At 71.7% G+C, this 227,101-nt stretch carries 208 protein-coding genes and 7 tRNA genes (1 of these 215 cut by a window edge); 108 read left to right on the forward strand and 107 right to left on the reverse strand.

What is annotated here, in order from left to right; all coding sequences use genetic code 11:
- Positions 1-361 precede the first annotated feature (361 nt).
- Together ABEA43_RS23485 and ABEA43_RS23490 are read left to right on the forward strand one after the other, a co-directional pair.
- Positions 362-1,318, forward strand: a complete 957-nt coding sequence (locus tag ABEA43_RS23485; protein ID WP_345564888.1) for an ArsR/SmtB family transcription factor — start codon at positions 362-364, stop codon at positions 1,316-1,318.
- Positions 1,319-1,516: 198 nt separating this feature from the next.
- Entirely contained in the window at positions 1,517-3,628 is a 2,112-nt protein-coding gene (locus ABEA43_RS23490; protein WP_345564889.1) for an alpha/beta hydrolase-fold protein, read from the forward strand.
- A gap of 10 nt (positions 3,629-3,638) precedes the next feature.
- Here the strand turns inward: ABEA43_RS23490 and ABEA43_RS23495 are convergent, their stop codons facing one another.
- Both ABEA43_RS23495 and glgA read right to left on the reverse strand, forming a co-directional pair.
- Positions 3,639-5,117, reverse strand: a complete 1,479-nt coding sequence (locus ABEA43_RS23495; protein WP_345564890.1) for an Nramp family divalent metal transporter — start codon at positions 5,115-5,117, stop codon at positions 3,639-3,641.
- A gap of 83 nt (positions 5,118-5,200) precedes the next feature.
- Complete coding sequence (gene glgA, locus ABEA43_RS23500; protein WP_345564892.1) at positions 5,201-6,373, reverse strand: glycogen synthase; 1,173 nt, start codon at positions 6,371-6,373, stop codon at positions 5,201-5,203.
- Positions 6,374-6,581: 208 nt separating this feature from the next.
- On the opposite strand from glgA, the gene glgC reads away from it, so the two are divergent.
- A complete protein-coding gene (gene glgC / locus ABEA43_RS23505; RefSeq protein ID WP_345564894.1) occupies positions 6,582-7,817 on the forward strand; it encodes a glucose-1-phosphate adenylyltransferase in 1,236 nt (411 codons plus the stop codon).
- Positions 7,818-8,670: 853 nt separating this feature from the next.
- Here glgC and ABEA43_RS23510 read toward each other — a convergent pair.
- The gene (locus ABEA43_RS23510) at positions 8,671-9,270 is read right to left on the reverse strand and encodes a hypothetical protein (RefSeq protein WP_345564896.1); all 600 of its coding nucleotides are present in this window, start codon (positions 9,268-9,270) and stop codon (positions 8,671-8,673) included.
- A gap of 510 nt (positions 9,271-9,780) precedes the next feature.
- Here ABEA43_RS23510 and ABEA43_RS23515 point away from each other — a divergent pair.
- Entirely contained in the window at positions 9,781-10,407 is a 627-nt protein-coding gene (locus ABEA43_RS23515) for a nuclear transport factor 2 family protein (RefSeq protein WP_345564897.1), read from the forward strand.
- A 401-nt stretch (positions 10,408-10,808) separates the two neighbouring features.
- Here the strand turns inward: ABEA43_RS23515 and ABEA43_RS23520 are convergent, their stop codons facing one another.
- The 3 genes from ABEA43_RS23520 to ABEA43_RS23530 form a co-directional block, all read right to left on the reverse strand.
- Complete coding sequence (locus tag ABEA43_RS23520; RefSeq protein ID WP_345564898.1) at positions 10,809-12,239, reverse strand: hypothetical protein; 1,431 nt, start codon at positions 12,237-12,239, stop codon at positions 10,809-10,811.
- Positions 12,240-12,309: 70 nt separating this feature from the next.
- Positions 12,310-12,678, reverse strand: a complete 369-nt coding sequence (locus ABEA43_RS23525) for a PH domain-containing protein (RefSeq protein WP_345564900.1) — start codon at positions 12,676-12,678, stop codon at positions 12,310-12,312.
- 71 nt (positions 12,679-12,749) lie between these two features.
- Positions 12,750-13,154: a nitroreductase family deazaflavin-dependent oxidoreductase gene (locus tag ABEA43_RS23530; protein ID WP_345564902.1), complete on the reverse strand. Its 405-nt coding sequence runs from the start codon at positions 13,152-13,154 to the stop codon at positions 12,750-12,752.
- A gap of 146 nt (positions 13,155-13,300) precedes the next feature.
- Between ABEA43_RS23530 and ABEA43_RS23535 the strand changes: the two genes are divergently transcribed.
- The 7 genes from ABEA43_RS23535 to ABEA43_RS23565 are packed head-to-tail and all read left to right on the forward strand — an operon-like array spanning position 13,301 to position 27,129.
- Positions 13,301-14,299, forward strand: coding sequence for a LacI family DNA-binding transcriptional regulator (locus tag ABEA43_RS23535; RefSeq protein ID WP_345564904.1), 999 nt, complete (start codon positions 13,301-13,303; stop codon positions 14,297-14,299).
- Positions 14,296-15,561 (forward strand): sugar ABC transporter substrate-binding protein, encoded by a 1,266-nt coding sequence (locus ABEA43_RS23540; RefSeq protein ID WP_345564906.1) that lies wholly within the window; start codon positions 14,296-14,298, stop codon positions 15,559-15,561. Before ABEA43_RS23535 ends, ABEA43_RS23540 begins: the two co-directional genes overlap by 4 nt.
- 12 nt (positions 15,562-15,573) lie before the next feature.
- Positions 15,574-16,503, forward strand: coding sequence for a carbohydrate ABC transporter permease (locus tag ABEA43_RS23545; protein ID WP_345564907.1), 930 nt, complete (start codon positions 15,574-15,576; stop codon positions 16,501-16,503).
- Positions 16,500-17,321 (forward strand): carbohydrate ABC transporter permease, encoded by an 822-nt coding sequence (locus ABEA43_RS23550; protein WP_345564909.1) that lies wholly within the window; start codon positions 16,500-16,502, stop codon positions 17,319-17,321. Before ABEA43_RS23545 ends, ABEA43_RS23550 begins: the two co-directional genes overlap by 4 nt.
- A gap of 12 nt (positions 17,322-17,333) precedes the next feature.
- Positions 17,334-18,854, forward strand: a complete 1,521-nt coding sequence (locus ABEA43_RS23555; RefSeq protein WP_345564911.1) for a glucoamylase family protein — start codon at positions 17,334-17,336, stop codon at positions 18,852-18,854.
- 16 nt (positions 18,855-18,870) lie between these two features.
- Positions 18,871-20,658, forward strand: coding sequence for a GH39 family glycosyl hydrolase (locus tag ABEA43_RS23560; RefSeq protein WP_345564913.1), 1,788 nt, complete (start codon positions 18,871-18,873; stop codon positions 20,656-20,658).
- A gap of 45 nt (positions 20,659-20,703) precedes the next feature.
- Positions 20,704-27,129 (forward strand): CHAT domain-containing protein, encoded by a 6,426-nt coding sequence (locus tag ABEA43_RS23565; RefSeq protein WP_345564914.1) that lies wholly within the window; start codon positions 20,704-20,706, stop codon positions 27,127-27,129.
- Positions 27,130-27,146: 17 nt separating this feature from the next.
- Here the strand turns inward: ABEA43_RS23565 and ABEA43_RS23570 are convergent, their stop codons facing one another.
- Together ABEA43_RS23570 and ABEA43_RS23575 are read right to left on the reverse strand one after the other, a co-directional pair.
- On the reverse strand, positions 27,147-27,401 hold the full coding sequence (locus tag ABEA43_RS23570) for a hypothetical protein (RefSeq protein WP_345564916.1): 255 nt from the start codon (positions 27,399-27,401) through the stop codon (positions 27,147-27,149).
- Between the two features lie 218 nt (positions 27,402-27,619).
- Positions 27,620-28,075 carry a hypothetical protein gene (locus ABEA43_RS23575; protein ID WP_345564918.1) on the reverse strand — a complete coding sequence of 152 codons (456 nt, stop codon included), beginning with the start codon at positions 28,073-28,075 and terminating at the stop codon, positions 27,620-27,622.
- Between the two features lie 135 nt (positions 28,076-28,210).
- Between ABEA43_RS23575 and ABEA43_RS23580 the strand changes: the two genes are divergently transcribed.
- Entirely contained in the window at positions 28,211-28,726 is a 516-nt protein-coding gene (locus tag ABEA43_RS23580; protein ID WP_345564920.1) for a DEAD/DEAH box helicase family protein, read from the forward strand.
- A 7-nt stretch (positions 28,727-28,733) separates the two neighbouring features.
- Here the strand turns inward: ABEA43_RS23580 and ABEA43_RS23585 are convergent, their stop codons facing one another.
- Together ABEA43_RS23585 and ABEA43_RS23590 are read right to left on the reverse strand one after the other, a co-directional pair.
- Positions 28,734-29,282 (reverse strand): GNAT family N-acetyltransferase, encoded by a 549-nt coding sequence (locus ABEA43_RS23585; protein ID WP_345564922.1) that lies wholly within the window; start codon positions 29,280-29,282, stop codon positions 28,734-28,736.
- A gap of 43 nt (positions 29,283-29,325) precedes the next feature.
- A complete protein-coding gene (locus tag ABEA43_RS23590) occupies positions 29,326-30,033 on the reverse strand; it encodes a sirohydrochlorin chelatase (RefSeq protein WP_345564924.1) in 708 nt (235 codons plus the stop codon).
- A 256-nt stretch (positions 30,034-30,289) separates the two neighbouring features.
- Between ABEA43_RS23590 and ABEA43_RS23595 the strand changes: the two genes are divergently transcribed.
- A complete protein-coding gene (locus ABEA43_RS23595) occupies positions 30,290-31,576 on the forward strand; it encodes an MFS transporter (RefSeq protein WP_345564925.1) in 1,287 nt (428 codons plus the stop codon).
- On the opposite strand, the gene ABEA43_RS23600 is transcribed toward ABEA43_RS23595, so the two are convergent.
- Together ABEA43_RS23600 and ABEA43_RS23605 are read right to left on the reverse strand one after the other, a co-directional pair.
- A complete protein-coding gene (locus ABEA43_RS23600; protein ID WP_345564927.1) occupies positions 31,573-32,505 on the reverse strand; it encodes an SPFH domain-containing protein in 933 nt (310 codons plus the stop codon). The genes ABEA43_RS23595 and ABEA43_RS23600 overlap by 4 nt on opposite strands.
- A 67-nt stretch (positions 32,506-32,572) precedes the next feature.
- Positions 32,573-33,913 carry an MFS transporter gene (locus tag ABEA43_RS23605; protein WP_345564929.1) on the reverse strand — a complete coding sequence of 447 codons (1,341 nt, stop codon included), beginning with the start codon at positions 33,911-33,913 and terminating at the stop codon, positions 32,573-32,575.
- Positions 33,914-33,995: 82 nt separating this feature from the next.
- Here ABEA43_RS23605 and ABEA43_RS23610 point away from each other — a divergent pair, with 82 nt between their 5' ends.
- The 7 genes from ABEA43_RS23610 to ABEA43_RS23640 all read left to right on the forward strand — a co-directional run bounded on the left by ABEA43_RS23610 (position 33,996) and on the right by ABEA43_RS23640 (position 38,833).
- Positions 33,996-34,685 carry a GntR family transcriptional regulator gene (locus ABEA43_RS23610; protein WP_425570357.1) on the forward strand — a complete coding sequence of 230 codons (690 nt, stop codon included), beginning with the start codon at positions 33,996-33,998 and terminating at the stop codon, positions 34,683-34,685.
- Positions 34,686-34,694: 9 nt separating this feature from the next.
- Entirely contained in the window at positions 34,695-35,060 is a 366-nt protein-coding gene (locus ABEA43_RS23615; protein ID WP_345564932.1) for a DUF2203 domain-containing protein, read from the forward strand.
- Positions 35,061-35,148: 88 nt separating this feature from the next.
- Positions 35,149-35,901 carry an SDR family NAD(P)-dependent oxidoreductase gene (locus ABEA43_RS23620; protein WP_345564934.1) on the forward strand — a complete coding sequence of 251 codons (753 nt, stop codon included), beginning with the start codon at positions 35,149-35,151 and terminating at the stop codon, positions 35,899-35,901.
- A 64-nt stretch (positions 35,902-35,965) separates the two neighbouring features.
- Entirely contained in the window at positions 35,966-36,313 is a 348-nt protein-coding gene (locus tag ABEA43_RS23625; protein WP_345564936.1) for an ArsR/SmtB family transcription factor, read from the forward strand.
- Positions 36,300-36,782, forward strand: coding sequence for an SRPBCC family protein (locus ABEA43_RS23630; RefSeq protein WP_345564937.1), 483 nt, complete (start codon positions 36,300-36,302; stop codon positions 36,780-36,782). Before ABEA43_RS23625 ends, ABEA43_RS23630 begins: the two co-directional genes overlap by 14 nt.
- 75 nt (positions 36,783-36,857) lie before the next feature.
- On the forward strand, positions 36,858-37,850 hold the full coding sequence (locus ABEA43_RS23635; protein WP_345564938.1) for a hypothetical protein: 993 nt from the start codon (positions 36,858-36,860) through the stop codon (positions 37,848-37,850).
- Between the two features lie 5 nt (positions 37,851-37,855).
- Positions 37,856-38,833 carry a type 1 periplasmic-binding domain-containing protein gene (locus ABEA43_RS23640; RefSeq protein WP_345564939.1) on the forward strand — a complete coding sequence of 326 codons (978 nt, stop codon included), beginning with the start codon at positions 37,856-37,858 and terminating at the stop codon, positions 38,831-38,833.
- A 117-nt stretch (positions 38,834-38,950) separates the two neighbouring features.
- Here the strand turns inward: ABEA43_RS23640 and ABEA43_RS23645 are convergent, their stop codons facing one another.
- Positions 38,951-39,718 (reverse strand): VOC family protein, encoded by a 768-nt coding sequence (locus ABEA43_RS23645; RefSeq protein WP_345564940.1) that lies wholly within the window; start codon positions 39,716-39,718, stop codon positions 38,951-38,953.
- Positions 39,719-39,890: 172 nt separating this feature from the next.
- Here ABEA43_RS23645 and ABEA43_RS23650 point away from each other — a divergent pair, with 172 nt between their 5' ends.
- Positions 39,891-40,520, forward strand: coding sequence for an alpha-ketoglutarate-dependent dioxygenase AlkB (locus tag ABEA43_RS23650; RefSeq protein ID WP_345564942.1), 630 nt, complete (start codon positions 39,891-39,893; stop codon positions 40,518-40,520).
- Between the two features lie 91 nt (positions 40,521-40,611).
- Here the strand turns inward: ABEA43_RS23650 and ABEA43_RS23655 are convergent, their stop codons facing one another.
- The 6 genes from ABEA43_RS23655 to ABEA43_RS23680 all read right to left on the reverse strand — a co-directional run bounded on the left by ABEA43_RS23655 (position 40,612) and on the right by ABEA43_RS23680 (position 46,312).
- Positions 40,612-41,685, reverse strand: coding sequence for a WD40/YVTN/BNR-like repeat-containing protein (locus ABEA43_RS23655; protein ID WP_345564944.1), 1,074 nt, complete (start codon positions 41,683-41,685; stop codon positions 40,612-40,614).
- Between the two features lie 10 nt (positions 41,686-41,695).
- Positions 41,696-42,559 (reverse strand): alpha/beta fold hydrolase, encoded by an 864-nt coding sequence (locus ABEA43_RS23660; protein ID WP_425570358.1) that lies wholly within the window; start codon positions 42,557-42,559, stop codon positions 41,696-41,698.
- 73 nt (positions 42,560-42,632) lie between these two features.
- Positions 42,633-43,226 (reverse strand): GbsR/MarR family transcriptional regulator, encoded by a 594-nt coding sequence (locus ABEA43_RS23665; RefSeq protein WP_345564945.1) that lies wholly within the window; start codon positions 43,224-43,226, stop codon positions 42,633-42,635.
- A 50-nt stretch (positions 43,227-43,276) separates the two neighbouring features.
- Positions 43,277-44,158: a D-alanyl-D-alanine carboxypeptidase family protein gene (locus tag ABEA43_RS23670; RefSeq protein ID WP_345564947.1), complete on the reverse strand. Its 882-nt coding sequence runs from the start codon at positions 44,156-44,158 to the stop codon at positions 43,277-43,279.
- A 133-nt stretch (positions 44,159-44,291) separates the two neighbouring features.
- Positions 44,292-45,470, reverse strand: coding sequence for a glycosyltransferase family 4 protein (locus ABEA43_RS23675; RefSeq protein WP_345564948.1), 1,179 nt, complete (start codon positions 45,468-45,470; stop codon positions 44,292-44,294).
- Entirely contained in the window at positions 45,467-46,312 is an 846-nt protein-coding gene (locus ABEA43_RS23680; protein ID WP_345564950.1) for a sulfotransferase family protein, read from the reverse strand. The genes ABEA43_RS23675 and ABEA43_RS23680 overlap by 4 nt, the downstream gene beginning before the upstream one ends.
- Before the next feature lie 87 nt (positions 46,313-46,399).
- Here ABEA43_RS23680 and ABEA43_RS23685 point away from each other — a divergent pair, with 87 nt between their 5' ends.
- A complete protein-coding gene (locus ABEA43_RS23685) occupies positions 46,400-47,506 on the forward strand; it encodes a HEAT repeat domain-containing protein (protein ID WP_345564952.1) in 1,107 nt (368 codons plus the stop codon).
- Positions 47,507-47,559: 53 nt separating this feature from the next.
- Here the strand turns inward: ABEA43_RS23685 and ABEA43_RS23690 are convergent, their stop codons facing one another.
- Genes ABEA43_RS23690 through ABEA43_RS23700 form a run of 3 tightly spaced genes read right to left on the reverse strand, consistent with a single transcriptional unit; the run spans position 47,560 to position 50,641 of the window.
- Positions 47,560-48,393, reverse strand: coding sequence for a carbohydrate ABC transporter permease (locus ABEA43_RS23690; RefSeq protein WP_345564954.1), 834 nt, complete (start codon positions 48,391-48,393; stop codon positions 47,560-47,562).
- Complete coding sequence (locus ABEA43_RS23695; RefSeq protein ID WP_345564955.1) at positions 48,390-49,313, reverse strand: carbohydrate ABC transporter permease; 924 nt, start codon at positions 49,311-49,313, stop codon at positions 48,390-48,392. The genes ABEA43_RS23690 and ABEA43_RS23695 overlap by 4 nt, the downstream gene beginning before the upstream one ends.
- The gene (locus ABEA43_RS23700; protein ID WP_345564956.1) at positions 49,310-50,641 is read right to left on the reverse strand and encodes an extracellular solute-binding protein; all 1,332 of its coding nucleotides are present in this window, start codon (positions 50,639-50,641) and stop codon (positions 49,310-49,312) included. The genes ABEA43_RS23695 and ABEA43_RS23700 overlap by 4 nt, the downstream gene beginning before the upstream one ends.
- 318 nt (positions 50,642-50,959) lie before the next feature.
- Between ABEA43_RS23700 and arfA the strand changes: the two genes are divergently transcribed.
- Positions 50,960-52,450 carry an arabinosylfuranosidase ArfA gene (arfA, locus tag ABEA43_RS23705; RefSeq protein ID WP_345564957.1) on the forward strand — a complete coding sequence of 497 codons (1,491 nt, stop codon included), beginning with the start codon at positions 50,960-50,962 and terminating at the stop codon, positions 52,448-52,450.
- Positions 52,451-52,510: 60 nt separating this feature from the next.
- On the opposite strand, the gene ABEA43_RS23710 is transcribed toward arfA, so the two are convergent.
- The 6 genes from ABEA43_RS23710 to ABEA43_RS23735 all read right to left on the reverse strand — a co-directional run bounded on the left by ABEA43_RS23710 (position 52,511) and on the right by ABEA43_RS23735 (position 55,297).
- Entirely contained in the window at positions 52,511-53,524 is a 1,014-nt protein-coding gene (locus tag ABEA43_RS23710) for a LacI family DNA-binding transcriptional regulator (RefSeq protein WP_425570348.1), read from the reverse strand.
- A gap of 160 nt (positions 53,525-53,684) precedes the next feature.
- Entirely contained in the window at positions 53,685-54,179 is a 495-nt protein-coding gene (locus tag ABEA43_RS23715) for a hypothetical protein (protein ID WP_345564959.1), read from the reverse strand.
- Positions 54,180-54,343: 164 nt separating this feature from the next.
- A tRNA-Val gene (locus tag ABEA43_RS23720) sits at positions 54,344-54,415 on the reverse strand.
- 1 nt (position 54,416) lies between these two features.
- Positions 54,417-54,490, reverse strand: a tRNA-Cys gene (locus tag ABEA43_RS23725).
- A gap of 16 nt (positions 54,491-54,506) precedes the next feature.
- Positions 54,507-54,578, reverse strand: a tRNA-Gly gene (locus tag ABEA43_RS23730).
- A gap of 83 nt (positions 54,579-54,661) precedes the next feature.
- A complete protein-coding gene (locus ABEA43_RS23735) occupies positions 54,662-55,297 on the reverse strand; it encodes an ACT domain-containing protein (RefSeq protein WP_345564960.1) in 636 nt (211 codons plus the stop codon).
- An 82-nt stretch (positions 55,298-55,379) separates the two neighbouring features.
- Between ABEA43_RS23735 and dusB the strand changes: the two genes are divergently transcribed.
- Positions 55,380-56,489 (forward strand): tRNA dihydrouridine synthase DusB, encoded by a 1,110-nt coding sequence (gene dusB, locus ABEA43_RS23740; protein ID WP_345564962.1) that lies wholly within the window; start codon positions 55,380-55,382, stop codon positions 56,487-56,489.
- Between the two features lie 110 nt (positions 56,490-56,599).
- On the opposite strand, the gene ABEA43_RS23745 is transcribed toward dusB, so the two are convergent.
- Positions 56,600-57,379 carry a phytanoyl-CoA dioxygenase family protein gene (locus tag ABEA43_RS23745; protein ID WP_345564964.1) on the reverse strand — a complete coding sequence of 260 codons (780 nt, stop codon included), beginning with the start codon at positions 57,377-57,379 and terminating at the stop codon, positions 56,600-56,602.
- A gap of 41 nt (positions 57,380-57,420) precedes the next feature.
- Between ABEA43_RS23745 and ABEA43_RS23750 the strand changes: the two genes are divergently transcribed.
- Positions 57,421-58,404, forward strand: coding sequence for an AraC family transcriptional regulator (locus ABEA43_RS23750; protein ID WP_345564966.1), 984 nt, complete (start codon positions 57,421-57,423; stop codon positions 58,402-58,404).
- Between the two features lie 57 nt (positions 58,405-58,461).
- Here ABEA43_RS23750 and ABEA43_RS23755 read toward each other — a convergent pair whose 3' ends face one another.
- Positions 58,462-59,616 carry an ROK family transcriptional regulator gene (locus tag ABEA43_RS23755; RefSeq protein WP_345564968.1) on the reverse strand — a complete coding sequence of 385 codons (1,155 nt, stop codon included), beginning with the start codon at positions 59,614-59,616 and terminating at the stop codon, positions 58,462-58,464.
- A 183-nt stretch (positions 59,617-59,799) separates the two neighbouring features.
- Between ABEA43_RS23755 and ABEA43_RS23760 the strand changes: the two genes are divergently transcribed.
- From ABEA43_RS23760 to ABEA43_RS23790, 7 genes are read left to right on the forward strand one after another with little or no spacing between them, the layout of a single operon-like run.
- The gene (locus ABEA43_RS23760) at positions 59,800-61,125 is read left to right on the forward strand and encodes a glycoside hydrolase family 36 protein (protein ID WP_345564970.1); all 1,326 of its coding nucleotides are present in this window, start codon (positions 59,800-59,802) and stop codon (positions 61,123-61,125) included.
- Positions 61,122-62,048, forward strand: a complete 927-nt coding sequence (locus tag ABEA43_RS23765; protein ID WP_345564971.1) for a carbohydrate ABC transporter permease — start codon at positions 61,122-61,124, stop codon at positions 62,046-62,048. Before ABEA43_RS23760 ends, ABEA43_RS23765 begins: the two co-directional genes overlap by 4 nt.
- 8 nt (positions 62,049-62,056) lie before the next feature.
- Positions 62,057-62,878: a carbohydrate ABC transporter permease gene (locus ABEA43_RS23770; RefSeq protein ID WP_345564973.1), complete on the forward strand. Its 822-nt coding sequence runs from the start codon at positions 62,057-62,059 to the stop codon at positions 62,876-62,878.
- A gap of 14 nt (positions 62,879-62,892) precedes the next feature.
- On the forward strand, positions 62,893-64,191 hold the full coding sequence (locus ABEA43_RS23775; protein WP_345564974.1) for an ABC transporter substrate-binding protein: 1,299 nt from the start codon (positions 62,893-62,895) through the stop codon (positions 64,189-64,191).
- 8 nt (positions 64,192-64,199) lie between these two features.
- The gene (locus tag ABEA43_RS23780) at positions 64,200-65,756 is read left to right on the forward strand and encodes an alkaline phosphatase D family protein (RefSeq protein WP_345564975.1); all 1,557 of its coding nucleotides are present in this window, start codon (positions 64,200-64,202) and stop codon (positions 65,754-65,756) included.
- Positions 65,757-65,766: 10 nt separating this feature from the next.
- Positions 65,767-67,716, forward strand: a complete 1,950-nt coding sequence (locus tag ABEA43_RS23785; RefSeq protein ID WP_345564977.1) for an NPCBM/NEW2 domain-containing protein — start codon at positions 65,767-65,769, stop codon at positions 67,714-67,716.
- A gap of 14 nt (positions 67,717-67,730) precedes the next feature.
- On the forward strand, positions 67,731-69,335 hold the full coding sequence (locus tag ABEA43_RS23790) for a beta-N-acetylhexosaminidase (RefSeq protein WP_345564979.1): 1,605 nt from the start codon (positions 67,731-67,733) through the stop codon (positions 69,333-69,335).
- On the opposite strand, the gene ABEA43_RS23795 is transcribed toward ABEA43_RS23790, so the two are convergent.
- Complete coding sequence (locus ABEA43_RS23795) at positions 69,332-69,826, reverse strand: DUF2087 domain-containing protein (protein WP_425570349.1); 495 nt, start codon at positions 69,824-69,826, stop codon at positions 69,332-69,334. The genes ABEA43_RS23790 and ABEA43_RS23795 overlap by 4 nt on opposite strands.
- 17 nt (positions 69,827-69,843) lie before the next feature.
- Between ABEA43_RS23795 and ABEA43_RS23800 the strand changes: the two genes are divergently transcribed.
- Positions 69,844-70,407, forward strand: coding sequence for a hypothetical protein (locus ABEA43_RS23800; protein WP_345564983.1), 564 nt, complete (start codon positions 69,844-69,846; stop codon positions 70,405-70,407).
- A gap of 137 nt (positions 70,408-70,544) precedes the next feature.
- Here ABEA43_RS23800 and ABEA43_RS23805 read toward each other — a convergent pair whose 3' ends face one another.
- Entirely contained in the window at positions 70,545-73,052 is a 2,508-nt protein-coding gene (locus ABEA43_RS23805) for a DEAD/DEAH box helicase (RefSeq protein ID WP_345565390.1), read from the reverse strand.
- 168 nt (positions 73,053-73,220) lie between these two features.
- Positions 73,221-74,504 carry an acyltransferase family protein gene (locus ABEA43_RS23810; RefSeq protein WP_345564985.1) on the reverse strand — a complete coding sequence of 428 codons (1,284 nt, stop codon included), beginning with the start codon at positions 74,502-74,504 and terminating at the stop codon, positions 73,221-73,223.
- A 184-nt stretch (positions 74,505-74,688) separates the two neighbouring features.
- Here ABEA43_RS23810 and ABEA43_RS23815 point away from each other — a divergent pair, with 184 nt between their 5' ends.
- Both ABEA43_RS23815 and ABEA43_RS23820 read left to right on the forward strand, forming a co-directional pair.
- Positions 74,689-75,936 carry a sensor histidine kinase gene (locus tag ABEA43_RS23815; protein WP_345564987.1) on the forward strand — a complete coding sequence of 416 codons (1,248 nt, stop codon included), beginning with the start codon at positions 74,689-74,691 and terminating at the stop codon, positions 75,934-75,936.
- Positions 75,927-76,574, forward strand: coding sequence for a response regulator transcription factor (locus ABEA43_RS23820; protein ID WP_345564989.1), 648 nt, complete (start codon positions 75,927-75,929; stop codon positions 76,572-76,574). Before ABEA43_RS23815 ends, ABEA43_RS23820 begins: the two co-directional genes overlap by 10 nt.
- Before the next feature lie 153 nt (positions 76,575-76,727).
- On the opposite strand, the gene mihF is transcribed toward ABEA43_RS23820, so the two are convergent.
- The 3 genes from mihF to ABEA43_RS23835 form a co-directional block, all read right to left on the reverse strand.
- Positions 76,728-77,033 carry an integration host factor, actinobacterial type gene (gene mihF, locus ABEA43_RS23825; RefSeq protein WP_138697789.1) on the reverse strand — a complete coding sequence of 102 codons (306 nt, stop codon included), beginning with the start codon at positions 77,031-77,033 and terminating at the stop codon, positions 76,728-76,730.
- A 103-nt stretch (positions 77,034-77,136) separates the two neighbouring features.
- A complete protein-coding gene (locus tag ABEA43_RS23830; protein ID WP_345564993.1) occupies positions 77,137-77,541 on the reverse strand; it encodes a GlcG/HbpS family heme-binding protein in 405 nt (134 codons plus the stop codon).
- 108 nt (positions 77,542-77,649) lie between these two features.
- A complete protein-coding gene (locus tag ABEA43_RS23835) occupies positions 77,650-78,876 on the reverse strand; it encodes an ROK family transcriptional regulator (RefSeq protein ID WP_345564995.1) in 1,227 nt (408 codons plus the stop codon).
- A 23-nt stretch (positions 78,877-78,899) separates the two neighbouring features.
- Here ABEA43_RS23835 and ABEA43_RS23840 point away from each other — a divergent pair, with 23 nt between their 5' ends.
- The 14 genes from ABEA43_RS23840 (at position 78,900) to ABEA43_RS23905 (ending at position 93,883) form a co-directional block, all read left to right on the forward strand.
- Positions 78,900-80,129, forward strand: coding sequence for an MFS transporter (locus ABEA43_RS23840; RefSeq protein ID WP_345564996.1), 1,230 nt, complete (start codon positions 78,900-78,902; stop codon positions 80,127-80,129).
- 74 nt (positions 80,130-80,203) lie between these two features.
- Positions 80,204-80,716, forward strand: coding sequence for an RNA polymerase sigma factor (locus tag ABEA43_RS23845; protein ID WP_345564997.1), 513 nt, complete (start codon positions 80,204-80,206; stop codon positions 80,714-80,716).
- Entirely contained in the window at positions 80,713-81,606 is an 894-nt protein-coding gene (locus tag ABEA43_RS23850) for a hypothetical protein (protein ID WP_345564998.1), read from the forward strand. The genes ABEA43_RS23845 and ABEA43_RS23850 overlap by 4 nt, the downstream gene beginning before the upstream one ends.
- A gap of 176 nt (positions 81,607-81,782) precedes the next feature.
- Complete coding sequence (locus tag ABEA43_RS23855) at positions 81,783-82,886, forward strand: LacI family DNA-binding transcriptional regulator (RefSeq protein ID WP_345565000.1); 1,104 nt, start codon at positions 81,783-81,785, stop codon at positions 82,884-82,886.
- Entirely contained in the window at positions 82,883-83,800 is a 918-nt protein-coding gene (locus ABEA43_RS23860) for a carbohydrate ABC transporter permease (protein WP_345565001.1), read from the forward strand. The genes ABEA43_RS23855 and ABEA43_RS23860 overlap by 4 nt, the downstream gene beginning before the upstream one ends.
- Entirely contained in the window at positions 83,797-84,615 is an 819-nt protein-coding gene (locus ABEA43_RS23865) for a carbohydrate ABC transporter permease (protein ID WP_345565003.1), read from the forward strand. Before ABEA43_RS23860 ends, ABEA43_RS23865 begins: the two co-directional genes overlap by 4 nt.
- A gap of 9 nt (positions 84,616-84,624) precedes the next feature.
- Positions 84,625-85,932, forward strand: a complete 1,308-nt coding sequence (locus ABEA43_RS23870) for an ABC transporter substrate-binding protein (protein WP_345565005.1) — start codon at positions 84,625-84,627, stop codon at positions 85,930-85,932.
- Positions 85,929-87,017 carry an ADP-ribosylglycohydrolase family protein gene (locus tag ABEA43_RS23875; RefSeq protein ID WP_345565007.1) on the forward strand — a complete coding sequence of 363 codons (1,089 nt, stop codon included), beginning with the start codon at positions 85,929-85,931 and terminating at the stop codon, positions 87,015-87,017. Before ABEA43_RS23870 ends, ABEA43_RS23875 begins: the two co-directional genes overlap by 4 nt.
- A gap of 6 nt (positions 87,018-87,023) precedes the next feature.
- On the forward strand, positions 87,024-88,046 hold the full coding sequence (locus ABEA43_RS23880) for an ADP-ribosylglycohydrolase family protein (RefSeq protein ID WP_345565009.1): 1,023 nt from the start codon (positions 87,024-87,026) through the stop codon (positions 88,044-88,046).
- A complete protein-coding gene (locus tag ABEA43_RS23885; protein WP_345565011.1) occupies positions 88,043-89,182 on the forward strand; it encodes an ADP-ribosylglycohydrolase family protein in 1,140 nt (379 codons plus the stop codon). The genes ABEA43_RS23880 and ABEA43_RS23885 overlap by 4 nt, the downstream gene beginning before the upstream one ends.
- The gene (locus tag ABEA43_RS23890; RefSeq protein ID WP_345565012.1) at positions 89,179-90,657 is read left to right on the forward strand and encodes an ADP-ribosylglycohydrolase family protein; all 1,479 of its coding nucleotides are present in this window, start codon (positions 89,179-89,181) and stop codon (positions 90,655-90,657) included. The genes ABEA43_RS23885 and ABEA43_RS23890 overlap by 4 nt, the downstream gene beginning before the upstream one ends.
- Positions 90,654-91,541, forward strand: coding sequence for a ribokinase (gene rbsK, locus ABEA43_RS23895; protein WP_345565013.1), 888 nt, complete (start codon positions 90,654-90,656; stop codon positions 91,539-91,541). Before ABEA43_RS23890 ends, rbsK begins: the two co-directional genes overlap by 4 nt.
- Positions 91,542-91,624: 83 nt before the next feature.
- On the forward strand, positions 91,625-93,574 hold the full coding sequence (locus tag ABEA43_RS23900) for a formylglycine-generating enzyme family protein (protein WP_345565015.1): 1,950 nt from the start codon (positions 91,625-91,627) through the stop codon (positions 93,572-93,574).
- Between the two features lie 87 nt (positions 93,575-93,661).
- Entirely contained in the window at positions 93,662-93,883 is a 222-nt protein-coding gene (locus tag ABEA43_RS23905; protein WP_345565017.1) for a hypothetical protein, read from the forward strand.
- Between the two features lie 122 nt (positions 93,884-94,005).
- Here ABEA43_RS23905 and ABEA43_RS23910 read toward each other — a convergent pair whose 3' ends face one another.
- The gene (locus tag ABEA43_RS23910; protein ID WP_345565018.1) at positions 94,006-94,713 is read right to left on the reverse strand and encodes a FadR/GntR family transcriptional regulator; all 708 of its coding nucleotides are present in this window, start codon (positions 94,711-94,713) and stop codon (positions 94,006-94,008) included.
- A 171-nt stretch (positions 94,714-94,884) separates the two neighbouring features.
- Here ABEA43_RS23910 and leuA point away from each other — a divergent pair, with 171 nt between their 5' ends.
- Entirely contained in the window at positions 94,885-96,597 is a 1,713-nt protein-coding gene (leuA, locus tag ABEA43_RS23915; RefSeq protein ID WP_345565020.1) for a 2-isopropylmalate synthase, read from the forward strand.
- Between the two features lie 7 nt (positions 96,598-96,604).
- Here leuA and pyrF read toward each other — a convergent pair whose 3' ends face one another.
- A complete protein-coding gene (pyrF, locus tag ABEA43_RS23920) occupies positions 96,605-97,429 on the reverse strand; it encodes an orotidine-5'-phosphate decarboxylase (RefSeq protein WP_345565021.1) in 825 nt (274 codons plus the stop codon).
- Between the two features lie 147 nt (positions 97,430-97,576).
- On the opposite strand from pyrF, the gene ABEA43_RS23925 reads away from it, so the two are divergent.
- Positions 97,577-98,053 carry a DUF2283 domain-containing protein gene (locus ABEA43_RS23925; RefSeq protein ID WP_345565023.1) on the forward strand — a complete coding sequence of 159 codons (477 nt, stop codon included), beginning with the start codon at positions 97,577-97,579 and terminating at the stop codon, positions 98,051-98,053.
- On the opposite strand, the gene ABEA43_RS23930 is transcribed toward ABEA43_RS23925, so the two are convergent.
- On the reverse strand, positions 98,050-98,409 hold the full coding sequence (locus ABEA43_RS23930) for a hypothetical protein (RefSeq protein ID WP_345565025.1): 360 nt from the start codon (positions 98,407-98,409) through the stop codon (positions 98,050-98,052). The two genes, ABEA43_RS23925 and ABEA43_RS23930, sit on opposite strands and share 4 nt — an antisense overlap.
- Positions 98,410-98,493: 84 nt before the next feature.
- Between ABEA43_RS23930 and ABEA43_RS23935 the strand changes: the two genes are divergently transcribed.
- Complete coding sequence (locus ABEA43_RS23935) at positions 98,494-99,306, forward strand: Cof-type HAD-IIB family hydrolase (protein ID WP_345565026.1); 813 nt, start codon at positions 98,494-98,496, stop codon at positions 99,304-99,306.
- Positions 99,307-99,342: 36 nt separating this feature from the next.
- Here the strand turns inward: ABEA43_RS23935 and ABEA43_RS23940 are convergent, their stop codons facing one another.
- The 5 genes from ABEA43_RS23940 to ABEA43_RS23960 form a co-directional block, all read right to left on the reverse strand.
- Complete coding sequence (locus tag ABEA43_RS23940; protein ID WP_345565027.1) at positions 99,343-99,585, reverse strand: hypothetical protein; 243 nt, start codon at positions 99,583-99,585, stop codon at positions 99,343-99,345.
- Positions 99,586-99,637: 52 nt separating this feature from the next.
- Entirely contained in the window at positions 99,638-100,258 is a 621-nt protein-coding gene (locus tag ABEA43_RS23945; protein WP_345565028.1) for a TIGR00645 family protein, read from the reverse strand.
- On the reverse strand, positions 100,258-100,404 hold the full coding sequence (locus tag ABEA43_RS23950) for a hypothetical protein (RefSeq protein WP_345565029.1): 147 nt from the start codon (positions 100,402-100,404) through the stop codon (positions 100,258-100,260). Before ABEA43_RS23950 ends, ABEA43_RS23945 begins: the two co-directional genes overlap by 1 nt.
- Positions 100,405-100,538: 134 nt before the next feature.
- Positions 100,539-100,748: a hypothetical protein gene (locus ABEA43_RS23955; RefSeq protein WP_345565030.1), complete on the reverse strand. Its 210-nt coding sequence runs from the start codon at positions 100,746-100,748 to the stop codon at positions 100,539-100,541.
- 116 nt (positions 100,749-100,864) lie between these two features.
- A complete protein-coding gene (locus ABEA43_RS23960; RefSeq protein WP_345565032.1) occupies positions 100,865-101,221 on the reverse strand; it encodes a winged helix-turn-helix transcriptional regulator in 357 nt (118 codons plus the stop codon).
- An 85-nt stretch (positions 101,222-101,306) separates the two neighbouring features.
- Here ABEA43_RS23960 and ABEA43_RS23965 point away from each other — a divergent pair, with 85 nt between their 5' ends.
- Positions 101,307-101,987 (forward strand): NADPH-dependent F420 reductase, encoded by a 681-nt coding sequence (locus ABEA43_RS23965; protein WP_345565034.1) that lies wholly within the window; start codon positions 101,307-101,309, stop codon positions 101,985-101,987.
- A 140-nt stretch (positions 101,988-102,127) separates the two neighbouring features.
- On the forward strand, positions 102,128-102,499 hold the full coding sequence (locus tag ABEA43_RS23970; protein ID WP_345565036.1) for a hypothetical protein: 372 nt from the start codon (positions 102,128-102,130) through the stop codon (positions 102,497-102,499).
- Between the two features lie 76 nt (positions 102,500-102,575).
- On the opposite strand, the gene ABEA43_RS23975 is transcribed toward ABEA43_RS23970, so the two are convergent.
- Positions 102,576-103,235 carry an endonuclease V gene (locus ABEA43_RS23975; protein ID WP_345565038.1) on the reverse strand — a complete coding sequence of 220 codons (660 nt, stop codon included), beginning with the start codon at positions 103,233-103,235 and terminating at the stop codon, positions 102,576-102,578.
- Positions 103,236-103,328: 93 nt separating this feature from the next.
- On the opposite strand from ABEA43_RS23975, the gene ABEA43_RS23980 reads away from it, so the two are divergent.
- Both ABEA43_RS23980 and ABEA43_RS23985 read left to right on the forward strand, forming a co-directional pair.
- Positions 103,329-104,660 carry an FAD-dependent oxidoreductase gene (locus ABEA43_RS23980; protein ID WP_345565039.1) on the forward strand — a complete coding sequence of 444 codons (1,332 nt, stop codon included), beginning with the start codon at positions 103,329-103,331 and terminating at the stop codon, positions 104,658-104,660.
- Between the two features lie 10 nt (positions 104,661-104,670).
- Positions 104,671-106,284 (forward strand): AMP-binding protein, encoded by a 1,614-nt coding sequence (locus ABEA43_RS23985; RefSeq protein ID WP_345565040.1) that lies wholly within the window; start codon positions 104,671-104,673, stop codon positions 106,282-106,284.
- Here the strand turns inward: ABEA43_RS23985 and ABEA43_RS23990 are convergent.
- A complete protein-coding gene (locus ABEA43_RS23990) occupies positions 106,281-106,676 on the reverse strand; it encodes a VOC family protein (protein ID WP_345565041.1) in 396 nt (131 codons plus the stop codon). The two genes, ABEA43_RS23985 and ABEA43_RS23990, sit on opposite strands and share 4 nt — an antisense overlap.
- Before the next feature lie 153 nt (positions 106,677-106,829).
- Between ABEA43_RS23990 and ABEA43_RS23995 the strand changes: the two genes are divergently transcribed.
- On the forward strand, positions 106,830-107,570 hold the full coding sequence (locus ABEA43_RS23995) for a sulfite exporter TauE/SafE family protein (protein WP_345565042.1): 741 nt from the start codon (positions 106,830-106,832) through the stop codon (positions 107,568-107,570).
- Here the strand turns inward: ABEA43_RS23995 and ABEA43_RS24000 are convergent.
- Genes ABEA43_RS24000 through ABEA43_RS24015 form a run of 4 tightly spaced genes read right to left on the reverse strand, consistent with a single transcriptional unit; the run spans position 107,539 to position 110,418 of the window.
- Positions 107,539-108,351, reverse strand: coding sequence for a type 1 glutamine amidotransferase (locus ABEA43_RS24000; protein WP_345565043.1), 813 nt, complete (start codon positions 108,349-108,351; stop codon positions 107,539-107,541). The two genes, ABEA43_RS23995 and ABEA43_RS24000, sit on opposite strands and share 32 nt — an antisense overlap.
- A gap of 54 nt (positions 108,352-108,405) precedes the next feature.
- Complete coding sequence (locus ABEA43_RS24005; RefSeq protein WP_345565044.1) at positions 108,406-109,233, reverse strand: bifunctional 5,10-methylenetetrahydrofolate dehydrogenase/5,10-methenyltetrahydrofolate cyclohydrolase; 828 nt, start codon at positions 109,231-109,233, stop codon at positions 108,406-108,408.
- A complete protein-coding gene (locus tag ABEA43_RS24010) occupies positions 109,230-109,835 on the reverse strand; it encodes a cyclodeaminase/cyclohydrolase family protein (RefSeq protein ID WP_345565046.1) in 606 nt (201 codons plus the stop codon). Before ABEA43_RS24010 ends, ABEA43_RS24005 begins: the two co-directional genes overlap by 4 nt.
- Positions 109,836-109,863: 28 nt before the next feature.
- Positions 109,864-110,418, reverse strand: coding sequence for a hypothetical protein (locus tag ABEA43_RS24015; protein WP_345565048.1), 555 nt, complete (start codon positions 110,416-110,418; stop codon positions 109,864-109,866).
- A 170-nt stretch (positions 110,419-110,588) separates the two neighbouring features.
- Between ABEA43_RS24015 and ABEA43_RS24020 the strand changes: the two genes are divergently transcribed.
- Positions 110,589-111,500, forward strand: a complete 912-nt coding sequence (locus ABEA43_RS24020; RefSeq protein WP_345565050.1) for a superoxide dismutase — start codon at positions 110,589-110,591, stop codon at positions 111,498-111,500.
- Positions 111,501-111,550: 50 nt separating this feature from the next.
- On the opposite strand, the gene ABEA43_RS24025 is transcribed toward ABEA43_RS24020, so the two are convergent.
- The 4 genes from ABEA43_RS24025 to ABEA43_RS24040 all read right to left on the reverse strand — a co-directional run bounded on the left by ABEA43_RS24025 (position 111,551) and on the right by ABEA43_RS24040 (position 114,981).
- Entirely contained in the window at positions 111,551-112,381 is an 831-nt protein-coding gene (locus tag ABEA43_RS24025) for a chitosanase (RefSeq protein WP_345565052.1), read from the reverse strand.
- 89 nt (positions 112,382-112,470) lie between these two features.
- A complete protein-coding gene (locus tag ABEA43_RS24030; protein WP_345565054.1) occupies positions 112,471-113,094 on the reverse strand; it encodes an FMN reductase in 624 nt (207 codons plus the stop codon).
- A gap of 140 nt (positions 113,095-113,234) precedes the next feature.
- Positions 113,235-114,329, reverse strand: a complete 1,095-nt coding sequence (locus ABEA43_RS24035) for an LLM class flavin-dependent oxidoreductase (protein ID WP_345565055.1) — start codon at positions 114,327-114,329, stop codon at positions 113,235-113,237.
- Between the two features lie 109 nt (positions 114,330-114,438).
- Entirely contained in the window at positions 114,439-114,981 is a 543-nt protein-coding gene (locus ABEA43_RS24040; protein WP_345565057.1) for a CGNR zinc finger domain-containing protein, read from the reverse strand.
- Positions 114,982-115,070: 89 nt separating this feature from the next.
- Between ABEA43_RS24040 and ABEA43_RS24045 the strand changes: the two genes are divergently transcribed.
- On the forward strand, positions 115,071-116,465 hold the full coding sequence (locus ABEA43_RS24045) for an MFS transporter (RefSeq protein WP_345565058.1): 1,395 nt from the start codon (positions 115,071-115,073) through the stop codon (positions 116,463-116,465).
- Here the strand turns inward: ABEA43_RS24045 and ABEA43_RS24050 are convergent.
- From ABEA43_RS24050 to ABEA43_RS24060, 3 genes are read right to left on the reverse strand one after another with little or no spacing between them, the layout of a single operon-like run.
- Positions 116,446-117,102: a Rossmann-fold NAD(P)-binding domain-containing protein gene (locus ABEA43_RS24050; RefSeq protein WP_345565059.1), complete on the reverse strand. Its 657-nt coding sequence runs from the start codon at positions 117,100-117,102 to the stop codon at positions 116,446-116,448. The two genes, ABEA43_RS24045 and ABEA43_RS24050, sit on opposite strands and share 20 nt — an antisense overlap.
- Positions 117,103-117,147: 45 nt before the next feature.
- Positions 117,148-117,603, reverse strand: a complete 456-nt coding sequence (locus tag ABEA43_RS24055; protein ID WP_345565060.1) for a DUF4291 family protein — start codon at positions 117,601-117,603, stop codon at positions 117,148-117,150.
- A 41-nt stretch (positions 117,604-117,644) separates the two neighbouring features.
- Positions 117,645-118,382: an IclR family transcriptional regulator gene (locus ABEA43_RS24060; protein WP_345565062.1), complete on the reverse strand. Its 738-nt coding sequence runs from the start codon at positions 118,380-118,382 to the stop codon at positions 117,645-117,647.
- A gap of 71 nt (positions 118,383-118,453) precedes the next feature.
- Between ABEA43_RS24060 and ABEA43_RS24065 the strand changes: the two genes are divergently transcribed.
- Both ABEA43_RS24065 and ABEA43_RS24070 read left to right on the forward strand, forming a co-directional pair.
- Positions 118,454-118,822 (forward strand): metal-sulfur cluster assembly factor, encoded by a 369-nt coding sequence (locus ABEA43_RS24065; RefSeq protein WP_345565063.1) that lies wholly within the window; start codon positions 118,454-118,456, stop codon positions 118,820-118,822.
- Positions 118,819-119,802: an amidohydrolase family protein gene (locus ABEA43_RS24070; RefSeq protein WP_345565065.1), complete on the forward strand. Its 984-nt coding sequence runs from the start codon at positions 118,819-118,821 to the stop codon at positions 119,800-119,802. Before ABEA43_RS24065 ends, ABEA43_RS24070 begins: the two co-directional genes overlap by 4 nt.
- Here ABEA43_RS24070 and rodA read toward each other — a convergent pair.
- The 14 genes from rodA to ABEA43_RS24140 form a co-directional block, all read right to left on the reverse strand.
- Positions 119,764-120,900, reverse strand: a complete 1,137-nt coding sequence (gene rodA, locus ABEA43_RS24075) for a rod shape-determining protein RodA (protein ID WP_345565067.1) — start codon at positions 120,898-120,900, stop codon at positions 119,764-119,766. The genes ABEA43_RS24070 and rodA overlap by 39 nt on opposite strands.
- Before the next feature lie 64 nt (positions 120,901-120,964).
- Entirely contained in the window at positions 120,965-122,818 is a 1,854-nt protein-coding gene (mrdA, locus tag ABEA43_RS24080) for a penicillin-binding protein 2 (RefSeq protein WP_345565068.1), read from the reverse strand.
- The gene (locus tag ABEA43_RS24085; protein WP_345565070.1) at positions 122,811-123,341 is read right to left on the reverse strand and encodes a rod shape-determining protein MreD; all 531 of its coding nucleotides are present in this window, start codon (positions 123,339-123,341) and stop codon (positions 122,811-122,813) included. The genes mrdA and ABEA43_RS24085 overlap by 8 nt, the downstream gene beginning before the upstream one ends.
- 3 nt (positions 123,342-123,344) lie before the next feature.
- A complete protein-coding gene (gene mreC / locus ABEA43_RS24090) occupies positions 123,345-124,163 on the reverse strand; it encodes a rod shape-determining protein MreC (RefSeq protein WP_345565071.1) in 819 nt (272 codons plus the stop codon).
- Positions 124,160-125,392: a rod shape-determining protein gene (mreB, locus tag ABEA43_RS24095; protein ID WP_345565073.1), complete on the reverse strand. Its 1,233-nt coding sequence runs from the start codon at positions 125,390-125,392 to the stop codon at positions 124,160-124,162. The genes mreC and mreB overlap by 4 nt, the downstream gene beginning before the upstream one ends.
- 113 nt (positions 125,393-125,505) lie before the next feature.
- A complete protein-coding gene (locus ABEA43_RS24100) occupies positions 125,506-127,398 on the reverse strand; it encodes a hypothetical protein (protein ID WP_345565075.1) in 1,893 nt (630 codons plus the stop codon).
- Positions 127,399-127,588: 190 nt separating this feature from the next.
- On the reverse strand, positions 127,589-128,023 hold the full coding sequence (locus ABEA43_RS24105) for a nuclear transport factor 2 family protein (RefSeq protein ID WP_345565076.1): 435 nt from the start codon (positions 128,021-128,023) through the stop codon (positions 127,589-127,591).
- A 15-nt stretch (positions 128,024-128,038) separates the two neighbouring features.
- Positions 128,039-128,551 carry a nitroreductase family protein gene (locus ABEA43_RS24110; RefSeq protein WP_345565077.1) on the reverse strand — a complete coding sequence of 171 codons (513 nt, stop codon included), beginning with the start codon at positions 128,549-128,551 and terminating at the stop codon, positions 128,039-128,041.
- A gap of 10 nt (positions 128,552-128,561) precedes the next feature.
- Complete coding sequence (locus ABEA43_RS24115; RefSeq protein WP_345565079.1) at positions 128,562-131,606, reverse strand: hypothetical protein; 3,045 nt, start codon at positions 131,604-131,606, stop codon at positions 128,562-128,564.
- A gap of 185 nt (positions 131,607-131,791) precedes the next feature.
- Positions 131,792-131,866, reverse strand: a tRNA-Val gene (locus tag ABEA43_RS24120).
- A 6-nt stretch (positions 131,867-131,872) separates the two neighbouring features.
- A tRNA-Cys gene (locus ABEA43_RS24125) sits at positions 131,873-131,943 on the reverse strand.
- A gap of 15 nt (positions 131,944-131,958) precedes the next feature.
- Positions 131,959-132,030: transfer RNA gene (locus ABEA43_RS24130), tRNA-Gly, on the reverse strand.
- A gap of 81 nt (positions 132,031-132,111) precedes the next feature.
- The gene (locus ABEA43_RS24135; RefSeq protein ID WP_345565080.1) at positions 132,112-132,837 is read right to left on the reverse strand and encodes an SDR family oxidoreductase; all 726 of its coding nucleotides are present in this window, start codon (positions 132,835-132,837) and stop codon (positions 132,112-132,114) included.
- Positions 132,838-132,869: 32 nt separating this feature from the next.
- Entirely contained in the window at positions 132,870-134,069 is a 1,200-nt protein-coding gene (locus ABEA43_RS24140) for a hypothetical protein (protein ID WP_345565082.1), read from the reverse strand.
- 112 nt (positions 134,070-134,181) lie between these two features.
- Between ABEA43_RS24140 and ABEA43_RS24145 the strand changes: the two genes are divergently transcribed.
- The 3 genes from ABEA43_RS24145 (at position 134,182) to hutH (ending at position 137,119) form a co-directional block, all read left to right on the forward strand.
- Complete coding sequence (locus tag ABEA43_RS24145) at positions 134,182-134,733, forward strand: hemerythrin domain-containing protein (protein WP_345565083.1); 552 nt, start codon at positions 134,182-134,184, stop codon at positions 134,731-134,733.
- Between the two features lie 105 nt (positions 134,734-134,838).
- Positions 134,839-135,549, forward strand: coding sequence for an ArsR/SmtB family transcription factor (locus ABEA43_RS24150; protein ID WP_345565085.1), 711 nt, complete (start codon positions 134,839-134,841; stop codon positions 135,547-135,549).
- Positions 135,550-135,568: 19 nt separating this feature from the next.
- A complete protein-coding gene (gene hutH, locus ABEA43_RS24155) occupies positions 135,569-137,119 on the forward strand; it encodes a histidine ammonia-lyase (RefSeq protein WP_345565087.1) in 1,551 nt (516 codons plus the stop codon).
- Here the strand turns inward: hutH and ABEA43_RS24160 are convergent.
- Positions 137,116-138,318: a Rid family hydrolase gene (locus ABEA43_RS24160; protein WP_345565089.1), complete on the reverse strand. Its 1,203-nt coding sequence runs from the start codon at positions 138,316-138,318 to the stop codon at positions 137,116-137,118. The two genes, hutH and ABEA43_RS24160, sit on opposite strands and share 4 nt — an antisense overlap.
- Before the next feature lie 57 nt (positions 138,319-138,375).
- On the opposite strand from ABEA43_RS24160, the gene ABEA43_RS24165 reads away from it, so the two are divergent.
- From ABEA43_RS24165 to ABEA43_RS24180, 4 genes are all read left to right on the forward strand, one after another.
- Complete coding sequence (locus tag ABEA43_RS24165; RefSeq protein ID WP_345565091.1) at positions 138,376-139,293, forward strand: LysR family transcriptional regulator; 918 nt, start codon at positions 138,376-138,378, stop codon at positions 139,291-139,293.
- Positions 139,260-140,273, forward strand: a complete 1,014-nt coding sequence (locus tag ABEA43_RS24170) for a chorismate-binding protein (protein ID WP_345565092.1) — start codon at positions 139,260-139,262, stop codon at positions 140,271-140,273. The genes ABEA43_RS24165 and ABEA43_RS24170 overlap by 34 nt, the downstream gene beginning before the upstream one ends.
- Positions 140,274-141,104 (forward strand): aminotransferase class IV, encoded by an 831-nt coding sequence (locus ABEA43_RS24175; protein ID WP_345565094.1) that lies wholly within the window; start codon positions 140,274-140,276, stop codon positions 141,102-141,104.
- A 248-nt stretch (positions 141,105-141,352) separates the two neighbouring features.
- Positions 141,353-141,763, forward strand: a complete 411-nt coding sequence (locus tag ABEA43_RS24180; RefSeq protein ID WP_345565096.1) for a serine/threonine-protein kinase — start codon at positions 141,353-141,355, stop codon at positions 141,761-141,763.
- A 116-nt stretch (positions 141,764-141,879) separates the two neighbouring features.
- On the opposite strand, the gene ABEA43_RS24185 is transcribed toward ABEA43_RS24180, so the two are convergent.
- Positions 141,880-143,217, reverse strand: a complete 1,338-nt coding sequence (locus tag ABEA43_RS24185; protein WP_425570353.1) for an LVIVD repeat-containing protein — start codon at positions 143,215-143,217, stop codon at positions 141,880-141,882.
- Positions 143,218-143,345: 128 nt separating this feature from the next.
- Here ABEA43_RS24185 and ABEA43_RS24190 point away from each other — a divergent pair, with 128 nt between their 5' ends.
- Positions 143,346-143,966 carry a DUF305 domain-containing protein gene (locus ABEA43_RS24190; protein ID WP_345565100.1) on the forward strand — a complete coding sequence of 207 codons (621 nt, stop codon included), beginning with the start codon at positions 143,346-143,348 and terminating at the stop codon, positions 143,964-143,966.
- A 96-nt stretch (positions 143,967-144,062) separates the two neighbouring features.
- Here ABEA43_RS24190 and ABEA43_RS24195 read toward each other — a convergent pair whose 3' ends face one another.
- A complete protein-coding gene (locus tag ABEA43_RS24195; RefSeq protein ID WP_020547189.1) occupies positions 144,063-144,479 on the reverse strand; it encodes an SsgA family sporulation/cell division regulator in 417 nt (138 codons plus the stop codon).
- Between the two features lie 480 nt (positions 144,480-144,959).
- Here ABEA43_RS24195 and ABEA43_RS24200 point away from each other — a divergent pair.
- A tRNA-Val gene (locus ABEA43_RS24200) sits at positions 144,960-145,031 on the forward strand.
- Positions 145,032-145,270: 239 nt separating this feature from the next.
- On the opposite strand, the gene ABEA43_RS24205 is transcribed toward ABEA43_RS24200, so the two are convergent.
- From ABEA43_RS24205 to ABEA43_RS24240, 8 genes are all read right to left on the reverse strand, one after another.
- On the reverse strand, positions 145,271-146,971 hold the full coding sequence (locus ABEA43_RS24205; protein WP_345565102.1) for a phospholipase D family protein: 1,701 nt from the start codon (positions 146,969-146,971) through the stop codon (positions 145,271-145,273).
- A 30-nt stretch (positions 146,972-147,001) separates the two neighbouring features.
- Complete coding sequence (locus ABEA43_RS24210) at positions 147,002-148,375, reverse strand: sensor histidine kinase (protein WP_345565103.1); 1,374 nt, start codon at positions 148,373-148,375, stop codon at positions 147,002-147,004.
- Positions 148,372-149,061: a response regulator transcription factor gene (locus ABEA43_RS24215; protein WP_345565105.1), complete on the reverse strand. Its 690-nt coding sequence runs from the start codon at positions 149,059-149,061 to the stop codon at positions 148,372-148,374. The genes ABEA43_RS24210 and ABEA43_RS24215 overlap by 4 nt, the downstream gene beginning before the upstream one ends.
- A gap of 102 nt (positions 149,062-149,163) precedes the next feature.
- On the reverse strand, positions 149,164-150,489 hold the full coding sequence (locus tag ABEA43_RS24220; RefSeq protein ID WP_345565106.1) for a cation:proton antiporter: 1,326 nt from the start codon (positions 150,487-150,489) through the stop codon (positions 149,164-149,166).
- Positions 150,458-151,822 carry a cytochrome P450 gene (locus ABEA43_RS24225; RefSeq protein WP_345565108.1) on the reverse strand — a complete coding sequence of 455 codons (1,365 nt, stop codon included), beginning with the start codon at positions 151,820-151,822 and terminating at the stop codon, positions 150,458-150,460. The genes ABEA43_RS24220 and ABEA43_RS24225 overlap by 32 nt, the downstream gene beginning before the upstream one ends.
- Complete coding sequence (locus ABEA43_RS24230; protein ID WP_345565109.1) at positions 151,816-152,868, reverse strand: alpha-hydroxy acid oxidase; 1,053 nt, start codon at positions 152,866-152,868, stop codon at positions 151,816-151,818. Before ABEA43_RS24230 ends, ABEA43_RS24225 begins: the two co-directional genes overlap by 7 nt.
- A complete protein-coding gene (locus tag ABEA43_RS24235) occupies positions 152,868-154,433 on the reverse strand; it encodes an NAD(P)-binding domain-containing protein (RefSeq protein ID WP_345565111.1) in 1,566 nt (521 codons plus the stop codon). The genes ABEA43_RS24230 and ABEA43_RS24235 overlap by 1 nt, the downstream gene beginning before the upstream one ends.
- 82 nt (positions 154,434-154,515) lie before the next feature.
- Positions 154,516-156,036 (reverse strand): class I adenylate-forming enzyme family protein, encoded by a 1,521-nt coding sequence (locus ABEA43_RS24240; protein ID WP_345565113.1) that lies wholly within the window; start codon positions 156,034-156,036, stop codon positions 154,516-154,518.
- 139 nt (positions 156,037-156,175) lie between these two features.
- Between ABEA43_RS24240 and ABEA43_RS24245 the strand changes: the two genes are divergently transcribed.
- From ABEA43_RS24245 to ABEA43_RS24265, 5 genes are all read left to right on the forward strand, one after another.
- A complete protein-coding gene (locus tag ABEA43_RS24245) occupies positions 156,176-156,862 on the forward strand; it encodes a sulfotransferase family protein (RefSeq protein WP_345565115.1) in 687 nt (228 codons plus the stop codon).
- Between the two features lie 229 nt (positions 156,863-157,091).
- Positions 157,092-159,710, forward strand: coding sequence for an LAGLIDADG family homing endonuclease (locus tag ABEA43_RS24250; protein WP_345565116.1), 2,619 nt, complete (start codon positions 157,092-157,094; stop codon positions 159,708-159,710).
- A 242-nt stretch (positions 159,711-159,952) separates the two neighbouring features.
- A complete protein-coding gene (locus tag ABEA43_RS24255) occupies positions 159,953-161,278 on the forward strand; it encodes an amidase (RefSeq protein ID WP_345565117.1) in 1,326 nt (441 codons plus the stop codon).
- Positions 161,279-161,309: 31 nt separating this feature from the next.
- Positions 161,310-162,053 (forward strand): SDR family NAD(P)-dependent oxidoreductase, encoded by a 744-nt coding sequence (locus ABEA43_RS24260; RefSeq protein ID WP_345565119.1) that lies wholly within the window; start codon positions 161,310-161,312, stop codon positions 162,051-162,053.
- Positions 162,054-162,173: 120 nt separating this feature from the next.
- Positions 162,174-163,037 carry a hypothetical protein gene (locus ABEA43_RS24265; RefSeq protein ID WP_345565121.1) on the forward strand — a complete coding sequence of 288 codons (864 nt, stop codon included), beginning with the start codon at positions 162,174-162,176 and terminating at the stop codon, positions 163,035-163,037.
- 61 nt (positions 163,038-163,098) lie between these two features.
- Here ABEA43_RS24265 and ABEA43_RS24270 read toward each other — a convergent pair whose 3' ends face one another.
- The 3 genes from ABEA43_RS24270 to ABEA43_RS24280 are packed head-to-tail and all read right to left on the reverse strand — an operon-like array spanning position 163,099 to position 168,324.
- The gene (locus tag ABEA43_RS24270; protein WP_345565122.1) at positions 163,099-166,302 is read right to left on the reverse strand and encodes an ATP-binding protein; all 3,204 of its coding nucleotides are present in this window, start codon (positions 166,300-166,302) and stop codon (positions 163,099-163,101) included.
- The gene (locus ABEA43_RS24275; RefSeq protein WP_345565123.1) at positions 166,299-167,591 is read right to left on the reverse strand and encodes an oxygenase MpaB family protein; all 1,293 of its coding nucleotides are present in this window, start codon (positions 167,589-167,591) and stop codon (positions 166,299-166,301) included. The genes ABEA43_RS24270 and ABEA43_RS24275 overlap by 4 nt, the downstream gene beginning before the upstream one ends.
- 22 nt (positions 167,592-167,613) lie before the next feature.
- Positions 167,614-168,324, reverse strand: a complete 711-nt coding sequence (locus ABEA43_RS24280) for a Crp/Fnr family transcriptional regulator (protein WP_345565125.1) — start codon at positions 168,322-168,324, stop codon at positions 167,614-167,616.
- Between the two features lie 179 nt (positions 168,325-168,503).
- On the opposite strand from ABEA43_RS24280, the gene ABEA43_RS24285 reads away from it, so the two are divergent.
- Complete coding sequence (locus ABEA43_RS24285; protein WP_345565127.1) at positions 168,504-169,076, forward strand: RNA polymerase sigma factor; 573 nt, start codon at positions 168,504-168,506, stop codon at positions 169,074-169,076.
- Positions 169,077-169,092: 16 nt separating this feature from the next.
- Here the strand turns inward: ABEA43_RS24285 and ABEA43_RS24290 are convergent, their stop codons facing one another.
- The 7 genes from ABEA43_RS24290 to ABEA43_RS24320 form a co-directional block, all read right to left on the reverse strand.
- A complete protein-coding gene (locus ABEA43_RS24290; protein ID WP_345565129.1) occupies positions 169,093-170,373 on the reverse strand; it encodes a hypothetical protein in 1,281 nt (426 codons plus the stop codon).
- Positions 170,374-170,447: 74 nt separating this feature from the next.
- A complete protein-coding gene (locus tag ABEA43_RS24295; RefSeq protein WP_345565131.1) occupies positions 170,448-170,828 on the reverse strand; it encodes a hypothetical protein in 381 nt (126 codons plus the stop codon).
- Positions 170,825-171,244: a hypothetical protein gene (locus ABEA43_RS24300; protein WP_345565132.1), complete on the reverse strand. Its 420-nt coding sequence runs from the start codon at positions 171,242-171,244 to the stop codon at positions 170,825-170,827. The genes ABEA43_RS24295 and ABEA43_RS24300 overlap by 4 nt, the downstream gene beginning before the upstream one ends.
- 103 nt (positions 171,245-171,347) lie before the next feature.
- Positions 171,348-173,315 (reverse strand): beta-galactosidase, encoded by a 1,968-nt coding sequence (locus ABEA43_RS24305; protein ID WP_345565134.1) that lies wholly within the window; start codon positions 173,313-173,315, stop codon positions 171,348-171,350.
- 11 nt (positions 173,316-173,326) lie between these two features.
- A complete protein-coding gene (locus ABEA43_RS24310) occupies positions 173,327-174,169 on the reverse strand; it encodes a carbohydrate ABC transporter permease (protein WP_345565136.1) in 843 nt (280 codons plus the stop codon).
- The gene (locus ABEA43_RS24315; protein WP_345565138.1) at positions 174,166-175,134 is read right to left on the reverse strand and encodes a carbohydrate ABC transporter permease; all 969 of its coding nucleotides are present in this window, start codon (positions 175,132-175,134) and stop codon (positions 174,166-174,168) included. Before ABEA43_RS24315 ends, ABEA43_RS24310 begins: the two co-directional genes overlap by 4 nt.
- A gap of 1 nt (position 175,135) precedes the next feature.
- Positions 175,136-176,362 carry an extracellular solute-binding protein gene (locus ABEA43_RS24320; RefSeq protein ID WP_345565139.1) on the reverse strand — a complete coding sequence of 409 codons (1,227 nt, stop codon included), beginning with the start codon at positions 176,360-176,362 and terminating at the stop codon, positions 175,136-175,138.
- Positions 176,363-176,530: 168 nt separating this feature from the next.
- On the opposite strand from ABEA43_RS24320, the gene ABEA43_RS24325 reads away from it, so the two are divergent.
- Positions 176,531-177,727, forward strand: a complete 1,197-nt coding sequence (locus ABEA43_RS24325) for an ROK family transcriptional regulator (protein WP_345565140.1) — start codon at positions 176,531-176,533, stop codon at positions 177,725-177,727.
- 94 nt (positions 177,728-177,821) lie between these two features.
- Positions 177,822-180,359, forward strand: coding sequence for a discoidin domain-containing protein (locus tag ABEA43_RS24330; RefSeq protein ID WP_345565141.1), 2,538 nt, complete (start codon positions 177,822-177,824; stop codon positions 180,357-180,359).
- 22 nt (positions 180,360-180,381) lie between these two features.
- Here the strand turns inward: ABEA43_RS24330 and ABEA43_RS24335 are convergent, their stop codons facing one another.
- Positions 180,382-181,509, reverse strand: a complete 1,128-nt coding sequence (locus ABEA43_RS24335; protein ID WP_345565142.1) for an alpha-hydroxy acid oxidase — start codon at positions 181,507-181,509, stop codon at positions 180,382-180,384.
- A 146-nt stretch (positions 181,510-181,655) separates the two neighbouring features.
- Here ABEA43_RS24335 and ABEA43_RS24340 point away from each other — a divergent pair, with 146 nt between their 5' ends.
- A complete protein-coding gene (locus ABEA43_RS24340) occupies positions 181,656-182,285 on the forward strand; it encodes an HD domain-containing protein (RefSeq protein ID WP_345565143.1) in 630 nt (209 codons plus the stop codon).
- Between the two features lie 3 nt (positions 182,286-182,288).
- Here the strand turns inward: ABEA43_RS24340 and ABEA43_RS24345 are convergent, their stop codons facing one another.
- The 4 genes from ABEA43_RS24345 to ABEA43_RS24360 all read right to left on the reverse strand — a co-directional run bounded on the left by ABEA43_RS24345 (position 182,289) and on the right by ABEA43_RS24360 (position 185,874).
- Positions 182,289-182,570, reverse strand: coding sequence for a DUF4031 domain-containing protein (locus ABEA43_RS24345; protein WP_345565144.1), 282 nt, complete (start codon positions 182,568-182,570; stop codon positions 182,289-182,291).
- Positions 182,567-183,319 (reverse strand): HAD family hydrolase, encoded by a 753-nt coding sequence (locus ABEA43_RS24350; protein WP_345565146.1) that lies wholly within the window; start codon positions 183,317-183,319, stop codon positions 182,567-182,569. The genes ABEA43_RS24345 and ABEA43_RS24350 overlap by 4 nt, the downstream gene beginning before the upstream one ends.
- Before the next feature lie 18 nt (positions 183,320-183,337).
- The gene (locus ABEA43_RS24355; protein ID WP_345565147.1) at positions 183,338-184,510 is read right to left on the reverse strand and encodes a cytochrome P450; all 1,173 of its coding nucleotides are present in this window, start codon (positions 184,508-184,510) and stop codon (positions 183,338-183,340) included.
- A gap of 815 nt (positions 184,511-185,325) precedes the next feature.
- The gene (locus ABEA43_RS24360) at positions 185,326-185,874 is read right to left on the reverse strand and encodes a hypothetical protein (RefSeq protein ID WP_345565149.1); all 549 of its coding nucleotides are present in this window, start codon (positions 185,872-185,874) and stop codon (positions 185,326-185,328) included.
- 210 nt (positions 185,875-186,084) lie between these two features.
- On the opposite strand from ABEA43_RS24360, the gene ABEA43_RS24365 reads away from it, so the two are divergent.
- Both ABEA43_RS24365 and ABEA43_RS24370 read left to right on the forward strand, forming a co-directional pair.
- Entirely contained in the window at positions 186,085-187,323 is a 1,239-nt protein-coding gene (locus tag ABEA43_RS24365) for a hypothetical protein (RefSeq protein WP_345565150.1), read from the forward strand.
- A 10-nt stretch (positions 187,324-187,333) separates the two neighbouring features.
- Positions 187,334-188,023 carry a DUF2786 domain-containing protein gene (locus tag ABEA43_RS24370; protein WP_345565152.1) on the forward strand — a complete coding sequence of 230 codons (690 nt, stop codon included), beginning with the start codon at positions 187,334-187,336 and terminating at the stop codon, positions 188,021-188,023.
- Between the two features lie 250 nt (positions 188,024-188,273).
- Here the strand turns inward: ABEA43_RS24370 and ABEA43_RS24375 are convergent, their stop codons facing one another.
- Positions 188,274-188,468 (reverse strand): hypothetical protein, encoded by a 195-nt coding sequence (locus ABEA43_RS24375; RefSeq protein ID WP_345565153.1) that lies wholly within the window; start codon positions 188,466-188,468, stop codon positions 188,274-188,276.
- On the opposite strand from ABEA43_RS24375, the gene ABEA43_RS24380 reads away from it, so the two are divergent.
- Positions 188,467-189,231 (forward strand): SDR family NAD(P)-dependent oxidoreductase, encoded by a 765-nt coding sequence (locus tag ABEA43_RS24380; protein ID WP_345565155.1) that lies wholly within the window; start codon positions 188,467-188,469, stop codon positions 189,229-189,231. The genes ABEA43_RS24375 and ABEA43_RS24380 overlap by 2 nt on opposite strands.
- Before the next feature lie 46 nt (positions 189,232-189,277).
- On the opposite strand, the gene pgm is transcribed toward ABEA43_RS24380, so the two are convergent.
- The gene (gene pgm, locus ABEA43_RS24385) at positions 189,278-190,909 is read right to left on the reverse strand and encodes a phosphoglucomutase (alpha-D-glucose-1,6-bisphosphate-dependent) (RefSeq protein ID WP_345565156.1); all 1,632 of its coding nucleotides are present in this window, start codon (positions 190,907-190,909) and stop codon (positions 189,278-189,280) included.
- Positions 190,910-191,019: 110 nt separating this feature from the next.
- Here pgm and ABEA43_RS24390 point away from each other — a divergent pair, with 110 nt between their 5' ends.
- From ABEA43_RS24390 to thrS, 3 genes are all read left to right on the forward strand, one after another.
- Positions 191,020-191,919 carry an LLM class F420-dependent oxidoreductase gene (locus tag ABEA43_RS24390; RefSeq protein WP_345565157.1) on the forward strand — a complete coding sequence of 300 codons (900 nt, stop codon included), beginning with the start codon at positions 191,020-191,022 and terminating at the stop codon, positions 191,917-191,919.
- Between the two features lie 30 nt (positions 191,920-191,949).
- Complete coding sequence (locus ABEA43_RS24395) at positions 191,950-192,555, forward strand: glycoside hydrolase family 25 protein (protein ID WP_345565158.1); 606 nt, start codon at positions 191,950-191,952, stop codon at positions 192,553-192,555.
- A 64-nt stretch (positions 192,556-192,619) separates the two neighbouring features.
- Positions 192,620-194,584 carry a threonine--tRNA ligase gene (thrS, locus tag ABEA43_RS24400; protein ID WP_345565160.1) on the forward strand — a complete coding sequence of 655 codons (1,965 nt, stop codon included), beginning with the start codon at positions 192,620-192,622 and terminating at the stop codon, positions 194,582-194,584.
- A 72-nt stretch (positions 194,585-194,656) separates the two neighbouring features.
- Here the strand turns inward: thrS and ABEA43_RS24405 are convergent, their stop codons facing one another.
- Positions 194,657-194,860, reverse strand: a complete 204-nt coding sequence (locus ABEA43_RS24405; protein ID WP_345565162.1) for a TM2 domain-containing protein — start codon at positions 194,858-194,860, stop codon at positions 194,657-194,659.
- 192 nt (positions 194,861-195,052) lie between these two features.
- Entirely contained in the window at positions 195,053-195,799 is a 747-nt protein-coding gene (locus ABEA43_RS24410; protein ID WP_345565164.1) for a PIG-L deacetylase family protein, read from the reverse strand.
- 127 nt (positions 195,800-195,926) lie between these two features.
- Here ABEA43_RS24410 and ABEA43_RS24415 point away from each other — a divergent pair, with 127 nt between their 5' ends.
- Complete coding sequence (locus ABEA43_RS24415; RefSeq protein WP_345565166.1) at positions 195,927-196,973, forward strand: methyltransferase; 1,047 nt, start codon at positions 195,927-195,929, stop codon at positions 196,971-196,973.
- 269 nt (positions 196,974-197,242) lie between these two features.
- On the opposite strand, the gene ABEA43_RS24420 is transcribed toward ABEA43_RS24415, so the two are convergent.
- A complete protein-coding gene (locus ABEA43_RS24420; protein ID WP_345565167.1) occupies positions 197,243-197,776 on the reverse strand; it encodes an Asp23/Gls24 family envelope stress response protein in 534 nt (177 codons plus the stop codon).
- 76 nt (positions 197,777-197,852) lie between these two features.
- Between ABEA43_RS24420 and ABEA43_RS24425 the strand changes: the two genes are divergently transcribed.
- On the forward strand, positions 197,853-198,383 hold the full coding sequence (locus ABEA43_RS24425; protein WP_345565169.1) for an HIT family protein: 531 nt from the start codon (positions 197,853-197,855) through the stop codon (positions 198,381-198,383).
- Here the strand turns inward: ABEA43_RS24425 and ABEA43_RS24430 are convergent.
- Positions 198,339-200,423 carry a hypothetical protein gene (locus ABEA43_RS24430; RefSeq protein ID WP_345565170.1) on the reverse strand — a complete coding sequence of 695 codons (2,085 nt, stop codon included), beginning with the start codon at positions 200,421-200,423 and terminating at the stop codon, positions 198,339-198,341. The two genes, ABEA43_RS24425 and ABEA43_RS24430, sit on opposite strands and share 45 nt — an antisense overlap.
- Before the next feature lie 199 nt (positions 200,424-200,622).
- The gene (locus ABEA43_RS24435; RefSeq protein WP_345565171.1) at positions 200,623-201,522 is read right to left on the reverse strand and encodes a branched-chain amino acid transaminase; all 900 of its coding nucleotides are present in this window, start codon (positions 201,520-201,522) and stop codon (positions 200,623-200,625) included.
- A gap of 82 nt (positions 201,523-201,604) precedes the next feature.
- Here ABEA43_RS24435 and ABEA43_RS24440 point away from each other — a divergent pair, with 82 nt between their 5' ends.
- Positions 201,605-202,939, forward strand: a complete 1,335-nt coding sequence (locus ABEA43_RS24440) for an aminotransferase-like domain-containing protein (protein WP_345565173.1) — start codon at positions 201,605-201,607, stop codon at positions 202,937-202,939.
- 76 nt (positions 202,940-203,015) lie between these two features.
- On the opposite strand, the gene ABEA43_RS24445 is transcribed toward ABEA43_RS24440, so the two are convergent.
- Positions 203,016-203,942, reverse strand: a complete 927-nt coding sequence (locus ABEA43_RS24445; protein ID WP_345565174.1) for a zinc-binding dehydrogenase — start codon at positions 203,940-203,942, stop codon at positions 203,016-203,018.
- Between the two features lie 104 nt (positions 203,943-204,046).
- Between ABEA43_RS24445 and ABEA43_RS24450 the strand changes: the two genes are divergently transcribed.
- The gene (locus ABEA43_RS24450) at positions 204,047-204,724 is read left to right on the forward strand and encodes a TetR/AcrR family transcriptional regulator (RefSeq protein ID WP_345565176.1); all 678 of its coding nucleotides are present in this window, start codon (positions 204,047-204,049) and stop codon (positions 204,722-204,724) included.
- A 97-nt stretch (positions 204,725-204,821) separates the two neighbouring features.
- On the opposite strand, the gene ABEA43_RS24455 is transcribed toward ABEA43_RS24450, so the two are convergent.
- Positions 204,822-206,378, reverse strand: coding sequence for a glycoside hydrolase family 10-like protein (locus ABEA43_RS24455; protein ID WP_345565178.1), 1,557 nt, complete (start codon positions 206,376-206,378; stop codon positions 204,822-204,824).
- Positions 206,379-206,514: 136 nt separating this feature from the next.
- Positions 206,515-208,602 carry an elongation factor G-like protein EF-G2 gene (locus tag ABEA43_RS24460; protein WP_345565179.1) on the reverse strand — a complete coding sequence of 696 codons (2,088 nt, stop codon included), beginning with the start codon at positions 208,600-208,602 and terminating at the stop codon, positions 206,515-206,517.
- Positions 208,603-208,819: 217 nt separating this feature from the next.
- Here ABEA43_RS24460 and pgsA point away from each other — a divergent pair, with 217 nt between their 5' ends.
- The 19 genes from pgsA to secD form a co-directional block, all read left to right on the forward strand.
- Positions 208,820-209,422: a phosphatidylinositol phosphate synthase gene (gene pgsA, locus ABEA43_RS24465; RefSeq protein ID WP_345565181.1), complete on the forward strand. Its 603-nt coding sequence runs from the start codon at positions 208,820-208,822 to the stop codon at positions 209,420-209,422.
- Entirely contained in the window at positions 209,419-210,327 is a 909-nt protein-coding gene (locus ABEA43_RS24470; RefSeq protein ID WP_345565183.1) for a phosphatidylinositol mannoside acyltransferase, read from the forward strand. Before pgsA ends, ABEA43_RS24470 begins: the two co-directional genes overlap by 4 nt.
- Positions 210,324-211,454, forward strand: a complete 1,131-nt coding sequence (locus ABEA43_RS24475; protein WP_345565185.1) for a glycosyltransferase family 4 protein — start codon at positions 210,324-210,326, stop codon at positions 211,452-211,454. The genes ABEA43_RS24470 and ABEA43_RS24475 overlap by 4 nt, the downstream gene beginning before the upstream one ends.
- A gap of 1 nt (position 211,455) precedes the next feature.
- Positions 211,456-211,998, forward strand: coding sequence for a LemA family protein (locus ABEA43_RS24480; RefSeq protein WP_345565187.1), 543 nt, complete (start codon positions 211,456-211,458; stop codon positions 211,996-211,998).
- A 63-nt stretch (positions 211,999-212,061) separates the two neighbouring features.
- A complete protein-coding gene (locus ABEA43_RS24485; RefSeq protein ID WP_345565189.1) occupies positions 212,062-213,075 on the forward strand; it encodes a DUF3048 domain-containing protein in 1,014 nt (337 codons plus the stop codon).
- A gap of 116 nt (positions 213,076-213,191) precedes the next feature.
- The gene (pdxS, locus tag ABEA43_RS24490; RefSeq protein WP_345565391.1) at positions 213,192-214,106 is read left to right on the forward strand and encodes a pyridoxal 5'-phosphate synthase lyase subunit PdxS; all 915 of its coding nucleotides are present in this window, start codon (positions 213,192-213,194) and stop codon (positions 214,104-214,106) included.
- Between the two features lie 236 nt (positions 214,107-214,342).
- Positions 214,343-216,025, forward strand: coding sequence for an alkaline phosphatase D family protein (locus tag ABEA43_RS24495; protein WP_345565190.1), 1,683 nt, complete (start codon positions 214,343-214,345; stop codon positions 216,023-216,025).
- An 84-nt stretch (positions 216,026-216,109) separates the two neighbouring features.
- Positions 216,110-216,532, forward strand: a complete 423-nt coding sequence (locus ABEA43_RS24500) for a MarR family winged helix-turn-helix transcriptional regulator (RefSeq protein WP_345565192.1) — start codon at positions 216,110-216,112, stop codon at positions 216,530-216,532.
- Between the two features lie 13 nt (positions 216,533-216,545).
- Positions 216,546-217,775 carry an MFS transporter gene (locus ABEA43_RS24505; protein WP_345565194.1) on the forward strand — a complete coding sequence of 410 codons (1,230 nt, stop codon included), beginning with the start codon at positions 216,546-216,548 and terminating at the stop codon, positions 217,773-217,775.
- 26 nt (positions 217,776-217,801) lie between these two features.
- Entirely contained in the window at positions 217,802-218,653 is an 852-nt protein-coding gene (locus ABEA43_RS24510) for an endonuclease/exonuclease/phosphatase family protein (RefSeq protein WP_345565196.1), read from the forward strand.
- Between the two features lie 63 nt (positions 218,654-218,716).
- The gene (gene pdxT, locus ABEA43_RS24515; RefSeq protein WP_345565198.1) at positions 218,717-219,295 is read left to right on the forward strand and encodes a pyridoxal 5'-phosphate synthase glutaminase subunit PdxT; all 579 of its coding nucleotides are present in this window, start codon (positions 218,717-218,719) and stop codon (positions 219,293-219,295) included.
- Between the two features lie 3 nt (positions 219,296-219,298).
- Positions 219,299-220,048: a YebC/PmpR family DNA-binding transcriptional regulator gene (locus tag ABEA43_RS24520; protein ID WP_345565199.1), complete on the forward strand. Its 750-nt coding sequence runs from the start codon at positions 219,299-219,301 to the stop codon at positions 220,046-220,048.
- Positions 220,049-220,202: 154 nt separating this feature from the next.
- Positions 220,203-222,125, forward strand: coding sequence for a hypothetical protein (locus ABEA43_RS24525; protein ID WP_345565201.1), 1,923 nt, complete (start codon positions 220,203-220,205; stop codon positions 222,123-222,125).
- 5 nt (positions 222,126-222,130) lie between these two features.
- Complete coding sequence (locus ABEA43_RS24530) at positions 222,131-223,303, forward strand: GNAT family N-acetyltransferase (protein ID WP_345565203.1); 1,173 nt, start codon at positions 222,131-222,133, stop codon at positions 223,301-223,303.
- Between the two features lie 106 nt (positions 223,304-223,409).
- Positions 223,410-223,946: a crossover junction endodeoxyribonuclease RuvC gene (ruvC, locus tag ABEA43_RS24535; RefSeq protein WP_345565392.1), complete on the forward strand. Its 537-nt coding sequence runs from the start codon at positions 223,410-223,412 to the stop codon at positions 223,944-223,946.
- A gap of 169 nt (positions 223,947-224,115) precedes the next feature.
- Positions 224,116-224,736, forward strand: coding sequence for a Holliday junction branch migration protein RuvA (gene ruvA / locus ABEA43_RS24540; RefSeq protein WP_345565206.1), 621 nt, complete (start codon positions 224,116-224,118; stop codon positions 224,734-224,736).
- Between the two features lie 198 nt (positions 224,737-224,934).
- On the forward strand, positions 224,935-225,966 hold the full coding sequence (gene ruvB / locus ABEA43_RS24545; protein ID WP_345565208.1) for a Holliday junction branch migration DNA helicase RuvB: 1,032 nt from the start codon (positions 224,935-224,937) through the stop codon (positions 225,964-225,966).
- Positions 225,967-226,183: 217 nt separating this feature from the next.
- Entirely contained in the window at positions 226,184-226,564 is a 381-nt protein-coding gene (gene yajC / locus ABEA43_RS24550) for a preprotein translocase subunit YajC (protein WP_345565210.1), read from the forward strand.
- A gap of 43 nt (positions 226,565-226,607) precedes the next feature.
- Positions 226,608-227,101 carry the start of a protein translocase subunit SecD gene (gene secD, locus ABEA43_RS24555; protein ID WP_345565212.1) on the forward strand. 1,324 nt of this gene lie beyond the right edge of the window, so the window shows 494 of its 1,818 coding nt (coding positions 1-494); the start codon lies at positions 226,608-226,610; its stop codon lies off the right edge, out of view.

Genomic DNA, 227,101 nt, shown 5'->3' on the forward strand with positions numbered 1-227,101 from the left:
TAGAGCAGCGCCGCGACGGCCAGTCCGCTGCCGCCGACGTCCTCGGCCACGGCCGCCAGCACCGGCCACGCCCCCGCCGTCACCGCCGCGACCGCGCCCGCGACCCCGGCCACCCCCGCCAGCAGCGGTAATCGCGGCGACCTGGCCAGGCCGTGCAGCGCGTCAGCCGTCATCTCCACGTCACCTCGCCGGAACGTCCAACATCATCCACAGGATGACGTGCCGGTACGCGCGGCGGAAGCGTCAACCGTGCAACCGGCCTGAAAGTCCGGCGAAAGGGTCAGGGCTAGGTTGACGGACACGACTTGGACGACCTGAAGGAGCCGACGTAACCAGCACATCCGTGTGGAGTGAACTGCGCATGACCTCCACGCCCCAGCTGTCCATCTCGATCTCTCCGCACCTGACGGCGCTCGCCATGATCAGCGACGCGCTCGCCGGCCGCCGCAGGGGCCTGCCGGAGCTCTGGCGCAAGGCGCTCAGCTCCCGGGTCGGCCCGCTCGGCCACCAGGCCGTCCGCCCGCTCGCCGCACCCGGCTACTCGGTGGTCCCCGACAGCATCGTGCCGCGCACGCCGATCGGCGGCGACGTCTCCGTGCAGGCCCAGATCGACGCCCTGCGCGACCTGCCGCCCGAGCGGCTGGCCGCGGATCTGGAGCAGGCGTTCGGTGACGGGCCGCTGCCCGCGCACTGGCGCTCGGCCGCCGAGCACCCCGGCCGCTGGCTGCAGGGCTACGCCGGTGCCCTGGCCGACGTCTGGAGCACCGCCGAGCCGCTGTGGCGGCGGGCGCGCCCGCTGCTGGACAGGGAGGTCAGGAGGGTGGGCGTCGCCGCCGTGCGCGGGGGTCCCGAGCTGCTGCTGGGGTCGCTGAACAGCCGCATCGTGTACGCCGAGCGCGGCCTGCTCATCTCCGACGTCGAAGCCAGCACGTACGACCTGGGCGACCGGAAGATCGTCCTCGTGCCGATGCTGGCCGGCAAGGACGCCGTGATCGTGAGCCTGGACCACGAGCAGGCCGTGTGGATCGCGTACCCGGTGCCCGGCGCGCAGGCGCTGTGGCGCCACCCCGTCGCTCCGGCGCTCGACGAGTTGTCGGCGCTGATGGGCCCGGTGCGCGCGGACCTGCTGTGCGCGCTGGGCCGGCCCATGACGATGAGCATGCTCGCCGGCGGGATGCGGATCGCGCCGAGCAGCATCACCTATCACTGCGACCGGCTCCGCGCCGCGCAGCTGATCACCAGGGAGCGCCGGGGCCGCGAGGTGTGGATCGCCCGCACCCACCGCGCCGACGAGCTCCTGGAGCTGTACCGCCGATAGACCGCGGGCGCGCCGGCGCGCCCGCGGTCGTCCTCAGCCATCCTCAGCCCGCCTGGCCGAACGGGTAGAGCAGCGGCCCGCCGCGAGCCCGAGACCGGCGGGGCGGGAGAGGCGGCTCGGTTGACACGGGCCCACCGGCACCACGAAACTCTCCCGAAACAACAGCGTGCCTACGGTAAACGTTTACAGGAGCGGTCGATGCCCAAACCCCCATGGATCGCCGCCGGCGTGCTGGCCCTCCTCACCGCGCTCGTGACCGCGGCCGTCCCTGCGGCGCCCGGCGAGACGGACATGCGGGCGGGCGGCACGCTCACCACCGGGTCGGCGCCGTCGGAGGCGCTGGGCGAGAACATCGCCTACAACGTCTACCTCCCGCGCGGCTACGACCGGAGCACCGCCCGCCTTCCCGTGCTCTACCTCCTGCACGGCCGCGGCGACACCATGCAGGCCTGGACGCGGGTCAAGACCACGCTCGACGACATGATCAAGACCAAGCGGATCCCGCAGGTCATCGCCGTCATGCCGGACGCCCCCTGGAACGAGCGCGGCAACTGGTACGTGGACTCCCGCTACACCGGCGCCGACCTGCCCGGCCGGCCGGTGGAGACGGCGCTGACGCGCGACCTGGTCGCGCACGTGGACGCGACGTACCGTACGGCCCCCATCAGGCAGGCCCGCCTGGTCGGCGGCTACTCGATGGGCGGCGCGGGCGCGCTGCGGTTCGCGCTGGCCCACCAGGACCTGTTCAGCGCGGCGGCCGTGCTCAGCCCCGCCGTCTACACGCCGCTGCCGCCCGCCGACTCCTCCACCCGCGACTACGGCGCGTACGGCGCGGGCGCGGACAAGTTCTCCGACGAGGTGTACCGCGAGCTCGCCTACCCCGCGCTGCTCCCCAAGCTCGACCCCGACCTGCCCGTACGGATGTTCGTGGCGGTCGGCGACGACGAGTACGCCAACCCCGGCCCGGCCGACGCGCGCCACGACCTGGACTTCGAGTCCGCCGCCCTCTACAACGCCGTCCGGCGCTCGCCCGCCGTCTCCGCCCAGCTCCGCGTCCTCGACGGCGGCCACGACTGGACGGTCTGGGCGCCGGCCTTCGAGCAGGCGATGGCCGAGCTCGGCCCGGGCCTGAGCGTCACGCCGCCGACCGGTCTGCCCGCCCCGTTGCACGGCACGCCCGCCGCCGACTGGGCGGGCGGCGTCGCGGCCCACCAGGACGGCTCCCTGACCGTCGGGTACGCGGCCGGCGGCCCGGTGAACGGTCAGCCGCACGCGGGCCGCCTCGACGCCGTGCTCACCCGTACCGGCGCCAAGCCCTGGACCACGCAGTTCGGGACCGCGGGCGACGAGCGGCTGTACGGCGTCGCCGCCCTGCCCGACGGCGGCGTGCTCGCGGCCGGCTACACCAAGGGCGACCTGGACGGCGGCCACGCCGGCAACACCACGGACGACGCGTTCGTGGCCAGGCTCGACGCGAGCGGCGCCGTCCGCTGGATCACCCAGTTCGGCGCGAAGGACGCCGCCGACCGCCTCTACGGCCTGACCGCCGCCCCGGACGGAGGCGCGTACGTGGCGGGCTACACCAAGGGCGCCCTGGACGGCCAGAACAGCGGCGACAAGGACGCCCTGCTCGCCCGCCTCACCCCCGAGGGCGAGGTGTCCTGGATCCGCCAGTACGGCGGCGCGGGCGAGGACAAGGCGACCGGCGTGGCCGCGGACGCCACGAACGTCTACCTCACCGGCAGCGCCACCGCCGCACTCCCCGGCACGACCGCGCTCGGCGGCCTCGACGGCTGGATCGCCGCCTACGCCGCGGACGGCACCAGGAAGTGGGCCACCACGGCGGGCGGCACGGGCGACGACCGGCTGAACGCGGTCGCCGTCACCACCGCGGGTCTCGCGGTGGCCACCGGCGCGGCGTCGGGAGACGCGATCACGCTCGCCTACACCGCCCAGGGCAAGCGGCGCTGGCAGCACACCCTGGCCACCACCGCCGCCGACGAGGGCGCCGCCGTGACGCCGCTGCCCGGCGGCGAGGTCGAGGTCGTGGGCTACACCCGGGGACGGATCGGGGTGCAGGCGGGCGGCGCCGACGTGGTGGCGGCCCGGCTGGACGCCAAGGGCGGGCAGCGCGCCGCCGTCCAGCTCGGCACCGCCAGGGACGACGCCGTGGACGCCTTCGCCGAGCCCAACCTGTACGCCGCCGCCACGCCCGCCGGCAAGGTCGCGATCTCCGGCCTCACGTACGGCACGCCGGAAGGCGGCGCCGCCCCCGGGAACGGCGACGTCTTCCTGACCACGATCGACTAGCCACGATCAATCAGAAGGTCACGAGCGGATCGCCGATGAAGTCGGCGATGAAGTTGACGAAGAAGAACCCGAAGAACAGGAAGTTGAGCACGAGGATGACGTAGTGCCAGGGACGCGGGCGGGCCGGGCGCGGCAGCTTGCTGTTGAGGTAGATCAGCAGGAACGGATAGATCAGCGCGCCCAGGTTCGACATGTTCGCCGACCACTCCACCAGGCCCACGGGCAGGCCCTGGAAGATGATGATCGAGATCACCACCAGCAGCAGGAGCATGAACGGGTAGTAGAACCGGCGCGGATCGCCCTGGATCAGAGCGCGCAGGCGCGGGCTCGTGGAGTTGGCCGCGTCGGTCGTCACCCGCACCATCGCCTCGAAGATGCCGAGCTGCGTGGAGAACAGGATCAGCACGCCGACCACGAGCGCGACGTAGAACACGACCTGGCCGTATTCGTCGCCGAGCGCGCTGGCCACGAACGTCGGGACGTTCGCGCGCGTCGGCTTCTCGCCCGACAGCGTGACCGCCTGCGCCATCAGGAGCGTGGGCAGCAGCATGCCGAGGATGGCGCCGACGAAGAACACGCCCCACATGTCGATCATCAGCAGCCGGTACCACCTGCGCCACAGGCCCCGGTTGCGCTCGTCGTCGGGGAAGGTGACGCCGCTGGCCAGGATCTCGCGGCCGTCGCCGCGCAGGCCGGAGATGTAGCCGACACGGTGGCCCATGCCGTAGCCCTTGTCGCGGTAGTGGCCCATCACGTACCAGTTCAGGCCCGAGGCCAGCGCGGTGAACCCGGCCAGCGCGCCGAGCTGCGTCGCGGTGATCCCGGCGGGCGGCGCGGCCGGGGTGAGGAAGCCGCGGATGCCCTCCCACCACTGGCTCCACGGCACTACCAGCAGGTCCACGGCCAGCAGGGCGAGCAGGATGGTGCTGACCATGACCCAGTTCGCCAGCTCCAGGGCGCGGCTGATGCGGCGGGCGGCTGCCGTGATGACGAACACCAGCACCAGCAGGCCGACGGCCCACCAGCGCGGCTCCGCGTCCGTGGCCGCCGGGGGCACGCCGTGGACCAGCGCGTACACGCCCTGTCCCGCCGACGCGGCCCAGCCGCCCGCGATGAACGCGAAGATCACGATGAGGACGGACAGCGGCACCCAGAGCGGCCAGCCCGGCGGCACCCGCCCCCAGCCGACCACCGGGGCCTCGCCGGTGGCCAGGACGTAGCGCGAGCACTCCACGTTGTAGAACGTCTGCAGCACGGCCGACACCACGATGACCCAGCCGACGCCGACGAATCCGTACTGCCCCACGCTCAGGGGGCCGAGCAGCCATTCTCCGCTGCCGATCGAGATGCCGAGCGCGATCAGGCTCGGGCCGATGGCATATTTGACGAGTTCCTTGGGGCCGATCTTGGAGACCTTGAAGACCTCCTCCGGCGTGGGCAGGTCGGTGACTTCGAGATCGGGACGGCTGACTCCGAGCGGGTGCGACATGTCACTGCCTCCTGCCGTTCAGGGTGATCCCGAACGACGGCGGCTACAAGACCCAATTGCCGCCCGCGGCCCGGCCGGAGGCGTCAGGACCGCAGGGACGCGTACAGCTCCAGCGTGCGGTGGGCGATGCGGGACCAGGAGAAATGGCCGACCGCGCGGGCCCGGCCCGCCACGCCCATGGCCCGCGCCCGCGCGGGATCGCGCAGCAGCGCGTTGACCCGCTCGGCCAGGTCCGCCGCGAACAGCTCCGGATCGTGCGGCGTGCCGTCGGCGCCCTGGGAGATCGGCACCAGGAGCCCCGTCTCACCGTCGGCCACGACCTCGGGAATGCCGCCCGTGGCCGTCGCCACCACGGCCGTCTCGCAGGCCATCGCCTCCAGGTTCACGATGCCCATGGGCTCGTAGACCGACGGGCACACGAACACCGTCGCGTGCGTCAGCAGCTGGATCACCTCGGGCTTGGGCAGCATCTCCTGGATCCAGAACACGCCCTTCCTGTCGAGGCCGCGCACCAGCTCCGTCACCTCGGCCGCGATCTCCGGCGTGTCCGGCGCGCCCGCGCACAGCACGAGCTGCGCCTCAGGGTCGAAGGACCGCGCCGCGTGCAGGAGGTGGACCAGCCCTTTCTGGCGGGTGATGCGGCCCACGAAGACGATGTACGGCCTGCGCGGATCGACCCCGTGCTTCTCCAGCACGTCCACCCCGGAGTCGGGGGCGTATTCGGCGGTGTCGATGCCGTTGTGGATGACGGACACCTTCTCCGCCGGGATCTCGGGGTAGGCGGCGAGCACGTCGCGCCGCATCCCCTCCGACACGGCGATCACCGCGTCCGCGGCGGCCAGGGCGGTCCGCTCGGCCCACGACGAGATCGTGTAACCGCCGCCGAGCTGCTCGGCCTTCCACGGCCGCAGCGGCTCCAGGCTGTGCGTGGTGATCACATGGGGGACGCCGTGCAGCATCTTCGCGACATGCCCGGCGAAGTTGGCGTACCAGGTGTGCGAGTGAACGACGTCGGCGCCCGCGCAGGCGGCGGCCATCTCCAGGTCCACGCCGAGCACCTGGAGCGCGGCGTTGGCGCTCTCCAGCCCGCCCGGCACCCGGTAGGCCGCGACCCCCGGCTCGTCGCGATCGGCCCCGAAGCAGCGCACGCGTACGTCGGCCAGTTTCCGCAGCTCCCTGGCCAGATATTCCATGTGCACCCCGGCTCCGCCGTACACCTCTGGCGGATACTCCCGGCTGAGCAGATCAACACGCATGACACGACCTTATGGCGGGTCACGCCCCATGGACCACCATCATGAGCGGGTTTCGCGCAGACGATCAACCTGAGCATAGGGAACACATCGAACAAGCCCAAGCTCGGTAACGCCGGTCGGTGCATAGGCCAACAAAGTGGGACACGAAGGAAGTTCACCGTGCGGGGTTTCGTCGATAGATCGGCCATTTGAGGGTAGCGTCCTGGACATGAGGTCCCGGAGGGTGCTTGCGGTTGTGCTGGCAGGTGGAGAGGGTAAGAGGCTCATGCCGCTCACGGCGGATCGGGCGAAACCGGCGGTGCCGTTCGGCGGAATGTATCGGCTCGTCGATTTCGTGCTGTCCAACCTGGCGAACGGCGGCTTCCTGAAGATCGTCGTACTGACGCAGTACAAGAACCATAGCCTCGACCGGCACGTCTCGCGGACCTGGCGGCTGTCGGCGATGCTGGGCAACTACGTCACGCCGGTGCCGGCGCAGCAGCGGCTCGGGCCGCGGTGGTTCTCGGGCTCGGCGGACGCCCTGTTCCAGAACCTGAACCTGATCTACGACGAGATGCCCGAGCACGTGATCGTGTTCGGCGCCGACCACATCTACCGGATGGATCCGCGGCAGATGGTCGAGCAGCACGAGGACTCGGGCGCGGACGTGACGGTGGCGGCGATCAGGCAGCCGCTGTCGCTCGCCGACCAGTTCGGCGTGATCGAGACCGATCCCGAGGGGCGGCGGATCGTCGCGTTCAGGGAGAAGCCCAAGGACGCCGTCGGGCTGGCCGACTCGCCCGACGAGGTGTACGCCTCGATGGGCAACTACGTGTTCAAGACGCAGGCGATGATCGACGCGCTGCGCGAGGACGCGCTCGACCCCACCAGCAAGCACGACCTGGGCGGCAACATCATCCCCATGCTGGTCAAGTCGGGCGGCGCGGACGTCTACGACTTCGCCAACAACGTCGTCCCCGGCTCCAGCGAACGGGACCGGGGCTACTGGCGCGACGTGGGGACGCTGGACGCCTACTACGAGGCCCACATGGACCTCATCTCGGCGCATCCGGTCTTCAACCTGTACAACGACAAATGGCCGATCTTCACGGGGCACGACCCGCTGCCCCCGGCCAAGTTCGTGCACAACGACGGCGACCGGGTGGGGCGGGCGATCGACTCGCTGGTGTCGCCCGGCGTGATCGTCTCCGGCGGCACGGCGATCAGGTCGATCCTGTCGCCCAAGGTCGTGCTCCACTCGCACTCGCTGGTGGAGGACTCCGTGCTGATGGAGAACGTCAAGGTCGGCCGGGGCGCCATCGTCCGCAAGGCGATCGTCGACAAGAACGTCGTGATCCCGGACGGGGCGCGGATCGGGTTCGACCTCGAGTACGACCGCACCCGCTTCGCGCTGACGAGGGGCGGGGTCGTGGTGATCGGCAAGAACGAGATCGTCGACCGCTGACGCCAACCGGCCGCGCGGCCTTTGCGGGCCGCGCGACGTAACGGGCCGTGCGACGTAACGGGCCGTGCGACGTAACGGGCCGTGCGACGTAACCGGTCGCGCGACGTAACCGGTCGCGCGGCCTCCAGGTCCGTGCTTGCGGCCTCAGGCTTCGGTCCGGCGGGCTGTGTGACCTGAGCTGCCCGCGACCTGACGGCCCGCGTGCTGGTGCTGGCGCCTGCCCGCACCGACGTCGCGCCGAGCCAGCCGCCCGCCCCCCTGGAACCCCTGGTACGGCCACCGGGGGGCAGCACGGGCCGACACCACGCAGGCCACGCGGAAACGGGGCCGCCTGGCGCCCCAGAGACCACCACACGCCGCATTCGGGCCACATGGCGCAGCGCGCCCAGACCGCACCTGGGCCACGCACCGAGCTGGGCGGCCAATGGCGCCCCCATGGTCACGCGCTGCTGAGCCGACCGCTATACGCGGGGGGCTGGCATCCCGGTGAGCGCTGCGCAGAACCTGGCCGTCCGGAACCTTGCCGTCCGAACCTGCGGGTCCGCAACCGGGCAGGGCAGGCGGGGGTGGGAACCCGGCAGGACTGAGGGAGGGAAGCGGGCGGGGTTGGGGGCGAAAGCCGGGCGGCCTGGGGGAGCGGGCCGCCGGGCGTGACCCCGTGGAGAAGCGCCGGGGGGAGGGCGGCCAGGAGAGGGAAGATCAGGATCGCAGGGCGGCCAGGAGAGGGGAGATCAGGATCGCAGGGCGGAAGGTGGACGCGGACGGGATCGTGCGCCGGTGAAAAGCAGGGGTCCCGGGCCACAACGACAGTGTCCCGGGACCTAGCCGGACGAGTGCCCGGACGGACGTGTGACTAACGGCCGAACCAGATGCCAGGCCAGCTGTAGCCGCCCCAGCCGCGCTCGCCCCAGGTGCCGTGCGTCGTGCCGGTGCCCCAGCCCCGGTCGTTCCAGCGAACGCCGTGGTCGGTGCCGAAGCTGCTGTCGTGCCCGCGGCCCCAGCCGTCCCGGTTCCAGGAGCCGCGGTCCCAGCCATCCCGGTTCCAGCCGTCCCGGTTCCAGCCGTCGCCGTTCCAGTTGCCCTGGTTCCAGCCGTCGTTGTTCCAGCCGTCGCCGTTCCAGCTGCCCCGGTTCCAGTCGCTGCCGCGGTCCCAGCCGTTGTTCCAGCCGTTCCCGTTCCAGCCCTGGTCGTCGCTGTGGTCGTTGCTGTGGTCGTCGCTGTTCCAGCCCTGGTCGTGACCCCGGTCGTGCCGGTTCTCGTCCTTGCGGCCTTCACAGGCGTCGGCGTCACGACGTCCGGCGTACACGCCATAGCCGTCGATGCGAAGCGAGTGATGAGAGTCGGCCACGCTCAGGTCGCAAGCGACCGGTGCGGCGCTGGCCGGGCTGGCCGTGCCGATGAGCGCGGCGGCGGTGATAAGTGCACCACCTGCTGCTATGAGGTTACCTTTCATGATCTCCCCCTGTAATCACGAAGTGACAACGGTTCAACACTGTACGTAGTCAATCCCGTAACGCGGTGTAACGCCACGCCCGGAACGTCTCGTCACTTTGGCGGCCCGACTGACCTGATCGCGGGTATGTCGGCACCTGCAGGGAGACGCGGTAGATGCGGTGCTGATGTCCCGCAACGGCGATAACCAAAAGCTATGGCAACAGGTCTTGGACCTGGCGCACGCCGACTGCCCATGATCGTCGCCATGAGCACCCAGCAGCCCGCCTCTCCTTCCCCCGCGCCCGCCCCTTCCTCGCCCGCTCCTTTCCCGCCCGCCCCCGCCCCTTCTCCACCCTCGCCCGCCCCTTTCCCGCCCGCGCCCGCCCCTTCCCTGGCAGCCTCTTCCCTGACCGCGCCGGTCCTTTTGTCGCCCGCATCAGCCCTTCCCCCATCCGAGCCCACCCTTTCCCGCGCCCCGCAGCCTCGATCCGGCACGAAGCAGCCCGCCCGGCCCCGCCACGTCCGGCCGATGGCTTGGCCTACGGCGCGGCCGCCGACGGCTTGGCCCACGGGGCAGCCAGGGGAGACGTGGCTCGCCCACCTGGCGGCTCTCTCCGGGAAGTGGTTCGGCGGGGACCGGCGCGTCCGGCTGGTGGCTTGGCCCACGGCGCGTGTCCGGATCGGGGTGCGGATGGCCGTGGCCGCCACCGGGTTGGCGCTGGCGGTGAGCGCTTGCGGACCGGCTCCCGACACGTCCCCGCCGGGCGCGGCGCCGGACACCTCATCGCCGGTCCCGATGACCTCCGCGACCACCCCCGCCGGCGGCTCGTCCTCGGTGGCAGTGACGGCGGCGGCCCGCGCCTACGTGGACGCGGTGAACGCCCGAGACCTGGACGCGCTCGTGACCGCCTTCGCTCCCGACGCCGAGATCATGGACGTCAGCCGCAGCATCCGGGGGCACGACGCCATCCGCGAATGGGCGGATCGCGAGGTGATCGGCGGCACCCTGCGCGTCGTCTCGACCCCCGAGAGCCGCCCGGACGGCCAGAAGCTGCTGGTCCACTGGGCACCGGAGGGCTCAGACGGCTGGCGGGCCCACTACGACTTCACGGTGGGCAACGGCCGCATCGTCAAGCTAGACCTCCAGTACGCCTGACCAGACCGCCCAGCGCCGACCTGCCCAGCGCCGACCTGCCCGGCGTCGGACCGGGGGATGCTTGGGCCACCTGACCACCGACCCTCCAGGCCGCTGGACTTCCGGACGCCCTGATCGGACCGCTCGGACGCCTGACCGCACCGCCGGGACGCCTGATCGCACCGCTCGGACGTGGGATCCGGACTGCCCGAGCGCGTGACCGGATCGCCCGGAGAGCGACTGGATTGTCCAGACGCTTGACCCGCCTCGCTGCTCACCCGACTTGCCGGTCACTCGCCTCGCCGGTCCCCCACCTCGTCGGCCAACGGGCCCCCGGCCAACGGGCCCCGCTATCCGGCTACGCGGCCTCCGGGTAACGGGTCACTTGGCTACCCCAGCCGTCGGAGCAGGCCAGCGGCGGGTTAGTGGTTGCGCCAGAGGGTGACTTGGGTGAGGTCGGTGGTGTTGGGGGTCGAGCCTGCGGCGTAGACCTCGTCCGACCCCGGGCGGTGGGAGAGGGTCGTGACGGTGCCGGCGATCTCGGTGGACGTCCAGCGGCCGCCCGCATGATGCAGCAGCCGGGAGCCGGTCGAGTCGAGCACCCACACCCCGCCCCGCCCGTCCGGCTCCGCCTGCGTGAACGTCCGCCCGGACGCCCCCCACAGGCACCGCCATCCGCCGCCGTCCCAGTGCAGGGCCACCGGCCGCAGGATCTCCAAGGGCTCGCCTTGCGCGTCGGTCTTACCCGGCGCCAGCCACGACACCCCGCCCACCGCCCACACGTCGTCGGTGCCCAGGACCGCCACGTCGTCGAGATGGGCGCGGGGTGAGGAGACCTTGCGCGGCAGGCCGAGCTCGGGCACGCCCACGGCCTGCCAGGCGGAGCCGTTCCAGCGCGCCGCAGGCTGCGGACGCGCGCTGGAACGGTGTGCGGCAGGCTGCGCCGGGGAGACCGCCGCGCTCACCGTCCACACGTTCGCGCCCTCGCCGCCGACGGCGCTCGCGCCGACCGGCAGCCGGTACGCCTGCCACGCCGAGCCGTCCCACCGCAGAGCCGTACGCCCCGAGACCACCCATGGGCCACGCGCGGCCGTGCCGTACAGGCCGATGCCCGAGCCGTCCCGCCCCGCGAACCGCCCCGGGACCAGCCGACCGTCGCTGAACGTGCCCACCTGCCCCGACTGCCCGAACGCCCACGCCAGCTCGCCCGACACGGCCCCCACCGCCGTGACCGCCGCCCTCGGCAGCGGGAACGACTCCCAGCGGGCCCCGTCCCACCGCCGCAACCCCTCGAACGTCTCCACCACGCCGCCCGTCTCCCGCCGCTGCGTGGAATGGGTCGCCCACACCGCGCCGTCGCCGCCCACTGCCAGGTCGTCCAGCCGCCCGTGCCCCTCGCCGCGCGAGACCACCCGCCACGGGGAAGCGCTCGGAGCGGCCCGCAAGTCGTCCATGGAGAGGGCGGGCTGAGCGCAACGGGCCGGGTCGGCGGGGAGCGCGGCCGGCGCGGTCCCGGGCATCGGCACCGGAGTGATCGACCCGACGGCGTGGTCGGACGGCCCGCCAGTGCCATCAGGTGACGGCCCCCCACTGGCGGAAGACTGGCCGGGAGCGCCGGACGACGTACCGGTGCCGGGTGGCCCGCCGGGGTCGGTGGGGGAGCCGCCGCGTCCGGGCGTCCCCCCGCAGCCGGCGAGCGCCACCAGCACCATCACGACCGCGATCGACCCCCGCGCGGCCCGTCCCGCCAGCACCATCACGACCGCGATCGACCCCCGCGCGGCCCGTCCCGCCAGCACGGTCACTACCGCGATCGACCCCCGCGCGGCTCGGACCACCTGCACAATCTCCACCGCGATCGACCCCCGCACGGCTCGGACCACCAGCCCGCCCCCTCGGCGCGACCCCGCGAAGGGGCGGCGCTCAGGGTTGTGAAATGTAGTGAAGGATGACGTTGTGCACGTGGTGCGCCTTGTTGTCCCCCCTGAAGTCCACCTCATACGTGTGCGTCCCGACATGGATGGCGATGGCCCCCGAGGAGAAGAACCCCCCGGCGATGGACTTGTTGCTCACCACGCTCACCGCGGAGATCTTCCCGTACGGAATGCTCGTGATCGCGATCCGCTTGCCCGCGAAAGACTTGTCCTGCACGATCACACGCCGATCCGTCAGCCCGAGGAAGCCGGTGCCCGCCCCGATCGCGTCATAGACGGCGATGATCCGCTCGCCCTGCAGGAGCCCGCTCTCGATCTGCTTGAGTTGTTCTTTCCGGTCGTAGGGGATGTCAGCCATGCCGGCACAACGAACCGGCCCGGCCCCCGCGTTCCCAGGCGCGTTCCCGAAGAGGGCGAGGGCCGGGAGGGTCACTCGGCGCGTTCCAGGACGACCACCGGGATCTCGCGTCCGGTCTTCTGCTGGTAGTTGTCGTAGTCCGGCCACGTCCTCGTCATGAGCCGCCACAGCTCGGGCTTCTCCGCCTCGACGGCCGTGCGCGCCCGCGCCTTGAACTTGTCGCCTTTGACCTGCACCTCGACGTCCGGGTTGGCCTGCAGGTTCTTGTACCACTCCGGATGGTCGGGGTCCCCGCCCTTGGACGCGACCACGATGTGGTCCGCGCCGTGCGGCTGGTAGATCAGCGGCGTCGTGTACGGCCTGCCGGAGTTGCGGCCTTTGGTGGTGAGGAGGAGGACTGTCGTGTTGTTCCAGTCGTGTCCTTCAGCGCCGTCGGTTTCCTGATAACGCTGGACGTGTTCCTTGCCATAGAGCATGCTCCGGCACTACCCAGCGGCGGCGTGACCTCACCGTTACTCGCCGGGGTCTGTACGAGAAGTTAACGCCCCTGGCACACTGCATTTGTGTAAGCGCTTACATGCGCCGTGATGAAAGCGCTTACACAGGCAGAGGGAGACGCTTGATGGACGTGACCATCTACGAGGTGGCCAAGCGGGCCGGCGTGTCGATCGCGACCGTGTCCAGAGCCTTGCGCGGCACCGGCCCCGTCGCCGCCAAGACGCGCGAGAAGGTGCTCAAAGCCGTCGAAGAGCTCAACTTCACGCCCAGCCGCCTCGGCGTCAGCCTGGCCGAGGGCCGCCACGCCGCCAACGGCATCGTCTTCCCCGACCTCGCGGGCCCCTACTACACCGAGGTCCTGCTCGGGTACGAGGAGGTCGCCTCGGAGCTGGGCCGGTCGGTGGTCATCCTGTCGACCAAGGGCCGCACGAAGGTCAACGACCTGATCAAGGACCTGGCCGGCCGGGTCGACGGCCTGCTGATCTTCGGCCACACCGTGCCGGAGCCGCTGGTCGCCGAGCTCGTCCGGCTGGGCGTCCGGCTGGTGTTCATCTCGCGCGAGCCGCTGCCCGGAGCCGACACGCTGCGCAGCGAGAACACCGCCTCCGCCCGGGCGCTGGCCGGCCACCTGACCGGGCACGGCTACGAGCGTTTCGCCTTCCTCGGCGCGCCGCTGTCCAGCCAGGACGACGTGGACGAGCGCTGGCAGGGCGTGCGCGCCGCGCTCGGCGGCGCGATCGAGGCCGTGCCCACCCGCGCGTACACCGTGGAGTGCGGCTTCGAGGCGGCCAGAGACCTGCTGGGCGGCCGGAACAGGCCGGAGGCGATCGTCTGCTCCGACGACGAGGTGGCGCTCGGCGCGCTGCTGGCCGCCGAGGAGCTCGGCCTGGACGTGCCCGGCGACGTGGCCGTCACCGGCTGGGACGACATCATGGCCGCCCGGCACTCCCGCCCCGCGCTGACCACCGTACGCCAGCCGATGCGCGAGCTCGGCGCCCGCGCCGCCCGCGCGCTGGACGAGCTGATCACCGGCGTCCGCGACACCCCACGGCACCTCATCCTGACCACCGAGCTGATCGTGCGTTCCAGCTGCGGTCACCACCCCCAGGAGGTATCCACGTGAACACGACCACCCGGCGCGCCGCCACGGGCGTGCTGGCGATCGCGATCCTGGCCGCGGGCTGCGGCCGCAGCGCAGAGCAGGCGCCTGAGCAGGCACAGGACGTCACGACAGGAAAGATCACGGGGGAGGTCACCGTCTGGGCGATGGGCGAGGAGGGCAACGCGCTCGGCGCGTTCGTCAAGGACTTCGAGAGCGCCAACCCCGGGGTGAAGGTCAACGTCACGGCCATCGGCTGGGACGTGGCGCACGACAAGCTCACGGCCGCCATCGCGGGCGGCGCCACGCCCGACATCAGCATGATCGGCTCGACCTGGTCGGGCGAGCTGGCCAAGACCGGCGCGCTCGAACCGACGCCGGGCAACCTGGTCGACAAGAGCCTCTTCTTCCCCGGGGCCTGGCAGACGGTCGACGTCAACGGCACCGCGTACGGCGTCCCCTGGTACGTCGAGACCCGGGTCCTCTACTACCGCACCGACCAGGCCGAGAAGGCGGGCGTGCGGCCGCCGCAGACGTGGCAGGAGTTCACCGCGTTCGCCAAGGCGCTCAAGGAGAAGGGCGGCGCGAAGAACGGCTTCAACCAGAGCTACACCCTCGGCGCGTCCTGGCAGGAGGTGCTGCCGCTGATCTGGCAGGCCGGCGGGGAGATCGTCAAGGACGGGAAGTACACGTTCGACACCCCGCAGGCGCTCACCGCGCTCAAGCAGTACGAGTCGCTGTTCAAGCAGAAGCTGGCCCCGAACAACACCCCTGAGGGCGCTTTCCCGCAGAGCTTCATCAAGGGCGAGGTCGGCGGCTTCTTCTCCGGCCCGTGGATGGTCGGCGTGCTGAACAACGACGGCGGCCCCGGCTTCAAGGACAAGTTCGACGTGGCCACCTACCCCAAGGGCCCGGTCTCGCGGACGAGCTTCGTGGGCGGCGCCGACATGGCGGTGTTCAAGAAGGCGAAGAACCGCGACGCGGCCTGGACGTTCATCAAGTGGCTGAGCGAGCCGAAGGTCCAGGCCAAGTGGTACAGCACGGTCAAGGCGCTGCCCGCGGTGCAGGCCGCCTGGCAGGAGCCCGAGCTGAGCTCCGACAAGCAGCTCGCGGTCTTCGGCGAGCAGCTCAAGGACGCCAAGACGCCGCCGCCGTTCCCGACGTGGGAGCAGGTGGCCAAGGTCCTGGAGGCGGAGCTGGAGAAGCTGGCGCGCGGCCGGCAGACGCCGGAGCAGACGGCCCAGGCGATCCAGTCCCAGGCCGCCACGATCGGCACCGGCCTGTAGGCGGGGGCGGACATGGCCGTGCTCACCAGGAAGGCGCCGCCCGCCCCGGCCCCGGTCAGGGTCAGGGGCCCGTTACGGCAGGCCGGCATCGGATGGATGTTCATCCTGCCGTTCGTGGTGCTGTTCGTGGTCTTCTACCTGGGACCGCTGCTCGTCGGCATCGGCATGAGCTTCACCGACATGCGCAGCACCGACGTGACCGACCCGCTCGGCGTCAACCTGGTCGGCGTCGACAACTACCTGCGGCTCATGAACGACGGCGCCATGCGCAGGGCGGCGGTCAACACCGTGGTCTTCGTGCTCACCGCCCTGCCGCTGACCATCGGGCTCGGGCTGGGCGCCGCCGTGCTGCTCAACTCGGGGATCGCCCGGCTGCCGGCCGCGTTCTTCCGGCTCGGCTACTACCTGCCGAACATCACCAGCATCATCGGCATCGCCGTGGCCTGGAAGTTCCTGCTGGAGCCCGAGGCCGGGCTGCTGAACCGGCTGCTCGAACTGGCCGGGATCGCGGGCCCCAACTGGCTGCAGAGCGAGGCCACGGCCCTGCCCTCGATCATCGTCATGACGGCCTGGCGCAGCTTCGGCTTCAACATGGTCGTGCTGCTCGCCGCGCTGCAGACCATTCCGCGAGAGCTGTACGAGGCCGCGGAGGTGGACGGCGCCGGCCGCTGGGCCCGCTTCCGCTCGGTGACCGTGCCCTCGCTCCGTCCCGTGCTGCTGTTCTGCACCGTCTACAGCTCGGTCGGCTTCATGCAGTTCCTGGAGGAGCCGCTGGTCATGACGAAGGGCGGCCCGCTCAACTCCACGCTGTCGGCCTCGCTGGCCATCTTCGGCCAGTTCGGCGTCGGCAACTTCGGCTACGCGGGCGCGGCGGCGACCGTGCTGTTCACGGTGATCGTCGCGCTGGCCGTCCTGCAACTGAGGCTGGGGAGGAACAGATGAGCCGGACCCGCCGCCAGCGCGCGGTCGTCTACCTCGGGCTCGGTGTGGGGCTGCTGCTGGTCGCCGGGCCGTTCCTGTGGACGGCGCTCAGCTCGTTCAAGCCCGAGCAGGAGATCAGGCGCGACCCGCCGACGTTCTGGCCGCAGACGTGGACGCTGGACAACTTCACCGAGCTGTTCGACCGCGTGAACATCGGCGGCGCCTTCGCCAACAGCCTGCTCATCGCGCTGGTGCTGGTCGCCACCAACCTGCTGTTCTGCTCGATGGTCGGCTACGCCTTCGCCAAGCTCACCTTCCGCGGCAAGGACCTCGCCTTCGGCCTGGTGCTGGTGCAGCTCGCGATCCCGGCGATCGTGCTCATGGTGCCGCAGTTCGTGCTGATCGCGAAGCTGGGCATGGTCAACACGTTCGTCGGGATCATCCTGCCGACGGTGGTGACGCCGCTCGGGGTGTTCATGATGCGCCAGTTCATCTCCGACCTGCCCGACGAGCTCATCCACGCGGCCAGGGTGGACGGCGCGGGGGAGTTCCGGATCTTCTTCACGATCATCCTGCCGCTGTGCGGGCCGCCGCTGGCCACGCTGGGGCTGATCACGTTCCTCGGCTCGTGGAACAACTTCCTGTGGCCGGCCGTGGTCGCGCAGAGCGAGAGCATGTACACCCTCCCGGTCGCCCTCAACATCCTCAACGGCCACGAGGCCACCCACTACAACCTGCTGGTCGCCGGGTCGGTCGTGGTGATCGCGCCGATCCTGTTCCTGTTCGTCTTCCTGCAGCGCTTCTTCATCCAGGGCATCGCCACCACCGGTCTCAAGTAAGAGGAGCTCCTCATGCGCAAGACGGTACTGTCCGGATTACTCGTGCTCGCCGTGGCCGTCCCCGCCACCGCGGCCAACGCCGCCGGCTCGGGGGACGCCACGCTGCTCCGCTACGCCAAGGACACGTGGCGGTCGATGGCCGCCATGGTCGAGCCGGCCACCGGCCTGCCCGCCGACAAGGTGACCGGCGACCTCGCGACCAGGGCCAAGGTCACCTCGCCCACGAACGCCGGCACGTACCTCTGGAGCACGCTCGCCGCCCGCGACCTGCGCCTGATCAGCTCGCGCGACGCCGCGAACCGGGTGGCCAAGGTGATCGGGGCGCTGGAGCGGCTGGAACGCAACGGCCCCACCGGCCAGTTCTACAACTGGTACGACCCCGCCACCCTCCAGCTCGTCCGCACCTGGCCGGACACCGGCGAGCCGGTGCGGCCGTTCGCCTCCAGCGTGGACAACGGCTGGCTGGCCACGGCGCTGATGATGGTCCGCAACGCCGTCCCCGCCCAGGCCGCCCGCGCCAACCGGCTGCTCTCCTCGATGAACTTCGCGTCCTACTACGACCCGGCCGCCCGCCCCGACGCGGGCACGGGGCTGCTGCGCGGCGGCTTCTGGCCGGAGCCGCCCGACGGCTGCAACGTGCCCAGCGACTACGCCGGCACCGGCACGACCGTCTACTCGACCTGCCACCATTACGGCGCGCCCGCCGAGACCCGGATCGGCCAGTACGTGGGCATCGCGCTCGGCCAGATCCCGCGCGAGAGCTACTTCGGGCCCTACCGCACGTTCCCTGACAACGGCTGCGACTTCGGCTGGCAGGAGCAGAAGCCGGTCGGGGCGTGGAAGACGTACCTGGGCGTGAACGTCTGGGAGGGCACCTACGGCTACCGCGGCATGCGGTACGTCCCGAACTGGGGCGGCTCGATGTTCGAGGCGCTCATGCCCGACCTGGTCGTCCCCGAGGCCGCGTGGGCGCCCCGAAGCTGGGGCCGCAACCATCCGGTGTTCGTCAAGGCCCAGATCGAGCACGGGCTGAACGAGGCGAAATACGGCTATTGGGGCTTCTCCCCGTCAAACAACCCGCACGGCGGCTACCGCGAGTACGGCGTGGACCCGCTCGGCATGGACGAGCCCGGCTACACCTCCGACGGCGAACGCACCAGCACCGACCCCGGCTACGAGGGCTGCCGCCCCGCCAAGCCGGCGCCTGCGGTCTATGGCGACGGCGTGGTGACCCCGCACGCCAGCTTCCTGGCCCTCCCGTACGCCCGCACCGCGGCCCTCGCGAACCTGGCCAAGCTGCGCGCGAACTTCGACGCCTACGGCCCCGGCGGCTTCTACGACGCGATCGCCGTCCGCTCAGGAGTCGTCTCGAAGTGGTACCTGGCGCTCGACCAGGGCATGGCCATGGCCGCCCTGGGCAACGTGCTCACCGGCGGGAGCCTGCACCGCTACTTCGCCGGCTCCGGCGTGGAGGCCAAGCTCCGCCCGGTGATGAAGATCGAGGAATGGGACGTCGTCCCGCCCACCCAGTGAAACGAGGAATCACCTGATGGACACGGCCGCGCATCGCGACTGGCAGGAGCGCATCGGCCAGGCCTCCGGCGAGCTCAGGGGGGCCTCGCGGCCCAGCCTTGAGGCGCCGTCGGGCCTCCGGGCGGTCCCCGGCGCCGGGCACGTGACGCTGACCTGGGACCCCGTTCCCGGCGCCATCGGCTACCTGGTGCACAGAGACGGTACGCCGGTCGGGCAGCCGGACGTGGACGTGCCCGCCGTGCCGTCCTGCCGGTACGTGGACACGGGCCACGGGGGCGCGGCCTACTCGGTGGCCGCGATCTCGGGCATGGAGCACGCGGGCCCGCTCTCGGCGGAGGTGCGGGCGGCTCCGCTGCCGCCGGGGGAGGGGGCCGCGGTCTCCATCCACGTGGACGCGCGGGAGGTGACCGGCGAGCTGCCGCGGCCGTGGGCGTACATGGTGGGGTCGGAGCACCTGTCGTACCTGCTGAGCACGGACGAGAGCGGCGGCAGGCCGATCGGCGCGGAGCTGACGGAGGCGCTGCGGATCGTCCACGACGAGCTCGGCGTCCAGACGGTCAGGGCGCACGCCATCCTCTGCGACGACCTGGGCGTCTACCGCGAGGTGGACGGGCGGGCGGTCTACGACTTCACCGGCGTGGACGCGGTCTACGACAAAGTGCTGGCCCTGGGCCTGCGGCCGATCGTGGAGCTCGGCTACATGCCGCGCGACCTGGCCGCGGACCCGTCCAAGACGGTCTTCGGCTACGAGGCGATCATCTCGCCGCCGAAGGACTTCGAGGCGTGGAGCGACCTGGTCAGGGCGCTGGTCGAGCACCTGGTGAGCCGGTACGGCGTGCACGAGCTGATCGACCACTGGGCCTTCGAGGTCTGGAACGAGCCGAACCTGGCCGTCTTCTGGTCCGGCACCCCCGAGGAGTACTTCCTGCTCTACGACGTCACCGCCGCCGCCGTGAAGAACGTCCACCCGGACCTGCGCGTCGGCGGCCCCGCCTCGGCCGCGAACGGCTGGGTGGAGGAGCTGCTGGAGCACGTCGCCGAGTCGGGCGCGGCGCTCGACTTCCTCTCCACCCACACCTACGGCAACGCCCCGCTCGACTGGCGGCCCGCGCTGGCCGCGCACGGGCGGGACGTGCCGATCTGGTGGACCGAGTGGGGCCCGACGCCGACCCACTTCCACGGCATCGGCGACGGGCCGTTCGGGGCGGCGTTCCTGCTGCACGGCATGAAGTCGGCGGCGGGCCGGGTGGCCGCGCTCGCGCACTGGGTGGCCTCCGACCACTTCGAGGAGCTGGGCAGGCCGCCGCGGCTGTTCCACGGCGGGTTCGGGCTGCTGACGGTCGGCAACCTGCGCAAACCCCGGTTCCACGCCCTCGCCCTGGCCGCCAGGCTCGGCGACGCGGAGCTGGGGGTCACGCTCGGCGGCGACGCGGGCGGCGTCGAGGCGTGGGCGGCCAGGCACGACGACGGCCGGATCGGCGTGCTGATCTGGAACGGCACCCTCGACCAGACCCAGGCCGGCGGCGCTCCCGAGCTGACGCGCACCGTGACGCTGACCATCGACGGGCTCGGCGGGGAGCACACGCTCACCCACCATCGCATCGACCACGAGCACTCGAACGCCGAGGCGGCGTGGCAGGCGATGGGCGGCGGCGACTGGCCGTCGGGCGAGCAGTGGGACCGGCTCCGCGCCGCCGCCGCACTGGCCGAGGCGGCGCCTCCGGCCAAGGTCGGCGGGGACTCGGTCACGCTCGCGTTCGACCTGCCCATGCCCGGCGTGTCGTTCATCGAACTGACAACCTAAAGGGCGGTCCTGTACGGAGGCGCACGCTGGTGAGAGCCTGTGCCTGTGACCGATCCGGCCGAGGCGCTGGCCGCGCGCATCGAGCGGTTCGAGCAGGCCGCGGATCCCGGGCTGATCTGGGACGCCGCGGCGCTGGTCGAAGCCGAGCAGGCGATGCGAGCATGCGCGGGCGACCAGTCGGACGCCGCGACCTGGCGGCTGATCGGCATCCTGCACCTGGCCCGCTACCGGCTCGATCCGCGGACGACGCGGGACGCCTCCGTGGCCGGCATCTTCTTCGCCGCCGTGGCGGTGCTCGACCCGGGCCGCCTGCCGGAGAAGCTGCGCGGCTCGGGCCGCCTGCCCGACGACGCGGCCGACACGTGGGCGGGGCTGATCGAGGAGGCGTTCCGGCACGTGGACCCGGCCGCGTACCGGCATCTGGGGCTGCTGATCCACGCTCTGGTGCGGCGCGCGATGGCGCGGCCCACGCAGGAGGTGTCCGAGCGGCTGGGGCAGCTCCTGCTGGAGGAGTCCATGCGCGCGGCCGACCCCGTGTGGGCGCCCGGCGCGCTGGAGCTGCTGGGCGCCGGGCTGGTACGCCTCCACGCCCGCACCGGGGAGCGGGAGGTCATCGACGACGCGGTGCACGTGCTGTTGCGGGCGGCGCTGTCCGGGCCCGCCATCGATGGGCCCGCTCTCGATGGGCCCACTCTTGATGGGTCCGCTCTCGATGGGCCCGCTCTCGATGGGCCCGCTCTCGATGGGCACGGTGAGCTGGCGGCGGCGCTCGCCCTCGCGGCGCCCGGCGACCCCGAGCTGGTCAGGGCCTACCTGGCGGCGGCGGAGAGCGCGCCGGGCACCCAGGACAGGTCGCAGGCGCTGCTGGCGCTGGCCGATCTCACCCAGGCGCGGGCGGCGGCGTCGTGCCTGGACGGGGATCTGCTGGCGTTCATCAGGGTGGGGCAGTGCGCCCTGGACTTCTGGCACGAGCAGTGGGCCCATCCCGGGGTGCTCGCGCCGTACGCGGCCGGGCTGATCGAGTGGTTCGTGGTCACCGGCGACGAGCGCTCGCTCGAAGCCGGGACGGAGATGCTGCAGGCGCTGCGCGTCACGCCCGACGAGACGGCGCGCGGGCTCGGCACCGATCCGCTCGTCCGGCTCGTGCTGCTGGGCGACCGGCGCCGGCGGCGCTACGGCGTGAGCGGCGACCTCGCCGACCTGGACGCCGCCGTCGAGGTCATCCGCGAGGCGGCCGGGCTGGCCCCGCGAGGACATCCCGAGCGCGCCACGCTGCTGGCCGACCTGGCGAACGCGCTGCTGCGCAGGGCCGTCGTGACCGGCGGCGATCCCGCAGCGCCGATCGCGGCCGCGCGCGCCGCCCTGGCCGCCTGCGGCGAGCGGGACCCGGCCAGGTCCACGGCCCTGCTGCTGCTCGGCCAGGCGCTCAAGCTGCACCTGTCCAGGGAGAACGCCGATGAGGCCGTCGCCGTGCTGCGTGCGGCCCTGGCGGAGGATGAGCGGCCGGCCGTCCGCGCGGAGGCGTACGGGCTGGTGTCGGAGGTGCTGCGGTGGCGCGCCGCGCACACCGAAGGGGAGCGGCGGGCGGAGGACCTGGACGACGCCGTACGGTCCGCGCGGCAGGGCGTCGAGCTGGCCATGAAGTCCGCGAGCGACCAGGCGCCGGCCCAGCGGACGCTGTCCAGGGCCCTGCTGGCGCGCTTCTCGGACCAGGGCGCCGCCCGCGATCTCGGTGAGGCGCTGACGCTGGCCAGGGACGGTGACGCCGGCCTGCTGTCCGAGGTCGGCGCTGTGCTCGACGATCCGGCCGCGCTGCCGATGGACGAGCAGCTCGCCGAGGCCGCGACCGAGCTGGCGCTGCTGTCGCCGGACGAGGACGTGGCGCTCAAGCTGCTGCGCTTCGCCGGCGGCCGGGCCGGGAGCGCCGAGGAGCGGGGCGAGCGGCTGCTCGGCGTGGCGCTGCGGCTGGGCGAGCTGGGCCGCTTCCGCACCGCGGGCAGCGTGCTGGGGTGGGCGACGGAGGCGTTCGAGGCGGCGGGGCTGCGGTCGCGGGCGGCGTACGCGCTGTCCAGGGAAGGGGACGGCCTCGAGGAGCTCGGGGAGCCGGAACGGGCGCTGGCCGCGTACAGGCGGGCGGCGGACGGCTATCGGGAGCTCGGCGAGCCGGCCGCCGAGGCGCGCCAGCTCGGCGCCATGGGCCGCATCCACCTGCGCGCCGGCGACTCCGGCCGGGCCGTCGAGCACCACCTGCGGGCCGCCGCCCTTTGCGAGCGCGCGGGGCTGGCCGCGGAGGAGGCGGCGCACCAAGGGCACGCGGCCGAGGCGTACCTGGTGGCGGGCGACCCCGACGGCGCCGTGGCGTGCGCGGGCCGGGCCCGCGACCTGCATCTCGGGCTCGGTGAGACCGAGGCGGCCGCGCTCGCCCTCGTCCACGCCGCCAGGGCCGCCGTCGACCAGGGCGACCTCGTCGCGGCCGGCGAGCGCATGGCGGCCTGCGCCATCGAGCTGGAGGCGGCGGGGGCGTGGGAGGAGGCGTGCGGTGCGCTCGACGCGCAGGCCGTCCTGCTGGCCGGCCGCGGCCACCTCGCCCAGGCCGCCGCCTGCGAGACCCGCCTGGTGGAGATCGTCCGGCGCAGGGGGCAGCGGCGCGAGCCCGCCGACGAGTGGTACCGCATCGCGCGCCGCCGCCGCGCCCACGGCGACGCCAGGGGCGCCAGGAACGCCTTCGAGCTGGCCGGACGCGACTACGACGCCATCGGGCACCACGACGGGGCCGGCTCGGTCCGCTACCACCTGGGCGTGCTCTCCTACGGGGAGGGGGCGGCCGGGCGGGCGGCGGAGGAGTTCGGGGCGGCGGGGGAGACGTTCGGGAGGTTGCGGGCGCAGGCCAAGGAGGCGGTGGCGCTGACCATGCGCGCGTCCTGCCTGGCGTTGCTGGACCGGTTCGACGAGGCCGTGGGCGACCTCGACCGCGCGCTTGAGCTGGCCGCCGCGGACGGCGACCTCGACGCCCTGCTCGCCGCCACGCTGGGCCGGGCGCGGCTGGACGTGGAGCTGGGGGAGCTCCAGGAGGCGGGGGAGCGGCTCCGCTCGGCGCTCGGGCTGGCTTCGGGGGATCCGCTCAAGGAGGCCGTCGTACGCGACCGGCTGGCGTGGCTGGCCGGGCGCACCGGGGATCCGGGGGCGCGGGTGGCGGCGCTTGAGCTGGCCGTGGCCGGGTTCCTCGACGGCGGGGAGGCGCGGCTGTCCGCCCTCGCCTCGATCGAGCTCGGCTTCGCGCTGGAGGAACGCGCCCAGTTCCGCCGTGCCAGGGCCGCGCTCGAGGACGGGCTCACCGCCCTCTCGCGGGTCGCGGACGAGGCGTCGGAGGCGCCGTTCGAGCTGATGGTGGCGGCGGGCGGCGGGCGGGACCCGGCGGTGCTGTCCCGGCTGGCCGCCATCCAGATCACGCTCGGGGACCTGACCCGCGGCCGGGCCAGCCTGGCGGAGGCGCTCACCGTCCTGCGGGCCGGGGGTTTCCGTGGCGAGGCGGTGGAACGGCTGGCGGGCTGGCTGCGCATCGAGGAGGCGGAGGCGGCGGGCGATCTCGAACGGGTGCGCGCGCTCGCGGACGAGGCCCTCGCGCGGCTCCTCATCAGGGATGCCTCCGATCGGTCGTACCTCCTGGCCAAGCTGTCGGCCTGCTGCCGCGACCTGGGCGATCTGGCCGCCGCCTACGAGCACGCCGCCGCCGGGTACGAGCTCGGAGACGGGCGGGCGGTCGAGCACCTGCGCAACCTCGGCCTCGCAGCCAGGGGGCTCGGCCGGTCCGACGAGGCCGTCGGGCACCTCGCCAAGGCCGTGGAGCTGGCCCGGGCGACGGACTCGGCGCTGCCCGCCCAGCTCGTCCGCGCCCTCGACGCGCTCGGCCAGGCCCTGGCGGACCAGGTGCGGTGGGGGGAGGCGGGGCGGGCGTACGAGGAAGGGCTGGCGCTGGCCGCGGCGCCCCTCTGGCGCGCGCTCCGCGCCCCGCTCCTCGCCCACCGGGCGGCGCTGCACCTGACGGCCGGTGAGCTGGACGAGGCCTTGGGGCGTTACCAGGAGGCCATCTCGATCGGGGAGGAGCTGCGCTCGCACGGCCTCCCCGGCCTCCCGGAGGGGGAGGAACTGGGCGGGCGGGGCGGGCTCGCGACCGACTACGCCGACCTGAGCCTGGTCCACGCGTTGCGCGGGGAGGTGGGGGAGGCGCGGCTGTACGCGGGGCGGGCGCTGGACCTCGACCGCGCCGACGGGCGCGGGCGGGCGACGGCGCTCGACCTGATCACCCTGGCACGCCTGGAGCACCCCGCCCTGGCACCCACCCTCCCCGGGCCCCCTGAGCCGCCCGCACCCGAGCCGGTTGGTCCGGGGGCGGCCCTGGTACGGGTCGTCCGCCCAGGGCCGTCAGCGCTGGGGGACGTGCGGCCAGAGACGTCTGCGCCGGACATCGTGCGGCCGGGAACGCCTGCGCCGACGGACGTGCGGCCAGGGATGTCTGCGCCGGACATCGTGCGGCCAGGGGCATCTGCGCCGACGGATGTGCGGTCAGCGGCGTCTGTGCCGGACGTCGTGCGTTCGGCGGAGACGGTCCCGGCGGCCGTCCGGCTGGCGGAGGCGCTGGCCGTGGCCAGAGCGACCGGTTTCGGGGCGGGAGAGGCGCTCGCATTGAGCGGCCTCGGCGCGCTCGACGTCACCAACGCCTCGTACGCCCGCGCCCACCGGCGGCTGTCGGCAGCCATCGACCTGCTGGAACAGCTCGGTCACGAGCCGGAGCTGGCCTTCGCCCGCCACCAGCGATCCATCGCCGCAGAGGCGCTCGGGGACCTCCAGGGAGCGCTCGCCGACGTGGAGCGCGCCTGCGAGCTCGGCCACGAGGCCGCCCGCGACGCCACGATCAGACTCGCCGTACGCCTCGGACACGGGATGACGGCCTGGACCCACGCCGAACACGCCAAGGCGTCCGCCCTCACCACCCACCTCAGCACCGCCCCCACCACCCACCTCAGCACCGCCCCCACCACCCACCTCAGCGCTGCCCAAAGCGCCGACCTCCGCCCCGACACCGACAGCCCTGCTCAGGGCCTCACTCTCGGGTTCGGCGGTCGGCGGTGGCCCGCGCCGAGCGGGGTGCCCGGCGAGCTGCTGGCGGCCGGGCAGCGCGGGCTCGACACCGTGCGAGCGCTCATGTCAGCCGTACACCGCACCCGCGACCCGATCCAGGCCGCGACGCTCATCCAGCGCGCCCACACCGCAGAAGCCGGCCTGGACGCGCTCTGGCGCCGCATCGAGCCTCTGGCTCCCGACTACGTCGCCCTGCGCCGCGCCATCCCGCCCAGCAGGACGGAACTAGACGCCCTCGTCACTCCGCACAGCAGGACGGAACTGGATGCGACGCCGCCCGACCCGGCGGATGGCGGGGCGGCGGCCATCGGGTTGCTCGGGTTCCATGTCGGCGAGGAGGCCGTGACCGTGCTGGCCCATCGCACCGGGTGGGTGGAGCCGCGCGCCTTCCCCACGGCCGTCACCCGCGACCTGCTGGCCGACTTCCACCGCACCACCGACGGCCGGCGACCGGGACTGCTGGACATCGAAGCCCGCCGCCACCGTGCCGCCCTGTGGCGCCGCCTGGCCGACCTGCTGCTCACGGACGCCCTCCGAGCCCTCGGCGACGACCTCGGCCTGCTGCACCTTCTCCCCCATGCCGGCCTGCACAGGATCCCGCTGCACGCCCTCGCCCCGGACGGCCGCTCGCTCATCGAGCGCTACCCCGTCGCCTACGCGCCCTCCGCCACCGTCCTCACCCGCCTGCGCCACCGCGACCCGTCAGAAGGAACAGGCTCGCTGGTGCTCGCCTTCACCCCCGAACGCCCCGAACGCCCCGAACAATCCCAACGCCCTGGCGACCAGCCGGCCACGGAGGAGTCTGAGACGGCCGTCACCCTGGAGACCGCGGCGGACGACATAGCCACGATCCTCGGCACCCGGGCCCGCACAGGCCGGGCCGCCACCGCGGCCCTCCTGCCCGGCGCCTGGGACGTGGTGCACCTGTCGTGCCACGGCGTGTTCGACCCGAGCGACCCGTTCAGCTCAGGCATCAGGCTCGCCGACGGCCTCGTCACCGCCAGGCAGCTCATGAGCATGAGCCTGAGCGCCAGGCTCATCGTCCTCGGCGAACACGAACCCGCCCCGCCGGACCCCGCACAGGGAGGGGACGACATCGCCGCACTCGGTCAGGCGCTCCTGCACGCGGGGGCCGGATCGGTCCTGCTCACGCTCTGGCCCGTCGCCGCCGAGATCACCCGTGCGCTCATGCGCGAGCTCCACACCAGGCTCCGCGACGGCACAGGCCCGGCGCAGGCGCTGCGGGAGGCCGTACTCGGGCTGCGTGACCTGTACGGCCCCGCCGAGCCCGAGCTATGGGCCCCGTACGTGCTGATCGGGCTACCGGGCTGAGGGCAGGAAGCGGACGCTCAGGCGCCGCCCAGCCACGTGGAGTCCGGCAGGAGCGTGGCCGCGACCAGGTAACCGAAGAACCCGACGGCCAGGCCCACCGCGTACCCCCCGAAAACCTCGGGTGCGGCCAGCGCCGTCACCGCGCCGCCGCCCACCGCGGCCAGGACCGCGGCGAGGTCCGTCACCCCTGCCGCGCCCTCCCTGCGGCGCAGCATTCCGTACGTGATCCAGCCGATCACGAGCCCGAAGCAGATGGCGCCGAGCACGGCCATCCGGGAACCCCCTCGTTGTCAGGCCGCCGCCACTTCGCACCGGGGCGGCGGAGCGTCGGCGCCAAAGGTTTGCCCGCCGGAAGGATCATCGTTCACCATCGCACGTGCCACACCCGCCTGGCTAGAGGCAGGGCCACCCGGCGACGCGCACGCCAGCGCGCCGGCCGGAGCCGCGGCCGTGAGACGGGCGTGCAGCTCGCGGCCGGGCGGACGCGTGGCTAGAGATACGACCTTGTCGCGCTCACCAGGTCGGCCGCCGCGTCACGGGTGTCGATGGGGAGGGCGAAGTCGGGCGTGCGCTCGCGTACGTCCTGGTCGCGGATCGCGAACACGGCCGGCGCGACCCCCACGTCGCCGTAACGCGCGGTCAAGGCCGCACCGATGGCCTGCCGCATGTCGCCGAGGACGTCTCGCGACGTGTGGCCGGGGCCCGAGGCGGCGAGATAGCCGAGCATCCCGGCGAACCGCAGCTCCGCCTCTCCCGCCGGACGCTGCTCGGGCAGCACGGGCCGGTCCAGCCAGAACACCTTGCCCGCGAGGAACGCGCCGTAGCCGTCGCCGTCGCGGCCGAGCACGCGTGCGGTCTCGGCGAGCAACTCCCCGAACTCGGCCAGCTCCGCCTCTGGCGGCAGGTCCGTGGTGATGAACAGGGGCACGATCAGCGCGTCGAGCATGTGACTATCCCTCCGTGAGGAGCCTCATCGTAGGATGCCCCACCGACAATCCCCACGCCCGCCACTCCGTCGTCCTCCCTCGCGGCCCCCGGGCATCCGGTATGTCACTCCGCACGCGCCGGTAAGATCGCGGGAATGGCGGCCGCTCTCCTGATCACCGGCACCGTCGGCGCGGGCAAGACCTCCGTCGCCGACGCCGCAGGCGACCTGCTGGCCGGCGCGGGGATCCCGCACGCGGTCATCGACCTCGACTGGCTCCGGCGCGCCTGGCCCGCGCCCCCGGGCGATCCCTTCAACGGAGCGCTGACCATGCGCAACCTCAGCGCCGTGGCGGCCAACTTCCTGGCAGGCGGTGCGGAACGGCTCGTGCTGGCCGGCGTCATCGAGGACCGCGACGAGCGGGACCGCCACGAGCAGGCGCTCGGCGTCCCCCTCGCCGTCTGCCGGATCCACGTCGCGCTACCCGAGGTGCGCAGGCGGCTGGCGGGCCGGCACGTGCACGACCCGCAGGACCTCGGCTGGCACCTCGGCAGGGCCGCCGAGCTGGCGGGCATCCTCGACGCCGCCCAGGTCGAGGATTACACCGTGGACGGCACCCACGGCACCCCACCCCAGATCGCCGCCGGGGTCGTCGAAGGGTGGCGGACCTAGCTCAGGGCTAGCGTTCGGTCCATTCGTCATCGATCGCCGAGTGGACGATGGAGTCGCGCCACCCGCCCGGCGTGTGCACGTGATGCCGGATGCGTCCCTCCTCGACCATGCCCGCCGTCAGCATCGCGAGCTGGGCCGGCAGGTTGGCGGGGGAGCGGGCGCCCCACACGCGGTGCAGCCCGAGCTGCTTGAACCCGAACGACAGCAGCAGCCGTGCGAGATCCGTCCCGATGCCGCGCCCCCACTGGTCGGGATGCAGGCCGAAGCCGATCTCCGCGCTGTGCGGGTGGTCGGCCTCGATGTGCAGCCGGGCCACCCCGATCACGTCGCGGCGCTCGGCGTCGATGACGGCCAGTACGTACAGCAGGCGCGGCTCACGGGAGGCCGCCTCCATGGCCTGGTCGACCAGCATCGCGACCTCGTGCAGGCTGCGCGGCGCGAACGGCATGTGCTGCGTCGCCGCCGCGTCGCCGTAGATGGCGTGGAGTGCGGCCACGTCGGCCTCCGTGACGTCCCGGAGGCCGATTCGCTCGCCGTTGCACACCACGCGCCGCATGCGCAGAAGGTAACGCGAGTCCCGTGATCTTTACAAGCCCTTGTCAAGTCGCGAGTTGACTGCCGTAAGCTCGGGCGACAAGTTCTGCGACGGCACTGTGCGCGCCGAGCGGCTGGGCGTGCCCGGCCTTGATCGTCGCGGCCGCGCTCTCGACGATGCCCACCGGCGCCTCGTGGCCGATCAGGCAGGGGGCGACGGCGAGCCGTTCTGCGCCCGCCGCGCGCAGCCGCTGGGCCGCGACCGTGACCCCGGGCTCGCTGTCGAGCGAGGCGGCGACCACCGGCAGGGTGAGCCGGGAGGCCAGGAGCACCGCCGTGGCCTGAACGGCGTGCACCGCCCGCGCACCGCCCACTGTGCCGAGGATGACGGCGTCCACGGGGCTGGAGACGTTCAGCAGCCGTACCCGGTCGGCCCTGGCCAGGCCGCGCTCGGCCAGCCTGATGTGCAGGGCCTCGGCGAGCAGCGGGTGCGGGCCGAGCGCCTCGGTCGCGACGGCGCCCGAGCCGCTGGCCGCGATGGCCTTGCCGATCTCCGCCAGGACGACGGGATCGTCCCAGGTGAGAAGGGGCACCACTACGGCGTCGCGTCCTGAGGGCAGGGTGTCCGCCAGGTCGGTGACGCTGGTCAGGCGCACCTCGATCTGCGGATTGTCGACGCGCACGACGGCCGCGATCTCTTCCACCACGCCGCCGGTGCCGCCCGAGGCGGCCAGCACGAGCATGGGGGCGTCCGGCGGCAAGGACGTGGGCACGGGACGGCGGTGGCGACCGCCGCCCGGCCGGGGGGCACGTTCACGTACAGGCAGGCTCACAGGCGCGCAGTTTATGCCTATTCGGGGATGGTTGTTCTGTGAATCGATGGCGATTCCGTCACAACGGCGAGGCTGTGATCGAGATCACTTCGTGATCCCTCGATATGTTGACTTATCGGTACAAACCGGGAAACTCATGAGCAACTAGAAACGCGTTCTAGAGCGTCAGTCCCAGGACCGTCCCCGGAGGATGGGAATGAAGCCGTTCTATGTCCGCGAGCTGCACGTCTACCCGGTCGGCAGACGGCGCATCCTCCTGCTGGCGATAGCCGTACTCGCGAGCCTGGTGGCGAACTTCGAGACCACGCTCGCCACCATCCTGCCCCTCCTGATGGACGACCTCGGCATGTCGCTCACCGTCTACGGGCAGATCGCCGCGTTGTCGGTGCTGGTGGGCGGGCTCTCGGCGGGGTTCGGCGGCATCCTGTCCGACCGCTGGGGCCGGGTCACGATCCTCGTGCCCACCCTGACCGTCACCGCCGCCTGCAACTTCCTGCTGGCCTCCGTGGACAGCGTGGCCGGGCTGTTCTGGATCCGCTGCCTGATGCTGTTCATCGAGGGCGCGGGGATCACGATCACCGCCTCGCTGGTGCGGGACTTCTCGCCGCGGATGGGACGGGCGCAGGGGTTCGCGTTCTGGACGTGGGGGCCGGTCGGGGCGTCGTTCCTGGCCTCGTTCATCGCGGGGTTCACGCTGCCGCTGTTCGACAACGCGTGGCAGTCGCAGGCGATCATCATGGGCTGCGTGTCGCTGGCGATGTGCGCGGTCATCATCTGGAAGATCGCCGAGCCGTCGGGGGCGCTGCGGGCCGCGGTCCTGCAGTCCGAGCAGGCGGTGGAGGCCGTGGAGGACGCCGGGCACGGGAAGGTGCGCGAGCTGTTCAAGCATCCGCACCTGTGGGCGCACGTCCTCGGGAACACCGGCTGGCAGGTGCTCTACTGGACGTTCGCGATCTTCGGTCAGACGCTCCTGGTCAGCGCGTTCGGCCTCGACCCGGCCGCCGCCAACCGGGTCGTGGCGCTGGGCATCCTGCTCAACGCCCTGGCCGTCGTCCTCGTCGGCCGCCTGTCCGACCGGCTGCAGCTGCGCAAGCCGTTCACGGCCGCCGGCACGGTGCTGACCGCCGCGGCGCTGGCCTACTTCGTCGCCCTGATCGGGCCGGGCGTCTCCACCCTGCACGTGACCGTGGTGTACGCGCTGCTCTTCGTGTTCATGGGCATCGCGTACGTCCCCTGGATGGCGAACTTCTCCGAGAACGCCGAAGACGTCGAATCCCGGCTCCAGGGCTCCGCGCTGGGCCTCTGGGGCATGGTCGTCCGCATCATGATCGTGGGGCTGCTGATCGTCTCGCCGATGGTCGTCGAGGCGGGCGGCTGGGAGAGCTGGCTGCGGGTGGCGTTCGCCGGCCAGATCGTGTTCCTGATCTCGATGGCCGCCCACAAGGGTAAGTGGCGCAGGTCGAAGCTCAAGATCCCGGCTTAGCGGGAGGGCACGACGACCGACTGCGGGTTGCCGGGGGCGTACACGGTGATGCCCTGAGGCAGTGACTTGAGCTTGTCGATCTCGGCGCAGGCGGGGCATTTGTCGTAGCCGTCCTGCCTGGCCTTGTTCGCGTCGGCCTCCGCTCTGGCCTGGGCGACCCTCGCCTGGGCCTCGGAGACCGCCGCGGAGGCGGCCAGCGAGCCGTCCACGGCCTTCTGCACCTCGGCCGGCAGCGTCACCTTGACCAGTGTGAACCGCAGCCCCGTGAGGAAGTCCCCGCCGAGCGTCGCGGGCAGGTCGCGCGCCAGCGAGGCGTTGACCGCGTCCTGGACCTTGGCGATGGTGGCGTTGCTGTCCTGCGGCTTGAGCCCGGGGCCGGCCAGCAGCGAGCAGGAGGGCACCAGCTCGGCGCAGCGCATGGCGCCGATCTGGCCGCGCAGCGAGTTGTCGATCACCGGGCGGACCGCCTGGCCGAAGAAGGCCGACCAGCCGTCGTCGCCGTCCCACGGATAGAGCGAGCTGTCGTCCTGGGCGCGGAAGGTGCGGGTGCCGTACCTGTCGTCGAACTTCTTCAGCGCCTCGTGGTCGCGAGTGAGCGTGAAGTAGAGGGTGCCTTCGATGCCGAGGTTCACGCCGTCGCTGCTCGGCACCGTCACCACGTCCACCCCGAGGGTGGTGGCCCGCTTGGCGTCCGCGGTGATCGTGTAGAAGCGCTGCTGCGCGGGATAGAGGTGGACGGAGGACCACAGGCCGGTCCAGGTCAGGCCGGAGCCCGGGTCGATCACCTGGCGGACCTTGTTGTCGTCGAGCGGGCCGCCGTCGCGGATGACGGCCACCTCGCCGCCGCCCGTGCTCTCCAAGCCCCCCACGAGTCCGATGAGCACGGGGACGGCGATCAGCGCCGCGACGATGGCCAGGGCGATTCTCATCTGATCCCTTCCGCGCGGGCGGCGTTGGCAGCCGCCGCCCGCGGCTTTCGCGGCAGTCCTGCGGAGGTCAGGCGAACGGTCCCACCTGGCCGGTCTGAATGGCTTTTTCCTGCTCTGCCGCAGACTCTGCGGCGGCGAGGTCGAGGTCACGGGTCTCCGGGGCGATGGCCAAGCCGACCGCGGTGATCGCCAGCGCGATGACCACGTAGATCGACACCGCGACCGTGGTCTTGTACATGTCGAAGAGCTGGAGCGCGATGATCGGCGCCAGCGCGCCGCCCACGATGCCGGCCACCTGGTAGCCCATGGAGGCGCCGCTGTAGCGCAGCCGCGTGCTGAACAGCTCGGCGATGAACGCGGCCTGCGGGCCGTACATCGCGGCGTGGGTGATCAGCGCGACGACCGCGGCCAGCGCGATCAGCGGGAACGACTTGGTGTCGAGCAGCGGGAAGAACGCGAACACCCAGATCGCCGCGCCCACCACGCCCGCGAAGTAGACGGGCCGCCGGCCCACCCGGTCCGACAGCGCGCCGAACAGCGGGATCAGGACGAGCTGCAGCGCCGAGCCGATCAGGACCGCGTTCAGCGCGTACGAGCGCGGCAGGCCGAGCTGCCCGGTGAGGTAGACGATGATGTACGCGGTGAACGTGTAGAAGGCCACGTCCACCCCGATCCGCGCGGTGAAGGCGGACAGCAGCGCCCGCGGGTGCGTGCGCAGCACCTCCAGCAGCGGCATCTTCGCCTTGGCGCCCTTCTGCTCGACCTCGGCGAACAGCGGCGACTCGGTGATCCTGAGCCGCACCCACAGGCCCACGAACACCAGCACGCCCGACAGCAGGAACGGCACCCGCCAGCCCCACGACAGGAACGCCTCGTCCGACTGCACGAAGGACAGGATGGTGAGCAGCCCGGTCGCCAGCACGTAGCCCGCGGGCACGCCGACCTGCGGCCAGCTCGCGTTGAAGCCGCGCCGACGCCCGTCGCCGTGCTCGATCGACATGATGACCGCGCCGCCCCACTCGCCGCCGAGCCCCAGCCCCTGGACGAACCTGAGCAGCGCCAGCAGGATCGGCGCGATCACGCCCACGCTCGCGTAGCCGGGCAGCACGCCGATCAGGAACGTCGAGACGCCCATCACCAGCAGCGTCACCACGAGCACGGTCTTGCGGCCTGCCCGGTCGCCGAAGTGGCCGAACACGATGCCGCCCAGCGGCCTGGCGACGAACGCCACGGCGTTGGTGGTCAGCGACGCGAGCACCGCGCTGAACGGGTCGAGGGACGGGAAGAACAGCTTGGGGAAGACCAGGGTCGCGGCGGTGGTGTAGAGGAAGAAGTCGTACCACTCCAGCGACGTGCCGATCAGGCTGGCGAGGATCACCCGCCGGGTTTGTTGCGTGGAGCCTGACATCCGATTGCTCCTTGAGTTGAGGGGATAAGCATCAACGTAAGGATCGTTGAACAATTCGACAAGGGGTTTGCTCCATGATTCCCTGTTAAATGTGGATAACGTCGTCGATGACCTCTCCCGGGACCGGCCCCGCTTGGGGCGCAGCAGTACGGCGGAGCGGGTCGCCGACATCCTGCGCGACCGCATCATCGAGGGCTACTTCAGCCCGGGCCAGCGGCTGTCGGAGGAGTCCATCTCCGACGCGCTCGGCGTCTCGCGCAACACGCTGCGCGAGGCGTTCCGGCTGCTCGGCCACGAGCGGCTGCTCGACCACCAGCTCAACAGGGGCGTGTTCGTCCGCCTGCCCTCGGGGGAGGACGTGGCGGACCTCTATCGCGTGCGGCGCGTGCTCGAAGGCGCGGCGGTGCGGCGCAGCCCGTCCGAGGAGGCCCTGGCCGTGATCGGGCAGGCCGTGCTCGACGCCGAGCGGGCCGCCGCGGAGGACGACTGGCAGAGCGTCGGCACCGCCAACATCCGCTTCCACCAGGCGCTCGTCTCGCTGAACGAGAGCCCGAGGATCGACGAGGCGATGCGCCAGCTGCTGGCGGAGCTGCGGCTGGTGTTCCACGTGATGAAGAACCCGCGGGACTTCCACGAGCCGTTCGTGGACCGCAACCGCACGCTGCTCGGGCTGATCGAGTCGGGCAAGGCCGAAGAGGCGGTCACGTATCTGGACGACTACCTCGACCATGCCGAGCGGCTGCTCATCCACGCGTACGAGCCCAACCGCTAACGTTTGCGCATGGACCGCAACTTCACCGTCGAAGAGGCCCGATCACTGCTCCCCGCCATCATGGAGGACGCCCGCGCGGTGGTCGACGCCCGCGCCGACCTGGCCGAGATCGACTTCGATCGCAAATCCACGGGCAGATCCGAGCTGGGCGGGCTGCCGGAGATCAAGGCGCTGCAGGCCCGGATCGAGGAGATCCTCAGTGGCTGGAGCGAGCGCGGGATCGAGGTCAAGGGCTTCGCGCCGGTGCTGATCGACTTCCCCGCGATGCTCGACGGGGTCTCGGTACGGCTCTGCTGGATCGAGGGTGAGCGGGAGCTCGCCTGGTATCACCGTACGGATCTGGGCTTCGCCGGCCGCCGCCCGCTGCCCTTCTGAAGATACGGAACGCCTTGACAAGGCCGGTTCGGCGCCTATATTCAACCTATAGGTTGATGAACCAATCGGTTGAATAAGGGAGAACGGCATGCTCCTCGAGGACAAGGTCGCAGTGATCTACGGCGCGGGCGGTTCGATCGGCGGCGCGGCGGCACGGGCCTTCGCCAGGGAGGGCGCCAGGGTCTTCCTCGCCGGCCGCACCCTCGCCACCCTGGACAAGGTCGCCGACGACATCCGCGCCGCCGGCGGCACGGCCGAGACGGCGCGGGTCGACGCGCTGGACGAGGAGGCGGTGGACGCCTTCACCGGCGGCGTGGCCGAGCGGGCCGGCGGCATCGACGTCTCCTTCAACGTCATCGGGGTCGGCGACGTGCAGAAACCGCTGGCCGAGATCTCGGCGGCGGAGTTCCTGCAGCCGATCGAGGTCGCGGCGCGCACGCAGTTCCTGACCATCAGGGCCGCCGTCAGGCACATGATCCCGCGCGGATCGGGGGTGATCCTGATGTTCGGCGGCGGCGGGCCCCAGACGCTGCCGGGTCTCGGCGGCTTCAAGGTCGCGCTCGACGCCATGGAGGGGATCCGGCGGCAGTGGGCGTGCGAGGCCGGCCAGTACGGCGTACGCGTCGTCACCATGGTGACCGGCGGCGTGCCGGAGAGCATGCCCGACGCCTTCCCCGGCAAGGGCGAGATCGTCGCAGGGCTGAACGAGGCGACCCAGCTGGGGCGGACGGCCACCCTGGCCGACGTCGGCGACGTCGCCGCGTTCGTGGCCTCCGACCGCGCCAGGACCATGACCTCGGCGACCGTGAACATCTCCTGCGGCGCCATCGTGGACCATTGAGCTGATCCACCACGGCAGGCGGGCGACCCCGCCGGCCGCGTACCCGACAGAAAGACCGGCGCGGATGCCAGACGACCAGCTCAGCCTCACCTTCGCCGCATTGGCCGATCCGACGCGGCGGGCCATACTCGCCCGCCTCGCCGAAGGGGAGGCGACCGTGAACGAGCTGGCCGAGCCGTTCGACATCAGCCTGCAGGCCGTCTCCAAGCACCTCAAGGTGCTGGAACGCGCCGGGCTCATCAGCAGAGGGCGGGAGGCGCAGTGGCGGCCCTGCCGCCTGGAGACGGCCCCGCTGGAGGGCGCGTCGGAGTGGATGGACCGTTACCGCGAGCGCTGGAGCGACCGGTTCGACCGCCTCGACCAGGAGATCAAGCGAATTCAACGCAGGCAGGAGAGGCATGACCATGGGTGAGACCGAGTTCGTCATCGAGCCCGGCCGGCAGGACGTCGTGATGGTGCGGGTCTTCGAGGCTCCTCCCGAGGTGGTGTTCCAGGTGGTCACCGACCCGGAGCTGATCCCGAGATGGTGGGGGCCGCACGTCCTGGACACCCGGGTCGATCGCATGGAGGTCACGCCTGGCGGCCGCTGGCGCTACGTCAACATCGACGCCCAGGGCACGGAGTACGCCTTCGGCGGCGTCTACCACGACGTCGTGCCGCCGGAGCGGATGGTGCGCACCTGGGAGTTCGACGGAATGCCGGGAGAAGTGGCCCTGGAGACGGTCACCCTCGAAGCCGTGCCCGGCGGCACCCGCTATGTGGCCCAGTCCGTGCACCAGTCGGTGGAGGCGCGCGACGCCATCGTCAAGGGCGGCGGGCCCAGGGGCGGCCGTGAGGCCATGGACCGGCTGGCCGAGGTGATCGCCGCCCGCGTGGTCTGAGCAAGCGTGGCTGATCTGTGACCAACCGGACACATCGCGCAGGTGTCTAACCGGTTGATCGAAGGGATCGAAGCCATGAGGCAATCCTCAGCGACCGTCGCGCTCCTCGCGTCCGCGGTCATCGGCGGGCTGGGGCTCACACCCACCGCCGCCCACGCCCAGGCCGGACCACCTGTCGCTCGCGCGGCCTGGATCAAGTCCTGCACCGACAAGGAAGACGACTCCTCTCCCTGCGGCCGCTGGCAGGTGCTCCTGCGGGACGGCGGCAAGGTCACGGTGCGCGGCGCCGCCACCAGGACCAACGGCAGGGGCAAGCGGGTCTCCGACCCGGGCGCCTTCGCGATCAGCGCCGACGGCCGCGTGCTGGCCTACGAGCGGGCCGGGGACCACCGGCTGGTCGTCCGGCGGCTGGCGGGCGGCAAGGTCACGGTCCTGCCCAGGTCGGCGGTGCCCGCGAGCGTCGGGACCGAGGGCGTCGGCCTCACCCTGTCACCGGCGGGCGACAAGGTGCTGATCGACTTCCCCGCCGAGGCGCGCCGGCCCGCCAAGGTGATCACGATCGCCACCGGCAGGACCGTGACGCTGCCCGCCCAGGACTCCATGGTGGGCTTCAGCGGCGACGGCGGCGAGGTCCTGGCCACCCGCTACCTGAGCGACAACACCACCAGGATGACCGCCTACCGCCTCGGCGGCGGCTCGATCAAGCGGACCCTGCCCCAGGTCGTCGCGAACGCCGCCGTCACGGCGCTGGCCGCCGACGGCAGGACCGTGGCCGCGTTCACACCGGGAGACACCGAGAAGGGTGCGCCGCCCCGGCTGCGCGTCCACGACCTCGTCACCGGGGAGCTCTCCGCGGGCGTGGACCTGCCGGTCAAGGCGGGCGTGCTGGTGAGCGCCGCGTGGTGGACGGCCGGCGGGCAGCTCGGGGTCGCCGTCCAGAGCGACGAGGAAGGCGAGCCGGCGGTGGTACGGGTGCTCACCGTCGACCCCGGGTCGGGCGCCGCCACGCGTGCCGACTCCTACACGATCAGCAAGACCAGGTACGCCTTCATCACGGCGGGGGAGTGAACGGCATGAGGATCAGGCTCTTCGCGGTGCTCGCGGCCTGCTCGGTGGCGCTGGGCGGCACCCCCGCCATCGCCTACGCCCAGCCGCGGCAGCACGAACACGGCGACAGCATCCGCTACGCCTCCATCAAGGGGTGCCCGGACAAGGACGGCGCGCCCAGGCCCTGCGGCGGCTGGCGGCTCGTCATGCACAGCGGCGAACGGCGCACGCTGCCCGACGCCCAGGGGATCGCGCTCGACGCCAAGGGCAAGCCGAGCGGCTACGCCCCGGCGGCCATCGCGGTCAGCGGGAACGGGCAGAAGGTCGCGTACTTCACCAAGGCGGGGCGGCTGGCCGTACGCACGCTCGGGGGCGGCGTCGAGCTGCTCGCCAAGGACGCGCTGCCCAGGGTGGGTCAGGACGAGGTGACGCTGATGCTGTCCGACGACGGCGCCCGGCTGGCCGCGGCCATCACCGCGGACAAGCCCGAGGACACCCGGATCTTCGACACGGCCACCGGCGCGCTGCTCGGGACCGTGCCGGGTGATCTGACTCTGGCCGGGTTCAGCGGTGACGGGGGCGAGGTGCTGGCCAGCGTTCAGACCGGGGAGTCCGTCACCGACCTGGCCGTGTACAGCGACAGGGGGGAGCGGCTCGCGCGGGTCGCCCCGCCGCAGCTCGTCGCCTCGAACGGGCCGCAGGCGCTGGCCGCCGACGGCCGTACGGTCGCGAACGTGGTGGCCGGGAAGCGGAGCGAGCTGGTCACGTACGACCTGTCGTCCGACGAGGTCACCGGCCGCAAGAAGATCAAGCTCCCGGCGGGGGACATCCGCATGATCGACTGGACCGGCGACACACAGGTGACCCTGCACCTGATCCGGCAGCCCGGCGGGTCCGCCAAGATGACGATCGTCCAGATCGACACGGAGACGGGCGCGGTGCGGGTGCGGGACGGGTACACCGTGCTGAAGGACACCTTCGTCTTCGCCGCGTGCGGCGGCTGACCGCTTCATGACCGGCCTGGCGGGATAAAGGCGCGACGCTCCGGGAATGACCAGCCGGAGGCGAGGGCCGGCGGGCTTGTGCGGACTGCGTGCCGCACAGACCCGCCGGCTCCCTGCTCAGGCTGAGCTGGTGATGACGGCGAAGCGGGCGCCGAAGGGGTCGGCGAGGAACGCCATCCGCCCGACCCCGTCCGTCGTCATCGCCGGGGTCCGCACCGTGCCCCCGAGCCGCTGCGCCAGGGAGACCGTACCGTCGCAGTCAGGGACCTCGAAGTACGGCAGCCAGTGCGGGCCGCCACCGGGCTGGAGCTGGACGATCCCCGCCATCGAGGACGTCTCGCCGCCCTCGGCGGGGGAGATCACCGGATAGGATGTGTCGCCCATCGGCAGATCTTCGATGTTCCAGCCGAAGACGGCCTGGTAGAAGGGCCGGACGGCGGCCGGGTCGGGGACGTGGAGCTCGACCCAGCCGAGCGAGCCGGCGTCGGTGACCATGCCGAGACCCTTGGTCGCGCCCGGCTGCCACACGGCGAACCTGGCCCCCGCCACGTCGGCGAAGACGCCCATCCGGCCCTGCCCCTCGATGTCGCGGGGCGCGCCGAGAACCGTGCCCCCCGCCTGCTCGATCGTCTTGGCGATGGCGTCGGCGTCGGGTGTGCGGAAGTAGACCAGCCACTCCGGTGTCACGTCGTCCTCGGCGGCCTGCGCGATCCCGGCGACCGTCTTGCCGTCCACCTGGCAGAAGCGGTAGTTCATGTGCTCGGGGCCCAGCGAGAGGGACTGCCAGCCGAACAGCCCGGTGTAGAAGGTGTTGGACGCCTCCACATCGGGACTGTTGACGTCGATCCAGCAGGGGCTGCCCGATAGGTAGTGGGTGGTGAGCATGGGGTGCTCCTTCGTGCGACGAAGTGGTGGGTGGCCTCTTCACCTCACGGTGCGGTCCGAGGGCGACGCCACTCATATCCGGCGACTGCCAGCCTGACACGCCCCGCCCGCGGAACACGGCCGAATGATCGAAGTCGAATAAGTGTTTGAACTATGGCATAGACTCGGCACCATGACAGCCGCGTTCCAAGCGTCTCTGCTCGATCTTGACGATGAGCTCACGATCGGCGCGCTCGGCGCCACCGTCCGCAGGACGCACCTCTCCCACGGCGCCTGGATCGACGTGCGGCCGGGCTGGCTGGCCGGCGCCGACACGCTCTACGAACGGCTGGCCGAGTCGGTTCCGTGGCGGGCCGAGCGGCGGCGCATGTACGACCGGGTGGTGGACGTGCCCCGGCTGCTGAAGTTCTACGACGAGGCGGAGACCCTGCCCGACCCGGTGCTCGACGACGCCAGGCGCGCGCTCGACGCCCACTACGCGGAGGAGCTCGGAGAGCCGTTCCGCACGGCCGGGCTCTGCTTCTACCGCGACGGGCGTGACAGCGTGGCGTGGCACGGCGACACGATCGGCCGGGGGAGCACCGAGGACACCATGGTCGCGATCCTCTCGGTCGGCAGCCCACGCCCGCTCCTGCTGCGCCCGCGCGGCGGCGGTCCCTCGATCCGGCGCGACGTCGGCCACGGGGATCTGATCGTGATGGGCGGGAGCTGCCAGCGCACCTGGGAGCACGCGATCCCGAAGACGGCCCGCCCGGCCGGGCCGCGCATCAGCATCCAGTTCCGCCCTCGCGGCGTCCGCTGATCCACCTTCAAGGCGTCCAGTAGCGGGCGGTGGGGTGCCCGGGGATGCGGCCACCGGGCGCGCGGTCGTGCGCCCGGTGGCGGGCGCGGGTTCAGCTGAGGGTAAGGCGGGCGAGGCGGCCCTGTTCGCCCGCCGCCCAGCACGTCGCGTCGCGCGTGCACGACACCGTGTCGAACGAGCCCCCGTCGAACGTCTCCCAGTTCCGCCCGCCCGAATACGTCACATCGCTCCCGGAAGGCCCGACCGCGATGGCCGCGAACGGCAGGTACGGCAGCCAGGTCACCCCCGACCGGTACGCCGGAGGATGCGTCGCGGCGGCGTGCCAGGTGCTCCCGCCGTCCCTGCTCACCGCCCCCGCGCTCGGCGACTGCTGCTCGGGCCGGTAGTCGCCGCCCACCGCGATGCCCCGGTGCGGGTCGCGGAAGGCCAGGCCGAAGACCCCACGCGCCGGATCGCCGGCCGGGATCGGCGTGTCGGCCACCGTCCACGTACGCCCGCGATCACGCGAGTGGAACACGCGCGACCGCTCCGCCCCGCCGCTGGCCAGCCACACGTCCCGGTCCCCCGCCGCGACGAGACACTGTCCGCTCGCCGCGAACCCGGCCTCGCCCGGCAGCGCCGCCGGCATGCCCTCGGACGGCAGCACCCGCCAGCTCCGCCCGCCGTCCTCCGTGGCCAGGATCCGGAACCTGCCGTCCACCGGGTCGCTCATCGCCAGCCCGTGCCGCCGGTCGAAGAAGGCCATGCAGTCGTAGAACGCCCGCGGCTCGTCGTTCCTGAACGTCTCCGTCCACGTACGCCCGCCGTCCTCGGTCCGGTAGACCCGCGAGTCGGTCCCTTCGCCGATGGACAGCACCACGGCCCTGCGCGCGTCGAACGCCTCCACGTCACGGAACTGGAGCTCGGAGGCGCCGGGCGGGGAGACGTTCTGCCAGCTCCGCCCGCCGTCCACGGTCCGCAGCACGGTGCCGCCCGAGCCGGAGGCCCAGACCACGTCGCGGCTGACGGGCGACAGGCCGCGCAGGCGAGCCGTCACGCCGGTCTCCTTGAGCTCCCAGCCGAGCTTGGGGGTTTTGGGCGTCTTGGGGGTCTCGGCGTGGGCGGGGAGCGGAGCGGCGAGCACGACGGCGGCTGACAGCGCACTCAACGCGATTCGAAGCCTCATGTCGGGCAAACTAACCCAACGGATCAACACCGTCCATGGGGTTCAGGAACGCGGCGATGAGCTCGTTGACGCGGCCGGGGGACTGGCGGTTGACCCAGTGGCCGTTGCCTTCGAGGATCTCCAGGCGGGCGCCCGGGATGAGGGCGGCGGCCGCCCTGGTGCGCTCGTGGCTGACACCTCTGTCCCGGTCGCCCTGGATGAGCAGGGTGGGCGCGGTGATCCGGTGGAGCCGGGGGCGGAGGTCGACGCGCATGCGTAGTGGGCCGATGGAGGCGTTCTGCCAGTCGGAGGAGCCGGCCCCGCCGTGGCCGACCTCCTCCACGATCTCATCGACGATCTCCGCGAGATCGGGCACAGGCCCGGCGAACAGCGCCTGCTCGGCGAAACGGGCGACGCCCGCGCGGCTCCTGAACATCAGGCCGGGCAGGGTCCTGTTGAGCAGCGGCAGCTTGGCGGTGAGCCACAGGGCCTGATGGACGCCGGGCGGGAACGACAGGATCCCGGCGGGGGCGAGCGCCACGAGCCGGTCGACGCGTTTGGGGTGGTCGATGGCGTAGGCGAGGGCCAGGGCGCCGCCCTGGGAGAGGCCGGCCAGGCTGGCCGAGCCGAGCTGGAAGTGGTCGAGGACCTGGCTGATGCAGCGCAGCATGCGTTCGTGGGTGGCGCGGCCGGTCCAGGGACGGCTCCTGCCCTGCTTCGGCCAGTCGAGCGCGAGCACGCGGTGGCGCGGGGCCAGGGCGGGGATGAGGTGGCGCCAGCTCAGGATCGCGTTGTCGACGCCGGCGCCGCTCAGCAGCAGCACGGGCGGGCCGTGCTCGCCGGCGCTGTAGACGTGCAGCCGGCCCTCGGGGCAGGGGAGATAGGTGCTGCGCAGCCCGGCAGGCTCCTGGGGTCCGTTTCGCGGCTCTCGCTGCGAGGTCACCGGCCGCCTCCTCGCCGACGAAACGTCACTGATCGCCTCCGCCGTGCTCTCGTGCGGGCTGATGTTCGGGCTTGCGCTCAGGCGCTTGTCCCTGCTCGCGTCCGGGCTCGCGTCCGGGCTCACGTTCGCGTCCGGGCTCGCGTTCGTGGTGGAGGGTGCTCGCGTGGGCCTCCCAGCGTGCCCACAGCGCGGGCAGCTCCGCCTCCAGGAACCGGTAGAGCTCGTGCACGTTGCCCAGCCGCTCGCGCCGCTGCGGGCTGCCGGCCGCGAGGACGCGCAGCCCCGTCTCGGTGATCTGGCGGAACGCGGCCGTCTTGGCGTAGCGGCCGGCGAGCATCCGGCTCCACCCGTCGGCGGCGATGCGGAAGAACTCCTGACGCTCGCCCCTGCGGCGCACGCCCTCGACGAGGCCGCTCGGGGTGAGCAGCCGGGTCGCGCTGCTGATGGAGCTCCTGCTGACCCGCAGGACCTCCGCGAGCTGGGCGGCGCTCTGCTCAGGGGGATCGCTGATGAGCAGCCAGCCGATGACGCGGCCGGCGATCAACGGCATGCCCTCGCGTTCGAAGAAGACCGCGACGTCGTCGACGAAGTCCAGCTCGCCGTCCGTGGGGGAGGTCACGTTCGGGACAATACAGTCATTGCAGTCATTGCTGCAATGACTGCATCGGCTCACGCGGCCTGGCGGGTGGCTCCCCAGGACAGCAGCGACTCGGCGGTGCTGAACCGGCGGCTGGAGACCGACTCGCCGAGCAGCACGCCGACCAGCCGCCGCCCGTCCCGCTCGGCCGCGAACGCCAGGCAGTAGCCCGCCGCCCGCGTGTAACCGGTCTTCAGCCCGATCACGCCGGGCATGCCGGCCAGCTTGTTGGTGTTGCGCCAGGCGTACGAGCGATGCTCGCCGGAGGCGTCCAGCGCGTGGTAGCGGGTGCCGGCCACCTGCTTGATCAGCGGGAACTGCAGGGCCTTGGCCGCCAGCACGGCCTGGTCCCTGGCGGTGGAGTAGCCGTTGCCGCGCGGGGTGGGCAGGCCGTCGGCGTTGAGGTAATGGGTGTCGTTCATGCCCAGCTCGCGGGCCGTCCGGTTCATTCCGGCGACGAAGCCGTCGACGCCGGGGCCGTACGTGCGGGCCAGGGCGTGGGCGGCGTCGGCGCCCGAGGGCAGCATCAGGCCGTACATGAGCTCGCCCACGGTGAGGCGGTCGCCGGGGCGCAGGTCCGCGGTGGTGCCGCCGCCGTCCTCCGCGTACGCGACGTCCTCGGCCTTGATCCGGACCACGTCCGTGGGCTTCGCGCTCTTCAGCACGAGGTACGCCGTCATGGTCTTGGTCAGGCTGGCGATCGGCATGCGTTCGGCGGCCTGGTAGCCGAACAGCTCCTTGCCGGACGCGGCGTCGATCAGGTAGGCGGCGCGGCCGTACACGATGGGCTCCGCGACGCCGGCGGCCCCAGCAGCGGATGGAACGGTGGACTGGGCGTATGCGGGCGCGGTGAGCCCCGTGACCAGGGCAAGGGCGCCTGCCGTCGCGGTCAGGCGGGCTTTCCGGTTGAGCATGAGCCCAGGCTGCCCCGCCCCTTGGGGTGCTCTTGACGAAATGCCCGGCATTTCCCAAGGAAGCATTCAGGAATGCCGATAAATCCGGCTAATCGGCGAGGTAAATCTTTTCGCGGAATGGCAAAGAAAGCGGTCAGCGGCTGCTCCAGAAGTTGTCCACGACCCGCTCACCCTGCAGGAGCTCCGAGAACAGGTCCTCCCACAGCGGCATCACCAGCTCGGGCGCGTACGCGCGGGAGGTCTTGGCAGCCTGCCTGCCCATGCGCACCCGCAGCTCCCGGTCCGCGATGAGCCGGTTCAGGGCGGCGGCCAGCGCGTCCACGTCCCTGGGCGGCACGAGGACCCCGTCCACGCCGTCGGTCAGCACGTCCTTGGGCCCGGTGGGGCAGTCGAAGGCGGCGACGGGCAGCGCGTGCGTCATCGCCTCGATCATGACCATGGGCAGGCCCTCGAACCGTGAGCTGAGCGCGTACACGGAGGCGTCGGTCAGCTCCTTCTCCAGCCGGTCCGTACGCCCCGGCATCGACACGTGCGCACCCAGCCCGTGCTGCTCGACGAGCCCGGCGAGCTGGCTCTTGCGCGGCCCGGTGCCGAAGATGCGCAACCGCCATTCCGGATGTTCGCTCACCACCTGCGCGAAGGCCGGGATGAGCAGGTCGAACCCCTTCTGCGGGACCAGCCGCCCGGCCGCTATCACGACGGGATTGACCTGCTGGGAACGTTCCTGGTCGACCTTGTGGACCGCGTTCGGGATCTGCACGATGGCGGTCGAGGGCAGCAGGCGCTGGTATTCGAGCCGGTTGGTACGCGTCAGCACGGTGATCGCGTCGAACCGGTCGTAGTAGCGGGCGATCTCCCTGCGGATGCTGTCGGGGTAGGCCGAGAGGTTCATGTGCTCCTGGGCGACCCTGACGACGCTCTTGGAGGCGCGGCGGGCGGCGATCAGGTTCAGCGCGGGACGCGTGGTCACGAGGACGCCGTCGCGCAGCTTGGAGACGTACTCCATCGCGGCCCACTCCACCCGCTCGGTGAAGTAGTCGGCCGCGAACTCGCCTCGGGGCACCATCTTCCCGCGTACCCTGCGCCAGGCCCTGCGCCCGATCGAGTCCTGCTGCCTGCCGTCGCGCTGGTCCACCAGCGTGGTGATCGAGATCCGCGGGTCCAGGCCGAACTGGGGGGTCTCGCGCCGCCGTACCAGGCTGACCAGCTCGACGTCGTGCCCGGCCGCGGCCATGGCGTTGGCCTGGTTGACGACGGTACGGATCGTGCCGCCCATGCCGTAGGCGTGCAGCATGAGGTAGCGGATCTTCACTTCAGGTACTCCCAGGTCCGGCAGATGGGCTTCAGCGTGTCGGGGACCTGGTCCTCCGTGGGGAGCTCGCGGGCCGGCTGCACGGTGCCGGACCTGATCTTGTCGCGCCAGTCCCCGAGCCCCTTCTCCAGGACGGCCTGCTCGCCGTACGAGAGCAGCCGCGGCTCCCACTCCAGGTCCAGGAACGCGCAGATCTCACGGGTCACCCGCTCGGGCTCGGCGCTGAGCTCCTCGTACCTGACGGTCAGGCCGGGCAGCGCCGACCTCGCCCGCTGCACGGCCTTCATGTACCGCAGCGCGTCCAGCGCGGCCTCCTCGGCGGTGCGCTTGTCCGGGCTGGCCTCGTGCCAGGAGGCGGCGATCGAGGCGGGGTGGCGCAGCAGGAAGATGAATCGCGCGTCCGGCCAGCAGGTGGCGATGCGCTGGTAGGCGAAGGCGTTCGCGGGGGTCTTGTCCACGATGAACCGCTTGCCGCTGCGGACCAGCTCCCTGTGCAGGACGCGGTCCCACAGCAGGTGCTCCAGATCGCTCTGGTTGTGGCCGAGCGCCGTCATCGCCTTCGCGGCCAGCGTCGTGTCGAACTGCACCCGCAACCGTCGTACGTGCAGCTCGTGCGGCGCGTGCAGGGCCGAGTGGGCGTTCAGCATCGAGCGCAACAGGGTCGAGCCGGAGCGTACGGGCGAAAGCAGGAACACGGGGGCTTCGAGCAGCCGGTCGGTTAGCGGATCCGCGGGCGGTCTGATCTCGGGGACGGGTGGGGCGGATGGCTCTTTCCCTACCCGTTCGATCTGGAATCCGGTGAACCTGACCAGCGCTTTGTTCATTTTACGCTGCCAGTTCATGCCGAGGCAGACTACCCATCGTTCCTGGTAATTCCCTGGCAATGGTTATTAAGGTGATGATCCGGAATTGTCGCTACTATCGCGCGAATGGATGATCCGCTCGGCGGTCTCGAATCGGTCGGCTGGGACCGGCTGCGGCACGCGTACGGCCCGGCCGGCGATGTGCCCGTTCTGCTCGGATCCCTGCGCTCCCGCGATGCCGGGGAACGCGAGCAGGCGCTCGCCGGGCTCTACACCACCATCTTTCACCAGGGCACCCGCTATCCCGCCGGGGTGCGCGCGGTGCCGTTCCTGGTGCGCCTGGCCGCCGACCCGGCCACGCCCGACCGTTCCGCCGTCCTGGCGCTGGTCGGCGCGCTGGCGCTCGGGTACGACGAGGCCCACCTGCCGGCCGGCGTCGCCATCGCCGCCTGGCGGGCGGAGAGCGCGCGCATCCGGGCCGGGAGCGGGGACGAGCTCGCGTTCGAGCGGGTGGCCGACGCGGGCGGGCTGGGCTGCTACGACGCCGTCCGGGCGGCCGTCCCGCTGCTGCTGCCCCTTTTGGGCGACGCCGATCCCGTCGTACGCAGGATGGCGGCGTACGTCGCCGGCTGGTTCCCCGAGGAGGCGGCCACGGCGGGACCGGCGCTGCGTGACCTGGCCCGCACCGACCCCGACCCCCTCTGCGTCGCGACGGCGCTCTTCGCCCTCACCCTCCTGCCCCACCCGGCCGAGGTGATCGAGCGTGGCCTTGACCACCGGGACGGCCTCGTGCGGGACGTGGCCGCGGTCGCGCTCGTCAACCTGCGTGGCGAGAGCGCCCCTGAGCGGGCCCGCGCCGCGGTGCGCAGGCTCCTCACCGCCACCGCGCCCACGCTCCTGCCGTACGGGGACGGGGTCCTGGCCACTCTCGCCACCCGCGTCAGCCTGCGCCGCCTGCCCGGCGACGCGCCCGCCAGAGCCGCCGCCCTGACGGCCAGGCTGGCGGCCGCCGACCCGGAGGACGCCTTCACGATCGCCGGCGACCTCCTGGAGACCGTCTTCACCGGCCCGCATCAGGCCGGGGCACCCCTGACCACCGCCCAGCGGGGCGCGCTGACGGCCGTCGCCGGCCTGAGCGACGAGGCCTGGAGCTGGGTGAACCTGTGGGAGGTCCTGCGAGCGCACGACCTCCCCGGCACCCGCGAGACGCTGGCGCGCCTGCTGGCCACCTAGCTCACTGCCTCAGCTCACTGCCTCAGCTCACTGCCTCAGCTCACTGCCTCAGCTCACTGGCCCGCGAGGCCGGTGTGCGCGACGCCGCGGACGATCTGCCGCTGGAACATGACGAACACCACCAGCAGCGGCAGCCCGGCCAGCACCACAGAGGCCATGATCTGCGCGTACCGCAGGCCGAACGTGCCCTGCACCACGTTCGCCAGCCCCACCGGCAGCGTCATCGTGTTCGGGTCGGTGGAGACCAGGAACGGCCAGAGGAAGTTGTTCCACGTGTTGATGAACGTGAAGATCGACACCGCCGCCAGCACCGGCCGCGACAGCGGGAGCACGATCGTGAAGAACACCCGCCAGCGCCCCGCCCCGTCCACGAACGCGGCCTGCTCCAGCTCGGGCGGCACGTCCTGGAAGAACTTGAACAGGATGAAGACGATCAGCGGCGCCGCCACCTGCGGCAGGATGATCGCCCACCAGGTGTCCACCAGGCCGAACGAGACCATCTCCGCGAACAGCGGCGCGATCAGCACCTGCGGCGGCACCATGATCCCGGCCAGGATCAGCCCCAGCAGCACCCGCTGCCCCTTGAACTGCGTGCGCGCGAACCCGTACGCCGCCATCGCCGAGAACAGCACGGTCAGGAACGTGACGATCACGGCGGTGACCGTCGAGTTGATCGCCCACTTGACGATCCCGCCGGTCCCCAGCACCAGGGCGTAGGAGTCGAAGGTGATCTCGCTGCCGAACCACTGCAACGGGAGCACTGTGGTCTCGCTCTCCGGCTTCAGCGAGGTCGCCACGGCCCACGCGATGGGCGCCAGCCAGATCGCGGCCAGCACCAGTGCGACCAGCAGCAGGATGATCTGGCTCGGGCTGAACCGCTTGGTCATGAGGAGACCTCCGTGCGCTTGCGGAACAGCCGGAGCTGCGCCAGGGACACGATGACGATCAAGACGAACAGGATGTAGGAGACCGCGGACGCGTAGCCGATGCGGTAGCCGGTGAAGCCGACGTCGTAGGCGTACTCGATGATCGGCCTGGTGGAGTCCTGCGGCCCGCCGCCGGTCATCAGGTAGATCTGGTCGAACACCTTCAGCGACGCCACCAGCTGCAGCACCACGATGAGCGCGGTCGTCCGGCCGAGCAGCGGCAGCGTGATGGAGCGCAGCTTGCTCCACGCCGTCGCGCCGTCGATCGAGGCGGCCTCGTACAGGTGCAGCGGGATCGACTGCAGCGCGGCGAGGTAGAGCAGGAAGTTGAAGCCCACCGTCCACCAGACCGTGGTCAGCACCACCGACCACATCGCGACGGACGGGTCGCCCAGCCAGAGCGTGTCGGTGCCGAGCGTGCCGTTGAGCAGGCCGTAGTCGGGCGGGTAGATCATCTGCAGCCAGAGGATCGACACCACGGCCGACGGCAGCAGGAACGGGCCGAAGAACGACAGGCGCCACAGCCACTGCACGAACCGCAGATGGTGCACCAGCAGCGCGAACACCAGCCCGAGCAGCACCAGCGGGATCGTGCTGAGCACGGTGAAGACCAGCGTGTTCCACAGCGAGCGCCACATGCGCGGGTCGCCGAACGCCTCGGCGTAGTTCGCGAACCCGACGAGGCGGTCGTTCCCGCCCGCGATGTTGACGCTCGACAGGCTCATCCGGAAGCCCAGCACGGTCGGCCAGACCAGGAAGGCCACGTAGATCAGCAGGAAGGGGGCGACGAACAGCAGCCCGTGCTGCGTCCAGCCGCGGCGTACCTTGGCCTTGGCGACGGGGGCGGTGGTCGCGGGGGCGGTGAGCGTGGTCGTCATCATCGCTCCACGTCGGGGAAGGGGTTCGGGGCTGACATCAGCCGGGTCAGCGCGGCCTTGGCCATGGCCAGGCCCTCCTCCGGCGTGCGCTGCCCGCCGATGACGGGGGAGAACGCCTCACCGAACTCGATCCACAGCCGCGACGCCGAGCCGGCGAACCACGCCTGCGGATCGAGCGCCACCTCGGTGATGACGGACCGGTACTCCGACTGCGGCTGCAGCGCGAGGTACTCGGGCTCCTCCAGCGCGGGCAGGTACGCGGGCACGTGCCCGGCGACCGCCCAGTCGGCGCTGTTCTTGACCAGGTAGGCGATGAACCGGTACGTGGCCCGCTCGACCTCGGGATCGCGGTTGCGCTGATGCGGCAGCACGAACGAGTGACAGTCGGCCTGCGCCGCACCGGAGCCGAAGACGCTGGGGAACCGCGTCATGCTGAACGGCGTCTTGCGTTCCTTGAGCCCGGTGGTCTCCCAGTCGCCGTTCCACAGGAAGGCCGCCTGACCGTTGGTGAAGTTGGCCACCGACGCGCCGTAGTCCGAGCGTGTGTCGCACAGCCCTTCCTGCCCGAGCATGCGCATGAACCGCAGCGCCTCCAGCGCCTTGGCGTCATCGATGGTGATCTTGGTGCCGTCGTCCGACAGGAGGGTGCCGCCGCTCTGCGGATAGAGCGAGTACCACACGCGCCACGGGCCCACCGTGCCGAGGCCGAGCGCGTCGAACGCCAGCGGCGGTTTGCCGCCCATCACGTCCTTGGCCTTGCGCAGCGCGGCCACCAGTTCGTCCTGGTTCTTGGTGGGCGTCAGCTTGCCGTCCGAGCCGAGCAGCCCGGCTTTGCCGCAGATGTCGGTGTTGTAGTACTGCACCATGGGGTGGGCGTCGAACGGGATCGCGTACAGCACGCCGTCGAGGTGGGCACGCTCCCAGATCGGCGGGCTGAAATCGGCGGCCCGCAGGCCGCTCTCCTCCAGCAGCTTCACGTTGATCGGGTCGAGGATCGCGCCCGCGCCGATCCCGGCCAGCCGGGCCAGGTGGAAGGTGGCCAGGTCGGGGGAGCGCCCGCCGGAGCCGGCCATCGCGATCTTCGTGTAATAGGGCTCGCCCCAGGCGAGGACGTTCTCCTCGACGAAGACGTCGGTGTTGTCCCTGGCGAACGCGCTGACCATCTTGTTCATGATGATTCCGTCGCTCGCGCCGAGGAAATGCCAGTACTGGACGCGGGTCTGTGCTGAGCCGAGCCCCACGGGGATGGCGCACCCGGTGGCGGCGGCGCCCACGAGGGCGAGGCTGCCTCCGAGGAGATGCCGGCGGGAGATGTCGGGGGGACCTTGCACGGTGGCCTCTTCCTACCGAGCTACTGCTTGATCATGTTCTCGCTAACATTTCGCGGGGATCCGGACGGCCGTGGACAGTGCCTCCCGCGATACGCGCAAAGGCGTCCGAGCGAGCCGCCCGGGTCACGGAGGTCGCTGCGCTGACCCCGATGTTTCGTCGGGGTTACCCGAGTGTTAGCGGTAACACCCGAGCTGTCAAGGGCCCCTCAGCAACCGTTTGCCGTCGGCCGTACCTGGCGGGGACCCCCTTGACCGGGGCTCTTGATAACGCTAACAATTCGGAGGCACGTAACGCCCGCGAAATCAGGAGCCTCCGCCGTGCATCACGCCAAGCTCACCCTCGATCCCGCGTTCAAGGTCGCGCCGGTAAGCCGCCGCACGTTCGGCACCTTCGTCGAACATCTCGGGCGCTGCGTCTACACCGGCATCTTCGAGCCGGACCACCCGTCGGCCGACGAGGACGGCTTCCGCGGCGACGTGCTCGGCCTGACCAGGGAGCTGGGCGTGTCCACCGTCCGCTACCCCGGCGGCAACTTCGTCTCCGGGTACCGATGGGAGGATGGCATCGGCCCGGTCGCCCAGCGCCCGCGCCGCCTCGACCTGGCCTGGCACAGCACCGAGACGAACGAGGTCGGCGTCGACGAGTTCGTCCGCTGGTGCCGTAAGGCCGGCGTGGAGCCGATGATGGCGCTCAATCTCGGCACCCGCGGCATCGCCGAGGCCCTCGACCTGCTCGAATACAGCAACCACCCGTCCGGCACCGCGTTGTCCGACCTGCGCGCCGCCAACGGCGCGAAGGAGCCGCACGCCATCAGGATGTGGTGCCTGGGCAACGAGATGGACGGCCCCTGGCAGACCGGGCACAAGACGGCCCGCGAGTACGGCCGGCTCGCCGCCGAGACCGCCCGCGCCATGCGCATGGTCGACCCCGGCCTGGAGCTCGTGGCCTGCGGCAGCTCCAGCTCGTCCATGCCGACCTTCGGCGCGTGGGAGGCCACGGTGCTGGAGGAGACCTACGACGTGGTCGACTACATCTCCTGCCACGCCTACTACGAGGAGAAGAACGGCGACCTCGGCAGCTTCCTGGCCAGCTCGGCCGACATGGAGTACTTCATCTCCTCGGTCGTGGCCACCGCCGACCACGTCGGGGCCCGCGTCAAGTCGCGCAAGAAGATCAACATCTCCTTCGACGAGTGGAACGTCTGGTACCTGTCGCGCTTCCAGAACGCCGCGCCGCCCACGGACTGGCCGGTCGCGCCGCCGCTGCTGGAGGACCACTACCACCTGGCCGACGCGGTGGCGTTCGGCGGGTTGCTGATCACGCTGCTGCGCAACAGCGACCGGGTGACCGCCGCCTCCCTGGCCCAGCTCGTGAACGTGATCGCGCCGATCATGACCGAGCCGGGCGGGCGGGCGTGGCGCCAGACCACGTTCCACCCCTTCGCGCAGGCGTCCAGGTACGCGGCGGGCGACGTGCTGCGGGTGGAGCCGGTGTCACCGGCGTACGAGACCGCCCTGTACGGGGAGGTGCCGCTGGTGCACGCGGTGGCCACGCACTCGGAGGAGGGCACGACGCTGTTCGCGGTCAACCGTTCGGCCGACGGGCCGCTCTCCCTGGAGATCGACACCAGGGCGCTCGGCGGCCGGCGCATCGTCGAGGCCACCACCCTGACGGACCCGGACGTGTACGCCCGCAACACGGCCGACGAGCCGGACCGGATCGCGCCCAGGGCGAACGGGGACGTCGAGCACGACCCGGCGCGCGTCCTGCTGCCCCCGGTCTCCTGGAACGTGATCAGACTGGCCTGAGCGCGCCGAAAACGCCCAGGCCCGGGTGCTCAGACTGGCCCGAGCGCGCGGAAAAGGCGCTCAGGCGGGTGCGGCGCCGGTGCTCTCCCGGACGATCAGCTCGGGCTCGATCAGCCGGCGCGCCCCCGGCTGGGTCCCCGCCATCAGATCCAGCAGCAGGTGGAAGGCGTGCCGCCCGACCGCCCCGAAGTCCTGTCGTACGGTCGTCAGCGGCGGCCAGTAGTAGGCGGACTCCGGGATGTCGTCGAACCCGGCCACGCTCACGTCCTCGGGAACGCGCCGCCCGGCCTCGCGCAGCGCGCGCAGCACCCCGAGCGCCATCTGGTCGTTGGCCGCGAACACGGCGGTCACCTCGGGATCCTGGGCCAGGCGGCGGCCGATCTGGTAGCCGGAGCGCGAGCTCCAGTCGCCGCGCAGGATCTCGGGCACCGGCCGCCCGGCCGCCTCCAGCGCGCCGCGCCAGCCCTCGATGCGCCCGTTGGCGTCGAGCCAGTCGGCCGGCCCCGCCACGTGCCACACCGTCCCGTGGCCGAGACTGAGCAGGTGCCTGGTCACCCGGGCGGCCCCGGCCGGCTGGTCCACCTTGGCGACGGGCACCGGGATGTCGTCTCCGGCGTCGACGGCGACCACCGGCATCTCGGGCGGCAGGTGGCGCAGCCCGTCGGCGGCCGACTCGTGCGGCGCGACGATGATCACCCCGTCCACCGCCTGGGCGCGCAGCCGCTGCACGCCCTCCTCCATCGAGTTGCGGTTGAGCGAGCTGAGGCTGGCGATGCTGACGTTGTAGCCGGCCTGCCTGGCGGCCTGCTCGATGCAGTAGAGGGTGGTGGCCGGGCCGTAGAGGGTGGTGTCGATGCTGACCACGCCGAGCACCCCTGAGCGGCCGGTGACGAGCTGGCGGGCGGCCTGGTTGGGACGGTAGTCGAGCTCTTGGACGGCGGCCAGCACCCGGGCCCTGGTCTCGGCGCGTACCATGTCGGGCGCGTTGAGCACGCGAGAGACGGTCATGGCCGAGACCCCCGCGAGCACGGCCACGTCCATGAGGACCGCCGGTCTGCCACCCTTGGATTTCACCGCGGCTCACCCCCTTGGCGGCAACGCTAACAGGCAGAAGGGGCGAGCGCGCGGATCATTTCGGCGCCATCAGGCGTCTCCCGGCCGTGGGCGGGGCTGGAGATGCGGGTGAGCTTTCACCTGCCCGCGACGTCCTTCGCGGGCAGGCCTCGATCCGGGTTCAGCGGCGGCCGCCGTACAGGGAGACGCGTTCGTCCTGGTCGTGGTCGAACTCCCCGACCAGGAACATGTCGCGGCGCCACGGCCGGTAGCCGATGTTGATCGTCCACTCCTCGTAGTACCAGTCGGTGCTGTAGCCGCTGAAGCGGAAGTTGGCCCGGTAGCGGGCCCGCTCGGCCGGGCGGAGCGAGAACACCTGCCCGGGAAACCGGTTCGTCGGGTACGCGGCCCACACCGGCGTCCGCGCCACCCGGAGCGACGGCTCGGACAGCGTAAAGCGCAGCCCGTTGAGCTGACAGGGGAACGCGTGCCCGTTGACCGCCCCGGTCGGCGCGTACCCGGTGGCTTCTTCGACGACGACGTCATGCACCACCACCGGGGCGTCGGGCCCCGGCGGCACCGTGAAGGCGGAGGGGATCTCGCGCCTGCGCGCCGCCTCCTCGGCCCCACGCCCCTGCTTGGTCCAGCGGACCACGATCCGCTGTACGATCACCACTTGCCGCCCTCCAGATCACCTCTCGAAGACACTGCCTCTGAGGACGATGGTGTCATCCGGGACACCTCTGCCGGAACCTTCCGGATGACGCGCCTTCCCGATCCGGGCGCGGAAATGCATTCAGCCCCAGTGCCGTGGGCACTGGGGCTGAATCGAAGAGTGAGTGGACGATACTGGGATTGAACCAGTGACCTCTTCCGTGTCAGGGAAGCGCTCTCCCGCTGAGCTAATCGTCCGTGGAGGTGGCGACGGGATTTGAACCCGTGTGGACGGCTTTGCAGGCCGCTGCCTCGCCTCTCGGCCACGCCACCGAGCCAAATCTCTCCGAGCGGAAGACGGGATTCGAACCCGCGACCCTCACCTTGGCAAGGTGATGCTCTACCACTGAGCCACTTCCGCGCTGCCTGGGCAAGTCTAGCGCCTTTCGGGACCAGATGCTTACCGTGAACGGCCCGGCGGCCGTCCGCAGGTCGGGGAGCGGGCTATTTGCGGAGCTGGCGGGCCACGCTGCGCTCCGTGGCGGGCAGGCTCAGGAAGATCTCCAGGATCCTGGTGAGCCGGTGCACCTCGATCCGGTGGAAGGCGGGCCCCTCCGAGCGGGCCAGCAGGAGGGTGAGGGCGAGCGGCGGCAGCGGCGCGTGGATGACGTGCAGGCCGCCGTCGAGCGTCATGGCCACCGGGCGCGCGGACGTCTGCTCGGGGACGACCCACTCCTGCGGGGCGCGCCAGCTCGCGTAGACGACGCCGTGCTCGGCCGCCGTGGCCGCCCAGTCGGCGCTGAACAGCACGGGCAGCGAGTCGATCAGCGTGGTCAGCGCCCGGTCGCCCGCCGTGGTGATGTATTTCAGTATTTCCAGCTCGGGGTAGGTGCCCGGGGCCTCGCGGGTCGTCCAGATGCCCTCGACCGTCACGCCCTCGACGCTCTGCAGGCTTTTGAGCAGGGCCTCCCTCGGCGTGCTCTCCGGGCAGAAGACCGTGATGTCGTCGACGGCCGAACCGGCGCCCCGGTCGAGCACGGTCACCTGGGTGATGTCGGCCCCCGCCGAGCCCAGGACCTTGGTCACCTGCGCCAGGGAGCCCGGCTTGTCAGGCAGCGCGACGCGCACGCGAAGAAGCATCCGTCCCCCCTCCGTGGAGATGCCGGTTCACAGCCTATCCGCGAATACCGGTCATGGCCTGACCTGCGCTACAACTGACGGGGTGAAGATTGGGCCGATTGGGGTATGGCCGCCGGTGGTGCTCGCGCCCATGGCGGGGATCACGAACGCGCCGTTCAGGGTGCTGTGCAGGGAGCAGGGCGCCGGGCTGTTCGTGTGCGAGATGATCACGACGCGGGCGCTGGTCGAGCGCAATCCCAAAACGCTGCGGATGATCAGGTTCGCGGAGACGGAACGACCCAGGAGCATCCAGCTGTACGGCGTGGATCCGGGCATCGTGGGACGCGCGGTCAAGATGATCGCCGAGGAGGACCTGGCCGATCACGTCGATCTCAACTTCGGCTGCCCGGTCCCCAAGGTGACCAGGCGCGGGGGCGGGTCCGCGCTGCCGTACAAGCGGAATCTGCTGCGCCGGATCCTGCGGGAGGCGGTCGCGAACGCCGGTTCGCTGCCCGTGACGATGAAGATGCGCAAGGGGATCGACGACGATCACCTGACGTACCTGGACGCGGGGCGGATCGCCGTCGAGGAGGGGATCGCGGCCATCGCGCTGCACGCCCGTACGGCCAGGCAGCACTACGGCGGGGTGGCCGACTGGCCGGCCATCGCCCGGCTGAAGGAGGCCGTGCCGGAGATCCCCGTGCTGGGCAACGGGGACATCTGGTGCGCCGACGACGCGCTGCGGATGGTGGCGGAGACCGGGTGCGACGGCGTCGTCGTCGGGCGCGGGTGCCTGGGGCGGCCGTGGCTGTTCAAGGACCTGGAGAACGCGTTCAACGGCAGCCCCGAGCGGGTCAGGCCCACGCTCGGCGAGGTGGCCGGGGTGATGGCCAGGCACGCCGAGGGGCTGACCCGGTGCTTCGACATCGAGCGGTACGCGGTGGCGGACTTCCGCAAGCACGTCGGGTGGTATCTCAAGGGGTTCATGGTGGGGAGCGAGCTGCGGCGGGAGCTGGCCACGGCCGAGTCGCTCGACGGGCTCAGGGCGGGGCTGGCCAAGCTGGAGCACGACCAGCCGTGGCCGCTCAACACCGACACGCCCCGGGGGAAGTCGGGCGAGCGGACCAAGGTGCTGCTGCCTGACGGATGGCTGGACGACCCGTGGGACTGCGTGGTCCCCGAGGACGCCGAGTCCGACATCTCCGGCGGCTGACCCACAGCCCTCAGGCCGCTCGCAGCCGGTTCCGGGCCGCTCTCGGGCTGTTCCGGGCCGCTTTCGGGCTGTTCCGGGCCGCTTTCGGGCCGTCCCCGGGCTGCGTGGGTTCAGTGCGGGCCGGTGGCTTCCGTGCCGCAGGGGCCGCCGCCGGCGGAGGGCTCCAGGCGTACGGGGTCGCCCGACATCGTGAGCGTCGAGTAGTGCTCGGAGATCCGCTCGGCGGAGCGGCCGACGTAATGGCAGATGAAGCTGCGCCTGAAGCGGTCGGGCGTGCTGTTCGGCTCCGAGCCGTGCACCAGGCTGCCGTTGAAGAACAGCACGTCCCCGGCGTTCATGTCGACGGGCGCCCGCTTGAGGCCGGGCGGCGGCGGGACGTACTCGCGGGTGAACGAGACGCCCTGGTCGGCCTCCTCCGGGCAGAAGAGGTCCATCAGGTGCGTGCCGGGCACGACCTCGAGGCCGCCGTTGGCCCGGTCCACCCGGTCGAGCGCCACCCAGGCGGCCACGCAGGTGCCCGGCTCGACCCGCAGGTAGAAGTTGTCCTGGTGCAGCGCCTGGCCCCTGGCCCCCGGCGGCTTGAAGTAGAACATGCTCTGGGCTGCTATCGGCTCCTCTTCGAGCAGGTCGCGCAGTATCGCCGCGATGCGCGTGTCGAGCAGGTAGCGCAGGGCCGTGTCGTTCACCTGGTGGGGGTGCATGATGCGCGGATAGTCGCGCAGAATGTCGTACGGCCGGCCGGGGTCCTGGGGCTGCGGCGCGAAGTGACCGGGGATGGGACCCCCGGCATGCAGCGCCATGAACTCATCGCGCAGCTCCGCCACCTCTTCCTGGGCGAGGAGTGCGGGCACCAGCAGGTACCCCTGGTCGTGGAAGTCGTTGAGCCTCATGTCTTCAACGCTAAGGAGCGCAAGCGTGGAACGGTATGCCTGTGACCGCTGAGGACCTGTCTGTTCCTGCTGCCGAGCTGATGATCGTGGGCCACTACGACAAGGCGGCCGGCTACGCCACGCGCCGGGCCGGCGGGTCGCCGAGCTGGCTGCTGCTGTGGACGGAGGCGGGGGCGGGGCTCGTCGAGCAGGGCGGGGTGTCGTGCGAGGTGCGGGCGGGTGATCTGGTGGTGCTCGGGTCGGGGGTGGCGCAGCACTACCGGGTGCGGGCCGGGGCCGGGCGGTGGCGGTTCTGGTGGGTGCACTTCCAGCCCAGGCCGTCGTGGGCGGCCTGGCTCGGGCCGTACGCGCGGGGGGACGGGTGCCATCTGGTCGCGGGCGTTCCCGCGGCCGTGCACGCGCGGATCGACCTGGCCTTCGAACGGGCGCTGCGCGACGCCCGCTGGGTCCCCCCAGGCCACCCCAGGCCCCAGCCAGCCTCGGGAGCGGAAGCCGCGGAAGGGCCGGGCACGAGGGCGATGCCGGAGCCGGAGCAGCGCCTGGGTGCGGGGCCGGGGGTGGGGCCGGGGGTGGGGGAGGCGCGGGTGCCGGCCGTGGTCGTGGCGGGGCCGGCGCGTGAGCTGGTGCTGGGGGCCGTGGAGGAGGTGCTGGTGCTGGCCACCGCCTCCGCGCGGCAGGACGGCTCCGACGACGGGGACCAGCGCGTACGCCGCGCCGCCGCGATCATCGCCGCCGAGCCCGGCGCCCCGCACTCGGTCGCCTCGCTCGCCCGGGCGGTCGCGCTCTCCCCCTCCCGCTTCGCCCACCTGTTCGCCGAGGAGACCGGCCAGACCCCCATGCAGGCCGTACGGCAGGCGCGGGTTCGCCACGCCGCGAGCCTCCTGGAGGTGACCGACATGGACGTGGGCCAGGTGGCGGCGGCCTCGGGCTTCGTCAGCCCGTTCCACTTCAGCCGTGCCTTCAGGAAGGAGTACGGCCTGCCGCCCCGCGACTACCGGGCCCGCATCCGGCCCGCCACCGGGTGACCCCGCATCCGTGGCCGGGCCGCCGGTGGCGGGATGTCGGCGGCGGGGCTCCGAGTCTCAGCGGGTGACCGGTAGCGGGCCCCTGTCCGGGGTGAAGAGCTGGTCGTCCAGGTGGTCCACGGCGTAGTCGATCGCGCCCACGACCACGCACTCGTCGCCCAGCGCGGACGCGCGTACCTCGGGCATGCGCATGCACGTGCGCTCCAGCCGCGCCCGCAGCCGATCGAGCAGCACGTCGGCCGAGCGGGAGAAACCGCCGCCGAGCACCACCATCTGCGGGTCCAAGATGAGGACCATCGCGGCGGCGCCCACCGCGAGGTCGTCGACGTACCGCTCGACCGCCTCGATCGCCACCGGGTCGCCGTCGCGCGCGGCGGCCAGGGTGTGGCCGGCCGCGTCCTCCGGCGGCGTTCCCGCCGGGACCGACGCGCAGGTGTTCAGGTGCTCGGGGGCGTCGAACCAGCGGGCCTCGGGCAGCATGGAGATCTCGCCGGCGGCCGCGCCGAAGCCCCTGTGCACCCGGCCGCCGATGATGAGACCCGCGCCCATCCGCCTGCCGACGTGCAGGAACACCACCTCCCTCGTGCCCTTGGCGACGCCCCGCCTGGCCTCGGCCATGGCGGCCAGGCGGCTGTCGTTCTCGATGAGCACCTGGCACGGGAACATCCGGCCGAGCTCGCCCGCCAGGTCCAGGTCGCGCCAGGCGGGCACCGCCGCCGAGTAGATGACGCGGCCCTCGACGTCGATCACGCCGATGGTGCCCACCGCGATCGTCCACAGGTCCTCGACCGTGGTGCGGCTGAGCGCGAGGCAGCCGGAGACCGCCCGCTCGATGGCGGCCAGACGCTCGTCGAGCGGGGCGTCGGGCAGCACCGGCTGCCGGGTCTCCGCGAGGATCTCGCCGTCGAGGTCGGACAGGGCGGCGCGGATGTTGTGACCCCCTATGTCCACGCCCACCAGATAGCCGCTGTCGGCGCGGAAGCGGTAGCGGCGGGCGGGCCTGCCCATCGTGCCCTGGCTCGGCGGCACCTCCTCCACCCAGCCCAGCGTCATGAGCTCGTCGGTGACCTCCTTCATCGACGGCCTGGACAGGCCGGTGCGCTCGGCGAGCGCCGACAGGGTGAGCGGGCCTGAGCCGCGTAGCGCCCGGATGGCGGTCAGCGAGTTGAGCTGCCGCAGCCGGGACAGATCGCCGCCGCGTAGGTCCGTCATCGCCGTCCTTAATGTAGGTCTCCTCTGTAACCAACGATTATGCCAGTGATCGGGCGATGGATGCGTCGCCTCCCTCCGGCGCTCTCTCGCCCAGAAATCCCGAAAAATCGGGCGTTGACCCTCCGTGATTCACGGTGCTACTAATGAAGCGCTCCTTCGTAAGTCGAGAGGAATGAGGGACTGATGCCGTTCGCGGACATCGGCGAGATCAGGTGCAGGCCCCATGAGGCGCGGGTGTTCGAGCACGGCTGGCAGTCCTGGAGCCCCACGGGCCGTTACCGCTGGAATGACGCCCCGCCCCGACCGGCCGACGGGACGATCCAGATCCTCGCCTACCGCCCGGAGACGCCCGTCCCCGCCGGGACGTTCCAGGGCGAGGGGCTGCTCGCGATCGAGCCGGGCGACGGCTCCGTCGAGCTGTGGTCGGCGCCGGACCCGTGCACGGTCCCCTCGATCAGGGTCAGGGAGGAGCAGGGCCGCCTGGTGGTCTCCGCCGACGGCCCGGTACGCCACCACCGCACGGAAGGCGACCTCGGCAGGGCGCTGCGCGACTGGGCCGGCGCCTTGGCCGCCCCCATGATCGGCTCCGTGATCGGCTCCCGGGCGTTCGCCCCGGTCCCGCCCATGTGGTGCACCTGGTACGGCTACTGGGGAAAGGTCACCGACGCCGACGTCATCGACAACCTGGAGCTCTCCGAGCGGCACGGCCTGGGCGCCGACATGTTCCTCATCGACGACGGCTACGAGTCCGAGATCGGCGACTGGCTGGAGGGCAGGCCCGGGTTCGGGTCGCTGGAGCGGGCCGTGGACGCCGTGCGGGGAGCCGGGCGGCGGGCCGGGATCTGGACCGCGCCGTTCCTCGTCGGGCACCGCAGCCGGATCTTCCGCGAACACCCGGACTGGCTGGCCGGCGGCGCGTACGCGGGCCGCATGTGGGACCAGGACCTGGCCGTGCTCGACGTCACCCACCCGGAGGCCGCCGAGCATCTGGTGCACGTGTTCAGGACGTTCGCCGCGATGGGGATCGGCCATTTCAAGCTGGACTTCGTCTACGCCGGGGCGCTGGCGGGCAGGCGGCACGAGGACATCGACCCGATCGCCGCGTACCGGCTGGGTCTGGAGCTGATCCGCCGGGGCGCGGGCCCCGGGGCGACGCTGCACGGCTGCGGCGCGCCGATGCTGCCCAGCATCGGCCTGGTGGACGTCATGCGGGTCAGCCCGGACATCGCCCCGGCCGTGCAGCCCAAGTCCGGCGACATCAGCCAGCCCTCCCAGCTCGGCGCCCGTCTCACCGGCGCGGCCCGCGAGTTCCTGCACGCCCGCTGGTGGGTGAACGACCCCGACTGCATCATCCTGCGGCCCGAGGTGGAGGCCAGGCAGGAGTGGGCGGCGCACATCGAGGCCACCGGCGGGCTGCGCGGGTCCAGCGACCCGATCGCGGCCCTGGACACGTGGGGGCTGGAGACGACCAGGCGGCTGATGGTGCCGACGGCGACGGAACCCTCGTGACCAGCCACACCCTGCGGAAGGGCGGTCTCGCGCGCGCCAGGGCGGCGCGTAGGCGGGGGAGCGGCCTGCACGCCTACCTGTTCGTCGGCCCGAGCCTGTTCGGCGTCGTGGCGTTCCTGCTGCTGCCCATGGTCATCGTCCTGGTCCTGAGCCTGTTCGACTGGGAGCTGCTGTCGGCCCCCGAGTTCGCCGGCCTGGACAACTACGCCCGGCTGGCCGCCGACGGCGAGACCTGGCACTCGCTCTGGATCACCGTCGCCTACGTCCTGCTCTGCATCCCCCTCCAGACAGTTCTGGCCCTGGCTCTGGCGCTGCTGCTCAACCAGCGGATCAAGGGCGTCAGGATCTACCGCTCGCTGTTCGTGATCCCGTGGATGGCCACGCCGATCGTCCTCGGCCTCATCTGGAACTGGATCTTCGATCCCCGCGACGGCGCACTCAACGGCGCCCTCGCGCTGATCGGGATCACCGGGCCCGACTGGCTGTCCGACCCGGCCTGGGCGCTGCCCGCCGTCGCGCTGGTCAGCGTCTGGCAGCACACCGGCTACAACATGCTGTTCTTCCTGGCCGGGCTCCAGGGCATCCCGAAGGAGTTGCACGACGCGGCCGCCACCGACGGCGCCACCCCGGCGCAGCGGTTCTGGAAGGTGACGCTGCCGCTGCTCAACCCCACGATGTTCTTCGTCACGGTGACGAACATGATCGGCGCCTTCCAGGTGTTCGACACCGTGTACGCGATGACGAACGGCGGCCCTGGCCACAGCACCGAGGTACTGAACTTCCGGATCTTCGAGACGGCGTTCAAGGAGTTCGACTTCGGCTACGCCGCCACGCTGTCGACGCTGCTCTTCGTGATCGTCCTGCTGGTGACGCTGGCGCAGGTCAGGTTCTTCGGCAAGCGCACCACCTACGACCTGAGCTGAGGCGCCCCATGACCCACCGATCCCCGCTGCGCGTCCTGCTCTACGCCGCGCTCGTCGCCGGCGCGTTCGTCTCCTTCTTCCCCTACCTGCTGGTCGCGCTGACCGCGTTCAAGACGCAGGCGCAGCTCAGCTCCACCGCGCCGTGGCTGCCGGGATGGCCGCCGACCACGGACAACCTGGCGGACATGCTGGCCGGCGACTTCCCGCGTTTCCTGCTCAACACGGCCGTGATGACCGCGCTGCTGACGGCCGGGCAGCTCGTGTTCACCACGTTCGCCGCCTACGCCTTCGCGCGGCTCCGCTTCCGTGGCAGGGACGTGCTGTTCTGGCTGTTCGTGGCCACGATGATGGTGCCGAGCGCGGTCACGATGATCCCGCTGTTCCTGATCATGCGTGAGCTGGACCTGGTCAACACCTGGTACGGCCTGCTCGCGCCGTACGTGCTCGGCACGCCGTACGGGATCTTCCTCATGCGGCAGTTCTTCAAGAGCCTGCCCGCCGGGCTGGAGGAGGCCGCCAGGATCGACGGGGCCGGGCCGCTGACGATCCTGCTGCGCGTCATGCTGCCGCTCTGCCGCCCGGCGCTCGGCACACTCGCGATCATCACGGTGATCTCGTCGTGGAACAGCTTCCTGTGGCCGCTGATCATCACCAGCGGCGACGACACCAAGGTCATCACCGTGGCGATCGCCACGCTGAAGGACGGCATCGGCGTCGACTACCACCTCATGATGGCCGGCAGCCTGATCGCGCTGGCGCCGATGGTGGCGATCTTCATCTTCTTCCAGAAGTACATCGTCAGGTCGGTGGTCCTCACCGGCCTCAAGTAAGAAGAGGTCAGCGGATGCTGAAAAACCCCCCGATTCGCTGGGCGCTGCTCACCGCCGCCTTGCTCGCCCTCACCGCCTGCGGTTCCGGCGGCGGCGGGGAGCCGGGCAAGGTCACGTTGACGTACCGGCTGTGGGACGACCAGCAGAAGGCCGGCTACGAGAAGGTGATGGCGGCTTTCGAGAAGGCCAATCCGGGCATCGACGTGCAGATCGAGCTGCTGCCGTACGACCAGTACTGGACGAAGCTCACCGCCGACGCGGTCGCCGGCACGGCGCCGGACGTGTTCTGGATGACGCCCACCCAGTTCCCCGAGTACGTCACCAAGGGCGTCCTGGCTCCGGTCCGGCTCGACGCCGCGAAATACCACCAGACCGTCGTCGGCTCGTTCACCTACGAGGGCAAGCTGTACGGCGTCCCGAAGGACTGGGGCGTCGTAGGACTGCTCTACAACAAGGACCTGTTCGAACAGGCCGGCGTGACGATGCCGGACAAGCTCACCTGGGCGGCCGACGGCACGGGCACCCTGCTCGACACGGCGCGCAAGCTCACCGTGGACGAGGCCGGCAAGCACCCGGGCGAGCCCGGCTTCGACCCGGCCAAGGTCAAGACGTACGGCTTCGCCTCCTGGAACCACTACCAGACCCAGTGGATGAACTGGGTCAGCTCCAACGGCGGCAAGCTCGTCGACAAGCCGTTCGGCACGTACGCCTTCAACGACCCGGCCTCCGTGCAGGCCCTGCAGTTCGGCGTGGACCTGGTCAACAAGCACCACGTGTCCCCGCCCGCCACCCGGACCAACCCGCCCACCGGCAAGGTCACCGACATGTTCAAGGCGGGCCAGGTCGCGATGTTCCCGGCCAACAACGCCCTGCTGCCGTTCGTGGCGCCGGAGTCGACGTTCGAGGTGGGCGTCGCGCCCATGCCGGAGGGCCCGGCGGGCCGCTCGGTCAACCTCAACGGGCTGGCCGAGGCCGTCTACGCCAAGAGCGAGCACCCGGAGGAGGCCATGAAGCTGGCCGCCTACCTCGGCACCGAGGAGCCGCAGAAGCTGATGGCCGACGGCGGTTACGTCTTCCCCGCGCTCAACGGCCTGTCCCAGGGCTACGTGGACTACTGGAAGGCCAAGAAGGTGGACGTCGCGCCGTTCGTGACGGAGGCGGAGGGGACCACCTTCCCGCTGCCGATCACCACCGGCTTCACCGGGTTCGAGACGAAGCTTAACCAGATCTTCAACGCGATGTACCTCGGTGAACTCTCTCCGCAACAAGCCGCCGACCAGGCTGTCGCCGAAGGCAACGCCACCGTCAAGTAAGGACCCCCATGATCACCCGGCGTTCACTTTTCGCCGGGGGCGTCAGCCTGGGCCTGTCCGCCGCACTGGGGGCCACCCCCGTGCGCGCGGCGGCCCGGCGCGCCCCTCTGTCCGGCCTCTTCACCCTCGGCGTCGCCTCGGGCGAGCCCACGCATGACGGCGTGGTGCTCTGGACGCGGCTCGCCAAGGACCCGATCGCGCTCGACGGCTTCGGCGGCCTGCCGGACCGCCCGGTGCCGGTCCAGTGGCAGCTCGCCAAAGACGAAAACTTCCGGCATGTCGTACGGCGGGGCGCCGAAGTGGCCCGCCGCGCCGCGGCCCACAGCGTGCACGTCGAGCTCGACGGGCTCGACCCCGGCGCGGAGTACTTCTACCGCTTCAAGGCCGGCGGCGAGCTCAGCCCCGTCGGCCGCACCCTCACCGCCCCGGCCCCCGGCACCCGCGGCAGGCCGCTGAACCTGTCGTTCACCTCCTGCGCCGACTACCAGACCGGCTGGTTCACCCCGTACCGCAGGATGGCCGAGGACCAGCCCGACCTGATCGCCTTCCTCGGCGACTACATCTACGAGTACGGCGACTACAAGTACCCCGTCCGCGACCAGGCCGGGGGCGAGTGCCTCGACCTGGCCGGATACCGGGTACGGCACGCGCAGCACAAGGCCGACCCGGAGTCGCAGCTCGCGCACGCCATCGCCCCGTGGGTCGTGGTGTGGGACGACCACGACATCGAGAACGCCTGGGCCGGCGACGTGCCCGAGCAGCCCGATCCGCCGTTCCTCAAGCGCCGGGCCGAGGCGTTCCAGGCGTACTACGAGAACATGCCGCTGCGCCGCGCCCAGAAGCCGGCCCAGAAGCCGGACGGGGCCGCGCTGAAGCTCTACCGGAGCATCCGGTGGGGCGAGGTCGCCAACCTGCATCTGCTCGACACCCGCCAGTACCGCGACCTGTACGCCTGCACCGGCAAGAGCGGCACGGTCGGCCCCGACTGCCTGGACCGCTTCGAGCCCAACAGGACGATCCTGGGCCGCGACCAGGAGGCGTGGCTGGACGACCGGCTCAAACGCTCGCGCGCCACCTGGGACCTGCTCGGCCAGCAGGTCTTCCTCATGGAGATGGACTGGACCAACGGCGAGGGCAAGGGCTACTCGAACGAGGGCTGGGACGGCTACGTCGCCTCGCGCAACCGCCTGACCGCCGCCATCGACGCCTACCGGCGCAACGCCGTCGTGCTCACCGGCGACGTGCACTCGCACTGGGCCGGCGAGGTCAAGCGCGACCACCAGGACCCCGGGTCCAAGTCCGTGGCCGTCGAGCTGGTCACCACGTCGGTGACGAGCGCGGGCAACGGCCTGGACGAGTACCCCAACACGCAGGTTCTGCTGGAGGAGAACCCGCACGTGAAGTTCTTCAACGGCCGCCGCGGCTACGTGCGGACCAGGCTCACCCAGCAGGAGATGAAGGTCGAGTTCCGCTCCCTGTCCCGCGTCACCGAGCCCTACGCCCCCGCCTACACCTCCGGCTCCTTCGTCATCGAGCCGGGCCGGCCCGCGCTCAACCCCGCCTGACAGGACTCCCATGCGCACCATCACGGCCGCCGCCGCGGCGGCCCTCCTCGCCATGCCCTTCTTACCCGTGCTCCTCCCCGGGCCGACCGCCGCGGCGGCGGCCGCGGGCCCGCCGATGGGCTGGAGCAGCCGGTCACTCGGCTGCTCGGTCTCCGAGCAATCGGTACGCCAGGCCGCCGACGCCCTCGCGCCCCTCGCCCCCGCCGGCTACCGGTACGTGATCATCGATGACTGCTGGCTGGCCCCGCAGCGCTCGGGCGGCGCCCTGGCCCCCGACGCCACCCGCTTCCCCGGCGGCATCGCGGCGCTGGCCGCCCACGTCCAGGGCAAGGGTCTGAAGCTCGGCCTCAGCCTGTCGGCCGGCACCAAGGCGTGCGCGGGCGGCGGCGCCGGGTCGTACAAGAGCGAGGCCGCCGACGCCGCGCAGGTCAGGGCGTGGGGCGTGGACTACGTCAAGTACGACTGGTGCAACGTCCCCACCGCCGACTTCCCCGGCCAGAACGTGCAGCAGATCGCCCAGGCCCTCTACCCGCCCATGCGCCAGGCCCTCGGCGCGGACGTCGTGTTCGCCATGAACAACGAGGACGGCAGCACCGTCCCGTGGCTCTGGGGCCAGGGCGCCGGCGCAACCACCTGGCGCACCAACGTCTACAACCGGCCCATCGCCGACAGCTACCCCACCATGGCCGACATCTGGGAGGTCAACCAGCTCAGGGCCGAGTACGCGGGTCAGGGCAGCTGGGCCGACCCCGACCTGATCCAGGCCGGGCGGGGCGGGATGACCGAGACCGAGTACCGCGCCCAGTTCACTCTCTGGGCCATGGGGGCGGCCCCGCTGATCCTGCAGGCCGCCCCGGCCCAGGCGCCCGCGGCCGTCGTCGCCAACCCCAAGGTGATCGCCGTGGACCAGGACCGGCTGGGCGCCCACGGCACGTTCGTCACGACCGACGGCTGGTACCACGTGCTGGCCAAGCCGCTGGAGAACGGTGACCGGGCGATCGCGTTGTTCAACGAGAGCGACCGGGCGACGGTGATCTCCACCCGGCTCGGCGGCTCCCGCCACCGCGTCGAGGACCTGTGGACCGGCGCGGTCACCTCGACCACGGGGGAGCTGGCGGCCCAGGTGCCCGCGCACGCGGCGCTGCTCTACCGGGTCCGCGCGGGCAGGGAGCAGGCGCCGCCCGTGGTGACGTTCGAGGCGGACCCGCCCGGGTTCCTCGGGGACGACCGGCCCTCCGTGCTGGAGCCGGGCGTGTCCGGCGAGATCGTCACCCGGATCACGAACACCGGGGCCACGGCGCGGCTGCGGGACGTCGAGGTGACGGCGGCCCTGCCGGAGGGGTGGCGGGCGCAGGCCAGGACGCCGTCCAGGACCGGCAGCCTGGACGGCGGCGAGACGTTCACCGTGAAGTGGGCCGTCACCCCGCCCGCCACGGCCGCCCCCGGCGTCCACGAGCTGACCTTCCACCGGGGCGAGCAGCGCGCCACCGCCGTCGTGACCGTCGCGAAGGCGCCGGGACCCGGCCGCACGTACCTGAGCGATCTGGCCTGGACCAGCGCGAAGAACTACTTCGGCCCCGTGGAGAAGGACGCGAGCAACGGCGAGCGGGCGGCCGGCGACGGCAGGCCGATCACCATCGAGGGCGCCGGATACGCCAAGGGCCTCGGCACCCACGCGCCCGCCGACATCGAGTTCTACACCGCAGGGCGCTGCTCGTCCGTCGAGTTCCAGGCCGGCATCGACGACGAGGTCGGCCAGACCGGCTCGGCCGGATTCGAGGTCTGGGCCGACGGGGGCCGGGTCGCCTACTCCGGCCTGCTCACCGGGGCCATGCCCGCCCGCAAGGTCACCGCATCCGTCGAGGGTGCCCGATTCGTCCGGCTGGTCGCGACCAACGGCGGCGACAACGCCACCTCCGACCACGCCGACTTCGCCGACGCCACCATCACCTGCACGTAAGGAGTTGCCCGTTCATGATCGTTCCCAAGCCCGTCAAGCACGAGCCCAGGCCGGGTTCGTTCGTCCTCGACGGCCGGACCTCGCTGACCGCCGATCCGGCGCTGGGCGAGGTGGCGGCCTGGCTGCGCGCCGAGCTCGCTCCCGTCGCCGGCGGAGAGCTGCTGCCGGGGGAGGGCTCGGGCACGATCACCCTCGCGCTGGACGGCGGCCTGCCACCCGAGGGGTACCGGCTGACGGCCGGGCCGGAGCGGACGGAGATCGTCGCGGGCGACCCCGCCGGGGCGTTCTACGGCGCGCAGACGTTCCGGCAGCTGCTGCCCGCCGCCGCCTTCAGGAGGGCGGCGGGCGGCCCGTTCACGGTGCCGGGCGTGTACGTCGAGGACGCGCCGCGCTTCGGCTGGCGCGGCTGCATCCTCGACGTCGCCCGGCATTTCCTGACCAAGCGCGAGGTGCTGCGCTTCGTCGACCTGATGGCCCTGCACAAGCTCAACGTGCTGCATCTGCACCTCACCGACGACCAGGGCTGGCGCGTCGAGATCCGCCGCCACCCCCGGCTCACCGAGGTCGGGGCGTGGCGGAAGGAGAGCCAGGCCGGCTGGAACGGCCCCATGGACGGCCGCCCGCACGGCGGCTACTACACCCAGGACGACCTCCGGGAGATCGTGGCCTATGCCGCGCGGCGGCACATCACGGTGGTACCCGAGATCGACCTGCCTGGACACACGCAGGCCGCCATCGCCGCCTACCCCGAGCTGGGCAACCTGGGCACCCCGCTGGAGGTGCGCACCGGCTGGGGCGTGGGCGAGCACGTGCTCAACGTGGCCGACTCCACGCTCACGTTCTTCCAGGGCGTGCTGGAGGAGGTGCTGGAGCTGTTCCCCAGCCCGTACGTGAGCGTGGGCGGCGACGAGTGCCGCAAGGACCAGTGGCGGGCCAGCCCGGCGGCGCAGCGCCGCATCGCCGAGCTGGGGCTGCGCGATGAGGAGGAGCTGCAGAGCTGGTTCATCCGCCAGTTCGGCGCCTATCTGGCGGCGCGGGGCCGCAGGCTCGTCGGGTGGGACGAGATCCTCGAAGGCGGTCTCGCGCCCGGCGCGGTCGTCGCCTCGTGGCGGGGCGAGTACGGCGCGGTGGCGGCGGCCCGGCGCGGCCACGACGTCATCAACTGCTCCAACACCTCCCTCTACCTCGACTACCGGCAGGGGACGGGGGAGGAGGAGCCGGTGCCGTTCGGGACGGTGCTGACGCTGGAGGACGTCTACGCCTTCGAGCCCATCCCGGCCGGGCTGCGCGGCGATCCGGCCGCCGGCCACGTCCTGGGCGCGCAGTGCGGCGTCTGGACGGAGCTGATCGACTCCAGCCGGGGCGTGGACTACATGGCCTTCCCCCGGCTCTCGGCCTTCGCCGAGACGGTGTGGAGCCCTCCGGAGCGCGACCTGGAGGGCTTCCGCACGCGGCTGGCGGAGCACCTGCACCGCCTGGACGCGATCGGCGTGGAGTACCGGCGGGCGGACGGCCCGCTGCCGTGGCAGACCAGGCCGGGGGTGCCGGGGCGGCCGGAGGAGCCCGAGCGGTGGCAGGCCAAGATCGACGCCTGGACCAGCAACGTCAGATCCCTCTAGACCTCGACGTGGCCGCCGCTGCGCCAGTAGACGTTGCCCTCCCGCGACAGCAGGTCCTCATCCACCAGATAGCGGCGCAGCGCGGCGTAATCATCGTGGAAGGCCCGCAGCGCCACGTTCACGTCCTTCTCCGCGTAGCGCACGCCGGGCTCGAAGACCAGCGCGATGTAGCGCAGCACGATCAGCCGCTTGTCGCGCCGCATCGCCATGGTCGTCAGCCGCCCGTCCACCAGGAACGTGCGCAGCACCCGCTCCTCGGGGCTGCGCTCCTCGGCGGGCCCGGCGCTCGCTCGCAGCAGGTCGCGGAAGCGCTCGGGCGTGGCCCGCCACGTGCCGTTCTCGTCGCACGCCGCCAGGCCGCCGCCGGCCAGTTTCCGCAGCGCTTTGGGGGACAGATCGCCGGTGCCGCCGAGCACCAGGGAGGCGAAGGTCGTCAACGTGTCGTCCTGGTAGAGCAGCCCGAGGACGCGCCTGATCTCTTCGTCATTCACCCCTACCATTTTGTCCCATGATCACAGCATTGTTACTCGCGGCCGCGGTCGCCGTCCCGAACAACTTCCTCCTGTACGAGAAGGCCGCCGCCAAGAAGGACGACAACCCGGAGACGAGCTGGTCGGCCAGCGGCAAGAAGGCGGCCCCCCTCGTCGTCAACCCGTGCCAGAAGGCCAGGCTCGGGCAGAGCGGCCGGACGTCGGCCAGGACGCTCATCTACACGGCGGTGCCCGACTACTCCAAGTCCGAGCAGGTGATCCTCTACTCCTCGCCGGCGGCCGCGGGCAAGGTCCTGCGCGACCTGCGGGCCGCGGCGCGCGCCTGCGGCAGCAAGGGCTACCGGTACGCGACCGCCCCCGTGACACTCGGCGACCAGGCGCTGAAGCTCACCGGGCAGGCCTACCAGGGCGGCAAGCCGGCCGTCGGCGGTGAGCGGAGCATCGTGGCCCGCCGCGCGAACGCCCTGATCCTCTACGCCGTGTCCGGCGAATGGGGCAAGCCCGCCGGCGCCGACTTCAAGCAGCAGACGAAGGATGCCACCAAGATGCTCGCCAAGGTCTGCACCATCGCCAATTGCTGATTTCAGGAAATGTCTCGATCTTGGGACATGGTTATGACATCACCCCTACCATCCGCGACCGACACTGAATCGACAGGCGTGTGCCGGGACGCCCTTGCCAGTCCGTTCCGGCACACGGCTTGTCGTTCGCAGGGTGATCAGAGCCGGTTGAGGCCGATCACGTGCAGGACCGCGCGGCCCTCCTCGTCGGACGCGGTCAGATCCACCTGAGCCTCGATGCCCCAGTCACCGTCGCCCGCCGGGTCCTTGACCGTCTGGCGCACCTTCCACAGCCCGCTCTCCTCCTCGATCCGCAGCAGCGCGGGCCCGCGGGCGTCGGCGTCGGTGAAGATCTCCTCGTGCTCGTCGTAGTACGCGTCCAGCGCCGCGCCCCAGTCGACGTCGGGAGCGAGCTCCGCCAGCTCCTCCTCCTTCTCGATGGCGCACAGCTCGACCAGCCGGAACATCGCGTTGCGCACCAGCACGCGGAAGGCCCGCGTGTTCGCGGTGACGGGACGGACCTTGCTTTCGAGCTGCTGGTGCTGCTCCAGCGCCTGCTCCGGGTTGGTCAGCTTCTCCCACTCGTCGATCAGCGAGGAGTCGACCTGGCGGACGAGCTCGCCGAGCCACTCGATCAGGTCGACCAGGTCCTCGGTCTTGAGGTGCTCGGGAATCGTGCGGGACAGCGTGCGATAGGCGTCGGCGAGGTAGCGCAGCACCGTGCCCTCGGACCTGGCCAGCTCGTAGAACTGGATGTACTCGCCGAACGTCATGGCCCGCTCGAACATGTCGCGCACCACGGACTTCGGGCTGACCGTGTAGTCGCCCACCCACGGGTGCCCGCGCCGGTAGGTCTCGTAGGCCCCGAGCAGCAGGTCGTCCAGCGGCATCGGGTACATGACCTCGGCGAGCGCCTCCATGCGCTCTTCGTACTCGATGCCGTCGGCCTTCATCTGCGCGACGGCCTCGCCCCTGGCCTTCTTGAGCTGGGCCGAGAGGATCTGGCGCGGGTCGTCGAGGATGGACTCCACGATGGAGACCAGGTCGAGCGCGTAGGACGGCGACTCGCGGTCGAGCAGGTCGAAGGCGGCCAGCGCGAACGTGGACAGCGCCTGGTTGAGCGCGAAGTCCTCCTGCAGGTCGATCGTCAGCCTGGCCCGCCTGCCCTGCTCGTCGGGCTCGGCGAACTGCTCGACGACGCCGCCGGCCAGCAGCGAGCGGTAGATGGCGATGGCCTGGCTGACGTGCCGGCGCTGCCACTTGCGGTCTTCGTGGTTGTCGGTCAGCAGGTGCTTCATCGCCTGGAAGCAGTCTCCCGGGCGGTTGATGACGGCCAGCAGCATGGCGTTGCTGACCTTGAAGCGCGAGTTGAGCGGCTCGGGCTCGGCCTCCTGCAGCTTCTGGAAGGTCTCCTCGCTCCAGCCCACGAACCCCTCCGGCGGCTTCTTGCGCGCGTAGCCGCGCCGCCGCTTGGGGTCGTCGCCGATCTTGGCCAGGGCCTTGGCGTTCTCGACGTCGTGCTCGGGGGCCTGGCAGGCGACGTAGCCGATCGTGTCGAACCCGGCCCGGCCCGCCCGGCCCGCGATCTGGTGGAACTCGCGGGCGCGCAGCCGGCGCACCTTGTTGCCGTCGTACTTGGACAGCGCGGTGAACAGCACCGTCCTGATCGGCACGTTGACGCCGACGCCGAGGGTGTCGGTGCCGCAGATGACCTTCAGCAGGCCCGCCTGGGCCAGCCGCTCCACCAGGCGGCGGTATTTCGGCAGCATCCCGGCGTGGTGGACGCCGATGCCGTGGCGGACCAGCCGGGACAGCGCCCGGCCGAAGCGGGTCGTGAAGCGGAAGCCGCCGATCATGGTGGCGATGGCTTCCTTCTCCGCCTTCGTCGCCATGTTGATGGACATCAGGGCCTGGGCCCGCTCCATCGCGGCGGCCTGGGTGAAGTGGACGACGTAGACCGGCGCCTGCCCGGTGCTGAGCATCTCCTCCAGCGTCTCGTGCAGCGGCGTCATCCGGTAGGTGTAGATCAGCGGCACGGGACGCTCGGCATGCTTGACCACGGCCGTCGGCCGCCCGGTGCGCCGGGTCATGTCCTCCTCGAACATCGACATGTCGCCGAGCGTGGCCGACATGAGGATGAACTGGACGTCGGGCAGCTCCAGCAGCGGCACCTGCCACGCCCACCCGCGGTCGGGCTCGGCGTAGAAGTGGAACTCGTCCATCACGACCTGGCCGATGTCGGCCGCCGCGCCGTCGCGCAGCGCCACGTTCGCCAGGATCTCGGCGGTGCAGCAGATGATGGGCGCGCCGGGGTTGACGCTGGCGTCGCCGGTCATCATGCCGACGTTCGCGGTGCCGAAGACGGCGCACAGGTCGAAGAACTTCTCCGACACCAGCGCCTTGATCGGCGCGGTGTAGAACGTGCGCATGTCTCGCGTCAGCGCGGCGAAGTGCGCGCCCGCGGCGACCAGCGACTTGCCCGAGCCCGTCGGCGTGGCCAGGATCAGGTTGCTGCCGGAGAGGACCTCGATGAGGGCCTCCTCCTGGGCGGGATAGAGCGTGAGCCCCCGCTCGGCGTTCCAGGCGACGAACGCGTCGAAGATGGCGTCGGGATCGGCATCGATCTCGTCGGGCAGGCGGTCAATGAGAAGGCTCACAGTGTCTATCCTGCCGAAGTTTGCCGGATGGTCGAACCGCCCGGGCCAACTCGGGTCAAACTGGAGCTCCTACCGCAGGTCGAGCTGGAGGAGCACCATGCCGGCCCAGCGCCCGTGCTTGCAGCCTACGCCCGTCAGCCGGCCCGCCTCCTCGAACCCGGCGGTGAGGCCGAATCCTCACGCGCGCGACCGCGGCGCCGTCATCAGCAGGCCGCCGAGCAGGGCGAGCACCGCGAGGAAGGGCCCGCCGCCGGGCGCGAAGCCGCCTGCGGTCAGCGTCAGCACCCCGCCGCCGACCAGCCCGGCCGCGCCCAGCGTGGCTCCCCAGCCACCCTTGCCGTACGGCAGCGCCGGCGGCGTCTCGAACCGGGCGAACACCTTCAGCAGCGGCCACATGACCAGGCACAGCAGCCCGAACCAGAGCGGCCACCCGGCCAGCCAGAACGCGCCGCCCGGCCGGGGCGTGTCGATCCCCAGCAGCACCACCACGACGCCGGTCACCGCGAACAGGGCCGGCATGTGCCACAGGTACACCGTCATGATGCGCGGGCCCGCCCAGTCCAGCAGCCGGCCGGTGGGCAGCCGCAGCAGCCACGTCCGCAGCAGCGTGGCCAGGCCGATCTGGCCGGCGGCGACGGCCAGCATGGCGAGCGTGGGCGGGGCCATGTTCGACACCTCGGCGCCCGGCAGGCCGATCATGCTGCCCGGGTAGGGACCGAACGCCACCAGCAGCGCCGCCGCCCCGAACCCGCCGATCGTCAGCGCCCACCGGCCGGTCAGCCCGCTCATGCGGCCCTGGGCGTAGAAGAAGCCGAGCTGGTGCACGGCCAGCCACACGAACACGATGTTCAGGTAGCCCAGCGCCTCGAACCCGGTCGTGAAGCGCGCCACGTCCGTCAGCACCGCACCGGCCGCCAGCGCCGCGGGGACGCGCAGGCCGTACCTCTCGTGCAGGCGCAGCGCGTACGGGGTGACCGTGACGGCGATCAGGTACACGGCCAGGAACCACAGCAGCTGCCCGGTCAGCTTCGCGCCCACTTCGAGCGGCTGGGCGGGCACGCCCAGCGTGAGCAGCACGTGGGGGAGCGGAATCCACACCGCGGCCAGCGGCAGCAACGGCCAGGCCAGCCGGCGCAGCCGGACCGCCACCCACTGCTGCGGAGGCTGGACCGACCTGCCGAAGCCGATGGCGTTCGCCGCCCCGCCCGCGAAGAACACCAGCGGCATCACCTGGCTGAGCCAGGTCACCACCCACACGCCCGGGGTGGACAACGCGTTGCCCGTGGTCAGCCGGACTCCGTCGTAGGCCAGCACGGGGATCGTCCAGTGCTGGAGCACGACGAGCGCCATGCCCGCCACCCGCAGCAGGTCGATGAACGGGTCCCGAGCCGCCGTGCGCGTGCCTGCCGCGCGGCGCGGCCGTACCGGTGCTGGGACGGGGCGGTCCAGCAAGACGGTCATGGGGAGCCTCGATTCACCGGGGAGCTGATGCCTCAAGGCTCTCTTCCAGGGCGTTTCAGCACATTGCCGCGAACCGCCCTATTGGGGTCAAGATCGCACCACCCCCCTTGGTAGGGCCAGCCCTACCCTTGGACACCGGTGCACCTGATCGTGGCGTTTCATACCAGGCCCTACCGTGAATGGCATGCGCTCCCTGATGAGGCGTGTCCTCCTTGACACCCGCTACACCCTGGTCGGCTTCCCCACGGCCGTCATCGGCTTCGTGATCATGGTCACGGGCTTCGCCGCGGGCTTGGGCACCGCGGTCGTGTGGATCGGCCTGCCCCTGCTGGCCGGCACCTTGATGGTGGCGCGGGGCTTCGCCGACGCGGAGCGGGGCTGGCTGTCCGACGTGCTCAAGCGGCCGCCCGTACGCCCGCGCTACAGGCCCGCCCCGTCAGGCGCCGGCCGGATCCGCCGGCTCGTGAACCCCATGACGAGCGGCCAGTCCTGGCTCGACCTGCTGCACGGCATCCTGGTCTTCCCGTTCGCGGTGCTGTCGTTCGTGCTCACCGTCGTGTTCTGGTCGCTCCCGCTCGCCGGGCTGACCTATCCGCTGTACGGCATCATCACCTCGCGCATCCCCGGCAACGTGGAGCTGCCCGAGCTGCTCGGCTTCGGCGAGGGCTACTTCACCAACTCGATCTTCTACGTCTCGGTCGGTCTGGCGTCCGCGTTGCTGCTGCCGTTCACGGTGCGCGGCGCGGCGCTGATCAGGGCCGGGTTCGGCCGGGCGCTGCTCACCGGCGTGGCCGAGCTGCAGGAGCGCATCGACGACCTGGCCGAAGGCCGGGCCGCGGCGGTCTCCGCCGAGGCCAACGCGCTGCGCAAGCTGGAGCGCGACATCCACGACGGCCCCCAGCAGCGGCTGGTCTCGCTGGCCATGGAGCTGTCCAGGGCGCAGCGCCAGATGGGCAAGGACCCGGAGGCGGCGCAGGCCACGATCAAGTCGGCCATCACCGCCACCCGCGAGACGCTCGACGAGCTGCGCGCGCTCTCGCGCGGCATCGCCCCGCCCATCCTGTCCGACCGCGGCCTGGCGCCCGCGCTCGCCGCCCTGGCCGGGCGCTGCACCATCCCCGTGGACCTGGACGTGCAGATCGTCGAGCGCTTCCAGGCCGCGACGGAGAACGCGATCTACTTCGTCTGCGCCGAGACCCTCACGAACGTGGCCAAGCACAGCCGCGCCACCGTCTGCACTGTCCAGCTTCTCCGCATCGGTGACATTCTCATGCTCACGATCGGGGATGATGGGGTCGGCGGCGCACACGTCGCCAAGGGACATGGCCTGGCCGGCCTGGCCGATCGCCTCCGCGCCGTAGACGGGGAGCTGACCGTGCAGTCGCCGGACGGCGGGCCGACTGTGATCGTGGCGGAGGTGCCGTGCAGGTAGTCGTGGCCGATGACGCAGTCCTGATCAGGGAGGGCCTGGTCAGGCTGCTTGAGGAGTTCGGCTGCGAGGTGGTCGCCACCGTCGGGGACGGTGACGCTCTCGTCGAGGCGATCGCCGAGCACAAACCCGACGTGTCGGTGGTCGACGTGCGCATGCCGCCGTCGTTCACCGACGAGGGCCTGAAGGCGGCCGTGGAGGCCCGGCGCCGGGTGCCCGGGGCGCCGGTGATGATCCTCTCCCAGTACGTCGAGGTCTCCTACGCCGATGACCTGCTCGCCGACGCCCGTGGCGCGGTGGGCTACCTGCTGAAGGACCGGGTCGTGGACGTGGATGAGTTCATGGAGGGCCTGCGCCGGGTGGCCGCGGGCGGGACCGTGTTCGATCCGCAGGTGGTGTCCCAGTTGATGGTGCGCAGGCGTAGGGACGATCCACTGGCCCAGCTGACGCCCCGGGAGCGCGAGGTGCTCGGGTTGATGGCCGAGGGCAAGTCCAACCCGGCCATCGGACGGCAGCTCGTGATCAGCGACGGAGCCGTGGAGAAGCACATCAGGAGCATCTTCAACAAGCTCGGCCTCTACGCGGAGGACAGTGACCAGCATCGCCGGGTGCTCGCGGTCCTGACCTACCTGCGTTCCTGACCCTCTCGGGCTCTCTGTTCGACTTTCTGTTCCCGGCCCCTCGGCCGGCCCGCCGGTGAGCGGGGGCGGCTCCGCTCTCCGGTCCCTCCTGGCCTTCAGAGGGGTCGCTGGCCGGTCCGCGCGACATCGCGCGCGGACCTGGCCGCTCGGGGGTTAGCCGAGCGCGTCGACCAGCTTCTTGCGCTGCTGGGCGCCCAGGCCGCCGAGGCGGCGCTTCTCGTCGACGCCCGCCTCCTCCATCAGCGCGGTGGCCTTGGCCGGACCGACGCCCTTGACGGCGCGCAGCGCCTGGGACACCTTGATCTTCTTCGCGATGTCGTCGTCGCGCTCGAGCAGCTGAGCGAACGTCAGCTCACCGGCCTTGACCTTGCCCAGCAGAGCCGTGCGCGCGGCACGGGCCTCGGCTGCCTTGGCCAGAGCCGCCTGACGCTGCTCGGGGGTGAGAGTGGGAAGTGCCATCTCAGTTCTCTCCTCGGGGAGTTTTACGTTCGGGTTCTGTTACCCGTGGTGCAGTGGCTAATCATGGCGGATACCAGCGGTTCGTGTTGCAGAAAGCGCCCGCTCAACGTGTTCGCCACACCAATGCGGCCGCTTCCGCGCACGACACGTCCTGTGCGACGGTGCCGCCGCTGACGCCTACGCCGCCGACCACGCGTTCTCCCTCACCGTAGTCCGACCAGAGCGGAACGCCACCTCCGAGCAGGGTGAACCGGCCCCCGGCCAGGCCCTGGAGCTCCCCTCCCCGAGCGGTCAGCCCGGCCAGCTCGGCGGTGGATCCGCGCAGGGCGACAGAGGTGTACGCCTTGCCCGGCGCGAGCACCGGCCCCGCGATGTCCGCACCCTCCATACGCTGGAAAGACACCAGATGGCCGCCCCCGTCCACGACCGCGACGGAGACCGCCGCACCCTCGCGCATCGCCTGCTTGACGGCCGCTTCCGTCATGCGGAGCGCGAGCTCGAGATTCACGCTTCTCTTCCCCCGGATCATGATTCTTCCGCCCATTGGACCCTTCCATGCGTACAGGGCCGCGGCGGGTCCGGCAAGATCGCCTGTGGGTCGCGGAGGAGGGGTGCGTTATGGCGACTTATCCCCCTTCAGGGTGGAATGCGTCACATTCTGCTCCTCGGGCGTGTCGCCGCCCTGGTCAAGGTGGTTTTCGCGCCATCGGCCGAGTCCTTCCGGAGTGAGGAAGGCGTCGAAGACCGACTCCATGGCGCCGAGGAGCGAGCCGCGCCAGCCGAGAGCCGAGGCCTCGATCCTGGGCGGGTGGTCGCGGCGGATCGTCATCAGGCCGGGCTCACAGGCCGCCAGGAGGGTCTCTCCGGCCCGTTCGTACAGCTCCGCGCCGTGGCCGGACAGGATGACCACCTCGGGGTCGTGCGCGTTCACCAGCGCCGCGATGCCGCGTCCCAGAGCCGTGGCGTTGGCCGTGACCGCCTCCTGGCTCGTGGTGAGGACCAGCTCCGCCTGCTCGCGGCCCCTGCCGCCGCCGTGGGCCAGGCCGACGTGGCGCAGCAGGGCGTTCGCGCCGACGTCCATGCTCCAGCAGCCGGTCGCCCCGCACGGGCAGGGCCGCTCGTCGCCGGTCAGCGGCATGTGGCCGAACTCGGCGCCCGTGCCGCTCGCGCCGGCCAGCGGGCGCCCGTCCACGATCAGCACGCCGCCGAGGTCGAAGTCCACGTGCAGGTGCAGGCCGACCCGTACGCCCTGCAGCCGCCCGCGCCGCGCCTCGGCCAGCGCCGCGAACGCGGTGTCGTTCCCGACGATGGGCGCCGGCGTCAGGCCGAGCAGGCGCGGGACGTCCACCGAGCGCCAGCCCAGATGGGCGATGTCCACCAGGCCGCCGTGCCGTACCGGGCCCGCGAGGGCCACCCCGGTGCCGATGACGCGTGAGCCGAGGCGTCGCGCGTGCGCGGCGATGGTCTCGCCCAGCGGGCCCAGCACGCCCTCCGGCGTGCCGTCGTGGGGCCGTACGCCGAGCACGGTGGCCCGCCCGCCCAGCTCGCACGCCGCCAGCTCCCAGGCGTCCTCCCTGATGTCCACGGCCAGCGCCAGGGGACCGCGCGCATGCGGCCCCGGCACCTGGGTGGGCCGCCCGCGCGCGTGCTCGGGAGCGGGCTCCTCGTGCAGCAGCCCGTCCTCGGCCAGCCCGGCGACGAGCACCGAGGCCGTCCCCCTGGCCAGCCCGAGATCGCGGGTCAGCTGGGACCTGGTGCGGGTGGCCCCGCAGTCGTGCACGGCGCGCAGCAACCTGACCCGGTTGTGCGCGCGAAGCCCACCAGTGGTCGTAGCTCCATTCACGAAACACAGTTTATGCTCTAGTCGTGAACAAAAGCCTCACTGAAGCCAGACGAGCACGTGTCGGAGTTTTTGGGTTCTTCTTTCTCGCCGGTCTGGTGATGGGCCTGTGGGCCGCCGGCCTGCCGTCGCTGAACGACCGCCTGGGTCTCGGCCCCGCCAGGCTCGGCAGCGTGTTGTTGCTGATCTCGGGCGGCGCGCTCGTGTCGATGCTGGTGGCCGGGCGGCTGGTGGACCGGTGGTCGAGCCGGCGGGTGTGCTGGTTCGCCGGGCCGTTCTCCGGAGTCGTGCTGCTCGGTCCCGCGCTCGCGCCGTCGTACTGGACGCTGGCGGCCCTGGCGGTCCTGTTCGGGATGGGGCTGGGGGTGACCGAGGTCGCCATGAACGCCCATTCCGTCGAGGTCGAGCGCCGCTACGGCCGGCCGATCATCTCGGCCTTCCACGGCACGTGGAGCCTCGGCGGGGCGGCGGGCGGCGGGATCACCTCCCTCATCCTGCGAGCGGAGCTGGACCCGCAGACGCTGCTGATCGTGGCGGCGCTGGTGGTGCCGTTCCTGTATCTCCCCGCGGCCCGCCTGCTGCTGCCCGACCCGCCCGCGCACGCCGCCGCCGAGGCGGGCGGCAAGTCCGCGGGCTCGTTGCGCTGGGGGCTGATCGCGCTGCTCGGGCTGGCCGCGTTCGCCGGGCACCTGAGCGAGGGCGCGGCCATCGACTGGGCCGCGCTGCACGCCCGCTGGGTGCTGGAGACCGATCCCGCCGCGGCGCCGCTGGCCTACACGATCTTCTCCGTGGCCATGACGACCGTGCGCCTGCTCGGAGACCCGATCAGGGCCAGGCTCGGGTCGGTGCGCACCATCGAACTCGCCGGGCTGTTCGCCACGATCGGCTACGTCCTGGTCCTGGTCGCGCCCCTGACCGGAGAGTCGCTGCGGGTGGTGTGCGCCTGGACCGGCTGGGCGCTGGCCGGGGTCGGGCTGGCGACGGTCGTGCCGGTGCTGTTCAGCGCGGTCGGGGCGGCCGGCGGGCCCGTCGGGCGGGCGCTGGCGATGGTGACGGCGTTCGGCTACAGCGGGCTGCTGCTGGGACCCGCGGTGCTGGGGTACGTGGCGGAGGCGTCGACCCTGCCGACCGCGCTCATCATCCCGGCCGTCCTGGCCGCCGTCGTGGCGCTCACCGGCTCGCCCGCCATCAAGGCGCTGCTGCGTCACTCCGCGGAGCCCGAGCCGTCGGAATCGATGTCGGGATCCACGGCGTAGGGGACCGGCTGCAACGCGCCGGGAGGTGCCGGACATTTACCCAGGTGTCCGGCACCTTTCTGCGAGGAGAACCTGTGACACACCGAGATCGCTTCCAGGCGGTCTATGACGCGCACTACCCGGCGATACATCAGTACGCCGCCCGCCGTACCGGCTCGCCAGACGACTGCGCGGACGTCATCTCCGAGACGTTCCTCACCGCCTGGCGGCGCATCGGCGACGTGCCCGAGGGAGAGCGCGCGCTGCTCTGGCTGTACGGGGTGGCCCGCCGCGTGCTGGCCAACCAGAAACGCGGCGCCTCCCGCAGGGCCGTCCTGGCCGAGCGGCTCCGCAACGAGCTCGCCGCCGGCCGTCCGGTCCGCCCGGTCGAGCTGGACCATGTCCGCGCCGCCTTCGACCGGCTGCCCGAGCGCGACCGCGAGGTCCTGGGCCTGGCCTGCTGGGAGGGCCTGAGCAGCGAGCAGATCGCCAAGGTCGTGGGCTGCACGGCCATCGCCGCGCGCACCCGGCTGCACCGGGCGCGCAAACGGCTGGCGGCGGCGCTGGAGCGGCAGTCGTCCTTGACGATCGCGATGGGGGAAGCATGAGCGACATCGACAACCTGGTGCGGGCCATCGACCTGGCTCCGCACGCGCCGGAGCAGGGGCACGGCGCGCGCGAGCTGCGTGCGGAGATCATGGCGAGCCCGGCTCCGCGCGGGCGGCCGTCCTGGCTCACCGCGTGGCGGCGGCGTACCCGCGGGCCCGCCCTGATCGCGGCGGTCACCGCCGCGGCCGCGGCCGTCGCGATCGGCGTCGGCCTGCCGTCCGGCGGACCGGCGACCGAGTACGCCAACGCGGCCGTCTCGATCAAGAAGGCCGACGACCATTTCAGCGTGGTCATCACCGATCCCGCGGCCGACCGCCGGCGCTTCGAGGAGGCCTTCCGCGCGGTCGGGCTGAACGTCACGGTGAAGGTCGTCCCCGTGGCGCCGGAGAACGTGGGCGAGCTGATGGGCCCGGTCGTCCCCGAGGGCTTCACGTGGCACGGGAGCATCGGGACGCAGAGCGTGACGCCGTGCGCGTCGGCGTTCTGCGGCAAGGTCTGGATGCCCGCGGACTTCCCCGGACGCGTCGTCCTCGGGGTCGGCCGGCCCGCGGAGCCGGGCGAGGCCTACGCCGAGGACGCCGCCTTCGACCCCGAAGGCGAGGAGGCGATGGAAGGGTACGCGGGCCGGGGCAGGACGGTCGCGGCCGTGCGCGCCGAGGCGCACCGCCGCGGGCTGAAGGTCGGCTACCGCCTCCTGTGGAAGGTCGCCGACGGCGGCTTCGTCGACCGGCCGGTCGACGCGGACCGGATCGAGGACGGCTGGATCGTCAGGGGCTCACGTGACCACAGCTCCGACACCGTAGACCTCTACGTCGCCCCCGGCCCCGGCGCGCCCGACCCGATGAAGATCCCCAACGCGCCTCAGTGGTACGACGACTCCACCGGCTGAGCGGCGGATCAGGCAGGCGGCGCGCGCCGCCTGCCTGATTTTGCCGAAAGGGGCGCTGACCTGGCGTTATGTGATCGTGACTTGACCTGCAAGTTACATCCAGGTTTCATGTGGCCCACACCGTAAACGTTTACAGGGGTGCTGTCGTAAACGTTTACACCTGAGGAAGGAAAGCCTTGGCCGACGGACCCACGATCAACACGATAGCCGAACGTGCCGGCGTCTCGATCGCCTCCGTCTCGCGGGTCCTGAACGGCCTGCCGACCAGGCAGGACACCGTGCGCAAGGTGATGGCGGCCGCCGACGAGCTCGGTTACGTGCGCAACGCCGTGGCCAGGTCGCTCAAGTCGCGCCGCACCCACCAGGTGGCCTTCGCCATGGCCGACGTGGGCAACCCCGCCTACCTCGCCATGCTGCGGGAGATCCAGCCGGTGCTGAAGGCCGCCGGATACCGGCTCGTGCTGCACTCCACCGACGCCGTCGTGGCCGACGAGATCGACGTGCTGCACAGCCTCGGCGAGCGGTACGTGGACGGGCTGATCATGAGCCCGCTGCGGGTCACCGAGGCGCATCTGCGGATGCTGGCCGCGGCCAGGGCGCCCGTCGTGATCATCGGCTCGGTGCCGGAGGGCACGCGGGTCGACAACGTCCGCGCCGACTCGCGGACCGGCGTCCGGCTGGCGATCGACCACCTCTACTCGCTCGGCCGCCGCCGGATCGGCATGATCAACGGCCCGCTCGACACCGTGCCCGGCGCCTCGCGCGGTGCCGCGTACCGGGAGGCGCTGGCCGACCTCGATCTGCCCTACGACGAGAGCCTGGTGCGGATCGGCGACTTCTACCGCGCGGAAGGGGGCCGCGCGGTAGCGGACCTGCTGGCCGCGGTCCCGGACGTGGACGCGCTCATGTGCGCCAACGACCTGATCGCGCTGGGCGCGCTCGACGTGCTGCGGGCCGCGGGCCGGCGGGTGCCCGGCGACGTGGCGGTGGTCGGCATGGACGACACCGACCTGGCCGCGGCCTCGTGGCCGGCGCTGTCCAGCGTCTCGCTGGGCTCGGCCGAGCGCGGCAAGGCCGCCGCCGAGCTGCTGCTCGACCGGCTGCGGGGCGACGACCGCGAGCCCCGGCTGGTCACCGTGCCGCCGCGCCTCGTGGTGCGGGCCTCCACGGTCGGCGACACGTACACGAACGAGAACGAGAACGAGAACGAGAACGAGAACGAGAACGCGAACGAGAACGAGAACGCGGGCGAGAACGAGAAGAAGGGGAGTGTCGCGTGACGGCGACCGTGACGAGGCAGGCGCCGCCGCGCGGGCCGCGCCGCGCCAGGCGGCGCGGGATCTCGCGCCAGACGCGCGAGATGTGGCTGCTCATGCTGCCCGCGCTGGTGCCGGTCCTGCTGTTCAGCGTCGGCCCGCTGTTGTACGGCATCGGCCTGGCCTTCACCGACGCCCGCAACACGCGCGTCCACGAGACGAGCTTCGTCGGCCTGGAGAACTTCGGCCGGCTCCTGACCGACGACGAGTTCTGGTCCTCCTTCAGGATCGGCGCGATCTGGTCGGTGTCGGTGACCGTGCTGCAGTTCCTGGCCGCGCTCGGCCTGGCCCTGCTGCTGAACGAGAAACTGCGGTTCAGCGGCGTGGCCAGGGTGCTGGCCGTGGTGCCGTGGGCGATGCCGCCGGTGGTCATCGGCCTGATGTGGAAGCTCGTCTACCACCCCGACGCCGGCATCCTGAACGACCTGCTCGGCACGCACATCAACTGGCTGGCCGACTTCTCGCTCGCGCTGCCCGCGATCATCGTGGTCGGCATCTGGACCGGCATGCCGCAGACCACGGTGGTGCTGCTGGCGGGCCTGCAGGGCATCCCGAGGGAGCTCTACGAGGCCGGCGAGGTGGACGGCGCGAGCCGCTGGCGGCGGTTCTGGAACATCACGCTGCCGCAGCTGCGGCCCGTGGTCGTGGCCATCACCTCGCTCGACTTCGTGTGGAACATCAACCAGTTCGGCCTGGTCTACGTGCTCACGCAGGGCGGGCCGGGCGGGCAGACGAAGCTGCCGATGCTGTTCGCCTACGAGGAGGCGTTCAGGTATCGGATGGCCGGTTACGCCTCGATGCTCGGCCTGGCCATGGCCATCGTCGTGCTCGCGGTGCTCGGACTGTACCTGTGGCGGCAGATGAGGGAGACCCGATGAGACGCGCCCCGCAGTACGTCGCGCTGGTCGCGTACATCGTCTTCCTGGCCTTTCCGCTCGTGTGGCTGCTGTCCACGGCGCTGAAGACGCCGCAGGAGATGGCGCTGGCGGACCCGACGTGGCTCCCGCGCGAGCCGACGCTGACCAACTTCACCGACGCATTCGGTGAGCAGGACCTGGTCGGCGCGGCGCTGCGCAGCCTGGTGGTGGCGTTGTTCAGCAGCCTGATCACGGTGGTGATCTCGCTGCCCGCCTCCTACGCCATGGCGCGCTACCGCGGCCTGCTCAACCGGGTCGCGATCGGGTGGGTGCTGGTCAGCCAGGTGTTCCCGTTCATCCTGATCATCATCCCGCTCTTCCTGATCCTGCGGGACCTGCAACTGGTGAACACACTGCCCGGCCTGGTGGTCGTGCATGTGACGTTCACGTTGCCGTTCGCGCTGTGGATGCTGCAGGGCTACGTCCGTGCGGTGCCGCGCGAGCTGGAGGAGGCCGCGTCGGTGGACGGCGCCACCCGGCTGCGCTCGATCGTCAGCGTCGTGGCGCCGCTGCTGGCGCCGGGCGTGGTGGCCACGCTGCTGTTCGCGTTCATCTCGTCCTGGAACGAGTTCATGTTCGCGCTCGTGATCCTTCAGGACCCCGAGGTCATGACGCTCCCGCTCACGCTGGTGAGGTTCACCGGCCCCGAGGGGGTGGCCAGGCTCGGCCCGCTGGCCGCGGCGTCGCTCATGGCGACGATCCCGAGCCTGATCTTCTTCGCAATCATTCAGCGGCGACTGAAGTCCGGCCTGATGGCCGGCGCCGTCAAGGGCTAGGAGGCTCATATGCGTATCAAGTCCGCTCTGGCGGCGACCGCGATCGTCGCGCTCGCCGCGGGTTGCGGCGGGGGAGGCGGCGGCAGCGAGCCGTCGTCCTCCTCCAACGAGCCGGTGAAGATCAACTTCCTCAGCCTGGCGTGGCAGAAGGAATCGGTCGCCGCGAACAAGCAGCTCGTGGACGAGTGGAACAAGGCGAACCCGAACATTCAGGTCACCTACGTCCAGGGCAGCTGGGACAACGTCAACGATCAGCTCGTCACCCAGTTCGCCGGCGGCACGGCGCCCGACGTGATCCACAACGACTCGCCCGCGCTGTCCGGCTTCGCCAGCGACGGCTACCTGCTCGACCTGTCGGACAAGCTGCCCGCCGAGCTCAAGAGCGACATCCCGCAGCCCGCCTGGGACACCGTCACCTTCGACGGCGGCAAGGGCGAGCAGGGCGTGTACGGCGTGCCGTTCCTGCAGGAGTCGCAGGTCATCATCGCCAACAAGAAGCTGCTCGACGCGGCCAAGGTGCGCATCCCGACCGCGCAGGAGCCGTGGACGTGGGACGAGTTCTCCGCGGCCGCCAAGAAGATGACCAAGAGCGGCACGTTCGGCGTGGCCTGGCCGATGAAGTCGCCGGTCAACAAGACGCTCAACCTGGCGCTCAACTTCGGCGGCACCTTCTTCCAGACGGCCGACGGCAAGACCACCGTCAAGGTCGGCCCTGAGGAGCGCGAGGTGCTCCAGCGCATCCACGACCAGCTCTACAAGGACAAGTCGGCCGACCCCGCCGCGCTCGGCCAGGGCACCGCCGACCCGCTGCCGGCCTTCTACCAGGGCAAGTTCGCGCTGCTCCCGGCCGGCGTCTACCTGCGCCAGCAGGTCGTCGAGCAGGCTCCGAAGGACTTCGACTGGGTGACGCTGCCCGCGCCGAAGGGCACCAGCGCGCAGCAGGGCGCGGTGTCGCAGACGCTGTCGATCGCGCAGGAGAGCAAGCACGCGGACGAGTCGATGAAGTTCATCGCGTTCTTCCTGAACGGGGCCAACCAGGCCAAGCTCGCCAAGGGCGACTGGCTCCTGCCGACCTCGCAGACGGCCGCCGCCGACCCGGGCATGACGACCGAGGAGAACGGCTGGGACGTCGCGACCGCCTCGGCCAAGAACCTCGTGGTGGCGCCGTTCCTGAAGGTGAACGGGTTCGACGAGTGGAAGAGCAAGGTCGCCACCCCGGCCCTGCAGGAGTTCTTCGCCAATAAGATCACCATCGACGAGGTGGCCAAGCGGCTCGTCGAGGACGGCAACAAGGTGTTGGAGCGTTACCAGCGGTGACTGTGGGCGACCCGTTGCAGGATTCATCGAACAACCCCCTGCTGGACAGGGCCCGGGGGTGTCTGCTCGGCCTCGCGGCCGGCGACGCCCTCGGGGCCCCGGCCGAGAACCTGACGCCGGCGGAGATCCGGCGGCGTTGGGGGCGGCTCACGGAGATCGAGGGCGGTGGCACGGACGACACCGAGTACGCCATCTTCGCCGCGTCGCTGCTGGTGCGGCACGGGCACGGGCTGACCTCGGCCGACGTGGCGCAGGCGTACCGGCGGGAGATCATCCCGCTCATGGCCGGGCCCATGCGCGGGGCGGGCTTCTCCGAGCTCGGCACGGTCGAAGCGCTTCGCCGGGGCCTGGAGCCGCCGCTGACCGGGCTGGTGCACTCGCACGGCTGGTCGGACGGGCTCGCCATGCGGGCCGCGTCGTACGGGATCTTCTGCCCGGGCGATCCGGCCGAGGCGGCCCGGCTGGTGGAGCAGGACGGGCTGGTCAGCGGGTCCGGCGAGGGGATTCTCGGCGGGCGGGCGGTCGCCGGGGCGGTGGCCGCCGCGATGGGCGGGGCCACGCCGCGCGAGGTGGTGCGCGCCGCGCTGTCGGTGATCCCGGGTGACTCGTGGACGGCCCGCGACATCGTACGGGCCTGTGCGGTGCTCGGCTGGTCCCCGCTCGAAGACGACGCCGACCAGACCCCCTCGCAGCTGGACGCTCAGGGAGACGCGGCACATGAGAGGCGGCGGGATCTTCAGGGAGAGGCGGCGCGTCAGGCGCTGACCGAGGCGTTGCACGAGGCCGTGGTCGTCAGGCACTACCCGTGGACCGATGTCGCGCCCGAGGCGGTGGCGCTGGCGCTGGCCGCGTTCCTGGCGGGCGACGGCGACGTGGAGGCGTCCGTGACGTTCGGGGTGAGCCTGGGCAGGGACGCCGACACGATCGGCGCGATCGCCGGTGCGATCGCGGGCGCCCGGCAGGGCGAGGGCGGCGTGCCCGCGCGCTGGGCCGCCAAGATCGGCCCGGTGACCGGAAAATGCCTGCCCGTCGTGGCCGGGAAACACGTGCTGGACGTCGCCGGCGAATTGGCGGAAGGACTGTAGATCACAATGTCGGGGGACAGAATCAGGGGGGCCTTCGCGGGGCTCGCCGTCGGTGACGCCGCGGGCTGGCCCGCGAGCAGGCATCGAGCGGCCCTGCACGCCCCCTGGAGCAGGCGACTGCACAGGGAGCTGGACGCGTTCGCGGAGGAGCACGGGGTGACGACGCTCCCGGTGCCGTTCGCGCTCAACCAGCCCACGGCCCCGCTGGCGGTCGGCCCGTCCGACGACGCCGAGTGGCTCGCCTGGACGGCGCTGACGATCGACCGGCCGCGCGCCGAGGCGTTCAGGGAGCTGGGCGCAGGGCGGGCGAGCGGTTTCCGGGCGCGGATCTCGGTGGTCACCGCGCTCGACAACCTGGCCAAAGGCCTCGAACCGCCCGCGTCCGGCCACGACAACCCGCACCACTTCGACGACGCGGCCGCCGTCAGAGCCGTCGCGTTCGGGGCCCTGGGGCGGGACCCCACGCAGGACGCCCAGGTGACGAACGCCGCCGACGGCGTGCTCGGCGCCCAGGCCATGGCCGCCGCCGTGGCCGAGGCGGTGGCGACCGGCTCGGTGGCCCGCGCGGTCGAGGCGGCGCTGGCCGTACTGCCGCAGGACACCGCCATCGGCCACAACGCGCGCGTCGCGCTGGCCGTGGCGCGGGCGGCGGGTGACCCGTTCGCCGCGGTCCCCGCCCTGGACGCCGCGCTGCTCGACCACGTCTACAGCTATGGCGTGGGGGCCGCGCAGACGGTGCCGGTGGCGCTGGCGCTGGCCGAGGTGTCGGGCGGCGAGCTCGGCCGGGCCGTGCCGGCGGCGGTCTGCCTGGCCGCGCTGGCCGACTCGGCGCCCGCGCTGACCGGCGCGCTGGCGGGTGCCTGCGGTGGGTACGACGCGATCCCGGAGGGGTGGACCGCGTCGGCCCGTACGCTGGCCGGTTGCTGCCTGCCTGACCTGGCGGGCGTCGACCTGATCGAACTAGCGAGTAACTTGACGGACAATCGCACGGGTAATTTCACGGGCACATTCACGGAGGGAAACGCATGACGCCGCTTGAGGACAGGGCCACTGGGTGCGTGGCGGGAGCGGCGGTCGGTGACGCGCTGGGCGGCGCCACCGAGGGCTGGACTCCCGAGCAGATCGTCGAGCGGTACGGAGGCCGCGTCGAGGGCATCGTGCCCCCGTACAACGAGGATTGGCGCAACGCCAGGCCGATCGCGCCGTACCACAAGGGCGACGGCCACATCACCGACGACACGTTGATGACGCATGCCCTGATCCGCGTGTACGAGAAGGCCGGCGGGCACCTCGGGGCGTACTCGATGGCCGAGCACCTGGTGCCCGAGCTGATGGGCGAGAAGCAGTGGATCCCCGAGCTGGAGGCCGAGGCGCTGCCGCTGCACCGGATCTTCCTGGCCGAGAAGTGGATCGTGGCCAGGCTGCACTACGGGCACGTGGACCCACGCGAGGCCGGTGTCGGAAATATCGTGAACTGCGGCGCGGCCATGTACGTCGCCCCCGTCGGCATCGTGAACGCCGCCGACCCCGACGCCGCCTATGCCGAGGCCATCGACCTGGCCGGCGCCCACCAGTCCAGCTACGGCAGGGAGGCCGCCGGGATCATGGCCGCCGCCGTCGCCGAGGCCATGCGGCCGGGAGCCACGGCGGACTCCGTGGTCGCGGCCTGCCTGCGCCTGGCCAAGGACGGCACCAGGGCAGCCATCGAGGCGGTCTGCGAGGCGGCGGCCGGGCTGGGGCACTGGGACGGGTCGTTCGAGACGCTGCGCGCCGCCATGCGGCCTTACGACACGGTCGCCGACACCTACCGCGACCAGGGGCTGGGCGCCCGCCGTCCGAGCCGGGTGCACAGCATCGAGGAGCTGCCGCTGGCGCTGGCGTTCCTGGTGATCGCCAAGGGCGACTATCGCGACACGGTGCTCGGCGGGGTCAACTACGGGCGCGACGCCGACTCGATCGCGTCCATGGGCGGGGCCATCGCGGGCGCGCTCGGCGGGCTCGCCTCCGTACCGCCGGAGTGGGTGGAGCGCGTGGGGGCGGCCAGCCGTACGGACCTGGTGGCTCCCGGGACGGCGATCGCCGAGGTGGCGCGCCGGGTGCACGCCGACGACCTGGCACGGCGGCGCAGCCACGAGGCGGCCTTCGCCGACCTCGACCGCCGGTGATCCGCCTCACCTGGGTCCAGCCCGAGGACCTGATCGGCCACGAGCTCCGCCAGGCCACCGAAGACGGCCGAAACCCCGCTTCTGGTACGCCCGCCGCTTCCGGCACGCACCCCGGTTCCGGTACGCACCCTGCTCCCGGCACGGACAGCCGGGCCGCCGAGCGCGTCGTGGCTGGCACGGAGCGCGGGGACGGCGGGCGGGTGCGGGAGATCGCCGAGCGCTGGCATGCGGCCGGCGGGCATGACGCGCCGCCGCGTGCGGGGGCCTCTGAGCCGGGGGCCATGCGGCTGCGCGGGCTGGCCGAGGAGCTGCTGGACGAACTGGCCGCCATCCCGTCGCCGCTCGACGAGCCGTCGGACCTGGCCGCCATCATCGCCGCCTGCCCCTCCTGGACGCAGACCGCCACGAAGGCGGGTGTTGCCGGGTCGGGCGTCGCCGGAGTGGATCCCAAGCGGGTGCTGGGTGCGTGGGAAGGGCGGGCGGCCGGGTGCGTGCTGGGCAAGCCCGTCGAGAAGATCCCGCGCGCGGGCATCAGGGAGATCGCGGAGGCGACCGGCAACTGGCCGATCCGCGGCTGGTTCACCGCGAAGGGGCTGCCCGATGACGTCGCCGCCCGCTGGCCGTGGAACCGCCGCAGCGCCGTCAACTCGCTGGCCGAGAACATCGACGGCGTCCCCGAGGACGACGACCTCAACTACCCGCTGCTGGCCCTGTCGCTCCTGGAGCGCCACGGCCGCGGCTTCACCACCGCCGACGTGGCCAAGCTGTGGCTGGACGAGCTCCCCGCCGGCCGTACGTTCACAGCCGAGCGCGTCGCGTACCGCAACCTCCTGGACGGGATCGAGCCGCCGGGGACGGCCACGTACCGCAACCCGTTCCGCGAGTGGATCGGCGCGCTGATCAGGACCGACGTGTACGGCTGGATCAACCCGGGCGACCCGGCCGCGGCGGCGGAGCTGGCCTGGCGCGACGCCCGCCTCACGCACACCGCCAACGGGATCTACGGCGCGATGTTCGTGGCCGCGATGTGCGCCGCCTCCCTGGTGGCCACGTCGGTCGAGGAGGTCGTGCGCGCGGGCCTGTCCGTGGTGCCGCAGCACTCCCGCCTGCACGAGGCGGTACGCCTGGCCGCCGAGGACGCCGCCCGCGAGGACGACTTCGAGCGTGTCATCGACCGCCTGCACGAACGCCATGGCAACCTGCACTGGGTGCACACGATCAACAACGCGGCCCTGATCGCCGCCACGCTGATCCACGGTCGCGGCGACTTCACCGCCACGATCGCCGGCGCGGTCGCCGGTGGCTGGGACACCGACTCGGCGGGCGCGACGGCCGGGTCGATCGCGGGGGCGCTGAACGGCGGCGTGCCGGACCGCTGGCGCATGCGCAACAGCCTGGCCAGCAGCATCACCGGGTTCGACGGGGTGGGTCTGGACGAGCTGGCGGCACGTACGCAGGAGATGATGAGGTCATGATCTCGGTTTTCGGCAGCGCCAACATGGACCTCGTCGCGTACGTCTCCGAAGCCCCCAAGCGGGGCGAAACGGTCACCGGTCACCGGTTCCGCACCATTCCCGGCGGCAAAGGGGCGAACCAGGCGATCGCCGCCGCCCGCGCCGGTGCGGAGGTGGCCTTCCTCGGGGCGGTCGGCGACGACGGGTTCGGGGCCGAGATGCGGTCCACGCTGGCGGAGGCCGGCGTGGACGTGCAGGGCCTGCGGCAGGTGCCGGGGCCCAGCGGCATCGCGCACATCGTGGTGGACGACGACGGCGGCAACTCGATCATCGTCGTCCCCGGCGCGAACGGCACCGTCACCGGCCCGTCGGGCGGCGACCTCGCCACGATCGCGCGCTCCCGTGCGTTGCTGCTCCAGCTGGAGCTGCCCATGACGGCGGTCGTGGCGGCGGCGCAGGCGGCCCACGTGGCCGGCGTGCCCGTCTTCCTCACCCCCGCACCCGCGCAGCCGCTGCCGGACGACCTGCTCGACGCGGTGACGACCATCGTCCCGAACGAGCACGAGGCCGCCGCCCTCACCGGCGTCACGGGGGTGGACGCGGCCTTGGACGCGCTGCTTGAGCAGGTCGAGGAGGTCGTGATCACGCTGGGCTCCGAGGGGGTGCTGTACGGCTCCCGATCGGGCGCGCGGCTCCGGGTCCCGGCCGAGGAGGTCAAGGCGGTGGACACGACGGCGGCGGGCGACACGTTCGTCGGAGCGCTGGCCGTGGCACGGGCCGAAGGGCTGGACATGGCGCAGGCCCTCCGGTTCGCGTCGGCGGCGGCGGGGCTGTCGGTGCAGCGCGAGGGCGCCAGCACGTCGATGCCCACACGCCGGCAGATCGAGGACGCACTCAGCCGATGACCGCACCGCACGACACGCCCGCCTCGGCGGGCGTTCGGCGGATGACCGCGCCGGTAGAGCATGTCTCTGGCCGTGTTCGGCCGATGGCCGCGCCGGAGGAGCGTGCCTCGGGTGGGGTCGGGCCGATGGCCGCGGCCGACGGGCGGCCTGTGCCGAGGGAGGTGGACCTGCCGACGGTGGTTCCGCTGGACGGGCGGGACCTCGGCGGGCTGGATCGGGCGAAGATCCTCGCCGCGCCCGACGACCCCGCGGATCGCGACGCCTGGCGCGCCGCGCTCGCCCGCTGGCGCGCGCAGGCCCACGAGCGCCTGCCCGGCGGCGGTGGCGCGTACCCGGCCTGGACCCGGGGCTGCTTCTCCGTCTGCGTCGCCTGGCTCTGGGACGAGCTGCTGTGGGACGGCGGCGGGTTCACCCCTGGGCGCTTCCTCGCGCACGGTGAGCGGCACTTCGGCGGGTACGACGCCATCGTCCTCTGGCACGCCTACCCGGTGATCGGGATCGGCGGGCGCAACCAGTTCGACCTCTACCGCGACGTGCCCGGGATCGACGACCTGGTACGCGACCTGCGCGCCGCCGGCGTACGCGTGCTGCTCGACTACAACCCGTGGGACACCGGCACCAGGCGGGAGGACCACCGGGCCGGGCTGCGCGGGGTCGTGCGGCGGCTGCGTCCCGACGGGCTGTTCCTCGACACGCTGAAGGCGGGCGACGCCTGGCTGGCCGGGCTCGGGGTGGCGCTGGAGAGCGAGTCCGCAGTGCCCCTCGACCGGATCGCCGGCCACGCGATGTCGTGGGCGCAGTGGTTCGCGGACTCGGAGTGGCCCGGGGTGATCAAGACCAAGTGGTTCGAACGGCGTCACATGCTGCACCACACCCGGCGCTGGCATCGCGACCACTCCGACGAGCTGCACTCGGCCTGGATGAACGGCTGCGGCGTGCTCGTCTGGGAGAACGTGTTCGGCTCATGGGTGGGCTGGAACGCCAGGGACCGGGCGATCCTGCGCTCGATGCTGCCGGTGCAGCGGGCCTGGGCCGGGCTGTTCACGGAGGGGGAGTGGACGCCGCTCGTGGACGAGGCCGATCCCCGGTTGCCCGCCTCGCGCTGGTCGGGCGACGGCGTCACCTTGTGGACGATCGTGAACCGCTCGGACGGCCCCTACAGCGGCCCATTACTCAACATCACGAAAAATCGGGATATGCGGTACTACGACCCCATTCGTGGGGTTGAGCTGGGCGATGAGCTCCACGGTACGGTCCCGGCCAGGGGAGTGGCGGCCGTGCTCGCGGCGCCCCGGGCGAACCTGCGCCCCCGGGATCCCGGATGGAGCGACGACGTCGCGTTCCCCGCCCGTCCGCCCCGCCGTACCAGGCCGCTCGAAGGCGCGCCCGCGACGGCCGAGGTGACCTATCGCGTCCGGGAGTGCGGGTTCGACGGCGAGGCCCCGTTCGTGGACGAGTGGAAGCCGCTCCCGCCCCGGCTGCACGCCATGAGGACCGAGACGCGGCACGTACGGCAGGCCGCCGGGTGTGCGGAGCGCGAGGTCACCAACGGCGAGTTCGCCCAATTCGCCCCTGGCCACCCCTGGCTCGGTGAGCCGGGCGAGCCCGTCACCCACGTCACGATCGAGGAGGCCCGCGCGTACGCCGAGTGGGCGGGGGCGCGGCTGCCCACCGAGTACGAGTGGCGCGGCCCGGCCGCTCTGTGGAACCTGACCGAGAGCGAGCACACCGACGGCCGCACCAGGTTCATGATCCTCAAGGGGCCCGGCCCGGTGGCGACCGGCTCGGAGTGGTACGTCAGCGCCGACGACACGGTCAAGCTCCTGCGTACCCACCCGGATCTGGAACGCTCACCGCACATCAGCTTCAAGATCACCCAAACCCCGGCCCCGCCGCCAGCTCATCGGCCGCCCACCACCGGTTCCCCAGCAGCCACTGCTCGTAGCCCTCAAGGCCAGCCGGCTCGGAGGGCCAGCAATGGGGCGGCACGAACCGGAGCAGCAGCACCCGGCCATCGGGATCGGCCAGGATGACGCGGGCGGTGGGGCGCAGCGTGGGGGCGGCCACCGCGGCACGCTAGCAAACCGGTTCGGCGGGAGCTGAGGGGGCAGGTGGTGACCATGAGCGATACATCCGACGAGCAGCCCGACGAGTTGCCCGACGCGGTGAGCGGAATCAACGGGGAGAACGACGTCGTCGCCGAGCGGACGGGCGCCGACACGCCGAAGGCCCGCAGGCCCGTGCCGGCCGACCCGCCGGAAGCGCAGGACGAGCCGGAGCCCGAGGAGGAGCCGGACGAGGACGACGACGTCATCCGCCCAGACGCCGGCCCCACCGGCTGACGCCACCGATTGACGCCACGGGCTGGCCCCGCTGGCCGCGTCGGCCGGCCATGCTGGCCGCCCCGGCGGACCACGCCGACTGGCCACACCGACGGACCACACCGGCCCATGTGAGGCGGAGGTCAGGTTGGTTTGCGGTTCAGGTGGGCGAGGGTCTGTTCCAGCTCCTCCTGCAAGATCCCGCAGGCCGCGTCCGCATCCCCCCGCCGGATCGCCGCCACCAGCGCGGCATGCGTGTCGTGCCCAGGATTGCGCTCATGGCCGCGCAGCCCGAGCAGCTCCACCAGCCCGATCAGCCCGTCGCGCAACGCCGGTGCGAACTCCGCGAACAGGTCCGTGAGCACCGGATTGCCCGCCGCCGCCACGACCGCCGCGTGCAGGGCGATGTCCGCGTCCACGAACGCCGCGTCGTCCCCCTCCGCCGCCCGCGCCCGCGCGGCGAGCGCCGCCTCCAGCGCCGCCACGTCCTCGTCGGTACGCCGTCCCGCCGCCAGCCTGGCGGACTGCGTCTCGACCATCATGCGCACCTCGTACACATCCGTGATGGCGGCCCGCCGCAGCCGCGCGGGCCAGTCCTCGGCCGGTCCGGTCGCCGGTTTCGTGGCGATCACGAACACCCCCGACCCCTGCCTGGCCTGCACCAGCCCCGCCCCGGCCAGCGCCCGCAGCGCCTCGCGGACCGTCGAGCGCCCCACGCCCAGCGTCTTGGCCAGTGCGTTCTCCCCGGGCAGACGGGTGCCGACCGGCCACTCGCCCTGCGTGATCTGCTCGCGCAAGTGCTGGGTGGCCTGCTCGACGAGCGGGCTGGGGCGGAGGGCGCCGAGCGGCATGTCCAAACCTCTCAGGTTGTCTGAGGACCTGTGTTGTGGATAGTGTAGCCGCCATGATGTCGCGCGGTCTCCTTCTCGGCCGCCGCGGCGGGGCCTGACCGGACCGGCACCCCGCCGCGGTGGTCAGCGGTGCTGCCGGTCCTTCCCCAGCGAGACGAGAAGGACGAAGACATGGACGACTGGAACCGGCAACGCCCGAGCGGCATGCCGTACCACCGCTACCGGCCCGCCCACGAGCGCGTCGACGTACGGCTCGGCGACACCAGGGAGTGGCCCGCGCGCCGCATCGCCCACGCGCCGCTCTGGGTCCCCGTGGACCTGCGCGACGGCAATCAGGCGCTGGCCGAGCCGATGGACCCGGCACGCAAGCGCCGCATGTTCGACCTGCTCGTGGCCATGGGCTTCAAGGAGATCGAGGTCGGCTACCCCTCCTCCAGCCGGCTCGACTTCGACTTCGTCCGCGACCTGGCCGTGCCGGGCGCGGTGCCGGAGGACGTGACCGTGGTGGTGTTCACGGCGGCCAGGAAGGACCTGATCGAGCGGACGTACGCCTCGATCGAGGGCCTGCCCCGCGCGGTCGTGCACCTCTACACCGCCACCGCGCCCACCTGGCGCGACGTCGTGCTCGGCCACGACAGGAACGAGCTGCGCGCCCTGATCAAGGACGCCGCCGGGCACGTGGCGCGCCTGGCGGAGGGGCTGCCGGTGCGGTTCGAGTTCTCGCCTGAGGTGTTCAACCTCACCGAGCCGGACTACGTGCTGGAGGTCTGCAACGACCTCACGGCCCTCTGGGACGCGTCGCCGGACCGCCCCGTGATCCACAACCTGCCGGCGACGGTCGAGGTCGCCACCCCCAACGTGTACGCCGACCAGATCGAGTACATGCACCGCCACCTCGACCGCAGGGACGCGGTGATCCTCTCCGTGCACCCGCACAACGACCGGGGCACCGGCGTGGCCTGCGCCGAGCTCGCCCTGCTGGCCGGGGCGCAGCGGGTGGAGGGCTGCCTGTTCGGCAACGGCGAGCGCACGGGGAACGTGGACCTGGTGACCCTGGCGCTCAATCTGCACTCGCAGGGCGTCGATCCCATGCTGGACCTCTCGGACATCGACGAGATCCGGCGCGTCGTGGAGCACTGCAACCGCCTGCCGGTCCCCGACCGCCACCCGTACGCGGGCGACCTCGTCTACACCGCCTTCTCCGGCACCCACCAGGACGCCATCGGCAAGGGCCTGGCCCACCACGCCAAGCGGGCGGCCGAACTCGGGATCGCGCCGGAGCAGACGCCCTGGGACGTGCCGTACCTGCCGATCGACCCCGCCGACGTGGGCCGCGGCTACCAGGCGGTCATCCGCGTCAACAGCCAGTCGGGCAAGGGCGGCGTCGCCTACCTCCTGCACACCCGCTACGGCCTGGAGCTGCCCCGGCGGCTGCAGATCGACTTCTCCTCCGTCGTCCAGCAGGCCACCGACGGCACCGGTGAGGAGATCACGGCCGAGCAGCTCTGGGAGCTCTTCCACGCCACCTATCTGGCGCCGGGCGAGACCAGCGCGTCGGCCGGGTGGAGCACGGCCGAGACCGGGCCGGGCGAGCACGAGTTCGCCGGAACGCTGCGGTCGGGGCGCGAGCTGCGCGGCACCGGCAACGGCCCGCTGGCCGCGCTGACCGCGGCGCTCGCCGCCGACGGGCTCGACGTGGACATCCTGCAGTACGCCGAGCACTCCATGGCGCCGGGCCAGGACAGCCGCGCGATGGCCTACGTGGAGGCCCGGGTCGGCGGCGTCACCTGCTGGGGCGCCGCCCAGGACACATCGGTCCTGACGGCCTCGATCCACGCGGTGCTGGCCGCCGTCAACCGCGTGATCGACCGCGCCCCCCGATGAGGGCGGCTCACTTCTGGCCGGCGACGCTGGAGGTCAGGCAGGCGGTGCACTCGTCGCGGTAATGCAGCGTACGGGCGCGCAGCAGCTTGGGGTCGGCCAGCACGGCCCTGGAGACCGAGGGCAGGACGGCGTCGCGTACGGACCCGAACAGCCGCGCCACGTCGGCGGGCTGGGCGCCCTGAGCGCCCAGCCCAGGAGCGAGGATGGGACCGTTGAGGTCGTCCAGCGAGTGTTCGAGCGCGGGCAGCGTGGCGCCCATCACCAGTCCGACCGGCCCGAACGGCGTGTGGCCCGCGTTCGCCGCGGCGGCCGCGTCGATGATCTGGCCGGCGACGAGCCGCTGCAACGCGGCGGCCTCCGGGTTGGACGTGCGCGCCAGCACGAACACCCCGGCGTCGTTGGCCACCGCCGAGGTGATCGCCCCCTCCAGCGACCCGAACCCGAGATACGGGCTCAGCGTCACGGCGTCGGCCGCCAGCGGGCTGCCCCGGTCGAGGTAGGCCTCCGCGTAGGCGGCCATGGTGCTGTCGATGTCACCGCGCTTGACGTCGAGCAGCACCAGCGTGCCGGCCTCGCGCAAGTCCGCGATGGTGCGTTCCAGAACGGCGATGCCGCGGCTGCCCCAGCGCTCGAAGAACGCCGACTGAGGCTTGACCACGGCCGCCACGTCACTCACGGCGTCGACGACCGTGCGGCTGAAGCGCTCCAGACCGGCGGGGGAGTCGTCCAGCCCCCAGGCGGTCAGCAGCGCCGGGCTCGGATCGATGCCCACACAGAGTGGTCCGCACTTGTCGATCCTGGCTTGCAGACGTGTCCCGAACGACTCGTTCATCTGGAAAGGCCCCCTTTGCGATGGAAGGCAGACTAGCCCGAGGCGGCCCCACGCCGGAATGCTACTGCGCCGTCGGTATGAGACGGAGCCCCATCTCTAAACGTGACTGAGTCTTCCATGAGTGGCCCTGGGGGTAGATCAGCAGACATGTACGAGATCGCCCACCGGGTGCTGGTGCTGCGTACCGATCCGCCGCGTGACGTCGTCGTCACCCTTGGCGTGCCCCATGAGGAGCCGACGGGCGAGTGGTCGTGCCCGTACCGGATCGACGGGCTCGACGGGTGGGAGCACGAGCGGAAGGTGACGGGGGTGGACTCGCTGGAGGCGGTCGAGCTGGCGACGGTGATGGTGCGGGCGGCGCTGTCGGGCTCCCACGAGGCGAAGGCGGGGCTGCTGAGCTGGGACGACGCGCCGATGAGCCGGCGTACGCAGACGGTGTACGTGAGCTGGGACAAGGAGCGCGACATCGCCTACATCGCGATGAAGCATGAGCTGGTCCCGGGCGACGCCGTACGGCAGGTCGTGGCCGAGGACGCCGTGCTCGACTACGGGGACTCGGGCCGGCTGGTGGGCATGGAGCTCATGAACGCGGCCACCCGCCTCCCGTCCGAGATGCGCATCTAGCGTCCCAGCAGCCAGCGCCACCGCGGCAGCTCCAGCACCACGGTGACCACGGCGAGCACCGACACCACAGCCGCCACGACCGCGTGCCAGGCCACCCACGCCGCCGCCACCGCGGCCACGATCTGCAGGAGGACCAGCGCGATCGTCACCGGGCCGGGCACGGCGACGATCACGTTCCGCTTGTCGCCCGGAGTGGAGAACAAGGTCGGCAGCCCGATCAGCACCACGACGGACAGCACGGCCAGGACGACGGAATGCGGGGCGAGCGCCCACGGGGTCGCGACCCAGGCGACGAGCTCCGTGGCGAACCGGAACGCCGAGGCGACGCGATCGTCCGGACGAGGAGTGGAGGACACTCGCGTACCCTACATTTCCCCCTCGGGACGGCCGCCGGCCCCCCTCCCGATCCCCGGCCGCGCCGGCTCGGGATAATCGGCACCGTGACCTCACCGCACGCTGAGCCCCCGCCGCGCATCGTGGCCACCGACCTCGACGGAACCCTCCTCACCACGGCGGGCACCGTCACCGCCCGTACCAGACAAGCACTCCAGACGGCCCGCGCCGCCGGCGCGGAGATCGTCTTCGTGACGGCCAGGGCGCCGCGCGGCGTCCGCGAGATCGCCGAGCAGACCGGCGTCACCGGCCTGGCGATCTGCAGCAACGGCGCCCTCGTCTACGACCTGGCCACCGACGAGATCGTCGAGAGCCACCCGCTGGACCCGATCCCGGCGAGAAGGGTCGCGGCGGCCCTGGCGGAGGCGCTGCCCGGCATCGGCCTGGCCGTCGAGACGGGCCGGAACATCCTGACCGAGGCCGCCTACACCAGGCGGATCGCCCAGGACCTGGCCTCCTACCGGGAGGTGAGCTCCGTCTTCGAGGAGAACGCGCCCATCGTCAAACTGCTCGCCCTGTCGTCCGGGCACACGGCGGACGAGATGGTCACGGCCGTGGTGGCGGCGATCGAGGGGCTGGCCGAGGTCACCCACTCCGGTGGCACAGGGTTGCTGGAGATCAGCGCACCCGGGGTGACCAAGGCGGGCACGCTCGACCGGCTCTGCGCGGCGCGGGGGGTGACGTCCGGCGAGGTCGTGGCGTTCGGTGACATGCCCAACGACCTGGCCGTGCTCACCTACGCGGGCGCCGGGTACGCCATGGCCAACGCCCACCACCTGGTGCTGGCGGCGACGGAGCACAGGACGCTGTCGAACGACGAGGACGGGGTGGCCGCGGTGCTGGAACGCCTCTACGGCTGAGGCCCCGCACCGCCGCCACCCCCTCCTCGTACGGCCTCACGCGTCGTCGTCCGACACCCTGGAGGCGTCCTTGCAGGTGCTGGGCGCCTTGCTGAGCAACGGCAGCAGGGCGCCGCAGGTGCTCACCGGCAGCGACACGGGCTCGACGATCTCGTCATTGAAAATGATCACATCGCCGATGAGGGAGGACGGGCCCTGCTTGCCCGTGTCGGCGCAAGCGGCACCGGTCATGACACCGGTCATGACCGCGAGCACCGCGACGGAGAGGCCCGTCCGCATCAGAAGCCCCATCCCCGGTGGGGCCGCGGCCCCCGCCGGCGATCGAGCGGCGCTAGGCGACGGCCCGCTCCGGTTTCATGTCCGCAGACTGCTCGCCGCGACCGGTGACGTGATTTGGGCGACCACCCGCCATGATCCGATCGATCAGGGCGAGGGCCAGGGCCGAGACCACGAAAGTCAGGTGGATGAGGGTTTTCCATATCAGCTCTCTGTCGGTGACGGCCGGTCTCGATGCGTTGATGAAGATCTGGAGGAGGTGGATGGACGAGATTCCGATGATCGCCATGGCCAGCTTGACCTTGAGCACGTTCGCGTTGACGTGCGAAAGCCACTGCGGCTGGTCGGGATGACCCTCGATGCGCAGCCGTGAGACGAACGTCTCGTAGCCACCGATGATGACCATGATGAGCAGGTTGGAGATCATCACCACGTCGACGAGGCCGAGGACGATCAGCATGACGGTGGTCTCCGGCGGCGTGCTGCCGAACCCGAGATGGACCAGATGGATCAGCTCCATCATGAACCGCCACACGTAGACGACCTGAGCGACGATCAGGCCCAGATAGAGCGGCGCCTGGATCCATCGGCTGAGGAACATGACATAGCCGACCCGCCCGACCATCGTCCGTGACCTCGTCGGCGTGCCGGCCACGGACAGCTGCGCGACCTGCACTAGGACGTCAGGATGTTGACGTGCTGGACCCAGGCCTGGACATCGACGATGGGTGGTTTCTCGGAGCCGAGGTAGTCGAGGGTGATCGGTGGTGCGGTGGCCGCCAGCGCGAGCGCTGTGAGGGCGGTCAGGACTCGAACCTTCAACGGAACTCCTTGCTGCTGCTTGATCGCTGCTGCTCGAACACGGTCGTCGCGCTGTCGGATGAGGAGGCCGGGAACGGAGCGGCGCGGCGGATCCCGCCGCGCCGCCCACCCCGGTGTCCCGGCCGCCGGGCAGGTCAGGGTGTCAGGCAGGCCACGCCGGGGACCTCGGCGGGCACGCCGGGCGCGGCCGGATCGATCAGCGAGGTGACGTCCGCGGCCGAGCTGCTCAGGCAGGTGCCCATCCCGATCGGATCCACCACCGCGTGCGAGGCGGGGGCGGCGATCAGGATCACGGCGCCGGCGAGAGCCGCCGCGGCGGCGATCCGGCGAGGGGCGAGAACCATGGAACCTCCTGGGTAACGGTAATGAACAACCCTCGTCTAGCTACCCAGGGTAGTGAATCCGTAACACTCTGTTCAGGGAATGGGTTCGGTTCTTTTCGCAGGTGGGAGCGGACCTCCTAGCGATCCCGGGGGGCGATCTCCCAGCGGTCCTGGGCGGCCAGCACCTCGTCGGCGTGGGTGTGGGCCCAGTCGCCGAAGATCTCGATCGCGGGCAGGAGCGTGCGGCCCAGATCGGTCAGCTCGTACTCGACGCGGGGCGGGGCCTCCGCGTAGGTGTGCCGCGCCACCAGGCCGTTGAACTCCAGGCGGCGCAGGGTCTCGGTGAGGACCTTGGCGCTGATGCCGCCGATCTCCTCGCGCAGCAGCCCGGGGCGGCGCGGGCCGTGGCGCAGGGCCCAGAGGGTGACCGCGTTCCAGGTGTTGGCGAGCAGGTCGAAGGCGAGCCTGGCCTGGCAGTCGGCGATGAACAACACGAGCCTCCGTTAGGCACCACTTGGTGTGCGACGGCCTCTCTACCGTCGTCACCAGTAAACCCCTTTCACGAATCGGAGTACGAACATGCGGATCGGGATCCTTGGCGCCGGTGGGATGGCGGACGCGCTGGGCACGCAGTGGGCCGGGGCCGGGCACGAGGTGATGATCAGCGGCCGGGACGCGGCCAGGACCGCCGTCCGCGCCGCCGCCATGACCGCCCAGGCCGGTGCGCGGGCCGGTGCACAGGCCGGTGCACAGACCGGGGTGCGGGCCGGGAGCTGGGCGGAGGCGGCCGGGTTCGGGGACGTCGTGATGGTGGCCGTCCTGGCGGCCGGGATCGTCCCCGTCCTGAAGGAGGCGGGTGCGGCGCTGCGCGGCAAGCCCGTCATCGACGTCACCAACGCCCCCGGCCCCGACAAGTACGATCCCACGCGCCCCCTGGCGAACCTGATCGGCGACCTCAGCGGCGGTCACGTGGTGAAGGCGTTCAACCTGTGCCACGTGGACGTGTGGCGGATGACGCCGCCGGTGTTCGGCGGCAGGCCGCTGGCGGTGCCGTTGTGCGGGGACGACGCGGCGGCCAAGAAGACCGTGGGCACGCTGGCCGCCGACCTCGGCTGCACGCCGGTGGACGGCGGCGGGCTCGCGCGGGCGACCCTGCTGGAGGCCACGGCGGCGTTCATGATCGGCCTGTGGTTCGGCGGCGCCGACGCGCAGGCCGTCCTGCCGCCGCTGGCGTCCTCGGGCACGCACCTGCCCGGCTGATCCCGTACGCGTCCGGTGTACGGCGGTGCTCCCCGGCGTACGACGCAGGACGTAGGAGGGATGACGACGGGCGGGGGATGGCACGGACCGGGCGCCGCACGATCCTGGAGGCCTTCATACGACGCCGAAGGAGAAGTCCAGTGGTCGCTCAGGTCGTCAAGGGCAGCGGGTACCTGACCGCGTTCAAGGTCGTCGCCGCGCTCAGCACGCTGTCCGTGCTCGTCCAGGCGGTGACGGCCGGGCAGCTCATGAGCGGGGGAGGCGCGAGCCTGCACGGCACGGGCGCCGGGGCCGTGCACGTGCTCGGGCTGGTGCAGGTCGTCGTGGCCGTGCTGGTGTGGCGGCCGGGGCGGGGCGTGGGCTGGCCGGCGCTGGTCAGCGTGGCGGTGCTGCTGCTGGGGTTCCTCCAGTCCGCGCTCGGGGGCTCCGGGGCGGTGGCGGTGCACGTCCCGCTCGGGATGACGCTCTTCGGGCTCAGCGTCTGGCTCGTGGTCTGGGCCTGGCGCCGCTGAGCCTCGGCCGCCGGGCCTGGCTCGACCCGAATTGCCTGACCGGGCCGGGGCCTCGGGGGTGCCTGGGCGGGAGGGGTCACGTCGGGTGCCGGGCCAGGTGGTCGGCGTGCCGGATCGGGTCGGGGAGCCGGTAGCGGGAGGTCAGCCGCAGCGCCTGGCCGGTGGCGGTGTCCAGGGAGATGCGGTGCCCCTGGGAGACGTACACCGGCTTGACGCCGGGTTGCGTGCGCAGGGCCCGGCCGACCGTGGCGCCCTCGTGGACGATGGGCGTCCAATCGCCGCGCTCGGGCCCGGGAGTCTCGTGCGTGCCGACGAACGGCGTCTTGCCCACGCCCATCGCGGGCAGGCCGGTGAGGACGCCGAGGTGGCAGGCCAGGCCGAAGCCGCGCGGGTGCGCCAGGCCGTACCCGTCGCAGACCAGCAGGCCGGGGGTGACCGTGAGGAGTTCGAGCGCCTCGACCAGGGCGGGCAGCTCGCGGAAGGCGAACAGCCCCGGCACGTACGGGAACGCCGCACGCCCGTGGGCCACCGCCTGCTCCACCGGTTCGAGCGTGCCGGCGTCGAGGACGACCACGGCGGCCGTCACCTCGTCGTCGCCGTGGTAGTGCACGTCCAGGCCCGCCACCAGCGTGAACGAGGCAGGGCCGGTCAGCTCGACGTGTCCGCGGAGCCGGTCCTGGATGGCCTCGGCCTCGGCGGCACCGGTGGGCCATGGGTGAAGTCGCTTTACCTGCACCCGGCTAAGTTATGCCCCTTTCGCCAGGAGCGCAGTGGACCCCGGCGACCCCGCGTGCTGGACATCGGGGGCGGCCCGCCGTACCAAGGAGAGATGGAGATCACGATCGTCGGGGCCGGGCTGGTCGGCTGCCTGCTCGCCTGTTTCCTGGCCCGCCGCGGCCACCGCGTGGTCCTGTACGAGCGCCGCCAGGACCCCCGCGAGCAGGGCGCCGACCGCGGCAGGTCGATCAACCTGGCCATCTCCGAGCGCGGCATCGACGCCCTGCGCCGCCTCGGGCTCGACGGCGGGGTCCTGGACGCGGCGCTGCCCATGGCGGGCCGGATGATGCACGCGCCCGACGGCGCCCGCACCTTCCAGCCGTACAGCGCGGACCGGGCGCAGGCCATCAACTCCATCGGCCGCGCCGAGCTGAACAGGGAGCTGCTGAACGCGGCGACCTCGCTGCACGGCGTGGAGGTACGCTTCGGCCGCCGGCTGACGGCGGTGGACGAGCGCAGCGGCAGGCTCGAGTTCGCGGCGGACGGCTCTCAGGACGTCGTGGCGGACAAGGCGCAGGTGATCATCGGGGCGGACGGGGCGTACAGCGCGGTCAGGGCCAGGCTCCAGCAGCTTCCCGGGGTGAGCTTCAGCCAGGACTACCTCGACTACGGCTACAAGGAGCTGTCGATCCCGGCGCGGCACGGCCGCTTCGCCATGGACCCGGGCGCGCTGCACATCTGGCCGCGCGGCCGTTCGATGATGATCGCCCTCCCGAACCCCGACCGCTCCTTCACCTGCACCCTGTTCTGGCCGCACGACACCCTCGCCGCCCTGGACACCCCGGGGAAGATCAGGGCGTACTTCGCCGAGCACTACCGGGACGCGTTCGGGCTGATGCCCGATCTGGTCGGCGCCTACCAGGGCAATCCGGTCGGCCATCTGGTCACGATGCGCTGCTCGCCCTGGCACGTCACCACCGAGGCCACCACGATCGGGCTGGTCGGCGACGCCGCGCACGCCATCGTCCCGTTCTACGGCCAGGGCGCGAACTGCGGCTTCGAGGACTGCGTGGAGCTCGACCGCTGCCTGGACGAGGTGGGCGACGACTTCCCCAGGGCGCTGGAGCTGTTCGAGCGGCGCAGGGCGGACACCGACGTGATCGCCGGGCTGGCGCTGGAGAACTTCGTGGAGATGCGCGACAGGGTCGGCTCCAGGATGTTCCTGGCGGGCAAGCGGGTGGAGCACGCCCTGGAGCGCGTGCTGCCCGGTTACGTCTCCCGCTACGAGCTCATCTCGTTCTCCTCGACCCCGTACACCGAGGTGCAGCGGCGGGTCGCCCGCCAGCGCCGCTGGGCCGCGGCCGGGGCGGGCGCCGCGCTCCTGGCGGCACTCGGGTACGCGGCGCGCCGCAGAGGTCTGGTGCGCACACGGGACGGCGGCTGACACTGTGAAGATGCTGTCGTACTCCAGCGCCACCGCCCAGACGCCCCTCCTGGGCGAGACCATCGGCGAGAACCTCGAACGCACCGCGGCCCGTTTCGGCGACAGGGAAGCCCTGGTCGACGTGCCCGCCGGCCGCAGATGGACCTACACACAGCTCAACGCCGAGGTGGACGACCTGGCGCGGGCCCTGCTGGCCAGGGGGATCGCCAAGGGCGACAGGGTCGGCATCTGGGCGCCCAACCGCGCGGAGTGGGTGCTCGTCCAGTACGCCACCGCCAAGATCGGCGCGATCCTGGTCAACGTCAACCCGGCCTACCGCACCCACGAGCTGCGGTACGTGGTCGAGCAGTCGGGCATGCGCCTGCTGATCAGCGCCCAGACGCACAAGGGCAGCGACTATCGGGCGATGGTCGGGGAGATCGGCTTCGCCGACGTCGTCTACCTGGACGACCCCGCCTGGGACGCCCTGACCACGCGGCAGGCCGATCGGTCCGCGCTGACGGCCCGGATGGCGGAGCTGGCGTTCGACGACCCGATCAACATCCAGTACACCTCCGGCACCACCGGCTTCCCCAAGGGCGCGACGCTGTCGCACCACAACATCCTCAACAACGGCTATTTCGTCGGCGAGCTGATCCACTACACCGAGCAGGACCGGGTCTGCCTGCCGGTGCCGTTCTACCACTGCTTCGGCATGGTCATGGGCAACCTGGGCGCCACCTCCCACGGCTCCTGCATCGTCATCCCGTCGCCGGGCTTCGACCCGGAGGCGACGCTGCGCGCCGTACAGGAAGAGCGATGCACCTCCCTGTACGGGGTGCCGACGATGTTCATCGCGGAGCTGGCCCTGGCGGCGAAGTTCGACCTGTCGTCGCTCAGGACCGGGATCATGGCCGGCTCCCCGTGCCCGGTCGAGGTCATGAAGCGGGTGGTCGGCGAGATGAACATGCGCGAGGTCGCCATCTGCTACGGCATGACCGAGACCTCGCCCGTGTCCACGATGACCAGGTCCGACGACGACCTGGCGCGCAGGACGGAGACCGTGGGCCGGGTGATGCCGCACGTCGAGGTCAAGATCGTGCATCCGGAGACCCGGCTCACCGTGCCCAGGGGAGAGCCGGGCGAGCTGTGCACGCGCGGCTACTCGGTCATGCTCGGCTACTGGACCGAGCCCGGCAAGACGGACGAGGCCATCGACGCGGCGCGGTGGATGCGTACCGGAGACCTGGCCACCATGGACGAGGACGGCTACGTCAACGTGGTCGGCCGGATCAAGGACATGATCATCAGGGGCGGTGAGAACGTCTACCCGCGCGAGGTCGAGGAGTTCCTCTACAGCCATCCGGACATCGCCGACGTCCAGGTCATCGGGGTGCCGGACGAGCGGTACGGCGAGGAGGTGATGGCGTGGGTCGTCATGCGGCAGGGCGCCGAGCCGCTGACGGCGGAGCGGGTCAAGGAGTTCTGCGCGGGGCGGATGGCGCACTACAAGATCCCCCGGTACGTGCACGTCGTGGAGGAGTTCCCGCTGACGGTGACCGGGAAGATCAGGAAGGTGGAGATGCGGGCGCGCTCGGTGGACCTGCTGGGGCTGCGCGCGGCGGCCGACGCCCGCAACGCCTAGCTGGACGGCGCCAGGGTGCGCAGGACATCGAACTCGTTGCCCTCGGGGTCGGTCATGACCACCCAGCTCCGGCTGGGGCCCTGGCCCATGTCCACCTTGGCGGCGCCGAGGCCGAGCAGCCTGGCCACCTCGTCGTCGGTGCTGCGGTCGATCGGGCTGACGTCGAGGTGGAGCCGGTTCTTCACGGTCTTGCCCTCGGGCACCCGGATGAACACCACGGTGGGCGGCATCTGGCGGGCCCGGACCTCCTCGACGGTCGGCTCCCAGGAGCCGATCTCGACCTTGCCCTCGCTCCGGTCGATCACCTTGAAGTCCAGGACCGCGCACCAGAAGGCCGCGAGGCGCTCCGGATCGTGGCAGTCGACGACCAACTCGGTGAACCTACTGGTCATTGCTCCCCCAGGCAGTGCGGACGGGTGCTCAGCCTAGGGGGCCGCGCCACCCGTCCGGCAAGTCCGGGGTCGATCACTGACCTTTTGGAATCGATCATCTGGCGCTGGACCCCCGCCTTAAGCGACAAATCGGACAACGCCTAGCATGTCCGGGTGATCGTCGGAGAAGTGCTGGGCCTGCTCGGGGCGGGTGTCGCGGCCGGGGTGGTGAGCACGGTCGTGAGCCTCGCCTCGATCGTCTCCTATCCGGCGCTGCTGGCCTTCGGACTGCCTCCGCTGACCGCGAACGTCACCAACACCGTCGCCCTCGTCTTCACCGGCGTCGGCGCCGCCGCCGGGTCGCGGCCGGAGCTGGCCGGCGAGGGTGGCCGGCTGCTCAGGCTCGGCCCGATCGCCGCGCTCGGCGGCGCGACGGGCGCGGGGCTGCTGCTGGTGACGCCGCCCAGGACGTTCGAGCTGATCGCGCCCTGGCTGATCGCGATGGCGTCGCTGCTGCTGGCCCGGCCGCCGTCGGGCCGGGGGCACGGCGAGCACGGGGTGCTGGGCCGGGTGGCGCTCTTCATCGTGACGATCTACACGGGGTATTTCGGCGCGGCCGGCGGGCTGATGGTGTTCGCCGTGCTCGCGTTCATGTTCGAGCACCCGGCGGCCAAGCTGAACGCGATGAAGAACGTGATGTCGGGGCTGGCCAACGCGGTGGCGGCGCTCGGGTTCGCGTTGTTCGGGCCGGTGGACTGGGGGGCGGCCGCGCCGCTGGCGGCCGGGTTCCTGCTCGGCGGGTGGCTCGGGCCGAAGATCGCGCGCCGGCTGCCCGGCCAGAGCCTGCGCTACCTCGCGGCGGCCTGCGGCCTGGCGGTGGCGATCAAGCTCGGCTGGGACTCGTACGTGCGCTGACCCCGCCGGACGACGCCCGCCCAGTGTCACCGCCGGACGACGTCCGCCAGGCGGACCCGCGGGACGGTGCCCGCGCAGTGACTCCGCCGGACGACGCCCGCTCGGCGACGAGGGCGGCGAAGCGGGCGGTGACCTGGCGCCAGACCGGGGTCGACACCGGCTCGTCCGCCACCGCCCGCGCGTAGACCTCGCCGGGGTCGAAGCCCACGGCCCGCCACTCGCGGATGCGCGCGGGCAGCACCTCGGGATGGAACTGCACCCCCCACGCCCGCTCACCCACCCGGAACGCCTGGTACGGGCACCGCTGTGTCTCCGCCAGCCACACCGCCCCGTCAGGCAGCCGGGTGATCGCGTCCTTGTGGTGCTCGACGGCGGGCACCACCGCAGGCAGCCCGTGGAAGAGCGGGTCGGCGGCGGCCTCGGGCCTGATCGTGAGCGGGATGCTGCCGTTCTCCGGCGCGCCGGTGTCGCCGGTCACCTCGCCGCCCGCCACCCCGGCGAGGAGCTGCCCGCCCAGACAGATGCCGAAGAACGGCACGCCCTCCGCCAGCGCCTGCCCCGCCAGCCGCCGGGCGCCGGCCAGCCACGGGGCCCGGTCGTCGTCGCCGGGCAGGTAGCCGCCGCCCAGCATGATCATGGCGTCGTGGTCGAGCCGGCCGGGCAGCGCGGCGCCCTCGTGGGCGAGCACCACGTCCAGCCGGTGCCCGGCCTCCACCAGCCAGTCGCCCACCCGGCCGGGACCGCCGCTCCTGCTGTTCTGGACGATCAGAACGTCACCCAACACCGGCCTCCGCCACCCAGTCGAGAAGTTGCCCGTCCACGTCGATCCGTCGGGTCACGGCAGGTTCGCCGCCCTGGAGGTGTGGCGCAGCAGCAGCGCGGTCGTCACCGGGCCGACGCCGCCGGGCACCGGCGTGAGCGCCCCGGCCACGCCCGAGACCGCGTCGAAGTCGACGTCGCCGGTCAGCCCGCCGTCGTCGGTGGGGTTGGTGCCCACGTCGATGACCACCGCGCCCGGCGCCACGTGCGACGCGCCGATCAGCCCCGCCCGGCCCACGGCCGCGACCAGCACCTCGGCCGTGGCGGTGACGGCGGCCAGGTCACGGGTGCGCGAGTGGCAGACGGTGACCGTGGCGTGCCGGTCGAGCAGCAGGTGCGCCAGCGGCTTGCCGACGACGGTCGAACGGCCGACCACCACCGCCCGCCGGCCGAGCAGCTCCACCTCGTAGTGGTCGAGCAGCGCCATGACGGCCGCCGCCGTCGCGGGCGGGAACGCCGGCAGCCCGGCGGCCAGCCGGCCGAGCGAGAGCGGGTTGGCGCCGTCGACGTCCTTGCGCGGGTCGATGGCCGCGGCCAGCTCCTGCGCAGACGCGCCCGCCGGGAGCGGCGTCTGGAGCAGCACGCCGTGCACGTTGGGGTCGGCGCTGAGCCTGGCCAGCGTCTCGCCGATCTGCTCGGGGGCGGCGGCGGGGCCCAGGTCGACGATGTCGCAGGCGATGCCCACGCCGGCCGCCGCCTTGGCGATCGAGCGGACGTACCACAGGCTGGCCTCGTCGGCCGTGGCCACCACCACGGCCAGCCTCGGCTGCGGGCCCGCGGCCGCCTCGGCCTCCGTCTGGGCGCGGATGGCGGCGGCCAGGTCGCGGCCGGTCAGCGTCTTCACTGCTTGATCTCCTCGCGTACCTCGGCGGTCACCCAGTCTGCCCTGGCGACGGCCGCGTCGACACCGGACAGGCGGATGTTCAGCTCTTCGCGTATCCGCTCGTCCTTGATGCCGCCCAGGTTCACCTCGACGTTCACCCGGGCCGTGGTGAGCGCGGCGCGTGCCGCCTCCGCCGCCGCGGCCACGTCGGTGACGACGTTGCGGTTGCCGATCGGCAGCATCAGCTCGCACAGCTCGACCACGCGCGTGGCGGCCTCGGCCACCCTGGCGGGCGGCTCGGCCGCGCCCTGCAGCGCCACGGCGATCGCGGCGCTGCGCTCGGGGCCCTTGGGCAGCCGGTAGGCGTCGGTGACCGCGGTGAACGCCGCCGCGTCGTCCTCGGCCAGCTTCAGCGCCCGCGCCCGCAGGGTGTCGGTCTCCGCGATCACGCTGACGACGGTCTCGGCGTGTTCGGTGTATTTCTCCCCGGTGGTGTAGCGGGCGACCATGCCGAGCAGCGCGGCGGCCTGCGCCGCGTGCAGGGCCGCGGTCGCGCCGCCGCCGGGCGCGGGCACCCGGTCGGCGAGCCGGGTCAGGAAGTCGACGATCGTCAAGTCGCGCATGGCGGCATTCTGCCAGGCCGCGCGGGCCTCATTCGCGGTGCATCGGCCGCGTGGCGTCCTCCGGTCTGTGGTGGGACAGGTAGGGAGACGGCTCGGAGCCGTACGACATGGAGCCGTACTGCGCCTGCTCGGAGTCGTACACGGGTGCGTACACGGCGTCGCGTCCGCGGACGGCGGACCTCCACCGCGACGGGAACATCGAGGCCATCAGCAGCGCGACGCCGACGAACAGCATCGCTCCCGTGTACGTCACGGACTCGTAGCCCACGCCCAGGGGCGCGGGCAGCCACTCGGACACCGAGATCGTCAGGCGCGTGGTCATCTCGATCGTCGGTACGAGGCCCAGCGCCGTGAACCCGAGGCCGCCCAGCAGGGAGGCCACCGGCGACAGGCGCGAACCGATCAGGAAGGCCAGGCCGATCCCCGCCGCGACGATGACGGCCAGCCCGAGCCAGGAAAGCCGGAACTGGGTCGCGGCGCTGAGGCGGAGCTCGCCGACGCCGTACCACAGTCCGGCGGCGACCAGGGGAGGGAGGAGCAGTCCGCCGACCACTCCCAGAGCATGACGGGCACCGTTTGACATGATAAAACCCCGTTTGTTCGGCTCTGCACCAACCTACCCCGCGAGATCCTGCGGCGTGGGGTGGTCGCGCAGTCCGGCCTGGCTCGCCCGGCTCGATCGTTCCTGAAGACTCCCTGTGAAGCCGCCTGTGGGTCTTTGCGGCGTCCCCCGCCGCGGGCATCGTGGGCCGCATGAGATCCGCGATCCTGAAGACCGCACTCAGCGCCCTGGCCGTGATCCTGCTCGCCGGCGTGCCCGCGCAGGCCGCCGCGAAGCCGGACACCTTCTCGCTGCCCAACGGGTTCCAGCCGGAGGGGATAGAGATCGGGCCGGGGCCGTACGCCTACTTCGGTTCACGCGCGACCGGTGACATCTACCGGGCCGACCTGCGGACCGGGAAGGGGGCCGTCGTCAGCAAGGGGCCCGGCACGCAGTCGCTCGGGCTCAAGACGGACGGGCGCGGCCGGTTGTTCGTGGCCGGCGGGTCGGCCGGCAACGCCCGGGTGATCGACCTGCGCACCGGGGCGGTCGCGAAGTCGTACACGCTGGCCACCGGCACGTCCTTCGTCAACGACGTGATCCTCGACGGGCGCGCCGCCTACTTCACCGACTCCGCGAACCCCGTGCTCTACAAACTCGAGCTCGGACGCGGCGGCGCGCTGCCCGCCGAGGCCGTCAAGATCCCGCTCACCGGCGCCATCCAGTACACGACCGGCAACAACGCCAACGGCATCGCCCCCAGCCCCGACGGCCGGTCGCTGCTGATCGTCCAGTCGAACACCGGCAAGCTGTTCGAGGTCGATCCGTCCTCCGGCGTCACCACCGAGGTGGACCTGGGCGGCGAGCTGCTGACCAACGGCGACGGCCTGCTGCTGTCCGGCCGCACCCTGTACGCCGTCCAGAACCGCCTGAACACCATCGCCGTCATCCGCCTGTCCCGCGACGCCGCGTCCGGCCAGATCGTGAACCGGCTGACCGACCCCCGCTTCGACGTCCCCACGACCGTCGCCGCGTACGGGCACCGGCTCTACCTGCCCAACGCCCGCTTCACCACGCCGCCGACCCCCGACACCCCCTACACCGTGGTCGCCGTCAAGCCGTGACCCCGAGCGTGCGGCGCGGGCCGGTGGGCCACCGGCCCGCGCCGCACGGCTCAGCTCTTGATGGTGAAGCTGTCGCCGTAGACCTTCCAGGTCAGGGGCGGGTTCAGGTCGAGGTTGCCGTTCTTCAGGAACACCCGCTGCGCCGTGTCCACCCGGGTGGTGTCCTCGTGCGCCTCCTCCGCCTTCATCGCCGCCTTCCTGGCGTCCAGGAACGCGTTCAGGTACGTCACTTCGCTGCCGCCCTGAGCAGGCGTCTTGGCCTTGGCCATGGCGCTCTTCCTGATGCCGCCGAAGCTCAGCTTGTCGCTGCCCGGCCCGTGCATGACCATGGCGTCGTAGTAGACGAACTGGCCGAGCGCCCGCAGCCCGTCCTGCTTGGCCTGGCTGACGGCCGGGTTGAAGTAGACGCGGTCGCGCTCGTCGTTCTGGGCCGTCTGGAAGACGGTGTCCTTGGCGGCCGTCTTCCAGTCCTTGGTGAAGTTCGGGTCGAGGCCCTTGTGGGAGTCGGTGCCGTCGACCTTGCGCAGGGCCGGGAGGTATTTCGCGAGCACGTTGCCCGGCTTGCGCTTGGCGTAGAGCTCGACCAGCTCCAGCATGTCGCCGGTGCCCGAGCAGAAGCCGATGATCCCGGCCGTGTAGCCGCGGTCGTCCTCGATGTCCTCGATGTAGCCGTACTGGGCCTTCCAGTCGAGCGAGGAGTTCTCCGCGCTGGACACCAGCCGCATGGCGATGTCCTTCTTGTGCGGGTCGGTGAGATCCACCGGCGCGGTCGCGATCGTGCCGGTTGCGCCCGTCGTGCCTGTCGTGCCGGTCGTGCCTGTCATGCCCGTCGTGGTGCTCGTGAGGGCGAGGGAGAGGGCCAGGAGTGTGGCGGTCAGCACGTAGGCTCCTGTCGAAGAGGGTTCGTTAGGAAAGATTCCTAACGAACCATACTCCCGGAGTCAGCATCTGTGCCCCATGTCCGCAAAAACTAGCCCAACGGGCGCAGTGCCGCGAGTTGCTGCTCGAACGGCACGACCTCGTCGTCATCCGAGCTCTTGCGCGGCGCGCGGTGCAGCAGCAGGTCGGCCAGCTCTTCCGCGGCCCGGCCGATGCGCTCGCCGAGACCGTCGGTGAAGGAGTCGCCCCCGCCGCCCCAGTCCTCGGCGGCCGCGTAGACGGCGGTCGGGACGACGACGGCCCTCAGGTACGCGAACAGCGGGCGCAGCGCGTGCTCCAGCGCCAGCGAGTGGCGGGCGGTCCCGCCCGTGGCCGCGACGAGCACCGGCTTGCCCGCCAGCGCGGTGTTGTCGATCACGTCGAAGAACGACTTGAACAGGCCGCTGTAGGAGCCGCTGAAGATCGGCGTGACCGCGATGAGCCCGTCGGCCTCCGTCACCGCTTCGATGGCCGTGCGCAGCCTGGCGTTCGGGAATCCGGTCACGAGGTTGTTGGCGACGTCCACGGCCAGGTCGCGCAGCTCGATCACGCGTACCTCGGGCGCGGTCTCCTCCGGCCCGCCGAGACGCCGCAGCACGGCCTCGGTCAGGCGGTCGGTGAGCAGGCGGGTGGAGGAGGGCTGGGTCAGACCCGCCGTGACGACGACGAGCTTCATGGCGTCGGACTCCGTTCTGCGAAGGGGGCAGGCGGCCAGTGGATCGTGGCCGCCGGATGATCGGCGGGCGGTGGCCGTCAGGCGTCCACCGATGGCTGCCGGACGTCCACCGATGGCTGGCAGGCGTCCACCGGCCGCTGTCAGGCGTCCACCGGCTGCGCGGCCGTGGCGGCCGCGAGCAGGGACGCGTGGGTCGGCGCGCCGGGGACCCCGGCCGGCCGGTCCTTGGCGAACTCCTTGCGCAGCACCGGCACGACCTCCTCGCCGAGCAGGTCGAGCTGCTCCAGCACGGTCTTCAGCGGCAGCCCCGCGTGGTCCATCAGGAACAGCTGCCGCTGGTAGTCGCCGAAGAACTCCCTGAACTCGAGGGTCCTGTCGATGACCTGCTGCGGGCTGCCCACGGTGAGCGGCGTCTCCTCGGTGAACTCCTCCAGCGACGGCCCGTGGCCGTACACGGGGGCGTTGTCGAAGTACGGCCGGAACTCGCTTACCGCGTCCTGCGAGTTCTTGCGCATGAACACCTGGCCGCCCAGCCCCACGATGGCCTGCTCCGGCGTGCCGTGCCCGTAATGGGCGTAGCGCTGGCGGTAGAGGTTGATCAGGCGGATGTAGTGCTCCTTCGGCCAGAAGATGTTGTTGGCGAAGAAGCCGTCGCCGTAGTACGCGGCCTGCTCGGCGATCTCCGGGCTGCGGATCGAGCCGTGCCACACGAACGGCGGCACCCCGTCGAGCGGGCGCGGCGTCGAGGTGAAGCCCTGCAGCGGGGTGCGGAAGCGCCCCTCCCAGTCGACGACGTCCTCGCGCCAGAGCCGGTGCAGCAGCGCGTAGTTCTCGATGGCCAGCGGGATGCCCTGCCTGATGTCCTGCCCGAACCAGGGGTAGACGGGCCCGGTGTTGCCCCGGCCCATCATCACGTCCACCCGGCCCTCGGCCAGGTGCTGCAGCATGGCGAAGTCCTCGGCGATCTTCACCGGGTCGCTGGTGGTGATCAGCGTGGTGGCGGTGGAGAGTACGAGGCGCTCGGTCTTGGCCGCGATGTAGCCGAGCATGGTGGTCGGCGAGGACGGCACGAAGGGCGGGTTGTGGTGCTCGCCCGTCGCGAACACGTCCAGGCCCACCTCCTCCGCCTTGAGCGCGATCGCCACCATCGCCTTGATCCGCTCGTGCTCGGTCGGCGTCCTGCCCGTGGTGGGGTCCGTGGTCACGTCGCCCACACTGAAGATTCCGAACTGCACTTTAGTCACCATCCATGACTGTTGAATCTTTGACGGCTAGGGTAGCGCTGAGGGGTGCTCAGATATTCCATCATCCCCTGACCCGTCTCTTGGTCGCAGCGCGGGCGTCTCAGCCCTGGTGCTGGCCTCGGGCGCGGAACGCGGCGGCCTTGGCGCGGTTGCCGCAGCCGCGCATGTCGCACCAGCGGCGGGTGCGCCGGTGCGAGGCGTCGATGTAGAGCCGGGTGCAGGGGTTCGCCTCGCACTCCCTGATCAGCGCGGCGTGCGGGCCGCCGAGCAGCTCGGCGGCGGCGCGTGCGGTGCTGGAGAGCGCGGCGCGCAGGTCGCCCGAGCGCTCCAGCCCGCCGGGTCCGAGCGTGACCCCGGCGGGCGCGTGCCCGGCGGCCTCGTTGAGCAGGAGCCGGTCCGCCTCGTCGTACGCGGATCCGGTACGGGCCGCGGTGGCCAGCCGGTAGATCGACTCGCGCAGCCTGGCGGCCAGGGCGAGGTCGTCGTCGCGCACGGCGGGCGGCTCGTCGAGGAGCCCGGCGGACACCGTCCACCTGGCCAGATCCTCGGGGTTGTCCAGGAGGTCGACGCGTCCGCCGCGCCGCTGGCCGACGGTGCCCGCGAGGTCGAGGCCGAGGTTTCCGCTGATGAAGGTGAAGTCCACCCGCCCATAGTAACCGGATTGACAAGTTACTTTGATGGCTGCCAAGGTTCATAACCGACAAGTCCGGTTATTTTGTGAAAGGTGTGGTCGTGGCGACGACGATCTCCCGGGGCGGCGTCCGCCGCCATGGGGCCCGGCATCGCTGGGTGATCCTGGCCGTGGGGGTCGGGGCACAGGGCAGCTTCGCGGCGATGTTCTCCGGCATCCCGGTCACCGGGATCGCGATGCGTTCCGGGTACCACCTGTCCACCGGCGCGCTCGGCGTCGTCCTGGCCTGCCTCGGGCTGGGTGTGGCGGTGTCGGACCTCGTGTGGGGGCTGCTGACGGACAGGTACGGCGACCGGCGCATCCTGCTGACCGGCCTCACCGCGACCGGGGCGGTGCTGGCGCTGATGTCCGCGACCGTCACCCCGGCGGACGGGGCCGGGATCGTCGCGCTGGGGGCCAGCCTGCTGGTCGCCGGGGCGCTGGGCGGCAGCGTCAACGGCGCTTCCGGGCGGGCGGTCATGACCTGGTTCGCGGACGGGGAGCGCGGGCTGGCCATGAGCATCCGCCAGACGGCCATCCCCGCCGGCGGCGCGGTGGGCGTCGCGCTGCTGCCCTGGCTGGCGGAGACGTACGGCTTCCGCGCCGTCTACGCGGCCCCGGCGGCCTTCTGCCTCCTGGCGGCGGCGTCGACCTGGCGCTGGCTCCACGAGCCGGACCACACGCCCACCCCCGGCACGGGTGCGGGGGCGGATCCGGGAGCGGGCCCTGCGGCGGTTCAAGGGGCGGATCCGGGAGCGGGCCCAAAGGCGGATCCAGCGGTGGGTCCAGAAAAGCGTCCGCAAGCGCCGCCATCGCCATCGCCGTCGCCATCGCCGTCGCCGTCGCCGTCGGCATCGCCGTCGGCGGGCACCCTGCGCTCGCCGCTGCGGCGCTGGGACGTCTGGCGGCTGGCCCTGTCCTGCGCGCTGCTCACGGTCCCGCAGTTCGCCGTCCTGTCCTTCACCGCCATCTTCCTGCACGACGTCAAGGGCGGAGGCGCGACCCTGGCCAGCGTCACGGTCATGATCGCCCAGATCGGCGGCGGCGCGGCCCGGATCTGGACCGGCAGGCGTACCGACCGGCGCGGCGGACGGCGTGCCTACCTGCGCGGCATCGGCGCGCTGACCGGGATCGCCATGGCGGCGGCGGCCGTCCTCACGGACGCGCCCACCCCGGTCACCGTCGCCGCCCTCGCGCTCGGCGGCCTGCTGGCCAACTCCTGGCACGGCGTGGCCTACACCGAGATCGCCGACATGGCGGGCGCGGCCAGGGCGGGGACGGCGCTGGGCCTCCTGGGCACCGCGCTCTTCGGCGCCGGGTTCCTCACCCCGCTGCTGATCCCGGCGGTCCTCGGCCACACCTCCTGGGAGGTCGTCTGGGCGCTGACGGCGGCGCTGTCGCTGCTCGCCATCCCCCTGGCGCCGGGCCGCCCGCGCGCTACGACGCCAGCGCGTTGATGTCGGCGGGGCCCAGGATCCGCTCGGGCGCGCCCCGCTCGGCCACGGTGATCATGGCCAGGCCGATCTGCTCGGTCGTGGTCACCGCCGCCGGGAACAGCCGCCTGATCAGGGGGAAGAGCGGCCGGGCCACGACGTAGGCCAGCCGGTAGACCCGGGTACGGGACGTCACGCCGTACATCGGCTGGATGAAGCCGGGCCGGAACATGTAGGCCCGGAGCGGCAGGTCGAGCAGCGCGTTCTCGGTGGCGCCCTTCACCCGGGCCCACATCGCCCGCCCGTTCGCGTCGGTGCCGGCGCCGGAGACGTACACGAAGGTCGAGCCGGGGCTGAGCCGAGCCAGCGTGCCCGCCACGGACAGCGTGAAGTCGTAGGTGATCAGCCGGTAGTCCCGCTCGCTCATCCCCGCCGACGACACCCCCAGGCAGAAGAAGCACGCGTCGTAGCCGGCCAGCTCGCCCTCGATCGCGGACAGGTCGAGCAGGTCGTCGTGGCGCAGCTCACGCAGCTTGCCCCGCACGGGACCCACGGGGGACCGGCCGACCGCGAGCACCTCGGTCACCCGATCGTCGGCCAGGCACTCCCGCAGCACCCCGCGCCCGACCATGCCGGTGGCCCCGAAAAGGATCACTCTCATTCATGCCCCCGGCTCCATGTCAGCGTGACGACCTCTCACATGCTCTCAGGGCGAAGCTGAGACGCTGACGCTTTGTGTCTCTAGGAGAGCTTCAGTCGGGCTGATGCGGGATTCGGCCGGGATCGCGCCGACCGTCTCCGTGAGCTCGCCGGTCAGCGGGTAGGGCCGCTCGGCCGGCAGCAGCGCGCGTACGTCCGCGCCCGCCCTGACCGCCGCGTGCAGCTCACGGACCCGGTCGGTGATGTCGGCGATCCCCAGCGTCCACTCCGTCACGTAACGCCGGACCGCCTCCCCGGACAGCCCGATCTGGATCGACCGGTACGGCAGCGCGTCGTGCCCCACCCCCCGCTCCGGGTCCCACTGGATCCGCTCCATCCTGAACGGCGCCACGAACCGCTGCGCCGCGACGGCGGGGCCGGCGATCGCGGCGTCGTAAGCCTGGTAGACGGTGATCGACTCATCGGTGTAGGCGGCGCGGATCTGCCGGTAGGGGACGTTCATGCCGGACAGCCTGGCGAAGATCCGCACCGGCGGGCAACGGGTTATGCCCGCGACAGGTCCCGGACGGCGGCCCCGAGACGGGCGACCGCCCGCGGCGGGATGGCCAGGCCGCGGGTCGAGATGCCGATCGCCCAGCGCGTGCCGGGCACCACGGCGCCCGCGCACGCCACCTGCTCCCTGAACTGCCCGTGCTCCTCCACCACCTGCCCGGGCCGCAGCACCGCCAGCTCCTTCTCCAGGTCCTCCAGGCTCGCAGGGGTCGAGGAGGTGAAGCGCGGCAGGCCGTACTCGGTCAGGAGGCCGCGGCGGACGCGGGACGGGAGGGAGAGCAGCAGCGCCTTGCCGAGCGCGGTGGCGTGCGGGGCGGTCTCCAGCCCCGCCTGCAGGTCCTCCAGCCAGGGCGAGCGTGGCCCCTCGGCCACGTCCACCACCATCAGCCGCCCGTCGTCGAGCTGGGCCAGGTAGGCGGTGTGGCCGGAGTCGGCGGCCAGGTGGCGCAGCACCGCCGAGGCCATCGGCGGCCGTTCGAAGGCCTCCAGCATCTCGTGGAACCGCGCGGCCACCTGTGAGCCGAGCAGGTAGTCGCCGTCGGGCCGCCGGTGCAGGTAGCCCTCGTAACTCAGGGTGCGGACCAGATGGTAGGAGGTGGACAGGTTGAGGCCGCAGCGGCGGGCGATGACCTTGACCGACAGCGGCCGGTCGGCCCGCGCGACCTCCTCCAGCACGCGGAGCGCGCGGGAGACGCTGCGGATCAGATCGCTGGGTTGTTCGCCGGTCATCCATCCAGCATGTGCGCCATTTGAAAATCGGACGCCTACCCCGGGCGGCACAGCCGTCCGACGATGAGGCCATGCCGGAGATACCGCAGTGGGCCAGTCAGGCGCTTTCCGGGGTCTACGACCCGTGCTGCAGGGAGAAGGGCATCTCGGTGGTGGAGATGGGCCTGATCAGGTCCGTCGAGGTGGACGGCGGCGGCCGGGCCCGGGTGGAGCTGCTGCTGACCTCGGGCTGGTGCCCGTTCGCCGCCAGGGTGCTCACCGAGGTGCGCGACCGCATCGAGGAGCAGCCGGGGGTCAGCGAGGCGGAGGTGGAGGTCGTGTGGGACGAGGCGTGGACGGTGGACCGGCTCTCCCCGCGAGCGGCCCGCCTGCTGCGCTTCCTGCCCGCGCCCGCCGACGTGCCCGACAGGGAGGCCTACATCAGGGAGGAACTGAGATGATCGACGATTTCTTCGTGTTCGACAGCGTGGCCCACGTGTTCAACTTCGAGCCCAAGAACGCCTACGGCTCGGCCGGGCAGATGTTCTCCAACCACCTGTACGCCTTCCACACCACCCTCACCCCGGAGGGCGAGCCCAAGCTGCCGCCGGAGGAGTTCCTGAGGCAGTGGACGATCGACGACATCCGGCGCATGGTCTACGAAGAGTCCGACACGGACATGCTGGTCGCGATGCCGCTGCCGCTCACCGACCTCTACCACGACGGCCTGTCGCCGTGGCAGGAGTGCGCGGAGCTGGCCGCCCGCGACCCGGACCGCACGATCTTCTGGGGCACGGTCAACCCGCTCGAAGGCCGCAAGGCGCTCGACCTGATGGAACGCCAGGTGGGGGAGTACAACGCCCGCGCGTTCAAGCTCTACAACGTCCGCTACGACTACGGCTCGCCCTACCCGTGGCGCATGGACGACCCGCGGGTGGCCTTCCCCATCTTCGAGAAGGCCCGCGACCTGGGCATCAACCTGATCGGCGTGCACAAGGGCGTGCCGCTGGGCCCGCAGCCGATCGAGCACACCCAGACGTGGGACATGGACGGCGCCGCCGCGAACTTCCCCGACATCAACTTCGTCATCTTCCACGTCGGCCTGCCGTTCCTGGACGAGACCTGCTGGCAGCTCATCCGCTACCCCAACCTGTACGCCGACATCGCCGCCACGATCAACTTCATCGTCCGTGCGCCCAGGATGTTCGCCGAGATCATCGGCAAGCTGCTCTTCTGGTGCGGCGAAGACAAAATCATCTACGGCTCGGAGGCGCCGATCTTCCATCCGCAGTGGGCGCTGCGGGCGTTCAGGGACTTCACGATCCCGCAGGACCTCTGCGACGGGTACGGCTACCCGCAGCTCACCGACCAGGCCAAGCGCAAGATCCTGGGCGAGAACCTGCTAAGGCTGCATGGCCTTGGTCCTGTGCACGGCCTGTAGGAGCCCGATCGCCAGCAGCCCGGCGACCGTGGCGGAGCCGCCGTACGACACGAACGGCAGCGGCACCCCCACGATCGGCATGAGCCCCACCGTCATGCCCACGTTCAGGAACGTCTGGAAGGCGATCCACGACACGATGCCGCCCGCCAGCACGCTCCCGTACGGCGAGTGGCTGTGCCGCGCGATCGCCAGCCCGCGCCACAGCAGCGCGCACACGACCAGCACGATGACCGCCGCGCCGACGAATCCCAGCTCCTCGCCCGCCACGGTGAAGATGAAGTCGGTGTGCTGCTCGGGAACGAAGTGCCCGGCCGTCTGCTCGCCGTTGAACAGCCCCTTGCCGTAGAGGCCGCCGGATCCGATGGCGATGCGCGCCTGGGCGGCGTTGTACCCCACGCCGCCCGGGTCGGCCCCCGGGTTGGCCAGCACGAGCAGCCGCTGGATCTGGTACGGGCGGACGAGCCCGAGCTGCCACGCCGCCGCCCCCGCCCCCACGGCGCCGGCCGCGAGCACCAGGAGCCACCGCTTGGGCGCCCCCGACACCAGCAGCGCCCCGGCGACCATGGCCGCGAACACCAGCATCGTCCCCACGTCCGGCTGCAACGCGATCAGCCCGATGGGCACCGCCGCCAGCACCAGCGCCAGCAGCACCCCGCCGAACCCCGGCCGCCGCTGCCCGTCGCGCAGCTCGCCGAGCGGCACCGCGAACGCCAGCGCGAGCGCCACCTTCGCGAACTCCGACGGCTGGAACTGCACCCCGGGGGCCAGCACGATCCACGAGTGCGCCCCGTTCACCCGCACGCCCAGCGGGGTCAGCACGCCCGCCAGCGACGCCAGCGCCAGCACGTACGCCAGCGGCACGTACGCCCGCAGCACCCGCAGATCGACCCGGGACACCAGCCACATCAGCACCAGCCCCGCGCCCACGCTCACCGCCTGCCGCACCAGCAGCGAGTAGCCGCCCCCCGCCCGCGTGGCCGACCACACCAGCAGCAGCCCCACCACGGACAGGGCCAGCGCCAGCAGCGTCAGCACCCGATCGGGCGGCGCCAGCGAAGGCGCCCACACGACCCGCCGCTTACCGGAAATCGCGATCATCGCCGCCTCCGCGCCCCGGGCCCGCCCGCGATCACGGCAGCCGCCGCGCCCGGCTCGCCCGTGATCATCGCCGCTCCCGCAGGCCGAGTATGCCTTCCCAGATGGCGCGGGCCGCCGGGGCCGCCCCCTCGGCGCCCCTGCCGCCCTCCGACAGCACGACGACCACCGTGTAGGCGGGATCGGGCGCGAACGAGGCGAACCAGGAGGTGTCCCGCCGCCCGAACGACTCCGCCGTCCCCGTCTTCCCGGCCACCGCGATCTTCCCGAACGGGAAGCCCTTGAAGGCCCCCTCGGCCGTCCCCGACCGCGGCACCTGGCTCAGCGCCTGCCGCATGAACCGCAGCGTCTCCGCCGACGCCGGCAGCCGCCCGGCCACCGGCGGTGTGATCGTCTCGACCGGCGCCCCGTCGGCGCGGACCACCCGCAGGCCGACCCGCGGGCTGTGCAGCGTCCCGCCGTTGGCGATGGCCGCGTACGCCCGCGCGAGCTGCAGCGGCGTCACCAGCACGCCGCCCTGCCCGATGGAGAAGTTGGCCGCGTCGCCGCCCCGCCACACGCCGCCGCCCCGGCAGTTCTCGGCGGCGATCGCCGTCAGGTACGCCGCCCGCCCCCGATCGGCCAGCTCCGGATAGCCCTTGACCGCCCTGCGGCAGCTCTCCTTGCGCGTGGCCTGCCAGTACGCCTTCTTCGACGCCGGGTCCGGCACCGCGCCGGCCGCCTCGCCCGGCAGGTCCACGCCGGTGGGACGGCCGAAGCCGAACCCGCGCGCGGTCTTCTGCATGACGCCCGACCCGCGCGCCCAGAGCTCGTCGGCGATCCGGTAGAAGATCGTGTCGCACGACTGCACCAGCGCCCCGTGCATGGTCATGAGGCCCAGGTCGGCACTGGCGAAGTTGCGGAACACCCGGTTGCCCACCGTGTAGCCGCTCGGGCAGCCGTAGGTCGCGCCGAGACCGTACCCGGCGTTCGCGGCGGCGGCCACGGAGGCGACCTTCCAGGTGGAGCCCGGCGCCCACTCGCCCTGCACGGCGCGCGACAGCAGCGGCAGGGCCTTGTACTCGCGGGCCGTCACGCCGTCGGTCCACACCGCCGGGTCGTAGGCGGGCCGCCCGGCCAGCGCGACGACCCGGCCGGTGCCCGACTCCAGCACGACGGCCGCGCCCGACGACCCGCCGGTCCCGGCCAGGCCGCGGCCGAGCGCCTGCTCCGCGATGGTCTGGATGCGGGAGTCGATGCTGGTCACGAGCGTGTCGCCGGGCACGGGCCGATCCTCGCGGATGGTCCTGGTGACGCGGCCGGTGTTGTCCACGGCCACGTCACGCCGGCCGGCCCGGCCCGCCAGGCGGGAGTCGTACACGCCTTCGAGCCCGTCACGGCCCTTGGCGCCCTGCACGTACCCGAGCGTGTGCGCCGCCGCCGCGCCGAACGGATAGACGCGGACCGGCCGCAGCTCCGTCAGCACGCCGGGGAAGTCCTGCTGCCGCTCGCTGATCTGCAGCGCCGCCGGCACGGTGACGCCCTCGGCGACCGGGATCGGCTCGTACGGCGAGCCCTGCCAGCACGGCTGCGGGATCTCCGGCCCGCACAGCCTGACCTTCTCCGCGAGCTGCCGGTACGGCTGCCCGAGCACCTTCCCGAGCCGCGTGAGCACGGCCTCCCCGCCGTCGGGCTGGTGCGCCAGCTCGACGGCGTTCACCGTGACCACGGGCCTGGTCTTGTTGGTGACCAGGGGGCGACCGGCCACGTCGAGGATCTGCCCCCTCGTCGCCGGCAGCGACACGGTCCTGATCCGCACGTCGGCCGCCGCCTGGACGTAGTGGGCCCCGCTGACCACCTGCAGGAACCACAGCCGCCCGACCAGCGTGAGCAGCATCGACGTGACGACCAGCCGCAGCACGAACAGCCTGGCCCTAGACACGGCGCATCGCCACCCGCGGTTCCAGGACGGACGGCCTGCGCCGCAGCAGCACCGCGCCCGCCAGCGCCCCGAGCACCACCGTCCACGCGAGCGTCAGCGGCAGCCAGGCCAGCACCGACGCCCAGGGCTCGTCGCCGAGCCCCGCGGCCGCCGCGGCCTGCGCGATCGTGCCCAGCGCCGCGGCCGCCCCGGCCAGCATCAGCGACCGCCCCGCCGTGCCGGGCTCGGACTGGGGGAGCTCCCACCGGGCCGCGCCCGGTGCTCCGCCCTCCCGCCACCGGCCGGCCAGCAGGCCGACCAGGGACAGCACCAGCGCGGTACGCCCGACCGTGCCGTCAGCGGGCGGCGTCACATCGGCGGCCAGCCCGGCCACCAGCCCGGCCAGGCACCCCCAGACCGGCCCCCTGGCCAGCGCCAGCCACACCACGGCCAGCGTCACCAGATCGGGACCGCCCCACGGCGACCGGTTGACCAGCAGCACCTGCAGCAGCGGAGCCGCGAACACCAGCAGCACCAGCCCCATGGCTCACCTCACCGCCGCCGGCACGATCACCGCCACGAGGCCGAGCGCGGAGAGCCGGGCGGCGGGCCGCACCAGCGCCGTGCGCGTGGCCGCGCCCGGCACGCTCTCGATCGCGGTGACCACGCCGATGGGCACCCCGGACACGTACGGCCGCGCGCCCGCCGAGCCGAGCGTCACCACCTCGTCCCCGGCCCGCAGCGGCGCGTTCGGGTCGAACAGGCTCAGCCGCAGCAGCCCCTCGCCCGGCACGCCCGTGACCACGCCCAGCTCACCGGAGCCGGCCATGCGCGCGCCCACGGACGAGGCGGCGTCGGTGATCAGGGACACCGAGGCCGTCGAAGGCCCCGCCCAGGTGACCTTGCCGACCAGGCCGTCGGCGTTCAGCACGGTGACGTCCCGCGCGACGCCGGCGGAGAGCCCCGCGTCGATGGCGATGCTCTGGCCCCTGCCGAACCCCACCACATGGGCCGCCACGCCGCGATGCCGGCCCACGGCCGCGGCCAGCCGGTCGAGCCGGTCGCCCTTGGCATCCGCCTGCGCGCCTCCGGCGGCCTGGGCGCCGGGCTGGGCGCGTGCCGCCAGCAGGTCGGCGCGCAGCGTGGCGTTCTCCCGCTCCAGCGCGCGCAGGCGCTGGTCGCCGCCGGGCGATCCGCCGCCGAACCAGCCGCCGATCGACCGGGTGACCGAGCCGGTCGCATTCTCGATCGTGCCGTACAGGGCCGAGCCCGCCACGCGTACCGGGGTCAGGGGCGTCACCGCACGGTCGACCACGACCAGCAGGACACCCATGAGGAGCACGAGCAGGACGGCCGTCCGCCTCACCGGCGTGACCAATCGGGCAGCAGGACGTCGCGCATGGCCTGGAAGCGCTCGACGCAGCGGCCCGCGCCGAGCGCCACCGAGTAGAGGGGCTTGTCCACGACCCTGATGGGCATGCCCGTGGCGTTGCCCAGCCGCTCGGCCAGGCCGCGTAACAGCGCGCCGCCGCCGGTCAGCACGATGCCGTTGTCGAGCAGGTCGCCCGCCAGCTCCGCCGGGCACTGGTCGAGCGTCGTCTGCACGGCGTCGATGATGGCCTGCACCTCGTCCTCGATGGCCTCGCTGATCTGCTCGGCCGTGAGCGTCGCCGTCTTCGGCAGCCCGCTGACCAGGTCACGGCCGCGTACCGGGGCGGAGGCCCCTGGTTCGAGCGCGCGCGGCCCCGCGGCCAGCGTCACCGCCTCGGCCTTGGCCCTGGACCTGAACGGGTTCCAGCGGTGCGGCGCGGGCGGCGGCTCGGGCTCCTCCTCGGTCACCGTGGCGAGGGCGGTGTCGCCGTGCGCGGCGGGGACGCCGACCCGGTGCCGGCCCTTGGGCGACGAATCGGCGTCGCGGGCGCCCACGGGCTCGGGCCGCACCATGCCCAGGTCGATCTTCAGCCGCTCGGCCGTACGCTCGCCGAGCAGCAGCGCGTGCTCCTTCTTCGTGTAGGCGATGATCGCCTCGTCCAGCTCGTCGCCGCCGACGCGCAGCGACTTGGCGACCACGACGCCGCTCATGGACACGATGGCGACCTCGGTGGTGCCGCCGCCGATGTCGACGACCATGTTGCCGGTCGCCTCGCTCACCTTGAGCCCGGCGCCGATCGCCGCCGCCATCGGCTCCTCGATGATGTGGACGCGGCGCGCGCCCGCCTCGTAGGCGGCCTCCTTGACCGCCCGCTGCTCGATGGAGGTGGTGCCGCTGGGGACGGCCACGACGATGCGCGGCTTGGCCAGGAACCTGCTGGGATGCGCCTTCTGGATGAACATGCGCAGCATGCGCTCCGCCGCGTCCAGATCCGCGATGACGCCGTCCTTGAGCGGCCTGATCGTGGCGATGTGCGGGGGCGTGCGGCCCATCATCCGCTTGGCCGCCTTGCCCACGGCCACGACGGTGTTCTTGTGAAGGTTGATCGCGATGACGGAGGGCTCGTTCAGCACGATGCCCTTCCTGCGGACGTAGACGAGTGTGTTCGCGGTGCCGAGGTCGACCGCTATGTCATGACCGAGGAAACCCAATGCGAATGCCATGGATTGCACAGCCTTCCGACCGGGAGGGCAGGGGGACACTACCCGCCTTCGCGCTGCCCGCAGCGGTTTGACCACAAACGTATTAACTCTGTAGCCGTAGACGTCGTCGCAGGTCAGCCGGGGGTATAGGAGCAGCGCGTGCCGGTGCGCACGGTCGCCCGCAACTCGTCGCCGATGACGGGATCCGCTATCGCGACGCGTTCGACGGCACGCCTGATCGCCTTGCCGACGGCCGTCCTGGCCCGTTTCTCGCCGCCGGTGAAGCCGCGGGCCCGCCCGCCCAGCCCCGTCGCCGAGGCGAGCTCGGCGACCAGCCAGTCGCGCTCGGCTCGCCGCGCCTGCGCCTGCTGGCGCTGGTGGTTCGACTCCAGCTCGTCGATCTCGGCGTCGAGCTGCGCGAGCCTGTTCTTGTACGCCCGCCCGGCCGGCCCGTCGAGCACCGGCTGCGCGGCCGGCGGGCTGGTGGCGGGCGCTGGGGCGGGCGCTGGGGCGGGCTGCACCGAGCCCGCCGCCAGGTCCGTGGCCGTGATCTCCTGCCCGGGGTTGGCCAGCAGCGCCGCCAGGTGCGTCATGCCCACGCTGTGGTCCACGAGCACCGCTCGCGCCCCGAGCTCCACCCGCCACTGCGAGCCGCTGGGCCGGCAGGTGACCCGGCTGGTCAGGTGGCGCGGTAGCACCATGTCCAGCGCCCTGGCCTCCTGCGCGGCCAGGGCCAGCTCCCGCCGCGCCGTCTCGTCCCTGGGGCCGTCGCGCAGCGCGAGCGCCTGACCCAGGCGGGAGCGGGACAGCGCCACGGCGGGCCAGTGCCCCAGCGCCAGGTTGTGGTGGACGGCCGTGCGCAGGTGACCGACCGCCCGGTCCGGGTCGCCCGCCGTGATGGCGGCCACGCCCAGGCTGTGGTGCACGGACCCGAAGCAGGCGACGCCCGGGCTCGTGATCGCCGGCAGCTCCGCGTACGGGGCCAGCAACGCCGCAGCCCTGGCCGCCAGCTCGGCGTCGTCCAGCAGGTCGGCCGCCTCCACGATCGCGTACATGGAGATCAGCCAGGTGCTCGTGCGCGGCAGGTCGGCCAGCACGCTGCCGCGCAGCCTGGCCAGCATGCCCTCGGCCAGCCGCCGGTCGCCCGCCGCCGCGGCGGCCACCGCCAGGCCGGCGTAGGGGGAGTCGTCGACCGCGCTGATCATGGGCGAGTTCAGCAGGCCGGTCAGCAGGGGGACGAGCTCGCCGATCCGGCCCTGGTACCAGCGGATGGCGGCGAGCTGGCAGCCGTACCAGCCGGTGGCGTCGTGATCGCCCGCGGCCACGCCCAGGTCGTGGCAGGTGGCGGCCCGCTCCTCGGCCCGCCCGAACCTGCCGTCGCGGACGCAGAGCATCACCTCGATCGCGCTGAGTACGAACCCGGCCGCCTGGTGCGGCTCTTCGCGCAGCGCGGCACGCAGCTCGCCGAGCGCCCGTTCGGCGTGCGGGTCGCCCTCCAGGAGCAGGTCCACGGCGTACCACAGCAGGCCCATGAGCAGGTCGGCGCGGCGGCCCGTACGGGAGGCCACCCCGATCAGCTCCCTGGCCAGCTCCAGCCGCAGCTCCCCGAGCCCGGGGCCGAGCACGCAGTGGTGGGCCAGGCTCAGCGCCTCGGCCAGCGCCACCGGATCGTCCGCGGCCCGCGTCTCGGCCACCAGCGCCAGGATCGCGTCCCTGCCGCCGCTGCGATAGTCGTCCTCGGCGGCCAGCCTGGCCCGCAGCCGCAGGGCCAGCGAGGAGCCGGGATCGAGCAGCGACAGCGCCTCGCGCTGGCGCACCCGCACCATGGCCGCCCCGGCGGCCGTCCTGTGCTCGTGCACCCAGACCCCGCCCAGGCCCAGCGCGGCGCGGGCCATCGCGTCATGGTCACCCCGCTGCCCGGCCTCGCGGAAGGCGACGTCGAAGCGCTCGCGCGCCCGTCGCATGTCCCCCTTGACGAGCAGCGCGTGCTCTCCGTCCAGCAGAGCCCACTCCAGCGCCTCAATCACCGGTCTACCCCCGTGGCAGCCTGTCCTCATCGCGCTTACGGCACGTGAACACCCGCGGGGGTGGCGGGCCCCAATCCGCTTCCCCAGGCCGATGAACGCACGGGTGAACAATCTGGAGACGGCTCCCATCCGTCGTCCGGTTCAATTCCACACCAAACGGGAACGAATGGGAACCGAATTGATGCCCGGCTCAGCGGGCGGTGCGCCAGCTCTGCTCCTCCACCAGCTCAGCGCTGCGCCAGCCGTCGGCGGTGCGGCGCAGGCGGTGGTGGTACCAGCCGCCGCCGTGCAGGAACCCCTCGGTGTCCGCCGCGACCATGTCCCGCGTCGGGGCCAGGGTGTCGGTGAAAGGGGCGCTCACCCGGGCCTCGCCGTCGCCGTCGAAGTCGATCGTGGGGGAGCCGATCAGGTGCAGGCGGCCCGGCCAGTGCGCCAGCACGTCGGCCAGCCACGCCTTGACCTCGTCCCTGGTGCCCCTGATGCCGCCCGCGGAGCTGTAGTCGATCACCGCGTCGGCGCTGAACACCTCGTCGAGCAGGTCCCACCGGCCCGAGTCGATGGCATGGGTGTAGCGGGCCAGCAGACCGGTGATCTCCAGCCGGTCGGCGACTTCCTGCGTGTCCATGGAGTGATCGTCGCGTCAGAAGCGCTCGATGACCAGATCCCGCAGGGGCCTGCGTCCGCGCGGGATCGCCGGGGTGCCCGGCGGGGCGGGGGCCGGATGGCCGAGCGAGATGGCCGTACGGACGTGCCAGGGCTCGTGCAGGCCGGTCAGCGCGGTGGCCTTACCGGCGTTCTCCGCGGGGAAGAACGAGGCTGGGCAGGTGCCGAGGCCCAGGACGTGGGCGGCGAGCATGATGTTCTGGGCGGCCCGGCCCGCGTCGAACTCCGCGTCCTGCGTGCTCAGCGTGGCGTCCACGGCCAGCAGGATCGCCACGGGCGCGCCCGCCAGGTGCCCGGCGTAGGCCCCGAGCAGGCTGAGCTCCCGCAGGAGAGCCCGGTCGCGGACCACCGCGAAACGCCACGGCTGGCGGTTGCGCGCCGAGCCCGACCAGCGCCCCGCCTCCAGGACCGCGGTCACCTGCTCGTCCCCGACGGGCGCCGCGGTGAACGTGCGGGTGGCTCTGAGACTCGTGATCAGCTCCAGGGACATGCGTGCCAGGCTAGCTCCGCAGCAGTCCGGCCAGCCGCTCGGCCGGCACCCGTACGGTGAACGGCGCGCAGCCGGTGCAGAAGTAGCCGCGCCCGAAGGTCAGCTCCACGGCCTGCGCGCCCCTGTTGACCAGCAGCCGCTCGTTGTCCACGGTCACGGTCCGCGGGTTCTGGCCCTTCGGCATGTACGGCCGCACCGCCCCGGCCATCCGCCGCCGTCCCTCCAGGGTGAACACGGCGGGGGTGAAGAGCTCGCGCACGGTGAGCGCCCGCCGGCCGGCCAGGTCGTAGTTGACCGCCCGCCCGGTCTCCTGCCCGGCCCCTTTCGCGATGGAGTAGCGCACCGAGATCATCGCGGCGTCGTTGCGCACGACGACATAGGTGCTCCTGACCAGGGCGGAGGACTCCGGCTGCGCGCGCAGACCGCGCAGCGTGCCGTCCACCTCCGTCCGGATCGGGTCGATCAGGGCCGCGTTGACGTGCGCCGCGCCGCCGCCCTCCGCCTGCGGGTAGGAGACGTCGATCACCAGGCGGGGCCGCACCTCGTGCCAGGCGGCCGTCCTGAGCACGACCGGCTCGGGCGCCGGCGTCCCCCGTACGAGCGGCGCCGCCGCCACCAGGACCAGCACGCCGGCCCCGTACAGCAGCACCTTCCGCCGCACGGTCACCACCAGGCCCGCGACCACGAACGGCCCGGCCAGGAAGCCCATCTGCAGCCCCTGGGGCCCCAGCGTCGCCAGCCCGCCGGCCACCACCGACAGCCCCCACACGGTGAGCCAGGCGGACGTGCGCCGCTCCTCCAGGTTCACCTTCATGAGCCCGAGATAGACCAGCCCGGCCAGCAGCACGACGTAGAGCGCGCCCGAGAGGTTCTCCATCGCCGCCTGCGTGACGGCCAGGGCGGGCAGCGCGAGAAGAAGATCACCGGCCTGCTGCGCGGGACCCCAGAGCCCCCGGATCGCGCCCGCCACCACGGCCAGCACCAGCGCGGCCCCGCCCGCCCGCGCCGCCAGCAGGGCGCGCGCCCGCCGGCCGGGCACCTGCTCGCGGACCTGCTCCTTCCAGGCCCGGTAGCGCTCGACCGCCTTCTCCCACGTCTCCTCGCCCTCCAGCTCCAGGATGCGCGCGAACCTGGTCACGCCGACCTGCGAATGTGCGATGAACAGCAGCGCCCCGAACACCGGCACGGCGAACGCGGTGAACCACGCCGCCTCCTCGGCCGGCACGATGCCCAGCAGCCGGTCGCCGGTCAGCGCGTGGCCGGCGACGGCGCCCGCGTTCCAGGCCAGCGCGGCGGCCAGCGCGAGCGCGGCCACCAGCACCAGGTACGACGAGGCCGGGAAGAGCCGGACGAGCTGGCCGCGCACCGCGAAGTAGACCAGCACCGCCGCGGACACCGCGAACGCCGCCACCACCGCCCATAACCACACCACGACGGTCCGGTCCAGCGCCGGATCGGGCGGGGCCAGGAACGCCAGCGCCCGCAACGGCACCGGGGCGTCCTCGTCGAGCAGCCGCCGCGTCAGCGAGGTGAAGCGCGAGGTGACGGCCACGCAGAAGTACGTCAGCGCGAGCGCGGCCCCCGCCACCAGCAGGCTCCACCGGCGGTCGGGCCGCACGGGGTCCGGCTCGGGGGGCGGCCGCTCCCTGCCGGGCAGCAGCCGTTGCAGGCCCGTGGCGGCCAGCGCGAGCAGCACCGGAGGCAGGGCGACCTGCGCGGGCTCGGCGACCAGCGCCGCCGCGAGGTCGCGCGCGTACTCGGCCGCCCAGGCGGGATCCAGCGGCGCGGCCAGGAGCAGCTCGCGCATGCCGCGGTCGATCGCCACGACGGCCGCGTACACGACCGGGGCCGCGCTGAGCGCGATCCAGGCCAGGACGAACGCGCGCCCGGGACGGCCCTCCACCGGCAGCCGCCGCCGCAGCACCCCTTCGAGCGAGCCGGCCGCGACGGCGGCGAGCACCACGGCGATCTGGTCGAAGTAGCCCAGGGACAGGGGTAACCAGGCGAGCAGCGGCTGGTCCCGCAGCAGCACGCTCCACACCACCGACCACCCGGCGACCAGGCACGGCAGCACCCACGCCCGCGGCCGGAACGCCCGCCCGCCCTTCGCCGCCCCGGCAGCCGGTTTTTCGGCGGTGGCCTGTCCTTTCGCGGTGGCCCTTCCTTTGGCGGCGGCCTTTCCTTTAGCGGTGGCTTGTCCTTCGGCGGTAGCCTCCCCTTCGGCGGTGGCCGATCCTTCGCCGGCGCGTCCGGCCGCAGCGGGGATCGTGCGCGTCGCGGCCAGCGCCAGGAGCGCGGACAGCAGCGCCGTCGCCATCCCCCACGAGGCCGCGTACGTCAGGTACCCGGAGAACGGCACGCCCTGCAGCCGCGCCCACAGGAGCATGCCCAGCACACCGGCCGGGCCGCCGGTGAGGCCCCAGCAGACGAGCACCCCGACCCGCGACCGCCCGAACCCGGACCACCGGAACACGGCGTAGGCCCCGCCCGTCAGCACCACGGAGAAGGCGACCAGCGTCGCCACCGTGCCCGCCACCCCACCCGCGACCGTGCCCGGGATGGTGCCAGGGACGATGCCAGTAACCCCGCCCGACGCGCCGCCGTGACCCAGACCGGGAAAGACCAGCACCCCACCGAGCGCCCGGCCCAGCAGGAAGCCGCCCACCGGCGGCAGCGCGCACAGGCCCGAGACGACCAGCGTGACGCCGGCGACCGCGAGCAGGAACACCCGCGTCGTCCTGACCCCGCCCCCACCCGCGCCCTGCCCCGCCCCGCCCTTCGGCGCGTCGGCCTCCGCCGCGCCGACCTTTTTCGGGTCGGTCTTCTCCGGGGCCGCCTTACGCTCGCCGGCCTTCCCGCCGCCCGCCTTCGTCGCGCCGGCTTTCTCAGCATCGGCTTTCTCTGGGCCGGCTTTCTCTGGACCGGTCTTCTTGGGGTCGGCTTTCTCTGGACCGGTCTTCTTGGAGTCGGCCTTCTTCGCGCCCGCCTTCTTCGCGCCCGCCTTGGTCTTGTCCGTCGGCTGATTGCCGGGCATCCGCATGCCAATGGTCTGCACGCCTGTCATCTGCCCGCCGCGAGCCCCGACATGGCTCGCGGCCCCTGCCGCCCAGCGGATGGTGACCGGGAAGTGTCCGCCGGGTCAGCACCGAACACGGCACCCAGCCGCAGAAGGCCGAAAGCCCCAGAAACGCCGACAAAAGCGACGAGCCCCAGGCCATGGCCCGGGGCTCGTCAGAAAGCTGGTGGACGATACTGGGATTGAACCAGTGACCTCTTCCGTGTCAGGGAAGCGCTCTCCCGCTGAGCTAATCGTCCTTGCAGAGGTGGCGACGGGATTTGAACCCGTGTGCGCGGCTTTGCAGGCCGCTGCCTCGCCTCTCGGCCACGCCACCGAGCCGAAAGCTCCGAGCGGAAGACGGGATTCGAACCCGCGACCCTCACCTTGGCAAGGTGATGCTCTACCACTGAGCCACTTCCGCGTCCGCCCGCTTACCGCCGGGCGACGAGAGAACTCTAGCGAATCCTCGCCGAGTCCCCAAACTGGAATACGCCCGCCCTGCTCACGAATGGCCCCCGTTGACGGTGATGCGCTGTCCGGTGACGAACGCGCCCCCCTCCGAGGCCAGGTACGACACCGCCGCCGCGACGTCGTCGGGCGTGCCGATCCGGCGCAGCGGCACCTCCTCCCGGTAGGCGCTCGGGTCGAGGCCCGAGTGCCGCTCCACCGGGATCCAGCCGGGCGCGACGACGTTCACCGTGACGCCGTACGGGCCCAGCTCGCGAGCCCACGCCGCGGTCAGTGCGTGCTGCGCGCCTTTGGCCGCGATGTAGGCGGACATGCCGGGCAGGTTGCGGTCCACGATGTCGGAGCCGATCTGGACGACCCGGCCGCCGCCGCGTTCCTTCATGCCCGGCAACACCGCCTGCACCAGCAGCGTCGGGCTCTTGACGAAGAACGTCAGCTGATCGAGGTGTGCCTGCCAGCTGAGGTCCTCGAAGGGGATCGACGGCTGAGGCCCCGTCGCGTTGGCGACCAGCACGTCCACCGGCCCGAGCCGCTCGGCGACCGCGACGGCCAGCCCGGCCACGTCGGCCTCGTCCGTGACGTCGGCGTCGAACGCCTCGGCGATCCCGCCCGCGGCGCGGATCCCGGTCACCACCCGCTCCGCCCCCGCGCCGTCGGAGTAGTAGTTGACGGCCACGGCCAGGCCGTCGGCGGCCAGCCGGCGCGCGATCACGGCTCCCAGGCCGCGGGACGCACCGGTGACGAGGGCGACTGTTGTCATGAGAACCGACCCTAACCGCTGGGGTCCGGTCGTCAGCGGCTGGGCTGGAGTCCCGCCGGAGCCGGCCCTTCGGTCTCCAGGCGGTACTCCGCGCCGGAGATGGCCCGGTTGTCCTCGACGACCTGTTCCGACGGGGGCTGCCCGCCGCTCATGATCGTCGACTGCATCGCGGAGAACCGCTCGTGGGGCTCGTGCGCGTACCCGGTGCCCTCCGTCGTGCGGCCGACCTGGGTGGCGAGCAGGTCCCGTACGTACGCCTTGTTCGGCTCGAACGTCACGGGCGGCGGCAGCGCCGGCGCGAGCACCTGGTCGGGATCGCGCCCGTCGAACCGCCTGAACAGCTCGGCCGCCAGCCGGAGGTGCTCCAGCTCCATGCCGAGGTGCAGCTCCCAGACGCCCTTCACCCGGGGGTCGGGCTCGGTCTCCATGAAGGAGTAGTAGAGGTAGCACTCGTTGTACTCGTGGTTGAGCAGCCGCTCCCACCAGCTCTCGGCCGGATCCGCGAGCGACTCGTAGTGGGTGACGTGCTGCTCCCCGACCATCGCCAGCTCCTGGCAGAGCCCGCGCGCGATCGGCTCGATGCAGGTGGGCCCGGCGTTCATGAGGTAGCTCGTGATCTGCTGCTCGGCCGACATGAGCGTGAGCACGTGCAGCCTGGACAGCGGCTCGGTCATGCTCCTGTCGTACGGCCGGCGCACGTTGTCCGCCGGGTCCCGGTGCTGCAGGTACGACGGCCGCCCCGGCAGCACCTCGGTCAGCCGCCCGACCACCTTCTCCGCCGCGCGGTGCTCGATCAGCTCGTACAGGTTCGCGAACCTGTAGAGGTGGTCGACGTGTTCGAGCAGCACGAACTCGCAGGACTGCCTCAGATACGGGTCCGGCTCCATCCTGGCCGCCCACGCCGTCAGATCCACCGCGGCCTGCTCGTAGGCGATCATCGTCTCCGTCACCGACGCCACACCGGGCAGCAGCCGGCTCACGGCCTCCTGCTGCTGCGCCTCGATGTAGCGGACCCGGGCGAGCTGCTGCCTGATCTCGAGGTCGGGGCAGTGCCTGGCGAGCTGGTGGCTGAACGTGATCGCCTCCGCCTCGACGCCGTTCATCGTGAGGATCCGGCACCGGGTGTGCGGATCCGCGTGATCGGGGTCGATGGGGGCGACGTCCAGCTCCCGCCAGTTCCTGAGCTGCTCGTCCAGCGGGATTCCCCGCTCCTGGAGTGGGTCGAAGGCCATGTCGCACCGCGTACCCGGCGCTTCGGACGGACAACCTCAGCGTTGCCTACGCGAACAGCCCGCGTTCGGTAAGCGAGGAATGCGGGGCCGGGTCCGGGGTAGGGGCGCTGACGTGGGGGAACACGATGTCATCGACCTGCTGGTAGCGCAGCACGGCCAGATCAGGGACCTGTTCGACGAGGTGGAGCAGGCGCCGCCGGAGAAGGTGGGCGAGGCTTTCGCCCGGCTGACGCGGCTGCTGTCCGTGCACGAGACGGCCGAGGAGGAGATCGTCCATCCGTACGCGCGCAGGAAGCTCGACAACGGCCAGGGCGTCGTCGGCGACCGGCTGACCGAGGAGAACAAGGCCAAACGGCTCCTCCTCGACCTGCACAAGGCGGGGGTGGACGACCCGTCGTTCTGGGACCGGCTGGCGGAGCTGCGTGCCGCCGTGACGGCGCACGCGCGCAGCGAGGAGCGCTACGAGTTCGCCAGGCTGCGCGAGCACACCTCCGTGGCCGAGCGCCGCGCGATGGCGGCGGCGGTCCGGGCGGCCGAGGCCCTCGCGCCGGTACGCCCGCATCCCGGTACGGAGTCCGCCACCAGGAACCTGCTGACAGGCCCGCCACTGGCCCTCATGGACCGCGCCCGCGACCTGATCCGCAAGGCCCTCGGCGGGGGCTGACCGCCCGCCGCCGTATGCCGCCACATGCCGCCGACGCACGCCGCCCGTGCCTCACCGCCCATGCTTAGGTGCCGGGCGAAATGTCGCCGTATTACCGTGGAGCTCATGGAGTACATCGCTCGTGACGCCGACATAGCGCCCGTCGCCGCGCTCATCGCGGAGCCGACCAGGGCGGCGATCCTGACGGCCCTGCTCGGCGGGCGGGCACTGGCGGCGGGGGAGCTGGCCAGGATCTCGGGCGTCAGCGCGGCCACCGCCAGCGCCCATCTGGCCAGGCTGCTCGACGGCGGGCTCGTCGCCGTCGTGCGCCAGGGCCGCCACCGCTACTACCGCCTCGCGGGGCACGAGGTGGCCGAGGTGCTGGAGGTGCTGGCGAGGATCAGCGCCCGCCCGCCCGTACGCTCCCTGCGCCAGTCCAGGCAGGCCAAACAGCTGGAAGAGGCCCGCACCTGCTACGACCACCTGGCCGGACGGGCCGGCGTGGCCCTGCTCGACCGGCTCAGGGAGAGCGGCTGCTACGCGGGTGAGTCGGGGCTGACCGAGGCGGGCGAGCGGCTGCTGGCCGGGCTCGGCGTGGACGTCGCGGGCGCGCGCAGCTCCAGGAGGAGGTTCGCGCCCGAGTGCCTCGACTGGACCGAGCGCCGCGCGCATCTCGGCGGGGCGCTGGGCGCGGCGATCACCGAGGTGTTGTTCGAGCGCGGCTGGTTGCGGCGGGGCGCCGTGCCGCGCGCGGTGCTCGTCACCGACGAAGGCAGGGAGGGCCTGTCCGCGTTGTTCGCCGGTAAGGAGCTAACATCGCATATGCCGATTACCTAAACAGCGAGAGAGACGCATCATGCGCGACAACGGAGTCGTGAACGTCGGTCCTGAGCCGCTGGCTTTCGACGACGTCATCAGGGTGGCCCGGCACGGCGCCCCCGTACAGCTCACCGACGACGCCATCGCCGCGATCTCCGCGGCCCGCCAGCGGGTGGACGAGCTCGCCGAGAGCCCGACGCCGTCGTACGGCATCTCCACCGGGTTCGGGGCGCTCGCGACGCGGCACATCGACCCAGCGCTGCGCGCCCAGCTCCAGCGCTCGCTGGTGCGCTCGCACGCGGCGGGCAACGGGCCCGAGGTCGAGACCGAGGTGGTGCGCGCGCTCATGCTGCTGCGCCTGCACACCCTGGCCACCGGGCACACCGGCGTCAGGCCGACCACCGCCAAGACCCTGGCCGCGCTGATCAGCGCGGGGATCACGCCGATCGTGCACGAGTACGGCAGCCTCGGCTGCTCCGGCGACCTGGCGCCGCTGGCCCACGTCGCGCTCACGCTCATGGGCGAGGGCGTCGTCCGCGACGCCGACGGCAAGGTGCAGCCGTCCGCCGAGGCGCTCAAGCAGGCCCACATCGAGCCCGTCGAGCTGGCCGCCAAGGAGGGGCTGGCGCTCATCAACGGCACGGACGGCATGCTCGGCATGCTCATCCTGGCCATCGGCGACCTCACCACGCTCGTCAGGACCGCCGACGTGAGCGCCGCGATGAGCGTCGAGGCGCTGCTGGGCACCGACCGGGTGTTCGCCCCCGAGCTGCAGGCGCTGCGCCCGCACCCGGGCCAGGCCCTGGCCGCCGCGAACATGACCAGGATCCTGCGCGACTCCGGCATCATGGCCAGCCACCGCGATCCCGAGGCGTGCACCCGCGTCCAGGACGCCTACTCCCTGCGCTGCGCCCCCCAGGTCGCCGGCGCCGCCCGCGACACGATCACGCACGCCGCCACCGTGGCCGGGTGGGAGCTGGCCAGCGCCGTCGACAACCCCGCCGTGCTGGACGACGGCCGCGTCGAGTCCAACGGCAACTTCCACGGCGCGCCGATCGCGTACGTCCTGGACTTCCTCGCCGTCGTGGCCGCCGACCTGGCCTCGATGTCCGAACGCCGTACCGACCGCTTCCTGGACGTGGCGCGCAACCACGGGCTGCCCGCGTTCCTGGCCGACGACCCCGGCGTGGACTCCGGCCACATGATCGCCCAGTACACGCAGGCGGCCATCGTCTCCGAGCTCAAGCGCCTGGCCGTCCCGGCGAGCGTGGACTCCATCCCCAGCTCGGCCATGCAGGAGGACCACGTGTCCATGGGCTGGTCGGCCGCGCGCAAGCTGCGCAAGTCGGTGGACGGGCTCACCAGGGTGCTCGCGATCGAGGTGCTCACCGCGGCCCGCGCGCTCGACCTGCGCGCCCCGCTGGAGCCCGCGCCCGCGACGGCGGCCGTGGTCAAGGCGCTGCGCGAGACGGTGCCCGCGCCCGGCCCCGACCGGTTCCTCGCGCCGGAGATCGACTCCGCCGTGCGCCTGGTGGCCGACGGCGGCGTGGTGGCGGCGGTGGAGTCGATCACGGGTCCCCTCGCCTAACCGGGAAGCGCGACGATCAGGTCCACCTCCAGCAGCAGGCCCGGCATGAACAGCTTCGACACCTCCACGGTCGTGCTGGCCGGGGGCGTGCCGGTGATGTACCTGCGGCGCACCGCGCCGTACTCGGCGCGGGCGTCCATGTCCGTCAGGTACGTCCGGATGAACGCGATGTCGCCGAACGTGGCGCCCTGGTCGGCCAGGATGCGCGCGATGACCTCGAACACGTGCTCGGCCTGGGCGGTCATGGAGCCTGCTCCGACGATGTTCCCCTGCTCGTCGAAGGCGGCCTGGCCCGAGACGTAGAGCAGGTCACCGGCGCGGACGGCGTGCGAGTACATGCCGTTCGTCGCGGGGATCGTGGCCACATTGAGCGGCACCGCCCGCGCCACCGGCCGGCTGCCGCTTTCGCCCGCATGCCCGGCGACGGGGGAGGCGCCGCTTTCGCCCGTGTGGTCGGCGATGGCGGTCAGGTCCCGTTCGCCCAGGCCGGCCGCCCGCGCCTGCTGCAGCCTGGTCCTGGCCGCCGCGGCCATCGTGGCGCCCTCCCAGGCGCCCAGCTCCAGGTCCTTGGCCGCGTGCGCGAGGGAGTAGCGGGTCTCGGCGGACGGGACGCGCAGCCGTTCGGCCAGCGTGCCGAGCGGGGTCCCCGACAGCACGCCGACCAGCGCGTCGCGATCCACGCCGTGCGCCGCCCCGTACGCGAACGTCTCCGCGAGCAGCACCTGGGCAGGCACCAGCGCGCTCATGACGGCGATCTTCATCGCCGCGCCCGCCCCCAGCGGCCCGAGCTCCCGCACCGACCCGAACACCTCCAGAACCTCCCGGAACCCCGCCAGGTCCCCGCCGGCCAGCACGGTGAGCGTGCCGTCCGTGGCGGGGCCCACGCTGCCCAGCACCGGCGCGTCCACGAGCCCCACGGACGCGGGCAGCAGCGCGCGCAGCTCGTGCACCGCCTCCGGCCCGATCGTGGACATCTCCACCACCGTCGCGCCCGCCCGCAACCCCGGCAGCGCCGCGGTCAGCACCTCGCGCACCGCGCCCGGGTCGCTGAGCATGGTGATCACCAGCTCGGCCCCGTCCACGGCCTCGGCGGCCGAAACCCCGGTCCCGCGCCGCCACGTCGTCACCTTGTGCCCAGCCGCCACCAGCCGCCGGGCCATGGGAGCGCCCATGCGCCCCTGTCCGAGAAATGCAATCATGCGCCCAGTGAACCTGGATGCGAGGTATTCCACCACCGACTAGATTGCATGGCAGCCATGCTTGATACGAATGCCTTTGACACAGGAACGCTCCGGCTCTTCGACGAGGTCGCCACGAGCGGCTCGTTCACCGCGGCCGCCGAGCTGTTCGGCTACACCCAGTCGGCCGTCTCCCGGCGGATCGCCGCGCTCGAACGCGCCGCGGGCGGGCCGCTCTTCGAACGCCTGGCCAGGGGCGTGCGCCTGACGCCCGCCGGCGAGGCGCTGCACCGGCACGCCGTCGCCGTCCTCGACCGGCTCGGCCGCGCGGGGGAGGAGCTGGCCGCCATCCACGGCGGGCGCGGCGGGACGCTGCGGGTGGGCTCGTTCGCCACGGCGAACGTCGATCTGGTGCCCGGCGCGCTCAAGCGGTTCGCCGAGCGGCGGCCGGGCGTCGAGCTGCGGCTGGTCGAGGGGCTCACCGCGCGGCTGATGGACCGGCTGGCCGCGGGCGCGCTGGACGTGGCCGTGATCAGCGACTATCCGGCGGGGCTGCCCGCCGAGGGCGCGCGTACGGTGCTGCTGCGTGAGGACCGGCTGCTCGTCGCGCTGCCCCGCGGGCACCGGCTGGCCGCGTACGAGGACGTGGACCTGCGGGAGCTGGCGGGGGAGACGTGGATCGAGGCCGCGCCGCGCGGGCAGCCGACGCTGCTGGTGACCGCGTGCGCGGCGGCGGGGTTCACGCCGCGCAGCGGGATGCGGGTGGCCGAATGGTCGGGCAAGTTCGGGTTCGTCGCCGCCGGGCTGGGGGTGACGCTGGTGCCGGAGCTGGCGGCGCGGGCCGTACCGGGGGATCTGGTGCTGCGTCCGCTGCGGGGGACGGCCCCCGCGCGGAAGGTGTACGCGGCTCTGCCCGAGGCGCCACTGCCCGCCGCGCTGGAGCTCGTCGAAATGCTGGGAGAATGGAAGGTGTGTACGACGGTTTCGCCCACTTAAGCCCAGGTCTGCTCGCGACCGGGCTGCGTGATGTGACGACCGACCTGTCGGCGCTCGACGGCGAGGGCTGGTGGGCCGTCGTCGTGGACTACGAGGGCAAGGTGACCTGCGCCCGGTTCGACCGGGTGCGGGAAGCGCCCCTGCCCGCACCCGCGGGCCCCTGGCGCGGGCCGCGTCCCGGTGAGTGGCACAGCTCCCTCGACCGGCCGGCCTACGAGCGCGGCGTGCGCGCGATCCGCGACCACATCGAGCGCGGCGAGGTCTACCAGGCGAACCTCTGCCGCATCCTGACCGCCCCCGTCCCGCCCGACGCGGAGCCGCTCGCCCTGGCCGCCAGGCTGGCCGCGGGCAACCCCGCACCGCACGCGGCCGTCATCCAGGTGCCGGGGCTGAGCGTGGTGTCGGCCTCCCCGGAGCTCTACCTGTCGCGGGACGGCGACGTCGTGGAGTCCAGGCCCATCAAGGGCACCGGCGCGACCGCGGACGACCTGCTGGAGAAGGACTACGCCGAGAACGTCATGATCGTCGACCTGGTCCGCAACGACCTCGGCAGGGTCGCGGCCGTCGGCTCGGTCGAGGTGCCGTCGCTGTGCGTGGTCGAGGAGCATCCCGGGCTCGTCCACCTCGTCTCCACCGTCCGCGCCAGGCTGGCGCCGGGGACGGGCTGGCCGGAGCTGTTCGCGGCGACATTCCCGCCCGGCTCTGTCACGGGCGCGCCCAAATCGTCGGCTCTGCGGATCATCAATGCGCTCGAACCAGCACCCCGCGGGCCGTACTGTGGGGCCGTGGGCTGGGTTGACGCCGACCGAGGCAGGGCGGCGCTGGCCGTGGGCATCAGAACATTCTGGATCTCGGCAGGCGAGATCCGGTTCGGCACGGGAGCGGGCATCACCTGGGGCAGCGACCCCGGGCGCGAATGGCTCGAAACCGAGCTCAAGGCAGCCAGGCTCATCGCACTGGCATCCACAGGAGGAATCTGAATGAACATCCCTGTCTGGGTCAACGGGGAACTCATCGACCCCACGCAGGCCACCGTCTCGGTGTTCGATCACGGGCTGATGGTCGGCGACGGCGTGTTCGAGACCATCAAGATCGTGAACGGCAAGTCGTTCGCGCTCACCCGGCACCTCGACCGGCTCACGCTCTCGGCCCAGCGCATGGACCTGCCCGAGCCGGACGTCGACGCGATCGCCGACGGCATCGCCAGGTGCCTGGAGGCCGCGCCCGCCTGGGCGCTCGGCCGCATCCGCGTCACCTACACCAGCGGCCCGGGCCCGCTCGGCTCCGACCGCGGCGACCAGGGCACCACCGCCGTGGTCATCGTGGACGAGCAGAAGCCGTTCCCCGGCACCGCCGCCGTCGCCGTCGTCCCCTGGCCGCGCAACGAGCGCGGCGCGCTGTCCGGCGTCAAGAGCACCTCGTACGGCGACAACGCCAAGGCCCTGCTGCACGCCAAGAGGCGCGGCGGCGGCGAGGCCATCTTCGGCAACCTCGCCGGCGACCTGTGCGAGGGCACCGGCTCCAACATCTTCATCGTGCGCGACGGGCGCCTGCTCACCCCCACCCTGGAGTCCGGCTGCCTGGCCGGGGTCACGCGCGCGCTGGTGCTGGAGTGGTGCGGCGGCGAGGAGACCGACGTGCCGCTGTCGGCCCTGTACGAGGCCGAGGAGGCGTTCCTCACCTCCACCACGCGCGACGTCCAGCCGATCAAGCTCGTCGACGACACCGAGCTGCCGGCCGCGCCGGGACCGATCACCACGAAGGCCATGCGGATCTTCGCCGAGCGCTCTGCCGCCGACCTGAACCCGTGAGCTAGTCGCATGCCTCACAAGTGAACTTGCGAGGCATGCGTGACAGTCGGTCCGCTTCGCCCGGAGGATCCTGCGACGGTGGGGAGAGTTCCGCATCGTAGGCAGGCTCGGGCAGAGCGGGCAGGGCATCGTCTATCTGGCAGAGTCGCCGGGGACCGGCCAGATGGCGGTCAAGGTGATGACCGGCGGGATCGACCGCACCTTCGCCAGGGAGCCGGCCGCCGTTCGGGCGGGACACGTTCGCGGCGGTGGCGTACCGGATCCTGCATGAGGAGCCGGACCTGGGCGACTTACCGGAGCCGCTGCGCGGGATCGTGACGCGCTGCCTGGCCAAGGACCCTGCGCGGCGGCCCAGCGCCCGTACGGTGCTGCTGGAGCTCCTGGGCGACCCCGACCCACCCCCTACGCCCGGTACGGCCCCTACGCCCGACCCAGCCCCTGCGTCTGGAACGGGGCGTGGGGTGGCCGCGGGCCGTGAGTCCGACGCGCCGCGCGAGCCCGCTACGGGTTTCGGCCGGCGGCTCGAACTCGACCGGCTCAACCGCCCGAAGTCCTTCGAGCTGGCCTGGTGGGTCGCGATCGAGGGCATCGAGCTCTCCCCCGCGTTCACCACGACCTTCGCGAACTGGCGCGACGAGCAGATCTCGCCGCCCGCCTGACCACGAAGGCCGCGCCACCCGGGACGGTGGCGCGGCCTTCGCCTACCTCAGCGGGACGCCCCGGCGCGGCGACAGGGCGGCGGGGCCTCGGCGGGGCGGCGTGCCCGGCCTGGGCGTCAGTAGGACTTCTGGGTCTGGACGTTGAAGTCGTCCATCTTGACCTGCTTGGCCGGATCGGTGAGCGGATCGTTGATCTGCAGCACGTCCAGCCCTTCCCTTATGTCACTGGAGTAGATGTAGCCGTTGTAGTAGTAGGCCGACCATGAGCCGGCGATGCCGCCGTCGGCGAACGGCGGGCGTTCGAAGTAGCCGATCTCCTTGGGGCTGGCCGAGTCGGTGAAGTCCCAGATCGACACCCCGCCCTGGTACCAGGACTGGACCATGATGTCCTTGCCCGGCACCGGGATCAGCGAGCCGTTGTGGGCCACGCAGTTCTCCTCCGCCTGCTGCTCCCTCGGGATCTTGAAGTAGCCGCGCCGCTCCAGCTTGCCGTTCACGAGGTCGTAGACGGCGTCCGCGCCCTTCGTGTTCGGCGTGTTGCTGTCGCACGTGGCCTGGCCGCCGCCGCCCAGCTCGTCGCTGAACACGACCTTGGTCGCGTCGTTGTTGAACGTCGCCGAGTGCCAGATCTGGAAGTTCTCGGTGTCGGTGATCTGCTGGATCACCTTCGGCTTGACCGGGTCGGAGATGTCGAGCAGCACGCCGTCGCCGAAGCAGGCGGCCGCGGCCAGCTTCTTCTCCGGGTAGGCGGTGATGTCGTGGCAGCCGGAGGCGAGGTCGGAATGCTGACGCTCAGGGAAGATATTCGGCTTCGCCACGATTTTTGCCGACTTAGGGGACTTCGTCGGGATCTCTACGATCTGGATGAGTTCGTGGGGCGGCGGGCACGTCGTCGACTCAGGTTCGGGGCCGGGGGAGGAGACGTACACGTACAGCGTTTCGCCGGCCGGGACCATCGTGTGCGTGTGCGAGCCGCAGTCGGTCCTGACGGCGCTGACGTACTTCGGGCTCTTCTTGTCGCTGATGTCGAAGATCCGCAGCCCTTCCCATTCCTGGCCGTCGCCGGAGTCGCACTCCTCGCCGCCGCGCGGCTCGTCGATCGACAGGACCAGCAGGTCGCCGTAGACCGTGACGTCGTTCTGCTGGGCGGGGCAGGCGACCTGGCTGACGATCTCGGGCTTGGCCGGGTCGCTGATGTCGTAGATCGCGAACCCGCCGAAGTTCCCCACGTAGGCGTAGTCGCCCTGGAAGGCCAGGTCGGTGTTGAAGTCCTCCTCGCCGTTGAGCGGGGCGGTCCTCGGCACGTGCGCGACGTGCTTGACGTTGTCGCTCGTCATCACGTCACCCGAGGGCGCCGCGGCGGGCGTATCGGCTGGAGCGCTGGTCTCCTGCGTCGTGGTGGCGGGCGTTGGAGCCCCGGCCGGCTGCTGGCCCGCCGCGCATGCGGAGGTCAACAACAGCACCGTACACAACAACGCTCCGCGCAACTTGGCAGAGATCAACGCGCATCCCCTTTGTCTCGTAGCTCACTATGGAAGCTATGTCAGGAGGTTCGCCGCTGCGTACGGTCTTCATCACAGTTATGACCACATTTGCCCTTGCGGCCTGCTCGCAGCAGCCCAGCAAGCCGACGGGACCCTCGGCCATCGGCACGGAGGCGCCCGTCATCGTGCCGGGCAGCCCGGGAGCGGAGGGCCGTACGGCCACGCCGGGGGAACGGGTCGGGCAGACGCCCGTGCCGACGGTGGCCTCGGACGTGCGTTTCGCGGAGGCCATGATCCCCCACCACCGCCAGGCCCTGGAGATGACGTCCCTGGTCGAGGACCGCACGACCACGGAATCCATCCGTTCGTACGCCCGCTCGATCACCGCCGCCCAGACCCCGGAGATCAAGGCCATGACCGGCTGGCTGGCCGAGCTCGGCCGCAGCGCCCCCGCGCAGCACGATCACCGTGCGGCGGAGGGGTACGGCATGGCGACGGAACGGCAGCTGAACGCGCTGCGCGCGGCGAAGGGAACCGTCTTCGACCGCCTGTTCCTGCAGCTCATGACGAGACATCACGAGGGTGCGGTGAAGATGGCGGGCGAGGAGCTGGCGACCGGCCGCGATCGGCGCATGCGGCTGCTGGCCAAGGACGTCTACTCGGGGCAGAGCATCGAGATCGCCCGCATGCGCCAGACCTTGGAGTCACTGCCGGCATGAACGGGCCCAGCCATTGGGGGATCGGGTGCCGTACAGGCCAGAACGGCCGGCCGGCACCCGCAGTGCGATCCCGTGTGGGGGACGGGGAATCGGGGGTCAGGACGGCCAGAGCATGTTGGTCAGCTCGGCGTCCAGATCCATGAAATCGGTCTCTCGTCCTGCGGGCACCTTCTCATAGGTGCGGTGCAGGAACTCGGTGAGCGGGGCCAGCGGTACTTCGAAGAGCGCCTGCCCGAAAGGTGACGTAAGGCTGATGTGCAGCGTGCGTTCGCCGTCGGCGCGTGCGGGCCATACCTGCACATCGCCGTCGCCGACACGCCTCACGATGCCTACTGTCAGCAGTTCGCGAGCAAAGATCCACTCGACCGGCTCGTCGTTCCCTACGTGGAAGGCCATGCGAATGGCATAAGGGTCGTCGGCTGTGTAACTCAGTCCGGCGAGCAGGGGGACGGTAGTACGGTCGGGGACCACTAGCCGAAGGCCAAGCTCGGCGGAGACGGTGGTGCTGTTCATCGTCAGCCAAACCTTTTTCGTCGTAGGTCCCCTCTTCGGGGCTTTCACTGCTCTGACGGACTTCGTCCTGAGCTATGACGCGGAACGAAGAAACCTGTAGGAAAGATTCCGCTTCTAGGGCCTTCTGTAACGCACATCACAGCTGGACATTTAGGCATCTACCAGGCTAAACGGCATCAATCGGGTCGTATTTACAAGGGTTTTGCGTGTTGTGGAGCCTGCCCCGGCGCGCCGACCAAGAACGTTTCTTGTCAAAAGATCGTGACCGATGACTGGCGGAACACGACGATGGTATGCCACCGACCCGTCGTGCCGGTGGGCAACCGCCGCGTTTCACCCGAATCCCTCTGGTGCGCCCGCCGCGCCCGCCCGCTCGCCCGCCGGACCACCCTCGGACCCCGGCCGGTCGTTTCGCTTCGCCAGCAGGTGCCAGAGTGCGGTATGGTTTTCCCCGTCGGCACCGCAAGGGACCGGCAGGGCGGGCGATTAGCTCAGCGGGAGAGCGCTTCGTTCACACCGAAGAGGTCACTGGTTCGATCCCAGTATCGCCCACCGCATCAAAGGCCGTCTCCCCGTTCGGGGAGACGGCCTTTCTGATCGTTAAGGGAGATTCCGGGGAGTTCGCTCCCAAGCCGCACCTGCGGGACTCCGCGAGCTTTCACGGCGATACGCGGGCATCCGGTGCCACCGATCCCCCAAGACCGGCCTGGCGGCGAAGTGGTCACGCTCTCGCCCCGCGCGACTGGTGACGCGCTGACGAGACGCGCTGACGGGTGCGCCCTCGGAATGCGTCAGAAGCCGCGCGATCGGCGCAGGGACGGCGGGCGGCCGTCCGGGTCGACGGCGAACCGGTACAGGGGGAGGGCCATCAGCTTCTGCATCCAGGAGAGGCGCGGCGACGGATGCGGACGCAGCCGCCCAGGCGGGCGCGGCCCCTTCTCGCCGCCCTCGTGCCAGCTCTCCAGGCGCGCCGCCGACTCCGCGAACGCCTCGAACGCCTCGACCGGATCGCACAGCTCATCCGCGCCGAATCCACCGAAGGCATCGGCAGCAGCAGAAGCGCCGGAAGGGCCGGAAGCAGCAGAAGCGCCGGAAGCGCCAGAAGGGCCCGAAGCAGCGGAGGCACCGAGGGCAGCGGAAGCACCGAAAGCGCCGGAATCGGAAGGAACGGGGGAGACGTCGAGGTCCAGGTGTTCGGACATGAGGGTCAGCCGCAGCTCGCGGGCGAACCGCAGGGCGCCGTACGGCGGCCGCGGGTCCTCGTGCTCGTCCAGCACCGCGCAGCTCAGCTCGGAGTCGTACGTCCACGACCGCAGGTTGACGTTGTCGGAGCCGACCGTGGCCCAGATGTCGTCCACCACGCACACCTTGGCGTGCACGTACACGGGCGTGCCCTGACGATTCTCCAGGTCGTAGATCGCGACGCGGTCGCCACCGGCGTCCTGTAAGCGGCCCAGCGCGTCCGTGCGGCCGATCAGGCTGGCCGGGCCCGCCAGCCAGCCGTCCTGGTCGGGATGGCGCGGCACGATGACGATCATGCGCAGGCCGGGCTCCCGTTCCAGCGCCTCGGCGAACGGCTCGATCACGTCCGTGGACCACAGGTACTGGTCCTCCAGGTAGACCAGCGAACGCGCGCGGCCGAGGACCTTGCGGTAGGCGTGGGCGATGCTGCGCTCGCCGTCCGGCGCGAACGGGTAGCTGCGCCGCCTGGCCGGATAGGTGCGCAGCAACTGCACGTTGTGGTGCCCGGCGGGGGGCGGCGGCGGGCCTGGGCAGGGCAGGGCGGGCGCGTCGTCGAGGTGGCCGAGATGGTCGCGCAGGCGGCGCAGCGGCGCGCGGGTCTCGGGGGCCGGGTCCTCCCAGCGTTCGCAGAACACCTGCTCCACCTGCGCCACGGCAGGCCCCTTGATGGCGACCTGAACGTCGTGCCAGGGCGGGCGCGGCCCGTACACCTTGGGCATCGGGGCGGATTGCGGGTCGCCCTCGTGGCGGGCGTCGTCGCGGCGGCTGTGGCACAGGTCGATGCCGCCGAGGAAGGCCACGTCGGCCGACGGGTCGCGGTCGTGGCGCAGGATGACGAACTTCTGGTGGTGCGAGCCGCCCGGTTTGGTGCGCATGTCGAGCAGTGCCTGGCCGCCGCTGGCCTCGATGTCCTCACCCAGGTGCCGGTTCTCGGACGCGCTGAAGCGGAGCCAGTCGAGGTGGGAGCGCCAGATGAGGCCGCGTACGAGGGCGCCGCGCCCGGCGGCGTCGGCCATCGCCCGGCCGATGGTCGGCCCGTCGGGCGTCAGCCGCTCGTCGGGGTCGCCGCGCCAGTCGGCGAACAGCAGCAGGTCGTCCTTGTCCAGCGAGTCCAGGCAGGCTTTCAGCTCGGCGAAGTAGGTCGCGCCGTGCACGAGCGGGCGCACGTCGTTGCCGGTCGACCAGGGTTCGAGCCGGGTCGCCGGGTTGTGCCGCTCCTCATTGGTGAGAAACCAGTCCTCAATGCGCATCCGTCCCCCGGTACCCATTCGACGGGCCTCTCACACAGGCTCGCGCGTGTCGGCAGGCGGCGGGCCGTCCACGGCCGTCCAGCTGGGGGCCGCGGGGAGGTGCACGGTGAACGTGGCGCCGCGCCCCGGCCGGCCGTCCGCCGTGATCGTGCCGCGGTGCCCGTCCACGACCTCGCGCACGAGCGCCAGTCCGAGGCCGAACCCCTGGTGGTTGGCCCCGGCGAACCGGGCGAAGAGCCGTTCGGCGTCGTCGGGATCCAGGCCCACGCCGTCGTCGCGGACGGTGAGCCTGACGGTGTCCTGGCCGGTGGAGAGGGTCACCCAGATGTGCCCGCCGACGTCGGTGTGACCGAGCGCGTTGTCCAGCAGGGCCGAGACCACCCGGCGCAGCGCGGACTCGACGCCGCGTACGACGTGGTCGCCGGGCCCCTCGCAGCGCACCTCGATGGTCACACCGCGCGCCTCGGCCCTGGCGTGCTCGGCCACGGCCAGCTCCGCGGCCAGCACGGCCAGGTCCACCGGCCCGACCGGCCTGCGCAGCTGCTGGAACTGGGCCGACAGCAGAAGGTCCTCGACCACCTCGCCGAGCTGCCTGCTGCCCTTGACGAGCTGGTCCACCTCGTCGATGAGCAGGATCGGGTCGGTGCCGCCCCGCAGCCTGCGGGCCAGGAGCTGGGCGCGAGTGTCCAGCCGGGTCAGCGGCGTGCGCAGCTCGTGGCTGACGTCGGCGGCGAAGCGGCGCTGGCGGGCGAGGGCCTCGCCGAGCGGCGCGATGGCCCGGTGGGCGATGACCTGGCTGACCAGCAGCATGGCCAGCAGTCCAGCGAGCTCCGCGGCGACGAGCGTGCGCAGCAGCCGATGCCGCTCCGCGGTCTGGTAGCTCAGGTCCATCGCCGCCTGGACGGTCGCGCCGCCGCGTCGCTGCGTCCTGATGAGGTAGTCGTGGCCGGCCACCCGTGCCTGCGTGACCCGGGTCCGCCCGTCGGCGGCCACCTGGTCGAGTGCGGTGCGCACCGGCAGCGTCGCCGGCGCGCCCGGCGAGCTCTGTACGGCGCCGCCGCGCAGCTCGAACAGCCACCCGCAGGGCGGCGGCTGGGAGACGGGTACGCGTTGCGCGATGGTGGCCAGCTCGCGTGACATGGAGGCGCTCTGCTCGTGCACCATGAAGCAGTAGACCAGCACTCCGACGAGCGCCAGCAGGACGGAGATGGCCGCCGCCACCTGCACGGTGAGCCGGCGGCGGGCCCGGATCAGCAGCCGCCGCTCCGGCTCGGGCCGGTCCGGCCGGGCGCTCCCGTTCGCCGGGCCGCCCAGCAAGGGCCGGCCCAGCGAAGGCCGGCCCCGCAAAGGCAGGCGCAGCAGAGCGGAGAGGTCGCGCAGGCGGCCCCGTCCGTGGCCGTTCACAGCGAACCCAGGCGGTACCCCACACCTCGCACGGTGCTGACGACCTCCGAGCCCAGCTTGGTGCGCAGGTAGTAGACGTACGTGTCCACGATCGACTCCTTCTTGGCGCCGTCGAAGACCCGCTGCCGCAGCGACGTGCGCGTGTGCACCTGCCGCGGGCGGGCAGCCAGTGCGCTGAGCAGCCGGCACTCCTGGCCCGACAGCGCCACCTGCTCGCCGGTCGGCAGCCGTACGACGCGGGACTCGGCATCCAGCCAGCCCGCGCCGAGCGGCAGCAGGCTGGCGTGGTCGAGGTTCCTGCGGTGCAGCGCGCGCACCCTGGCCAGCAGCTCGTCGATGTCGAACGGCTTGACCAGGTAGTCCTCCGCGCCCGCGTCGAGCCCGGCGACCCGCTCGGCGACGGTGCCGAAGGCGGTCAGGACGAGCACCGGCACGGCCCTGCCTTGGCGGCGCAGCCGCCGCAGCAGGTCCAGCCCGTCGAGCGTGGGCAGTCCGCGATCGACGATCAGCACGTCGTACGTGCGGCTCAGGCCTAGGTGCAGCCCCCGTTGCCCGTCCGGGGCCAGGTCGACCGTGTACCCCTGTTCCGTGAACAGGCCGACCAGCATGTGTCCCAGCTCGCGGTCATCTTCGACGAGCAGCAGCCGGCGGGTGGGCAGACCGGCCGTGCCCGAGATCCCAGCCACCCGTCAACCGTTGCATCAGAGCCGGGGAATTACCAGGTCCACTGGGCCATTGGCCGGGCCGCACACTGGTACACCCTGGTCTACCTGCCGGATCACTCGCGATCACGATGGATTGGACCTGGCTTCCACGCGTTCTTGAGGGATTTGATCTACCTTGCCGGCTTGTTCGAGGCGGTCGGGGAGCGCCAACCTGTAGAGCGGCAGGGCGCCCGCGGTGGTGATCACGGCCACGAGCACGAGCATGGAGAACAGCTCCTGCGTGATCATGCCCTGGGCCAGCCCGATGTTGATGAAGATCAGGATCATCAGCCCGCGGGCGTTCATGAGCGCCCCCACCGCGTACGACTCCCGCCAGGAGAACCCGAGCCCCCGCATCGCCACCGAGCACCCGAAGTACTTGCCGCAGAACCCGGCGAGCAGGATCAGCCCGAACGCCAGCAGCATGGCGCCGCCCGCGATGCCGCCGAGCTGGGTGTTCAGCCCGGAGAAGGTGAAGAAGATGGGCAGCAGCAGCGTCGAGACGACCTCCATCATGCGGCCGTGCAGCACCTCGCGGAACTTGGCCTCCCTGGGCATGGCCAGCCCGGCGAAGAAGCCGCCGAAGACCGCGTACACGCCGATCCAGTCGGTCATCCAGCCGGCCGCGAGCGGGATGAGGATGACGGCGTACATCGCGCCGGGGCTGAGCTGGCCGGTGCGCGCGACGGTCCTGCCCATCGGGCGCAGCAGCGGCGCGACGACCTTCAGCATCACGACGGCGAACACCGCGGTCAGCCCGATCGTGGGCAGCGCGTCGGTCGCGCCGGTGCCGAGGTGCATGGCCGACAGCACGGCCAGGATGCACCAGGCGAGGGCGTCGTCGATGGAGGCGGCCAGCAGGGTGAGCCGGCCGAGCGGGGAGTTCTGCAGGCCGCGCTCGTACAGGATCCTGGCCAGCATGGGGAACGCGGTCAGCGACAGCGCGCCCCCGACGAACAGGGCGAACTGGAACGGGGACACGTCCTGGCGGGACAGCAGGCTGTACAGGAGGAGCCCCGCGCCGAAGCCGAGCAGCAGCGACGGGATGATCCCCGACGCGGCCAGCACGGACGCCTTGCGGATCTCACCCGGCGTGCGCGCGCTGTGGTCGAGCCCGGCTCCGACCAGGAACATGTAGAGGGTCAGGCCGATGGTGCTCAGCACGTACAGGACCGGCCGGACCTCCGGCGGGAACAGGGCCGCCTGCGCCTCCGGGAACAGCCAGCCGAACAGCGTCGGCCCGAGCAGCACGCCGGCGACCATCTCGCCGAGCACGCGCGGTTGCATCACCATGAGGGCCAGCCGCCCGCAGATCGCCGCGGCGATCAGGATGACGACCAGGGCGGGCAGGACCTTGAGCACAAGGGCGAGGTTCGGGTCAGGAGCCGTGACGTGGACCAGGATGGACATGCCGATCCTCCGGTTCTGTGAGGAAATGTCGCTCGCACAGCCGCTGCCGGCGCGCGTGCCAGACCATGTAGGTGCCGAGGACGAGCTGCACGAGGCTGCGCCACACGTCCTCCCAGCGGTCGCGTACGCGCAGCCAGGCCAGCACGGGGCCGGGCCGGTGGGGAGCGTCACGAGGGGTGAGCAGGCAGGGCCCGCGGCTGGGCAGGGACCTGGTGTGGGTGACCGAGGAGTCCAGGACGTAGCGGTCCAGGACCTCCCGCGCGACCACCCGCATGGCGATCGGCGCCAGCCGCCAGGCCGGGCACGGGCGGTTGGCCGCCACGCCGAACGGGATGTGGTTGAGCTCCTTGGCGGGCCGCTCGCCAAGGGCCGGGTCGAAGCGGCCGGGGTCGAAGCGGCCCGGGTCGGCGAACCCGGCGCGGTGGAACTCCGGGTAGTCGAAGCAGAGCACCGAGCCGGCGGGGATCGTGGTGCGCTCGTCGAGCCGGATGTCGCCGGTGGTGATGCGGTGGGCGATGCCGAAGAGCGGGTAGAGCCGCAGCGTCTCGGCGATCACCTGGTCGAGGTAGCGGTCGTCGCCCGTACGCGCCCTGCGCTGCACGTCCGGGTGCTGGGCGAGAACCAGCAGCAGGTGGGCCATGGCCTCCGACATCTGCACGACGGCGGTGTTGAAGAAGGCCCCTTGCAGGTAGTACGCCTGCTCGCGGGGGGTCAGGCCGGCCGGGAGCGGGCGGCGTACCAGGTGCAGGCGGTCGAGGAGGTAGCCGGTCAGGCGCAGGCGGCGCCGCATGTGCCGAAGGCCCGTGCACTTGAGCGAGGTGACGACGTCGTTCGCGTTGCCGGCGATCAGGTCGCGGGCCTCGCGCGGGCACGGCTCGCCGAACACGAGCTCGTACGAGAACTCCGCCCACAGCGGCATCATCAGATCCCGCAGCCTGATCAGCCCGCGAACGTCCTCCAGCGCGCGGCCGGCGCAGCGGCGGGCGAGCTGCTCGGCCTGCGCCCGCGGCACCACGAGCAGGTCCCGGGTGACGTGGGCGACGGCGTCGTAGCGTTCGCCCGCCTCCAGGTGCTCCTGGTGCATCTCGGGGCCGGGCGACAGCCAGTACCAGAACAGATCGGACAGCGCGGCGCCCTTGCTCCTGCCGTTCGCGGCCGGATGCGCGTAGACCTCCCTGAACCGTTCGACGCCGACGAGGTCGCCGGGCACCGGGATGCCCTCCTCGCCGTTGATCCGGGCGAAGAGCCAGGCCCGCACCGCCACGATCCGGGCCGGCAGCCACCACGGCAGGCTCATCAGCACGAGGACGGCCGCGACGGCCGCGATCACCATGATCGCCGCACCATGCCGGGCTCCAGCTCGCCGGCCGACGCGCAGCCGCACAGGACGAGCGCGTGCTCGACCTCGGCCCGCAGCAGGCTGAGCACGCGGGTCACCCCCCGCTCGCCGTCCGCCGCCAGGCCCCAGATCACCGGGCGGCCGACCGCGACGGCGGCGGCGCCGAGCGCCAGTGCCTTGAGCACGTCGGTGCCGCGCCTGACACCGCCGTCCAGCAGCACGGGAACGGCGCCGCCGACCGCCGCCACGATGTCCGGCAACAGGTCGATCGTGGCGGGCACCGTGTCGAGCTGCCGCCCGCCGTGGTTCGACACCATGATCGCCGAGACGCCGTGGTCGAGCGCGAGCCGGGCGTCGGCGGGATGGGTGACGCCCTTGAGCACGATCGGCAGCGCCGTCAGCTCCTTGAGCCGGTCGATGTGCTCCCACGACAGCTCGGGCGACATGACGATCGGACGGACCCGGTCGCCGTCGGCTCCGTCGCGCATGTTCTCGCAGCACAGGTGCTCGGGCAGGTCGTGGAAGCCGTTGCGCAAATCACGCTCGCGCAGGCCCATGACCGGCGAGTCCACGGTGACGACCAGCGCCTTGCAGCCGGCCGCCTCGGCCCGGCGGACGAGTGTCCCGGTGAAGTCCGCGTCCGGCTGCACGTAGAGCTGGAACCACAGGTCGGCGTCCGGAGCGGCGGCGGCCACGTCCCCGACGGCGACCGTGGCGGCCATGCTCACGATCATGATGGTCTCCGCGGCGGCGGCCGCCCGCGCCGTGGCCCGCTCGCCCTCGGGGTCGGCGAGCCGGTGGAACGCGGTCGGCGCCACCAGCACGGGCACGGCCGCCCGGCTGCCCAGCAGGGTCACTCCGGTCTCGACCTTGGCCACGCCGCGCAGCACCCTGGGCACCAGCCCGAGCCGGGCGAACGCGGCCTCGTTCGCCCGGACGGTGAGCTCGTCGCCGGCGCCGCCGGCGAAATAGTCGTAGTGCGCGGGTTCGAGGCGCGCCCTGGCCTCCTCCTCGAACCCGCGCAGCGTCCCGAGTCCCATCAGGCCGGCACCGAGGCGATGCGGCGGGCGAAGAAGGCCCGGAGCGGCTCGACGTGGACCTCCTCGGAGTCCCACTCGTTCTCCAGGTTCTCGGTGATGTGGTGGGCGGCCGTGGCTTCGCCCGGACGGTGGTGGCGGATCACCGGGTGCAGATAGTGGCCCTCGTGCGCGCGGGCCGAGTCGCTCTGGCGGATGCGGCCGACCGCGATGTCGAAGGGGTCGATCTTGTCGTGGTCGGGGCCGTACTCCAGGGTGATCGAGAAGTGGCCGCGCGCGCCGATCGGCGGCCCGGTCAGGTCGTGCGGCAGCTCCTCCAGGTAGCGGGCGGTGCCGCCGTCCAGCACGATCACGTCGGCCAGCAGGCCGAACTGCTGCCACAGCGCGGAGGTGCGGTTGACCCGCTCGATGACCGCCGCCGCGAGGGCCGACGGGTCGGCGGGCAGCTCCCTGGAGGGCCACGGCACGTCGTGGTGCCGGGACTCCAGGAAGCGGTGCAGGGCGCGGACGCCGTACCTGAAGCCGTGGATGAAGCCGCTGGTGCCCTGACGGAAGTCGCGTGACTGGGTCAGCGTGCCGGCGAAATGGAGATCGGGGACGTTGACGGATTCGTAGGCGGGGGTCAGCGCCGGGAACCTGTCCCTGATCACCAGGTCGGGCCGGCACGTGTCGCCGAAGATCGAGGCGTCGAAGCGGAAGCCGGTGCACAGGATCACGCGGTCGTACGGGATGTCCTTGGTCACCTCGTTGACCCGGGCGAAGGCGACCGTGACCAGGTACGTGCCGTCGGCCTGCCGCTCGACGCGCTTGACGTCGCCGTCGAGGATCGCGTTCTGGGACTTGAGCTGGTAGGTGTCGAGCAGGCCGTTGTTGACCGCGCGCAGGTGGCCGACGTAGTGGGTGCGCCAGGCCAGGCGCAGGGAGTTGGGGCCGGAGACGTGGATCACCGCCGCGGTCTCCATCAGGTTGTCGGCCGTCTCGAAGCCGGAGTTGCCCTTGCCGATGATGAGCACCCGCCGGCCGAGGTAGTCGGCGGGGTCGGTGGAGGCGGTGTTGTACGTGTCGGCTGTCTCGATGCCCGAGATGTCCGGGATGTTGGGCTTGAGGACGCCGGCCGCGACGATGAGCCGCTTGGCCTCGTACGTGCGCCCGCTCTCGTCGGTCACCCGGAACGGACCGGACCCGCCGGGGCGGTCCACGCGGACCGCGCGCGAGCCGTAGGAGATCCGCAGGCCGCACGCCTGAGCGAAGTCGGCGAGGTAGCGGACCATGTCGTCGGCGTGCGGGAAGTACCGGTCGCTGTAGTGGGTGAACAGCAGCTCGGGATCGTCCGACAGCAGCGAGTTCCAGTCCATCCGGAGATTGAGCTCCGGATCGTCCCAGCCGGTGTGCTTCTTGTTGATGGAGATGAGCGTGCGATGGCGCGGAAAGGTGCGGAAGAACTGGCCCGGCTCTTGGCCGGCCTCCAGGATCAGATATCTCCGGCCCGCCCGGTGCAGGAAGTACCCCAGCTGCAGTCCCGCCGGGCCGGCGCCGATCACCAGGTAGTCCAGGGTGTTGTCCGGCACTGACGCCTCCGTCACAGCGATGTGGTTGAAAGGACAACATCAGTGTTGGCGCGCGATTCTCAGAGATTGCTCAGAGATCGCTTCAGAGCACGCTGCGGGGCAGGTCCAGGAGGGCGCGTTTGTCTGGTTTGCCGCTGGTGGCGACCGGGACGCCGGGCACCGAAGTGATCGTCTGGGGAACGCTGTCCGCGCCGAGCTCGGCTCGTACCAGCGCGGTCAGGGCTTCCCGATCGGGGGAACGGCCTTCCTCCGGCACGACGAAGGCGTGTACGGCCTCGCCGGTGCCCTCGTCCGGCGCGCCGGCCACGTACGCCTCCGCCACGTCGGGGTGCGCGGCGAGGACGCGCTCGATCGGGCCCGCGTAGACGACCATCGCGTTGACCATGATCACGTCGCGGGAGCGGCCGGCGAGGTGCAGGAAGCCGCCCTCGTCCACGTGGCCGAGGTCGCGGGTGCGCAGCCAGCCGTCCCGCAGGGTGTCGTGGGTCTCCGCCTCGTCGTCCCAGTAACCCCGCATGACGTACGGGCTGCGGACGTGGATCTCGCCCGTCCGCCCCGGGGGCAGCTCGGCGCCCTCCTCGTCGCGCACGCTGAGCTCGACCATGGGATGCGGGCGGCCGACCGAGTCCAGGACGCCCGCGGCGATCTGCTCGGGGGTGAGCATCGCGACGTTGCCCGCCTCGGTGGCGCCGTACCCCTGGTAGACGACCGGGCCGAGCCGTTCCGCGGCGGCCGCGAGCCGGCTCGGGCCGATCGGCGAGCCGGACACCATCAGCGCCCGCAGGCTGCCGACGTCGGCGGGCTCCTTCCTGAGCAGGTCCAGCATCTGCGTCAGCCGGGGCACGGTGATGATCGAGCCGGTGATCCGGTAGCGCTCGATCGCGTACGGGAACAGCGGCCGCCCGTCGTCCTCGGGGATCACCGCGGTGCCGCCGCCCAGCAGGCACGGCGCCAGGAACTCCATGACCACCATGCTCGCCAGCGTGCCGAACAGCAGGTAGCGCTCGAAGCCCCTGGCGAAGGCGGCGGCCACGGGGGACCACACGCGCGGCTGCCACGCCCAGTGGGCGCTGAGCGCGGCGTAGGTGAACGCGCAGCCCTTGGGCCGGCCGGTGCTGCCGCTGGTGAACGTCAGCGCGGCCACGTCGCCGGGCCGGGCCGTCACGGCGAGCGGCCGATCCCCGCCACCCGGACGGGCGTCGGTGGGATGCGTGAGGAGGTCCGTCGCGCCGGGGCCGAGCGAGAGCGTCGTCCTCGCGGCGGCCAGCAGCTCGGGCGTCGCGGTCGTGGGGTCCACGAGCACGGCGTCGATGCCCATGCCGAGCACGTGAGCGAGCTGCCCCGGCGGATAGCCGGGCCGGATGCCCACGACGCGGCAGCCCAGCACGTGCGCGGCCATGTGCGCCGCGAACGCCTCGGGCGTGACGGCCGTGCGGATGGCGATCGCCCGGCCGGGCCCCAGGCCGGCCGCGCGCATCCCGTCCGCCAGCCGCCCGATCAGCTCCAGCAGCTCACCCCGGGACACGGTCCTGCCGCCGTGCTCGAATGCCGGGGTGCCGGGCGCGGCGCGCAGGGCGTCGAGCAGGGGTTGCGGGAAGACCATGGCCGGCTCCTCTGAGCGTGCTGGGGCTGGGCTTTCTGAGCCTGCTGGGATAGGCATGTCGTCATAAAACCGGATTCATCGTGAGGCTAGACAGCGCTAATCAGAGACGAATCAGAGACCTGCGGAGGGTGAGCGCGACGTGAAGGTGATCGGCGCGGGGTTCGGCCGCACAGGGACCGCCTCCCTGAAGGCGGCGCTCGAACTGCTCGGCTACGGCCCCTGCTACCACATGTCGGCGGTCATCGCGCAGCCGTACCGGGTGCGGCAGTGGCTCGACGTCGGTGAGGGCCGCTCGCGCGACTGGGACGAGATCTTCGCCGGCTTCCAGTCGGCGCTGGACTGGCCGGCCGCCGCGTACTGGCGCGAGCTGGCCGCGCACTACCCCGACGCCAAGGTCATCCTCACCGTACGGGACCCGGAACGCTGGTGGGACAGCGTCAGCGAGACCATCTTCCGCAGCGCGCTGGCCGAGCGGCGGCTACCCCTGCGCCGCCGGTTGATCCGCAGGCTGGTGGCACTCAGAGCCCCGGACTTCGCGCTCTACCCGCGCATGGCGAGGGCGACCGTCATGGACCGCGTCTTCGACGGCCGCATCGACGATCGCGAGCACGCCATCGAGGTCTTCGAACGGCACGTCGCCGAGGTCAGGGCCACGATCGCGGCGGATCGGCTGCTGGTGTTCGAGAGCAAGGAGGGGTGGGGGCCGCTGTGCGCGTTCCTGGGCGTGCCGGTGCCTGAGGAGCCGTTCCCGCAGGTCAACGAGCGGCCCGCATTCACGAGGAAGCGGCGGGGCCGGCTGTGGCGGCTGATCGTACGCGGGCGCTGAGCCGGAAAACCGGATGTGCCGCTGCGAGAAGTGTGGCTACCGTGATATTCCAGGAAAGCCGATGAACGCCTTCCCGGTGCGAAGACAGCAGTTCCTTCGAGGTTCGATTCCTTGCAGCCCCTCCCACGGGGCTGTCGCCCAATTGGCTGGGCACCTGCCGTCACCTTGATCTCGGGAGGGTTCGTGCGGCCCCCTCTCGATCGACCACGAAAGGGGGCCTCACAAAGTCATGGCGAAATTCAACAGGACACGGGCACGCGCGGCGGTCACCAGCCCCATCACGACCGAGAGCGCCCCGACGGACCTTACTCACGAAGGCGCTCCCGGCTACGTCCGCGACGCCAAGGGCGAGCTGTTCCTGCTCGCGGTCTCCAACCTGGCCGGCGAGGACACCTTCTACGAGGGGGCGGGCGAGCGCGACGCGCGCTTCCGTGCCCTGGTCCACCAGGTGGCGGTCGAGGACGGCGAGTGGCTGGCGCGCTTCCTGCCATGGCTGCGCGACACGGCCAACCTGCGCTCGGCGCCCATCGTGGCGGCGCTGGAGGCCGTCAGGGCCCGGCTGGCCGCGGGCGAGCACGGCCTCAACCGGCAGCTCGTCGACACCGTGCTGCAGCGGGCCGACGAGCCGGGCGAGGCACTGGCCTACTGGACCTCCGCCTACGGCCGCGCCATCCCGAAGCCGGTCAAGCGCGGGATCGCCGACGCCGTACGCCGTCTCTACAGCGAGCGCAGCCTGCTCAAGTACGACACCGCCGGCCGGGCCTTCCGGTTCTGCGACGTGATCGAGCTCGTGCATCCGGCTCCCGACCCGGCCAAGCCGTGGCAGGGGGCGCTGTTCGAGCACGCGCTCGACCGGGGGCACGGCCGTGACACGGACGTCCCGGACGCGCTGCCCGTACTGGCGGCCCGTGCCCGCCTGATGGCCACCTCGGTGCAGGAGCGCCGGGACCTGCTGCCCGGCCTGGGCGGCGCGGGCGTCACCTGGGAGGCGCTGGCGGGCTGGCTGCAGGGGCCGATGGACGCGGCCGCGTGGGAGGCGATCATCCCTGACATGGGCTACATGGCCTGCCTCGCCGAAGGCACCCCCGTCTGGCTCCCCGACGGCACCACCGCACCCATCGAGGAGGTCGTGGCGGACCGGCTCCCGGTCCTGAGCTACGACGCATGGCCCGTCGGGTACGGGCCGGACCAGCCCCTGGGCACCCTCGTCCCCGCCACACCGGTCGCCTGGCTCGACAACGGCGTCCGTCCGGTGGCCGCCGTCCGCTTCGCCTCCGGCCGGGTCGTCGAGGCCACCTACGACCATCGTTGGATCACCCGGCGCGAGAACGGAGGCCAGGCATGGGAGTGGACGACGACCGCCGGCCTCAAGGCCGGCGACCGCATCCCGATCCCGCTGACCGCGTCGTACTTCGGCGACAAGGGCGACGTCCGGGACGGCTACCTCGCCGGCGCCATGCTCGGTGACGGCGGGACGACCGGGACGACGGCGCGTGAGCACGGCGGGATGACCGGGACCACGCCGCGTGGGCCCGGCGGGAGGGGCGCGGTCACCGAGGTCCTGCCCGATGAGTCCTTCAGCCGCGAGTTCTGGATCGGGGCGCTGTCCGGTCTCTTCGACGCCGACGGCCGCGTCCGCGAGACGCGGGACCCCGAGGGCACGCCGCACGGTTCCGCCCGGTTCTGTGTCGGGTCGCGCCGGCTCGCCGAGCAGGTCGCCGACGCCCTGCTGCGGTTGGGCGTGCCCAGCGTCATGCGCGAGCCTGCCGTGCGGATCCGGGGCCAGGGCGAGATCACCGGTGAGCAGGTCGTCGAGGTCGACCGGGCGCCCGCCTTGGTGCGTCTGGCCGAGCTGCTCGACCTGCGCGTGGCGGGCAAGGCGGCGAAGCTGCGGTTCCTCGCCGAGCGGCTGGCCGGCGGACAGTACGCGGCCGGCGGACAGCATGCGGCCGGCGGACAGCATGCGGCCGACGGACAGTACGTGGCCGGCGAGACGCGCGGCGATGACCCGGCGGTCGCGATCGACCGCGTGGTGGCGATCGAGAGCGCGGGCGACAAGCCCACGTACTGCGTGACGGTCGAGCCGTCGCACCTGTTCGTCGCCAACGGCGTGGTCACCGGCAACTGCCTGCGGAACCTCCGCAACTTCGACGAGGCCGGGATCTCCGACGAGGCCGCCGGGCGGATCGCCGCCAAGCTGACCGACCCGGCGGAGGTGGCGGCGTCCAGGCAGCTCCCGTTCCGGTTCTACTCGGCCTACCGCAATGCGCCGTCGCTGCGGTGGGGGCACGCCCTGGATCGGGCGCTCACCCTCGCCACCGCGAACGTCCCCGAGTTCGCCGGGCGGACCCTGGTGCTCGTGGACACCTCCGCGTCCATGTCGTCCGGCTCGATCTCGCGCCGCTCGACGGTCACTCCGGTCCAGGCGGCGGCGCTGTTCGGCGTGACGCTCGCGGCCCGCGCGGAACGGGTGGACCTGTACGGCTTCGCCGACCGCGTCTTCCGCCACCCCCTCACAGCGGGCGGCTCCGTACTGGCGGAGATCGACCGGTTCTGCGGGCGGATCGGGGAGGCCGGCCACGGCACGCGGATCGCCGAGTCGCTGCGCCGGACGTACGAGGGGCATGACCGGGTGGTCATCGTGTCCGACATGCAGACCATGCGCGGGGGCGTCAGCGAGGCGGTCCCGGAGCAGGTGCCCGTCTACGGCTTCAACCTGGGCGGCTACCGCACCGCGGCGATGCCTGCCGGGGGGCGGAACCGGCACGAGCTCGGCGGGCTGTCGGACGCCACGTTCCGGCTCATCCCGCTGCTCGAAGCCGGCGCGAACGCCGACTGGCCCTTCTGACCCGGCGGTCCGGGGCCTGCTCCACGAGCCCCGCTGCACGAAGCTTGCTCCACGGGGCCCGCCCCGCGGGGCTTGCTCTACGGGGCCCGCCGCGTGGGGCTTGCTCTACGGGGCCCGCCGCGTGGGGCTTGCTCTACGGGGCCCGCTGCGCGGGGGCTCTGCTGGACTTGGGCCCGTGAAGTTCGAGGAGGCTTCGCGGGATCCGATCGAGGCGGCTCGCAGGGCCGCGTGGAGGAGGCGCGATGGCGGGAAGCGCTCTGGACCTCGTCCGCCGGTACCGGACCGGCGAGACGACGGTCGAGGAGACCGTGCATGACGTGCTGGAGCGCCTGGCGGACCTCCGCGGGCGCATCGGCGCGGTGGCCGCGACCGATCCAGGACGCAGCCTGGCCGAGGCGGCGGCCTCCGACCGCCGGCTGCGCTCCGGCGCGTGCCGGCCGCTGGAGGGGGTGCCGATCACGGTCAAGGACTGGATCGACGTAGCGGGCTGGCCCGTAACCGGCGCAACGGGCCACCCCCCGACCCGCCAGGCGGAGCCACCCGGCCCGGACGCGGGCGACGGCCGGCGGCCGGGAGAGCCATCCGGCTCGGACGCGCGGGACGGCCGTCGGCGGCCGGGAGTCGATGCGAGTGCGGTGGCGCGGTTGCGGGCGGCCGGTGCGATCGTGGTCGCGATCAGCAGCGCCATGGCCGACAACGCCGTCCACGGCGTGACCAGGAACCCGCTCGACCCGGCACGAGCCCCCGGCGGCTCCTCCTCGGGTACGGCGGCGCTGGTCGCCGCCGGAGCGGTGCCGCTCGGGCTGGGCAGCGACTCGGGCGGCAGCATCCGCCTGCCCGCCGCCTGGTGCGGGATCCCCGGCCTGAAACCGACGTTCGGGCGGGTGCCGCTCACCGGCCACTTCCCCCGGTGCGGCGCGCTGGAGGACGGCAGGACCGTCATCGGGCCCCTCGCCACGACCGTGGCCGACCTCGCCGCCGTCCTCGCCGTGACAGCGGGCCCCGACGGGCTGGACGCGGGCGTCCCGCCCGTCCCGCTGGGCGACCCGGACGAGGTGGACGTGGCGAGGCTGCGGGTGGGCGTCATGGCCGCCGACGAGCCCACGACGCTCGCGCTGGAGGCGCTGGCCAAGGCGGGCGCGACCGTGGTGGCCGAGCCGGTGCCCGACGTGCGGGAGGAGGCACTGGAGCTGACCCGCCGGCACTGGGGCAGGGCCGGACTTACGGGTACGGAGAACGTACGGGTGCTGTGGGACTGGGACCGCTTCCGCCGGCGCCTCCTCACCGCCACCGCGCACCTCGACGTGCTCCTCGCCCCCGCCGCCCAAGGACCGCCACCGCTCTGGCGCGAGTCCGTCGAATCCGACTATTTCTCAACCTTGCCCTGGAGCCTGACCGGCGCGCCCGTCGTCGTCACGCCGTCGGGCACGGCGGCCGGCTGGCCGCGATCGGGCACGGTGGCCGGCTGGCCCGGCGCGGTGCAGGTCGTCGCCCGCCCCTGGGACGACCACATCGCCCTCGCCGCCGCCCACCGGATCGAGCTCGCCCAGCGACCCCTCGGCGGCTGAGCCCCCGGAGAGCCCTGCTAGGGTGCGGCGGATGAGCGGACGTGGAGTACTGGTGACCGGCGCGTCGAGAGGCATCGGCCGCGCCATCGCGACGGCGTTCGCCGCCCAGGGCGACCGGGTGGCGATCCATCACCGGGGCTCGGCGGCCGAGGCCGCGACCCGGCTGGTCGAGCTGCCGGGCCAGGGGCACACGGTCGTGCAGGCCGACCTGGCCGACCCCGAGGGCGTGCGGCGGATGGTGGACGCGGCGGCGGGCGAGCTGGGCGCGATCGACGTCGTGGTGAACAACGCGGGCGTCTTCCTCCACCACCCGATCGTCGAGTCGTCCTACGAGGAATGGCAGGCCGCCTGGCGGCGGACGCTCGACGTCAACCTCATGGGCGCGGCCAACGTCAGCTGGTGCGCGCTCAAGCACATGCCCGCCGGCGGCCGGATCGTCAACGTCTCCTCGCGCGGCGCCTTCCGCGGCGAGCCGGACAGCCCCGCCTACGGCGCCAGCAAGGCCGGCCTGAACGCCCTCGGCCAGTCCCTGGCCATCGCCCTCGCCCCGCACGGCATCGCGGTGGCCACCGTGGCGCCGGGCTTCGTCGAGACCGACATGACGAACGAGCACCTCAAGGCCCCCAGAGGTGACGCGATCCGCGCGCAGAGCCCGTTCGGCCGGGTCGCGCTGCCGGAGGAGATCGCGGCGGCCGTCGTCTTCCTGGCCTCACCGGCCGCCGAGTGGGCCAGCGGCGCCGTACTCGACCTGAACGGCGCCTCCTACCTCCGCTGACCGCACCACGATCCGCCGCCGTCACCCCGCAACCCCGGCCCCGAAATTAGTGATCTTCGCGAAATCGGCCGCTATTGTGAACTTTCAGGGCACATCGGGACTCGCTGCTAGGGGGACGACGTGGCCAAGGGCTGCGGTTACGCGCTGGCATCGCTCGCGGCAGGCATGGCGATCCTGGCGATGGCCAGCGTGGTCTACGTGGAGATCGGCCCAGGGGCGGTGGTCCTCGCCCTGCTGGTGCTCCCGATCGTCCTCGGCGGCTTCGTCATCGTCCAGGACACGCTCCGCGTCAGGTCCATCGCCGCCGCCGAGGAACGCCTGCTGGCCCAGGAACGCGACCACGTCAGGCGCACGGTCGACTTCATCGCCGACCCCTCGCTGACCGAGGAGGCGCGGCTGGCGGTCATCGACTGCTTCATCCCCAGGCTCGGGCTGGACGCGGCGGCCTCGCCGTACCGGGACAGGTTCGTGGTGGTGCCAGACCTCGCGCCGTCCGCGCGGGCCCTCCTGGAACGAGCCAGGGGAGCCGTCGTGACGGTCTACGCCTCCGAGGTCATGCGCCGGCGCCTGCTGGACGGCCTGGCCAACGAGCTGCTGTTACCCCGGCAGATCTGGGAGATCGCCCTGCTGCTGTGGGTCCAGACGCACCTGCACGAGGAGCAGCGCGCGGCCCGTCAGGGGGTGGTGACGCCCGAGCTGCTGGCCGTGCTGGAGCCGCAGCAGCGGGCGCTGCGCCGCTCCATCGACGCGGTGACGGCCAGGGTGGAGAGCCTGGAACGGTACGCCCACCGGGTCCAGGAGGCGGACGCCGCCCTGCGTGCCCAGGCGGCGCTGGGCAACAACGAGAAGTACCGGGCGCTGCTGGCGCACACCGACGACGACGAGGGGATGCGCGAGCTAGAGGTCCACGGCGACGCGCTGGAGGAGACCCTGGCCAGGAGCGTGCGCCAGGCCATCGAGGCAGGGCAAACCCTGGAAACCTGACCGGCCGCCCGACCAGCACTGGACACGGCGCCCGACCGGCGCGCCGCCGCTCGGCCGGGCGTCAGGGCAGCCGCCGCTCCAGCAGCAGGGCCCCGCGGCCCGACAGCAGCGAGGCGCACCACTCGCGCAGGTCCGCCGGCTTCGGCCCGCTCACCCCGCCCGTCTCCAGCAGATCCGCCCAGTCCAGGAGGGACTCGGCGAGCATCAGCGGCACCCCGCGCCGCTCGTGGACCTCCGCCGCCGCCTCGAAGTGCTCGGAGGCCCGCTGCGGATCGCCCATCGTCACGCACAGGTGAGCCAGGTAGTGGTGGCCGCAGTGGTGCGCGACCGTGCCGTGCCCGAAGGTCTCCCCGTCGCCGGCCAGCGAGTCGTACAGGCGCTCGGCCAGCTCAGCCCGCCCCAGGTGCGAGGCCGCCACGGCCAGATTGTCCAGGGCGGGCCTGTGCGCCATGTTGCGCGGCGGGACGGCGCCCCGCTCGGCCAGGATGCGCTCCAGCAGCGGATCGGCCTCGTCGTCGCCCAGCTCGCACAGGTAGCGCAGCACCGCGTGCACCGGATCCACCCGGAGCGCCTGCGCCGCGCGGCGCAGCCGGTCGCGCAGCTCCCACAGCCGCCCCTGCAGCCGCCGGATCTCGGCGATCTGCTCGGAGTAGATGGCCACGGCCTCCAGCCGGCGGCCGATCTCGGTGCCCAGCCGCATGGCCGACTCCGCCTCGGACTCGGCCTGCGCCAGGTCCCCCTGCATCAGGGTCAGCCCGGCCTTGGAGTAGCCGATCAGCCAGTTGAGGTGCGGCTGCCCCAGCCGCCGCGCCAGCTCGTCGGCCTGGTCGAGCAGCAGCGCCGCCTTGGTCGCGTCGCCGCTGTCGAGCACCGGGGGAGTGCGCTGCACGTAGGCGTGGAACAGCGCCAGGTCGTCGCCCGTCCGGCGAGCCGCCTCCAGCATCTCGTCGCCGTCGCGGTGCCGCTGGTGCAGCGGGTCGGCCGGGATGATCGTCAGGCTGCGCATGCCGAGCACGCTGGCCAGGGTGCGCGGGTCACCCGACTTGCGGGCCAGGGCCACCGCCTCGTCGCTGAGCGCGAAGCGCCGCTCGCCGTCGGGCGCCCAGATGAGCTCGGAGGCGAGCTGGGCCGCCAGCAGCGCCCTGGTGCTCAGGTCGGTCGAGTCGACCAGCTTGCGCGCCTCGGTCAGCAACGCGATGCGCTGCGTGTCGGGCGCCGCGGACACGCTGGAGGCGCGGTCGCCGCCGAGCGCGGCGGTGACGATCAGGTCGTTGCGGCCGCATTCCCTGCCCAGGTCCGCCGCCCGCACCAGGGTCGGCCTGGCCTCCGGGTGCCCGGCCAGCCACATCGCCCTGCCGCACTCCATGAGCAGCTCGGCGCGCCGTTCGCGGCTCGCGCCGGGGAAGTCCTCCAGCAGGTCGAGCGCCCGCTGGTACCAGGTGACGGCCTCGCGGTGGGCCAGCCCGGCCAGGGCGTGCTGCGCCGCGAGCACGGCCGCGTCCGCCGCCGCGCTCACCCTGCCGGGGTCGCGGCCGTGCTCGGCGGCGGCCAGCAGGTGCGCGGCCACGACGTAGGGCCTGGCCTCCATGGCCTCGGGGTCCGTCTGGCGGAGCGCGTCGGCGACCCGCCCGTGCAGCAGCCCGGCGCGCGGCGCCGACAGCGTGGCGTAAAGAGCGTTCCTGGTCAGCTCGTGCGAGAAGTGGTACGGGCCGTTGCCGGTCGAGGTGACCAGGCCCGCGCCCATGGCCTCCTCCACCGCGGCCACGAACCTGGCCTCGTCCAGGCCGAGCCCGTGCCGCAGCTCCGCCGCCTCCAGCCGCTCGCCGACGGCCAGCAGGCTGACCAGGTCTCTGGCGTCCGGGTGGAGCTGCGACATCCGGGCCATGACCATCCGGGTGACCGAGTCGGGCACGGCCAGCGCGTCGAGGTCCTTGCCCGCGCTCAGCTCCCTGGCCACCTCGCTGATCAGGAACGCGTTGCCGCCGGTGATCCGGTGCAGGAGCCCGGCGTCGCCGCCGCCGCGCACCTCGCGCAGCGCGTCGGTGACCTCGTCGAGCCCGAAGGAGGAGACCTGGACGACGCGGCTGTCGGCGGTCAGCTTGTACAGCTCCGGCATGGCGGCGTCGACCGCCACCGGCCGCGAGGTGGCCAGGATGAGCAGCGGCAGCGCGTCGGCGTCCCACATGAGGGCGTGCAGCATCTGCAGCGACTCCAGCGTCGCCCACTGCAGGTCGTCGATCACCAGCAGCACCGGCCGCACGGTCGCCAGGCGTTCGATCAGCGTGCGGGCGGCCGCCATGAGGTGGTAGCGCTCCGACACGGGCTCGGTGGCCGGCGGCACTTGCAGCGACAGCGGCGGCGCGGCCAGGGAGGGCGCGAGCCGGACGAGCTGGCCGCACTGCTGGTCGACACCGGCGCGCAGGAGCAGCGCGGGCGAGGTGCGGGCCAGCCGCTCCACCGCCCCCGCGATCGGCTCGTACGCCTGCCGCGCCGGGTCCGTGCACCGCCCCGCCAGCACCGTGAACTGCCGCTTGAGCGCCCGCCTGGCCACCACGGACGCCAGCCGCGTCTTGCCGACCCCCGGCTCGCCCTGGAGGATCACCAGCCCGCTGCCGAACTCGGCCGCCGCCAGCTCGCCGTCCAGCGCCCGCAGCTCCTCGTCCCGGCCGACGAAGGGCAGCACGTGACCGTTGTTCAGCCAGGAGGCCAGCTCGCCGCTCTGGTGGTGGTCGGCGCTCTGCCAATGCAGCTCGTACGCGTGCAGCGGCTCGCGCAGCCCCTTGCCCGGCAGCCGCCCCAGATCCTTGAACTCGTGCCTGCTGCGCCCCTGCGCCAGCCGCCGCACCAGATCGGTGCAGAGCACCTGACCGCCGTCCGCCACGGCGACCAGCCGGGCCGCCTCGACCGTCGGCAGCCCGCTGACGTCGTCGTGACCCCAGCACACGTCGCCCGCCGCGAGCGCGGCCCTGATCGAGATCTTCTCCAGGGCGCGCTCGTTCTCGTCGGCCACGGCCTGCTCCACCGCGATGATCGCGTCCAGCCCGGCCGTGGCCGAGTCGAACACGGCCATCAGCCCGTCGCCGAGGCTCTTGGTGAACGTCGATCCGCTCGCGGTCACCACGGAGTGGAGCAGCTGGTAGAGGCGCCGGAACACCACGTTGGCGCGCTCCTCGCCCAGCCTGATCCGCATCGCGGTGGAGCTCACCACGTCGGTGAACAGGATGGTCGCCGTGGTGAGTGTGCCTGGCTCATGCGGGAGAGTCACGTGCGCAGCCCTTTCAGCCCCTGCGCGGGCGATCGTAGCGTCTGGCGTACGGTGCGGCGGATCTCGCGGGTCTTCACCGCCGGCTTCGACTGCTTGATCCGCCACGCACGGGCCAGCTCATCCGGGATCCTGAACGCCGCCTCCCCGCTGGAGTTGCGGTCGATCATGGCGACCACGATATGCCGTCCGACCCTGCGTACCAGCCAGCGAACCACACTGTCCACGGGTCCTGCCAGCCATGCGCGCCGATGCACCCCGCGGCCCGTGGCGAACAGGGCGGTGCACCACCAGGCCGGCTTCGGCACACCGAGCAGCTCGGGCACCCGGTCGGTCCCGTGCGGGGCGTCGCGGAACATCCAGTGCACCAGGCTGCGCGGCAGCTTGCGCCACCCCAGGTGCATGAACTCCTCCGTCTCCGTCAGGAGCCTGGCCATCAGCCGCCGGCCCTCGTCGCTGGGCTCGCACAGGCGGCCCAGACGCTCGCTGATCGGCTGGACGTCGTCGAGCGTGAGAGGTCCGTCGCGGCACGCCTCCACGCCCATGAGGTTGCCGAACACGCTCCAGGTGTAGAGGTGGGCGGCGCGCTGCTCGTCGGTCAGCGTCACGCCCATCGTCTCCAGGGCCTCCCACGTCACCACGGAGAAGTCGAACAGGGTGGCGAGCAGCAGCTCCTGGTTGACCGGGGGCCCGAACTTCTCGGTGTCCCATTGGTCGGCGTAGCGCTCCTTGACCAGGGCCCGCACGAACGAGTGCAGGATCCGCAGCCCGATCGCCGTCGTGTGCCCGGGGCCGCCCGGCGCCAGGCTGTTGGTGGCGTTCAGCCCCATCACGTCGACCAGCATCTGCCCGGTCTCGGCGACCCGGCGGGTGAGGCTGTGGGTGGCCAGGTTGGAGACGCCCGCCAGCACCTTGGCGCTGGACACCTCCGCGTACGCCATCGGCAGGCACGCGAAGAACAGCGCGGCCGACTGGTAGAGCCCGTAGTCGGCGAAGACCGCCTGCCCCCTGGCCAGCAGCTCGCGATCGTCTCCCCAGTCGGGCAGCTCCTTGGCGAAGTCGATGGCCTTGAAGATGCCCGCCGCGGGCGGCTCGCCGGCCGGCGCCCTGGCCTCCTGCTTGGCCGTCGCCAGCTCGGCCACCACCGCCTTCAGCAGTTCGAGCGGCCCGCCCTCCTCGGGCCGCTTCTCCAGATAGTCGGCGACCACCGCGTCGATCTCGGGGTCCGCCTGCCGCCTGAGCAGCCGGAATCTCTCCTCCGGCCAGCGCTCGGCGCTGTCGTGATCGTTCATGTGCCCCGTACTCCAGATTCGGTCAGAGCCCGCCCCGCTTCCGCAGGGCGGCGACATCCAGCAGCGTGATGGTTCGGCCTTCGATCGCGATGAGATTCCTCGACACGAGTGACTGCAGGGCCCGGTTGACCGCCGGCCGCGACGCGCCGATCAGCGCGGCGAGGTCGGACTGGGTCAGCCCGGGCAGGTCCACCACGCCGTCGGCCTGGCCGTGCTTGTCGGCCAGCTGCAGCAGCAGCTTGGCCAGCCGGCCGCCCAGGTCGAGAAAGGCCAGGTCGGCCGCCTGGTCGGTGAGCCTGCGCACCATGTGGCCGAGCATGCGCAGGAACTCGTCGGCCAGCCCGGGATGCTCGCGCATCAGCTCCAGCAGCCGCGCCCTGGGCAACGCGAACACCCAGGCGGGCCGCACGGTGACGATCGAGGCCGAGCGTGGCGAGCCGTCCAGCAACGCCATCTCGCCGAAGGTGTCGCCCCGGCCCAGCATGTTGAGCACGATCTCGTCGCCGTGCTCGGTGGTGAACACCACCTTCACCAGGCCGTCCAGCAGCACGTAGAGGGACTCCCCAGGGTCCCCCTGGTGAAAGATGATCTGCCCTGACCGGTATCTCCTCGCGAGCCCGGCGCGTGCCGTGCTCAGGATGCCGCTCTCTCCGAGTACGCGGAACAACGGGATCTCCGCCAGCACGGTCGCGACCGGCTGAACGTCGTGTGGAATCCCGCTGCGCCCGTTCATGCAAGAACTTTAGGCCGCATTCCGCGCCAGGGCAGTAAGTGGTAACCGATCCGCGGAATGTGACGAGGAACACATCCGCACTGTCACGTCCGAGACAGACCAGGAGGATCACTCGGCGCAACGTTGGTGTGCCGGCCGGTAATGGCCCCCCGAGAAGCCGGACCGGCAGGGAGAACGACATGCAGTTGGAGACCATCGAACGCCTCGACACGGCCGCGCTGGTGTCCGCCGCACAGGACGGCGACGCCGAAGCGTGGGAGCGGCTGATCGAGGAGTTCAGCCCGATGCTGAAGGCCCGCATCCGCCGCTTCAGGCTCAACCACGAGGATGCCCAGGACGTGCTCCAGACCACCTGGCTGCTGGCCTGGCAGAACCTCAAGAGCGTGGAGGACGGCCAGCGCATGGCCGGCTGGCTGGCCACGATCGCCTTCCGCGAGTGCCTGAAGCTGACCAGGCGGACCAGGGAGATCTGCACGCCCGACCTCGACTCTTTGGGCAGCACGGACGACGTGGACAAGGAGCTGGCCAGGATCTGGCTGGCCGGCACGCTGGCGGAGCTCGTCGAAGAGCTGCCGGCAGCGCAGCGAGTCCTGTTCAGAGCGCTCACGGAAACCTCCGAGCCCCACTACGTCGACGTGGCACGCAGACTGGGCAGGCCGGTCGGGAGCATCGGGCCCACCCGAGCCCGCTGTTTCGCGAAGCTACGCGGGCTCCTCCAGGCCCGCGAGATCACCAGAGACTTCCTGGACTGACCTGCTGTGCTGCCGCCTACTTGGCTGACTGGTCAAGCGGGATCGCCTCCAGGAACGGCTCGAAGTCGAAGCGCGACATCTCGTGGGCATCGGGGTCGCTCTCGGCCGGATACCGGTAGAGCCTGCGGCGGGGCTGGCGCAGCCCGGGGTTGCCGGCGAACATCTCGCTGACGGCCTCGGGGACCAGCCCCCGCGTCATTTCCGCGGCCAGGCCGTCGGCCACGTCCTGGTCGAACGGGATGTCATAGAGCGCGCCCACGTGCTGGTAGACGCGGAAGTAGCTGACGATGAAGCGCATCCGGTCGGGGTAGGACACCCAGTTGGCCACCCCCGCCGTGGACGCCTCCTGGTCCTCGGTGATGAACTCCTCGGCCAGCTTGCGCACCTTCTCGTTCTGGATCGGCGCCCACACCGTGGCCATGTCCACGCCCTCGGGCGCGGTCAGCGGCCGGCCGACCTTGATGTCGCTGAGTGGTGTGCGCACGGCGAACATGCGGCGCGTGTAGAGCGCGGCCCACTTCTCCTCCAGCGTCCGCGTCAGCCACGGCTGCCTCTCGTGCGGCGCGCTGAAGAGGCGGAAGCGGGGGAAGCGCCGCCGGGTCACCACGGAGCGCAGCGAGCGCCACGACACCCGGGTCAGCCATCTGACCGGCCGGTAGAGCACCAGCTCCAGCGCCTTCTGCGCGCGTGCCTGCTCGTACGCCGACAGCGCGATGTTGGCCCCCAGCATCAGCTCGGCCCGCACTGCTGGATCGGTGGCCTGCCTGGCCTCGATCAGCAGCTCGGCGGCGGACTTCAGGTAGCGCGCGTCGGCCGGCGAGAGCAGGTCGGTCAGGAACTCGGGGGGCGTCGGCGTCAGCTCCGACTCCGGGCTCACCTTCAGATAGCGGTCAGGCGTGTCGTTCCACAGGTTGACGGCCAGGCTGGCGGTCTCCAGGAAGATGGCCCGGTTGGCCAGCGCCAGCCCGAGCTCGTAGCTGGGACCGAGCAGGGTGAGCAGGCCCGCCCTGAACAGCCGGGCGAAGCGGGCCGGCACGCGCATCCGCCGGCCGAAGTCGGCGATGAACGGCGAGTCCGGCCCCAGGTCGAGGCTCTCTCCGACCGCCTTGGAGGTCCAGGTGGCGTAGCAGTACCAGTTGTTCGCGTCCCTGCCCAGATGCTGGGCGAGGTCCCCTGCGACGCGGTGGTAGCTGTAGGCGATGACCATGGCTTCGAGTGCCGGGCTCCGGTCTTTGTAGGCCGCGATGCGCAGCACGTCGTCCGCGGTCATCTCCGCGGTGATCGGCGTGTCGGACATGAGGTCTCCCGTTCGCTGTTCCTGCGCCCTCATGGGAGTCAGAGCGATCCCGGCGGCGCCAGATACAGGCGGCTTCAGATAACGTTCCCCGTGGCCGCCAGCCAGGAGCGTAGGGCTCGTGACTTGCGGCGGGCTTGCAGGACGCCGAGCGGCCGGATCGGCGTGTGCGGCGGCAGGAAGCGCAGCCGGAAACCCGCGCCCGCGCCGTCGATCTCGACGAAGGCCCGCAGCGGGTGCCAGCGCACCGAGATGTCCGCGCGGGCCAGGGTGAAGACGGTCTCCTCGTGCGTCACGTACGTCAGCAGGCGGTCCGTGGCCACCAGGGCGCCGATCGCGACGGCGCCGGGCCGGCCCGGATCCCACCACACGGGGTTGAGTACGAGATCGTCCCGGGAAACCATGACGGCTCCATCCGCCGCCGCCCCGGGCAGGCCGCCCGGGGCGGCGACTGTCATTCCTTCACCATAATCTTGCTGATCACCACGAATCCGCCGAGCGCCCCCGCGGTGCCCGCGGCCGTCGTGGTGGTGAGATTGACGACCAGGTCATATGTGCCCGGAGTGAGCTGGCCCCGCATCGGAATCGAGGCCGTGTATCTGCCGGAGCCAGGTGTGAAGGTCAACTCCACGGGCGGCGACGGATGTCTCGTCTCACCACCTCCGAGCAGGTCGGCGATGATCTCCAATTGCCAGCATCCCGCCAGCCAGTCGACCAGCTCGCCCGTTACCTCCCAGCTCACATCGATGGTCCAGCCCTCGCTACGCCGTACGACGGTCGTGGGTGTGGCGCCCGGATCCACAACCTGGCCGTGGAGAATACCGGCCAGCTGCTCGGCCGGTACTTTCATCACTTGAAACTCTCCGGTCGCCATTTCGATCTCCTCTCCGTGGGAACCAGGTCCCCGTGTGAAGGAGCAGAGTGGCGACACCGCCGGGTAAATACGCGCGTTCCCGGCGATGAATGCCGGACTTTCTTCAGGCCCGTTTGCCGGCGATCATCACCAGGTCCGCCGGGCCGGCCGTCACGACCGAGTCGCCGTTCAGCGTCACGCGGGCGGCGACCGCCGAGGACAGGTAGGCGTTGAGCCCCTTCACCACGAGGTCGTCGAGCCGGCCGCCGGCCAGGCGCAGCACCGCCGCGCCGCCGTCCGCGGCGATGATCTCGGCGCTCCCGTACGGCGTCCGCACGCCGATCGGGCCCTGGTTCCCGGTCTGGACGAGCACCGTCACATAGTGGACGTCCCGGTCCGGGTGGCTGCGCACGAACGCGTCGGCGGCGCCGTACAGGATGGGGTGGTCGCCGTCCGGCCCCTGCTCCGACGGGGTGAGCAGGGCGCAGGGCGCCAGGTGTTCGTCCAGCTCGGGGACGGGGCCGTCCACCAGGAGTCGGCCCCCGGCGGCGGCGTAACCGGCGAGCAGCCGCTGCACGCCCGCGTGCATGAACGGCCCGCCAGGCACGGTGACCGTCCGGTAGGCGGCCAGCTCCCCGGCCGTCGTGTTCTCCAGGTCCACGACGGCGTAGTCGAGGCCGCTGGCGCGCATCCGCTCGTGGAAGGCCAGCAGCGTCCGGCCGCACTGCGGGCCGGCCGGTCCGGACAGCGCGGCGATCCCGGCATAGGGGAGGTACAGCCCGAACGCGTCCCGCACCACGGGCGCGCACTCCAGGAACTCCGTTCCGTGCAGCGCGAAGAAGTCCGCCAGCGCCCGCACGACCGGCGCCTTGGCCGTGGCCGTCCCGTCCGCGTCGATCGGCGCGCAGTCCGGGTACGGGCCCGTGTGCGCCGCGTCGAGCTCCGGCGCCCAGCCCGAGGTCGCGACCCCGGTGTAGACGTTGAACCCGGTCGCCCCCGCCGCCATGGCCAGCAGCGACTGGTGGAAGCTGGTGGCCCCGTCGATGTAGGCCGGGTGGTAGAGCTGGGAGAAGCCCCAGTTCTCCTCCAGGTTCGGGCCGGGGGCGCGCTTGGCCGCGATCACGTAGCGGGCCTGCGCCTCATGGTCGTCCGACACCACGCCCATCCAGTTGGTGAACCCGTACGAGATGCCGTCCCACAGCTCGGGCCTGACCCTGGCCAGCCAGTCGTCCAGCTCGGGCACGGTCGGCGGGTTGAGATTGACGACGACCGGCAGGTCGGAGCCGACGGCCTGGGTCCAGACGCGGTAGACCTCGGCCAGGTACGCGGCGTGGAAGCGGCCCCAGTCCGCCTGCGCGAGCGAGCCGGAGGCCGCGGTGGGCGGGCGGATCTCCGCCCAGCCACTGAAGCCCGTCCCGTGCACGCCGTTGTACGCCTCCAGCGTCCCGTACCAGGAGCGCAGCAGGTCGCGGAAGAACGCCACCCCGGACGGGCTGTAGTCGTAGGCGGTCAGCGGCAGGGCCCCGCTGGTGTAGAGGCCCTCGTTCGCGATCTGCAGCGCGATGACGGGACCGCCGGCGGCCAGCACCTCCTTGCCCACCGCCGACAGCCACTGGGTGGCCTTGGCCAGGAACGCGGGGCCGAGCGGCGCGGGCAGCGGCCGTCCGGCGGCGGCGGACCCGTCCGCCCAGCGCGAAGCGGCGCCGGAGGCGTCCAGCAGCGGCTCGATCGAGGGATCCGCGTCCGGGCAGACCCAGTCGGGCAGCCCGCCGTAGGCCACCTCGGCGTGGATGAACGGGCCAGGCTTGGCGATCACCCGCAGCCCCAGCTCCTCGCAGAGCTCCAGGAAGGCGACGACGTCGGTGGACGGCCGCGTGGCGCCGGTGAAGTCGGGGGCCGCGCCCGGATCGGGCTGGTGGTGCCGCCAGGGCAGGTAGCAGGTGACCACCTCGATCCCGAGCTCGTCCCGCACGCCGCGCAGGCGATCGGCCCACACGGCCGGATCGTCGCGGTAGTAGGGATAGTCGGCGGTGACGAGCACCCGCGGCACGCCGTCGACGACGGCGACCCCGTCGCGGACCTCGATGATCACGCTTTTCCTCCTCAAGCCTTGAGCCCGGTGAATGCGATGCCCTGCAGAATGCGCCGCTGGAAGATCAGCAGCACGACGATCACCGGCAGGACGGCGAGCGTGGCGCCCGCCATGATGTAGTAGGCGCGCCCGCCGTCGGGGCTGGCCACGAGCTGCTGCAACGCCAGCGGCAGCGTGTACAGCTCGGGGTCGTTGGTGACGACCAGCGGCCACACGAGGTCGTTCCAGTGGAAGAGGAAGCTGGTGATCGTCACGACCGCCAGCACCGGCTTCGACAGCGGCAGCACGATCCGCCAGAAGATCTGCATCCGGCCGGCGCCGTCGATCAGCGCGGCCTCCTCCAGCTCGGCCGGGATCGACAGGAAGAACTGCCGCAGCAGGAAGATGTCGAGCACGGAGGCCACGTTCGGGACGATGAGCCCCCACCCGGTGTCGAACATGCCGAGCGCCTGCGTCACGTGGATGCGCGGCACCAGCAGGGTGATCGTGGGCACCATCATCCCGGCGAGCATGAAGACGAACAGCTTGTCGCGCCCCGGGAACGGGATCCGCGCGAACGCGTACGCCGCCAGCGCGTCGATCAGCAGCTTGGCCGGCACCAGGACCGCGCACACCCAGAGGCTGTTGACGAACGCGCTGCCGAGCCCGCCGTAGCCGAGCACGTAGTCGTAGTTGTCCAGCGTCGCGGCCCACTCGCCGGTCTTCTTGTCCAGCGGCAGCAGGCTGGGCACCTTGGTGTAGATGTCCTGGCCGTGCTTGACCGAGGTCGCCAGCATCCACAGGAACGGCACCACCGACACGGCCGCCAGCAGCACCAGGGCCACGTAGATGGAGGCCTTGCGGCTCTTCGTCACGACGCCTCCTGGCGGACGAACCGGAACTGCAGCGCCGTCACGATCATGATGAAGACGAGCAGGATGAACGACATCGCGCAGGCCGCTCCCATGGCGTCGTAGCGGAAGGCGAACAGGTAGAGGTGCAGCACGTACGTCAGGCCCGACTGCTCGGGGCCGCCCGTGACGCTGCGCCCGTTGCCGGAGAAGATCACGTACACCAGGCCGAACACCTGCAGCGCCGCGATCACCCCCGTCACGAGCAGGTAGAACGTGGTGGGCCTGAGCATCGGGAGCGTCACCCGCCAGAATCGCTGCCAGGGGTTCGCCCCGTCGATGATCGCCGCCTCCTGGATGGCCCCGGGGATGCCCTTGAGCCCGGCCAGATAGATGATCATCGAGATGCCGCACTGCCAGGTCGCGATGAACGCCAGCGCGGGGATGACCAGCTCGGGGGTGTTGAGCCAGTTCTGTCCCGGGATGCCGACCAGTTCGAGCACCGAGTTGATCAGGCCGTACTGCGGGTCGTAGAGCCAGCGCCAGATGGCGCCGACCGCTGCCTCCGCCGTGACGACCGGCAGGAACAGCAGCAGCCTGAACAGGTTCGCGCCGCGCCTGACGGCGTTCAGCAGCAGCGCCTGCACCATCGCGGCGACCAGGGTCATCGGCACGGCGATGAGCGTGTACTGCAGCGTGACCCGCACCGACTTCCAGAAGTGCGGATATTTCACGTCGTCGAACATCAGGTCGGTGTAGTTGGCCAGGCCCACCCAGCCGGCGTCGGAGCGCAGGTTCCAGTCGGTGAAGCTGTAGTAGAGGGCCGACAGGGCCGGATACAGCAGGAAGATCACGAAATAGGCGAGCGCCGGGGCGATGAGCAGCCAGGCGATGAGATGGTCGCGGCGGCGCGCCGCCGGGCGGCGCCGGGCCCGCCTCCCTGGGCCCGGCGCCAGTCCCGGCTTGTCGGCCAGCACGGGTGCGGTCACGTCAGCTGTTCCAGCCGAGCAGGGAACGGGTCTTGGCCGCCGCGTCCGTCAGCGCCTGCTGCGCGGTGACCTTGCCGATCAGCGCGGACTCGATGGCGGGAGCGATGATCTCGTCGTTGACCTGGATCCACTGCGGCACGGCGGGCCGGGCGTGCGCCACCTTGAGCTGCTCCAGGAACGCCGCCTGCTCAGGACCGCCCGCGACCGGCTGCGCCTTGAGGTGGACGGGGAAGCCGCCGAGCGCGTCGGCGACGGCGGCGTTGTTCTGGGCGTTGTTCATGAACGCCAGCCACTTCCACGCCAGGTCGGCGTTCTTGCTGGTGGAGAAGACCACCGAGTCCTCGCCGCCGATGTTGCCGGCCGCCTCGGTCTTGTACGGCAGCGGCGCCACGCCGAAGTCGAGGTCGGGGAAGTCGGCGTGGATCGTCGGCACGTCCCACGGCCCGGAGATGGTCATGGCCGCCAGGCCGTTCTCGAACGGCTTGTCCGAGTCGGTGATCTTGCGCGGGGAGGACTTCAGCAGGTCCACCCAGAGCTGCAGCGCCTCCACCGCGGGCGGCTGGTCGAACAGCACCTTCTTGCCCGCGTCGTCCACCATCTGACCGCCGGCGCCGTGCACGATGCCGGGGAACATCCAGGCGCCGTACCCGTCGCCCTTGGGGACGTTCATGCCGGCCACGTTCGCGTCGGCGGCGTGCACCTGGGCGGCGGCCTGCTTGAGCTCGTCCCAGGTCTTCGGCGGGGCCGGCACCAGCTTCTTGTTGTAGAACAGGGCCACGCAGGTCTGGTCCTGGGGCAGGCCGTAGAGCTTGCCGTTGGCGCGGTTGGTGTCGAGCGCGCCCTTGTAGAAGTCGGCCTCGGTGATCAGCCCGGCGGGCACCTCCTTGATCGTGCCGTCCAGGGCGTACTTGGAGACCAGGGGCTGGTCCAGGATGCCCGCGTCGGGGGCGCTCTTGCTGGCGACCGCGCTGCCCAGCTTGGTGTTGTAGTCGTCCTTCGGGATCTTGACGAGCTTCACCGTCACGCCGGGGTTGGCCTTCTCGAAGTCCTTGCGGACCTTCTCCATGACCTGACCCGCCTGCGGCGTGCGGTCCTGGTACATCCAGAAAGTCAGCTCTTTGGAGTCGCCCGACCCCTGGCCGGCGCCGCCGCCACAAGCGGCCAGCCCGTTCACGAGCAGGGTCGCGAGCGCGGCCACGGTGGCGCCTCGCACAAGTCCTCGGCTCATTGTCGTCTCCTCATCGGGGGGATGGGCAGACCATAATCTAAGCCTCGAAGAAAGTCAGGACCCGCCTGGGAAACGCTTCGGTAACGGCGCGTTCACGGCCCTGGGCTACAGCCGCTTTCGAGCCTTGAACTAACATGACGGAGCGATTCGGAGAGGACGGGGACGAGTATGGGCACGTCAGAGCGCAGGACCGTACGGGATCTGCGCAGGGGGAACCGGGCGATGCTGCTGCGCTCGCTCTATTTCGGCGGCCCGGCCAGCCGCAACGAGCTGTCGGCCGCGACCGGCCTCAGCGCGGCCACCGTCAGCACCATGACCGGCGATCTGCTCGGCGACCACGTCATCGTCGAGGCCGGCCAGGTCGACTCCGACGGCGGCCGGCCCCGCGTGCTGCTCAGGGTCAATCCGGACTACGGCTACGCGGTCGGCGTGGACGTCGGCGAGACGCAGGTCAAGGTCGAGCTGTTCGATCTGGAGATGAAGGAGCGGGCCAGGGCGCACTACGCGGTCCGCTCGGCCAAGCACGACCCCGAGCTGGTCGCCCGCCACATCCTGACCGGCGTCGACGCGGTGATCGCGGAGGGCGGGGTGGCCCCCGAGCAGGTGCTCGGCGTGGGCGTCGGCGTCCCCGGCATCGTCGATCCCGGCCCCGACGCGCTGGTGCGGGCCAAGACGTTCGGCTGGGAGTCGGTGCCGCTCGGCGCGCTGCTGCGGGCCGGCGCATCGCCTGAGCTGCCCCTGTACGTGGACAACGGCGCCAAGACCATGGGCCAGGCCGAGCTGTGGTTCGGCTCGGGCAAGGGCACCCGTGAGGCGATCATCGTGCTCATGGGCTCCGGCGTCGGCGGCGCCATCGTGACCGGCGGCGAGATCTACCGGGGCGCGGGCAAGGCGGCAGGGGAGGTCGGCCATCTGAAGATCGTCGCAGGTGGGCGGGCCTGCCGGTGCGGGGCCAGGGGATGCCTGGAGGCGTACCTGGGGGCGGAGGCGATACTCGACCGCGCGGGCGTCGTCGCCGACTCGGCCGAGGAGGAGGCCGCGCTGGCGCGGCTGCTCGAAGAGGGCTCGCCGGTCATCGACGAGAGCGTCGAGCTGCTCGGCGTGGGCCTGTCGAGCCTGGTGCACCTGTTCAACCCCGAGCGCATCGTCATCGGCGGCTGGGCCGGCCTCATGCTGGGCGGGCGGCTGCTCGATCGGATCCGCGCGGCCACCGCCGCGAACACGCAGGCCCAGCCGTTCCGGCCGGGGACGGTGGTGCTCGGCCGCCTCGGGCCCGACGCCGTCGCGCTGGGCGCGGCCACGCTGGTGCTGGAGCCGTTCTTCGGCAACGCCGCGTTTCGGGGAACGGTCTCCACTATTGCCTAAGTGTTAAATAAAGCATTGACACAAGTCGCGGCCACAGGCACGCTCTGCTCGATAGAGCGCTCTCTCACACACCCCCTGTTCGTGAGGAGAAGCAGTGCACCCGCGCCGAAGTCCCGCCCTCATCTGGGCTTTCATCGCCGCCCTGATCCTGCAGTGCCTGGTCGCAGGCCCCGCGCAGGCGGCCGACCCGCTCCTGTCGCAAGGTAAGACGGCGACCGCGTCGTCATCCGAGGGCGCCGGCACGGCGGCCGCCGCGGCGGTGGACGGCAACCCCGGGACGCGCTGGTCCAGCGCGTTCGGCGACCCGCAGTGGCTCCAGGTGGACCTGGGCGCCACCGCCACCGTCACCAGCGTGGTCCTGCAGTGGGAGGCCGCCCACGCCACCGCGTTCCGCGTCCAGGTCTCCGGCGACGCCTCCACCTGGACGGACGTCTACTCCACGACGACCGGCGCCGGTGGCACGCAGACCCTGAACGTGTCCGGCAGCGGCCGTTACGTCCGCGTGTACGGCACCGCCCGCGCCACCGCCTACGGCTACTCGCTGTGGGAGTTCCAGGTCTACGGCACGACCGGCGGCGGCACCGCCTGCGGCACCGCCAACGCCGCGCTCAGCCGCCCGGCCACCGCCTCCTCGTCGGAGGGCGCGGGCACCCCCGCCTCGGCCGCCGTGGACGGCAACGCCGGCACCCGCTGGGCCAGCACCTTCAGCGACCCCCAGTGGATCCAGGTCGACCTGGGCTCGGTCCAGCAGATCTGCCAGGTGGTGCTCCAATGGGAGGCGGCCTACGCCACCGCGTTCCGCGTCCAGCTCTCCAGTGACGCCTCCGCCTGGACGGACGTCTACTCCACGACGACCGGCACCGGCGGCACCCAGACCCTGGCCGTCTCCGGCAGCGGCCGTTACGTCCGCGTGCACGGCACCGTCCGGGCCACCGCGTACGGCTACTCGCTGTGGGAGCTCGCCGTGCGCACCACCGGCACCACCACCCCGCCCGGCGGCGGCGACCTCGGCCCCAACGTGCACGTCTTCGACCCGTCCATGCCGGCGGCCACCATCCAGTCCACGCTCGACTCGACCTTCACCCAGATGGAGTCGAACCAGTTCGGCCTGCAGCGCCACGCCCTGCTGTTCAAGCCGGGCTCCTACAACGTCAACGCCAACATCGGCTTCTACACCTCCATCGCCGGCCTCGGCCGCAACCCCGACGACGTCACCATCAACGGCCAGGTCAGGGTGGACGCGGGCTGGTTCGGCGGCAACGCCACCCAGAACTTCTGGCGCTCGGCGGAGAACCTGTCGATCACCCCGAGCGGCGGCACCAACCAGTGGGCGGTCTCCCAGGCGGCCCCCTTCCGGCGCATCCACGTCAGGGGCAACCTCAACCTGGCGCCCAGCGGGTACGGCTGGGCCAGCGGCGGCTACATCGCCGACAGCAGGATCGACGGGACCGTGCAGCCGTACTCGCAGCAGCAGTGGTTCACCCGTGACAGCAACATCGGCGGCTGGCTCAACGGCGTCTGGAACATGGTCTTCTCCGGCGTGGTCGGCGCGCCCGCCCAGTCGTTCCCCGAGCCGCCGTACACGACGCTCGACACCAGCCCCGTGACCAGGGAGAAGCCCTACCTGTACGTGGACGCGGCCGGGAACTACCAGGTCTTCGTCCCCGCCCTGCGGCAGAACTCGCGCGGCGTGAACTGGACCGGCGCCGGCTCCTCGATCCCGCTCAGCCAGTTCTACGTCGCCAAGCCGTCCGACACCGCGGCCACCATCAACGCCGCGCTCGCCTCCGGCCTGCACCTGCTGTTCACGCCCGGCATCTACCACGTCGGCCAGACCATCAACGTCACCAGGGCGAACACGGTCGTGCTCGGGCTCGGCTACGCCACGATCATCCCGGACAACGGCGTCGTCCCGATGCGGGTCGCCGACGTGGACGGGGTCAAGGTGGCCGGGCTGCTGTTCGACGCGGGCAGCGTCAACTCGCCCATCCTGATGGAGGTCGGCCCGTCGGGCTCGGCCGCCACGCACGCCGCCAACCCCATCTCGATCCAGGACGTGTTCTTCCGCATCGGCGGCGCCCACGCGGGCAAGGCCACCACCAGCCTGGTCGTGAACAGCGACAACACGATCATCGACCACATCTGGGCCTGGCGCGGCGACCACGGCGCCGGGATCGGCTGGACCGTCAACACCGCCGACACCGGCCTGATCGTCAACGGCGACGACGTCACCGCGTACGGGCTGTTCGTCGAGCACTACCAGAAGTACCAGGTCGTCTGGAACGGCCAGCGCGGCAAGACGATCTTCTTCCAGAACGAGATGCCGTACGACCCGCCGAACCAGGCCGCCTGGATGAACGGCTCCACCCGCGGCTACGCCGCCTACAAGGTCGCCGACTCCGTGACCTCGCACGAGGCGTGGGGGCTGGGGGCGTACTGCTACTTCAACGTCGATCCCTCCGTCGTCGCAGAACGCGGTTTCGAGACGCCGGTCGCGGCGGGAGTGCGCTTCCACGACCTGCTCACGGTCTCGCTCGGCGGCAACGGGACGATCGCGCACGTCGTCAACAACACGGGAGGTCCCGCGCAGGGCACGGACACGATCCCGGTGAAGGTGGTCACGTTCCCCTGAGCGTCACCTGATCATCACCTGATCATCTTCGGAGGTGGACGGCGTCGGGGCCGAGCCCGCTGACGCCGTCCACGCCCAGCAGCCGCAGCGTGCGTGCGAGCTCGGCGTGCAGCAGGTCGAGCACCCGCCGCACGCCGGGCTCGCCGCCCGCCATCAGCCCGTACAGGTAGGCCCTGCCGACGAAGCAGGCGCGGGCGCCGAGCGCGACGGCGGCGGCCACGTCGGCCCCGCTGCGCACGCCGCCGTCCAGGAAGACCTCCGTGCGGTCGCCCACGGCGTCCACCACGTGCGGCAGCAGCTCCAGCGGCGTGGGGGTGCGGTCGAGCTGCCGCCCGCCGTGATTGGAGACGACCAGCCCGTCCACGCCGACGGCGGCCAGGTCCTTGGCGTCGTCCACCCGCTGCACGCCCTTGACCAGCAGCCGCCCCTGCCACGCCGACCTGATCCACTCCAGGTCCGCGATGGTCACGGACGGGTCGAACATCATGTTCGTGATCCCCGCGAGATCGCCGGGCGCGCCGTCGACCGTGGCGAACCTGAGCGGCTCGCTGGTCAGGAAGTCGAACCACCACGCGGGATGCCGGGCCGCCTGCAGCACGCTGCGCCAGCGCAGGGCGGGCGGGATCGTCAGGCCGTGCCGCACGTCGCGCAGCCGGGCCCCCGCCGTCGGCACGTCCACGGTCACGACCAGCACGTCCATGCCCGCGTCGGTGGCCCTGGCGAGCATCTCCAGGCTGCGGGCACGGTCGCGGACGACGTAGAGCTGGAACCAGTTCCAGCCGCCGGGGGCCGCGGCGGCGACGTCCGAGGCGGCCGTGGTCCCCATCGTGGACAGCACGTAAGGGACGCCCGCCCGCTCCGCCGCGCGCGCCACGGCCGGCTCGCCCGCGCGGTGCATCATCCTGGTGAACCCGGTCGGGCCGAGGACGACCGGCATCGCGATCCGCCGGCCCAGCACCTCGACGGCGGTCGGCGCCTCGGCGACGTCGCGCAGGACGCGCGGGCGGAACTCCACCCGCTCGAACGCCGCCACGGCCCTGGCCATCGACTGCTCGCCCTCGGCCGCGCCGTCCACGTAGTCGAACACCATGCGCGGGGCCCGGCGGCGGGCGAGCAGCCGGAGATCGGCGATGTCGGCCGCGTCGGCCACCCGCCGCGCCCTGGACGGGAACGGGCGGGGCCGCCTGGGCAGGACGGCCCGCAGCTCCTGCCACCTCGGCAGCCTGCGGGGGTCCTGTGGTGTCGTGTCGATGCCCAGGACGCTACCAAAACGGGCGCGGCACGTACGGTGGGGTGATGATCGACGACTGGACGGCGCTCGCGGGGGACTCCCCGGCGGCCGGCGCCATCGGGGCGGAGCTGATCGCCCGCTGGTCCGAGCCGCACCGCCGCTACCACACCCTGAGCCACCTGACCGCCGTCCTCGCCGCTGTCGGCGACCTGACCGCCGGACCGGACGACGCGGGGTGCGACGTGGTGGCCGTCCGGCTCGCTCTCTGGTTCCACGACGCGGTCTACGACGGCCGGCCGGGCTGGGACGAGGAGCGCAGCGCCGAGCTGGCCCAGGCGCGGCTGCCGCGGTGCGGGGTGCCCGCCGCGCGGATCGCCGAGGTCGCCAGGCTGGTACGCCTCACCGCCGCGCACGACACGCTGGCCGACGGGGACCTGAACGGCGCCGTGCTCTGCGACGCCGACCTGGCCGTCCTCGGCAGCCCCGGATACGACGACTACGCCGCCAGGATCCGCGAGGAGTATGCCCACGTACCGGATGAGTTGTTCAGGAAGGGACGGGCCGAGGTGCTGCGGCGGCTCCTCGCCGTGCCGAGCCTCTACCGGACGCGGCGCGGCCGCGCCCTGTGGGAGGAGCGGGCCCGCGCGAACATGACCACCGAGCTGAACGCCCTCACCCGCGGCACCGGGGCGTGATCGTCAGGACTCGGAGCTCAGGCTGTGGCGCTTGCGGCGGCGCAGCCCGGCCGCGATCAGCCGCCGCAGCAGCTCACGCGAGCTGACCGCCTCCGCCCCCAGCGCCACCGCACGCGCGTGCACGGTCTCCGGCACGTCGTAGTGATCCCGGTCGAACGCCCGCCCGGGCACCCCCAGCCGCGCCGCGAAGTCGTGCAGCTCCGCCAGCGAGCTGTCGCTGACGAGGTGCGACCACATCAGGCCACGCGGCCCCGGCCAGTTGGGCGGATCGATGAGAACGGTCACGACGTCAAGCGTAGGACCTTCCCGCGCACCTCGAGCTCGCCCAGGTCGGACAGCACGACATGGGCGCCGTGCGCGCGCAGCTCGGCCGCGCCGCCGTCCCTGGCGACCCCGATCACCAGCCCGAACCCGCCCTTCCCGGCCGCCTCGATCCCGGGCAGGGCCGCCTCCACCACCGCGGTCCTGGCCGCGGGCAGGGCCAGCCGCCTGGCCGCCTCCAGGAACAGGGCGGGATCGGGCTTGCCAGGCAGGTTCATCAGGGCCGCGTCGTTGCCGTCCACCAGCAGGTCGAACAGATGCATGACGCCCGCCGCGCCCACCAGCCTGCGGCCGTGCAGGCTGGCGGAGACGGCCGCGGTGCGGGCGCCCCTGCGGCGCAGCTCGTGCAGCAGCGCCACGGTGGCGGGGAAGGCGGCCACGCCGTACTTGTCGACCTGGGCCAGGAAGACCTGGTCCTTGGCCAGCCCCAGCCCGTGCACGGTCGGCGCGCCCGGCTCGTCGTCGGCGGCGCCCTCGGGCGCGGTGATGCCACGCGCGGCCAGGAACGTGCGGATGCCGTCGAGCCGCGGCCGCCCGTCCACATGGCGCAGGTAGTCGTCGCGGATGTCGAACGGCGCCGAGCGGCCGCGCAGGAACGCGTCGAAGACGTGCTTCCATGCGGCCGCATGCCCCCGAGCGGTGTCGGTGACCACGCCGTCCGTGTCGAACACGACGGCGCTGATCGCGGTCAGATCGATGACAGGCTCGCTCACACTGCGAACGTAACCGCTCTACCAGGCGACGGGTAGCTCTTTGACGCCGTAGACGATGGCGAGCTCCCTGAACGGCACCTCACCGGCGACGCGCAGCTCCGGGAAACGGCGCAGCAGGGCGGGGAAGGCGATGCGCATCTCCATCTGCGCCAGCGGCGCGCCGATGCACCGGTGGATGCCGTGGCCGAAGGCCATGTGCGAGCCGGCCGTCTGCCTGCCCGGCCGTACCTCGTCCATGGCCTCGCCCAGCGCCGGGTCGCGGTTGGCGCCGGTCAGCGAGCAGAGCACCATCTCGCCCTTCTTGATCTTGTGCCCGTGCAGCTCCATGTCGTCGCGGGCGAAACGCGGGAAGGCGACCTGCACGACGGTCATGTAGCGCAGGAGCTCCTCGACCACGTCGTTGATGTAGCCGTCGACCTCGCGCACCTTCGCGGCCTGCTCGGGGTTGCGCAGCAACCACAGGGTGCCGAGCGCGAGCATGCTGGTGCTGGTGTCGTGCCCGCCGGTCAGCAGGCCGTCGGCCATGCTGGCGAGCGTACGGTCGTCGAGCTCGTCGCCGTGCTCGCGCAGCAGCTGGCCGAGCAGCCCGTCGCCGGGGTTCTGCCGTTCCCTGGCGACGAGGTCGGTCAGGTAGGCCATCGCCTCGTTGATCGCCTGCAACGACGCCTCGGGCCCGGCCGTGAAGTCGAACCGGTCCTTGCTGATCTTGACGAAGCCGGCCCGCTCCTCGTACGGGACGCCGAGCAGCTCGCACACCACCAGCGACGGGATCGGCAGCGCGAACTCCTCCACCAGGTCCACCGGCCCGCCCTTGGCCTCGATCCGGTCCAGGTGCTCGGCGACCATGGCCTCGATGCGCGGCTCCAGCCTGCGCAGCCGGTGCATGGTGAACTCGGGCGTGAGGTATTTGCGCAGCCGCGTGTGCTCGGGCGGGTCGCGGAAGCCCAGGCCGCCCGGGTCCTCCTGGTTCGAGCCGAGCCCGATCACGCCGGCGAAGTCGTTGCTGAAACGCTCATGGTCGCTCAGCACTCCGCGTACGTCCTCCCAGCGGGTGACCAGGTACACGGTCTGGCCGCCGGGGATGTCCATGGGGAAGACCGGGTGCTCGGCGCGGATGCGCGCGAGCTCGCCGACCGGGTCGAACCCGTCACGCATGAACTGGACGAGCGGGAATTCTTCTGTGTCTGACATCGATATCCGTCCCTGCTGGGATACATCGCACCATGTTGGGATAAATCCCTGCATAGATGGTCCCATCCGGAACGGCGGATCGTCCCCTCCGAAAGGACGAATTTACATCTCAGCCCAGCGCCGGTTCCGCCCCGCTCACCTCCCCCGCGCCCACCAACCACCTACGCCCCCGAACCCCCGACCACCTGCCGCCCGACCCTCCGACCACCTGCGGCCCCGACCTCCTGGCCGCCTGATGGCGTGGCCGCCTCACACGAACCACTCTGCCATCCGAAGCCTCGGGTTGTTCACCGGTCCAGCACTCTGACCAGCTTGCCATCCGACACCGCGGGTCGTTCGCCGGCCAAGGCCCGGATCACCTACCGGCCAGGGTCCTCGTTACAGCGTCGGGTGACGGTTCGGTCCGGTCGCGCGCATACACGGGCGGCTCGGGCGGTGCCATCTCGGCCGTCAGGGAAGGCGGCGCGGGCTTGGGTCTGCGCGGCTCGCGTACCCCGCCCTCGCCTCCTTGCGGATCGTCGAACGGGAATTCGTCACCTTCGCCCCAGTGCGGCTCGCCGGGACCGTATCCGGGCAGCCAGGTGGGCGCGCCGCTGGGAAGAGCACGGCGTCTGCGCGATCGCTTGCTCACAGCCCCCTCCTCGGTCCCATTGTGCGCCCGCCCGCTCCACCCGACCAGCCCATATCCGTTCGCGTCCAGGGAGATGGTGTGCGGGGCGGCGGGGGCGCTTCACCGGTCCCCGCCCCTCGCCCCTCGCCCCTCGCCCCTCGCCCCTCGCCCCTCGCCCCTCGCCCCGTGACTCCGTCAGGACGCGTCAGTTCGCCGCGTCCGTTGGAGGTGGCTCCGGTAGCGCGATGGTCGGGCCCCCGCCCCCCGAAGTCACGCCCCCCGAAGTCGCGCCCGCCGGGACCGCGCCGCCTGCGCCCGTGCCCGCCGGGACCGTGCCCGCCGGGACGCTGCCGGCCGGGACCGTGTCAGCCGGAACGGTGTCCGCTGCGGCAGGGTCGGCCGGTGGTGAGCCGGCAGGGCCGGCCGGAGTGGAGACCTGGCGGACGAAGAGCGCGCCCGCCAGCGCCACGAACGCCATGATGGCCGCCGTCTGCTGATCCGTAAGAGACACCCCGAACACCAGCCCCAGCGTGATGGCCGCCTGCGCGAAGCCCAGCACGGCCGGCTTGACGGACGCGCCACCGTCCCGGTTCCTGGTCACGAACGCCGTCCACACGCCCAGCCCCGCCGCCGCGATCGAGTTGACCGCCGCCACCTGGACGATGGTGAGCGGCAGGAAGAGCGCCGTCACCATCTGCACCCCCGCACTCACCAGGCCCAGAATGAGCGCCGGCTCCCGCCCGAAGATCCTCATAGCCCCTCCCTCGAATGAACCCCTTGTCACCGCAGAGGCCGCACGCCCGCGCCTGATACACCCTCTGTCAGGAGGTCGTCGCAGTGCAGTAACCAGTGGGATAAGGGGGCAAAATGGGGCAGCAGCCGTCGTTTGGCGTACAAGATGGCGACATTCTGCGATGATCTCGTCGCATAGAGCCGGAGTTTGAAGCCTCACGGATAGTGACTGATGCCGACATTTGAGGAAATCGCGGCCTTCGTCGCGGAGAAGCCGTTCGCCACCGCTGTCATCGCGCTGCTGGCCTTAGCGGCCCTGGCGCTGGCCTTCCTGGTGCTCAGGGTCGCCTGGCGCGCCCTGTCCTGGGTGTTCTCCAGGTACATAGCCCCGCGGCCCATCGAGGACGTGCTGACCGTCGTGGCCGCGTCCATCGCCACGGGCGTGTCCGCCCAGGGCATGTGGCGCTTCTCCGGAGACGTGCTGGGCCTCGATGGACCGCTCCGGTTGCTGCTGTTCGCGTTCATCGAGGTCGCGATCATCACCTCGGCCGTACGCGCCCGCCGCAACATGCGCGAGAACTTCTCCGCCGGCATCGACGGCATCGCCGTGTGGGCGCTGACCTGCCTGACCGCCGTGCTGTCCAGCATGGACGCGCGCAGCCTGCCCGAAGCGGTGTTCAGGCTGGCCGCCCCGCTGGTGGCCGCCTGGCTGTGGGAGCGCGGCATGGCCATCGAACGCCACCGCATCCGCGGCACCGGCCGCATCAACTGGCGGCTGACGCCGGAGCGGCTCATGGTCAGGCTCGGCGTCGCCGAGGTCAGCGACCGTACGGCGAGCGAGGTCGACGCGCACCGCAGGCTGACCAGGGTGGCCCTGGCCGCCAAGCGGGCCAAGGCGCTGCGCGAGGGCGGCGGGTCGGAGCGGAAGATGCGCGCCGCGCTGGCCAAGCTCGACAAGGCCATGGATCAGGCCGTCGAGCACACCGGCCTGGCCGTGGACCAGTCCCGCCAGGAGGCGCTGCTGGCCCAGATCGCCGCCCTGTACAACACCTCCGCGCTCATCGACGCCGACCCGCGGGTGCCGTGGGAGCCCCACGCGGACCACCACCCGGTCCCGGCCCGCCCCGCGCTGCCGCCCGCGCTGGCCGCGCTCGTCGATGACGACGACGAGGACATCGAGGTGCTGGACACCACTCCGCAGGTCGTCGACACCGCCCAGCGCGCCGCGCTCATGCGGGCCGCCCGCGTGTTCTGGGACCGGCAGATCGCCAAGGGCATCGTCCCGCGTACGGTGGACATCGCCCAGGAGATCGGGATCTCGCTGGCCGCGGCACGCGAGTATCGTGCCTTGTGGAAGCTGGAGCCGCAGGCACACGCCCTCATCGAGGCGTTGTTCCAGCAGCACGGCATCGTCGACACCGGTGCATTCCCGGCCATCGCGGACGACGGGCGGGTGCTGACCAAGTCCTGAAGGAGCACGTTTGCGGGAGCGCACGCTCGAACGCGTCAGGAAACTCCTGGCCAAGGCCGAACGCACCGACAACGACCATGAGCGGGCCACGTTCATGGCGGCCGCCTCGGCGTTGATGGCGAAACACGGCATCGACTCGCTCCCTCCCGCGGGCACCCGCCAGACGCCCGGCGACCGGATCGTCACGCTGCCCAACCCCTGGGCCAGGGAGAAGGCTCGCCTGGTCAGCCTGGTCGCCCAGGCCGTACGGTGCCGTCCCCTGCTCATCGGGCGCGGGGACGGCGGGCAGCGGGTGCACGTGTTCGGGTTCGCGGCCGACCTCGAACGCGCCGACCTCCTGGCCACGTCCCTGCTGCTGCAGATGGCCTCCGGGCTGGCGAAGGTCCGGCCGCCCGAGCCCGCCACGGCCGTGCGCGCCTACCGGCGGTCGTGGCTGCTGGGGTTCACGGACGAGGTGTACCGGCTGCTGAGCGAGGCGGAGGCCGGCGCGGAGTCCGCGGCCGGGGGCACGGGGACCGCGCTGGTGCTGGCCGACCGCAGGGCCGAGGTGGAGCGGGTGGTGGCGGCCCACTACCCGGACATCCGGATGAGCGTCCCCAGGACCAGCGGCACCGGCTACCGCGACGGGGTGGCGGCCGGCCGCCGCGCGGACCTCGGCCGTACCGGAATGTCCGGGGCCACAGCCCTCGAACTGACCTGAAAGCCCCGACCCGGAATTCACCGGGCAGAGCCCATTCCGGCGAGCCGTTGGATCCGTTTGGGTCGCGGCACGGGCGGGCATAGCGCACGGAACGCCGCCCTGCCGAAGTGAGACCGGTCACCGTGAACGCATCCACCGTCTCATCGCCGCCGACCGCCCGCGGCCTCCTGCGCGCCGCCGGGGCACCCGCGCCCCAGAGCGTCCTCGCCGCCCGGCTCGGCGTCCCATGGCCCGGCACGCCCTGCGGAGACTAGATGCCCGCCAGGTACGAGCCGCCCGCAGCGTCCGCTGTGCCTGAGCCGCCCGCTGTGCCTGAGTTGCCCGCTGTGCCCGAGACACCCGCGGCGTCCATGACGCCCGCCGTGCCCGAGCGGGCGCGCGTCGTCTCGGGCCGCGCGACCGTCTGCCCGGTACGGGAACGACTGGTGGAAGAGGAGTAGGTCATGGACATCAACGGGACGGTCGCCGTGATCACCGGCGGCGGCACCGGCATCGGCGCGGCCGTGGCGGAGAGCCTGGCGCGGAAGGGCGCGGCGGCCGTGATCGTCAATTACTCGCGCTCTGCCGCGGCGGCGGAGGCCACCGTGGCGCGGCTGGAGGGCCTGGGCTGCAAGGCGGAGGCGGTGGCCGCCGACGTCTCGGACGACGCCGCCGTACGCCGCATGGCCGAACGCGTGCGATCCGACTACGGCCGGGTGGACGCCCTGGTGTGCAACGCGGGGACGACGAAGTGGGTGCCGTTCCCCGACCTGGACGGGCTCACCGACGAGGTGTGGCAGCAGGTCATGGGCGTCAACCTCATGGGCGCCTTCTACTGCGCCCGCGCCTTCGCCCCCGACCTGCGGGCGGCCCGCGGCGCGATCGTGAACGTCGCCTCCATCGCCGGCCTGCTGGCCACCGGCTCCTCCATGGCGTACGGCGTGAGCAAGGCGGCGCTGCTCCAGCTCACCCGCGACCTGGCCGTCGCGCTCGGCCCCGCGATCAGGGTGAACGCGGTCGCGCCCGGCATCGTGGCGACCCGCTGGCACATCGACAGGATGGGCGAGCAGGTGTTCGGCGAGATGGCGGCCAAGGAGGAGCAGAAGGCGCCGCTGCGGCGCACGGCGCAGCCGGAGCACATCGCCCAGCTCGTCACCGCGCTGCTGGAGTCGGACATGGTGACGGGGGAGATCCTCGTCGGCGACGGCGGCAGGCACCTGACGTACTGAACATGAGAGCCGGGCGCCCGATCGGGGCGCCCGGATCACGGGAGGGTCAGCCCAGCGCGGACGACACCAGGGAGCGGGCCTCCTCCTGCACCTTGGCCAGGTGCTCAGGCCCCTTGAAGGACTCCGCGTAGATCTTGTAGACGTCCTCGGTCCCCGAGGGCCTGGCCGCGAACCAGGCGCTCTGCGTCGAGACCTTCACCCCGCCCAGCGAGGCCCCGTTGCCGGGCGCCGACGTCTGCACCGACGTGATCGGCTCGCCCGCGAGCGAGGTGGCCGTGACCTGCTCGGCCGACAGCTTCGCGAGCACGGCCTTCTCCTCGCGGGTCGCGGGGGCGTCCACGCGGGCGTACGCGGGCTCGCCGTACCGCTCGGTCAGGTCCCGGTAGTGTGCGCTCGGCGACTCGCCCGTGACGGCCAGGATCTCGGAGGCCAGCAGCGCGAGGATGATGCCGTCCTTGTCGGTGGACCAGACCGACCCGTCGCGCCGCAGGAACGACGCCCCCGCGCTCTCCTCGCCGCCGAACCCCAGCGACCCGTCCAGCAGCCCCGGCACGAACCACTTGAAGCCCACCGGCACCTCGTACAGCCGCAGCTTCAGCGACTCCGCGACGCGGTCGATGATCCCGCTGCTCACCATGGTCTTGCCGACGCCCGCGTCGCGCGGCCAGCCGTCGCGGTGGGAGTACAGGTAGGAGATGGCGACGGCGAGGTAGTGGTTGGGGTTCAGCAGGCCGCCGTCGGGGGTGACGACGCCGTGCCGGTCGGAGTCGGCATCGTTTCCGGTGGAAATATCGTATTTGTCGCGGCTCTGGATGAGCGAGGCCATCGCGTACGGCGACGAGCAGTCCATCCGGATCTTGCCGTCCCAGTCGAGCGTCATGAACCGCCACGTCGGATCGACCAGCGGGTTGACCACGGTCAGGTCCAGGCGGTGCCGGTCGGCGATCTCACCCCAGTAGGCCACGCTGGCCCCGCCCAGGGGATCGGCCCCGATGCGCACCCCGGCCGACCTGATCGCGTCGAGGTCCACCACAGAGGGCAGATCGTCCACATACGTGCCGAGGAAGTCGTGCCGCCCGGCCACCTTCAGCGCGTTCGCGTACGGGACCCGCAGCACGCCCTCCAGCGAGCACGCCAGCAGCCGGTTCGCCCGGTCCTGGATCCACGTGGTGGCCTCGGTGTCGGCGGGACCGCCGTGCGGCGGGTTGTACTTGAACCCGCCGTCGGCGGGCGGGTTGTGCGACGGAGTGATCACGATGCCGTCGGCGAGCCCGGTCGTGCGCCCCCGGTTGTGCCGCAGGATGGCGTGCGAGACGGCGGGCGTCGGGGTGTAGCCGTCGCGGGCGTCGATCAGCACCTCGATCCCGTTGGCCGCGAGCACCTCCAGCGCCGAGACCCGCGCGGGCTCCGACAGCGCATGCGTGTCGATGCCGAGGAACAGCGGCCCGTCGGTGCCCTGCTCGCGGCGGTATTCGCAGATGGCCTGCGTGGTGGCCACGATGTGGTCCTCGTTGAACGCCGTGTCGAGCGACGATCCCCGATGCCCCGACGTGCCGAACGCCACCCGCTCTCCCACCTGGCCGGGATCGGGGTGCAGGGCGTAGTAGGACGTCACCAGCCTGGCGACGTCGACGAGATCGTCGGGCCCTGCGGGCTGTCCAGCGCGTTCGTGCGTCATGAGGCCACCTTACAAATCCGGCCCGGGAAATCCGCAGAGCGCGGCGGGTGCCCGCGAGACCGCGTGGGAAGATACATTCGCGTGAGTCACCAGAACGGAGTTCTGTTCCCATGCGATACGGCTATTTCCTGAGCGAGCCCAAAGACGGCGACCCGATCGGCGGGCTGCGCGACCAGATCTCCCAGGCGGCGGACGACGGTTTCGCCTCCGCCTGGCTCTCCAACATCTTCGGCCTCGACGCCATCACCGCCCTGGCCGCCGCCGGGAACCAGGTGCCGGGCATCGAGCTCGGCACCGCCGTCGTGCCGACCTACCCGCGCCACCCGGCGGTGCTCGCCCAGCAGGCCATGACCGCCAACGCCGCGCTCGGCGGCCGGTTCGCGCTCGGCATCGGCCTGTCACACAAGATCGTCATCGAGAACATGTACGGCTACGACTTCGACCGCCCCGGCCGGCACATGAAGGAATATCTCAGCGTCCTGATCCCGGCCACCCGTGGCGAGCACGTCAAGTACGACGGCGAGACGCTCAAGGCCGACCTCAAGCTCTCCACGCCCGGCGCGGGCCTGCCCGTGCTGGTGGCCGCGCTCGGCCCCCGCATGCTCAAGCTCGCCGGCACCGTGGCCGACGGCACCGTGCTGTGGATGACGGGCCCGAAGACGGTCGCCGAGCACATCGCGCCCACGATCAGGGCCGCCGCGGCGGAGGCCGGCCGCGAGCCGCCCCGCGTCGTCTGCGCACTGCCCGTCTGCGTCACCGACGACCCCGCCGGGGCCGTCGCCCGCGCCAACGAGATCTTCTCCGTGTACGGGCAGCTGCCGTCCTACCGGGCGATGCTCGACAGGGAGGGCGCGGCCGGGCCGGGCGACGTGGCGATCGTCGGCGACGAGGACACGGTGCTGGCCAAGCTCGGCGAGCTGGCGGACGCGGGGGTGACCGACTTCGTGGGCTCCCCCTACGCCAACCGGGAACGGACTCGGAGCCTGCTGGTCGGCGCGGCGAAGGGCTGACCGGAAGCCGTCCCCATAAACTCCGACAAGGTGAAGCGCTTGCTACTGGGCATAGACGTGTCGAACTGGCAGGGCACCGTCGACTGGGCCGGCCACGCGGACGACGGAGTGGCCTTCGCCTTCGCCAAGGCGACGGAGGGCGGCGACTACACCGACAAGTGGTTCGCGCGTAACTGGAACGGCATGCGCGAGAGCTGGCTCGTCTGCGGGGCGTACCACTTCGCCCGCCCCAAGGGCGATCCCATCGAGCAGGCGCGCCACTTCCTGAGCACGATCGGGTCGGCCGGCGGGCTGCGCCGCGGCGACCTGGTCGCGCTCGACCTGGAGACCAACGACGGCCTGCGGCCCGAGCAGGTCGCCAGGTACGCCCGCCGCTGGTGCCAGCACGTGGCCAGGCACGCGGGCGTGCGGCCGTTCATCTACACGTTCCACTCCTTCGCGCACGGCGGCCACTGCGCCGGGCTGGCCGACTATCCGCTGTGGATCGCCAGCCCGGAGAGCCCGCGCGGCCGGCCGCCGGTGCCGCGGCCCTGGAGCGACTGGACCATCCACCAGTACGCCAACAGCCCGCTCGACCGCAACCTCTTCCACGGCACCCGGCAGGACCTGACAAGGCTGGGGTTTCACCCGCGATAGCATCGGTGTTCACCACCGAACCAGCCTCGGTGCCGGGCATCGAGCGCGATCCAAGGGAGACACCGTGTCAGCCGAGCTACGCATCACCCTCGCCGGAGCCGAGCGTGTGGTCGCGGCCGGCACGACGGCCGGTGAGGCGCTCGAGGCCGACGGCCGCACGGTCGTCGCGGCCAGGGTCGGCGGCGAGGCGCGCGACCTGGCGCACCCGCTGGCCGAGGGCGACGTGGTCGAGCCGATCGAGGTCGGCAGCGAAGAGGGCCGGGCCATCGTCCGCCACTCCACCGCGCACGTCATGGCGCAGGCCGTGCAGGAGCTGTTCCCCGACGCCAAGCTGGGCATCGGGCCGCCGGTCGACAACGGGTTCTACTACGACTTCGACGTCAAAGAGGCCTTCCACCCCGACGATCTCAAGCGCATCGAGAAGCGCATGCGGGAGATCGTCAAGCAGGGGCAGCTGTTCTCCCGCCGGGCCGTCTCCGACGATGAGGCGCGCGAGGAGCTGGCGGGGGAGCCGTACAAACTGGAGCTGATCGGGCTCAAGGGCGGCGCAGCCGACGAGGAGTCCGTCGAGGTGGGGGCCGGACAGCTCACCATCTACGACAACCTCGACGCCAAGACCGGCGACCTGCGGTGGAAGGACCTGTGCCGGGGGCCGCACGTGCCCTCCACCCGGTCGATCCCCGCGTTCAAGCTCATGCGCTCCGGCGGCGCCTACTGGCGCGGCAGCGAGAAGAACCCGCAGCTCCAGCGCATCTACGGCACCGCGTGGGAGTCGCGCGACAAGCAGGACGAATATCTCAAGCTTCTCGAAGAGGCCGAAAAGCGCGACCATCGCAAGCTGGGCGTGGAGCTCGACCTGTTCAGCTTCCCGCCGGAGCTGGGCAGCGGCCTGCCGATCTTCCATCCCAAGGGCGGGATCATCCGCAAGGAGATGGAAGACTACATGCGCAGGCGGCAGGCCGAGGCGGGCTACGAGTTCGTCAACACCCCGCACATCACCAAGTCGTCGCTGTTCGAGACCTCGGGCCACCTGCCCTGGTATGCCGACGACATGTTCCCGGCCTTCGAGCTGGAGGGCATCGACTACCGCGTCAAGCCGATGAACTGCCCGATGCACAACCTGATCTTCCGGGCGCGCGGGCGCTCCTATCGTGAGCTGCCGCTGCGGCTGTGCGAGTTCGGCTCGGTCTACCGCTACGAGAAGTCGGGCGTGGTCCACGGGCTGACCCGGGTGCGCGGCATGACGCAGGACGACGCGCACATCTACACCACCAGGGAGCAGATGTCCGACGAGATCAAGTCGCTGCTGAGGTTCGTGCTCAGCGTGCTGCGTGATTTCGGCCTGGAGGACTTCTACCTGGAGCTGTCCACCCGCGACGACTCCGACAAGTTCATCGGCGACCCCGCCGAGTGGGAGGAGGCGACGCAGGCCCTGCGCCAGGTCGCCACCGAGTCGGGGCTTCAGCTGGTCGACGACCCGGGCGGCGCGGCCTTCTACGGGCCGAAGATCTCCGTCCAGGCCAAGGACGCCATCGGCCGCACCTGGCAGCTGTCCACGATCCAGCTCGACCTCAACCAGCCCAAGCGCTTCGGTCTCGAATACCAGGCGGCCGACGGCAGCAGGCAGACCCCCGTCATGATCCACCGGGCGCTGTTCGGCTCCGTCGAGCGCTTCCTCGGCGTGCTCACCGAGCACTACGCGGGCGCCTTCCCCGCCTGGCTGGCTCCGGTGCAGGTGGTCGGCATCCCGATCGCCGACGCCCACGTGGCCTACCTCCAGGACGTCGCCAAGAAGCTGCGTGAGCGCGGGATCCGGGTCGAGGTCGACGCGGCCGACGACCGGATGCAGAAGAAGATCCGCAACGCGCAGAAGTCGAAGGTCCCCTACATGCTGCTGGCGGGCGACGACGACCTCGCCAACGGCGCGGTGTCCTTCCGCTACCGCAGCGGCGAGCAGAAGAACGGCATCCCGGTGGACGAGGCGATCGCCGAGATCGTCAACGCCGTGGAGAGCCGCGTCCAGGTCTGACGGCCTTGAGACGGGTACGGCGGAGCCGCCACCTCGTGGCTGCTCCGCCGTTCTTCCGCTATCCGGGCCTGATCACTTGGCCAGCGGCTGACCCTGCTTGTCGGTGAACTTCCCGACGAGGATCATGATGAAGTCGATCAGCACCCAGATGCCGAAGCCGCCGATGGTGACGATCATCAGGATGCCCGTGCCGATCTTCCCCACGTAGAAGCGGTGGATGCCGAGCACGCCGAGGAAGAAGCAGAGTAAGACGGCGACGAGCCATGACTTGGTCATGAGGAAATGCCCTTTCGATTCGGGGGATCGGCCGGACGCGGGCATGGCGGAGCCCTGATGTGATGCGCCCGACCGGCGGTACCTGCGGGAACGATCAACCGCAGGGCACGAAACCCTAGCAAGATCTCCAGGCGGTCGCAGACGAAGTTCTTAATGTCCGGCGATATGCCGAAATATCCATTAAGTGTTTGATTATCGAGTGAAGAGGCGGAACGTAACGGCGGGCCGCCCGCCGAACCGCCGCGCCTCCTCGTGCGCGAACCCCTCGATCAGGTTGCGGACGTAGGTCTCCGGGTCCTCCGTGGTGAGCGCCTCGATGTAGGCCCGGTGCTCCATGAGCGAGCGCACGCCGCGCTCCAGCCCGTCCGTGACGTCCACGGCGTGGGTGGGGGAGTCGGTGCCCGCGATGGCGACCCAGCGGACGCCGGCCCAGGGTTCGGCCTCCGTGTCCGGAAATATCCAGCGATTTCCGGCGTCTGCGGCGGCGTCGAGCACGGCTCTGCCTACGGCCCGGTGGTCGGGCGTGTTCCAGTACGTCCCGCCCCAGGTGTCGTCCGGATTCAACGTGATCACGAGCTCCGGGCGGTGCCGGCGGATCGCGGCGGCCAGCTCCTTCCTGAGCGCGGTCCCGTACTCGATCACCCCGTCGGCGTGGTCGAGGAACTCCACGGCGTGCACGCCGACGACGGCCGCGCTGGCCCGCTCCTCGCGCTCGCGCACGGGACCCGCCTTGGCAGGCTCCAGGGTGTCGATGCCCGCCTCGCCCCGGGTGACGATGAGATAGGAGACCTCGCGGCCCGCGTCGGTCCAGGCGGCCACGGCGGACGCGCAGCCGTACTCGAGGTCGTCGGGGTGGGCCACGATGGCCAGGGCACGCCGCCAGTCGCCGGGCATGGGCTCAAGCTGATCGCCGGGCATGGGCTCAAGCTGATCGGTCATGGTTCCCACCCTAGGCAGGCACGCCATGGCCACGATTCTTCGGCCGCCATATAGTGATGGCGCGGTGGTGTGATTCCCTTGCCGCGCGGCTCGCCCAATCGTCGTACACCCTGAGGTGGCAGGATTGATGTGGAGCGAAGCGGAGAAGACGGGCGCGGAGCCGGGTGACCGGCGGTCCATGGCCCTTCTCATCGACGAGGCACTCGGTTACGTCTACCCCGCAGCCCTGCGCGCGGTGGCCGCGGTGGGTGTGGCCGACGAGCTGGCCGGCGGGCCGCGCACGGTCGCCGAGCTGGCCGGGCAGACAGGCGTCCACGAGGAGAGCCTGCACCGGATCCTGCGCCTGGTGGCCACCCGCGGCGTCGTCGAGGAGCTGGACGACGGGCGGTTCCTGCTCACCGAGCTCGGGCAGGCGCTGCGGTCCGACGTGCCGCTGTCGGCGCGGCCGGCCGTACTGATGCTCACCGATCACACGTTGTGGCTGCCCAGCGGCGAGATGGAGCGGTGTCTGAGAGAGGGCGGGTCCGTCTTCGCCGGCATCTTCGGCATGCCGTTCTTCGACTACTTCGCCATGGACGAGCAGACCGCGACGAGTTTCCACAACGGCATGGCGGCGGTGTCGGACGCGGAGAACCTGCCGGTCGCCGCCTGCTACGACTTCCCGGAGGCGGGGGTCGTGGTGGACGTGGGCGGCGGTCATGGCGGGTTCCTGCTGGAGGTGCTGCGCAGGCGTACGGGGCTCGAAGGGGTGCTGTTCGACGAGGCGCACGTGGTGGCCGGGCACCGGCTGGACATCGACGAGATCAAGGGCCGCTGGCGGACGGCACCGGGAGACTTCTTCTCCGAGGTCCCGCGGGGCGACGTCTACCTGATCAAGCGCATCCTGCACGACTGGGACGACGAGCAGTGCGCGGCCATCCTGCGCAACTGCCGCCGGGCCATGGCGCCCGGGGGCCGGATCCTGGTGGTGGACGCGGTCGTGCCGCGCGGGAACACGCCCCACCAGGCCAAGACGCTGGACCTGCTGCTGATGTCCGCCCTGGTCGGCAAGGAGCGCACGGAGGCGGACTTCGCGCGGCTGTTCGCGGCCTCGGGGCTGCGGCTGTCACGGGTCGTCCCGACGGGAACGGTGGTCTCCATCGTCGAGGCCACCCCAACGGATCCAGCCGCCTGACCGCGCCGCCTGACCGCGCCACCTGACCGCGCCACCTGAGCCCGTCTCCTGAGCCCGTCTCCTGAGCCCGTCTCCTGAGCCCGTCTCCTGAGCCCGTCTCCTGAGCCCATCACCTGAGCGCGCCATCTGAGCGCGCCACCTGAGCCTCGTCACTTGACCGCGTCACCTGAGCTCGTCACCTGACCGCGCCGCCTGAGCCCCGCTGCCCGGTCCGGCTCCCGCCCTGCCCCGCCCGGCCGCGCTCGGTGCGGCCGGGCGGGGGAGGCGGGTCAGACGGAGTAGGGCGGGTCGTCGTCGGGCGACTCCGGGGGCGACGGACGGCCCTCGCCGGGCAGGCGTACGTCGTCGACGGTCACGTTGACCTCCATGACGCGCAGGCCGAGCATCCGGCTGACGCTCCTGGCCACGTTCATCTTGACCTCGGAGGCGACCTCCATCACGACGTGCCCGTACTCGACCACGATCGTCACGCTCACCGCCACCTGGCGGTCCTGGATCTGCGCGCTGACGCCCTGATTGCCGCGCCGCGAGCCGATGCCGATGCGGTCGCGTACGGACTCGAACGCCCTGGCCAGGTCGCCGCCCATGTCGGCGACGCCGGACACTTCGAGCGCCGCCAGGGCGGCGACCTTCTCCACCACCTCGTCGGCGACCTTGATGCGCCCCTTCACGACGGCGCCGCCGGAGTGCGGCTCCGAGTACGGCGGCGGGACCTCGGCGGGGGCGGTGACCGAGTCCGGAGAGGCGGTCGGATCTGGGTGCTCTGCTGAAGGGATGGGGTGCTCGGCTAAAGCGTCACTCATCTCGGCCTCCTGTAGGCGGTGCTCAGGATTGTGCCGGAAGAGGCCGTCGTTTGTCCGTGGTCCTATGCTGCTAGTTATGCACGATCAGGCAGGGGCCGGGGCCCCCGACAACTTCCAGCGTCTGTGGACCCCGCATCGCATGGCCTACATCAAGGGCGAGAACAAGCCGACGGGCACGGAAGCCGGCGACGGGTGCCCGTTCGACGTGATCCCCACGATGAGCGACGAGGACGGCCTGATCGTCGCCAGAGGGGAGAGCGTCTACGCGGTGCTCAACCTCTATCCCTACAATTCCGGCCACCTCATGGTGGTGCCCTACCGGCACGTCTCCGACTACGACGAGCTGTCGGACGCCGAGGTGGCGGAGCTGGGGGCGTTCACCCAGAAGTCGCTGCGCGCGCTGCGCAAGGCCAGCGGCGCGCAGGGCTTCAACGTCGGCATGAACCTCGGCCACGTCGCGGGCGCGGGCATCGCCGCGCACCTGCACCAGCACGTGGTGCCCCGGTGGGGCGGCGACACCAACTTCATGCCGGTCGTCGCCCAGACCAAGGTCCTGCCGCAGCTACTTCGTGACACCCGCCAGCTGCTCGCCGACGCCTGGGGCTGACTCGCCCTCGCGCGCCAGCGCGCCGATGCCGGTGGCCAGCAGCAGCGGCACGGCCAGGGCCAGGGCCATCGACAGCACCGCGGCGCCGGAGTCGTTGACGAGCATCCCGACCACGCCGCTGACGAGCGTGCCGATCAGGCCCGCCCGCAGCGCGGGGGAGTGCTCGAACGCCGCCGGCACCACCCCGGCGGAGGCCTGCTCCGGCCGCAGGATGGCGTAGACGAGGAACGCCACGGCGGCGATCACGATGGGCATGAGGTTGGGGCTGAGCAGGGTGGCGAGCATGGCCTGCAGCTTGCGCAGGATGACGTCGAACGCCTCCCCGGTGAGCACCTGCCCCACGAACCTGCCCAGGTGCGACTGCTGGTCGGGCGGCCGCAGGTAGTTGATCCAGGCGAACGCCATCACGATCACCCCACCGGCCACGCAGAACGCGCCCAGCTTCACCAGCGAGACCCGCTTGCCCGCGACGATCAGCGCGGTCACCGCGATGCCCGGCACGAAGGCGATGACGCCGCCGAAGTCGCTGCCCATCCCGGACCCGCCCAGCACCATCGCGAACGCGCCCAGCAGCACGATCGCGGCCAGCCCCACCTTGCCCGGCCAGCGGTGCGCGATGACCGTCGTGGCCAGCAGCGTGCCGGTCGCGAGGAGCGCGAACGGGATGTTCCCGAGCCCGTAGTAGCGGGCGCCGACGTCCGCGCTGTAGCCCATGACGCTGTTGAGCTGCAGGGTCGTACCGGTGAGCAGGTCGCCGGCCAGCGTCAGCGCGGTCACTCCCGCGACCACGGCGAGCGGGCCCAGCGGCCGGTTCCGCCACGGCCCCGCGAACGAGGCCGCCGTGAGGAGCGCCGCCCAGCTGAGCACCCCGCCGATCAGGTGCGGCAGGCTCGACCACGGCAGCAGGTTGACCAGGTAGCTGGAGACCGGCAGGGCGGCCAGGGCGACGGCGGACAGGCGTACCAGGGAAAGGCCCTTGCGGCGGCGCAGCAGCAGGAACGCCGCCAGGTAGAACACGACCTGCAGCACCGCCACGACCGTGAAGTAGATGCCCTTCACCGAGCGGATCGCCTGCGCGGTCGCATCCGCCCTGCGCAGCTGGTCGAACGTCGCGCCCTGCTCGCCCACCTGCATCGGCCCGCCCACCACGGTGCTCGGCACCGCCACACCGAGCCTGGTCAGCACGGTGGCGGTCAGGTCGGGAACGATCGAGATGTCCTCGCGGTGGGTGGAGGCCGCGCCGAGCGCCCGGCCCTGAACACTGGAACCCGCGGGCTCGCGGAGCGCGGCCACCCGCAGGTGCGGTACGGAGCCGTGGTCGGACAGGCCCGCCAGCAGCACCGTCGTGTCGGCGGGCAGGACCGCCAGCAGCGCGCCCGCCTTGGCGTCGGCCAGGCGCAGCGCCTCGCGGCGTTCGGCGGGGCCGAGCTGGTCGGGCACCTTGGGCAGCTGGCCGCTGGTCAGGTAGGGGCGGATGAGGTCGTCCACGTCCATGGCGATCACGCGGCACTGCCCGAGGTCGTCCGTCCTGACCTGCAGCGGCGAGTCGTGGTAGCGCTGCACCGCGCCCTGCCGGTCGGCCAGCCCCAGCGCGGCGCCCGGACCGATCGCGATCGAGCACTGGCCGGCCGCCTTGAGCGCTTCGCCCAGCGTGCCGGCGTTGCGCTGCCCGGCCACGTCGATGAGGTAGCGGTAGTCGGGGATGACCGCGCCCGCGCCCTGCGCCTCGGGCGCGGGGGGCGCGCCGCAGCGGTAGCCGGCCGCCGACCTGGTGCCCGCCGACACCGTCAGCCAGCCGTCGTAGGGGCAGGTCACACTGCCGACCGTACGGACCGACAGCGAGCCGATGGCGCTCGACCCGGCCAGCTCCCACAGGTTGGGGGTGTCGGACGGGGTCAGGTCGTTCCAGTGCAGGCCGGACACGCCGATGAGGGCCACCCGCCCGGCGCCGTCCTCGGCGCGTGCGGGACCGGCGAGCATTGCGTGACCGAGCAGCACCTGACCGACCAGCACGGCCAGCGCGACAACCGTGCGCCTCACCCGGGAACCTCCTGCGATCGATGAGTTCCGTGGCACGGCGGAGCAAGGTCGTCTTCCGGCGCCACCGGACCCGACTACCTTCTCACGCGCCGGGCACGCCGGGAGCGCGCTTCGCGGCCATCGAGCCCGTCTCCTCACGTGCCGCCGGGGCCGGGGCGGGCGGGTCCGCTCAGGCGGTGACCGGGGCGGGCGGGTCCGCTCAGGCGGTGACCGGGGTGAGCCAGTGGCGGTAGCGGGGGTCGCGGCCGTGGACCGCGGTGTCGTAGGCGTCGGCGAGCTTGCCGGTGACCGGTCCCCGGCCGCCGAGCTCGCGCCGGTCGACCGAGCTGACGGGGACGACCCCGGCCGCCGTCCCGCACAGGAACGCCTCGTCGGCGGCGTACAGATCCGTACGCAGCAGGTCTCGCCTGACCACCCGCAGCCCCAGGTCGACGGCCAGCCGCTCGACGGTGTCCTGGGTGATCCCGTCGAGTGCCCCCGCGCTCTTCGGCGGCGTGGCCAGCTCGCCGTCGCGGACGACGAACAGGTTCGCCCCCGTGCACTCGCTGACGAATCCGGCGGCGTTCAGCAGCACCGCCTCGTCGTACCCGGCGTCGAGCGCCTCGGCCTTGGCCATGACCGAGTTCAGGTACGGGCCGGTCGCCTTGGCCGCGGTCGGGACCACCGTGTGGTCGTTGCGCCGCCAGGAGCTGGTCATCAGCCGCACACCGGTGCCGAGCAGCGCGCCCCAGCTCCAGGACGCGATGGAGACCACCGTCGGGCAGGCGCGCGCCGCGATGCCCATCTCGCCGTAGCCGCGGTGCGCGAGATGCCGGATGTAGCAGGACGGCTGTCCGTTCGCGGCGACCGTCTCCAGGGTGGCCGCGCGCAGCTCGTCCAGTGTGTACGGAAGCGGCAGCCCGATGATCCTGGCGCTGAGGCGCAGCCGTTCCAGGTGCTCGTCGAGCCGGAACACGGCCGGCCCCTCCGGCGTCTCGAACGCCCTGGTGCCCTCCAGGACGGCTGTGCCGTAGTGCAGGGCGTGCGACAGCACGTGCACCTTGGCCTCGCCCCAGGGCACCAGGCTCCCGTCCATCCAGATGTACGCGGCTTCCTCCACCGGCTTCTCCTTTGGCGCAATCTGGCCCGGATTTCTTAGGCCAATTCGGTAATAAGTGGCACATTATCGGGATAATGGTGGCATGGGAAGGGAAGACAACCTCGTCACGCTCGTCCGCGACCGCCTGCGGCTGCACCAGGGAACGCCGAGCCGCAGGCTGGCGGGCGCGCTGGCGGATCTGGCCCAGACGGGCACGATCACGCCCGGCACCCGCCTGCCTTCTGAACGGGACCTGGCCCAGGCGGTCGGCGTCAGCAGGGGGACGGTGGCGGCGGCGTTCAACACGCTGTGCGAGGAGGGGTTGTGCGAGCGCCGCCACGGCAGCGGCACGTACGTGCTCGGCACCCCTTCGTTCGGCGGGCTGCTCCAGGCGGGGGCGGTGCTGGCCGACCTGTCCACCTCGGTCGTGCCCGACCCCTCCCACCTCGTGCTGCCGGCGCTCGACCCCGCCGACCTCATGCGCGCGCCCAGCGGACACGGCTACGACGCAATGGGCGACCCCCGACTACGAGCCCTCCTGCAGGAGAACGCGCCGGGCGCGGGGATCGGGGCGGGGGAGGTGCTGATCACGGCGGGGGCGCAGCAGGGCATCGACCTGGCCGCCCGCGTGCTGCTGCGGCCCGGTGACCGGATCCTGGTGGGCGATCCGTCGTACGGGGGAGCGCTCAGCGTCTTCCGCCGGGCCGGGGCGCACGTGGTGGCGCTCGACCTGACCTCGCCCGAGGCCGTGACGGAGGCGATCGCCCGCCACCGCCCGGCCGCCGTCTACGTGGTCAGCGTGGACAATCCCACCGGCTCGGTGCCCGGCCTCCAGCACGTCGCCGAGCTCGCCAAGGCCGCCGACGTGCCGGTCATCGAGGACAGGACGCTGGCGGCCCTGGTGTACGACGGCACGCCGGTGCCCGAGCCGCTGGCGCGGTGGCATCCGTACGGGACGGTGACGGTGGGATCGCTGTCCAAGGTGCTGTGGGGCGGCCTGCGCGTGGGATGGCTCGCGGCGCCGGAGCCGATGCTGGCCAGGCTGGTCGAGACCAAGGTGGACGCCGACCTGGCGACGAGCGCGGTCTCCCAGCGGCTCGCGGCCGAGCTGCTCGAACGCAACCCCGTGGACCCCTGGCGGGCCGAGCTCGTCCGCCGGCGGGACCACTTCACCGCCGCGCTCGCCGCCCGCCTGCCCGAATGGACCTGGACCCTCCCGCAGGGCGGCCTCTCGATCTGGGCCCGCCTCCCCGGCACGGACACGGACCGGTTCGCCGCCGTGGCGCGGGAGCACGGGGTCGCGGTCGCGCCCGGCTCCCTCTTCTCGCCCGACGGCCGCCACCGCGACCGCCTGCGCCTCAGCTTCGCCCTCCGCCCGGAGCTGCTCGACCAGGCCGTAACCGCCCTCACCCAAGCCTGGACCCAGCACCGCACCTGAACCGACCGCACCCTGGCCACCCGCGCCGCCCGGCCAGAAAGACCGCTCAGGCCGGTTGCCGGGCAGGCCGGGCCGGTCAGAGGTCCAGGACGGCCTTGCCGTGGAGGCGGCGCTCCAGCAGTGCGCTGACGGCCTCGCCGGCCTTGTCCCAGCCGCCCCGCCAGGTGATCTGCGGGTCGAGGACGCCTGCGGCCACCCGGCCGGCCAGCCAGGTCAGGTCCGCTCCGAGTGGCACGCCGTCCAGCAGGTAGAAGGTCACGATCGATCGCTCGTGCCGCCCCTCGTTGCCGTAGAAGGCCCCGGACGGGAAGCTCTCGGGCTCGTCCGTGGCGTGCCCGACGGCCACCAGCGTGCCGCCGGGCGCGAGCCTGCCGAACGACTCCACCAGCTGCCGCCCGCCCACGCAGTCCACCACCCCGTCCACCGGCGAGCCGAGCAGCTCCGGCCCCGCGACGACCTCGTGGGCGCCCAGCGCGCGCAGCCCGTCGCCGTGCGCCTGCGGATCCCCGGTGGAGGCCACGACGTGCGCGCCGCCGAGCCGGGCGAGCTGCACGGCGTACCTGCCGACGCCGCCGGTGGCGCCGGTGACGAGGATCCGCTTGCCGAGCAGGTCGCCGATCCTGCGCAGGGCGCGCAGCGCGCTGGCGCCCGCGACCGGGACGGTGCTGAGCGCGCCCGGGTCGGCGCCGGCGGGCGCGATGCCGAGCGCCCCGGTGTCCACGGCCCGCAGCTCGGCCCAGGCGCCGTCGAGGCCGGCCGTGACCACGGGCGTCCCGGCCGGTGGGCCGGAGCCGTCGGCCGCCGGGCGTTCGATCACGCCCGCCGCGTCCCAGCCCAGCACGGTGCCGTCAGGGACCTGCGGGATGGCGTGCTTGACCTCGCCGAAGTTGAGCGAGACGGCACTCACCCTGACCAGGGCCTGGTGCGGGGCGGGCACCGGGCCGGCGGTCTCGCCGAGCCGCAGGCCGGAAGGGGTGGAGTGATCGACAAGGAGGGCACGCATGAGCATTCGCCTCTCGAAGCGGGACAGCGGTGACGTGTCATTTATGCCACCGAGTGGCATAAGCGTGCAAGTGGCAATCGCCCCTCTTGCTACACTTCCGTCTCGTGACGCTGCGCGAACGCAAGAAGCAACGGACTCGTCAGGCGCTGATCGACACCGCTCTGGAGCAGTTCACCGCCCGGGGGTTCGCCGGTGTCACCCTTGACGAGCTGTGCGAGGCGGTGGAGGTGTCCAAGCGGACCTTCTTCCGCACCTTCGCCAGCAAGGAAGAGGTCGCCATGGCCCCGCTGGAGGACATGTGGCGGGGCTTCCTGGTGGAGCTGGCGGCGGCCGAGCCCGGCGGGCGCCCGGCGCTGGAGGTGGCCCGTGACGCGCTCCTGGCGACGCTGGACGGCCTGGCGGACGACGACTGGGCGGGCCGGGCGCTGCTCAGCTACCGGCTGTCGGAGGAGACCGCGTCCATGAACGCCCACAGCCTGCACTTCTGCGAGCGCACGACGCAGGTGGCCATGGACATCATGCGCCCGTGGCTGGACGGTGAGCTGCGGGGACGCGACCCGCGTCCCCGCCTGATGGTGGACATGCTGGTGGCGGCCTTCCGCTACGCGCTGAACGGCTGGGCGGCCGACCCGGAGGCGGCGAAGACCCGCGAGGAGCTCGCCGCCCGCTTCCGCGAGGCCGTCGGAGCCCTGCCCGCCAGCCTCACCCTCACCGCCGCCGACTCGACCGGCACAGGCCCATCCAGCACAGGCTCGTCCGGCACAGGCTCGTCCGCACGCTGACCGTCGCAGGTCCGGCCGGGCTGGCCCGCACGTGGACCATCACAGGTCCGACCGAGGGCCGTCCGCACGTGGACGGCCCCCGTCGGTAGGGAAGCGGTCAGCCGGTCTTGACCTTGACCGCGTCGCTCTCGTGCTGCAGGCGGTCGAGCGAGGTGACGAGGTAGGTCCCCGCCGCCTTCGCCGTGTAGGTCGGGCTGGTCACGATCGCCACCAGGTTGCGGGCGTCGGTGGTGTGGCAGTCCTTGCCCTGCTGCGGCACCTGGTAGACGGCGTACGCCCGAGCCCGGTCGGCGGGCTTCCACGACAGCGTGGTGCCGCCGGCCTTGAGACCGGCCGGCGCGGAAGGAGCCTCGCCGCCGAGCTTCTTGATGATCGGCAGCAGCGCGGGACGGGCGTAGTAGGTCTTGGCGACGCGGTCGATCGCGCCCAGCGGGTTGGTCAGCAGCTGCTTGGCGCTGAAGTAGACCTCGCCCTTGATCGGCTTGAACTGGCGGTTGACGCCCACCTGGGCGGCCAGCTCGCCCGGCTTGGTCCAGGCCTTGTCGTCCTTGGCGCCGACCCGGTAGAGGCCCTGCCCGATGTACAGGTGGACGCCGCTGCCCTTGACCTCGTCGGCCCACCAGCGGGCCAGCGTGGTGTAGTCGGCGACCTTGAAGCCGCGCGGCCAGTAGAGCTGCGGCAGCACGTAGTCGACGGTGCCCGCCTTGATCCAGGCGCGCGCGTCGGCGTAGATCGAGTCGTACGCGGACATCCCGGCCGTGCTGGAGCCCGTCGGGTCCTGCGCCTTGTTGCGCCAGATGCCGAACGGGCTGATGCCGAACTTGACGTGCGGCCTGGCCCCGTGAACGGCCTTGTCGACCTCGGCGATCAGCGTGTTGACGTTGTCGCGGCGCCACTCGGCGAGCTTCTTGCCCTCGGCGTACTTCTTGAAGGCCGCGGTGTCGTCGAACTTCGCCCCGGCCACCGGATAGGGGTAGAAGTAGTCGTCGAAGTGCACGCCGTCGATGTCGTAACGGTCCACCACGTCGGTGATGACCTTGGTCACGTGCTCGCGGACGGCCGGCAGGCCGGGGTTGTAGTAGAGGCGGCCGCCGAACTTGATCGTCCAGTCGGGGTGCTGGCGCGCGGGATGCGTCGCGGGCAGCTTGGCGGTGCTGTCGCCGTAGGAGGCCCGGTACGGGTTGAACCAGGCATGGAACTCCATGCCGCGCTTGTGCGACTCCTCGATGAGGAACGGCAGCGGGTCCCAGCCCGGGTCCTTGCCCGCCGTGCCGGTCAGGTATTGCGACCAGGGCTCCAGCGAGGACTTGTAGATGGCGTCGGAAGCGGGCCGGACCTGGACGAACACCGCGTTCATGTTGCGTTTGGCGGCGCTGTCGAGGATCTTGACGAACTCGGCCTTCTGCCGGTCGGCGCCGAGGCCGGCCTTGGAGGGCCAGTCGATGTTCTGGGTGGTGGCGATCCACACCCCGCGCAGCTCCCGCTTCGGATAGCGGGCGTCTGCCTTGCAGGGTGCGGCGGCGGGTGCCGCAAGGGGCGTCTTCTTCACGCTCGCCGCAGGGCTCTCTCCGGCTCCGGGGCCGAACATGTAGGCGGCGCCGGTGGCGACGGCTGCGAGGGCGGCGGCGGCTAGGAGTGGGCGTCCAGTTCGCATAGTACGAACCAGTGTGGCAGTTGCTCTGGCGTGCTCGGGTCTAAAGAAAGAAATAAACTCGTGACTCTTTTGTGATAATTGTGATAGGTGTGCCGGGAGGGAACAAATCCCTCCCGGCGCTCTGCCTATCCGCTTTTCATTCCGTGGCCGCCACTTTGGTGGCCAAATTGGGGGGCAGCGGCTCATAACGCAGGAACGTCCGCTGGAACGTCCCGGTGCCGTGCGACATGGACCGCAGATCGATGGCGTACCGCGTGATCTCCAGCTCCGGAACCTCCGCCTTGACCAGCGTGCGCCCGGTGCCGACGGGCTCGGTGCCGAGCACCCGCCCGCGCCGCGAGGACAGGTCGGACATCACCGAGCCCACGTAGTCGTCGGCCACCAGCACCGACAGCTCGTCCACCGGCTCCAGCAGCAGCGTCGAGACCTTGCCCGCCGCCTCCTTGAGCGCGAGCTGCCCGGCGATCTGGAAGGCCATGTCGGAGGAGTCGACCGAGTGGGCCTTGCCGTCGTACAGGGTGACGCGCACGTCCACCATCGGATAGCCGGCGACGACGCCCCGCTCCATCTGGGCCCGCACGCCCTTCTCCACCGACGGGATGAACTGGCGGGGCACCACGCCGCCCACGATCTTGTCCACGAACTCGAAACCCCCGCCGGAGGGCAGGGGCTCGACCTCTAGATGGCAGATCGCGAACTGGCCGTGACCGCCGGTCTGCTTGACGTTGCGGCCCATCGCCTGGCATTTGCCGCCGAACGTCTCACGCAGCGGCACCCGCAGCTCGACCCGCTCGACCTCGACGCCGTGGCGTTTGGACAGGCGGTCGAGCAGCACGTCGGTATGCGCCTCGCCCATGCACCACAGGACGAGCTGCCTGGTCTCGGCGTTGTTCTCCAGCCGCAGGGTCGGATCCTCCGCCACCAGGCGGCCGAGCGCCTGTGACAGCTTGTCCTCGTCGGCCTTCGACTTGGCCCTGATCGCCACGGGCAGCAGCGGATCGGGCATGTCCCAGGAGGTCATCAGCAGCGGATGCTCGACGTCGGACAGCGTGTCGCCGGTCTCGGCCCGCGACAGCTTGGCCACCGCCAGGATGTCTCCCGCGGTGCCCTTGGCCGTGCCGCGCTGCTGCTTGCCCAGCGGACAGGTCAGGGTGCCGATCCGCTCGTCGAGGTCGTGGTCCTCGTGCCCGCGCTCGGCCAGGCCGTGCCCGGACACGTGGACGGTCATGTCGGGGCGCAACGAGCCGGAGAAGACGCGTACGAGGCTGATGCGGCCCACGTACGGGTCGCTGGTGGTCTTGACGATCTCCGCCACGAGCGGGCCGTCGGGATCGCAGGTGATGCCCTTGACCGGCTTGCCGGACAGGTCGGTGATCTCGGGCATCGGGTGTTCGAGCGGCGAGGGGAAGCCCTGCGTCATGAGCTCCAGCAGCTCCTGCGCGCCGACGCCGAGCCCGCTGCACAGCACCGGGTAGAAGCTGCCGCGGGCGACGGCCTTCTCCAGGTCGTCGACCAGGACCTTGGTGTCGATGGGCTCGCCTTCGAGGTAGCGCTCCATGAGCGATTCGTCTTCGCTCTCCTGGATGATCCCCTCGATCAGTACGCCGCGGTGCTCCTCGATCTGGGTCTCGTACTCCGCGCCGGGCTCCTTCTCGGTGCGCGAGCCCGTGGCGTAGTTGTAGAACTTCTGCGACAGCAGCCCGATCAGCCCGTTGACGTGACCGTTGGTGATCACCGGGAGATAGAGGGGGGCGACGCCGTCGCCGAAGATGTCCTGGCAGGTGGCGAGCACCTCGTCGAAGTCGGCCCGCTGGTGGTCGATCTTGGTGATCACCACCGCGCGCGGCATGCCGACCTGCGAGCACTCCTCCCACAGTATCTGGGTGAGCCCGTCGATCCCGTCCGCGGCCGAGACCACGAACAGCGCCGCGTCGGCGGCCCGCAGCCCTGCCCGGAGATCGCCCACGAAGTCGGCGTAACCGGGGGTGTCCAGAAGGTTGATCTTGATGTCGTTGTGCACCAGCGGCGCCACGGCGAGGTTGACCGACCGTTGCTGCCGGACCTCCACCTCGTCGAAGTCGCTGACGGTGTTGCCGTCCTCCACGCGTCCCACGCGCTGGATGGTGCCCGTGGCGGCCAGCAGCTGTTCGACGAGAGTCGTCTTACCCGCTCCTGAGTGGCCGACCAGCACGACATTGCGTATCGCATCCGCCCTGTCGGCCATTGGTGCCCTGCCCGCGGCTCCTACGGCACCGCCCGTATTTCTTTCCGCCACATCGCCTCCTGCGTCGTCGGTGTATTTCCAACGACCGCGCCCGAGCGGAGGGTGTGTGGAACCGCATGGACGCGGTGTGTTCACCAAATACCCCTGTGGCGGATATCACAAGGGGGGCGGGGCAAAGAAAGTTGTCAGCCGCGAGATGGCCTACGATCGGACGGCGATGCTCAAACTCCTGCGCCCGGCCATGACCCGGATACTCACCCCGCTGGGCAGGCTGCTCGTCGGCCGCGGGATCGGCCCCGACGCCGTCACGGCGATCGGCACCCTCGGCACCGTCGTGTCCGCCCTGCTCTTCTTCCCCTTGGGACAGCTCACCTGGGGCGCTCTCGTGATCACCGTCTTCGTGCTGTTCGATCTGCTCGACGGCGTGGTGGCCAGGCTCGGCGGCAGCGCCGGCAGCACGTGGGGCGCCTTCCTCGACTCGACGCTGGACCGGGTGGCCGACTCGGCCATCTTCGCCGGCCTGATCTTGTATTTCATCTCCAGAGACGACACGCTGATGGCCGGGGTCACGCTGCTCTGCCTGATCGCGGGCGCTCTGGTCTCCTATGCCAAGGCCAGGGCCGAGGGGCTCGGGCTGACGGCCGACGTGGGGCTGGCCGAGCGGCCTGAGCGGCTGGTGGTGGCGCTGGTCGCGACCTTCTTCTCCGGGCTCGGCGTCCCCTACGTGCTGCCCGCGGGGATGTGGCTGCTCGCGGCGGCCAGCGTGATCACGGTGGGGCAGCGGGTGGTCCACGTTTACCAGCAGACGAGGGAGAGATGAGCGAGAAGGCGTCCATCAGCGATCGCGCGGTGGCCGCGGGGTTCGCGGCCGGCTGGAAGCTCGTGCCGCTGCTGCCCGAGCGCCCGACGGCCGCGGTCTTCCGCCTCCTGGCCGACCGGGTCTGGAGCAGGCGCGGCAAGTCCGTGCGCCGGCTGGAGTCCAACCTGGCCAGGGTGACCGGCATCGACGCGGGCAGCCGCGAGATGCGCGAGCTCAGCAGGGCCGGCATGCGCTCCTACTTCCGTTACTTCCACGAAATCTTCCGGCTGCCGTCCATGCCCACCGAGGAGGTCGTGCGCCGCACCCACGTCATCGGGGCCGAGCACGTGCACGACAACGTGGCGGCCGGCCGGGGCGTGGTGCTGGCGCTGCCGCACATGGGCAACTGGGACCAGGCGGGGGCGTGGCTGGTGGGCGTCGGCCACCCGTTCACGACCGTGGCCGAGCGGCTCAAGCCCGAGTCGCTGTTCCGCCGCTACGTGCAGTTCCGCGAGGGCCTGGGCATGGAGGTGCTGCCGCTGACCGGCGGCGACGGGCACAACTTCGGCACCCTGGCCACGCGGGTGCGCAAGGGCGGCGTGGTGTGCCTGCCGGCCGAGCGCGACCTGACCAAGAGCGGCATCGAGGTGCGCTTCTTCGGCGCGACCACCAAGGTGCCCGCGGGCCCGCCGCTGCTGGCCGTGCAGACGGGCGCGGCGCTGCTGCCGGCCGTCGTCTACTTCCACGGGTCCGACTGGGGCATCCACATCCACGAGGAGGTCCCCGTCCCGGCCGAGGGCACCAGGCAGGAGAAGGTCGCCGCCGTCGCGCAGGGGCTGGCCGACGTGTTCGAGAAGGGCATCTCCGAGCACCCGGAGGACTGGCACATGATGCAGCGGCTCTGGCTGGAAGACCTCGATCGATGAGGGTCGGGATCGTCTGCCCCTATTCGTGGGACATGCCCGGCGGGGTCAAACAGCACATCGACGACCTGGCCCAGGCGCTGATCGCGCAGGGGCACGACGTGTCCGTGATCGCCCCGGCGGCCGACGACGACGAGCTGCCCCCCTATGTGACGGGCGCGGGCCGGGCGATACCCGTGCCGTACAACGGGTCCGTGGCCAGGATGTCGTTCGGGTTCCTGTCGGCGGCCAGGGTGCGGCGGTGGGTCCGTACGGGCGGCTTCGACGTGCTGCACATCCACGAGCCGCTGATCCCGAGCCTGGGCGTGCTGGCCTGCTGGGCGGCCAAGGGGCCGATCGTGGCGACGTTCCACGCGTCGTTCTCGCGCTCGCGGGCCATCGCGGTGGCCGAGCCGCTGCTGCGCAGCGCGCTGGAGAAGCTGAGCGGCCGCATCGCGGTCTCCGACGCGGCGCGCAAGAGCCTGGTGGAGCAGTTCGGCGGTGACACGGTGCTGATCCCCAACGGCGTGACCGTCTCCCGCTACACCGAGGCCGAGCCGCTGGACGGGTGGGGGCCCGACGGCGCCACGCTCGGCTTCCTCGGCCGGATGGACGAGGAGCGCAAGGGCCTGCCGATCCTGCTCGACGCGTTCGAGATCCTCGCGGCCGAGCGCCCGGAGCTGAAGCTGCTGCTCGCCGGGCCCGGCGACGAGAAGGACGTCTTCGAACGGGTGCCGAAGGGGCTGCGCGACCGCGTGACGGTGCTGGGCATGGTGAGCGAGGCCGACAAGATCCGCGCGTACCACTCGGTCGACGTGTTCTGCGCGCCCAACACGCGGGGGGAGAGCTTCGGCATCGTGCTGGCCGAGGCCATGGCGTCGGGGGCCACGGTGCTGGCCAGCGACATCCCCGCCTTCCGCAAGGTGCTGGGCGACGGCCAGGCGGGCGCGCTGTTCGCCAACGGCGACCCCGCCTCGCTGGCGCGCGAGGCGGGCGCGCTGCTGGACGCGCCGGAGCGAAGGTCCAAGCTGGCCGCCGAGGCGCTGGTGGCGGTCAGGAAGTACGACTGGTCCACGGTCGCGCGCGACGTGGTGCGCGTCTACGAGACCGTCACCACGAGCGGCGCAGGAAGGGTCGAAGAGGACCTCTGACATGACATCCACCATGATCGTGCTGATCGTGGGCATCGTCGTGGTGCTCACGGCCGTCTACATCTCCTGGCGCGCGGGCCGGCTCGACCGCCTGCACATCAGGCTTGAGCTGGCCAGCGAGTCGCTGGACGCGGCGCTGATGCTGCGCAGGGCGGTGGTCCTGGAGCTGGCCGGGTCGCGTCTGCTCGACCCGGCCACGTCGCTGGTGCTGGCCGCCGCCGCGCACGAGGCCAGGATGGCGGGGCCGGAGGAGCGCGAGCACGCCGAGAGCGACCTGTCGCGGGCCCTGCGCGCGGCCGTGGACCAGGAGCGGTTCAGGGAGAAGCTGTCCGAGCCGCCGGGCGGGCGCGACCTGCTGGACGAGCTCGACTCGGCGGTGACCAAGGTGGTCTACTCGCGCCGCTTCTACAACAACGCCGTGGGGGTCACGCGTACGGCTCAGCGCCGCTGGCTCGCCAGGACGCTGCGCCTGGCCGGGCACACCGAATACCCGCAATTCTTCGAGATTGATGACAATCCGCCTGCGACCATGGCAACTGAATGACCTAATTTGGGGAAGCCAGTAAGCTTCATCCCGTTTTACGGGCTGAAGCGAGGAGTGTTACAGGTGCGGCTACCCCGGACGATCACGATCTGGCTGGCGGGTGCGGCCGTGCTGCTGCCCGTCACGGCCTGTTCCTCGGAGGAGCCGGCCGCGGGCCAGGCGCCGCAGGCGTCGACCACGGCCCCGACCGAGGAGCCGGTGGAGGTCAAGGGGCATCCATTCACCGGGAAGCCGTACGACGCGCTCAAGCCGGTGCTCGCCGTGAAGATCGAGAACACCGCGGCAGGCAAGCCGCAGCTCGGGCTGAAGAGCGCGGACATCGTCTACGTCGAGCAGGTCGAGGCCGGTCTGACCCGGCTCATGGCCGTCTTCTCCTCCAAACTGCCCGCCAAGGTGGGCCCCGTCCGCAGCGCCCGCATCTCCGACCTGCACATCGCGCCGCAGTTCGGCAAGCCGGCCTTCTCCTATTCGGGCGCGCAGACGAAGATGCTGCCGTTCATCGCCGAGGCGTCGCTGTTCGACGTCGGCGACACGCGCAACCCGGGCGCGTACTTCCGCCAGCCCGGCCGCTTCGCCCCCTACAACCTGTTCGCCAACACCAAGCAGCTCCTGGCCAAGGCGCCCAAGGCGAGCAAGGCCAAGGACGTGGGCTTCACCTTCGGCGAGGCTCCGGCCGAGGGCGGGGTGGACAAGAAGTCGTACACCGTCAAGTGGCCCGCGGCCCGCTTCACCTTCGCCTGGTCGGCGGACAAGGAGCAGTGGCTGATCTGGCAGGACGGCAAGAAGGACATGGCCGCGGAGGGCGGCCAGCTCGGCGCGCCCACGGTCGTCATCCAGTACACCAAGACCGAACGCTCGGAGTTCCACGACAAGAACCAGAGCTACACCCCGCTCGTGCACACCACCGGCAAGGGCAAGGCGATCGTGCTGCGCGACGGTAAAGCCTTCAAGGCGAACTGGGAACGGGAATCCGAGGACGGCGGTACGACGTTCACCACAGAGAGCGGCGAGCCGATGAACTTCGCGCCCGGCCAGGTCTGGGTCGCGCTCGCCAGCCGCAAGCCCGTCATCCCGTAGCTCCACTTTGTCGAGTCTTGGGGGCGAATCCTGACATCTTGGCATGTCGGGGGAGGGGTCCTCCAGGACCTACGATGGGCTTGATAACTTACCGACCGCCGTGAGAGCCCGTGAGGATGACCGTGTCCAGCAGCACGCCAGAAAGCACCCCCGTCACCGGAACCGCGCGCGTCAAGCGCGGCATGGCCGAGATGCTCAAGGGCGGCGTCATCATGGACGTCGTCACGCCGGACCAGGCCAAGATCGCTGAAGACGCCGGCGCGGTCGCCGTCATGGCGCTCGAGCGGGTTCCCGCCGACATCCGCGCCCAGGGCGGCGTGTCCAGGATGAGCGACCCCGACATGATCGACGGCATCATCGCCGGCGTGTCGATCCCCGTGATGGCCAAGGCCCGCATCGGCCACTTCGTCGAGGCCAAGGTGCTGCAGTCCCTGGGCGTCGACTACGTGGACGAGTCGGAGGTGCTCACCCCGGCCGACTACGCCAACCACATCGACAAGTGGCAGTTCACCGTGCCGTTCGTGTGCGGGGCCACCAACCTGGGCGAGGCGCTGCGCCGCATCACCGAGGGCGCGGCCATGATCCGCTCCAAGGGCGAGGCGGGCACCGGCGACGTCTCCAACGCCGTCACCCACATGCGCACGATCCGGGCCGAGCTCAAGCGGCTCGCCTCGCTGCCCGAGGACGAGCTGTACGTCGCCGCCAAGGAGCTGCAGGCCCCCTACGAGCTGGTCGCCGAGGTCGCCAAGACCGGCAAGCTGCCCGTCGTGCTGTTCACCGCGGGCGGCATCGCCACCCCGGCCGACGCCGCGATGATGATGCAGCTCGGCGCCGAGGGCGTGTTCGTGGGCTCGGGCATCTTCAAGTCCGGCGACCCGGCCAAGCGGGCCGCGGCGATCGTCAAGGCCACGACGTTCTACGACGACCCCGACGTCATCGCCAAGGTTTCGCGCGGCCTGGGCGAGGCCATGGTCGGCATCAACGTCGATGAGATCCCGCAGCCGCACCGGCTGGCCGAGCGCGGCTGGTAACCGGCGCGTCGTTGCAGGTCACCGGCTTGCCGGCGTGAGACGATCACATCCGGCAGGCGGGGGCGAGCCATCCCCGCCTGGCGGGGGCGCCATCATGTGACGGCGAAATTTGCCGGAGAAGGCGACATCCGCGAAGGATGTCGCCTTTTTCGTGTTGTGTGGTGTTCACCGAATAGTCATGATTCTCAGTCAGGCTACGGGGCGACCCGCACCCTTGATCGTCCCAGGAGTCACACGTGTCCAAGCTGAACCGCAGGCACTTTCTCGTCACGGGGTTAGCTGCCGGTGCCGCCGCAGCGATCCCGGCCACGGCCGCCCACGCCGATCCCGATCCCGGTGCCGAGACCGCGCAGAGCCTGGCCTCGCGCGGGCTGCGCACCGACCCGTTCACGCTCGGCGTCGCCTCGGGCGACCCCGACCACGAGGGCTTCGTGCTCTGGACCAGGCTGGCCCAGCAGCCGATGGCCGAGGACGGGTTCGGCGGCATGCCGCAGCGGCCGTTCCCGGTGCTCTGGCAGGTGTACGCCGACGAGCGCTGCCGCCGCGTGGTGCGCTCGGGCGTGAGCGTGGCGTCGCCGGAATGGGGGCACAGCGTCCACGTCGAGGTGGACCGCCTCGGCTCCGACCGCGAGTACTGGTACCGCTTCCGCGTGGGCCCGTACGTCTCGCCGGTCGGCCGCGCCCGCACCGCGCCGCACCCGCTCTCGTACGGAGGCGCGCTGGCCATGGCGTTCGTCTCGTGCGCCCAGTACGAGCACGGCTACTTCACCTCCTACCGCAGGCTGGCGGAGGAGAGCCCCGACCTGATCCTGCACCTGGGCGACTACCAGTACGAGTACACCAAGGACACCTACACCATCCCCGGCGGCAACGTCCGCGACCACGAGGGCCCCGAGACCGAGACGCTGGCCGGCTACCGCCAGCGCCACGCCCAGTACAAGGCCGACCCCGACCTCCAGGCCGCGCACGCCGCCGCGCCGTGGCTGGTCGTGTGGGACGACCACGAGCTGGACAACAACTGGGCCGACGAGGTGCCCGAGAAGCCCGAGGTGCCCCAGCCGAACTTCCTCAGCAGGCGCGAGGCCGCCTTCCGCGCCTACTACGAGAACATGCCGCTGCGCCGCACCTCCATCCCGCGCGGCATCGACATGCAGCTCTACCGGCGCATCCGGTGGGGCAGGATGGCCACGTTCCACATGCTCGACACCCGCCAGTACCGCGACGACCAGGGCTGCGGCGACGGCTACCGCGACTGCCCGGCCGCCGTGGACCCGGCCCGCTCGATCACGGGCGGGGAGCAGGAGTCCTGGCTGCTGGACGGCTTCCACCACTCGCGGGCGCAGTGGGACATCCTCGGCCAGCAGGTGTTCTTCGCCCAGCGCGACAACAACGCCGGGCCCGCCAAGATCACCTCGCAGGACTCCTGGGACGGCTACGTGGCCTCGCGTCAGCGGATCACCCAGGGCTGGGTGGACGCCGGGGTCCGCAACCCCGTGGTGCTGACCGGCGACGTGCACGCGCACTGGGCCAGCGACCTCAAGCTCGACTACGACGACCCGACGGGGCCGTCGGTGGGCTCGGAGCTGGTGGCGACCTCGATCTCCACCGGCGGCGACGGGGCCGACTCCGACCCGGCCACGCATCCGTTCCTGTCGATCAACCCGCACCTGAAGTTCTACAACAACCAGCGCGGCTACGTGCTGACGAAGATCGAGCGTGACCAGCTCACGGCCGACTTCAAGGTGGTGCCGCGGGTGCAGGCGCCGGGGGCGGAGGTCTACACGCGGGCCACGTTCGTGGTGGAGGACCGGGTGCCCGGCGTGCAGCAGACGTACCTGAGGCCGCTGGACGCGGCGATGCGCTCCCAGCAGGAGATGACGGTGGAGGAGACGGTGCGCCTGGAGACCGAGCGCCCGTAGCCGCCGCTTCCGAGGCCGGACCCGGCTTGGGTCCGGCCTTTTTTCTCCCGGAATATTAGCCAGGCTAAGTTAGTTGGGCTAAGTATGAGGGACGACCCCACCCACCTGGCAGAACAGGTCTCATCCGTGCTGCGCCACCTGGTGTTCCTGCTGCGGCGCACCGTCGCAGGACAGCCCGTCACCAGCCAGCAGTACGGCGTGCTCGGCTCGCTCGAACACGGCCCGCGCCGCATGACCGCGCTGGCGGAGGAGCACGGGGTGCAGCTGCCCACGATGACCGTCCAGATCAACCGGCTCGAGGACGCGGGCCTGGTGGCGCGCGGCTCCGACCCCGCCGACGCCCGCGTCAGGAGCGTCGAGCTCACCGGCGAGGGCCGCGACAGGCTGCTCGTCGTCCGCCGGGCCAGGGTCGCCCACCTCACCAGGGAACTGGCCGCGCTCACCGAGGACGAGCGCGCCACACTCGCGGCCGCGCTGCCCGTTCTGGCGAAGCTCGGCCGCTCGTAAGCAAAGGAGCATCATGCACACCGGCGGCGGAATCCTTCGCCAGCCCATGTCCGTCTGGGCCACCGCGTTCGCCGCGGTCGTGGCCTTCATGGGCATCGGGCTGGTCGATCCCATCCTCCCGTCCATCGCGCAAGGGCTGAACGCGACGCCGAGCCAGGTGTCGCTGCTGTTCACCAGCTATTTCCTGGTGACGGCCGTGGCCATGCTGATCACCGGCTGGGTCTCCAGCCGCATCGGCGGCAAGCGCACGCTGCTGGCGGGGCTGGCGCTCGTGATCGTGTTCGCCGCGCTGGCCGGCACCTCCACCAGCGTCGGCGAGCTCGTCGGCTTCCGCGCCGGCTGGGGTCTCGGCAACGCGCTGTTCGTGGCCACCGCGCTGGCCGTCATCGTCGGCGCGGCCAGCGGCGGCGCCGAGTCGGCCATCATCCTGTACGAGGCCGCGCTCGGCCTCGGCATCTCCGCGGGCCCGCTGGCCGGCGCGCTGCTCGGCGACTGGAACTGGCGGGCGCCCTTCTTCGGCACCGCCACCCTCATGGCCGCCGGGCTCGTCCTGATCGTCACGCTGCTCAGAGCCACGCCGAAGCCGGCCGTCAAGACCAGCCTCAGCGCCCCGATCAGGGCGCTCGCCCACGGCGGCCTGTCCACCACGGCCTTCACCGCGCTGTTCTACAACTTCGCGTTCTTCACGATCCTGGCCTTCACCCCGTTCATCCTCGGCATGTCCCCCTACGGCATCGGCGCCGTCTTCTTCGGCTGGGGCGTGTGCGTGGCGCTGGCCTCCGTCTTCGGCGCGCCGCCGCTGCAGCGCAGGCTCGGCTCGGTGAACGTGCTGCACCTGTCCCTGGCCGTGCTCGCCGTGCTGCAGCTCGGCATCGCGCTCTCGGCGTACGCAGGGGTCCACGCGGGGATCATCGTGTGCACCGTGCTGTCCGGCCTCCCCATCGGCCTGAACAGCACGGTCTTCACCGAGTCGGCCATGGAGGTCTCCGACGCGCCCAGGCCCGTCGCCTCCGCCGGATACAACTTCGTGCGCTGGATGGGCGGCGCGCTGGCCCCGTTCATCGCCACCAAGCTCGGCGAGGAGATCGGCGTCGCCGTGCCGTACGCGCTGGGCGCGGCCTGCTGCGTCGCCGGCATGGCCGTCCTGTACACCAGGCGCCACCACCTGCGCACCCTGTCCCGCGTGGACGCGGACCACGCGGACCACACTGTCCATGGCGTCGCGGAGGCGCCCGCGCGCTGACCCGCCATATGGTTGGATTGCCGGCCATGATCGGACACGTGCTGCTGCTCCTCGCGGGGTTCCTCGTGGCCCCGTCCGCTCAGGAGCTGTCGGTGATGACGTGGAACGTGTGCACCGGCACCAACTCCGGCTGCCGCTTCTACCGCGCGGGCCCGCTGGAGCTGGCGGAGAACATCGGCAGGTACGCGCTCAGCCGGCCCGTCAAGCCCGATGTGATCTTCCTGCAGGAGTTCTGCACGGGCGCGACCGGCACACTCGAGCTCTGGCTGGAACGTCGTACCGGCCGGAGCTGGAGCGTCGGCTCCTGGGGCCTGACCGGCGCGGACGGCAAGCCGTACGCGTGTCATCCCGACCGACTCGGCCGCCCGCGCGGCGCGCAGAGCATCGCGGTGGCCGTGGCCGGCGACACGGCCACGTTCGAGATCCACCCGCTGCCCGCCCCGCCCTGGTACGTCGGCCGCGCCGCCGTCTGCGTGACCATCCCCGCCAGGAAGGTCCACGCCTGCGGCACCCACCTTTCCTCGGGCAACGGCTACGACGACCGCCAGCCCGGCGCCCCCTACCGGACCAGGCAGATCGCCAGGCTCCTGGAGATCGCGGCCAAGCCCGGCCACCGGACGATCGTCGGCGGCGACCTCAACGTGGCCCCTCCCGACAGCGGCTACGGAAGCGCCGCCGGCCGCCGCGCAGTCGCCCCGGCCTACCGGGCGTACCAGGAATGCGACCAGCGCGGCCCCCGGCGCACCGGCGGCTGGACCCGCGAGGGCAGGAAGCTCGACTACCTGTTCGCGCCCAAGGGCACCGTGCGGCGCTGCCACGTGGAGCGCGGCGTGACGCTCTCCGACCACAAGCCCGTCTACATCAAGGTGGCCCTGTAGGAAGATCCCGGGCCTTCCTGGTGTTGAATTGTCTGAACCCGCAACCGGACGGAAGGATCGACTGTGCCCACGATCGGTGTACTCGCTCTCCAGGGAGACGTGCGCGAGCATGTGCGCATGCTTCAGGAGGCGGGCGCGTCGGCTGCCGCCGTGCGCAGGCCCGCCGAGCTGGACGCGGTCGACGGCCTGGTCATCCCCGGCGGGGAGTCCACCACGATGTGGAAGCTCGCCGAGACCTTCGACATGCTCCAGCCGCTGCGGATGCGCATCAAGGAGGGCATGCCCGCCTACGGCTCCTGCGCCGGCATGATCATGCTGGCCGACCGGATCGAGGACGGCGCGGCCGGGCAGCAGACCATCGGCGGCATCGACATGGTGGTCAGGCGCAACGCCTTCGGCCGCCAGGTCGACTCGTTCGAGTCCGATCTGGACTTCGCGGGCGACCGCGTGCACGCCGTGTTCATCCGCGCGCCGTGGGTCGAATCCGTCGGCGGGGATGTCGAAGTGCTGGGCAGGTGCGAGCCTGGGGATAGGATCGTCGCGGTCCGCCAAGGGCCGTTGCTCGCGACGTCGTTCCACCCCGAGCTGACCGGGGACACGCGCGTGCACCGTTACTTCGTAGACATGCTGAGGGAGCTCTAGGTAATGTCCGGCCACTCCAAATGGGCGACGACGAAGCACAAGAAGGCCGCGCTCGACGCCAAGCGCGGCAAGCTGTTCGCGAAGCTCATCAAGAACATCGAGGTGGCGGCCCGGACCGGTGGCCCTGACCCGGACGCCAACCCGACCCTCTTCGACGCCATCTTCAAGGCGAAGAAGAACTCCGTGCCCAACGACAACATCGAGCGGGCCCGCAAGCGCGGCGGCGGCCTGGAGGCCGGCGGCGCCGACTGGCAGACCATCACCTACGAGGGCTACGCGCCCGGCGGCGTCGCGGTGCTCATCGAGTGCCTCACCGACAACCGCAACCGCGCCGCCTCCGAGGTGCGCGTCGCGCTGACCCGCAACGGCGGCTCGCTGGCCGATCCGGGTTCGGTGTCCTACATGTTCAACCGCAAGGGCGTCGTGCTCGTGCCCAAGGAGGGGCTCGACGAGGACACCGTGCTGATGGCCGTGCTCGACGCGGGCGCCGAGGAGGTCAACGACCTGGGCGAGTCGTTCGAGGTCGTCTCCGAGGCCGGTGACCTGGTGCCGGTGCGCAAGGCGCTCCAGGACGCCGGGATCGACTACGACTCGGCCGAGTCGAGCTTCCTGCCGACGATGAGCGTGCAGCTCGACGAGGACGGCGCCAAGAAGGTCTTCCGCCTCATCGACGCGCTGGAGGACAGCGACGACGTGCAGAATGTCTACGCCAACTTCGACGTCTCCGACGACGTGCTGGCGGCGCTCGACTGATCCGGCTCCCGGCGGGCGCACCGCTCCCGCCGGGTCCTCGCCTGTGACGTGTCGCGTACCCGGGTGCTTTCTGCCCGCGTGCCGGGGCGCTTTCTCCGTACGGTGGGTCACCTGACGTGCGCGGCGGCCCGGTGGCAGCGTAGGGTCGGGCGACGTGACTTCCCCCACCCCTCCTCAGGCGCCACCGCCCGCACTCGGCTGGCTGCTGGCCGTACCAGCGCTGCTCGGCGCTCTCATCTCCCTGGTGCTGCCGACGGGCCAGACGATCTGGCTCAGCTTCCAGAGCGGCGGCGTCCTGCGGGAGATCAGCTACGTGGGGACCGCCAACTACACCAAACTGCTGGGGGACACCGCCTTCTGGCGGGCCCTGTGGTTCACGCTCTCGCTGACCCTGGTGCCGCTGCTGGTGGCCGTCGTGGTGGCGCCGCTGCTGGCCCTGGCGCTGGACCGGGCGGGCACCTGGCCCAGGCGGGCCGGGCGGATCACGTTGTCGCTGGCCATCGTCACATTCTCGCCGGTGGGGGTGGCGGCGGCCTGGATGCGCGGGCTGACGCCCAGCACCTCCGGCCTGGCCGCTCTGGCCGAAGGGCTGCGCGAGCCCGCGACCGCGCCTGGAACGCTCCGGCTGATCGTCGCGGCGGCCACGTTCGGCGTCGTCTGCGCGCTGGCGGTGATCGCTTTCCTGCCCGCGCTGCGCGGCGACCGGCCCATGCCGGGGATGTTCGCCGTGGGCGGGCTCGTCGCGCTCGCCACCGTGGCGGTGGGGCTGCAGACGTTCGCCATGGGCCTGGTGCTCACCCAGGGCGGCCCTGAGCGCTCCACAGAGACGCTCGCGAGCCTGCAGTACCACTTCGCCTTCAGAATGGCCGATTTCGGCCGTGGCGCGGCCGTCGCGGCCCTCACGGGAGTGATCCTCGGCGTGCTCGGCGTCGTCGCCACGATCATCGCCGTGGCCGCGCGCCTGCGCATCACCCTCGTCCCGCGAGCCGCCGCCAGCGGTCCCGCGCCGGACTCCTCTCCTGGCTTCGGCGCGGCTCCGTTCCCGGGGCCCTTCGCCGGCGGTTCACCCGGTCATGCGGCGGATCCCTTCGCGGCGCGCTCGCCAGGTCCCGTTCACGACCCCTTCGCCGGTCCTGTGCCCGGGTCCGCCGCGGACCCCTTCGCGGGACCCGCGCCGGGTTCTCCTCCCGGTGCCGCGTCCGGTGGCTCACACGGTGGCTCGCACGGGTTCTCGCCTGGTGCCTCGCAGGGTGTCTCACCTGGTGTCTTGCCTGGGGTCTCGCCTGGTGTCGCCGTGGAGCGGCCGGCGGGGCCGGTCGGGATGGCCGTCGGGGTGACGGCGCTGGTCGTCGTGCTGGCGGCGGCGCTCCTGTGCGCCTGGCCGTGGATCGACGGCCTGCTGGCCCTGCCCGACACCTCAGCCGGCGGCCTGCGCGCGCAGCTCAACACCTGGCCGCCCGCCGTCGCGGGCGCGCTGGTCTCGGTGGGCGTCGCCTACCTCGCCGCGCTCGGCATCGGCGGCCTGCGCCCGCTCGGCCGGGGGAGCGAGTGGCTGCTGCTGCTGTTCGCGCCCTGGCTGTTCGTCGGCACGGGCCCGCTCGGCGTCGCCAACTGGCAGAACATCCGCAGCCTGGGCCTGATCGACACCTTCGCCGCGCTCTTCCCGCCCCTCCTCGTGAGCGTCCCCGCCCTGCTGGTGCTCACACTGCTGTGCAAGGGCCTGGCCGAGCGCACCGGCAAGGACTTCTTCAGCGGCGTGTTCCTGCCCTCGCTCCCCATGGCGGGCGTCCTCGCCGGAGCGGTCACGCTGATGAACGCCCAGGACCTGCTCTGGCCGTTGCTGGTCGCCCAGAAGCCCGACCTGTTCACCGCCCCGGTGGCGCAGGTGGCCCAGCTCAGCGACTTCACCGCGTCGGCGCCCGACGTCGGCGCGGCCACGCCGCTGCTCGTGGTCGGGCTCGGGCTGGTCGCCGTCGTGGCCGCGCAGGTGTTCTACCTCGACAAACTCGCCCTCACGACCACCGGTACGACGGCCGGCCCGGCAAATGGCTCGCGGTCGCGTACGCCCGCTGCGTAGGTTGGATGGCTGTGGAGATTCGTGACTTGACCCCCGAGGACCTCGACGACGTCCTCGACCTGCGCAAACGTTCGTTCGGCCTGCTGTCCGCGGCTGACGCGGAGAGCTGGCGGACAGCCGTCACGCCGGTCCTCGCCGAGGGCCGCTACCTCGGCGCCTTCGACGGCTCCAGGCTCGCCGCCGCCGCCCGGCTGCGCCAGTTCACCCAGTGGTGGCACGGCAGGCCGCAGCCGATGGCCGGGATCGCGGGCGTCACCGTCAACCCCGAAGACCGCGGCCGCGGGGTCGGCACGCAGATCATGCGAGCCGTCATCGACCGTGGCGCGGCGCTCGGCGACGCCGTCTCGGCGCTCTACCCGGCGACCACGGCCATCTACCGCTCGATCGGCTACGAGCACGCCGGAGCCCAGTACAACGTGACCATCCCGGCGGAGTCGCTGCGCCACATCCGGCCGTCCGGGCAGGTCAAGCTGCGCAGGATGGGTCCGGGCGACGCGGCCGAGGTCATCTCCGTCCTCCATCGCGCGCACGCCGCCGCCCGCGCCAGCGGGCCCATCTCCTGGGACGAGAAGACCTGGAACCACTGGCTCGCCGACGATGACGACTTCCTCTACCTCGCCGACGACGGCTTCGTCATCTACCGGTGGCGCGGCGAGAACATGCTGGTCGACAACCTCGTCGCCGCCTCGGCCGAGACGACCAGGGCCCTGTGGTCGATGGTGGGCAGCTCGTCCTCGATCGCGCGCGACGTCGTCGCGCCGCTGGCCCCCGACGACCCGGTGCTGTGGTTGCTGCGCGAGCGGACGAAGGAGCAGGTCACGCAGGTCCGGTGGATGTTCAGGGTGCTCGACGTCGCCGCGGCGGTCGAGCGCAGGGGCTATCCGGAGCATCTCCTGGGCGATGCCGTCGTCACCGTGGACGATCCGCTGCGGGGCGGGGGCACCTGGCGGCTGGAGTTCGGGGGCGGGTCGGGCGCGGCCACCCTGATCGAGGGGCCGGGTGTCGCGCCGGTCGAGTGGCCCAGCGTTGCGCTCAGCGTGAACGGCTTCTCGGCCCTGTACGCCGGAATCCCGCCGGCCACGCTCCGGCTCAGCGGGCTCATGTCCGGAGATGACCGATACGACGAGACGCTTGACGCGGCCTTCGCCGCCAAGCCGTACATGCTCGACTACTTCTGAGGCCCGTTCCCGCCTGCTGACAGGCGTTTCCCGGTGCGCGGCCACCTCTGCCGGGGTAGAGTCTCGTGCCGAACAGATGTTCGGCGGGCGCGGGGAGGGCATGCCGGTGCGGGTGATGGGCGTCGATCCGGGGCTGACCCGGTGCGGCCTGGGCGCCGTCGAAGGGCGGCCGGGCGCGCCGCTGACGATGGTGGCGGTCGGGGTGGTGCGCACGGGCGCCGACGAGGAGCTCGGCGCGCGGCTGGTCGGCATCGAGGCGGGGATCGAGCGCTGGCTCGACGACGTACGCCCCGACGCGGTCGCGGTCGAGCGGGTCTTCAGCCAGCACAACGTACGCACCGTCATGGGCACCGCGCAGGCGGCGGGCATCGCCGTGCTCTGCGCGGCCAGGCGCGGGCTGCCTGTGGCGCTGCACACGCCGTCGGAGGTCAAGGCGGCCATCACGGGCAGCGGCACCGCCGACAAGAAGCAGGTCGGCGCCATGGTCACGCGCCTGCTGCGGCTGACCGAGATGCCCAAGCCCGCCGACGCGGCCGACGCGCTCGCCCTGGCGATCTGCCACGTCTGGCGCGGCGGCGCCCAGCACCGCCTGGCCGAGGCCCTGGCCAAGGCCAAGGCCACACACAAGGGCGGCAGGCGTTGACCGCGCCGATGGCCGCTGCTGCGACGGTGCGTCGCGCCTGGCCGCAAGGGCGGCGAGCCGGTGGTCGCTTCGGCGGGGATCATGCTGGACGGGAAGGACGACGGGTTGTGAGCGCGTCGGTTGCGGGTGGGGCGACGGTGGCCGGGCTGGGCGGAAGGGACGGCGAGCGGTGATCGCTTCGGTGGCGGGCAAGGTGGCGGCGATCGCACCGGACGGAGCCGTGATCGAGGTGGGCGGCGTCGGCATCCTCACCCACTGCACGCCCGGCACGCTGGCCACACTCCGGGTGGGCGAGGACGCGCGCCTGGCCACGTCGCTGGTGGTGCGCGAAGAGTCGCTCACCCTCTACGGCTTCGTGAGCGACGACGAGCGGGCCGTGTTCGAGCTGCTGCAGACGGCCAGCGGCGTCGGGCCCAAAGTGGCTCTGTCGATGCTCGCCGTGCACACGCCCAACGCGCTGCGGGTCGCCGTCGCGAGCGCCGACCTCAAAGCGCTCACGAAGGTCCCGGGGATCGGCCAGAAAGGCGCCCAGCGGATCGTGCTGGAGCTCAAGGACCGGCTCGGGACACCGGAGGAGGCGGTCAACGCCGCGCTCAACGGCGAGCGGCGGGTGGCGGTGTGGCGCGACCAGGTCCACTCGGGGCTGGTGGGGCTGGGCTACTCCGGCAAGGACGCCGACGAGGCGATCGCCGTGGTGGAGCCGGACGCCGACGCCGAGGTGGCCGCCGGTCGCCAGCCACAGGTCGCCATGCTGCTGAAGGCCGCTCTGCGCGCCTTGAGCGTCCGATGAGCACCCGCCCGCCCACCGACCACGGCATGGCCGTACGGAGAGCACGCCCGCTCGTCACCCGGCTTGGACCTTGTGGCGGTGGCCGGCTGAGGGCTCGGTCCGGTTGCGGGCCGCGGGATCGGGTCGCCGGGGGTCGCGGCAGGTGCTGTGCGGGCGCCGGGATCGCTAGCGTTGGGGCCGACGGGCGGAGGTGCGGGCGTGGAGATTGAGCGAGACCTGGTGTCACCCGATGCCGAGAACGACGAGCTGCAGATCGAGGCGGCGCTGCGGCCCAAGCGGCTCGGGGAGTTCATCGGTCAGGGACGGGTGCGCGAGCAGCTCTCCCTCGTGCTCGAAAGCGCCCTGCGCCGCCGGCGGCCGCCCGACCACGTGCTGATGAGCGGCTCCCCGGGCCTCGGCAAGACCACCCTCGCCATGATCGTCGCAGCCGAGCTCAACGCGCCGCTCAGGATCACCTCGGGCCCCGCGCTGGAGCGGGCGGGCGACCTCGCCGCGATCCTGTCCACGCTGGCCGAGGGCGAAGTGCTGTTCATCGACGAGATCCACCGCATGGCCAGGCCCGCGGAGGAGATGCTCTACCTCGCCATGGAGGACTTCCGGGTCGACATCATCGTCGGCAAGGGCCCGGGAGCCACCGCCATCCCGCTCGACATCTCGCCGTTCACGCTGGTCGGAGCCACCACCCGGGCCGGGCTGCTGCCCGCGCCGCTGCGCGACAGGTTCGGCTTCACGGCGCACATGGACTTCTACGAGGTCAGCGAGCTGGAGCAGGTCCTCTACCGCTCGGCCAAGCTGCTCCGCGTCACCCTGCCGGACGAGGGCGCCCACGAGATCGCCAGGCGGTCCAGGGGCACGCCCCGCATCGCCAACCGGCTGCTGAGGCGGGTGCGGGACTTCGCCGACATGCGCGCCGACGGGCTGATCAACCAGGAGATCGCCTCGGCCGCCCTCAACCTGTACGAAGTCGACGCGAACGGGCTCGACCGGCTCGACCGGGCGGTGCTCGGCGCGCTGCTGAAGAAGTTCGGCGGCGGCCCCGTCGGCCTCTCCACGCTCGCGGTGGCCGTGGGGGAGGAGGCGGAGACCGTCGAAGTGGTCGCCGAGCCGTTCCTCGTACGCCAAGGACTGCTGGCCAGGACCCCGCGCGGCCGGGTCGCGACCGCCGCCGCGTGGAGCCATCTCGGGATGACGCCACCCCCCGACGCGTTCGGAGCGCCGCTTCTCGACTGATCACATTACGGTTGCAACCGTTTCGAATTGGGAACTTCCCCGCGCGCCGGAACGCTGCCTCGTTGCCGCGTTTCGCAACAACGGCCTACACTCCGTGGCTTGGCTGGCTGTGTAGGCTGACGGGCTGAGCGGCGCGGCCCGAAGCAACGCACGGAATTTCCGGCGCGAGGCCGGTGTCAACTTCTTGTACGACAATGGAAGGTCGCCCCTTATGGACATGGGACAACTCGGAAGCATCCTGCCGCTGATCCTTCTGGTGGTGGTGTTCTACTTCCTGCTGATCCGCCCGCAGCGCAAGCGCCAGCAGGAGGCGGCTCAGATGCAGAACTCCCTGGCCCCGGGCGCTCGGGTCATGACCACGACGGGCCTGTTCGGCACCGTGATCGCGGTCGACAATGAAGACGTGGTCCTCGAGGTCGCGCCCGGGATCGAGACCCGTTGGGTGAAGGCGGCCATCGGCCGCGTCGTCACCCCCGGGGACGCTCCGGTGGTGGACGAGCCCGCTGACGAGGACAAACTCGACGAGGACGACAAGAGCGAGTCCGAGGCCACCGTGGATCGCAACGGCGACCAGGACTCCAGCACCAAGCAGTCCTGACTAAGCTCTGCGACAAACTCCTATCTGAAAGAATCGACGACCAGTGGCCCGACCGACCAGCCGCCACAGCCGACCGGGGCGCACGCTCCTGGTGCTGCTGGCGCTCATCCTCGCCCTGGGCGGGACGATGCTCCTGCAGAAGGCGTTCACGCCCAAGCTAGGACTCGACCTCGCCGGCGGCACCACGGTGACCCTGTCGCCCGTGACTCAGAACAACGCGGCTCCTCCGGAGGAGATCCTTGACCGCGCGGTCAACATCATCCGCGATCGAGTCAACGGGACCGGCATCTCCGACGCGGAGGTCGCCAAGTCCGGCGACAACATCATCATCTCCATCCCGGGCGTCGGGCAGAGCGAGGCCGTGAAGCTGGTCGCCACCACCGCGGAGCTGCGCTTCCGCCAGGTGCTGGCCATGGCGGCCACGCAGGTCCCGCAGGACCTCGCGACCAACGCGCCCACGCCGAGCACCTCGGCCTCCGGCGCGCCGTCGGCCAAGCCGTCCACTTCGCAGCCGGCCGGCACGCCGAAGCCGAGCAC

This window comes from Nonomuraea rosea, assembly GCF_039539705.1.
GTDB classification, from domain to species: Bacteria; Actinomycetota; Actinomycetes; order Streptosporangiales; family Streptosporangiaceae; genus Nonomuraea; species Nonomuraea rosea.

What these genes read in the sequence shown, in the direction of transcription:
- ABEA43_RS23815 (WP_345564987.1), top strand. Translation starts at nt 74,689, where the DNA reads ATGCGCTCCCTGATGAGGCGTGTCCTCCTTGACACCCGCTACACCCTG.
- ABEA43_RS24240 (WP_345565113.1), bottom strand. Translation starts at nt 156,036, where the DNA reads ATGGTCTTCCCGCAACCCCTGCTCGACGCCCTGCGCGCCGCGCCCGGC.
- ABEA43_RS24030 (WP_345565054.1), bottom strand. Translation starts at nt 113,094, where the DNA reads ATGAAGCTCGTCGTCGTCACGGCGGGTCTGACCCAGCCCTCCTCCACC.
- ABEA43_RS24175 (WP_345565094.1), top strand. Translation starts at nt 140,274, where the DNA reads ATGAACATCCCTGTCTGGGTCAACGGGGAACTCATCGACCCCACGCAG.
- ABEA43_RS24410 (WP_345565164.1), bottom strand. Translation starts at nt 195,799, where the DNA reads ATGACCGATCAGCTTGAGCCCATGCCCGGCGATCAGCTTGAGCCCATG.
- ABEA43_RS23690 (WP_345564954.1), bottom strand. Translation starts at nt 48,393, where the DNA reads ATGACCAAGCGGTTCAGCCCGAGCCAGATCATCCTGCTGCTGGTCGCA.
- ABEA43_RS23965 (WP_345565034.1), top strand. Translation starts at nt 101,307, where the DNA reads ATGCGGATCGGGATCCTTGGCGCCGGTGGGATGGCGGACGCGCTGGGC.
- ABEA43_RS23990 (WP_345565041.1), bottom strand. Translation starts at nt 106,676, where the DNA reads ATGACCAGTAGGTTCACCGAGTTGGTCGTCGACTGCCACGATCCGGAG.
- ABEA43_RS23775 (WP_345564974.1), top strand. Translation starts at nt 62,893, where the DNA reads ATGCTGAAAAACCCCCCGATTCGCTGGGCGCTGCTCACCGCCGCCTTG.
- ABEA43_RS23900 (WP_345565015.1), top strand. Translation starts at nt 91,625, where the DNA reads ATGGCCGCGCCGGAGGAGCGTGCCTCGGGTGGGGTCGGGCCGATGGCC.
- ABEA43_RS23940 (WP_345565027.1), bottom strand. Translation starts at nt 99,585, where the DNA reads ATGCGGACGGGCCTCTCCGTCGCGGTGCTCGCGGTCATGACCGGTGTC.
- pdxS (WP_345565391.1), top strand. Translation starts at nt 213,192, where the DNA reads ATGACCGTGTCCAGCAGCACGCCAGAAAGCACCCCCGTCACCGGAACC.
- ABEA43_RS23535 (WP_345564904.1), top strand. Translation starts at nt 13,301, where the DNA reads ATGGACGTGACCATCTACGAGGTGGCCAAGCGGGCCGGCGTGTCGATC.
- ABEA43_RS24150 (WP_345565085.1), top strand. Translation starts at nt 134,839, where the DNA reads ATGGAGTACATCGCTCGTGACGCCGACATAGCGCCCGTCGCCGCGCTC.
- ABEA43_RS23885 (WP_345565011.1), top strand. Translation starts at nt 88,043, where the DNA reads ATGACGCCGCTTGAGGACAGGGCCACTGGGTGCGTGGCGGGAGCGGCG.
- ABEA43_RS23870 (WP_345565005.1), top strand. Translation starts at nt 84,625, where the DNA reads ATGCGTATCAAGTCCGCTCTGGCGGCGACCGCGATCGTCGCGCTCGCC.
- ABEA43_RS24300 (WP_345565132.1), bottom strand. Translation starts at nt 171,244, where the DNA reads ATGGCGACCGGAGAGTTTCAAGTGATGAAAGTACCGGCCGAGCAGCTG.
- ABEA43_RS24165 (WP_345565091.1), top strand. Translation starts at nt 138,376, where the DNA reads ATGCTTGATACGAATGCCTTTGACACAGGAACGCTCCGGCTCTTCGAC.
- ABEA43_RS24530 (WP_345565203.1), top strand. Translation starts at nt 222,131, where the DNA reads ATGGCTGTGGAGATTCGTGACTTGACCCCCGAGGACCTCGACGACGTC.
- mihF (WP_138697789.1), bottom strand. Translation starts at nt 77,033, where the DNA reads ATGGCACTTCCCACTCTCACCCCCGAGCAGCGTCAGGCGGCTCTGGCC.
- ABEA43_RS24520 (WP_345565199.1), top strand. Translation starts at nt 219,299, where the DNA reads ATGTCCGGCCACTCCAAATGGGCGACGACGAAGCACAAGAAGGCCGCG.
- ABEA43_RS24065 (WP_345565063.1), top strand. Translation starts at nt 118,454, where the DNA reads ATGCCGGAGATACCGCAGTGGGCCAGTCAGGCGCTTTCCGGGGTCTAC.
- ABEA43_RS23545 (WP_345564907.1), top strand. Translation starts at nt 15,574, where the DNA reads ATGGCCGTGCTCACCAGGAAGGCGCCGCCCGCCCCGGCCCCGGTCAGG.
- pgm (WP_345565156.1), bottom strand. Translation starts at nt 190,909, where the DNA reads ATGACGCACGAACGCGCTGGACAGCCCGCAGGGCCCGACGATCTCGTC.
- ABEA43_RS23955 (WP_345565030.1), bottom strand. Translation starts at nt 100,748, where the DNA reads ATGGTTCTCGCCCCTCGCCGGATCGCCGCCGCGGCGGCTCTCGCCGGC.
- ABEA43_RS24010 (WP_345565046.1), bottom strand. Translation starts at nt 109,835, where the DNA reads ATGCGCGACTTGACGATCGTCGACTTCCTGACCCGGCTCGCCGACCGG.
- ABEA43_RS24440 (WP_345565173.1), top strand. Translation starts at nt 201,605, where the DNA reads ATGGGAAGGGAAGACAACCTCGTCACGCTCGTCCGCGACCGCCTGCGG.
- ABEA43_RS24280 (WP_345565125.1), bottom strand. Translation starts at nt 168,324, where the DNA reads ATGAACGGGCGCAGCGGGATTCCACACGACGTTCAGCCGGTCGCGACC.
- ABEA43_RS24110 (WP_345565077.1), bottom strand. Translation starts at nt 128,551, where the DNA reads ATGTCCCTGGAGCTGATCACGAGTCTCAGAGCCACCCGCACGTTCACC.
- ABEA43_RS24015 (WP_345565048.1), bottom strand. Translation starts at nt 110,418, where the DNA reads ATGTCAAACGGTGCCCGTCATGCTCTGGGAGTGGTCGGCGGACTGCTC.
- ABEA43_RS23925 (WP_345565023.1), top strand. Translation starts at nt 97,577, where the DNA reads ATGTACGAGATCGCCCACCGGGTGCTGGTGCTGCGTACCGATCCGCCG.
- ABEA43_RS23620 (WP_345564934.1), top strand. Translation starts at nt 35,149, where the DNA reads ATGCTCCTCGAGGACAAGGTCGCAGTGATCTACGGCGCGGGCGGTTCG.
- ABEA43_RS23785 (WP_345564977.1), top strand. Translation starts at nt 65,767, where the DNA reads ATGCGCACCATCACGGCCGCCGCCGCGGCGGCCCTCCTCGCCATGCCC.
- ABEA43_RS23735 (WP_345564960.1), bottom strand. Translation starts at nt 55,297, where the DNA reads ATGCTTCTTCGCGTGCGCGTCGCGCTGCCTGACAAGCCGGGCTCCCTG.
- ABEA43_RS24455 (WP_345565178.1), bottom strand. Translation starts at nt 206,378, where the DNA reads ATGCGAACTGGACGCCCACTCCTAGCCGCCGCCGCCCTCGCAGCCGTC.
- ABEA43_RS24170 (WP_345565092.1), top strand. Translation starts at nt 139,260, where the DNA reads ATGGAAGGTGTGTACGACGGTTTCGCCCACTTAAGCCCAGGTCTGCTC.
- ABEA43_RS23570 (WP_345564916.1), bottom strand. Translation starts at nt 27,401, where the DNA reads ATGGCCGTGCTCGGCGCCATCTGCTTCGGGCTCGTGATCGGCTGGATC.
- ABEA43_RS23865 (WP_345565003.1), top strand. Translation starts at nt 83,797, where the DNA reads ATGAGACGCGCCCCGCAGTACGTCGCGCTGGTCGCGTACATCGTCTTC.
- ABEA43_RS23575 (WP_345564918.1), bottom strand. Translation starts at nt 28,075, where the DNA reads ATGCTCGACGCGCTGATCGTGCCCCTGTTCATCACCACGGACCTGCCG.
- ABEA43_RS23510 (WP_345564896.1), bottom strand. Translation starts at nt 9,270, where the DNA reads ATGAAAGGTAACCTCATAGCAGCAGGTGGTGCACTTATCACCGCCGCC.
- glgC (WP_345564894.1), top strand. Translation starts at nt 6,582, where the DNA reads ATGAGGTCCCGGAGGGTGCTTGCGGTTGTGCTGGCAGGTGGAGAGGGT.
- ABEA43_RS23680 (WP_345564950.1), bottom strand. Translation starts at nt 46,312, where the DNA reads ATGAACTGGCAGCGTAAAATGAACAAAGCGCTGGTCAGGTTCACCGGA.
- ABEA43_RS23800 (WP_345564983.1), top strand. Translation starts at nt 69,844, where the DNA reads ATGATCACAGCATTGTTACTCGCGGCCGCGGTCGCCGTCCCGAACAAC.
- ABEA43_RS23550 (WP_345564909.1), top strand. Translation starts at nt 16,500, where the DNA reads ATGAGCCGGACCCGCCGCCAGCGCGCGGTCGTCTACCTCGGGCTCGGT.
- ABEA43_RS24060 (WP_345565062.1), bottom strand. Translation starts at nt 118,382, where the DNA reads ATGACCGGCGAACAACCCAGCGATCTGATCCGCAGCGTCTCCCGCGCG.
- ABEA43_RS23880 (WP_345565009.1), top strand. Translation starts at nt 87,024, where the DNA reads ATGTCGGGGGACAGAATCAGGGGGGCCTTCGCGGGGCTCGCCGTCGGT.
- ABEA43_RS23485 (WP_345564888.1), top strand. Translation starts at nt 362, where the DNA reads ATGACCTCCACGCCCCAGCTGTCCATCTCGATCTCTCCGCACCTGACG.
- ABEA43_RS23745 (WP_345564964.1), bottom strand. Translation starts at nt 57,379, where the DNA reads ATGAGGCTCAACGACTTCCACGACCAGGGGTACCTGCTGGTGCCCGCA.
- ABEA43_RS24190 (WP_345565100.1), top strand. Translation starts at nt 143,346, where the DNA reads ATGACCACATTTGCCCTTGCGGCCTGCTCGCAGCAGCCCAGCAAGCCG.
- pgsA (WP_345565181.1), top strand. Translation starts at nt 208,820, where the DNA reads ATGCTCAAACTCCTGCGCCCGGCCATGACCCGGATACTCACCCCGCTG.
- ABEA43_RS24505 (WP_345565194.1), top strand. Translation starts at nt 216,546, where the DNA reads ATGCACACCGGCGGCGGAATCCTTCGCCAGCCCATGTCCGTCTGGGCC.
- ABEA43_RS24380 (WP_345565155.1), top strand. Translation starts at nt 188,467, where the DNA reads ATGGACATCAACGGGACGGTCGCCGTGATCACCGGCGGCGGCACCGGC.
- leuA (WP_345565020.1), top strand. Translation starts at nt 94,885, where the DNA reads ATGGACGACTGGAACCGGCAACGCCCGAGCGGCATGCCGTACCACCGC.
- ABEA43_RS23770 (WP_345564973.1), top strand. Translation starts at nt 62,057, where the DNA reads ATGACCCACCGATCCCCGCTGCGCGTCCTGCTCTACGCCGCGCTCGTC.
- ABEA43_RS24445 (WP_345565174.1), bottom strand. Translation starts at nt 203,942, where the DNA reads ATGCGTGCCCTCCTTGTCGATCACTCCACCCCTTCCGGCCTGCGGCTC.
- ABEA43_RS23525 (WP_345564900.1), bottom strand. Translation starts at nt 12,678, where the DNA reads ATGGCTGACATCCCCTACGACCGGAAAGAACAACTCAAGCAGATCGAG.
- ABEA43_RS23630 (WP_345564937.1), top strand. Translation starts at nt 36,300, where the DNA reads ATGACCATGGGTGAGACCGAGTTCGTCATCGAGCCCGGCCGGCAGGAC.
- ABEA43_RS23905 (WP_345565017.1), top strand. Translation starts at nt 93,662, where the DNA reads ATGAGCGATACATCCGACGAGCAGCCCGACGAGTTGCCCGACGCGGTG.
- ABEA43_RS24420 (WP_345565167.1), bottom strand. Translation starts at nt 197,776, where the DNA reads ATGAGTGACGCTTTAGCCGAGCACCCCATCCCTTCAGCAGAGCACCCA.
- ABEA43_RS24470 (WP_345565183.1), top strand. Translation starts at nt 209,419, where the DNA reads ATGAGCGAGAAGGCGTCCATCAGCGATCGCGCGGTGGCCGCGGGGTTC.
- ABEA43_RS23670 (WP_345564947.1), bottom strand. Translation starts at nt 44,158, where the DNA reads ATGCTCAACCGGAAAGCCCGCCTGACCGCGACGGCAGGCGCCCTTGCC.
- ABEA43_RS23530 (WP_345564902.1), bottom strand. Translation starts at nt 13,154, where the DNA reads ATGCTCTATGGCAAGGAACACGTCCAGCGTTATCAGGAAACCGACGGC.
- ABEA43_RS24205 (WP_345565102.1), bottom strand. Translation starts at nt 146,971, where the DNA reads ATGCGCATTGAGGACTGGTTTCTCACCAATGAGGAGCGGCACAACCCG.
- ABEA43_RS23490 (WP_345564889.1), top strand. Translation starts at nt 1,517, where the DNA reads ATGCCCAAACCCCCATGGATCGCCGCCGGCGTGCTGGCCCTCCTCACC.
- ABEA43_RS24360 (WP_345565149.1), bottom strand. Translation starts at nt 185,874, where the DNA reads ATGAGGATCTTCGGGCGGGAGCCGGCGCTCATTCTGGGCCTGGTGAGT.
- glgA (WP_345564892.1), bottom strand. Translation starts at nt 6,373, where the DNA reads ATGCGTGTTGATCTGCTCAGCCGGGAGTATCCGCCAGAGGTGTACGGC.
- ABEA43_RS24475 (WP_345565185.1), top strand. Translation starts at nt 210,324, where the DNA reads ATGAGGGTCGGGATCGTCTGCCCCTATTCGTGGGACATGCCCGGCGGG.
- ABEA43_RS24275 (WP_345565123.1), bottom strand. Translation starts at nt 167,591, where the DNA reads ATGAACGATCACGACAGCGCCGAGCGCTGGCCGGAGGAGAGATTCCGG.
- ABEA43_RS23555 (WP_345564911.1), top strand. Translation starts at nt 17,334, where the DNA reads ATGCGCAAGACGGTACTGTCCGGATTACTCGTGCTCGCCGTGGCCGTC.
- ABEA43_RS23640 (WP_345564939.1), top strand. Translation starts at nt 37,856, where the DNA reads ATGAGGATCAGGCTCTTCGCGGTGCTCGCGGCCTGCTCGGTGGCGCTG.
- ABEA43_RS23600 (WP_345564927.1), bottom strand. Translation starts at nt 32,505, where the DNA reads ATGAGAATCGCCCTGGCCATCGTCGCGGCGCTGATCGCCGTCCCCGTG.
- ABEA43_RS23685 (WP_345564952.1), top strand. Translation starts at nt 46,400, where the DNA reads ATGGATGATCCGCTCGGCGGTCTCGAATCGGTCGGCTGGGACCGGCTG.
- ABEA43_RS23515 (WP_345564897.1), top strand. Translation starts at nt 9,781, where the DNA reads ATGGCTTGGCCTACGGCGCGGCCGCCGACGGCTTGGCCCACGGGGCAG.
- rbsK (WP_345565013.1), top strand. Translation starts at nt 90,654, where the DNA reads ATGATCTCGGTTTTCGGCAGCGCCAACATGGACCTCGTCGCGTACGTC.
- ABEA43_RS23605 (WP_345564929.1), bottom strand. Translation starts at nt 33,913, where the DNA reads ATGTCAGGCTCCACGCAACAAACCCGGCGGGTGATCCTCGCCAGCCTG.
- ABEA43_RS24260 (WP_345565119.1), top strand. Translation starts at nt 161,310, where the DNA reads ATGAGCGGACGTGGAGTACTGGTGACCGGCGCGTCGAGAGGCATCGGC.
- ABEA43_RS24325 (WP_345565140.1), top strand. Translation starts at nt 176,531, where the DNA reads ATGGGCACGTCAGAGCGCAGGACCGTACGGGATCTGCGCAGGGGGAAC.
- ABEA43_RS23755 (WP_345564968.1), bottom strand. Translation starts at nt 59,616, where the DNA reads ATGACGGACCTACGCGGCGGCGATCTGTCCCGGCTGCGGCAGCTCAAC.
- rodA (WP_345565067.1), bottom strand. Translation starts at nt 120,900, where the DNA reads ATGATCGCGATTTCCGGTAAGCGGCGGGTCGTGTGGGCGCCTTCGCTG.
- ABEA43_RS24050 (WP_345565059.1), bottom strand. Translation starts at nt 117,102, where the DNA reads ATGAGAGTGATCCTTTTCGGGGCCACCGGCATGGTCGGGCGCGGGGTG.
- ABEA43_RS24510 (WP_345565196.1), top strand. Translation starts at nt 217,802, where the DNA reads ATGATCGGACACGTGCTGCTGCTCCTCGCGGGGTTCCTCGTGGCCCCG.
- ABEA43_RS23790 (WP_345564979.1), top strand. Translation starts at nt 67,731, where the DNA reads ATGATCGTTCCCAAGCCCGTCAAGCACGAGCCCAGGCCGGGTTCGTTC.
- ABEA43_RS24405 (WP_345565162.1), bottom strand. Translation starts at nt 194,860, where the DNA reads ATGACCAAGTCATGGCTCGTCGCCGTCTTACTCTGCTTCTTCCTCGGC.
- ABEA43_RS24365 (WP_345565150.1), top strand. Translation starts at nt 186,085, where the DNA reads ATGCCGACATTTGAGGAAATCGCGGCCTTCGTCGCGGAGAAGCCGTTC.
- ABEA43_RS24425 (WP_345565169.1), top strand. Translation starts at nt 197,853, where the DNA reads ATGCACGATCAGGCAGGGGCCGGGGCCCCCGACAACTTCCAGCGTCTG.
- ABEA43_RS23495 (WP_345564890.1), bottom strand. Translation starts at nt 5,117, where the DNA reads ATGTCGCACCCGCTCGGAGTCAGCCGTCCCGATCTCGAAGTCACCGAC.
- ABEA43_RS24320 (WP_345565139.1), bottom strand. Translation starts at nt 176,362, where the DNA reads ATGAGCCGAGGACTTGTGCGAGGCGCCACCGTGGCCGCGCTCGCGACC.
- ABEA43_RS23655 (WP_345564944.1), bottom strand. Translation starts at nt 41,685, where the DNA reads ATGAGGCTTCGAATCGCGTTGAGTGCGCTGTCAGCCGCCGTCGTGCTC.
- ABEA43_RS24135 (WP_345565080.1), bottom strand. Translation starts at nt 132,837, where the DNA reads ATGACAACAGTCGCCCTCGTCACCGGTGCGTCCCGCGGCCTGGGAGCC.
- ABEA43_RS23650 (WP_345564942.1), top strand. Translation starts at nt 39,891, where the DNA reads ATGACAGCCGCGTTCCAAGCGTCTCTGCTCGATCTTGACGATGAGCTC.
- ABEA43_RS23980 (WP_345565039.1), top strand. Translation starts at nt 103,329, where the DNA reads ATGGAGATCACGATCGTCGGGGCCGGGCTGGTCGGCTGCCTGCTCGCC.
- ABEA43_RS23910 (WP_345565018.1), bottom strand. Translation starts at nt 94,713, where the DNA reads ATGCCGCTCGGCGCCCTCCGCCCCAGCCCGCTCGTCGAGCAGGCCACC.
- ABEA43_RS24085 (WP_345565070.1), bottom strand. Translation starts at nt 123,341, where the DNA reads ATGGGGCTGGTGCTGCTGGTGTTCGCGGCTCCGCTGCTGCAGGTGCTG.
- ABEA43_RS24460 (WP_345565179.1), bottom strand. Translation starts at nt 208,602, where the DNA reads ATGGCCGACAGGGCGGATGCGATACGCAATGTCGTGCTGGTCGGCCAC.
- ABEA43_RS24250 (WP_345565116.1), top strand. Translation starts at nt 157,092, where the DNA reads ATGGCGAAATTCAACAGGACACGGGCACGCGCGGCGGTCACCAGCCCC.
- ABEA43_RS23615 (WP_345564932.1), top strand. Translation starts at nt 34,695, where the DNA reads ATGGACCGCAACTTCACCGTCGAAGAGGCCCGATCACTGCTCCCCGCC.
- ABEA43_RS24105 (WP_345565076.1), bottom strand. Translation starts at nt 128,023, where the DNA reads ATGGACACGCAGGAAGTCGCCGACCGGCTGGAGATCACCGGTCTGCTG.
- ABEA43_RS24160 (WP_345565089.1), bottom strand. Translation starts at nt 138,318, where the DNA reads ATGATTGCATTTCTCGGACAGGGGCGCATGGGCGCTCCCATGGCCCGG.
- ABEA43_RS24375 (WP_345565153.1), bottom strand. Translation starts at nt 188,468, where the DNA reads ATGACCTACTCCTCTTCCACCAGTCGTTCCCGTACCGGGCAGACGGTC.
- ABEA43_RS24480 (WP_345565187.1), top strand. Translation starts at nt 211,456, where the DNA reads ATGACATCCACCATGATCGTGCTGATCGTGGGCATCGTCGTGGTGCTC.
- ABEA43_RS24255 (WP_345565117.1), top strand. Translation starts at nt 159,953, where the DNA reads ATGGCGGGAAGCGCTCTGGACCTCGTCCGCCGGTACCGGACCGGCGAG.
- hutH (WP_345565087.1), top strand. Translation starts at nt 135,569, where the DNA reads ATGCGCGACAACGGAGTCGTGAACGTCGGTCCTGAGCCGCTGGCTTTC.
- ABEA43_RS24140 (WP_345565082.1), bottom strand. Translation starts at nt 134,069, where the DNA reads ATGGCCTTCGACCCACTCCAGGAGCGGGGAATCCCGCTGGACGAGCAG.
- ABEA43_RS24295 (WP_345565131.1), bottom strand. Translation starts at nt 170,828, where the DNA reads ATGACAGTCGCCGCCCCGGGCGGCCTGCCCGGGGCGGCGGCGGATGGA.
- ABEA43_RS23760 (WP_345564970.1), top strand. Translation starts at nt 59,800, where the DNA reads ATGCCGTTCGCGGACATCGGCGAGATCAGGTGCAGGCCCCATGAGGCG.
- ABEA43_RS24195 (WP_020547189.1), bottom strand. Translation starts at nt 144,479, where the DNA reads ATGAACAGCACCACCGTCTCCGCCGAGCTTGGCCTTCGGCTAGTGGTC.
- ABEA43_RS23560 (WP_345564913.1), top strand. Translation starts at nt 18,871, where the DNA reads ATGGACACGGCCGCGCATCGCGACTGGCAGGAGCGCATCGGCCAGGCC.
- ABEA43_RS24070 (WP_345565065.1), top strand. Translation starts at nt 118,819, where the DNA reads ATGATCGACGATTTCTTCGTGTTCGACAGCGTGGCCCACGTGTTCAAC.
- ABEA43_RS24020 (WP_345565050.1), top strand. Translation starts at nt 110,589, where the DNA reads ATGAGATCCGCGATCCTGAAGACCGCACTCAGCGCCCTGGCCGTGATC.
- ABEA43_RS23635 (WP_345564938.1), top strand. Translation starts at nt 36,858, where the DNA reads ATGAGGCAATCCTCAGCGACCGTCGCGCTCCTCGCGTCCGCGGTCATC.
- ABEA43_RS24500 (WP_345565192.1), top strand. Translation starts at nt 216,110, where the DNA reads ATGAGGGACGACCCCACCCACCTGGCAGAACAGGTCTCATCCGTGCTG.
- mreB (WP_345565073.1), bottom strand. Translation starts at nt 125,392, where the DNA reads ATGGCATTCGCATTGGGTTTCCTCGGTCATGACATAGCGGTCGACCTC.
- ABEA43_RS24285 (WP_345565127.1), top strand. Translation starts at nt 168,504, where the DNA reads ATGCAGTTGGAGACCATCGAACGCCTCGACACGGCCGCGCTGGTGTCC.
- ABEA43_RS24225 (WP_345565108.1), bottom strand. Translation starts at nt 151,822, where the DNA reads ATGGTGATCGCGGCCGTCGCGGCCGTCCTCGTGCTGATGAGCCTGCCG.
- ABEA43_RS23645 (WP_345564940.1), bottom strand. Translation starts at nt 39,718, where the DNA reads ATGCTCACCACCCACTACCTATCGGGCAGCCCCTGCTGGATCGACGTC.
- ABEA43_RS23625 (WP_345564936.1), top strand. Translation starts at nt 35,966, where the DNA reads ATGCCAGACGACCAGCTCAGCCTCACCTTCGCCGCATTGGCCGATCCG.
- ABEA43_RS23985 (WP_345565040.1), top strand. Translation starts at nt 104,671, where the DNA reads ATGCTGTCGTACTCCAGCGCCACCGCCCAGACGCCCCTCCTGGGCGAG.
- ABEA43_RS24355 (WP_345565147.1), bottom strand. Translation starts at nt 184,510, where the DNA reads ATGTCAGACACAGAAGAATTCCCGCTCGTCCAGTTCATGCGTGACGGG.
- ABEA43_RS24220 (WP_345565106.1), bottom strand. Translation starts at nt 150,489, where the DNA reads ATGTCCATCCTGGTCCACGTCACGGCTCCTGACCCGAACCTCGCCCTT.
- ABEA43_RS23585 (WP_345564922.1), bottom strand. Translation starts at nt 29,282, where the DNA reads ATGCGGCGCGTGGTGTGCAACGGCGAGCGAATCGGCCTCCGGGACGTC.
- yajC (WP_345565210.1), top strand. Translation starts at nt 226,184, where the DNA reads ATGGGACAACTCGGAAGCATCCTGCCGCTGATCCTTCTGGTGGTGGTG.
- ABEA43_RS24340 (WP_345565143.1), top strand. Translation starts at nt 181,656, where the DNA reads ATGATCGACGACTGGACGGCGCTCGCGGGGGACTCCCCGGCGGCCGGC.
- ABEA43_RS23595 (WP_345564925.1), top strand. Translation starts at nt 30,290, where the DNA reads ATGAAGCCGTTCTATGTCCGCGAGCTGCACGTCTACCCGGTCGGCAGA.
- ABEA43_RS24230 (WP_345565109.1), bottom strand. Translation starts at nt 152,868, where the DNA reads ATGGGACTCGGGACGCTGCGCGGGTTCGAGGAGGAGGCCAGGGCGCGC.
- ABEA43_RS23780 (WP_345564975.1), top strand. Translation starts at nt 64,200, where the DNA reads ATGATCACCCGGCGTTCACTTTTCGCCGGGGGCGTCAGCCTGGGCCTG.
- ABEA43_RS23580 (WP_345564920.1), top strand. Translation starts at nt 28,211, where the DNA reads ATGGCGGCCGCTCTCCTGATCACCGGCACCGTCGGCGCGGGCAAGACC.
- ABEA43_RS24415 (WP_345565166.1), top strand. Translation starts at nt 195,927, where the DNA reads ATGTGGAGCGAAGCGGAGAAGACGGGCGCGGAGCCGGGTGACCGGCGG.
- ABEA43_RS23850 (WP_345564998.1), top strand. Translation starts at nt 80,713, where the DNA reads ATGAGCGACATCGACAACCTGGTGCGGGCCATCGACCTGGCTCCGCAC.
- ABEA43_RS24290 (WP_345565129.1), bottom strand. Translation starts at nt 170,373, where the DNA reads ATGTCCGACACGCCGATCACCGCGGAGATGACCGCGGACGACGTGCTG.
- ABEA43_RS23695 (WP_345564955.1), bottom strand. Translation starts at nt 49,313, where the DNA reads ATGATGACGACCACGCTCACCGCCCCCGCGACCACCGCCCCCGTCGCC.
- ABEA43_RS24055 (WP_345565060.1), bottom strand. Translation starts at nt 117,603, where the DNA reads ATGAACGTCCCCTACCGGCAGATCCGCGCCGCCTACACCGATGAGTCG.
- ABEA43_RS23810 (WP_345564985.1), bottom strand. Translation starts at nt 74,504, where the DNA reads ATGACCGTCTTGCTGGACCGCCCCGTCCCAGCACCGGTACGGCCGCGC.
- pyrF (WP_345565021.1), bottom strand. Translation starts at nt 97,429, where the DNA reads ATGAACGAGTCGTTCGGGACACGTCTGCAAGCCAGGATCGACAAGTGC.
- ABEA43_RS24390 (WP_345565157.1), top strand. Translation starts at nt 191,020, where the DNA reads ATGCGATACGGCTATTTCCTGAGCGAGCCCAAAGACGGCGACCCGATC.